Origin of the sequence: Streptomyces sp. NPDC003036, assembly GCF_040611175.1 — a bacterium.
Lineage (GTDB): Bacteria > Actinomycetota > Actinomycetes > Streptomycetales > Streptomycetaceae > Streptomyces.
The window spans coordinates 1-178,265 of sequence record NZ_JBEXNO010000010.1; the positions used below are offsets into that span (position 1 = coordinate 1).

Below are 178,265 nucleotides of genomic sequence, written 5' to 3' on the forward strand. Positions count from 1 at the left end.
CTCGTGACTGCGTGCCTTTTGAAGAATGAGCCTGCGAGTTAGCGGTGTGTAGCGAGGTTAACCCGTGTGGGGAAGCCGTAGCGAAAGCGAGTCCGAATAGGGCGATTGAGTTGCACGCTCTAGACCCGAAGCGGAGTGATCTAGCCATGGGCAGGTTGAAGCGGAGGTAAGACTTCGTGGAGGACCGAACCCACCAGGGTTGAAAACCTGGGGGATGACCTGTGGTTAGGGGTGAAAGGCCAATCAAACTCCGTGATAGCTGGTTCTCCCCGAAATGCATTTAGGTGCAGCGTCGTGTGTTTCTTGCCGGAGGTAGAGCACTGGATAGGCGATGGGCCCTACCGGGTTACTGACCTTAGCCAAACTCCGAATGCCGGTAAGTGAGAGCGCGGCAGTGAGACTGTGGGGGATAAGCTCCATGGTCGAGAGGGAAACAGCCCAGAGCATCGACTAAGGCCCCTAAGCGTACGCTAAGTGGGAAAGGATGTGGAGTCGCAGAGACAACCAGGAGGTTGGCTTAGAAGCAGCCACCCTTGAAAGAGTGCGTAATAGCTCACTGGTCAAGTGATTCCGCGCCGACAATGTAGCGGGGCTCAAGCGTACCGCCGAAGTCGTGTCATTGCAGTATGTACCCCCAACGGGGACTGTGATGGGTAGGGGAGCGTCGTGTGCCGGGTGAAGCAGCCGCGGAAGCGAGTTGTGGACGGTTCACGAGTGAGAATGCAGGCATGAGTAGCGATACACACGTGAGAAACGTGTGCGCCGATTGACTAAGGGTTCCTGGGTCAAGCTGATCTGCCCAGGGTAAGTCGGGACCTAAGGCGAGGCCGACAGGCGTAGTCGATGGACAACCGGTTGATATTCCGGTACCCGCTTTGAAACGCCCAGTATCGAACCAGGCGATGCTAAGTCCGTGAAGCCGTTCCGGACCCTTCGGGGAAAGGAAAGTGGTGGAGCCGACGGACCAGACCTGTAGTAGGTAAGCGATGGGGTGACGCAGGAAGGTAGTCCAGCCCGGGCGGTGGTTGTCCCGGGGTAAGGGTGTAGGACGTCACGTAGGCAAATCCGCGTGACACATAGTCTGAGACCTGATGCCGAGCCGATTGTGGTGAAGTGGATGATCCTATGCTGTCGAGAAAAGCCTCTAGCGAGTTTCATGGCGGCCCGTACCCTAAACCGACTCAGGTGGTCAGGTAGAGAATACCGAGGCGTTCGGGTGAACTATGGTTAAGGAACTCGGCAAAATGCCCCCGTAACTTCGGGAGAAGGGGGGCCATCACTGGTGAGAGCACTTGCTGCTCGAGCTGGGGGTGGCCGCAGAGACCAGCGAGAAGCGACTGTTTACTAAAAACACAGGTCCGTGCGAAGCCGTAAGGCGATGTATACGGACTGACGCCTGCCCGGTGCTGGAACGTTAAGGGGACCGGTTAGCCGACTTTCGGGTTGGCGAAGCTGAGAACTTAAGCGCCAGTAAACGGCGGTGGTAACTATAACCATCCTAAGGTAGCGAAATTCCTTGTCGGGTAAGTTCCGACCTGCACGAATGGCGTAACGACTTCTCGACTGTCTCAACCATAGGCCCGGTGAAATTGCACTACGAGTAAAGATGCTCGTTTCGCGCAGCAGGACGGAAAGACCCCGGGACCTTTACTACAGTTTGATATTGGTGTTCGGTTCGGCTTGTGTAGGATAGGTGGGAGACTGTGAAGCTTGGACGCCAGTTCAGGTGGAGTCGTCGTTGAAATACCACTCTGGTCGTGCTGGATGTCTAACCTGGGTCCGTGATCCGGATCAGGGACAGTGTCTGATGGGTAGTTTAACTGGGGCGGTTGCCTCCTAAAGGGTAACGGAGGCGCCCAAAGGTTCCCTCAGCCTGGTTGGCAATCAGGTGTTGAGTGTAAGTGCACAAGGGAGCTTGACTGTGAGACCGACGGGTCGAGCAGGGACGAAAGTCGGGACTAGTGATCCGGCGGTGGCTTGTGGAAGCGCCGTCGCTCAACGGATAAAAGGTACCCCGGGGATAACAGGCTGATCTTCCCCAAGAGTCCATATCGACGGGATGGTTTGGCACCTCGATGTCGGCTCGTCGCATCCTGGGGCTGGAGTCGGTCCCAAGGGTTGGGCTGTTCGCCCATTAAAGCGGTACGCGAGCTGGGTTTAGAACGTCGTGAGACAGTTCGGTCCCTATCCGCTGTGCGCGTAGGAATATTGAGAAGGGCTGTCCCTAGTACGAGAGGACCGGGACGGACGAACCTCTGGTGTGCCAGTTGTTCTGCCAAGGGCATGGCTGGTTGGCTACGTTCGGGAGGGATAACCGCTGAAAGCATCTAAGCGGGAAGCCTGCTTCGAGATGAGTATTCCCACCTCCTTGAGAGGGTAAGGCTCCCAGTAGACGACTGGGTTGATAGGCCGGATATGGAAGCCTAGTAATAGGTGGAGTTGACCGGTACTAATAGGCCGAGGGCTTGTCCTCAGTTGCTCGCGTCCACTGTGTTAGTTCTGAAGTAACGAACTCCCTTTGCCGGTAGAAGTTCGACATCTTCATAGTGTTTCGGTGGTCATAGCGTTAGGGAAACGCCCGGTTACATTCCGAACCCGGAAGCTAAGCCTTTCAGCGCCGATGGTACTGCAGGGGGGACCCTGTGGGAGAGTAGGACGCCGCCGAACAATTATTGTGGGGGAGCCCCGCACCGTTATGGTGCGGGGCTTTTCTGCGTTTACGGCCTCCTGGTTCAGGTTCCCGAGGGTGCGTCAGGGTGGCTGTGGCTTCCCGGAGTTGGTGTCTCGGGCCGGTTATGCGAATCCGCTTGTTCGGGGTATGCTTTATCTCGTTGCGGCGGGGGAAACCCCGAAGCGACAAGCCGGCCCCTATAGCTCAGTCGGCAGAGCGTCTCCATGGTAAGGAGAAGGTCAACGGTTCGATTCCGTTTGGGGGCTCAGAACGAAGAAGGCCCCCGCCCAAGTGGCGGGGGCCTTCTTTGCGTTCGTCGGCTGTTGCCGCGCGTCAGTCCGTGTGCGGCTCCGGGACGCGCATGGCCAGGATGGCCATGTCGTCGGAGGCCGGCTCCGCGGCGAAGCGTTCGACCGCGCGCATCACGCGGGCGGTGACCGCGCCGGCCGTCAGGCCCGTACAGGTGCGGAGGACGTCCATCAGGCCGTCGTCGCCGAGCATGCGCGCGCCTTCGCGGCGTTCGGTGACGCCGTCCGTGACGCACAGCAGGACGTCGCCCGGGTCGAGCGTGACGGTCTGCTCGTACAGCTCGAGGTCCTCCATGACGCCGAGCAGGGGCTGCGGTTCGGCGGCCGGTTCGACGGTGCCGTCCTGGCGCAGGCGCAGCGGGAGCGGGTGGCCGGCGCAGACGACCTTGAGGAGGGCGCTGCCGTCCTCCTGGGGCCACAGCTCGCCGTACAGGAGCGTCAGGAAGCGGCTGCGGGCGCCCTCGTCGAGGATCGCCGCGTTCAGGCGCTCCAGGACGGCCGGGCCGCCGAAGCCCTCGCGGGCCAGCAGGCGCAGGGCGTGGCGGGCCAGGCCCGTGACGGCGGCCGCCTCCGGGCCCGTACCGCAGACGTCGCCGATGGCGAAGCCGTACGCGTTGTCACGGATCGGGAAGAGGTCGTAGAAGTCGCCGCCGACCTCGTTGCCCTCGCCGGCCGCGCGGTAGATGACGTCGACCTCGACACCCGGCACCTGGGGGAGGCCCGGGGGCAGCAGGCTGCGCTGCAGGGACTGGCTGATCGCCGTGCGCTCGGAGTACAGGCGGGCGTTGTCCAGGGCGAGGGCGGCCCGTCGGGACAGGTCCTCGGCGAGCTCCAGGATCTCCTGGCGGAAGTGGTCGTCGGAGGGCTTGCCCAGCGTGAGCATGCCGATCACGCGGTTGCGGGCGACCAGGGGCAGGACCACCGTCTCGCCGCCGACCGCCGCGGCCGTCGCCAGCGTCGTACCGATGCCGGAGGACAGCGGGGCGGAGCCGTATCCGAGTTCGCGCATGGAGGTGCGCAGGGCGGCCTGGTGGGCGGCCTCGGAGGGGGCGGACCAGACGCGGGCGCCGGGTGACGGGACGGGCTCCGGCGGGGGGATCTTGGAGAGGAGCGCCTTGAGGCCGTCGATGCGGTCCTCGTCCTCGTGGAGCACGTACGAGAGGTACGGGTCCGAGGACTGGTCGGCGATCGTGTAGACGGCGCACCAGGTGGCCAGCGTCGGAACCGTCATCTGGGCCATCAGGGCCAGGGTCTGGTCCCGGTCCAGGGTTCCCGCGAGCAGGTCCGAGGCCTCGACGAGGAAGCTGAGGGAGCCGCGGCGGAGGCGTTCGAGCTCGCCGAGGCGGGCCGACTCGACGGCCAGCGCGATGCGGTCGGCGGCGAACTGGAGGCGCAGGGCCTCCTCGTTCGAGTACCGGCCGGCGGCCTCGGCGGCGACGCCCAGGGAGCCGGTGAGGCGGCCCTCGACCTTGAGCGGGACGGTGACGACGGAGCGCATGCCGGTGCCGTTGAGGAGCGGTACGGCGCCGGGGACGGCGGCGAGGTCCTCGTGGACGGCGGGCATGCGGGCCGAGGAGTAGCGGCCGGTGCCGGACTCGACGGGGACGCGGGCGAAGCGCTGGCGCGCGGAGGGCAGGCCCGTGGTGGCGCGTACCTCCAGCTCGGTCTCGTCGTCGGTGGCGAGCAGCAGGAAGGCGGCGTCGCCGTCGAGCATGTCGCGGGCGCGCTCCACGGTGCGCTGGAGCAGGCCGTCGAGGTCGTCGGGGGCGGGCGAGCCGATGAAGACCTCGAACGGGTCGGAGCTGCGGCCCTCGTTGTTGGAGTCGACGGGGGTGCGGGGCGGTGACTGGAGCACGGCCCGTTCGTAGTCGCGCACCAGGAGGCAGACCGTGGACGGCTCGCCCTGGGTGTCGCGGACCCGGAGGTGGGAGGCGTAGACCGGGATGACGCGGCCGTCGGCGCCGCGGATGCCGTAGCTGCCCTCCCAGCGGGAGAGCCGCAGGGCCTCGGCGAGGCCGGTGCCGATGCCGGGGGTGTGGGGCCAGGCGGCGAGGTCGCCGAGCGGTTTGCCGACGGCCTGGTCGGCGGCGTACCCGAAAAGGTGCTCGGCGTCCTCGTTCCAGGCGGCGATGGCGCCCTTGCGGTCGATCTGGACGACGGCGACGCGGACCCGCTCGTCCGCGACCGGGAGGAGGTCGGTGGGGAGGGCCGGGCCGGCGGAGCGGGTGCCGACGGGCCGCTCGGGCAGGTCCAGCTGGAACCAGACCTGCTTGCGGGTCGGGGAGTACTCGACGCCCCAGCGGGAGGCGAGGGCGGCGCACAGCAGCAGTCCGCGGCCGCTCTCGCGGTCGGGGCTCATGTCGAAGCGGCCGGTGCCCTGGAGCGGCACCTCGCGCTCCGGGTAGCGGTCGGCGACCTCGACGCGGACCCCCTGCTCCGTGCGCAGGCACAGGACGTCGGCGGCGGTGCCGGCATGGATGATCGCATTGGTCACGAGTTCGCTGGTCAGGACGGTGGCGTCGTCCACGACATCGGTGTACCCCCAGCCCTGCAGGGTGTCCCGGACGAAGGCCCGCGCGGTCGCGACGGACCGCCCCACAGGTTCAAAGGTGGCAGCCGCCCGAGCGGTGATCACAGAACTCCTCGTACGCGTCTCGACGCCCGGCTCAGCCATGATGCGGCTCTGCCCCTCCCCGGTGCCCGGTGGTCATACTGTGCCGCACCGCCCCCGCCGGGCGGACCGGGGCGGTTGGACAGCCGGATGCCAGGTTACTTACCTTCGCTGTCCGGGCGGATGGTGGTCACCACCGTTTCCGTCCCCCGTGGGCGGGGACGTTATGCGAAGCTGCCGAACTGTTATGGCCTCGATCGCTCGTGGTGAAACACTGGGAACGCTGCCAGTGACAGCCGGAGCAGCAACGCCCGGGCAGTAATGCCGAGCGGTACGGTCAACCCCTGCGGGAGGGACACGGTGGAGTCTGGCGTGACGGCGCGGGGCGGTAGCACGCGCACGAAGGGCGGGCGGTCCCGGAGCGGTGGGACGGTCGAGGTGGACGCCGCCGCTCTGGAGCGGTTGCTCACGGCACTGGCGTCGATGCGGGACGGCAATTTCCGCAAGCGCCTGACGGTGACGGGCGACGGCGTGATGGCGGAGATCGCCGCCGTCTTCAACGAGGTCGCCGACCGGAAGCTGCACCTGACCGGTGAGCTGTCGCGGGTGCGGCGGATGGTCGGGCGCGAGGGCAAGCTGTCCGAGCGCCTGGAGGTCGGGGCCAGTGAGGGCGCCTGGGCGCAGGCCATCGAGGCGGCGAACGCCCTGGTGGATGATCTGACGCGACCGGTGTCGGAGGTCGGGCGGGTGCTCTCCGCGGTCGCCGAGGGCGACCTGGAGCAGCGGATGGAGCTGCGCTCGGAGGGGCTGGACGGGACCGTGCGGCCGCTGCGCGGGGAGTTCCTCAAGGTCGCCCGTACGGTGAACAACCTGGTGGACCAGTTGTCGGCGTTCACCGACGAGGTGACGCGGGTCGCGCTGGAGGTCGGCACCGAGGGGAAGCTCGGCGGGCAGGCGCAGGTGCGCGGGATGTCCGGGTCCTGGAAGGACCTCCAGGACTCGGTGAACACCATGGCGTACCGGCTGACGGCCCAGGTGCGGGACATCGCGCTGGTGACGACGGCGGTCGCCAAGGGCGATCTGTCGCGGAAGGTCACCGTGCACGTGGCCGGTGAGATGCTCCAGCTGAAGAACACCGTGAACACGATGGTGGACCAGCTGTCGTCGTTCTCCTCCGAGGTCACGCGGGTCGCGCGTGAGGTCGGTACGGAGGGCGAGCTCGGCGGGCAGGCCGAGGTGCCGGGTGTGGCCGGTGTCTGGAAGGACCTGACCGACTCCGTCAACACGATGGCGGGGAACCTGACCTCGCAGGTGCGGGGCATCGCCGAGGTGACGACCGCCGTCGCCAACGGCGACCTGTCGCAGAAGGTGACGGTGAGCGCACGCGGTGAGGTCGCGCAGCTCGCCGACACGATCAACCAGATGACGGAGACGCTGCGGACGTTCGCCGACGAGGTGACGCGGGTGGCGAGCGAGGTCGGCGCCGAGGGGCTCCTCGGCGGTCAGGCGCAGGTGCCGGGCGCGGCGGGCACGTGGAAGGACCTGACGGACTCCGTCAACACCGTCTTCCGCAATCTGACCACTCAGGTGCGGGACATCGCGCAGGTGACGACGGCGGTGGCGAACGGCGACCTGTCGCAGAAGGTCACCGTCGACGTGGCCGGCGAGATGCTGGAGTTGAAGAACACCGTCAACACGATGGTGGACCAGCTGTCGGCGTTCGGTTCCGAAGTGACCCGGGTGGCCCGCGAGGTGGGCGTCGAGGGCCGGCTCGGTGGTCAGGCCCATGTGCCGGGGGCCGCGGGGACCTGGAAGGACCTGACGGATTCCGTCAACACGGCGTTCCGCAACCTCACCGGTCAGGTGCGGGACATCGCGCAGGTGACGACGGCGGTGGCGAACGGCGATCTGACGCAGAAGGTCACCGTCGATGTCGCGGGCGAGATGCTGGAGTTGAAGAACACCGTCAACACGATGGTGGCGCAGCTGTCGTCCTTCGCCGACCAGGTGACGCGGATGGCGCGGGACGTGGGTACGGAGGGCCGGCTCGGCGGCCAGGCGCGCGTCGACGGCGTCTCGGGGACGTGGAAGGAGCTCACGGACTCCGTCAACTTCATGGCCGGGAACCTGACGTCGCAGGTGCGGCAGATCGCCCAGGTGACGACGGCCGTGGCGCGCGGTGACCTGTCGCAGAAGATCGACGTGGACGCGCGCGGCGAGATCCTCGAGCTCAAGAACACCATCAACACCATGGTCGACCAGCTGTCCGCGTTCGCGGAGCAGGTGACCCGGGTGGCCCGCGAGGTGGGCACCGAGGGCCGGCTCGGCGGTCAGGCGCAGGTGCCGGGCGTCGCGGGCGTGTGGCGCGACCTGACGGACTCGGTCAACAGCATGGCCGGGAACCTCACGGCCCAGGTCCGTAACATCGCGCAGGTCGCCACCGCGGTGGCGCGCGGTGACCTGTCGCAGAAGATCGACGTGGACGCCCGGGGCGAGATCCTGGAGCTGAAGAACACCCTCAACACGATGGTGGACCAGCTCTCGAACTTCGCGGAGCAGGTGACCCGGGTGGCCCGCGAGGTGGGCACCGAGGGCATCCTGGGCGGGCAGGCCGAGGTGCAGGGCGTCTCCGGCACCTGGAAGGACCTGACCCAGTCCGTCAACTCGATGGCGAACAACCTGACCTCGCAGGTGCGCAACATCGCCGAGGTGACGACGGCGGTCGCCAAGGGCGACTTGTCGAAGAAGATCACCGTCGACGCCCGCGGCGAGATCCTCGACCTCGTCACCACCGTCAACACGATGGTGGACCAGCTCTCCAACTTCGCGGACGAGGTCACGCGGGTGGCCCGCGAGGTGGGTACGGAGGGGATCCTCGGCGGTCAGGCGCGGGTGCGGGGCGTCACCGGCATCTGGAAGGACCTCAGCGACAACGTCAACGTGATGGCCAACAACCTCACCTCGCAGGTGCGCAACATCTCGCGGGTGTCGTCGGCCGTCGCCAACGGCGATCTGACCAAGAAGGTGACGGTCGAGGCGCGCGGTGAGGTCGCCGAGCTCGCGAACACCGTCAACACCATGGTGACCACGCTGTCGTCGTTCGCCGACGAGGTGACCCGCGTGGCGCGCGAGGTGGGCACGGAAGGCGAACTGGGCGGACAGGCCCGGGTGCCGGGCGTCTCCGGTACGTGGAAGGACCTGACCGAGTCGGTGAACTCGATGGCGTCCAACCTGACCGGCCAGGTGCGCCAGATCGCCGCCGTCACCACCGCCATCGCCAAGGGCGACCTCACCAAGAAGATCGACATCGACGCGCGCGGCGAGATCCTGGAGCTGAAGAACACCATCAACACGATGGTCGACCAGCTGTCCTCCTTCGCCGAGGAGGTCACGCGGGTGGCCCGCGAGGTGGGTACGGAGGGCATCCTCGGCGGCCAGGCCCGCGTGCGGGACGTCGACGGCACCTGGCGCGACCTGACCGAGTCGGTGAACGAGATGGCCGGCAACCTCACCCGTCAGGTGCGCGCCATCGCGGCCGTCGCCACGGCGGTGACCCGCGGCGACCTGAACCTGAAGATCGACGTGGACGCGGCGGGCGAGATCCAGGTCCTCCAGGACAACATCAACACCATGATCGCCAACCTGCGCGACACCACCCTCGCCAACGAGGAGCAGGACTGGCTGAAGGGCAACCTGGCCCGCATCTCCGGCCTCATGCAGGGCCGCCGCGACCTCGACGACGTGGCCTCGCTGATCATGAGCGAGCTGACGCCGGTCGTCTCGGCGCAGCACGGCGCCTTCTTCCTGGCCATGCCCACGGGCGGCGGCAACGAGATCGGGGCGGACGAGGACGGCTCTTACGAGCTCGTCATGCGCGGCAGCTACGGCTACTCGGCCGGGTCGATGCCCACGACCTTCCGGCCCGGCGAGACGCTGATCGGCACGGCGGCCGAGGAGAAGCGGACCATCCAGGTCAACGTGCCGCCCGGCTACCTGAAGATCTCCTCGGGCCTCGGGGAGGCGTCCCCGGCGTATGTGATCGTGCTGCCGGTGGTCTTCGAGGGGAAGGTCCTCGGCGTGATCGAGCTGGCGTCGTTCCAGCCCTTCACCCAGATCCAGCGCGACTTCCTCAACCAGCTCGCCGAGATGATCGCGACGAGCGTCAACACCATCAGCGTCAACACCAAGACCGAGGTGCTGCTGAAGCAGTCGCAGGAGCTCACGGAGCAGCTGCGCGAGCGCTCGGCGGAGCTGGAGAGCCGGCAGAAGGCGCTCCAGGACTCCAACGCCGAGCTGGAGGAGAAGGCCGAGCTGCTGGCGCAGCAGAACCGCGACATCGAGGTGAAGAACACCGAGATCGAGGAGGCCCGGCAGGTGCTGGAGGAGCGGGCCGAGCAGCTCGCGGTCTCCATGCGCTACAAGTCGGAGTTCCTGGCGAACATGTCGCACGAGCTGCGTACGCCGCTGAACTCGCTGCTCATCCTCGCCAAGCTGCTCGCGGACAACGCCGAGGGGAACCTGTCGCCGAAGCAGGTCGAGTTCGCCGAGACCATCCACGGCGCCGGGTCGGACCTGCTGCAGCTCATTAACGACATCCTCGACCTGTCGAAGGTCGAGGCGGGCAAGATGGACGTCAGCCCGACGCGTATCGCGCTGGTCCAGCTCGTCGACTACGTGGAGGCCACCTTCCGGCCGCTGACCGCCGAGAAGGGGCTGGACTTCTCGGTACGGGTGTCGCCGGAGCTGCCCGCCACGCTCCACACCGACGAGCAGCGGCTGCTGCAGGTGCTGCGCAACCTGCTGTCGAACGCCGTGAAGTTCACCGACAGCGGGGCGGTGGAGCTGGTCATCCGCCCGGCGAAGACGGACGTGCCGCAGTCGATCCGCGAGCAGCTGCTGGAGTCGGGGTCGCTGTCGGAGCCGGACGCCGACCTGATCGCGTTCTCGGTGACCGACACCGGGATCGGCATCGCGGCCAGCAAGATGCGGGTGATTTTCGAGGCGTTCAAGCAGGCGGACGGGACGACGAGCCGCAAGTACGGCGGTACGGGCCTGGGCCTGTCGATCAGCCGGGAGATCGCGCGGCTGCTGGGCGGCGAGATCCACGCGGCGAGCGAGCCGGGCCGCGGCTCGACGTTCACGCTGTACCTGCCGCTCCACCCCAGCGAGCTGCCGCCGCACGGCTACGGGCACCAGGTCCCGGGCGCGGGACCGGAGTCCGGGGAGCTCGACGGCATGGGCCCCGAGGGAACGGGTGGCGTGCCCGCCGCCGAGGGGCGGGCCGGTGGCTCCGGAGCGCTCTTCCGGCACCGCCGCAGGGCCCTGGGCCGGGCCGACCAGCGGGCCGCGCTGCCCGGTCAGTCGGCGCAGGAGGCACCGGCTCCGGCGGCGACCGGTTCGGAGGGTGGTGCCGGCGGTGCTGGTGCCACAGGTGCGGGAGGTGCCGCGGAGTGGCAGGGCGCCGGGCAGGAGGCGTTCGAGCCGGGCCGCCGCTTCGAGTTCGGCGGCGAGAAGGTGCTGATCGTCGACGACGACATCCGTAACGTCTTCGCGCTCACCAGCGTGCTGGAGCAGCACGGCCTCGCGGTGCTGTACGCGGAGAACGGCCGCGAGGGCATCGAGGTCCTGGAGCAGCACGACGACGTCGCCGTCGTCCTGATGGACATCATGATGCCCGAGATGGACGGGTACGCGACGACGACGGCGATCCGGCGGATGCCTCAGTTCGCCGGGCTGCCGATCATCGCGCTGACGGCGAAGGCGATGAAGGGCGACCGGGAGAAGGCCATCGAGTCCGGCGCTTCCGACTACGTTACGAAGCCGGTGGATCCGGATCATCTTCTCTCGGTTATGGAGCAGTGGATGCGCGGAGAGTGAGCGGAGGCCGCACGAATGACGGCGAGTTGTTGACTGACTGTGGTCGAAAGCGTGTGAGAGGACGGTATACGGGGAACCTTCTGGTCTCCCACCGCGTTTCTGCTACGTGCACAGTGACATCGCGGTGACAGGGTGTGGCGACAGGCGGGGTGCGGCTACCATGACCGGCACAAGGACGGACGGCGCAAGGGAGTCGTCCCCTGGGGCGGCGCCCGGCCAACTGCCGGGGCGAGGAGGACGGGCCATGGTGCAGAAGGCCAAGATCCTCCTGGTCGATGACCGACCGGAGAATCTGCTGGCGCTGGAGGCCATCCTCTCTGCGCTCGATCAGACGCTGGTCCGGGCATCGTCAGGGGAGGAAGCGCTCAAGGCGCTGCTGACGGACGACTTCGCGGTCATTCTCCTGGACGTCCAGATGCCGGGAATGGACGGCTTCGAGACCGCCGCGCACATCAAGCGTCGGGAACGGACACGGGACATCCCGATCATCTTCCTGACCGCGATCAACCACGGCCCGCACCACACCTTCCGGGGGTACGCGGCGGGCGCCGTGGACTACATCTCCAAGCCGTTCGACCCCTGGGTGCTGCGCGCCAAGGTCTCCGTCTTCGTCGAGCTGTACATGAAGAACTGTCAGCTGCGCGAGCAGGCCGCGCTGCTGCGGCTCCAGCTCGAAGGCGGCCAGGGAGCCCAGGACGGCGCGGCGCGCGAGTCCGCCGGCCTCCTCGCCGAGCTCTCCGCGCGGCTCGCCGCCGTCGAGGAGCAGGCCGAGGCGCTCTCCAAGCAGCTGGACGACGAGTCGGCGGACGCCGCGGCCGTCGCCACCGCCGCGCACCTGGAGCGCAAACTCACCGGGCTGCGCCGGGCGCTGGACGCCCTGGAGCCGGGCAGCGGCGGCGGCTCGCCGAGCCTTCCGGCGCAGGGCTGACGTACCAAGTCCGGCGCGCTCCCGTGAGCGGTCGTCAGTTTCCGGTGACCGTACGGGCGACACGAACGGGTGAAGCCGTAGTCACGCGTGTCGACGGTGCTTCACCCCGGTAACCTCACCCCCATGGCCTCACGTACGTCCGGCAAGGGTTCCCAGAGCACGGCGGGCACCGCGAAGCCGCGCGCCGCCGGCCGTACGACGGGCGGCGCGGCGAAGCGGGCGGCCCCCGGAGCGGTGCCCGCGAAGCCTCCCGCCAAGAAGACCGCGCCCGCCGCCAGGAAGGGCCCCGCGAAGAAGGCACCCGCCAAGCCCGCCAAGAAGGCGGCCGGTGCGAGGAAGGCGGCAGCAGGCGCCAGGGGCGCACGCAAGGCGGCGCCGTCTCCCACCGGGGGCGTGTACCGGCTCGTGCGCGCCCTGTGGCTCGGGCTCGCCCACGCCGTCGGCGCGATGCTGCGCGGCATAGGGCGCGGCGCCAAGGGGCTCGACCCGGCGCACCGCAAGGACGGGCTGGCGCTGCTCCTGCTCGGCATCGCGCTGATCGTCGCCGCCGGCACCTGGGCCAACCTCCGGGGCCCGGTCGGCGACCTCGTCGAGATGCTGGTCACCGGCGCGTTCGGGCGGCTCGACCTGCTCGTACCGCTGCTGATCGGCGCCGTCGCCGTCCGGCTGATCCTGCACCCGGAGAAACCGGAGGCCAACGGGCGGATCGTCATCGGTCTGTCCGCGCTCGTCGTCGGCGTCCTCGGGCAGGTGCACATCGCGTGCGGCTCGCCGGGCCGGGACCAGGGCAGCGAGGCGGTGCGGGACGCGGGCGGCCTGATCGGCTGGGGCGCCTCCAAGCCGCTCGTCTTCATGATGGGCGAGGTCCTCGCCGTCCCGATGCTGGTGCTGCTCACCGTCTTCGGCCTGCTCGTCGTCACGGCGACGCCCGTGTACGCCATCCCGCAGCGGCTGCGGGCCCTCGGCGTCCGCCTCGGGCTCGTCGCGCCGCACGAGCCCGAGTGGAGCGAGGACGACGAGCGGTACGACGACCAGTGGCGCGAGGCGGCACTGCCCGCCCGGTCGCGGCGCCGGGCCGCCGGAGCCGGAGACCCGTACGACCCGGAGCAGGCCGAGGAGGAGGCGCTCACCCGGCGCAGGCGGCCGCGGAAGCGGACGTCCGCCGCCCCCGAGCCCGACTTCGACCGGCCCAGGGACGCGGTGGACATCGCCGCCGCTGCCGCCGCCGCGCTGGACGGGGCCGTGCTGAACGGCATGCCGCCGTCGCCGGTCGTCGCCGACCTGACGCGGGACGTGGCGGCCGACCGGGAGCGGACGGTCGCCGAGGGGGCGGGTGCCAGGGGAACCGGGCGCCCGGCGCGGCCGGGAGTCGAAGGCACCGGCTCCGTACCGCCCGCGCGCGACGCCGGGGCGCCCGGCGGCCTCGTACCCGACCTCACCAAGCCCGCGCCCGTACGCGACGAGACCGAGCCCCTGCCGCCGCGCGCCGAGCAGCTCCAGCTCGCCGGGGACATCACGTACGTCCTGCCCTCGCTCGACCTGCTGGAGCGGGGCGGGCCCGGCAAGACGCGCAGCGCCGCCAACGACGCGATCGTCGCCGCGCTGACGAACGTCTTCTCCGAGTTCAAGGTCGACGCGGCCGTCACCGGCTTCACGCGCGGGCCGACGGTCACGCGGTACGAGGTGGAGCTCGGCCCGGCCGTGAAGGTCGAGCGGATCACGGCGCTGACGAAGAACATCGCGTACGCCGTCGCCAGTCCCGACGTCCGGATCATCTCGCCGATCCCCGGCAAGTCCGCCGTCGGCATCGAGATCCCGAACACCGACCGCGAGATGGTCAAGGTCGGCGACGTGCTGCGGCTCGCGGACGCCGCCGGGGACGACCACCCGATGCTCGTCGCGCTCGGCAAGGACGTCGAGGGCGGCTATGTGATGGCCAACCTGGCGACGATGCCGCACGTGCTCGTCGCGGGCGCGACCGGATCCGGCAAGTCGTCGTGCATCAACTGCCTGATCACGTCCGTGATGATAAGGGCGACCCCCGAGGACGTCCGGATGGTGCTGGTCGACCCCAAGCGCGTCGAACTGACGGCTTACGAGGGCATCCCGCACCTCATCACGCCCATCATCACCAACCCCAAGCGGGCCGCCGAGGCGCTCCAGTGGGTCGTGCGCGAGATGGACCTGCGCTACGACGACCTGGCGGCGTACGGCTTCCGGCACATCGACGACTTCAACGCCGCCGTACGGGCCGGGAAGGTCAAGCAGCCGGAGGGCAGCGAGCGCGAGCTCCAGCCGTACCCGTACCTGCTGGTCATCGTCGACGAGCTCGCCGACCTGATGATGGTCGCGCCGCGTGACGTCGAGGACGCCATCGTCCGCATCACCCAGCTGGCCCGTGCCGCCGGCATCCACCTGGTGCTCGCCACCCAGCGCCCGTCCGTGGACGTGGTCACCGGCCTCATCAAGGCCAACGTGCCGTCACGGCTCGCCTTCGCCACCTCCTCGCTCGCCGACAGCCGGGTCATCCTCGACCAGCCCGGCGCCGAGAAGCTCATCGGCAAGGGCGACGGCCTCTTCCTGCCGATGGGCGCGAACAAGCCGGTGCGCATGCAGGGCGCCTTCGTGACCGAGGACGAGATCCAGGCGGTCGTCCGGCACTGCAAGGACCAGATGGCGCCGGTCTTCCGCGACGACGTCACGGTCGGTACGAAGCAGAAGAAGGAGATCGACGAGGACATCGGCGACGACCTCGACCTGCTGTGCCAGGCCGCCGAACTGGTCGTCACCACGCAGTTCGGCTCCACGTCCATGCTCCAGCGCAAGCTGCGCGTCGGCTTCGCCAAGGCGGGCCGGCTGATGGACCTGATGGAGTCGCGGAACATCGTGGGCCCGAGCGAGGGCTCCAAGGCGCGGGACGTGCTTGTCAAACCGGATGAGCTGGATGGAGTACTGGCGGTGATCCGAGGGGAGTCGGAGACGTAAGGGAATCCCCCTGCGCGTCCCTGCGGAGCCGATCGCGTCTCACTCGTAAGGGGATCGTGAGCAACCGTTTCCCCGCGTCGTACGTCAAGTTGGAGGGAGGGACGGACAATGGGTCTGCTGCCCGTCCCGCCCCTCGGTCGCACGGCCATTCCGATGGCGTACAAAGTGCGTCCGCCCGGTTGCTTAACCCTTTCGTACCACCCATAGACTGAACCTCCAGCAGGTGGTTACACGCTCGAAAGGCGCCCTCGTGTCCATCGGCAACTCCCCCGAAGACGACCGGCCTTCACCCCCTTCGACCGTTTCCGACGCTTCCGTCCCCTCGGACGCGGAGGCGGAGGACCGCCCCTCGATCGGCCGTGCGCTCCAGCAGGCACGGATCGACGCGGGCCTGACCGTGGAAGAGGTCAGCACCTCCACGCGCGTGCGCATCCCGATCGTGCACGCCATCGAGGAGGACGACTTCTCGCGGTGCGGCGGTCACGTGTACGCCCGAGGGCACATCCGCACGCTCGCCCGCGCCGTCGGGCTCGATCCCGTACGACTCGTGGAGCAGTACGACGCGGAGCACGGCGGCCGCCCGTCGCCCACGCCCGCGGCGCCGCTCTTCGAGGCGGAGCGCATCCGTCCGGAGCGCCGGCGTCCGAACTGGACCGCGGCCATGGTCGCCGCCATCGTCGCCGTGATCGGCTTCGTCGGCTTCACCATGGTCAACGGCAACGACGGCCACTCCCGCGGCACCCAGGTGGCCGAGGGTCCGGCCCCCGGGCAGAAGGTCAGCCCGAAGCCGCAGCCGCCGAAGCCGGCGGTTCCGCCGCCCGCGCCGTCCGAGAGCGCGATCGCGGCCGCCCCGAAGGACAAGGTGACGGTCAAGCTCACCGCGACCGACGACAAGAGCTGGATCTCCGCGAAGGCGAGCGACGGCAAGCTGCTCTTCGACGGGCTCCTCCTGAAGGGCGACTCCAAGACCTTCCAGGACGACGAGAAGATCGACCTCATCCTGGGCAACGCCGGGGCGATCGAGCTCTTCGTGAACGGGAAGGAGGTCGAGGACCGGTTCGAGACCGGGCAGGTCGAGCGGCTGTCGTACACGAAGGGCGACCCCCAGGTCGGGTGACCCGGGGACGGTGACCCCCGGATCCGGTGGCCGGGGGGACGCGGGACCCGGGGACGCGGGGCCCGGGCACGGGCGGGTGACCCCTGAGCGGCGGGGGCATGGCTGGGACGAAGTAGTCTTGAGTCCATGCCCGAACGCCGTACCGTCGCCCTTGTCACTCTTGGCTGCGCCCGTAACGAGGTGGACTCGGAGGAGCTCGCAGGCCGCTTGGCAGCGGACGGCTGGGAGCTCGTCGAGGACGCCGCCGACGCGGACGTCGCGGTCGTCAACACGTGTGGGTTCGTCGAGGCCGCCAAGAAGGACTCCGTCGACGCCCTGCTGGAAGCCAACGATCTGAAGGACCACGGCAGGACCCAGGCCGTCGTCGCGGTCGGCTGCATGGCCGAGCGGTACGGCAAGGAGCTCGCCGAGGCGCTGCCCGAGGCCGACGGCGTGCTCGGCTTCGACGACTACGCCGACATCTCCGGGCGCCTCCAGACCATCCTGAGCGGTGGCAGCGTCGAGGCCCACACCCCGCGCGACCGGCGCAAGCTGCTGCCGCTGTCCCCGGTGGAGCGCCAGCGGGCCGCCGCCGACGTGGCCCTGCCCGGCCACGGCGCCGCGGAGGCCCCCGCAGCCGCCCCCGAGGACCTGCCCGAGGGCGTCGCGCCCGCGTCCGGGCCGCGCGCCCCGCTGCGCCGCCGCCTCGACTCCAGCCCCGTCGCCTCGGTGAAGCTCGCCTCCGGCTGCGACCGGCGCTGCTCGTTCTGCGCCATCCCGTCCTTCCGCGGCTCCTTCGTCTCGCGGCGGCCGAGCGACGTGCTCGGCGAGACCCGCTGGCTGGCGGAGCAGGGCGTGAAGGAGATCATGCTGGTCTCCGAGAACAACACCTCGTACGGCAAGGACCTCGGCGACATCCGCCTCCTGGAGACCCTGCTGCCGGAGCTGGCGGCGGTCGACGGGATCGAGCGCGTACGCGTCAGCTACCTGCAGCCCGCCGAGATGCGGCCCGGGCTCATCGACGTGCTGACCTCGACCGAGAAGGTCGCCCCGTACTTCGACCTGTCCTTCCAGCACTCGGCGCCGGGCGTGCTGCGCGCCATGCGGCGCTTCGGCGACACCGACCGGTTCCTGGAGCTGCTGGACACCATCCGCTCCAAGGCGCCGCAGGCCGGCGTGCGCTCGAACTTCATCGTGGGCTTCCCCGGCGAGACCGAGGAGGACTTCGCGGAGCTGGAACGCTTCCTCACGCACGCCCGCCTCGACGCCATCGGCGTCTTCGGCTACTCCGACGAGGACGGCACCGAGGCCGCCACGTACGAGGACAAGCTCGACCAGGACGTCGTCGACGAGCGGCTCGCCCATCTGTCGCGGCTCGCGGAGGAGCTCACCGCGCAGCGCGCGGAGGAGCGGATCGGCGAGACCATGGAGGTACTGGTCGAGTCGGTCGACACCTCCCCGGACGGTGACGGTGCCGTGGGGCGGGGGCCGCACCAGGCGCCGGAGACGGACGGCCAGGTCGTCTTCACGACGGCCGAGGGGCTCGTGCCCGGCCGTATGGTCACGGCCAAGGTCGTGGGCACGGAGGGCGTCGACCTGATCGCCGAGTGTCTTTTCGAGGAGGCGGGCAGATGACCGGAGTCCCGGCATCCGCCGCGGGCGGTACGGGCAGGCCGACGCCGCCCGGCGGCAAGCTGGGCGCTGCGGCCGTCAACCAGGCCAGCCTCTGGAACATCGCGAACATCCTCACCATGGTGCGGCTGGTCCTCGTACCGGCGTTCGTGGTGCTGATGCTCCAGGACGGCGGGTACGACCCCGCCTGGCGCGCCTGGGCGTGGGCGGCGTTCGCCGTCGCCATGATCACCGACATCTTCGACGGCCATCTGGCCCGGGCGTACAACCTCGTCACCGACTTCGGGAAGATCGCGGACCCGATCGCCGACAAGGCGATCATGGCGGCCGGTCTGCTGTGCCTGTCGGCGCTGGATGACCTGCCGTGGTGGGTGACCGGGGTCATCCTCTTCCGCGAGCTGGGCATCACGCTGATGCGCTTCTGGGTGATCCGGCACGGCGTCATTCCGGCCAGCCGCGGCGGCAAGATGAAGACGCTGGCGCAGGGCACCGCGGTCGGGATGTACGTGCTCATGCTGACCGGGCCGCTGGCCACGCTGCGGTGGTGGGTGATGGCGCTGGCCGTCGTCCTGACCGTGGTGACCGGCCTCGACTACGTGCGGCAGGCGGTGGTGCTGCGGCGCCGCGGCCTCGCGGCGGAGCGGGCCGCGGCCCGCCAGGCGGCGGCCGGGGCGGCGGCTTCGGGAGCGGGGGCGGCACCGGAAGCGGCTTCCGGGACGGCTTCCGGGACGTCTTCGGGAGCAGGGACGGAGAGCGGATCGGAGCCGGGGCGATGAGGCCGGCCGTGATGTCGTCGGGTTCGGGTGCGGGTGCCGTCGCGACCTCGGCAGGTCTCGCCGACGGTCCCGTCGCGACGTGGGCGGCTCCGGACGCGCCCGCCGCCGCGACGCGGGTGCTGGCGCTGCTTGCGCAGCGTCACCAGACCCTCGCTGTGGCCGAGTCCCTCACCGGGGGCCTGGTGGCCGCGGAGCTCACCTCCGTACCGGGCGCCTCACGCTCTTTCCGCGGGTCCGTCACGGCGTACGCGACGGCGCTGAAGCAGGAGCTGCTGGGCGTCGACGGCGCCCTTCTGGCGGAGCGCGGCGCGGTCGATCCGGACGTGGCACTGCAGATGGCGAGGGGTGTACGGGCCCGGCTGGGTGCCGTCTGGGGGATCGCGACGACGGGGGTCGCGGGGCCCGAGCCGCAGGACGGGCAGCCGGTCGGAACGGTGTTCGTGGCGGTTTGCGGACCGCCCGACGGGCCACTCGGAGCGGGGAAAGTCGTCGCCCTGAGATTGAACGGCGACCGTGCGGAAATCCGTAGAGAGAGTGTACGGAGCGTGCTGGAGCTGCTCGCGAACGAACTCTCGGAAAATGCGCGGGCACAGGATACGGAACAGAACGGGGGGAATTGATGTTTGCAGCCCTGAGTGAACACGACATCGCTCCCCGCACGGCCGCAGCGCGAGGCGGTACGGTGGGGCGTGAAGGATGCGGCTACGCGGTCCGAGGAGGGAGCCACCGATGATTCTGCTCCGTCGCCTGCTGGGTGACGTGCTGCGTCGGCAGCGCCAACGCCAGGGCCGTACTCTGCGCGAAGTCTCCTCGTCCGCCCGAGTCTCGCTCGGCTATCTCTCCGAGGTGGAGCGGGGGCAGAAGGAGGCTTCCTCCGAGCTGCTCTCCGCGATTTGCGACGCGCTTGACGTACGGATGTCCGAGCTCATGCGAGAGGTGAGCGACGAGCTCTCGCTGGCGGAGCTGGCGGAATCGGCAGCGGCGAGTGAGCCGGTGCCGGCACCAGTACGCCCCATGCTCAACTCTGTGTCCGTGACGTCGGTGGCGGGCGTGCCGACCGAGCGGGTGACCATCAAGGCGCCCGCAGAGGCGGTGGACGTCGTCGCCGCCTGAGCGCGAGCACGAGCGCGTCACGGCGGGCTCGCGTCGAGTGAGCTTGTGCCGAGCGAGCTTGTGAGCGCCGGTTTTGAGCTGAGCCCCGGTCGGGTACCCGAGTGCCGACCGGGGCTTTCGTTTACCCCGAATGCCCGTTTTAGGTCGTATGTGTCATCGTGGACAGGCGTGTGCGCGCACGGCCGCACGCCGGAACGGAGGATTCGGAATGACTGTCGTGAAGAGCTCTCTGCCCGACGCCGACCTCAAGGTGGTCGGCGAGGCGCTGCAAGGGACGCTGGTGGACGTGGTGGACCTGTCCCTGGTGGCGAAGCAGGTGCACTGGAACGTGGTCGGACCGCGCTTCCGCTCCGTTCACCTCCAGCTCGACGAGGTCGTGGCCACCGCGCGCCAGCACGCCGACGTCGTCGCGGAGCGCGCGTCGGCGCTGGGTGTGAACCCGGACGGGCGAGCCTCGACAGTCTCGTCGAGCAGCGCGATCGGGAACGTACCGACCGGGTGGATCAAGGACGACGACGCCGTCCGGATCATGGTCGACGCGCTCGTCGCCGTGGTCGGGCGGATGCGGGAGCGGATCGCCGCGACCGACGAGCCCGACCCGGTCACGCAGGACCTGCTGATCGCGCTCACCGCGGACCTCGAGAAGCACGCCTGGATGTTCCAGGCCGAGAGCCGCCAGGCGGACAGTGTGTGAGCGGCGCGGAGCCGGATTACGCGCGGGTGGCGGTACGGCGTCGGCGGCGGAGCGCGAGGAGCGCGTAGGGGCGGCCGGGTGCGCGCTGGAGGTGTGCACCGGTACGCCCTGCCGCCGCTTGACCGGCCGGTCTAGCGTCGACCGGAGGAGGCGGCCATGGTACGGCGACGGGGCCTGCGACCGGCGCCTGCGCGCACGGTGCCCGAACGGACGGCGGGCGCGCGGATGCTGACGGCCGGACGGGTGGCGCTGGCGCTGGTGCTGGGCGGGCTGTGGTGCTGGGCGGTGCTGCGGCTGGCCCTGGCGCCGGGTCAGGCGGGAGTCGTGGAAGGCTTCGTGGCGGCCGGTGGCTGGGGGATCAGTCTCCTGCCGGTGCACGCCGCCGCCGCGCCGCCGCCGCGCCGCCGGTCGGCGCGCAGGGTCTTCCTGGCCACCAGGGCGGTACGGCGGGGGACGAACCCCTCGAACACCTGACAGCCGACGAGGCGTCAACCGGCCACGGCCGCCTCGGGGCCGGGGCCCTTCTGGCAACCGGGGCACCAGTACGAGATCCGGTCGTGCCGGTCGTCCCAGCGGATCGGGGTTCCGCAGCGGTAACAGGGCTGGTGCTTGCGGCCGTAGACGTACAGCTTCTGGTCGGGGCGGGAGCTCGGCGTGGTGCGGCGCTCGAAGCGCTCCTTGTTGTCCTCCAGGAGGCGGTGGGCGGTCGCGACGAGCCTCTCGGGCACGCCGGCCGGCAGGTCCCCGACGGGCAGCCAGGGGGTGACGCGGGCGAGGAAGGCGAGCTCGCACTTGAAGACATTGCCGATGCCCGCCAGGTTGCGCTGGTCCAGCAGCGCCTCGCCGAGGGGGCGTGCGGGGTCGGCGCACACGCGGCGCACGGCTTCCTCGAAGTCCCAGTCCGGACCGAGGAGATCGGGGCCGAGGTGGCCTACGACGGAGTGCTCGTCGCTGGTGCGGATCAGGTCCAGGACGGGCAGGCGGTAGCCGACGGCGGTGTGGGCGGTGGTGGCGAGGATGGCCCGGATCTGGTGCGCGGGGCCGCCGCGCCAGCGTTCGTCGGGCGCGTAGACGTGCCACGCGCCGTCCATGCGGAGGTGGGAGTGGAGGGTCAGGCCGCCCTCGATGCGGGTGAGCAGGTGCTTGCCGCGCGGAGTGACGTCCAGGACCTCCCGGCCGGTGAGGTCGGCGGTGGCGAGCCGAGGGACACGGAGGTCGGAGCGCGTCAGGAGCCTGCCCGCGAGGGCGGTGTGCAGGCGACGGGCGGTCAGCCAGACGGTGTCTCCTTCGGGCATGCCTCCATGATGGGGCAGCGGGCGGACACGACCTAGGCGCGCAGCCGCAGGCCCCGGGGAGTGGCGTGGAAACCGGCCGTCTCGAGGGCGCGGGACAGGGGCGAGGTCAGGGCCGCCGCGCCGTTGATCCGCTCCACGGTGACGGTGCCCAGGGAGCCGGCTCGGGCTGCCTCGGCCAGCGCCTCGGCCGCCGCTCGGAGGACCGGGTCCTCGGGGTCCGTGGGCCAGGACAGCAGGGTCTTGCCGCCGCGCTCCATGTAGAGCGCGAGCTCGCCGTCGACGAGCACCACGAGGGAGCCCGCCTTGCGGCCCGGCTTGTGCCCGGCGCCCGTGGGGGGCTCGGGCCAGGACAGGGCGGCGCCGTACGCGTTGGCCGGGTCGGCCGCGGCGAGGACCACCGCGCGCGGGGTGGCGCCCGGCTCGGCACGGTCGCGCGCGTTCGCCGCCGCGCGCAGGCGGTCGACCGCGCCGTCCATCGCGAACTGGGCGGCGCCCAGGCCCTCGACGACATAGCCCCGGCGTGCCTGCCCGCTGTCCTCGAACGCCGACAGGACGCGGTACGTCGCCGAGAAGCCGCCCTCCACGCCCTCGGCGGTCACGGCGCCGCGCGTGACCACGCCGTGCCGGTCCAGCAGGGTGCGGGCCAGGGCGTGGGCGCGATGCGTGGGGTCCGGTTCGGCGGGCGGAAGCAGGGACCAGCGGCCGCTCACGGTCGGCGGGCCGGAGCGGGAGGCGGGGCGGCCGGTGGGACGCGCGGCCGCCGTGAGGGTGCCGTACCGGCCGCGCGGGACCGTGCGCTTGGCGCGGTGGGCGGTCGCGCCGGCCGTACGCCCCGAGCCCAGCAGGGCGCGCAGCGGCGCGAGGGTGTCGTTGGTGAGCCGGCCGGACCAGGCCAGGTCCCACAGGGCGTCGGCGAGCTGGGGGTCGGTGGCGTCGGGGTGAGTGGTGGCGCGGACCTGGTCGGCGATCTGGCGGAAGAACAGTCCGTAGCCGCCCGAGAGCGCCGCGAGGACCGACTCGTGGAGGGCGGTGAGCTCCAGGGGGTGGGGTGGGGGCAGGAGGAGCGGCGCGGCGTCGGCGAGGTAGAGCGAGACCCAGCCGTCCTTGCCGGGCAGCGCCCCGGCCCCGGCCCACAGCACCTCGCCCGTGGTGGTGAGCTCGTCGAGAAGGGTGGGGGAGTAGGTGGCCACGCGGGACGGGAGGATCAGCTTCTCGAGCGCGGAGGCGGGGACGGGCGCGCCCTGCAGCTGCTCGATGGCGCGCGCCAGTCCGTCGATGCCGCGCAGGCCGCCGCCGCCGAGGTGCTGCCACTGGGGCAGGAAGGTGGCGAGGGCGGCCGGCGGGACCGGCTCCAGCTCGTGGCGCAGGGCGGCCAGGGAGCGGCGGCGCAGCCGGCGCAGAACGGCGGCGTCGCACCACTCCTGGCCGATGCCGGAGGGGTGGAACTCGCCCTGGACGACGCGACCGCTCGCGGCCAGGCGGTGCAGGGCGCCGTCGGTGACGGCGGTGCCCAGACCGAAGCGGGCGGCGGCCTGCGAGGACGTGAACGGGCCGTGGGTGCGCGCGTACCGCGCGAGCAGGTCGCCGAGCGGGTCCTTCACCGGCTCGGTGAACGCCTCCGGGACGCCGACCGGCAGCGCGGTGCCCAGGGCGTCGCGCAGCCGGCCCGCGTCCTCGACGGCCGCCCAGTGGTCGGCTCCGGCGATCCGGACGCGGATCACCCGGCGCGTCCTGGCGAGGTCCCGCGCCCATTCCGGGTCGGCGCCGCGCTCGGCCAGCTCGGCGTCGGTGAGGGGGCCGAGGACGCGCAGGGCGTCGGCGGCGCCCTCCACGTCCTTGACGCGGCGGTCCTCGACGAGCCACTGCAGCTCGCGCTCCAACTCGGTCAGGACATCCGCGTCGAGCAGCTCCCGCAGCTCCGCCTGGCCCAGCAGCTCGGCCAGCAGCCGCGAGTCCAGGGACAGGGCGGCCGCCCGCCGCTCGGCGAGCGGGGAGTCACCCTCGTACAGGAACTGGGCCACGTACCCGAAGAGCAGCGAGCGGGCGAAGGGGGACGGTTCGGGGGTGGTGACCTCGACCAGGCGGACGCGGCGGGACTCGATGTCGCCCATCAGCTCCTGGAGGCCCGGCACGTCGAAGACGTCCTGGAGGCACTCGCGGACGGCCTCCAGCACGATCGGGAAGGAGCCGAACTCGCTCGCCACCTGGAGCAGCTGGGCCGCGCGCTGGCGCTGCTGCCACAGGGGGGTGCGCTTCCCGGGGGTGCGGCGCGGCAGCAGCAGGGCGCGGGCCGCGCACTCGCGGAACCGGGAGGCGAAGAGGGCGGAGCCGCCCACCTGGTCGGTGACGATCTGGTCGACGTCGCCCTTGTCGAAGACGACGTCGGAGGCGCCGACCGGAGCCTGCTCGCTGTCGTACTCCGGGCCGGGCGCGGCGGCAGGGTCGGGGTCGAGCAGGTCCAGGCCCATCAGGTCGGCGTCGGGCAGCCGCAGGACGATGCCGTCGTCCGCGTGCATCACCTGGGCGTCCATGCCGTACCGCTCGGAGAGGCGGGCGCCGAGCGCCAGGGCCCAGGGGGCGTGCACCTGGGCGCCGAACGGCGAGTGGACCACCACCCGCCAGTCGCCCAGCTCGTCGCGGAACCGCTCCACCAGGATGGTGCGGTCGTCCGGGACATGGCCGCAGGCGCGGCGCTGCTCGTCCAGGTACGCCAGGAGGTTGTCCGCCGCCCACGCGTCCAGGCCGGCCGCCACCAGGCGCAGCCGGGCGTCGTCCGGCTCCAGCGAGCCGACCTCGCGGAGGAACGCTCCCACCGCGCGGCCCAGCTCCAGGGGCCGGCCGAGCTGGTCGCCCTTCCAGAACGGCAGCCGTCCCGGGACGCCCGGTGCGGGGGAGACCAGCACCCGGTCGCGGGTGATGTCCTCGATCCGCCAGGAGGAGGTGCCGAGCGTGAACACGTCGCCGACGCGCGACTCGTACACCATCTCCTCGTCGAGCTCGCCGACCCGGCCGCCGCCCTTCTTCGGGTCGGCACCCGCCAGGAACACCCCGAACAGGCCCCGGTCCGGGATCGTGCCGCCCGAGGTGACAGCGAGGCGCTGGGCCCCCGGCCGGCCCGTGATGGTGCCGGCGATCCGGTCCCAGACCACGCGCGGGCGCAGCTCGGCGAACGCGTCGGAGGGATAGCGTCCGGCGAGCATGTCCAGGACGGCGGTGAACGCCGACTCCGGGAGGGACGCGAAGGGCGCCGCCCGCCGCACCACCGCGAGCAGGTCGTCGAACTGCCAGGTGTCCAGGGCGACCATGGCGACCAGCTGCTGGGCCAGCACGTCCAGCGGGTTGGACGGGATGCGCATCGACTCGATGGACCCGCTGCGCATCCGCTCGGTGACCACGGCCGCCTGCACCAGGTCGCCGCGGTACTTCGGGAAGACGACACCGGTGGACACCGCGCCCACCTGGTGACCGGCCCGGCCGACGCGCTGGAGCCCGGAGGCGACGGACGGCGGCGACTCGACCTGCACGACCAGGTCCACCGCGCCCATGTCGATGCCCAGCTCCAGGCTGGAGGTGGCGACCACGGCGGGCAGCCGGCCCGCCTTGAGGTCCTCCTCGACCAGGGCACGCTGCTCCTTGGAGACCGACCCGTGGTGCGCCCGGGCGAGCAGCGGCGGGGCGCCCTTCGCCGCGCCCGACTGGGCCATCAGCTCGGCCGGCGACTGGTCCTCGGGGAGGGCCTCTCCGGTGGCGCGCTCGTAGGCGATCTCGTTGAGCCGGTTGCACAGGCGCTCGGCCAGCCGCCGCGAGTTGGCGAAGACGATCGTCGAGCGGTGCGCCTGTACGAGGTCGGCGATCCGCTCCTCGACGTGCGGCCAGATCGACGGCCGCTCGGCCTGGTCGGTGTCCGTGGCGGGGGAGCCCCCGAGCTCGCCGAGGTCCTCGACCGGGACGACGACGGAGAGGTCGAACTCCTTGCCGGAAGGCGGCTGGACGATCTCCACCTTCCGCTGCGGGGAGAGATAGCGGGCCACCTCGTCCACCGGGCGCACCGTCGCCGACAGGCCGATACGGCGCGCCGGGCGCGGCAGCAGCTCGTCCAGCCGCTCCAGGGACACGGTCAGGTGCGCGCCCCGCTTCGTACCGGCGACGGCGTGGACCTCGTCGAGGATCACCGTCTCGACGCCGGACAGGGCGTCCCGCGTGGCGGAGGTGAGCATCAGGAACAGCGACTCGGGCGTGGTGATCAGGATGTCCGGCGGCCGGGTGGCCAGCGAGCGCCGCTCGGCGGCCGGGGTGTCACCGGAGCGGATGCCGACGCGCACCTCCGGCTCGGGCAGCCCCAGGCGCACCGCCTCCTGGCGGATGCCGGTCAGCGGACTGCGCAGATTGCGCTCGACGTCGACGGCGAGCGCCTTCAGCGGCGACACGTACAGCACCCGGCAGCGCTTCTTCGCGTCCGCGGGCGGCGGGGTGGCGGTGAGCCGGTCCAGCGCGGCGAGGAACGCGGCCAGGGTCTTGCCCGATCCGGTCGGCGCCACCACCAGCACGTCCGAGCCCGCGCCGATCGCCCGCCAGGCACCCTCCTGCGCGGCGGTGGGCGCGCTGAAGGCCCCCGTGAACCAGGCGCGGGTCGCGGGGGAGAAGGAGTCGAGCGCAGTCCTGGCCATGTCCCCCATCGTGCACCCCGCCACTGACAATGCGGCCCGACGGCGATGCCGGCCGCCCGTGCGCGCCATGGACGCGCAGGTCGGAGGCGTGCGACGGGGCGCAGAATGGAGTCATGGCGAGTGAGCGGAACGGGGAGCGGCGCGGCGGGGAGCGGACCGGCGGCCGGGACGGCGAGTGGGCCAGGCACTGGACCTACCCCGGCGTGCCAGGGCTCGACCTCCTCCGGGCGCGCTACGTACGCCACTCCTTCGCGCGCCACAGCCACGAGGGATTCGTCCTCGGCGCGGTCCGCCGCGGGATCGAGGACGTGGTCATGCCGGAGGGCACGATCCGCGCCCGCCCCGGCACCGTCGTCATGATCAACCCGGAGGTGCCGCACTCCGCGCACGCCGGCGCCCCCGAAGGCTGGTCGTACGCGACCCTCTACCCGTCGTCCGCCCTGGTGGCCGGGATCGCGGCGGAGGAGACCACGCTGCGCGGCACGCCCGGCTTCGCCGAGACCATCGTCGAGGACGAGGACACCGCCCGGCTCGTCCGCGCCGTGCACCGGGCGGCCGAGGAGGGCAACGCGTTGGCCGCCGACAGCCTCCTGCGCGTCGCCGTTGCCCGGCTGCTGCGCCGCCACGGCCAGACGCTGCCCGACCGCGCGCCGCGCGCGGCCGGGGCCCGCACGGCGTCCCTGGCCAGGGAGCTCCTCCAGGAGCGGATGGCGGAGCCGCCCTCCCTGGAGCAGCTCGCACGCGAACTGGGCACCAGCCCGTTCGCCCTGCTGCGGGCCTTCAAGGCCACCTACGGCATGCCGCCGCACACCTGGCTCACCAACGCGCGCGTACGCGCCGCCCGCCGCCTCCTGGAGGCCGGCACCGCGCCCGCGGCCGCGGCCGTCGCGGTCGGCTTCACCGACCAGCCGCACCTGAACCGGCACTTCACCCGCGTCGTCGGCGTACCGCCGGGCGCCTACCAGCGGGAACGCGCAAGAACGTACAAGACCGGGGACGGCGCCCGCCCGTAGCGTCCCCGGCGTGGCAGAACAGACAGCACTCAGCACAGACCTCGGAGACCCCGGACAGCCGATAGTCGCGCCGTCCGGGCCTTCCGCGCCGCCCGGGCCGTCCGGGAGTTCCGAGCCGTCCGCGCCGCCCGTGGGCAAGCCCGACAGCGCCGTCGTCCGCGACGCCCTCGGCGTCGGGCTGGCCGTCGGCCTCTCCGGCTTCGCCTTCGGCGTGACCTCGGCCGGCGCGGGGCTGAGCCTCCTCCAGACCTGCGCGCTCAGCCTCCTGGTCTTCACCGGCGCCTCGCAGTTCGCGCTCGTGGGAGCGCTCGCGGCCGGCGGGAACCCCTTCACCGCGGCGGCCGGGGCCTTCTTCCTCGGAACCCGCAACGCCTTCTACGGCCTGCGCCTGTCCCAGCTGCTCGCCCTGCCCCGCCTCGTACGCCCGCTCGGGGCCCACTGGGTCATCGACGAGACCGCCGCCGTCTCCCTCGCCCAGCCCACGCGCCGCGCCGCGCGGATCGGTTTCACCGTCACCGGGCTCACCCTGTACGTGCTGTGGAACCTCACCACGTTCCTCGGCGCCCTGGGAGCCGAGGCCATCGGCGACACCAACGCCCTGGGGCTGGACGCCGCCGGACCGGCCGTCTTCCTCGCCCTGCTCGCCCCCATGCTCCGTACGGCCACCGAGCGGGCCGTCGCCGGCCTCGCCGTCGTGCTCGGGCTCGCGTCCCTGCCGCTGCTGCCCGCCGGGGTGCCGGTGCTCGTCGCGGCGCTCGCGGCACCGGCCGTGCTGTGGTTCCGGGGACGCCGGGCCATCGGTGACGGACGCAACGGTGACGGACGGCAGGGGGCGGAGCGTTGAGCGTCTGGATCGCCATCGGCCTGACCGCCGCCGGCTGCTACCTGCTGAAGCTGACCGGCCTCCTCGTCCCTGCCGCGACCCTGGAGAAGCCGCTCGTCCAGCGGCTGTCGGCGCTGCTGCCCGTCGCCCTGCTGGCGGCCCTGACCGCGCAGCAGACCTTCAGCGCGGGCGGCTCCCTGGTCGTCGACGCGCGCGGTGCGGGCCTCGCGGCGGCGGCGCTCGCCCTGGTCCTGCGCGCGCCCTTCCTGGTGGTGGTCGCCGCCGCGGTCGTGGTGACGGCGGTGGTACGGGCCATGGGCGGCTGACCCGGGCCTCCGTACAGCAACCGCGGCCGACCGGTTCAGCCGATCCGGCGGCCGTACGCCCGTAGCGTACGCAGCGCCTCGATCGTCACGATCGGACGCCACTCCAGTGCCGTTCCCGGCGCCCACTGGCGCCAGCGGATCGGCCAGCCCCCGTCCTCCCGCTGCTCGGCGGCGAGGTGGTCCAGCGAGCGGGCCATCTCCTCGTCCGTGAACCAGCGCCGGGCCAGGGAGTCCGGCACGCGCGCGTAGTCGTGCGGGAAGTGGTGCTCGCCGGGCGCGTACCCGGGCGGGACCGGGAAGTCCTCGACGCGCGCCGGGTCGAGCACCGCGAGCCGCTGCTCCCGCACCGACCGGCCCAGCCGGTCCGCCGCGGCCTCCGCCCTGGCCCGGTCCGGGACGCCGTCCAGGAACGCGACCGCGGCCTGGATCTCGTACGGGTGCGACTTCTCCAGGCCCTCGACGGCGGCCCAGCAGAAGTCCGTGGCGCGGAACAGCCACGCGTGCCACACCTGATTGCGGTGGAGCAGGCCCACCACGGGGCCGGTGGCCAGCAGATCGCTGGGCGGGTCGTCGACGACCGGCAGGAACGGCGCGATCGGGTAGCCGCGCACCGAGGGGTGCAGCGCGGGCAGCGCGCCGTCCCGCGTGGACACCCCCGTCAGGTAGCGGCACGCGCGCTCCACGCGCATCCCGCCGCAGCGGCCGATGGAGTCCAGCACCCGCAGCGCGTGCGCCGTGTGCAGCGGCTGGCTGACGGGGCCGCGCAGATCCGGCTCCAGCGCGTGCCCGTAACCACCGTCCTCGTTGAGGTACGCGGTGAGGGCGGCCTCGACCGCGTCGGCGCCGCCGCCGAGGAAGTGGTACGCGAAGCGCCGCTGTTCGAGCACGCGGGCCGTCAGCCAGACGAAGTGCTCGGCGCGCGCGAGGGGAGTTCCAGCCATGTACCGACGGTAGGGCGGAAAGGGCTTTCGGCAAGCCGCACGGACAGGGCTGCACTCTCAGGAGCGGGATACTGGGTTCATGCGGTTGACGATTTTCTGGGAGCGTATGGCGGACCACTTCGGTTCCGCGTACGCCGAGTCCTTCGCACGGGACCATGTGATGTCCGAGCTCGGCGGCCGTACGGTGCACGAGGCGCTGCGGGCCGGCTGGGAGGCGAAGGACGTGTGGCGGGCGGTGTGCGAGGCGGTGGGCGTCCCCGCGGACAAGCGCTGACGCGCGGCGGTTCGCCGCCCGTGGATGGCCGGAGGGGTGCCGGGGCAGAAGCCGGTTGTCCGAGCCGTACGCGAGACTTGCCCCGTGGCCCCGACTGACGAGAACGAGACGACGACCACCGTGCCCCCGACCGGGAAGGCGCCCGCCGCGCCCCCGGCCGGTGGCCGTATGCCCCGCTGGCTGCCGCGTGCGATGGTGCTCGCCCTGGCCCTCTACGCCTGCTTCCAGCTCGGCAACTGGGCCTTCCACCAGCTCATCGGCCTGCTGATCAACATCCTGATCGCCTTCTTCCTGGCGCTGGCCGTCGAGCCGGCGGTCGGGCGGATGGCGGCCCGCGGCATGCGCCGCGGTCTCGCCACCTTCCTGGTGTTCTTCGCGGTCATGGTCGTCGCCGTCGGCTTCGTCGTGCTCCTCGGCTCCATGCTGGCGGGGCAGATCATCGAGATCGTCGAGGACTTCCCCCGGTATCTGGACTCGCTGATCAACTGGATCAACCACACCTTCCAGACCGAGCTGTCCCGGGTCGAGGTCCAGGACAGCCTGTTGCGCTCCGACTGGCTGCGCAAGTACGTCCAGAACAGCGCCAGCGGTGTGCTGGACGTCTCCGCGACCGTGCTCGGCGGGCTGTTCAAGCTGCTGACGATCTTCCTCTTCTCGTTCTACTTCGCGGCCGACGGGCCCCGGCTGCGCCGGGCCCTGTGCTCCGTGCTCCCGCCGGCCAAGCAGGCCGAGGTGCTGCGCGCCTGGGAGATCGCCGTCGACAAGACCGGCGGCTATCTGTACTCGCGCGGCCTGATGGCCCTGATCTCGGGCCTGGCGCACTACGTCCTGCTGGAGTTCCTGAGCGTGCCGTACGCGCCCGCGCTCGCGGTGTGGGTGGGCCTGGTGTCGCAGTTCCTCCCGACCATCGGCACGTACCTGGCGGGCGCCCTGCCGATGCTGATCGCCTTCACCGAGAACCCCTGGTACGCGCTGTGGGTGCTGGTGTTCGTGGTGGTGTACCAGCAGTTCGAGAACTACGTGCTGCAGCCGAAGCTCACCGCCAAGTCCGTCGACATCCACCCGGCCGTGGCCTTCGGGTCGGTCGTCGCCGGTACGGCGCTGCTGGGCGCGGTCGGGGCGCTCATCGCGATCCCGGCGGTCGCCACCCTCCAGGCGTTCCTCGGCGCTTACGTGAAGCGGTACGACGTGACCGAGGACCCGCGCGTCCACGGTCACCGGCGCCACGGCGAGATGGTCCTGGCCCGGGTGCAGCGGGCGCTGCGCGCCAAGAGGGACCAGGCCGACCAGGCCGGCGACGAGGCCTCGCCCCACCTCCCCGGCCAGGCTCCGCCGCGCGACGGGGCCTGAGCCGGGTCCGGCGCGGCGCGCTTGACACTAAAATCGAACATCCATTCTTATGGGGTTCCGGCCCGGAATTCCGGGGGGTACGTGAGTCTGTTCACGGAGTTGTCCACAGAGTTATCCACAGGCCGGAGGGGCGGCGGGGCCCATTGTCAGTGGCAGGGGTTAGCGTCTTTGACGTGAAGCGATCGACACAAGCAAACCGGGTGGAACCCATGGCAGGTACCGACCGCGAGAAGGCGCTCGACGCCGCGCTCGCACAGATTGAACGGCAATTCGGCAAGGGCGCAGTGATGCGCATGGGCGAGCGGTCGAGGGAGCCCATCGAGGTCATCCCGACCGGCTCGACCGCGCTCGACGTCGCGCTCGGCGTCGGCGGCCTGCCGCGCGGCCGTGTGGTGGAGATCTACGGCCCCGAGTCCTCCGGTAAGACGACCCTGACCCTGCACGCCGTGGCCAACGCGCAGAAGGCCGGCGGCCAGGTCGCGTTCGTCGACGCGGAGCACGCCCTCGACCCCGAGTACGCCAGGAAGCTCGGCGTCGACATCGACAACCTCATCCTGTCCCAGCCCGACAACGGCGAGCAGGCCCTGGAGATCGTGGACATGCTCGTCCGCTCCGGCGCGCTCGACCTGATCGTCATCGACTCGGTCGCGGCGCTCGTCCCGCGCGCCGAGATCGAGGGCGAGATGGGCGACTCGCACGTCGGTCTCCAGGCCCGTCTGATGAGCCAGGCGCTCCGGAAGATCACCAGTGCGCTCAACCAGTCCAAGACCACGGCGATCTTCATCAACCAGCTCCGCGAGAAGATCGGTGTGATGTTCGGCTCGCCGGAGACCACGACCGGTGGCCGCGCGCTGAAGTTCTACGCCTCGGTGCGCATCGACATCCGCCGCATCGAGACCCTCAAGGACGGCACGGAGGCGGTCGGCAACCGCACCCGCTGCAAGGTCGTGAAGAACAAGGTCGCGCCGCCCTTCAAGCAGGCCGAGTTCGACATCCTCTACGGCCAGGGCATCAGCCGCGAGGGCGGCCTGATCGACATGGGCGTGGAGCACGGCTTCGTCCGCAAGGCGGGCGCCTGGTACACGTACGAGGGCGACCAGCTGGGCCAGGGCAAGGAGAACGCCCGGAACTTCCTGAAGGACAACCCCGACCTCGCCAACGAGATCGAGAAGAAGATCAAGGAGAAGCTGGGCGTCGGCGTCCGCCCGGAGACCCCGGCGACCGAGCCGGGCGCGGACGCGGCGGGTGACGCGGCCGCCACGGACGACGCCGCGAAGTCGGTGCCCGCACCGGCGGCGAAGGCCACCAAGGCGACCAAGGCCCCGGCGGCCAAGGCGTAGCCCATGGCCCGCCGCACCGAATGGCCGGGCGACAGCACCGACTCGTCGAGGGCCGAGCAGGAGCTGTCGCCCCAGGATCCGGCTGAGCGGGCGCGGGCGATCTGCCTGCGCCTGCTCACCGGGACCCCGCGCACGCGCAAGCAGCTCGCGGACGCCCTGCGCAAACGCGAGATCCCGGACGAGGTCGCCGAGGAGGTCCTCTCCCGCTTCGAGGACGTCGGCCTCATCGACGACGCCGCCTTCGCGGACGCGTGGGTGGAGTCCCGGCACCACGGCCGGGGCCTGGCCCGCCGCGCCCTCGCCCGGGAGCTGCGCACCAAGGGGGTGGACGCCGAGCTGATCGACGAGGCCGTCGGCCAGCTCGACGCCGAGCAGGAGGAGGCCACGGCCCGCGAGCTCGTGGCGCGCAAGCTCCGCGCCACCCGCGGCCTCGACCGCGACCGCCGCCTGCGCCGCCTCGCGGGCATGCTCGCCCGCAAGGGCTACTCCGAGGGCTTGGCCCTGCGCGTGGTCCGCCAGGCCCTGGAGGAGGAGGGCGAGGACACGGACGACCTGCCGTTCGACCCCAGCTGACCGGTCACGGCGCGGCCGACGCCCACGGCTCCGCCGACCGGACCGGCCCCGCCGCCTCGGCCTGCCCCGCCGCCTCGACCGGCAGGCCCTCCGCCCGCCACGCCTGGAAGCCGCCGATCAGGTCCGTCGCGCGGTGGAGGCCCAGCTGCTGCAGGGACGCGGCCGCCAGCGAAGAGGCGTAGCCCTCGTTGCACACGACCACGATCCGCAGGTCGTGGCTCACCGCCTGCGGTGCGCGGTGACTGCCCCGCGGGTCCAGCCGCCACTCCAGTTCGTTGCGCTCCATGACCAGCGCCCCGGGAATCAGCCCGTCGCGCTCGCGCAGTGCCGCGTACCGGATGTCCACCAGCAGCACGTCACCCGCCTCGGCCGCCGCGAACGCCGCGCGCGGCGTGACCCGGGGCGCCACCCGTTCCAGCCCGGCCCGCACCCGTTCCAGCAGTTCGTCGATGCCCACCGGCGCCGACCCCGTGCCCGTGCCCGTACTCACTGCCAGTCCTCCGGACGCTCGACCTGCTCCAGCCGCAGCACCGCGCCGGTCCGGCTGAACCGGCGGATCAGCGGCAGCGGCGGATAGTACGCGTGCACCGAGACGGCGTGCTCGGTGGCCGACTCGTTCAGCACCTCGTGCACATGGTGCCGTCCGAAGGCCCGCCCGCGCCCCGCCGGCAGCACCCGTCGGCGGTCGACGTCCTCCGCCAGCTCCAGCGACCGCCAGCCGCCCGCGGGCAGCCGTACGGAGAGCGACTGCTCCCTGAGCTCGCCGCGCGCGGTGGCGAACGCGCCGATCGACTCGGCGTGGTCGTGCCACCCCGTACCGGAGCCCGGCGGCCACCCGATGAGCCACGCCTCACTGCCGCCCGGGCCGTCCAGCCGCACCCAGGTGCGGCCCTCCGGATCGAGCGGAAGGGAAGCGATCAGCGCGGTGTCGGCGGCGGTACGGCGGGCGAAGTCGAGCAGCTCGGCGGCGTTCGGCGCCGCGGGGTCGGCGGTGCGGCCGACCGGGCGTGCGGAGACATGCGGGGAGGGGACATGCGGGGAGAAGACATGCTGGGACACGGGAAACCGTCCTGGAAGTCGCGAAGACGCGCACGCGCGGGAGGGAAACACCGGCGTACGCAGGGGGAAGAGGCGAGTTCAGCAGGACGGACGACACACGCAGCCCGCGTAGCGGAGCAGGTCCATATGGACCCTCCGCCACAGGCGTACCACGGTGCCGTTCATGATCCGGAGTACACCATGGACGCCCGTGACGGTCAATCGACCGTCAACCGCGGCTGAACGCCGCGTCCGCGTCCGCGGCCGTCCGGTCGCGCCGTACCGCTCCCGGGGCGCCGCCCCGTACCGCGTCGGCCGCCTCACGCAGCTCCTCCGGCCGCACCCCGGCGAACGCCGCCGCCAGATGCCCGTCGGGCCGCACCAGCAGCACGGTGTGCGCGGCGGCCCCCGGATACGCCTCCGTGACCAGCAGCTCGCCGGCGACCGGCAGCGCCTCCACCGCCGCCGCGAGCCGGGGCATCACCCCCGCGGTCATCCAGTGCCGCCGGTCCCACACGCCCGTCCCGGGCGCGACCAGCACCACCAGCAGGCGGCCCCGCCCCAGCCGGTCGCGCAGCCGCCCGGTCGTGCCGTCCTCCGGCGCCGTCACCCGCACGTCGGCGACCGGCGCGCCCGGCGGTGTGCCCACGGCCACGTGCCCCTCGGCGTACGGAGGCGCGAGGGGGGAGTGCGGGTACGCGGGGGGCGCGCCGAGCGGCCCGTGCCCCACGTGGCCGTCCGTCAGCAGCGCGTCGTGCCCGCCGCCCCGCAGGTACGTGCGCAGCCCGCCGGCGCCCCGCAGCACCGGGAGCGACTGGTCGGCGGCCCGCAGCCGCGCCGCGACCGCGGTGCGCCGCTCGTCCTGGTAGCTGTCGAGCAGCGCCTCCGAGGCGCCGTGGTGCCAGGCCAGCGCCAGCTTCCAGGCCAGGTTGTCGACGTCCCGCAGCCCCTCGTCCAGCGCCTGCGTACCGAGCGCCCCCAGCAGATGGGCCGCGTCCCCGGCGAGGAAGGCCCGCTCCACGCGCCACCGCTTGGCGAGCCGGTGGTGCAGCGTGTAGACGCCCGTGTCGATCAGGTCGTACGCCGGGGTGCGGCCGCACCAGCCGCCCAGCGTCTCGCGGATCCGCGCGACCAGCGCGTCGGGCGTCACCAGGTCGCCGCGCGGCGGCAGCAGCCAGTCCAGCCGCCACGTGCCGCCCGGAAGCGGCCGCGCCGTCACCTCCTCGCCCGCGCCGCGCCACGGCGGCTGACGGTGCAGCAGCCCCTCGCCGGGCCAGGGCAGTTCGGTGCGCAGGGTGGCGACGGCGTGGCGCTCGACCGCCGTACGCCCGGGGAAGCGCACCCCCAGCAGCTTGCGCACGGTGGAGCGGGCTCCGTCGCAGCCGACCAGGTAACTGCCGCGCCACCAGGTCGACTCGGGCCCGCGCGTGTGCACGGTGACGCCGTCGGAGTCCTGCTCGACCGCGTCCACCCGGCTGTGCGCGACCACCCGCACCAGCCCCGGCCGCGGCAGCGCGGCAATGGCCTCCCGCAGCCCGCGCGCCAGGGCGTGCTGGGCCATGTGCAGCGGCGAGACCGGGTCGGCCTCCCCGTCCGGGGCGAACGGTTCCGCGCGCTCCGCGAAGAGCACGTGCCGCGTCTCCTGCTTGCGCCGCATCGACCGCCAACCGCTCCAGCGGGCCCCCTCGTCCCGTACGGTCGTGCACCCGAGGCGCTCCACGAACCCCGCCGTGTCCGGGCGCAGCACGGCGGTCCTGGCCGCGCGCGGTTCGTCCGCGCCGGGGCCCTCGTCCAGTACGACGGAGGGGACGCCCCGCGCCGCCAGCGCGAGGGACAGCGCGAGCCCGACCGGGCCCGCGCCGACCACGATCACCGGGTCCACGGCGTGACTCCAGGACCATCGACCCCACGAGCACCGGGAACAGCACACACATCGGAAAGGGCGGGACAAGCGGCCGGAGCCGGGCGCGAGGTGATCACACAACGTATGCAACCCACTGCCGGTGCTTGCGTCAAGCGACGAGGGCAGCGACGCGAACGCCACTGCCCTCACAAGCCATACGGTCCAGCGCTACGACGAGCCGGTCCCGCCGGCGCTATCGCCCCCACCCGGAGGCATCCCCATGATGACCGTGCTGCCGCCCGCCTGACCGGCCTCCGCGCTGAGCACGGTGGCGGACGCCGGCTCGGCGGCCGAGGCCATCCCGATGCCGGTCTTGGCACGGCGCCCGCGCTTCTCGATCCAGGTGGCCAGCGCCGACAGCGCCAGGCACATCGCCACGTAGATCGCGCCGACGACCACGATCGTCGAGACGTACGGGTACTGCCCGTTGACCTGCGTGTTCGAGGCGATCAGCCGCGCCGAGTTGAGCAGCTCGGGGTAGAGGATGATGAAGCCGAGCGAGGTGTCCTTGAGCGTGACCACCAGCTGGCTGATGATCGTCGGCAGCATGGAGCGGACGGCCTGCGGCATCAGCACCGTGGTCATGACCTGCGTCTTGCTCATGCCGAGCGCGTACGCGGCCTCACGCTGGCCCTTCGGTACGGCGTTGATGCCGGCGCGCAGCACCTCGGCCTGGACACAGCCGTTGTAGATCGACAGACCGATCGCCAGCGCCCACATCGAGTAGTCGGTCAGGAAGCCGACCCACACGGCGTAGATCGTGATCAGCAGCGGGATGGAGCGGAACAGCTCGATGAAACCGGTCGCCAGCCACCGGACCGGCTTGTGGTCGGAGAGCCGGCCGACCGCCAGGACCACCCCGAGCAGCAGCGAGCCGACCGCCGCGATGCCGAACGCCTTCAGGGTCGCGACGATGCCGTCGAGGATGTTCTGCCGGATGCCCGTGTAGTTGAAGATGTCCCACATCTCATAGGCGAGATGCCCCTTCTCGCTCAGCCGTACGACGCTGACGGCGATCAGCGCGAGGATGGCGAGCGAGCCGACGACGGCGTAGACGCGGTTGCGGACGACGGCCTTGGGACCGGGCGCGTCGTAGAGAACGCTGGCGCTCATCGGGCGACTCCCATGCGGCTCTCCAGCAGGCGGAAGATGCCGCTGATGGTGAAGGTGATGACCAGGTAGCCCAGGGCGACCCAGAGGAAGATGGGCGCGATGTCGTAACCCTGCTCGCTCATGAGCTTCTGCCAGCCGAAGAGGTCGGCGACGCTGAAGGCGCCGGCGATGGCCGAGTTCTTGGTGAGCGCGATGAAGATGGAGCTCAGCGGCGGCAGCACGGTCCGGGTGGCCTGCGGCAGCACGATCATGCGGAGGGTCTGGCTGAACGTCATGCCGAGCGAGCGGGCGGCCTCGGCCTGCCCGACGGGCACGGTGCTGATGCCCGACCGCACGGCCTCGCAGATGAAGGCGGACGTGTAGAAGCCGAGCGCGAGCGCGCCCAGGAGGAAGGGGCTCATGCCCGGGAAGAGGATCTCCGGGACGACGAAGAAGGAGACCAGGAAGAGCAGCGTCAGCGGCGTGTTGCGCAGCAGGGTGACCCAGAGGGTGCCGAAGAAGCGCAGCGGCGGGACGGGCGAGACCCGGAAGCCGGCGATGACGATGCCGAGGACCAGCGCGATGACCGAGCTGACGAGGGTGATCGACACGGTTCCTATGAAGCCGTCACGGAAATCCGGGAAATAGTCCAGCAGTACGTTCATGAGGTCTCCGCGTCGGCGGTCAGCGGCTTACGGGCAACGGTCTTGGGTGACTTGGGTGACTTGGGTGACTTGGGTGACTTGGGCGGCTCGGGTGAGCAAGGGCTGTAGCGCCCCGCACGCGCGGCGTACGGGGCGCTACAGCAGGCACAGCCGGAGCTGTGGTGATCAGTAGCGGACGATCGCCGGCGGCTCGGTGTAGGCGGAGCCGGACAGGCCGAGGGTCGCCTCGTAGATCTTCTTGTACGTGCCGTCCTTGACGCGGTTCTCCAGCGACTTGTTGATCGCCTCGCGCAGGACCTTGTCGTCCTTGTTGAGGCCCACGCCGTACGGCTCCTCGGTGAACGGCTTGCCGATGACCTTCAGCTTGGCCGGGTTCTGCGCGGCGTAGCCCTTGAGGATCGCGTCGTCCGTCGTCAGGGCGTCGACCTGCTTGGTGAGCAGCTGCTGGACGCAGTCCGAGTACTTGGCGAGCTCGGTGGCCTGGGCGCCGTACTGCGGCTTCTTGATCTCCTGCAGCGGGGTGGAGCCCTTGATGGAGCAGACCTTCTTGCCCTTGACGGTGTCCGGGCCGGTGATCGAGGTCTCGTCCTTGCGCACGAGGAGGTCGGCGCCGGCCTTGTAGTACGGACCCGCGAAGCCGACCAGCGCCTTGCGCTTGTCGTTGATCGTGTACGTACCGACGTAGTAGTCGACCTGGCCCTTGGAGATCGCGGTCTCGCGGGTGCTGGAGTCGACGGTCTTCCACTCGATCTGGTTCTCGGTGAAGCCCAGGTCGGCGGCGATCATCTTGGCGATCTCGATGTCGAAGCCGGAACGCTGCTTGGTCGCCTGGTCCTCGAAGCCGAGGTACGGCTGGTCGGCCTTGGAGCCGATGATCAGCTTGCCGCGCTCCTTGGCCGCCTTGAAGGTGGGCGAGTCGAGGTTCACGTCCGTGGCGACGATGTACTTCGGCAGGGCCGGCGCGTTCGACGCGCCCGGCTGCACACCGCTCGGCTTGTCGCCGGCGGAGCCCCCCTTGCCGCCGCAGGCGGTCGCGGTCAGCGCGAGCACAGCGACGGCCACGGCCGCCGTCTTGCGGAGCTTCATGGTGAACATCCCTTGAGTCGTGGTTCGTTGGTCGCCAGGCGTCGTACGAAGATCCTGGCCATCAGTGATCCTGGCCATCAGTGATCCTGGCCATCAGTGATCGTGGCCATCAGTGATCCCGGCCGTCAGTGGCGCCGGCCGTCGGTGGCCCCGGCCATCAGTGGTGGAGGATCTTCGACAGGAAGTCCTTGGCCCGGTCGCTGCGCGGACTGCTGAAGAACTGCTCGGGCGACGCCTCCTCGACGATCCGGCCGTCCGCCATGAAGACGACGCGGTTGGCGGCCGAGCGCGCGAACCCCATCTCGTGGGTGACGACCACCATCGTCATCCCGTCGCGCGCCAGCTGCTGCATCACCTCGAGGACCTCGTTGATCATCTCGGGGTCGAGCGCCGAGGTCGGCTCGTCGAAGAGCATGACCTTCGGGTCCATGGCCAACGCCCGGGCGATCGCCACGCGTTGCTGCTGCCCGCCGGAGAGCTGTGCCGGGTACTTGTCGGCCTGCGAGCCGACGCCCACGCGGTCGAGCAGGGTCCGGGCCTTCTCCTCCGCCACGCGCTTGTCCGCCTTGCGGACCTTGACCTGGCCCAGCATGACGTTCTCCAGCACGGTCTTGTGCGCGAAGAGGTTGAACGACTGGAAGACCATGCCGACGTCCGCGCGGAGCCGGGCGAGCTCCTTGCCCTCCTGGGGCAGCGGCTTGCCGTCGATGGTGATCGTGCCGGAGTCGATCGTCTCCAGGCGGTTGATGGTGCGGCACAGCGTGGACTTCCCGGACCCGGACGGTCCGATGACGACCACGACCTCGCCACGGGCGATGGTCAGGTCGATGTCCTGGAGCACATGCAGCGCGCCGAAGTGCTTGTTGACGTTGCTCAGCACGACCAGGTCGCTCGCCGTCGGTGCGGCATCCTCCGCGCCCTTGGTCACTGACACTCCGCTCATCGGCTTCTTGCTCCGTCCTCCTCGGTTGGGAGGACATTAAGCACGCGGTGCGACCAGCGTCATTACATCTGAGCTGAAATTGAGCATAACGATCCGGCTGCAACCGGACACCATGCGTGAACGGGCAGGCATCCTGCAGTACGGGTGGGTAACGGAAACCGCGGTGCGGCGGGAAGGCTCTTGACGGGCATGGCCGGTATCGGCGTTCATGCCCTGGTAACCCACGCGTACGCACCTTCAGGAGGGGGGCCCATGAGACTGCTGCTTGTCGAGGACGACGACCATGTCGCCGCGGCCCTCGCCGCCATCCTCAGGAAGCACGGCTTCCACGTCACGCACGCCCGCAACGGCGAGGAGGCGCTCCAGGCCGTCCTGCCCGCCGCGGCAGCCACTGGCCCCGGCACCGGGGCCCCCGCCGCGGGCAACGGCGCCGCGGGGGCCGGCACCGCACGCGGCCCCTTCGATGTCGTGCTGCTCGATCTCGGCCTGCCCGACCAGGACGGCTACCAGGTCTGCGGCAAGATCCGGAAGCTCACCACGGCCCCGGTCATCATGGTCACCGCGCGCGCCGACGTGCGCTCCCGCATCCACGGCCTGAACCTCGGCGCCGACGACTACGTCGTCAAGCCGTACGACACGGGCGAGTTGCTCGCCCGCATCCACGCCGTCAGCCGCCGTACCGCCACCACGGGCGCCGGCGCCACCGGCACCACCGGCACCGACAACGGCGCGACCGCTGCGGGCGCGAGCGGCGACGACGGCCACGGACCGCAGGGCACGGCCGGCGTCCCCGGGGAGGTCCCGCCCCTGCAGCTCGGCGCCGTCGTCATCGAGGTGCCCACCCGCCGGGTCAGCGTGGACGGCACGGTGATCCAGCTCACGCGCAAGGAGTTCGACCTCCTCGCCCTCCTCGCACAGCGCCCCGGCGTCGTCTTCCGCCGCGAGCAGATCATCAGCGAGGTGTGGCGCACCAGCTGGGAGGGGACCGGCCGCACCCTGGAGGTGCACGTGGCGTCCCTGCGCGCCAAGCTGCGGATGCCCGCCCTCATCGAGACCGTGCGCGGCGTCGGCTACCGCCTGGTCGCCCCGGCCGCGTAACCCCCCTGACCTGTGCGCACCCGCCTCCTTCCGCTCCTCATCGTCCTCATGGCGGGCGTGCTGCTCGCGCTCGGCTTCCCGCTCGCGGGCAGCCTGGCCGCCGCGCGCCAGCAGACCGTCGTGGTCGACCGCATCGACGACACCGCGCGCTTCGCCGCGCTCGCCCAGTTCGTCACCGAGAGCGGACCCGGCATCGACGAGCGCAAGGCCACCCTCGAGGGCGAACTCGCCCGGTACCACGAGGTGTACGGGATCCACGCCGGCGTCTTCTACCGCGACGGCACCGCCATGGCCCGCGCCCCCCGGAACTGGACCATCCCGGGGGACGGCGAGCCCCGCCGCGCCTTCCGCGAGGCCCTGCTGGGCCGCCGCAGCCACAACCCGCCGCAGGTCCTGCCCTGGCAGCCGAACGCCCGGCTCGCGGTCGCCTCGCCCGTCGTACGGGACGGGGACGTCGTCGCCGTCGTGGTCACCGATTCGCCGACCGGGCCGCTGCGCTCCCGCATCCTGCACGGCTGGCTGCTGATCGCGGCCGGCGAGTCGGCGGCGATGCTGCTGGCGGTCGGCGCCGCGTTCCGGCTCACCGGGTGGGTGCTCAAACCCGTACGCGTCCTGGACGCGGCCACCCACGACATCGCGACCGGGCGGCTGAACTCGCGTGTCGCGGCGGCCGGCGGGCCGCCCGAACTGCGCCGCCTGGCCCGCTCCTTCAACGAGATGGCCGACAACGTCGAGGAGGTCCTGGAGCAGCAGCGCGCTTTCGTCGCCGACGCCTCGCACCAGCTGCGCAACCCGCTCGCCGCCCTGCTGCTGCGCATCGAGCTGCTCGCCCTCGAACTGCCCCCCGGCAACGAGGAGATCGCCTCCGTACGCACGGAGGGCAAGCGCCTGGCCCAGGTCCTGGACGACCTGCTGGACCTGGCGCTGGCCGAGCACGCCTCCGCAGACCTGCGGCTCACCGACATCGGCGCGCTGACGGCCGAGCGGCTCGACGCCTGGCGGGCGCTCGCCGACGAGAAGGGCGTCCACCTGACGGGGTCCACGCCCGCCGTCACCGCCTGGGCCGACCCGGTCGCGCTGTCCAGCGCCCTCGACGCCGTGATCGACAACGCGCTGAAGTTCACCCCGGCCGGGGAGGAGGTCACCGTCACCGTCGCCGCCGACGGGGAACGCTCCACGGTCGTGGTCACCGACCGGGGCCCGGGCCTGACCGACGACGAGCTGGCCCGCGTCGGCGACCGCTTCTGGCGCAGCAACCGCCACCAGAACGTCAAGGGCTCCGGCCTCGGCCTGTCCATCTCCCGCGCCCTGCTCGCGGCGGGCGGCGGCTCGATCACGTACGCCCATCACGACCCGCACGGCCTGCGCGTCACGGTCGCCGTCCCGCGCAGCGCCCCCCACTGAGCCCCCACTCAGCCCCTACTGACCGGCATCGCCGGAGGAGCGATCAGGGCTTGACGGAGCGGTAGTAGCGCCGGGCGCCCTCGTGCAGCGGCAAGGGGTCGGTGTAGATCGCCGTGCGCAGGTCCACCAGCTGCGCCGGGTGCACCTCACGCCCGATCCGGTCCCGGCTGCGGATGACCGTACGGGTGAACGCCTCCGTCAGCGCCGGATCCGTACGGTCCGTGGTCACCAGCAGGTTCGCCACCGCCACGGTCTCGACCGGGCGGCCCGCCTGCACCCGGGCGTAGGCGTCGGCGGGTATCGCCGCGGAGCGGTAGTACCGGCTGGTGCCGCCCTGCGCGTGCACCCGGTCCACCAGCTCCTTCTCCAGCGGTACGAGCCGGATCGGGAAGCGCTCCGACAGGAGCTGTACGGCGCTGGTCGGCAGGCCGCCCGACCAGAAGAAGGCGTCCAGCCGGTCGGTCTCCAGCAGCCCGGGCATGGTGTCGATACCGGCGGACATCGGCACGATGTCCCGCGCCGGGTCCAGCCCCGACGCCTTCAGGATCCGGTTGGCCAGCAGCCGCACGCCCGAGCCCTGCTGCCCCACCCCGATCCGCAGCCCGCGCAGGTCGCGCGTCGAGCGCACGGTGGACGACTTCGGCACCACCAGCTGCACGTAGTCGTCGTACAGCCGCGCACAGCCCCGCAGCCCTTTCGCGCCGGGCCGGCCGTCGCGGAGGTGCGTGGCGACCGCGTCGGCCGTCGCGATGGTGAAATCCGCCTCCCCGGAGGCGACCCGCGTCAGGTTCTGCTGCGAACCCTCACTGGTCAGAAGACGTATCCGCACATCGGGCACGTTCTGGGCGAGAGCCTCCTCCAGCAGCGCGCCGTAGCGGTGGTAGACCCCGCTCGGTACACCGGTGCTGAAGGTGACCTTTCCGCGCGGGGCCGCCTCCTCGTCCGGCGCGGACCACCACAGGAGCAGCGCCAGCGCCGTGACCGCCGCGGCCGACCCCTCGAGGGCGCGGCGGCGGCTGATGCGGGACAGGGCCTGGACCATGGGCGCGATCCTGCCAGCCCGCTCCCGTCATGGCCAGGCCCGCCCGTACGGAGGTGCCTCCGCGCAGGCGGGCCGGGCCGGGTGCTGCACAGGCCGGGCGCCACGGGCTGTGCGGTTTCAGGGCCGTACGGCGGTGGTGATGCCGTACCGCCACGTCTCCTGGTGCCGGTACAGCTCGACCCCGCTCATCGCGTTGACCAGCGCATGGCCGCGCCCCACGCCCCGCGCCACCGCGTACGGCACCCGCCCGAGGAGGGAGAAGGCGCGCAGCATCGGCAGGACGTGGGCGGTGGCGTCCGTGACGGACTCGACCGCGAAGCCCGCCTCGCCCAGGAGCGCCTCGAGGCGGCCGTGGGGCAGCATCATCATCCCCGGCATCGCCGCGAGCTCGCAGACGTCCGTCAGGACCCGCTCGGCCCGCGGGGTGAGTTCCGCGCTCGGGGTCCGTGAGTACTCGGACATCACCAGCCGCCCCCCGGGCCGTACGACCCGGAAGAACTCCGCCAGCGCGCGGCGCGGATCGGCGGAGTGGACGAAGGACTCCATGGTGTAGAGCCCGTCGAAGGAGCCGTCCGCGAACGGCAGCGCGTGGTAGTCGGCCACCAGGAACCGGGTCGCGGGATCCGTGTCCCGGGAACCCCCGGAAACCCGGGAAGCCCGGGCGGCGGCGGTACGGCGGCGGGCGAGGGCGACGTCGGTCTCGATGCCGTCGATGCCCGTCACCCGCAGCCCGCCCTCCGCCGCGACGGTCCGGGCCACGTCACCGACCCCGCACCCCGCGTCCAGGACGTGGGAGCCGGCCGGCAGCGCCAGTTTCCGGGCCGTGGTGACCTCCATGCGCCGCATGGAGGCGGCGAAACCCCACGGCGACTGGCCGGGCTCGTACCACCCGAAGTGCCGGGTGCGCCCCAGGAGCATGGCGTATCCCCAGCGGGAGCCGAGCCGCCTGTAGTACGGCAGGACGGAGCGCCGGTAGAACTGGGTGGTGTTCGTGGTTGCCATGGGCACCGTCCTACGCGGTCGGAATGAGCAGCAGGGGATGCGGCCGCCGCCTCCTGCGGGCGGCGGCGCCGGTGGATCGAGTGAGTCGGGAGAATCGGGTGGTGCGGGTGGTGCGGGCACCCGTGCCGGCACCGCGCGTCGCCACGAAGGTGACCACGACCAGCGCGGCCACGGCGGTCGTCATGATTCCCACCGGGGTCACGCGCGGCCGTGGTTTCGTTCCCATAGCGGTTCCCATAGCGGTCCTGTCCCTCCGTTCCGTCCCCCCGCCACGTGTGCGGCGGCCGCCCCGATCGTCCACCGGGCCGGCCGGTGCGGCGGACGCACCGGCCCGACGAGGAAGGACATGCCCCTCGCACGGCCTAGTGAGTCACCGTCGGCGGTCGGCCATGCGGGGGAAACCGGGTGCCTCTGCGCGGTCGGGCGCCCTTCATCCCGCATGGTGAGTGCCATGGCCTCGTACTCATCTGCCGGTGCCGTCGTGACGCCCGCCGCCGGGACCCGCCGGCCTCCCCTGCCCGCGCCCCGCGCGGGCGGCGCGCTGACCGGGCGGATGTTCACCGCGCTGCACGACCGCAACCTCGTGTACAACGCGTGCTGGGAGGACCCGGCGCTCGACCGCGCGGCCCTGGACCTCGGGCCCGACGACCACGTCCTGGTCATCACCAGCGCCGGGTGCAACGCCCTGGATTACCTGCTCGCCGGGGCGGGCCGGGTCACGGCGGTCGACGTCAACCCGCGCCAGACCGCGCTGCTGGAGCTGAAGACGGCCGCCGTACGGAACCTGAACCACGCGGAGTTCTTCGAGCTCTTCGGCACCGGCCGCTCGCCCCGCGCGCGCGAGATGTACGGCGACGCCCTGCGCGCCGAACTCTCGCCGCCGTCACGCCGGTTCTGGGACGGCTACATCGAGGCCTTCGCCGGCCGCGGCTGGCGCCGCTCCTTCTACTACCGCGGCACCTCCGGCCTGCTGGCGAAGAGCCTCGTGCTCTTCACGCACCGCTTCCAGGGGGTCGGCCGGCACCTCGACGCGCTGCTGGAGGCGCCCACCCTCGACCGGCAGCGGGAGATCTACGAGGCACGGCTGCGGGGGCCGCTGTGGACGGTGGCGCGGCTGGCCGCGCAGCCGCTCGCGCTGAGCTTCGTCGGCGTACCGCCGCAGCAGCGCCGCGAGATCACCGAGGAGTATCCCGGCGGCACCGCCCGGCTCATCCACGACGGCTTCGAGGCGGTCTTCGGCCGCATGCCCATCGTGGACAACTACTTCTGGCGCGCCTACATCTCCGGCTCCTACACGCCCACGTGTTGTCCCGAGTACCTGCGGGCACACAACTTCGGGCGGCTGCGCGAGCTCCTGCCCCGTCTGGAGCTGCGTACGTCGACGGTCACGTCGTGCCTGCGGAGCATGGCACCGGCTGCCGACGGGCCCGGCGGCGTCTCCAAGTTCGTCTTGCTGGACCACATGGACTGGATGGGCTGGCGCGACCAGGCCGCGCTCGCCGACGAGTGGCAGGCCATCGTCGACACGGCCCGGCCCGGCGCGCGCGTGATCTACCGCAGCGCCGGCCTGCACACGCGCTACCTGGACCCGGTACGCGTCCGCCGCGAGGGCCGTACGCAGCACCTTCCCGACCTGCTGGACCGCCACCCCCAGCTCGCCGCCCGGCTGCACGAGCGGGACCGCGTGCACACGTACGGCAGCTTCCACATCGCCGACCTGCCGTGAAGCCCGACGCCCGGTGAGGCCCGAGGCCTGAGGCCCGCCGCCCGAGCCCGAAGGGAGCGCTTCTTGCGTCTCAGCTCCCATGTGCGGATCGTCCGCCACATGGCCTTCCCCCGCGTCGAGGGCGCGACGCCCGCCGACCGCATGGAGTCCTTCTACGGGCCCACGGCACACCTCTACGACGCCTTCCGCGAGAACCGGCTGCTGCACGGCCGCCGCGACCTGATGGAGATGCTGCCCCTCGAACCCGGCAGCCGACTGGTCGACCTGGGCGGCGGCACCGGGAACAACCTCGAGTACCTCGCCGCCGACCGCCGGGAGCGGTGCGCGCGCATCACGGTCGTGGACGTGTCGGCGTCCATGCTGGAGGTGGCGCGCGAACGGATCCACCGCAACCGCTGGCGCAACGTGGAGGCGGTCCACGCGAACGCCACCGACTACCGACCCTCGGACGGGCCCGTGGACGTCGTCGTGTTCAGTTACGCGCTGACGATGATGCCCGACTGGTTCGCGGCCGTGGACCACGCCCGCTCCCTCCTCAGGCCGGGCGGCACGATCGCGGTCTGCGACTTCTACGTCTCCCGCAAGCACCCCGCCGACGGCGCCGTACGGCACGCGGCGTGGCGGCGGCACGTGTGGCCCGCCTGGTTCAGCCACAACAACGTCTTCCTCTCCGCGGACCACCTTCCGTACCTGCGGGAGCGGTTCGCCACCGTCCGGCTGGACGAACGGCTGGGCCGGGTCCCTTACCTCGGGGCGCGCGCGCCGTTCTACCTCTTCCTCGGAACCAAGCCCGACGCGAAGACCCGACCAGAGACCTGACCAGAAGAGCCGACCCGAAGAGCCGACCCGAAGGGCGCCGCCCATGCGCATGCTCCTGATCCGCCACGGCCGTACCGACGCCAACCGGACCCACGTCCTCGACACCGCGGCCCCGGGCGCCGCCCTGGACGACGTGGGCCGGCGGCAGGCCGCCGCCCTGCCCGCCGCGCTGGCCGGCGAGGACATCGACGTGCTGTACGCGTCCACCCTCACGCGCGCCCGGCAGACAGCCGCCCCGCTCGCCGCCGCGCGGGGGCTGGAGGTACGCGTCCGGGACGGCATCCGCGAGATCGAGGCCGGTGTCCTGGAGGGGTGCTGCGACGCCGAGGGGATCACCCGCTACCGCACGGTCGCCGTGGCCTGGGCCGCCGGGCGGACGGAGCCGCGCATGCCGGGCGCGGAGGACGGAGCCGAGTTCCTCGCCCGCTTCGACGCGGTCGTCGCCGAGGCCGCCGCCTCGGGCGCCGCCACCGCCGTGCTGGTGGGCCACGGCTCGGCGATTCGTGTGTGGGCGGCCGCCCGGGCGCACAACGTGTCCGTCCCCTTCGCCGCCGCGCATGAGCTGCCCAACACGGGCATGGTCGTCCTGGAGGGCACCCCGGAGGACGGCTGGCACGCGCTGTCCTGGACGGGCGGGAACCTGGCCACCCCCACCCCCACCCTCGCCTCGACTACACCGGCTCAGGAGCCGGTTCCGGCTCCGGCTCCGGCTCGGGTCTCGCGTCCGTCGGTGTCCTTCTGACCGGCAGCCACCAGTTGGCGCGGCCGAGCAGCGCCATCAGCGCGGGCGCCAGCAGCAGCCGGATGAGGGTGGCGTCGACGAACACCGCCACGGCCAGGCTGACGCCCACCACCTTCAGCAGCAGCAGCCCGGAGGCCGCCAGCGCCGCCATGACGACGATGACGACCACGGCCGAGGCGGTGAACAGCCCGGCCGTGCGCTGCACGGCCCGCGCGACGGCCACCCGCGTGGAGGCCCCCGCCGCGTGCTCCTCCACCGCACGCGACAGCAGCAGCACCTCGTAGTCCATCGACAGCCCGAAGGCCACGCACAGCACCAGGATCGGTACGAGCGTGTCCGTCACGCCCGTCACCGCGAAGCCGCCCAGCAGGCCGCGCAGGAAGCCCTGCTGGAAGACGAGCACCATCACCCCGAAGGCCGCGCTCAGACTGAGGACGTTGAGCAGGAACGCCTTCAGCGGCAGCACGACGCTCCGCGTGCACCAGGCCAGCAGCGCCAGTGTGACCACGGTGATCAGCACCAGTGCCGGAACCAGGCCCGCGCGGATGCTGTCCTGCAGATCGGCCAGCCACGCCTGCGTGCCGCCCACCATGACCGGCCCCGGCGCCGAGGTCTTCCGCACCGCCCGTACCACCGCCGCGCCCTCCTCGGCGTGCGGCCCGATGTCCGTGACGACCGCCGCCCAGGTACCGGCGGGGGAGGCGTACCCCACCTGGGGATGCGTGGGGCCGAGCAGCCGGCCGTGGCGGTAGATGCCGGTGACGGTCTCCACCCGGGTCACGTGCTCCAGCCGGGACAGGCGGCGGGCGTACGCGTCCAGCGCCGCGGCCTCCCGCGCGCGGTGCGCGTCGAGGCCGGGCAGGACCACCTGCACGGGGTTGACGGCGTGGTGGTCGAAGTCCCGTCGCAGCGTCTCCGTCGCCTGCCGCGTCGGCGAACCCTCCGGCAGCGCCCGGTCGTCGAACGTGCCGAAGCGGGCGTCGGCGAACGGCAGGACCAGCGCCGCCAGCAGCGTGCCCAGGACGAGGACCACCGGCACGGGCCGCCGCATCACCCCGTCGGCCAGCCGGTACCAGCGGCCCTTCTCCGGCGCGGCGGCGGCCGGCCGCGCGGTACCGCCGCGGCGCCGGCGCAGCGACAGCCGGTCGATGCGGGGGCCCAGCAGGAGCAGCGCCGCGGGCAGCGCGGTGAGCGCCAGCAGCCCGCTGAGCGCCACCACGGCCATCCCCCCGTACGCGATGGAACGGAGCATGTCGAGCGGGAAGACGAGCAGCGCCGCCATGCTGGCCATCACCGTCAGGGCCGAGCACACCACCGTCCGGCCGGTGGTGCGCACGGTCTCCAGCAGCGCGTCGTGGAGGCTCGCCGTCCGCTCCCGCTCCTCCCGGTAGCGGGCCAGCATGAAGAGGCTGAAGTCGACCGCCAGGGCGAAACCGAGCGCGGTCGTCAGGTTGAGGGCGATCACGGAGACGGTGGTGAAGCCGGCGAGCCCGCTGAGCACCGCCGCGCTGCCCACCACCGCCGCCAGCCCGACCACCAGGGCCAGCCCGGCGGCCACGACACCCCCGAAGACCACCACCAGCACGGCGGCGGTCAGCGGCGCGGCCAGCAGCTCCATGCGCTGGAGGTCCAGCCGGCTCTGCCGCTCGATGGCCAGCCCCACCGGGGTCGGCCCCGTCGCCGCCACGTCCAGCGGCCCGTGGCGGCCGGTGAGCTCGCGCAGCAGCGGCTCGACGTCCCGGTGGGCGGTGCCCTCGCTGGTCGCGATCCGCAGCAGCACCAGCGCCGAGCGTCCGTCGCGGCCGCGCAGCGAGATCGGCCGCTCCGTCCAGTAGGAGCGCACCGCCACCACCTTCGGCAGCGCGCGCGCCCGCGCGACGAGCCGCGTTCCGGCGCGTACGGCCGCGGGGTCGTCCACCGACCCGGCGGCCGCCGTGGCCACCAGCGTCACCGTCGGCACACCGCTCCGGAAGGCCGTGGACAGCGCGTGCTCGGCCCGCGCCGCTTCCGCGCCCGGCGGGGTCGTACCGCCGTGGTACAGCCGGTCGCCCACCCCCACGCCCGCCACTCCGGCCGCCACCAGGGCGCACAGCGTCAGCACGAGCGTACGGACGGGGAAACGCAGTACGAGCCGGGCCAGAGCGCCCAGCGGATCGGCGCGCAGGGCTCTACCCCCCGACGGAGGGCGCCGGGGCGGTGGCCTCCGGTGCCAGCCGGTCCAGCGCCTCGTGCCAGTACCCCGCCAGCTCCCGCGCCGCCGGCACGGCGGCGTCGGCGGTGAACGCGCAGGTGGCCTGGGAGCGCCAGATGGTCAGCACGGGCTGGTACGGGAAGTGGGCGGGCAGGCAGTTCAGGCCGGTGAGGGCCAGGGCGCGGCAGCCGCCGAGCCCGAAGTCGGCCGTCTGCGTGAGCACCGTGGTCTGCACTCCGCAGCGCGCGAAGACCCGCTCCGACAGGCTCCTCGTGCGCCGCGCGTCGAGCCGGACGAGCGCGTCGCCCTTCGCCCACCTGAGAGCGGGATCCTTGTAGCGGGCGGTACGCCGGGACAGCAGCCGCGCGCGGCGCCGCAGGTCCGCCTCCTCCCACGGCACGTCCACCACGGCGACGGAGAAGCGGTTGCCCGCATAGGCGGGGCAGGCCGCGGTGGAGGAGCCCACCGGGCCCAGCGCGATGGGCAGTCCGATGCCCCGTGCGCGCGGCCCCTCCCGGGTCCAGCCGGTGGTGTCCGTCCGCTGCGCCGCGTACGACAGGGCGCTGAGGTGGATGTCGAGCACCGAGCAGCCGAGGCCGGCGGCCGCCGTCCGCAACCGGCTCACCGGCACGGTCACGGCGGACAGCACCCGCCGCCCTTCCCGGGGCCCCTCCAGCAGCGGCCGGCGCGAGGCCGGCAGGAACAGCCGTACGGATTCGAGCGCGTTGCGCGCATGGCCGCCGATCCGCGCGGAGAGGTCCGGCGCGTACGAACCGCCCGCCGGGGGCACGGCCTCGGCGGGCGGTCTGGTCCGGAAGAGCCGCTGCATCACCCAGGCCAGGCTCACGCCGTCGTGCAACGCGTGGTGTCCGCGGTAGCACAGCAGGAACCGGTTCTCCTCGTACCCGTGCACCAGCCACACGCCCCAGGGCCGCCGCGGACACGGAGCGTCGGCGTTGAGCAGCGCGTCGTACGCCGTCTCCCGCCGCTCCACGCGCAGTTCGCGAACGTGCCGGCCGAGGTCCGGCCCCTCGTCCCCGGCGTCCCCCGTCACGGACAGGGAGAGCAGCGGCAGGAACGGCAGGCGCCCGCGTACGTGCTCCCGTACGGCGGCGAGCTCCGGAACGGGCCCTTCCAGCTCCAGTACGGCTCCGATGTGCAGGTAGTGGCCCTGGTCGGGGCCCTCCATGGCGCGAATGACCTCGTCCACCGCCGGGTAGGCGGCGACCCCGCCGGTCCCGCTCATCAGCCCGCGACGGGCTGGGCGTGGCGCTGCAGGAAGTCGGCGATGTCGCCGACCGTCCTCAGGTCGGTCAGCCGGCTCTCGTCGACGCTGATCCCGAGCTCGTCCTGGGCGATGAGCACCAGCTCCGTCACGGCGAGCGAGTCGAGGCCGGCCTCCTCCACCGTGGCGTCCGGCCGGATCAGGTCGACCGGCAGGTGCAGCGTGCCGGCCATGGTCTCCCGCAGCCATTCGTACATGGTTCTCCTCTGCGCTCACCGGTGTGGGTCCACTTCTGGAAAGCGCCAACTTTCCACACGGCCGAGGGCCGTGCCCGGCACCCGGCCCGGCATGTTCGCAATCGCCCGGGATCCTGTACTCGGACGGCGGAAGGCGCCCCCGGCCGGTCCCCGGCCGCCCGCCGACCGGCTCGGGACGGGGCTCGCCCGGCGCCCCCTTACCCTGGAGGAATGACCAGCATCGACCGGAGCCTTGCCGTGGGCGCGTCCAAGACCTATGAGATCCGCACCTACGGGTGCCAGATGAACGTCCACGACTCCGAGCGCCTCTCCGGGCTGCTGGAGGAGGCGGGCTACGTCCGCGCGCCCGAGGGCTCCGACGGTGACGCCGACGTCGTCGTCTTCAACACCTGCGCGGTGCGGGAGAACGCCGACAACAAGCTGTACGGCAACCTCGGGCGGCTCGCCCCGAGGAAGGCGGAGCGGCCCGGCATGCAGATCGCCGTCGGCGGCTGTCTGGCCCAGAAGGACCGCGACACCATCGTGAAGAAGGCGCCGTGGGTCGACGTCGTCTTCGGTACGCACAACATCGGCAAGCTGCCGGTGCTCCTGGAGCGCGCGCGGATCCAGGAGGAGGCGCAGATCGAGATCGCCGAGTCGCTGGAGGCGTTCCCGTCGACGCTGCCGACCCGGCGCGAGTCCGCGTACGCCGCCTGGGTGTCCATCTCCGTCGGCTGCAACAACACCTGCACCTTCTGCATCGTCCCCGCGCTGCGCGGCAAGGAGAAGGACCGCCGCCCCGGCGACATCCTCGCCGAGATCGAGGCGCTGGTCGCCGAGGGCGTCTCCGAGATCACCCTGCTCGGCCAGAACGTGAACGCGTACGGCTCCGACATCGGTGACCGCGAGGCCTTCTCCAAGCTGCTGCGGGCCTGCGGCACCATCGAGGGCCTGGAGCGCGTGCGCTTCACCTCGCCGCACCCCCGCGACTTCACGGACGACGTGATCGCGGCGATGGCCGAGACCCCCAACGTGATGCCGCAGCTGCACATGCCGCTGCAGTCCGGCTCGGACACCGTCCTGAAGGCGATGCGCCGCTCCTACCGGCAGGACCGCTTCCTGGGGATCATCAGCAAGGTACGGGAGGCCATCCCGCACGCCGCGATCTCCACCGACATCATCGTGGGCTTCCCCGGCGAGACCGAGGAGGACTTCGAGCAGACCCTCCACGTGGTGCGCGAGGCCCGCTTCGCGCAGGCCTTCACCTTCCAGTACTCCAAGCGCCCCGGTACCCCGGCGGCGACCATGGACGGGCAGATCCCCAAGGAGGTCGTGCAGGACCGGTACATGCGCCTGGTCGCCCTCCAGGAGGAGATCTCCTGGGAGGAGAACAAGAAGCAGGTCGGCCGGACGCTGGAGGTCATGGTCGCCGAGGGCGAGGGCCGCAAGGACGACACCACCCACCGCCTGTCGGGCCGCGCCCCCGACAACCGCCTGGTGCACTTCACCAAGCCGGAGCAGGAGGTGCGTCCGGGCGACGTGGTGACCGTCGGCATCACCTACGCGGCCCCGCACCACCTGCTGGCCGAGGGCCCCACCACCCGCGTACGCCGCACCCGCGCGGGCGACGCCTGGGAGAAGCGCAACGCCGCCGAGGCGGCCAAGCCGGCCGGTGTGATGCTGGGCCTGCCCCAGATCGGCGTCCCGGCCCCGCTGCCGCCCGTCACCGGAGACTGCGCGGTCGGCTGACCCACACCGGTCTGCCGACCCACACGGTGTCCGCCTGACCTGGGCCGCTGTCGCCGGGGTGCAGCGGCTACGCTGCGGATCATGCTTGTCGCCGCGGCCGTCTGCCCCTGCCCCCCGCTCCTGGTCCCCGACGTCGCCGCCGGGGCCGCGCCCGAACTCGACGCCGCGCGCACGGCCTGCTCCGACGCGCTTGCGGTGCTCGCCGCCGCGCGCCCGGACCGGCTGTTCGTGGTGGGCCCGGCCGAGGGTGACACGATGGAGCGGTACGCGGCCGGCGCGGTGGGCGACTTCCGGGGCTTCGGCGTCGACCTCGGCGTACGGCTGGGGCACGGCGGCGCCGCGCGCGCGGAGGACCGGCGGCTGCCCGCTTCCCTCGCCGTCGGGGCCTGGCTGCTGGCACGGGTCGACTGGGCCGGCGCACCCGTCGAGGGCCTGGCCGTGGGGGTGCGCCTTTCGCCGGCGCGCTGCGCCGACGCGGGCCGCGACCTCGCCGCCCACGCCGATCGGGTCGCCCTGCTCGTGATGGGCGACGGCAGCGCGTGCCGTTCGCTCAAGGCGCCGGGCTACCTCGACGACCGCGCCGCCGGCTTCGACGAGGCGGCCGCCCGGGCCCTGGGCACGGCGGACACCGCCGCCCTCGCGGCGCTGGACGAGCACCTCGCCTACGAGCTGAAGGCGGCGGGGCGCGCTCCTTGGCAGGTCCTGGCGGCCGCGGCGGAGGGCGCCGGCCTGGAGGGCCGCCTGCTCCACGAGGACGCGCCGTACGGCGTCGGCTACTTCGTCGCCGCCTGGTCGTAGGGGCGACGCAGCACGACGGCGGACGGCCGCGGAGTCGTGCTCCGCGGCCGTCCGCCGTCGCCGTGCTGCCGTCTCTCCGCTGCCGCTGGGGTGCGTGTACGCGTCCGTGGGGCGGGGTCAGGAGGTGGAACCCGGCGGTGGCGGTGGCGGTGGCGGCGGCGCGGCGTCACCCTCGTCCTTGTGGGCGAACCGGCCCAAGGCGTCCTTGGCCTTGCCCGTACCGGACTGGATCTTGTCGCTGTACTTGCCCTTGGTCCTCTGGTCGACCATCCGCGCGACCTTGTCGAACCCCTGGTCGATCCGTCCCTCGTGCTGGTGCGCGAGGTCCTGGACCTTCTCCTTGGCAGGGGCGAGCTTGGCCTTCATCTGATCCAGGAAGCCCATGGTCACCGTCCCTCGTCAGTCGCCGCCCGGCCGCGATGCCGCCGCCGTGGTGCGGCTTCCCGCTCCGGCTCTACTTACGCGCGCCTTCACCGGCTTCGTTGTCCGCCGCCTCCTCGGCCGACTGCTGCTTGGGGATCTCCACCCCTTCGCCGCCCGCGGCCTCGGGCGCCGGTTCCGCCCCGGTCGTCTCCGCCGCCTCGGTGACCTCGGCCGCCGCCTCGGTCTCCGCCGCCGTCTGCGCGGCGGTGTCGGTGTCGGCGGTCACCGGAGCGGCCGCCGTCTCCTCGGTCGATGCCGCGGCAGACTCCTCACCCTTCCGGCGAAACCATGCAAAAACGCCCATGTCTACTCCATAGCGTACTCGTGTGGGCGAAATTCCGCGCCGTCCGGAGCGTCCCATTGCGTCGCCCGGTGGAGCCGGTCCTGAAAACCGGCGGTCGGAACCTCGCAACAGGCAACGACGCCGAGCCCGGACCGTCACGTCACTCGTTCGGGGACAGTGGGTGAGGTTTGCGAGACTGGGTCGGTGAGAAGCGCAGCTCCCGCCCCGCGGGTCATCGCCGTCGTCGGCCCCACCGCGGCCGGAAAGTCCGATCTGGGCGTCTTCCTCGCCCAGCAGCTGGGCGGCGAAGTCGTCAACGCCGATTCCATGCAGCTCTACCGGGGGATGGACATCGGAACCGCCAAACTGACGTCCGAGGAGCGCGGCGGCATCCCGCACCACCTCCTCGACATCTGGGACGTCACCGAGACCGCCAGCGTCGCCGAGTACCAGCGGCTCGCCCGCGCCGAGATCGACCGCCTGCTCGCCGAGGGCCGCGTCCCCGTCCTCGTCGGCGGCTCCGGGCTGTACGTACGCGGCGCCGTCGACGCCCTCGAGTTCCCCGGCACCGACCCGGCCGTCCGCGCCCGCCTCGAAGCCGAGCTCGACGAGCGCGGCTCCGGCGTCCTGCACGCCCGCCTCGCCGCCGCCGACCCGGACGCCGCCCGGGCCATCCTGCCCAGCAACGGCCGCCGGATCGTCAGGGCGCTCGAAGTCATCGAGATCACGGGCAAGCCCTTCACCGCCAACCTCCCCGGTCACGAGTCGGTGTACGAGACCGTCCAGATCGGCGTCGACGTCGAGCGCCCCGAGCTCGACGAGCGGATCGCCGCGCGCGTGGACCGCATGTGGGAAGCCGGACTCGTCGACGAGGTGCGGGAACTGGAGGCGCGCGGGCTGCGTGAGGGCCGCACCGCCTCCCGCGCACTCGGTTACCAGCAGGTACTCGCCGCGCTCGCGGGCGAGTGCACCGAGGACGAGGCGCGCGCCGAGACCGTCCGCGCCACCAAGCGCTTCGCGCGGCGCCAGGACTCCTGGTTCCGCCGCGACCCGCGCGTGCACTGGCTCAGTGGAGCGGCCGCGGACCGCGCGGAACTCCCGCGGCAAGCGCTGACGTTGGTCGAACGAGCGGTTACAGCCTGATCACGTGATGGCATCGGGACGCCCTGCCCGTCATTCCGGTGCCCGGGACCGTGCCATCATCGAGCATCGATCGACCAGTGGAGTCCGAGTTGGGAGGGCGCGTGGCGATGGAGGCCGGCCCTCGCGACAGAGAACAGTACGAAGCACCGGACGACATGGCACCGGGAGAAGACCAGGCAGCACAGGGCCTGGGCTCCGCCGCGCCGGGCCTGAGCCCGGACGGGCCCGAGCTCGACGAGGACGGGGCCCAGGAGATCACCCCGGACGAAGTCGAGGTCGAACTGCGCCCGCAGCGGCGGCTGCGCATCTGGCAGCTCGCCCCCATCGTGGGACTCGCCGCGATCGGCTCGCTGATGTTCGCCTTCCCCCTCGCCTTCGGCTCGGGTGACGGCGGCGCCGTCCTGCCCATGCTGGGCCTGCTGCTGTGCGGGTGCGCCGCCGGCTGGGGCATGATGGCCGCCCGCCGGGTCGGCTACACCTGGCCCGGCCTGCCCGCCCGCGGCTCCGGCGAGCGCCCCGACTGGCGCGTGATCGCGCTGTACGCCGCCGGCGTCGCGCTCCTCGTCGCGCTGGCCGTGTGGCGGGTCGCCCGCCTCCGCTGAGCCGAGCGGGGCCGGTGTCGGACCCCCCTCGTACGATGGAGCGCATGACGACCACACCCCTCGCCTTCCTCAAGGGCCACGGCACCGAGAACGACTTCGTGATCGTGCCGGACCCGGACAACGCCATCGAGCTGAGCGCCTCCGCGGTCGCCCGGCTCTGCGACCGGCGGGCGGGCATCGGCGGCGACGGGGTGCTGCACGTCGTCCGCTCCGCCGCGCACCCCGAGGCCCGGGACATGGCCGGGGAGGCCGAGTGGTTCATGGACTACCGCAACGCCGACGGTTCGATCGCCGAGATGTGCGGCAACGGCGTCCGCGTCTTCGCCCGCTACCTCGAGCACGCGGGCCACATCACCGCCGGTGAGATCGCCATCGCCACCCGCGGCGGCGTCAAGCGCGCCCATCTGGAGAAGACCGGTGACGTGACCATTTCCATGGGCCGCGCCCGGCTGCCCGAGGACGGCGTCACCGTCACCGTCGGCGACCGCAGCTGGCCCGCCCGGAACGTGAACATGGGCAACCCGCACGCCGTGGCCTTCGTCGAGGACCTCGCCCACGCCGGTGACCTGCGGTCCGAGCCGCCGTACGAGCCTGCGGCCGTCTACCCCGACGGGGTCAACATCGAGTTCGTCGCCGACCGGGGCCCCCGCCACGTCGCGATGCGCGTCCACGAGCGCGGCTCCGGCGAGACCCGCTCCTGCGGCACCGGCGCGTGCGCGGTGGCCGTCGCCGCGGCCCGCCGGGACGGCGCCGACCCGGCCGAGACCGGGACGCCGGTCACGTACACCGTGGACCTCCTCGGCGGCACGCTCACGATCACCGAACACCCCGACGGCGAGATCGAGATGACCGGCCCCGCGGTCATCGTCGCCGAGGGCCGCATAGACCCCGCCTGGCTCTCGGAGAACGCCACCGCCTGAGGCTTCGCTCGAATGGGTGATCCCGTTCACGCTGGGCGAGAGCCGGTCGGCTCGACGTGGTGGGCTCGGTAGCATCAAGCACCGGCCCGGCGGGCATGCCGCCCGCCCACCGCCGGTAGACCCCGCCGGAGGTGCCCCATGAGCGCAGAGGCCACCAACCCCGCGCCCAGCCGCCGGCGCGGCCGCCCGAGGATCGACCTCCGGAGGCTCGGCCGCGCCGCCCTGCTCGGTCCCGCCACCCGGGACCGGCTGCCCGACGCGATCAGCCATGTCGCCGAGGCCCACCGCGCGCACCACCCCGACGCGGACCTCGCCGTGCTGCACCGGGCGTACGTCCTCGCCGAGTCCTCGCACCGCGGCCAGTTCCGCAAGAGCGGCGAGCCGTACATCACCCACCCGCTCGCCGTCACGCTGATCCTCGCCGAACTGGGCGCCGAGACCACGACGTTGACCGCCTCCCTCCTCCACGACACCGTCGAGGACACGGACCTGACCCTCGATCAGGTGCGCGAGCAGTTCGGGGACGAGGTCTGCTATCTCGTCGACGGCGTGACCAAACTCGAGAAGGTCGACTACGGCGCCGCCGCCGAGCCCGAGACCTTCCGCAAGATGCTCGTCGCCACCGGCAACGACGTCCGCGTCATGTCCATCAAACTCGCCGACCGGCTGCACAACATGCGCACCCTCGGCGTCATGCGCCCCGAGAAGCAGGCGCGGATCGCCCGGGTCACCCGCGACGTCCTCATCCCGCTCGCCGAACGGCTCGGCGTACAGGCGCTCAAGACCGAGCTGGAGGACCTGGTCTTCGCCATCCTCCACCCCGCCGAGTACGAGCAGACCCGCGCCCTCATCGCCGAGAACGCCACCGCCGGGGACGCCCTCGCCGCCATCGCCGACGACGTCAGGACCGCCCTGCGCGAAGCGCGCATCCCCGCCGAAGTCCTCGTCCGGCCCCGCCACTTCGTCTCCGTGCACCGGGTCAGGCTCAAACGCGGCGAGCTGCGCGGCACGGACTTCGGGCGCCTCCTGGTCCTGGTGGGGGAGGACGCCGACTGCTACGGCGTGCTCGGCGAACTGCACACCTGCTTCACGCCCGTGATCTCCGAGTTCAAGGACTTCATCGCGGCGCCGAAGTTCAACCTGTACCAGTCGCTGCACACCGCGGTCGCCGCCCCCGATGGCTCGGTCGCCGAAGTGTTGATCCGTACGCACCAGATGCACAAGGTCGCCGAGGCGGGCGTCGTCGCCCTCGGCAACCCGTACGCCGCGGGCGCCGAGCACGGCGAGGACGGGGAGGACGGCGAGCGCGCCGACCCGACCCGGCCCGGGTGGCTCTCCCGCCTGCTGGAGTGGCAGCAGGCCACCCCGGACCCCGACACCTTCTGGACCTCGCTGCGCGCCGACCTCGCCCAGGACGGCGAGATCACCGTCTTCCGCCCCGACGGCGGCACCCTGGCGCTGCCCGGCGGCGCGACCTGCGTGGACGCCGCGTACGCCCAGTACGGCGAGGCGGCCCACGCCTGCGTCGGCGCCCGCGTCAACGGCCGCCTCGCCTCGCTCGCCACGGTGCTCGGCGACGGGGACACCGTGCAGCTGCTGCTCGCCCAGGACCCGCCGCAGGACGCCGTCTCCGGGCCCTCGCCCGACTGGCTCGAACATGCCAGCACCCCGGCCGCGCGGATCGCCATCACCCGCTGGCTCGCGGCGCACCCGGAGGCGGTGAAGCCGGAGCCGGCGGCGGAGCAGCCGTCGGAGCACCCCGCGGAGCACCCGCCCTGCGCCGCCGCGCCTACGGAGCGGGGCCCGGCGGGCCCCGGCCCCGTCCCCATGCCTGGGGCGGGCGCCCGCGCCGTCGTCGCCGGCCTCCCGGACGCGCCCGTCCGCCTCGCGCGCTGCTGCACCCCCGTACCGCCCGACGCGGTCACCGGCTTCGCGGTACGCGGCGGAAACGTCACGGTCCACCGCGCCGAGTGCCCCGCCGTCCGCCGCATGGAGGCGCTCGGGCGCGTGCCCACCGCCGTGAGCTGGGGCGACACCGCCGACTGCCGGGTCACGCTCGTCGCCGAATCCTTCGGGCGGCCGCGCCTGCTCGCCGACCTCACCGACGTCATCGCCACGGCGGGCGCCGCGATCATCTCCGCCACCGTGGAACCGCCCACCGAACAGCGCGTCCGGCACACCTACACGCTCCAGCTCCCCGACGCGGCACAGCTGCCCGGCCTGATGCGCGCCATGCGCGACGTGGCGGGCGTGTACGACGTCAGCCGCGCCTGAGCGGAGCGGCGTACGACGCCGTTCGGGTGCGCGCGAGGTGCGCGGGGCGCGCGCCGTCACGGCGCGTGCGCGGTGCGCTGATAGCGGTTGCCCCATGCCTCTCATCACACCGCGATCCACGCCGCGATCGCTCGTACGATCGTCCCGACGCCTCCGCGTGGCCATGCTGGCCGCGGCGTCGGCCGGCTGCCTGGTCGCCGCCGCCGCCGCGCCCGCGCCCCAGCCGCTCGGCATCGGCGACCCGCTCTTCCCGCACCTCGGCAACCCCGGCTACGACGTCCTCGCGTACGACATCGCCCTCACCTACCAGGGCGACAACACCAAGCCGATGGACGCCCTCACCAAGATCGACGCGCGGACCACGGCCCGGCTGGAGCGCCTCAACCTCGACTTCACCCACGGCACCGTGCGCGCCGTCCACGTCAACGGCCTGCCCGCCGCGTACGAGAGCAGCGGCGAGGACCTGGTCGTCGAGCCGGTCCAGCCCGTCGAAGCCGGTGCGCCGCTGACCGTCACCGTCGCCCACACCAGCGATCCGCGCGACTCCCGCGAAGCGGGCGGCTGGGTCCGTACCTCCGACGGGCTGGCGATGGCCAACCAGGCCGACGCCGCGCACCGGGTCTTCCCGGGCAACGACCACCCCGCCGACAAGGCGTACTTCACCTTCCGCGTCACCGCTCCCCGGGAACTGACCGTCGTCGCCAACGGACGCCGCGTCGCGCAGGTGGAGGCGGGCGACGCGCGGACCTGGCTCTACCGCACCGCCGAGCCCATGGCGACCGAGCTCGCGCAGGTCTCCATCGGCCGTTCCGCCGTCGTCGAGCGCACCGGCCCGCACGGGCTCCCCGTGCGCGACGTCGTCCCGGAGGCCGACCGGGAGGCCCTGGAACCGTGGCTGAAGAGGACACCGCAGCACCTGGAGTGGATGGAGCGCCGGGTCGGGGCCTACCCCTTCGAGACGTACGGCGTGCTCGTCGCCGACGCCGACACCGGCTTCGCGCTGGAGACCCAGACGCTGTCCCTCTTCGAGCGCTCGCTGTTCCGGGAGGGTGACTACCCGAAGTGGTACGTCGACGCGATCATGGTCCACGAGCTGGCCCACCAGTGGTTCGGCAACAGCGTCTCCCCCCGCACGTGGTCCGACCTGTGGCTCAACGAAGGCCACGCCACCTGGTACGAGGCCCTCTACGCCGAGGAGACCGCCCAGCAGTCCCTGGAGGAGCGGATGCGCAACGCGTACATCGCCTCCGACGGCTGGCGCGCGGCGGGCGGCCCCCCGGCCGCGCCCAAGCCCCCCGCCCCCGGGCAGAAGATCAGCCTGTTCCGGCCGGTGGTGTACGACGGCTCCGCCCTGATCCTGTACGCGCTGCGCCAGGAGATCGGCAAGGAGGCCTTCGAGCTGCTGGAGCGGCGCTGGGTGACGGAGCACGCCCACGGGACGGCGAGCACCGCGGACTTCGTCCGCCTCGCCTCCGACATCGCGGGCCGCGACCTGAGCGCCTTCCTGGAGGGCTGGTTGTACGGCCAGAAGACGCCGGCGATGCCCGGCCACCCGGACTGGCGCAGCAAGGCCCCGGTCAAGGCCCAGCCGTCGAAGAAGCGCTGAAACTCGCGTGACGGGCCCGCGGTACCGTGCGACCATCGTCGGGTCGGCGGCGCTGCCGGGCCCCCCGGGTTGCCGGGGACCCGCCCCGGGAATGATCCGGGGGAGTCACGCGTTGTGCCTGACGAATCGAGTATTTCTTCGACGTAAGGATCCAATGACCTCCTCTTCTTCCCCTTCCCAGGACGCACAGAGCTTCGCGGACACCACCCGCACCGAGAGCCTTCGGGCCGATGCCCTGATGGAAGAGGACGTCGCCTGGAGCTACGAGATCGACGGGGAGCGCGACGGCGACCAGTTCGACCGCCACGAGCGCGCCGCCCTGCGCCGTGTCGCGGGCCTCTCCACCGAGCTCGAGGACGTCACCGAGGTCGAGTACCGGCAGCTGCGCCTGGAGCGTGTGGTGCTGGTCGGCGTATGGACCTCGGGGACCGTGCAGGACGCGGAGAACTCCCTCGCGGAGCTGGCCGCGCTCGCCGAGACGGCGGGTGCGCTGGTCCTCGACGGTGTGATCCAGCGCCGCGACAAGCCGGACCCGGCCACGTACATCGGCTCGGGCAAGGCGAACGAACTGCGTGACATCGTGCTGGAGACCGGGGCCGACACCGTCGTCTGCGACGGTGAGCTCAGCCCCGGCCAGCTGATCCACCTCGAGGACGTCGTCAAGGTGAAGGTGGTCGACCGCACCGCCCTGATCCTCGACATCTTCGCCCAGCACGCCAAGTCCCGAGAGGGCAAGGCGCAGGTCTCGCTCGCGCAGATGCAGTACATGCTGCCGCGGCTGCGCGGCTGGGGTCAGTCGCTGTCCCGGCAGATGGGTGGCGGTGGCTCCGGCTCCTCGGGAGGCGGTATGGCCACCCGTGGTCCCGGTGAGACCAAGATCGAGACGGACCGTCGGCGGATCCGCGAGAAGATGGCGAAGATGCGCCGGGAGATCGCGGAGATGAAGACCGGCCGCGAGATCAAGCGGCAGGAGCGGCGGCGCAACAAGGTGCCGTCGGTCGCGATCGCCGGATACACCAACGCCGGCAAGTCCTCCCTGCTCAACCGCCTGACGGGCGCGGGCGTCCTCGTGGAGAACGCGCTGTTCGCGACCCTCGACCCGACCGTGCGCCGGGCCGAGACGCCGAGCGGCCGCCTGTACACGCTGGCGGACACCGTCGGCTTCGTACGGCACCTGCCGCACCACCTCGTCGAGGCGTTCCGCTCCACCATGGAGGAGGTCGGCGACGCCGATCTGATCCTGCACGTGGTGGACGGCTCGCACCCGGCCCCGGAGGAGCAGCTGGCCGCCGTGCGGGAGGTGATCCGGGACGTCGGCGCGACGGACATCCCCGAGATCGTCGTGATCAACAAGGCGGACGCCGCCGACCCGGTCGAGCTGCAGCGCCTGCTGCGCATCGAGCGGCACTCCATCGCCGTGTCCGCGCGGACCGGCGAGGGCATCGACGAGCTGCTCGCCCTGATCGACGCGGAGCTCCCGCGGCCGCAGGTCGAGATCGAGGTGCTCCTGCCGTACACGCAGGGCGGGCTGGTCTCGCGGGTGCACACCGAGGGCGAGGTGATCTCCGAGGAGCACACCGCGGAGGGCACGCTGCTCAAGGCGCGGGTGCACGAGGAGCTGGCCGGCTCGCTGGCCCGGTTCACCCCGGCGACGCACTGACGCACCGGCACACCGCCGTACCGAACGAGCCGAAGGCCCGCCCCCTCCAGGTGAGGGTGCGGGCCTTCGGCCTGTTCGTCCGGGTTACCGCCCCGCGAACTTGTCGCTCATCATCGTGTAGATGCCCCGCGCGCCCTCGTCCAGGCGCGGGCCCGCCAGCCAGCCGGCCGTCACCGGGCCGATGGAGGTGTTGGACACGAGCACCAGCCGGTCCTCGCCCGGCACCTCGCGGAACCAGCCGCCGCCGGAGGAACCGCCGGTCATGGTGCAGCCGATCCGCCACATCGTCGGCGTACCGGGGCTGAGGGTGAGGCGGCCCGGGCGGTCGACGCACTTGTGCATCAGCGCGCCGTCGTACGGGGCGGCGGCCGGGTACCCCCAGGCGCCCATCGCCGGGATGCCGACGGCCTGCGGGGCCTGAAAGTCGACGTCGAGGGCGACACCGACCGTCTCCTCCAGCGACTTGCCGCCGTTCTCCGGCTTCACGTGCATCACGGCGTAGTCGTACGGAGCGCCCTCGCCGCCCGTCGGGCCGCCCTGGGAGATCCACTCACCGGAGGTCGCCACCCAGTCCGCCCAGTACACGCCGTACGGGGCGATCTCCTGCGGCCGGGCGTTCTCCAGCTGCGCCGGGCTCTTGCCCAGGTCGTTGTAGGCGGGAACGAAGGCGATGTTGCGGTACCAGCCGCCGCTCTTGCCGGCGTGGACGCAGTGGCCGGCGGTCCACACGAGGTTGGACTTGCCGGGGTTCTTCGGGTCCTTCACCACGGTGGCCGAGCAGACCATCGAGCCCTCGGGGGAGTCGAAGAAGACCTTGCCGACCGGGGCGGCGTTCTTGTGGTACGGCTTCGCCTCCGGCACGGCCTGGATGGGCCTCGGCTCCGGGTCGGTGACGCCCTGGTCGCCGGAGAGGTCGCCGGCGGCCATGGTCTTCTGCGGCGACTTGGCGGTCTGCATCCGCTCGGGCTTCCACAGCCCCTCGATCACCGGGTTGACGAAGTCCTTGGCCTCACGCAGCCACGTGTCCTTGTCCCAGTTCTTCCACTCGCCGTTCTTCCACTTCTCCGGGTCGACACCGTGCTCCTTGAGCTTGTCGGCCAGGTCCTTCGGAAGCTCGGTCCCGCCCTGACCGTCCTGCCCACCCTGCCCGCCCGCGGGGCTGGAGGCCGCCGGCTTGCCGGCCGCCCCGTCCTCGGTCGGGCCGCAAGCCGTGGCCGTCAGCGCGAGGGCCGCGGCCAGACCGGTGGCGCCCAGCAGTGGACGTATGGATCGCATGAAACGACTCCCCCATGAAAGCGCGGGGTCCGGGTGTCGGCCCGCCCCGCGCGTATTGCCATGAACGTGTCACGCCCTAGGGCGGTCTTCCGGGACCGCCGCGTGAGGATGTGCCCCCACTCTATGCAGGCGGCGCCGGGGCGCGTTGCCACCCGGCGCCACCTGCACGGACTCTCCACGAGCGGGTGCTAGCGCCCCGCGAACTTCTTGCTGACCTCGTCGAACACGCCCTTCGCCTCGACACCCAGGCGCGGGCCGGCCAGCCAGCCCGCCGTCACCGGGCCGATCGAGGTGTTGGACACCAGGGCCGGCTTGCCGTCCGGGCCCTCCGCGACCCAACCGCCGCCGGACGAACCGCCGGTCATGGTGCAGCCGATGCGGTGCATCGTCGGCTGGTCCGCCTGGAGGGACAGCCGGCCGGGCTTGTCCGCGCACTGGAACATCTTCTGGCCGTCGAACGGCGGCGCCGCCGGGTAACCGGTCGCCGTGATGCTCGCGATCTTCTGGGTGGCCGGGGCGTCGAAGTCCACCGGCAGCGCCGAACCGACCGTCTCCTCCAGCGACTTGCCGTTGCCGCCCTTCTCCGGCGTCACATGGATGACCGCGAAATCGTACGGCGCGCCCTGGCCACCGGTCGCCGCGCCCTCGTTGATCCACTGCTCAGACGTCTGCGCCCAGTCACCCCACCACACGCCGTAGGGGGCGACCTCTTCGCGCGAGGCCTTCTCCAGCTCGGCGGTCGACTTGTCGCCGTCGTTGTACGACGGGACGAAGGCGATGTTGCGGTACCAGCCGCCCTCCTTGCCGGCGTGCACGCAGTGGCCCGCCGTCCACACGAGGTTGGACTTGCCGGGGTTCGCCGGGTCCTTCACCACGGTCGCCGAACAGACCATCGGGCCCTGCGGGCCGTCGAAGAGCAGCTTGCCCGCCTCCGGAACGGCGGAGTGGTACGGCGCCTTCACCGGCTGGGCCTCGACCGGCCGGGGCGTCGGGTCGGTGACACCCTCGTCACCGGAGATGTCCTCCTCCTCGACCGGGCGCTCCGGCTCCTCCGCCTCCCGCATGCGGTCCGGGTCCCACAGGTCCTCGATGATCGGGTTGACGTAGTCCTTGGCCTCACGCAGCCACGTGTCCTTGTCCCAGTTCTTCCACTCGCCGTTCTTCCACTTGTCCAGATCGATCCCGTGCTCCTTGAGCCGGTCCTTCAGCTCGTCCGGAATCGTGATCTTCCCGTCCGCGGTCTGACCGGCGGAAGCGCTGGGCTCCCCGCCCGCGGTGTCCTCACCCGGCCCGCAGGCGGTGGCCGTCAGCGCCAGCGCGGCGGCGACGGAGGCTGCGGCGAGCAGCGGACGAATGGGTCGCATGTCGTGAATCCCCCTGGGACTTCGTAACCAAGTACGTCTGGAACTCTTGCACCACGGCACCGGAGTGCGGCCCCCACTATGCCGGTGACGATGGGGACGGTGTCCGGCAGGTCCGCGGTTCCCCGCGTGCGACGGAGCCCGACCGCCCGCGTCCGCACGGATCCGGAGACGACCGTGATCCCGGCGAGGCATCGTCGTTGGTACGGACGGGGGACAGACAACCGCTCCAGCCGGGAGGACCCGAAGACGTGGCCGCGACCGAACCAACCACGGTGGCGCCGCCCGCCGCGCACGAAGGCATCCTGCGCCGCCAGTCGCTCCGCGAATCGGCGGCCCGCACCTACGCGCGCTCGCTGCCCATCGTGCCCGTACGGGCCAGGGGCCTGACGATCGAAGGGGCGGACGGGCGGCGCTATCTCGACTGCCTCTCCGGCGCCGGGACACTGGCGCTCGGACACAACCACCCGGTGGTCCTGGAGGCCATCAGGAAGGTCATCGACTCGGGCGCCCCGCTGCACGTCCTCGACCTCGCCACCCCGGTCAAGGACGCCTTCACCACCGAGCTGTTCGCCACGCTGCCGCGAGAACTGGCCGAGGACGCAAGGATCCAGTTCTGCGGCCCGGCCGGCACCGACGCGGTCGAGGCCGCGCTGAAGCTGGTCCGCACGGCCACCGGGCGCACCGGCCTCCTCGCCTTCACCGGCGCCTACCACGGCATGACGGCCGCGGCGCTGGACGCTTCCGGCGGCGCCACGGACGTGCGGGTCACCCGCCTGCCCTACCCGTACGACTACCGCTGCCCCTTCGGCATCGGCGGCGAGCGCGGCGCCGAACTGTCCGCCCGCTGGGCGGAGAACCTCCTCGACGACCCCAAGAGCGGCGTACCCGACCCGGCCGGGATGATCCTCGAACCGGTGCAGGGCGAGGGCGGCGTCATCCCCGCCCCCGACACCTGGCTGCGCCGGATGCGGCAGATCACCGCCGACCGCTCCATCCCGCTGATCGCGGACGAGGTCCAGACCGGTGTCGGCCGCACCGGAGCCTTCTGGGCCGTCGAGCACAGCGGCGTCGTCCCCGATGTGATGGTCATGTCCAAGGCCATCGGCGGCTCCCTCCCGCTGGCCGTCATCGTCTACAAGTCCGCGCTTGACGTCTGGCAGCCCGGCGCCCACGCCGGAACGTTCCGCGGCAACCAGCTCGCCATGGCGGCGGGCGCCGCCACCCTCACCTTCGTACGCGAGAACCGGCTCGCCGAGCGGGCCGCGACCCTCGGCGGCCGCATGCTCGGCCGGCTCCAGGGGCTGGCCGCCACGCACCCCTGCGTCGGCGACGTACGCGGCCGGGGACTGATGCTCGGCGTCGAGCTCGTCGACCCGGACGCCGACGGCCCCCGCGACGGAGCTCCGCCGCCCGCCCCGGCGCTGGCGGCCGCGGTCCAGCGCGCCTGCCTCGACCGCGGCCTCATCGTCGAACTCGGCGGCCGCCACAGCGCCGTCGTCCGCCTGCTGCCACCCCTCACCCTCACCGACGAGCAGGCCGCGGCGGTCCTCGACCGCTTCGCCGACGCCCTGACCGCCGCCCAACGCACCCGGCACCAGCCCCTCACGAGCGACACAGGACCGTCCCGCTGACCGCGAACACCCTCACCAGAAAGCGCCCTCCGTGAACAGCACCCCCGCACCCGAAGCAGCCGACGCAGACGGCCGCCCCACCGCCCCGCACCCGGGTCCCGGCCCCCTGACCCGAGACCCCCGCGTGGCCGAGTCGACGACGGTGCCGCGCCAGCAGCCGGGTGCGTACGCCGAGCGGCGCACCTCCACCGCCGCGGTGCCCGTCGATCACCTCGACGACCCCGACGCGCACCGCGCGGCGGACGCGGCGACCACCGAGAACCTGCTGCGCTGCTGGGTACGGGAGAAGAACCTGGCCGCACCCGCCGAGGCCACCCTGCGCATCCCCCTCGACGCCAGCGGCACCGCCCTCCTCGTGCCCGTCCACTACTGGTCGGCCACCGGCTGGCACCGCTTCGGACCGCCCGCCCTCGAAGGCGCCCCGCGCAACGCCCCACCCGCCGACGCCGCCACGGTCGCCGCCCTGCTGAGCCGTGAAACCCACCGCGCCCCGGGCGCCGCACCGGACCGCGAGCCCGCTCACTCCGAAGGCGCCGACCTGGTGGCCCGGGTCGCCGACTCGGCGCGCCGCACCGCCGAGTTCATCGCCCACCGGCGCCGCCGGCCCACCCCCGTGTCGGAGGCCGACGCGTTCCTCGCCGCCGAGCAGTCGCTGGTGCTCGGCCACCCGCTCCACCCCACGCCCAAGAGCCGCGAGGGGCTCTCCGACGGTGAAGCCCGGCTCTACTCACCGGAGTTGCACGGCTCCTTCCCCCTGCACTGGATGGCCGTGGACCGCTCCGTCCTGGCCGCCGACTCCGCCTGGACCGAACAGGGCCGCCCCCTGCCCGCCGACCGGATCACCGCCCGCCTCGCCGCCGGCCTGCGACTGCCCGACGGCACCGTCGCGTTGCCCGTGCACCCGTGGCAGGCCCGCGAACTGCGCCACCGCCCCCAGGTCGCCGAGCTCCTGGCCGCCGGACTCCTCCACGACCTGGGCCCCCACGGCATCCCCTGGTACCCCACGTCCTCCATCCGCACCGTCCATCAGCCGGGCGCCCCGGCCATGCTCAAGCTGTCGCTCGGCCTGCGCATCACCAACTCCCGCCGCGAGAACCTCCGCAAGGAGCTCCACCGGGGCGTCGAGGTCCACCGGCTGCTGCGCACGGGACTGGCCAAGCAGTGGCGGGCCGCCCACCCCGGATTCGACATCGTCCGGGACCCGGCCTGGCTCGCCGTCGACACCCCCTCCGGCGAGCCCGTCCCGGGGCTCGATGTGATGATCCGCCACAACCCCTTCGGCCCCGGCGACGACGCCGTCTGCATCGCGAGCCTCGCCGCGCCGCGCCCCTGGCCCGGCAGCCCCCGCATGCGGTCGCGCCTCGCCGTCACCGTCTCCCGCCTCGCCGCCCGCACCGGCCGGCCCGCCGGAGCCGTCGCCGCCGAGTGGTTCCTGCGCTACCTGGACCACGTCGTACGCCCGGTGCTCTGGCTGGACGGCACGGCAGGCGTCGCCCTGGAGGCCCACCAGCAGAACACCCTGGTCGTCCTCGACCCCGACGGCTGGCCCACCGGCGGCCGCTACCGAGACAATCAGGGCTACTACTTCCGCGAGTCCCACCGCACGGCCCTGGAGCGCCGGTTGCCCGGTATCGGCTCCGAGAGCGACACCTTCGTCCCGGACGCCGTCACCGACGAGCGCTTCGCCTACTACCTCGGCATCAACAACGTCCTCGGCCTGATCGGGGCCTTCGGCGCCCAGCGCCTCGCCGACGAACGTCTCCTCCTCGCCGCCTTCCGCCAGTTCCTCACCGCCGCCACCGCCCTCGGATCACCACTGCCGCGCCTCCTCCTCGACAGCCCCACCCTGCGCTGCAAGGCCAACCTCCTCACCCGGCTCCACGGCCTGGACGAACTCGTCGGCCCGGTCGACACCCAGTCCGTCTACGTCACCGTCACCAACCCCCTCCACCCCTGAGACCACCGGCACCACCGCCTCCGCAGAGAGGAGCGCCCCATGCCTCCCACCGATGCGACCACCGGCACCGGAATCAGCCCCCGCCCCCCGTCGGACCCCGTCGGCACGGGCACGGAGGACACCCTGGACATGCGGCTGCCGGACGAGCTCATCGCCCTGTTAACGGCGGACGAGCCGATCCCCGCGGCCCAGCCGCGGAACACCCTCGCCGACGGCGATCTCCTCGACGCGGTCGCCGGCTGGGGCGCGGCCCTCACCCCCGCGGGCGTCTTCCGGCTCGTGCCCGTACGCCTCCAGCGCGACCTGCCGCTGATCACTCGCTGGATGAACGACCCCGCCGTCGCCGCCTTCTGGGACCTCGCCGGCCCCGAAGCCGTCACCGCCGCCCACCTGCGCGCCCAACTCGACGGCGACGGCCGCAGCGTGCCCTGTCTCGGCGTCCTGGACGACGCGCCCATCAGCTACTTCGAGATCTACCGCGCCGACCTCGACCCGCTGGCCCGCCACTACCCCGCGCGTCCGCACGACACCGGCGTCCACCTCCTCATCGGAGGCGTCGCCGACCGCGGCCGCGGCCTCGGCACCACCCTCCTGAGGGCCGTCGCCGACCTCGTCCTCGACCACCGCCCCAGCTGCACCCGGGTCATCGCCGAGCCGGATCTGCGCAACACCCCCTCCCTCTCCGCCTTCATGACCGCCGGATTCCGCTTCTGCGCGGAACTCGACCTCCCGGACAAGAGAGCCGCCCTCATGATCCGCGACCGCGCCCTGAGACACCTCCTATGAACGGTCTCCGCCTCCACACCTCCGCCTTACGTACCCCACCCGACCCGCATCGGTCCCACCCCGAGGAGTCCACGTGCCGAAGTCCCCTGCCGTCCCCGACTCCGCGGATTCGTCCGCCCCGGCGCAGGACACCCAGTCGCCGGCCACCCCGCCCGAGCTGACCGCGGAGGCGTGGGACCGCGCCTCGCGCCGCCTCCTCGCCAAGATGATCGGCGAGTTCGCCTACGAGGAGATCGTCGAGCCCACGCCCGCCGGCCCGCCGGCGGCCGCCGGGACACCGGCGTACGACCCGTACGACCCGTACACGCTCCGGCTCGACGACGGCTCCCTGCTCACCTTCACCGCACGCCGCACCGCGTACGGCAGCTGGCGGGTGGCTCCCGACTCGATCGCCTGCGACGGGAAGCCCTTCACGGACCCGCTCGGCTTCCTTGTCCGCGCCCGGAGCCTGCTCGCCATCGACGGCGCCACCCTCGGCCACCTCCTGCGCGAGCTGACCACCACGCTCGCCGCCGACACCCGGCTCGACCACACCGCGCTCGGCGCCGACCAGCTCGCCGAGCTCGGCTACGCGGACCTCGAAGGCCACCAGACCGGCCACCCGTGGATCGTCCTCAACAAGGGCCGCATCGGCTTCTCCGCCGACGACGCGGCCCGCTGGGCACCCGAAGCCCGCAGATCGGCCCGGCTGCCGTGGATCGCCGTCTCCACCGAGCTCGCCGCCTATCGCGGAGTCACCGGACTCGACACCCCCGAGCAGCTCTACGCCCGCGAGCTCGACCCGGACGTCCACGACTCCTTTACCGCCGCGCTCCGCGCCCGGGGCCTCGACCCCGCCGCGTACCTCCTCCTCCCCGTCCATCCCTGGCAGTGGGACGAGGTGGTGCTGCCGCTCTACGCCCCCGCCATCGCCCGCGACCTCATCGTGCCACTCGGCACCGACAACGACCTCCGGCTGCCGCAGCAGTCCATCCGCACCTTCCTCAACACCAGCCGACCCGAGCGGCACACCGTCAAACTGCCGCTCTCCGTCCTCAACACCCTCGTCTGGCGCGGGCTGCCCACCGCCCGCACGCTCGCCGCACCGGCCGTCACCGCCTGGGTCCACACCCTGCGCGACGGCGACCCCTTCCTGCGCGACGAGTGCGGCGTGATCCTCCAGGGCGAGGTCGCCTCCGTCACCGTCGAGCACCCCCTCTACGACCACCTGCCCGAGGTCCCGTACCAGTACAAGGAGCTCCTGGGCGCGATCTGGCGCGAACCCCTGCGACTGCCGCCCGGCGAACGCGCCCGGACCCTCGCGTCCCTGCTGTACACCGACCCCCGCGGCCGCGCCTTCACCGCCGAGCTGGTGACCCGCTCGGGACTCGCCCCCAGGGTCTGGCTGCAGCGCCTCTTCGCCGCCCTGCTGCCGCCCCTGCTGCACTTCCTCCACCGGTACGGGACCGTCTTCTCCCCGCACGGCGAGAACGCCATCGTCGTCTTCGACGACCACGACGTGCCCGTACGGCTCGCGATCAAGGACTTCGTCGACGACATCAACGTCAGCGCCCGGCCCCTGCCGGAGCACGACACCATGCCCGACGACGTACGGGCCACCCTCCTCACCGAGGAGCCCGCGTTCCTGACCCAGTTCATCCACTCCGGTCTCTTCGTCGGGGTGTTCCGCTTCCTGGCGCCGCTGTGCGAGGAGCAACTCGGCGTCGCGGAGAGCGACTTCTGGTCACTCGTACGGGCGGAGATCCTGCGCTACCAGGCCCGCTTCCCGGCGCTGAAGGACCGCTTCGAGCTCTTCGACCTCTTCACGCCGCGCATCGAGCGGCTCTGCCTCAACCGCAACCGGCTGCATCTGGACGGTTACCGTGACCGTCCGCAGCGCCCGCACGCGGCGGTCCACGGCACCGTCCCCAATCCGCTGGCATGATCGCCGTGATCGGATTGTCAGTGCCGCACCGTAGGGTGGACGGGCTATGACGAAGCCATCCCTCCCCGACCTCCTCCACGCCGCCGTCACCGCCGTCGGCGGCGTGGAACGGCCAGGCCAGGTCACCATGGCCGAGGCCGTCGCCCAGGCCATCGACGACGGCTCCCACCTGCTCGTCCAGGCCGGCACCGGCACCGGAAAGTCCCTCGGCTACCTGGTGCCCGCCCTGGCGCACGGGGACCGTGTGGTGGTGGCCACCGCCACCCTGGCCCTCCAGCGGCAGCTGGTCGAGCGCGACCTGCCCCGGACGGTCGACGCGCTGCACCCGCAGCTGCGCCGCCGCCCGGACTTCGCGATGCTCAAGGGCCGCTCGAACTACCTGTGCCTGCACCGCCTGCACGAAGGCGTCCCGCAGGACGACGAAGAGGGTCTGTTCGACGCTTTCGAGGCCGCGGCACCCACCAGCAAGCTCGGCAAGGACCTGCTCCGGCTGCGCGACTGGTCCGACGAGACGGAGACCGGCGACCGGGACGACCTGACGCCCGGCGTCTCGGACCGCGCCTGGGCCCAGGTGTCGGTGTCGTCCCGGGAGTGCCTGTCCGCGTCGAAGTGCGCGTACGGCGCCGAGTGCTTCGCCGAGGCCGCGCGCGAGCGCGCCAAGCTCGCCGATGTCGTGGTCACCAACCACGCCCTGCTCGCCATCGACGCGATCGAGGGCGCCCCCGTGCTCCCTGAGCACGACGTGCTGATCGTCGACGAGGCCCACGAGCTGGTCTCCCGGGTCACCGGCGTCGCCACCGGCGAGCTCACCCCCGGCCAGGTCAACCGCGCGGTGCGGCGGGCCGCCAAGCTGGTCAACGAGAAGGTCGCCGATCAGCTCCAGACCGCCGCGGAGGGCTTCGAGCGGCTCATGGAGCTGGCCCTGCCGGGGCGCCTGGAGGAGATCCCGGAGGACCTCGGGTACGCGCTGATGGCGCTGCGCGACGCCGCCAGGGCCGTCATCTCGGCGCTGGGCTCGACGCGCGACAAGTCGGTGCAGGACGAGGACGCGGTGCGCAGGCAGGCGCTCGCCTCCGTCGAGACCGTGCACGACGTGGCCGAGCGGATCACCCAGGGCTCCGAGTACGACGTCGTCTGGTACGAGCGCCATGACCGCTTCGGCGCCTCCCTGCGCGTCGCGCCGCTCTCCGTGTCCGGGCTGCTGCGCGAGAAGCTGTTCGCCGACCGGTCGGTGGTCCTCACCTCCGCCACGCTGAAGCTGGGCGGGGACTTCAACGGGGTGGGAGCCTCGCTGGGCCTGGCCCCGGAGGGCACCGAGGGCGACGACGTACCGGTCTGGAAGGGCATCGACGTCGGTTCGCCGTTCGACTATCCGAAGCAGGGCATCCTGTACGTCGCACGGCATCTGGCCACTCCGGGCCGCGAGGGCAGCCGTACGGACATGCTGGACGAGCTCGCGGAGCTGGTGGAGGCCGCCGGCGGCCGTACGCTCGGCCTGTTCTCCTCCATGCGGGCCGCCCAGGCCGCCGCCGAGGAGCTGCGCGGGAGGCTCGACAAGCCGATCCTGCTCCAGGGCGAGGACACCCTGGGCGAACTGATCAAGAACTTCGCGGGGGACGCCGAGACCTGCCTGTTCGGCACGCTGTCGCTGTGGCAGGGCGTCGATGTGCCGGGCCCGAACTGCCAGCTGGTGGTGATGGACCGGATTCCGTTCCCGCGCCCCGACGATCCGCTGATGAGCGCGCGGCAGAAGGCGGTGGAGGAGGCCGGGGGCAATGGCTTCATGGCCGTCGCGGCGACGCACGCCGCCCTGCTGATGGCGCAGGGAGCGGGGCGCCTGGTGCGCGCCACGGGGGACCGGGGTGTCGTGGCCGTCCTGGACCCGCGCCTGGCCACCGCCCGGTACGGCAGCTACCTGCGGGCCTCCCTGCCCGACTTCTGGTACACGACCGACCGCAATCAGGTGCGGCGCTCGCTCGCCGCGATCGACGCGGCGGCGAAGGCCCCGGGGGCTTAGCCCTCGATGGGCGTGTGACACGGGCGGGCGCGTGACACGGGCGTGTGACATGGGAGGACCCCGGGACCGGCGCAGTGGGTCCCGGGGTCGATCAGGGGTCGGCGGGGGAGGGGTCAGACCCGCCGCAGCACCGCTACCACCTTGCCGAGGATCGTAGCCTCGTCGCCGGGGATCGGCTGGTACGCCGCATTGTGCGGGAGCAGCCAGACGTGGCCGTCCTCGCGCTTGAACCGCTTCACGGTGGCCTCACCGTCCAGCATGGCGGCGACGATGTCGCCGTTCTCCGCGACGGGCTGGCGGCGCACGGTCACCCAGTCGCCGTCGCAGATGGCGGCCTCGATCATGGAGTCGCCGACGACCTTCAGGACGAAGAGCTCTCCGTCGCCGACGAGCTGGCGGGGCAGGGGGAAGACGTCCTCGACCGACTCCTCCGCCAGGATGGGGCCGCCGGCCGCGATCCGGCCGACCAGCGGGACGTACGACGCGGCGGGCTTGCCGGTGGTGTCCGTCGGCTGGGTGCTGGGCTGGTCGGAGCCGCGGACCTCGTACGCCCTCGGCCGGTGGGGGTCGCGGCGGAGGAATCCCTTGCGCTCCAGTGCCATCAGCTGGTGGGCGACGGAGGAGGTGCTGGACAGCCCCACGGCCTGGCCGATCTCACGCATGGACGGCGGGTAGCCTCGCCGCTGCACGGAGTCCCGGATCACCTCGATGACGCGGCGCTGCCGGTCCGTGAGTCCGGAGCTGTCCGCCCGGATGCCGGGAGGTCGCCCGGGAAGGGAGCGCGTGGGCGGCTTGACGCCCTCCGCGTTCGTCGTCGCTTCATTCATGGCATGTACCGGCTCAAGTCGGCTCTGGGAGCGGTCCTGGGCAGTGATGGTGGCACTGTCTGCGGTGGTGGTCACGTCGGCCCCTCTCGAATGTTCTCCCTAGCCGGACAACGGTAGTGGCTTTCGAAAGGTTGCGCCAAACACACGTTCGAGTGAAAAATCGCGGAATGGCTTACGTGTACGTGTGACTAGGTGTATGTGCGACGCTTCCCGGAATTCGCTGCGGTGGCAATTTCGGGTCATGACGCTAGCCTCCGCCACCGTCGCCCGGTGGGGCGGGGTAGGCCGGGGCGCCAGTCTGCCATCCCGCCGCCCCCGGGTCGGAGGCGCCGCGCCCGTCCCGTAGGCTCGTGCCCGCCGCCGTGCCCCCCGCCCGCCCTCGCGCGCCGCGGGGGTGTGCCGTCGTCGGTGTCCGTCGTCGGTAGGGTGCCGGCATCCGCGTTCGTCCGTACCCCGGAACAGGGGCTCGGAGTCATGCCCGCGGCGCCCCCGGACGGGCTTTCCCGCGGGGGTTGCCGCCCTGGTGCCGCGCTGGCCTCGGGGTACTGCGGACCGTGTCCGAGCCGCGACACGCGGCTGGTGGCGATTGGCCGCCAGACCCTAGATCTAGTGGTTGTATGTCCTCGGCCGCCCAAGTGTTGTGGTCCCCCGGTCTTCCGGGGGTGTGGCGATCGCCTATGCTTATGGCTGCTTCGAGGGGCCTGACGGGCCCCGGCGAGGCTATTCAGTCGTGCTGTGAAGGAGGGTTGGGAGCCATGCACTGCCCCTTCTGCAGGCACCCCGACAGCCGCGTCGTCGACAGTCGCACCACCGACGACGGGACCTCCATCCGGCGCCGCCGCCAGTGCCCCGACTGCTCCCGCCGTTTCACCACGGTGGAGACGTGCTCGCTGATGGTGATCAAGCGCAGTGGGGTCACCGAGCCCTTCAGCCGCACCAAGGTCATCAACGGCGTACGGAAGGCATGCCAGGGGCGGCCCGTCACCGAGGACGCCCTCGCCCAGCTCGGCCAGCGGGTCGAGGAGGCGGTGCGTGCCACCGGCAGCGCGGAGCTGACCACACACGACGTCGGACTGGCCATACTCGGCCCGCTGCAGGAGCTCGACCTCGTCGCGTACCTGCGCTTCGCGTCCGTGTACCGGGCGTTCGACTCGCTCGAAGACTTCGAGGCGGCCATCGCGGAGCTCCGCGACGGGCGGCCACCCGCGGAAGGGCGCGGGCCCGGTGCGACCCCAGAGGTCCCGGTGCCCGCGACCGCCGCCGACTGATCGAGCCGTCCGGCGATCGACAGTGATCGTCGGCGACCGGCAGTGATCGCAAAAGACCTGTCACGGGCGCTGTGCGCGGCGTTCGCGACACCAGACACAAACTGTGCCTCGGGAAGATCTGGGCACTTCAGGGCGTTTTTGCCCACATATGGGAGGCGGCATGACAGAGACGACGAGCGGCCCGGCACGAGGCGCCCGCGCCAAGGGAGCCAAGGTGAACAAGGGCCTGCGTATCGAGCGCATCCACACGACCCCCGGCGTGCACCCGTACGACGAGGTGGTCTGGGAGCGTCGTGACGTCGTCATGACCAACTGGCGCGACGGCTCGGTCAATTTCGAGCAGCGTGGCGTCGAGTTCCCCGACTTCTGGTCGGTGAACGCGGTCAACATCGTCACCAGCAAGTACTTCCGCGGAGCCGTCGGCACCCCGCAGCGGGAGACCAGCCTCAAGCAGCTGATCGACCGCATCGTGAAGACGTACCGCAAGGCCGGTGAGGAGTACAGCTACTTCTCCTCGCCCGCCGACGCCGAGATCTTCGAGCACGAGCTCGCCTACGCCCTCCTGCACCAGATCTTCAGCTTCAACTCCCCGGTGTGGTTCAACGTCGGCACGCCGCAGCCCCAGCAGGTCTCCGCCTGCTTCATCCTGTCCGTCGACGACTCCATGGAGTCGATCCTCGACTGGTACAAGGAAGAGGGCATGATCTTCAAGGGCGGCTCCGGTGCCGGCCTGAACCTCTCCCGCATCCGCTCCTCCAAGGAGCTCCTCTCCTCCGGCGGCAACGCCTCCGGCCCCGTCTCCTTCATGCGCGGCGCCGACGCCTCCGCCGGAACGATCAAGTCCGGTGGCGCCACCCGCCGCGCCGCCAAGATGGTCATCCTCGACGTCGACCACCCCGACATCGAGGACTTCATCGAGACCAAGGTGAAGGAAGAGGAGAAGATCCGCGCCCTGCGCGACGCGGGCTTCGACATGGACCTGGGCGGCGACGACATCACGTCCGTCCAGTACCAGAACGCCAACAACTCCGTCCGCGTGAACGACGAGTTCATGAAGGCCGTGGAGTCCGGCGGCAAGTTCGGCCTGCGCGCCCGCATGACCGGCGAGGTCATCGAGGAGGTCGACGCCAAGGCGCTCTTCCGCAAGATGGCCGAGGCCGCCTGGGCCTGCGCCGACCCCGGCATCCAGTACGACGACACGATCAACCACTGGCACACCTGCCCGGAGTCCGGCCGCATCAACGGCTCGAACCCCTGCAGCGAGTACATGCACCTGGACAACACCTCGTGCAACCTCGCCTCGCTGAACCTGATGAAGTTCCTCAAGGACGACGGCAAGGGCAACCAGTCCTTCGAGTCCGAGCGCTTCGCCAAGGTCGTCGAGCTCGTCATCACCGCGATGGACATCTCCATCTGCTTCGCCGACTTCCCGACCGAGAAGATCGGCGAGAACACCCGCGCCTTCCGCCAGCTGGGCATCGGCTACGCCAACCTCGGCGCCCTGCTGATGGCGACGGGCCACGCGTACGACTCCGACGGCGGCCGCGCGCTCGCCGGCGCCATCACCTCCCTGATGACGGCCACCTCCTACCGCCGCTCCGCCGAGCTGGCCGCGGTCGTGGGCCCGTACGACGGCTACGCCCTCAACGCCGAGCCGCACAAGCGCGTCATGAAGCAGCACTCCGACGCCAACGCCACGGCCGTCCGCGTGGACGACCTGGACACGCCGATCTGGGCCGCGGCGACCGAGGCCTGGCAGGACGTCCTCCGCCTCGGTGAGAAGAACGGTTTCCGTAACTCCCAGGCGTCCGTCATCGCCCCGACCGGCACCATCGGTCTGGCGATGTCCTGCGACACCACCGGCCTCGAGCCCGACCTCGCCCTGGTCAAGTTCAAGAAGCTGGTCGGCGGCGGCTCGATGCAGATCGTCAACGGCACGGTCCCGCAGGCCCTGCGCCGCCTGGGCTACCAGGAGGAGCAGATCGAGGCGATCGTCGCCCACATCGCCGAGCACGGCAATGTGATCGACGCCCCCGGCCTCAAGCAGGAGCACTACGAGGTCTTCGACTGCGCCATGGGCGAGCGCTCCATCTCCGCGATGGGCCACGTCCGCATGATGGCCGCGATCCAGCCCTGGATCTCCGGCGCCCTGTCCAAGACGGTCAACCTGCCGGAGACGGCGACCGTCGAGGACGTCGAAGAGGTGTACTTCGAGGCGTGGAAGATGGGCGTCAAGGCGCTCGCGATCTACCGCGACAACTGCAAGGTCGGCCAGCCCCTCTCCGCCAAGAAGAAGGAGCAGGAGAAGGCCGAGGTCACCGAGAAGGCCGAGGAGACGATCCGCGCCGCGGTCGAGAAGGTGGTCGAGTACCGCCCCGTCCGCAAGCGTCTCCCCAAGGGCCGCCCCGGCATCACCACCTCCTTCACGGTGGGCGGCGCCGAGGGCTACATGACCGCCAACTCCTACCCGGACGACGGTCTCGGTGAGGTCTTCCTGAAGATGTCCAAGCAGGGTTCGACGCTCGCGGGCATGATGGACGCCTTCTCCATCGCCGTCTCGGTGGGTCTGCAGTACGGCGTGCCCCTGGAGACGTACGTCTCGAAGTTCACCAACATGCGCTTCGAGCCGGCCGGCATGACGGACGACCCGGACGTGCGGATGGCGCAGTCGATCGTCGACTACATCTTCCGCCGCCTGGCGCTGGACTTCCTGCCCTTCGAGACCCGCTCGGCGCTCGGCATCCACTCGGCCGAGGAGCGCCAGCGCCACCTGGAGACCGGTTCGTACGAGCAGTCCGTCGACGATGTCGAGGTGGACGTCGAGGGCCTCGCCCAGTCCGCCCCGCGCCAGCAGGAGGCGCCGAAGACGGTGGCCGCGACCGGCACGAAGGCGGAGGTTCCGGCTCCGAAGCAGGCGCACACCTCGGCGGAGCTCGTCGAGATGCAGCTCGGCATCAGCGCGGACGCGCCGCTCTGCTTCTCCTGCGGTACGAAGATGCAGCGGGCCGGCTCCTGCTACATCTGCGAGGGCTGCGGCTCCACCAGCGGTTGCAGCTGATCCTTGGGAAGGGAGGGGTGCCGGCCGCGGGCCGCGCCCCTCCCTTCCGCTATCCCCGGGAATCCTTTACGACGTCTGGGCGCCCATCAGCCCGGTGAAGGACTCCGGATCGGTGTCGAAGCCGCGCAGCGTACGGCGGTACTCCCAGGCGCCCGACTCCTCGCGCACGAATTCGGCGACGGTCGCGGCGGTCGCCTCCCGGACGTCCTGGAAATCGTGGCTGTCCAGTTCCCGGTAGCCCTGTCGCACCGCCACCCGGGTGCCCGTCACATCGCCGAACGCGCACCGTCCGCCACCCTGCTGTATGGCCACACCGACCACCACGCGCCCGTACGTCGCGGCGAGGCGGTACAGCTCCAGCGTCATCACCTCGTCGGCCCCGAAGCCCTGGCCGTTGCGGCTCTCCCGCTGAAGCGTGATGGTGCCGTCCGGGGAGCGGCTCCCGAAGTGCACCAGATAGACCGGCTCGCCATAGGGAGCGTCCGCCCCGTAGACCGCGGCGATGATGTCGAGATCGTTGTCGGGAGCGCCGGCGGGGCTCGGGTCCCACTTGAGCGTGATCTCGGCCTTGTCGATCCCCTTGTTGACGCTGTTCACCGGGTTCCCCTCTCTCGTACGGTCGGACCAACTCCTGGTGGCCCTCGGGTCCTTCGGCATGCTGACATGGTGTCACGGGCCTCGCCCCGGCGGACGCCGGACAACGGCCCGGGTGGGGCGGCCGGGTACGCGGAGCGTGACCCACGCCACGTCGCCCCGCCGTACGATGGCGCGGTGCTGGTCAAGTGGATTCGCTGCACCGTGGTGGACCGTCGTGGGTTCGAGCGGGGACAGCGGAAATGGGCGGGGCTGCTGGGTGAGCCGGGATTCCGGGGGCAGGGCGGCGGATGGAGCCGGGCACGGCCCGGTGTGGCGCACGTCTTCGCCTTCTGGGAGAGCCGTGCGTTCTACGACTCCTTCATGGCGCGCTCGTACGACCGGCTGGCCGCCGCGCAGTCGGGCACGTACAAGGACATGCAGGTGAAGTTGTTCGACTACCGCTTCGACGTGAAGACGGGGTTCGAGCCGCGGTTCACGGACGCCGACGTCGTCCGGGTCGCGCACAGCAGGGTCCGCGCGGAGCGGGTCGAGCACTTCGCGCTGATGCAGGAGAAGGTGTGGAACCCGGCGATGGCCGGATCTCCCGGGATGCTGCGCGGGCTGTTCGGGGAGGCGCCCGGCAACGAGTTCCTGGTGCTGTCGATGTGGCGGTCGGCGGCCGAGCACGGCAAGTACCGCACGGAGCGGGTGGAACGGCTCGCGCTGCGCGCGCAGATCGAGGCGGACGTGGCGGCGCTGACGGGGGACGTCGTGGACCTGGAAGCCGCCTGGACGGTGTGACGCGAGGGGCTGGACGGGCGGGTGGGCGCTCGCGTGGCCCGGGGGGCGTGACGGCGTACCGGATAGAGTGGCAGTGCGATGACCGCTGACTCCTCTCTCGACCGGCGCTTCGAACGCGCCCTGGCCAGCCTGCGCGGACTGGCCGTGGGAGACGCCCTGGGCTCCCAGTTCTTCGTCCCCGCCCACTACCCCCTGCTGAAGCGGCGCGAGCTGCCGCCGGAGCCCTGGCAGTGGACCGACGACACCGAGATGGCCTGCTCCGTGCTCGCCGTGCTCGCGGAGCACGGCCGTATCGACCAGGACGCCCTCGCCCGCTCCTTCGCCGACCACCACGACTTCGACCGCGGCTACGGCCCCGCCGTCAACCGGATGCTCCGGCTGATCCGCGAGGGCGGCGACTGGCGGGAACTGGCCGCCGCTCTCTTCAAGGGCCAGGGCTCGTGGGGCAACGGCGCCGCCATGCGCATCGCCCCGCTCGGGGCCTGGTACGCCGACGACCCGGAGCAGGCCACGCACCAGGCCGAGATCTCCTCGTACACCACGCACCAGCACCGCGAGGCCGTGGTGGGCTGCATGGCCGTGGCGGCCGCCGCCGCGCTCGCCGCCGCTCCGGACGGGCCGCCCAAGCCCGAGGAGCTCCTCGACGGCGTCATCGCGCTGGTGCCGCGCAGCGCCGTGGGCGCCGGGCTGCGCCGGGCCCGGGACATGCTGGACTACGGCGACGCCGGGACGGTCGCGGCGGTGCTCGGATGCGGACGGCGTACGAGCGCGCACGACACGGTGCCGTTCGCGCTGTGGTCGGCGGCCCGCGCCCTCGGTGACTTCGAACGCGCCTTCTGGACGACCGCGCAGGTGGGCGGCGACGTCGACACGACCTGCGCCATCGCCGGGGGAGTGGTGGCCGCCGCCGAGGGCGGGGCGCCGCCCGCGCGGTGGCTGGAGCGCACGGAGGCACTGCCCGGCTGGCTGCCCACGGGACCGGCCCGCTGAGCCGCGCCCCCTCTCGTCCGTACGTATGTCACGGTCCTGCCACAGCACGCGTTCGGCTCGTGGCGGGCGCCGCACCGAGGGCTACTCTTTCGGCCACGCCGTCGCGTTGATCATGACAAGCGCGCGCTGGGGGAGGGGCCCGTGACAGACACGCCATCGCCATCCGCATCGCCATCTCCACCACCGGCACCGCCGTCCCGGTCGAGAGCGGAGGCCGGCGGCCCGGAGTTCGCGCCCGGGGCGCTGCGCGACCCCTGGCGGCGGCCCCCGGCGGTCCGGCCGGAGACCTGGTTCACGCGCATACGCCCCAAGCCGCCGGGCCCCGTGCCGACGGCCACGCTCTGGGGCGTCCTCGCCACGGCGCTGCTCAGCGCCCTGCTGTTCGGTGACGGACTCGGCCTGAACCTGATCCTGGTGGCGATACCGGCGACCCTCGCCGCGTACGCCGCCGCACGGGCGGCCGGGCGCCGGGCCCGCCCCTGGACGCTGGCCTGGGGCGTCGGGGGCCTGGCCCTGCTCACGATCCCCGCCCTGCGCGACGCGGGCTGGCCCACCTTCCTCGCCCTCGTCGGCGCCGTGGGCCTCGCCTCCCTCGCGCTGCACGGCGGCCGCACCTGGCGGGCCGTCGTCCTCGGGCCGATCGGGCTGTTCGAGTCCGTCGGCTCGGGCATCGGCTGGGGCCTGCGCGGGCTGCGCGAGATGCTGGACGGTTCGCGGGGCCGCGCGGCGGTCGTGCTGCGGACGACCGCGGTGGCGGTGGGGCTTCTGGTCGTGTTCGGGGCGCTGTTCGCCGGGGCCGACGCGGCCTTCGCCGATCTGCTCGGCGCGCTGATGCCGGACTTCGACTCGGTCGCCGACGGGCCCGCGCGCGTCGCCTTCTTCGCGGTCGGTCTCCTGGGCGCGCTCGCCGCCGCGCGCACGGCGGCCGCCCCGCTGCGCTGGGACCGCCTCGAACCCCGCCCCGGCCGGCCGCGCGGCCGCATGGAATGGGCGCTTCCACTGATCGTGCTCAATCTGCTGTTCGCCGCCTTCAACGCCGTCCAGCTCGCCGTCCTCTTCGGCGGGTACGAGAAGGTGCTCAGCGAGACGGGCCTGAGCTACGCCGAGTACGCGCGCCAGGGCTTCTGGCAGCTGCTGTGGGCCACGCTCCTCACGCTCGCCGTGATCGGGCTCGCGCTGCGCTGGGCACCGCGCGGCGGCGTCCGCGACCGCACCCTGGTCCGGGCCGTGCTGGGCACCCTGTGCCTGCTCACCCTCGTCGTGGTCGCCTCCGCCCTGCGCCGGATGGACCTCTACGTCGACGCGTACGGGCTGACGCGGCTGAGGATCTCGGTGGCCGCCATGGAGCTGTGGCTGGGCCTCGTGATCGTCCTGATCATGGCCGCCGGCGTCCTCGGCGCGCGCCGGCTGCCGCTGCCCCGCGCCGTCGCCGCCAGTGCCGCCGCGGGGGTGCTCGCCTTCGGCCTGATGTCGCCGGACGCGCGGGTGGCGGAGCAGAACGTCCAGCGCTACGAGCGCACGCAGAAGATCGACATCGGGTACCTGGACGGGCTGTCCGCCGACGCCGTACCCGCCCTCGACCGGTTGCCCGAACCGCTGCGCTCCTGCGCTCTCAGGAACATCGCGGACGATCTGGGGGCGCGGGACACGCCCTGGTACGCGACGAGTTGGGGCGAGCGCCGGGCCCGGGACATCCTCGCCGAGCGGGGGATCTCGACGGACGGGTACTTCTGCACGCCCGGCGACGGCCGGTACGGCGGGGTCGATCCGTACGATTCGCGCGACCCGTTCGGCTCGTCGGAACCGTACGTTCCGCAGGGCGGATGAGCGGGAGCGGCCCCGGGGCCGGTGCTTCACGAATGCGACAACATGATCACGGAAGGTGCTCGTGCACCGCGGAATCGAGGAATTCCGGCCACGGTGACGTACCGGTCGCAAGTATGCGCCAGTGAAGGGGCGGACGCCGATAGCGAGCAGGCGGCCGACCGTTCCACGGCGCGTGCCATGAGGCCGCCGGGGAGGCCCCCGGACGTCTGATCGCAATCCGGGTGTTGCGGGCGGGGGTGGGCGGCGTAACCTATCTGGCGCCATGCCGTACGAACCACCCACCCACACCGTCGAGCGCTCGCTCCGAGCGACAACCGGCGCCAAGATCATTGCCGGAGTCGACGAGGTCGGACGCGGGGCGTGGGCCGGGCCCGTCACCGTCTGCGCGGCCGTCACCGGCCTGCGACGGCCCCCCGTCGGCCTCACCGACTCCAAGCTCATCACCCCCAAGCGCCGTGGCGAACTGGCCCTGGAGCTGGAGCAGTGGGTCACCTCGTACGCGCTCGGTCACGCCTCCCCGGAGGAGATCGACGAGCTCGGGATGACCGCGGCGCTGCGGCTCGCCGCCGTACGCGCTCTGGACGGGCTGCCCGTGCGGCCCGACGCGGTGATCCTGGACGGCAAGCACGACTACCTCGGGCAGCCCTGGCGGGTCCGTACGGTGATCAAGGGGGATCAATCCTGTGTCGCGGTCGCGGCGGCCTCGGTGATCGCCAAGGTGCGGCGGGACGCGATGATGGCCGAACTGGAGGCCGAGTCCGGGCGGTACGCGGCGTTCGAGTTCGCCGCCAACGCCGGCTATCCGTCGCCGGTCCACAAGGCGGCCCTGCGGGAGTGGGGGCCCACGCCCCACCACCGCATGACCTGGGCGTACCTGGACGCGCTGCCTCAGTGGCGGCACCTCAAGAAGATCCGTGTCCCGGCGGAGACCGCCGCCCTGGAAAGCGGGGGCCAGCTGGGCTTCGACTTCTGACCCCTTCCGCAGCGCCCCGCCGAACAGCCGGGACGCGTGTATACGCCACCCGCCGGTGCCCCTCGCACCGGCGTTTGATAGACATCCACTTATGCCTCTCATCCCCGAGGAGCCTCAGATTCACGAGAGTGCCCAGGGTCCCCGCGCCACTCCGGCCGCCGGCCGCCCCGCGCCGACCCCCCGTCCCGTACCCGGTCCGCGTACCGCGGCCTCACCGCGACCCGGTCGTCCGGGTCCCGCCCCGGCCCGGCCCACGCCCCCGGTGCCACGCCCGCACACCGGGCAGGAGAATCGTTCCGCGTCGCAGACGCGGCCGCAGATCCAGCTGATCCCCGCCCCGGCGGCCGGCGCGCTCGACGCCGCCGAGGAGGCCGTGGACCTGCTGCTGGAGACCGGGCGGGCACCAGGCGACATCCTGGTGCTCACGACCGGCGAGCCGCACCCGTGGGCGACGCACGAGCTGTCCTTCGGCGACGCCGCCTACTGGGCCCAGCACGACGCCCGCGACGACGTGTTCTTCGCGGACGCGGCCGCCGTGGAGCGCGCCGCGCAGCGGCCCGTGGTCGTCGTCGCGGTCAACGGCGGCGACGACGAGGCGGCCGCCCGGGCGCTGCCCGCCGCGCTGAAGCGGGCCGGCGCGCTGCTGATCGTCTGCGGCGACCCGCAGCGCATCAACTCCGTGCTGGGCGCGGCGGCCTGACACCCCGACGAGCGGCCGAGGGCCTGCCTCTGGAGGCAGGCCTGAGGTCGTGTCCGCAAGGTCCCGTCTGCCCGCCGGGCGGACGACGCTCCTTTGCGGACGCTCCCTAACGGGCCGCCGTACGGCGCAGGGGTTCCGCCGCGCCGCCGGCCGTGCGCGGCATCGGGCGTTCCTCGTCGGCCGAGCTGTCGGCGAGGTCGCCGGGGGTCGACAGGGAGTGCGGGCGCCGGCCCCCGCGGCCCTCGCCGAGCACGTGCCAGCCGCCCCTGGTGAGCGTGATGTACGCGCCGCAGCGCAGGCCGTGCAGCGTGCACGCGTCCCGCAGGCCCCACATCCAGGCGCCGTCCTCCTCCGTCCAGCGCTCGTCGCCCTCGCGGCAGTAGAGCAGGACGGCCGTCCGCACGGGGGTGCGGCGCCGCAGGTCGTGCGGGATGACCCGGCGCAGGTGGGCGAGGAGCGCGTTGCGGAACTCCCAGCCGTCCGCGGCGACCGGGCGGCGGGTGAACGAGGCGCTGGCGGTGAGCCGTTCCTCGTGGTCGAGGACGGCGACCACGGCGGTCGCCGGCGTCGGCCGGTGGCGCGCGTGCAGGCCGCTGACGACCTCGCGCGGATTGCGCAGCAGCGGAATCCCCGCCGCCGCCCACTCGGCCGGTTCGAGCATCCGGGCGAGGCGGCTGGGGGAGTCGGCGGGGGCGGTGAGCGAGGTGGCTGCGGACGGAGCGAATCCGAAGGTCACGGTCCTCCCTTCGCATACGCGCCCACAGTGCGGGCAGGGTGAGTGAGGGCGCACCGTGGCGCAGCCCTGCAGCCCCTCCGAACCGCGGCGGGCCGTGCGGGGGGCGGATTCCAATTCTTGCGGGCGCAACGGGCAAGCGGCAACGAGCAATTGAGGACGCCGCCTGGTATGGGCGGGTATGACACTCATATCCTGCCCAGTTGATCCCCCGATGACGCGTCAGTTACGCCCGCACCGGCCAGGACCAGCGGAAACGCCTCCTCCGCCTCCCGCCCGGCGCCCGACCGTCAGCCACTCGTCACGCTGAGTGAAGTGGCCGATGGGTGTCGGTATCGGGTTGCATGGAGGCATGGAAACCCTGGAGCTCCGCGCCGAAGCCGATGCCATCCTCGCCGAGCTGGTCGGCGCCCCGGAGGGGTCGGCGAGGCTCCGGGAGGACCAGTGGCAGGCCGTGGCGGCCCTGGTGCGGGAGCGCCGGCGTGCGCTGGTGGTGCAGCGCACCGGCTGGGGCAAGTCGGCGGTGTACTTCGTGGCCACCGCGCTGCTGCGGCGGCGCGGCTCCGGTCCGACGGTGATCGTCTCGCCGCTGCTGGCGCTGATGCGCAACCAGGTCGAGTCGGCGGCACGGGCCGGCATCCGGGCGCGCACGATCAACTCGGCCAACCCGGAGGAGTGGGGCGCCATCTACGAGGAGGTCGAGCGCGGCGAGACCGACGTCCTGCTCGTCAGCCCCGAGCGCCTCAACTCCGTGGACTTCCGCGAGCAGGTGCTGCCCAAGCTCGCGGCCTCCACCGGTCTGCTCGTCGTCGACGAGGCGCACTGCATCTCCGACTGGGGCCACGACTTCCGGCCCGACTACCGCAGGTTGCGGGCCATGCTCGCCGACCTCGCCCCCGGGGTGCCGGTGCTCGCCACCACCGCGACCGCGAACGCCCGCGTGACGGCCGACGTGGCCGAGCAGCTGGGCACCGGCGCCGGCGAGGCCCTCGTGCTGCGCGGCTCCCTGGAGCGGGAAAGCCTGCGGCTGGGTGTCGTCCAGCTGCCCGACGCCGCGCACCGCCTGGCCTGGCTCGCCGAGCATCTGGACGAGCTGCCGGGCTCCGGGATCATCTACACCCTGACCGTCGCGGCGGCCGAGGAGGCCACCGTCTTCCTGCGCCAGCGCGGCTTCCCGGTGGCCCCCTACACGGGGCGCACGGAGAACGCCGACCGCCTGCAGGCCGAGACGGACCTCCTGGAGAACCGGGTCAAGGCGCTCGTGGCGACGTCCGCGCTCGGCATGGGCTTCGACAAGCCGGACCTGGGCTTCGTCGTCCACCTCGGGGCGCCGTCCTCGCCGATCGCGTACTACCAGCAGGTCGGCCGGGCAGGGCGCGGCGTGGAGCACGCCGATGTGCTGATGCTGCCGGGCAAGGAGGACCAGGCCATCTGGCGCTACTTCGCCGATACGGCCTTCCCGCCCGAGGCGCAGGTCCGCCAGACCCTCGCCGCCCTCGCCGAGGCGGGACGGCCGCTGTCCGTGCCGGCCCTGGAGGCGGTGGTGGACCTGCGGCGCACCCGGCTGGAGACGATGCTCAAGGTCCTCGACGTGGACGGGGCCGTCAAGCGGGTCAAGGGCGGCTGGGAGTCCACCGGGCGGCCCTGGACGTACGACACGGAGCGGTACGCGTGGGTGGCGCGGCAGCGGGCGGCCGAGCAGCAGGCCATGCGCGACTACGTGACCACCTCCGCGTGCCGGATGGAGTTCCTGCGCCGGCAGCTGGACGACGAGGACGCGGCTCCCTGCGGCCGCTGCGACAACTGCGCGGGCCCCTGGCTCGACTCCGCCGTCTCGGCGGAGGCGCTGACCGGGGCGGCGAAGGAGCTGGACCGCCCGGGCGTGGAGGTCGAGCCGCGCCGGATGTGGCCGACGGGGATGCCCGCACTGGGCATCGACCTCAAGGGGCGCATCCCGGCCGGCGAGCAGTGCTCCACCGGGCGCGCCCTGGGGCGGCTGTCGGACATCGGCTGGGGCAACCGGCTGCGCCCGCTGCTCGCCGAGAACGCGCCCGACGGGCCGGTCCCCGACGACGTCCTGCGGGCCGCCGTGGCCGTCCTCGCCGACTGGGCGCGCTCACCGGGCGGCTGGGCGCCGAACGCCCCGGACGCCACCGCCCGGCCCGTGGGGATCGTGTCCGTACCGTCCCTCACCCGGCCGCGGCTGGTCGGCTCGCTCGCCGAGGGGATCGCGGCCATCGGCCGCCTCCCGTACCTCGGCACCCTGACGTACACCGGGCCGGACGGCGCGCACGCGGCGCGCCGCAGCAACTCCGCCCAGCGCCTGCGGGCGCTGTCCGGCGCCTTCACGGTCTCGGAGGAGCTGGCCGACGCTCTGCGGCGCGCTCCGGGACCCGTCGTGCTCGTCGACGACTACACCGACTCCGGCTGGACCCTCGCCGTCGCCGCCCGCCTCCTGCGCCGGGCGGGCTGCGAGCGGGTCCTTCCGCTGGTCCTCGCCGCGGCGGGCTGAGCGGGGCCCGCGACACCCCCCTGGATCAGACCTGGAGCAGCCGGCCCGCCTCGCGGGTGATGCGGATGGCGTCGACGCGGTTGCGGGCCTTCAGCTTCATCACGACGGTCGTCAGGTAGTTCCGTACGGTCCCGGTGGACAGGTGGAGCTGCCCGGCGATCTCGGCGGCCTCCGAGCCCTGGGCGGCGATGCGCAGCACCTTGGTCCCGACGAGCCCGGTCAGCAGGGTGGTCTGGGCAAGGTAGACGCTGTCGACCACCGGCCGCGTGGCGCAGGGACTGGAAGGCGTCGAGCGCGCGCCAGGGCTGCCCGGCCCGGTACAGGGCGGTCATCAGCCGGGCGGACAGGGTCTCGTGAATGGGCTGCCGGCTCACGAGCATGCGCGGCTCGCCGATGATTTCCGCGTGCCGGCCGAGCCGGAGGTCGGCGTCGAGGCGCATCTCCAGCGCCCAGGCACGCTCCTCCTGCATGCCGATGACCTCCGTGCCGAGGATCTCCCCGGCGGGGACGTCGGTGAGGGCCGGACCGCGCCAGAGGCCCAGGCGCGTCCCAGGTGATCGGACGCCTTTCCGGGGTCGTTCTCGGCCAGGGAGCGGTTGCCCTGACGGACCAGCTGCTGGAATTCCTGAAGGTCGAGGAGAACTTCTCCGGAGCGAGCCGGTAACCGCCGTAACAGGTTTCCAGCACGTCTTTGGCGCTGCGGCCCGCTTGCTCCACACCGGCTTCGGTCAGTTTCCGCCGCAACTCCAGGATGTAGGTCTGGAGCGTGGCGGCGGCGCTCCGTGGAATCGCGTCGCCCCACAACTCGGCCATGAGCGTTTCCATTTGTACGACACGGCCCGCCCGAATGGCGAGCAGCGCGAGGATCTTGTCGGGGTTTTCCAGCGGTCGGCACAATCGACATGTTGTGCATGCGTGCTTCGAGCGGTGTCCAGGAGGGTCACTCCGAGGTCGAGAGCCCGGTGCAGCGTCGTGATCGACTGCGCGTCGTCGGTGGCGCCGTAGCCGTGGCTCATGCCCATGCAACCCAGGCCCTGCGCGGAGACCCTCAGTTCGCCTAGTGGGGGGTTGGGGGAGCGGGGGGCAGCGGGTGAACGCGTGGGACGCGTAGAGCGTCGCGGCCGGGTCGAAGGCGAGGGCTATGTGGGGGGCGATGGAGTTGACGTCCCGCCAGATCGGCTGGAGGGAGCCGTCGGTGCTGTACCCGGAGGTCCCGGCGGTGGCGAACATCCGGTTGACGGCGTTCACCAGGAGCTCGGTCGACATCGCGTAGTCGCGCACGTTGCGGGCCGTTTCCTCGGCCGTGACCCGCGCGCCCCCGTCCGCGACGCGCGCGGCCCGCTCCAGCAGCCAGTGGCGACGTCGATGTCGGCGGCGCTGCGGGTCAGGACCGCTTCGTAGGTGGACCGGGCGGGGCCGGGCACCCCCGGGCGGCCGGCGCCGCGCCCCAGCCGCTCCGCGGTGTCCCCGGTCCACAGCGCGAGTGCGTCGCGGGCGGCGCCCAGGGCGATCGGGGCGCACGACAGCCCGTTGACGGCCTGGATCGGCACGGTGTGGCAGTCGGCCGACAAGGCCGCCGACTGCCCGTCGAAGAGCCGCTGCCGGTCGATGCTGCGTGACTCGGGTACGAACACGTCGTCGGCGACCAGTGAGTTGCTGCCGGTGCCGCGCATGTCGGAGCCGGTCCAGGTGTCCTTGATCACGTACTCGGTACGCAGGAGTGCGAACAGCCGCGCGGGCGGCGGCCCGCCCTGCGGTTCCCCGTTCCGCGGGACGACGGCGCACACCACGGCCCAGTCGGAGTAGTCGACGCCGCTGATGTACGCCCACGAACCGGACACCCGCCAGCCGCCCGCCACGGGCGTGGCCCGGCCGATGGGGAAGAGGGAGCCGACCACGAAGGTGTCGGGCCCGGCGCCCCAGATGTCCGCGTGCGCCTCCTGGGGCAGACAGGCGGCCATCCGGGCCAGGCTCGACGCGACCGAGGCGCACCACGCGGTGGCCGCGCAGCCCTCGGCCACGGTCGCGACCGCTTCGGTGAACTCCTCGGACGTCCCCTCGGCGCCGTCCTGCGCGGCCGGCACGAAGTGCCGTGCGAATCCCGTCCGGAGCGTCCGCTCGACCACGTCGGGAGTCAGGCGGCGCTGGCTCTCAGCGTCCTGGGCACGGTGACGGGCCAGTTCGGCCAGTTCCGCCGACCGAGAGACGAGCCCGGTCCTCTGGGGAGCCTGTGTATCCATGCTGCCTCCTTCTCGACGCCGATGATCGGAGCGGGCACAGCCCGGTGGACCACCGCTCGGATCGGCCTCGAGCCGTCCGCGGCACCATCCGACCTTCGTACCAGCGGGGCACCGGCGGAGCGAGTGGACCGGCCGGGCTGTGGACAACGGCGACCGGCGGTTATCCACAGGGGTCGACGGGTGACGGTGATCGCGGGACCGTCGTGACCATGAACAAGCACCACGACACGACCGGCCCCTCCGACGACCGACAGCAGATCACCCTGCGCGGTCCCGCCGAACTCGCCGACGCCCTGCCCTACATGCTCGGTTACCACCCGACCGACTCGGTGGTCCTCGTCGCCCTCCACGGCGACCGGGGCCGCTTCGGCGGCCGCGTGAGGACGGGCATTCCCCGCTCGCCCCGGGAGTGGCCGCCGATCGCCGAGCAGCTCGCCGAGAGCCTGATCGAAGGGTGCGAGCGGCACGGCTCACGCCCCGACGGCATCGTCGTCTTCCTCTGCCAGGACCCGGAGGAGGGCGAGACGGGCCTGCGCGTCATGGAGCGCCTGCGCCCGCTCGCCCAACGGCTGCGCACCGCCTGCGGCGCGCTCGACGTGCCGGTGTACGAAGCGCTGTGCATCTCCGACGGCCGCTTCTGGTCGTACTGCTGCCCCGACTCCCGCTGCTGCCCGCCCGAGGGGAACGTCCTCGCCCTGCCCGGTACGACCGTGATGGCGGCCGCCGCGGCGTACGCGGGGATCCAGGTGCGCGGATCGCTGCGGGACCTGGAGGCGCGGCTGCTGCCCGGGCGCCCCGGCCTGCCGGGGGACGCGGGCGAGCAGGGGCGGGCGCTGGACATCGCGAGCGGGGAGCTCGTGCCCAGGATCCTGGACGAGGCGCAGTGCGAGGAGGTGCGCACCGAGACGCTCGGGCTGGCCCACCGGCTCATGCGGCGGCTCGAGGAGAGGCCACCGGCGCCGGAGCCGGCGGCGGCCGACGCCCACGACGACGCGCTGATCGCGCACGACGAGGCCGCCGCGCTGATCATCGGCCTCCAGGACCGGATCACCCGGGACCGGGCCGCGGAGTGGATGGAGGGCGCGGAGGCGCACCAGGCGCTGCGGCTCTGGCGCGCACTCGCCCGCCGCTGCGTCGGGGCCTACGCCGAGCACGCCGCCGCACCGCTGACCCTCGCGGGCTGGGTCGCCTGGTCCACCGGCGACGAGCCGAGCGCACGCGTCGCCCTGGGGCTCGCGCTCCACGCCGACCCCGAGTACGTCTTCGCCCGGCTGCTCCACCAGGCCTGCAACGAAGGGCTCGACCCGGAGTCCCTGCGCACCTGCCTGCGCCAGGAGCGTGACGCACGCGCGGCCGCCGCCCCGCGAACGGCTTCCGCGCCCGTCGAGGCCGCGGACGAGCGCCCTGCGCGCCGGCGGACCCGGACCCGGACCCGGACCCGGACCCGGATCCGGACCGGGGCCGGGGCCGGGGCCGGGACGGGGGCTCGGACCCGGGCCCGTGGGGTACGGGCGCCGGGCCTCGCGAAGCCCGCGCCCGCGCGCGGCTCGCGGCGCGGTGCGCAGCGCGACGGCGACAGGAGCGAGCCATGACGGCCGTGACCGGTGACCGGGGGCGGGCGTTCACCACTTCGGCGGAGTCGTATGACCCGTGCCGCCGTACCTCCAGCGGCTGTCCGGAGCGCACAGAAGGCTCAGCAGACCACCCATGGACCGTCCCGTCCCGCACCGACCTCCCGTCGCCCAGCCCGGGCAGACGTCCGCCGCCGACCCCCGCCCGCCGGGCCCAGGCCCGGGGAACCCGGGCGAACTGCCGCCCGTGCACCACACCCTCCTCTGCGTCGCCCTGCCCCACTTCACGGTGTCGGCCCCCCACGGCCAGCTCACCGGCGAGGGACTGGAAGGCGTCTACCAGTCGGGCCGCCGGCTCCTGTCCCACTGCCGTCTCCGCGTGGGCGGCCGGGAGCCGGTCGCCGTCCACGGCGCACTCGCCGGCGCGGACGAGGCCCGGTTCATCGCCGTCGTCCGCACGCCGGCGGACCTTGGCCCCGACCCCGGGCTCCGCGTGGAGCGCTCCCGCCACGCCGGGGGCACCGAACGCATCACCTTCCGCAGCTCGCTCGGCCGACTCGTCCGCGTGCCCGTCGACATCGCCCTCGGTACCGATCTGGCCCACCTCGGCGCCGTGGCGGCCGGCCGGCCCGGACCGGCGCTGCGGGCCGCCGTTCACGACGCGGGGATACGCTGGTCCGCCCTGGACGGCACGTACGCGACCGTCACCGCCGACCCGCCACCCGAGGACGCCCTGGCCTCCGCCGGGCTGCTCCGCTGGGAGTTCGCCCTCCAGCCCGGCGAGGCCCGCACGATCGAGCTGCGGGTCCGTTCCGGGCGGCCCGTCCGTCCGGTGGGCCGGACCAGCGGCGGCCCTTTCCTGCCCGAGGCCCGCGCCGAAGGCGACGACCCACGGGTGGAGAGGCTGCTGCGCACCGCGCTCGACGATCTACGGGCGCTGCTGCTGCGCGACCCCGCCCACCCCGGGGACCTCCACCCGGCGGCGGGCGTGCCCTGGCGCTGCGGGCTCGCCCCGGCCGAGGCCCTGTGGGCGGTCAGGATGGCGCTCCCCCTGGGCACCCGGCTCGCCGCCGCCACCCTGCGCACCGTCGCCCGCACCCAGCTCACCGGCGGCGAGCCCGGAGCGGGCCGCATCCCCGGCCCGCTCAGGGACGCCGGTCCTCATCTCCCGCCCGCCTGCACCGGCGTCGAGGCGACCCTGGCCTTCCCGGCCGTCCTCGCCGAGGCCCGGCGCTGGGGGCTGCCCGACCGGGAGCTCGCCGCGTTGCTGCCGGCCGCCGAGCGCTGCCTGGACTGGCTGCGCACCACCGCCGGTGACGGCGGACTGCTCGCGGAGCCGGGCACCGCCGGGCTGCGGCGCGCCGAGACCCAGGCGCACGCGCACCGGGCCGCGCTGCTCGGCGCCGACCTCCTGGACGCCTGCGGCCGCCCCGGCGCGGACGCCTGGCGCGACTGGGCGGCGGCCCTGCGCGCGCGCTTCCGCGAGGAGTTCTGGCTCGATGACCACGGTGGCGGCCGCCCCGCGGCCGCCGTCACCCTGGACGGCAGACCGCTGCGCCACCTCGGAGCGGGCGCGGCGCACCTCCTGGACACCGGACTGCTGGGCGGCGGGCAGCTCGCCGAGGGCCTGCTGGACAAGGGCCAGACCGAGCAGCTCGCCAGGCTGCTCGGCGGACCCGCCCTCGACTGCGGCTGGGGCCTGCGCGGCCTCGGCTCCAAGGAGCCGGGCCACAACCCCTTCGGCCATCGCTCCGGGGCGGTACGGGTGCACGAGACCGCCGTCGCCGTCGCGGGCCTCGCCGCCGCCGGGTACGACAAGGAGGCCGCGTCCCTGCTGCGCGGACTGCTCGACGCCGCCGAGGCGTTCGCGTACCGGCTGCCCGAGATGTACGCGGGCCTGCAGCGCACGGCGGACAGCACACCCGTCGCGCACCCGGCCGCCTGCCGCCCCGCCGCCGTGGCCTCGGCCGCCGCCGTGCTGGTGCTCACCACGCTGGCGGGGATCCGGCCCGACGTCCCGGGCGGGACGGTGGCCCTGCACCCCGTGCGCGGCGTGCCGCTGGGAGCGGTCCGCCTCTCCGCGCTGTGCGTCGCGGGCGAGCCGTTCGCGGTACGGATCAGCAGAATGGGGCTCGGCATGGTCGAGGAAGCCGCCTCCGGGCTTCAATTGGGGGTGTGAGCAGCGTGCGAGAAGGGGCCACGGCGGAGCTCCGGGGGCGTGCTTATCGTCAGGAAGACGACTATGATCGCGCCATGTCGCCCTACGACCCGTCGGCCTTTCCCCCCTTCGCCGTGACCGTCGACCTGGTCGTGCTCACCGTGCGCCGCCACGCGCTGTGCGCGCTGGTCGTCCGCCGCGGAGAGCCACCGTTCCAGGGGCGCTGGGCCCTGCCCGGAGGGTTCGTGAGGTCCGAGGAGGATCTCGGCGCGGCTGCGGCGCGCGAGCTCGCCGAGGAGACGGGACTCTGCGCGCACGAACCCGGTACGCCGCTCCCGGCCGAGGGGAACGGCGCCCATCTGGAACAGCTCGCCACGTACGGAGACCCCAAGCGCGACCCCCGCATGAGGGTCGTCAGCGTCGCCCACCTCGTCCTCGCGCCCGATCTGCCCGCGCCCCGCGCGGGCGGTGACGCCCACAGCGCCCGCTGGGCCCCGGTCGAGGAGCTCCTCCAGGCGCCGGGCCCGGGGCGCGACGACGAGCAGCCCGCCCCGCTCGCCTTCGACCACGCCCGGATCCTCGCCGACGGTGTGGAGCGCGCCCGCTCCAAGATCGAGTACTCGTCGCTCGCCACCGCCTTCTGCCCGCCCGAGTTCACGGTCGGCGAGCTGAGGCGGGTCTACGAAGCGGTCTGGGGCGTCGCCCTCGATCCCCGCAACTTCCATCGCAAGGTCACCGGTACGCCGGGCTTCCTGGTTCCGTCCGGCGGCACCACCACCCGGCAGGGCGGCCGGCCCGCCCAGCTCTTCCGGGCCAGCGGCGCCACCCTGCTCAACCCGCCGATGCTGCGCCCCGAGGTCTGACACACCCGGGGCCGCGCGCCCTCAACCCTGCACAAAAAGTCCGAAATGTCGCGTTATCTTGTCGCGGTACCCGACCTGCCGCCGAGCGGTCTCATCTACCGCGGGAGAAGCGATGCTCCAGGCAATCGGACTGACCAGCACACCCCGCCGGGGCCGTGAGCCCGCCGTGCGCGACCTCACCTTCGAGGCCCGGCCCGGCGCGGTCACCGCGCTCCTCGGCGCCCCCGGATCCGGCAAGACCACCGCCCTGCGGCTCATGCTCGAACTCGAACCGGGCCGTGGCATCACGTACTTCCGCGGCCGCCCCCTGCATCGCATCGCCCACCCCGCCCGCGAGGTCGGCGTCCTCCTCGCCGCCGTACCGGGCCATCCGGCCCGTACCGTACGCGGTCAGCTCCGGATGCTCTGCGCGGCCGCGGGAGTTCCCGTGACGCGCGCCGACGAGGTGCTCGAGGCCGTCGGCCTCGCCGAGCTCCACGACCAGCGCCTGGGCACCCTCTCCACCGGCATGGAGCGCCGACTCGGCCTCGCCGCCGCCCTGTTGGGCGACCCGCACGCCCTCCTGCTCGACCAGCCCGCCACCGGACTGTCACCGCGCGAGGCCGCCTGGCTGCACGCCCTCCTCCGGACCCACGCCGACCGGGGCGGCACCGTCCTGTGCACCACCGACGACGCCAAGGAAGCCGCCCGCGTCGCCGACCACGTCGTCGCCATCGACGAAGGCCGGCTGATCGCCGACCAGGACGCCGCCGCCTTCGCCCGCACCCGGCTGCGCCCCCGCGTCGCCGTCCGCACCCCGCACGCCGCCCGCCTGGCCGCCGTCGTCACCCGCGAGGCCCGCGCCGCCCAGCGCTCGGTCGAGGTCGTCACCGAGAACGGCAACCGCCTGAGCGTCTACGGCAGCAGCTGCGCCGAGATCGGCGAGACCGCCTTCCGGCACGGCGTCCTGCTCCACCAACTCGCCGACGAGTCCGGCGACACGGGCCCGCGCCCGGAGCCGGAATCGGACCCGGAACCGACCGCCGAGCCCGCCCCCGAAGCTCCGGCCGCCCTGGTTCCGGCCGGAGCCGAGCCGACGGGGGAGAGGGGCGCGCAGGCAGAGGCCCTGCCGCCGCCGCTGCGCCCCAAGCCCGTACGCAGCCCGCTCCACCCGCTCCGCTACGAGCTGCGCCGACTGCTCGGCGTGCCCGCCACCCCGCTGATCACGGCCGCCGTCCTCGTCGCCTCCGCCGCCATCGCCGTCCTCCTCGCCCGCACCGGCCGCACGCCCCTGCCCGCCGTCATCGCCGCCTGGCCCGGCCTCCTGCCGCTGCCGCCGGCCGCCCTGGGCGCCGGGCTGCTCGGCGCCCTCTCGTTCGGCGACGAGTTCCGCTACCCCGTGCTCTCCTCGGGCCGGGGCCCCGTCCCGCGCCGCCTCGGCCTCCTGGCCGCCAAAATGGCCGTGACCGCCGCCACCGCCCTGCTCCTCGCCCTCCTCGTCGCCGTCGCGGACCTCGAGGCGCTGCGCGTCGTGTACGGCGGACACTTGATCCCTGTACCGGAGAACTGGCCCTCGCTATGCGCGAGTTGGGCAGGCCTCGCGGTCGGGTGCGCCTGGGCCGGCCTGCTCGGCGCCGGGGTGTTCCGGGCGACCGGCGCCGGCATGGCGGCCGTGCTCGCGGTGCCCGTCCTCATGGTTCCGCTGGTACGGAAAGCACTGATGGGCCCGTCCGTGCGTTCGATCGCGGGCCTGCCCGGCAGGTTGCGCGAACTGAGCTGGACGCACTGGCCCTATGAGGCCGACCGCTGGCTCATGGGTGCGGTGCACGTCGTAGCCCAACCCGTCGGCGCCGCACTGGTGTTGTCGCTGACCGCTCTGATCTGTGCCTATCTGCTCACCGGGCTGCGCCGCCGCGCCCGTTGGTGACCGCGCGGTGACCGAAGTGCTTCGAACGGTCATAACTCCCTTGGAAATTGCCCGCTTCCTTCCGATAAGGCGTCAATTGGGCAGCGAGCGCCGATCACCCTTTCGTGTGCTTTTCACCAAAGACCTCAAGGGCCGTGGAAGCGACGCCGACAAAGGATGCGTGAGTACCCTTGCGCACACCATGATGACCGCCACCCGCCCCGTCGAGACCGGCCTCGCGGCCCCGGGTGGACTGGACCGCTATCCCTACGCGGAGACGCCCGGCGTCGCCGATCGTGTCGGGCCTCCCGCATGGGAGAGCGCCGATACGGAGTTGGGTCGGGTCGGCCGGCGGGCGGCGGGCAGCCGCGGCCGCGGGCTGCACGGCCAACTCGTCCAGCAGCTCGGCCAGATGATCGTCTCCGGCGACCTGGGCGCCGACCGCCCGCTCGTCCCCGAGGAGATCGGTCAGCGCTTCGAGGTCTCCCGTACCGTCGTCCGGGAGTCCCTGCGCGTCCTGGAGGCCAAGGGCCTGGTGAGCGCGCGCCCCAACGTCGGCACCCGGGTCCGGCCGGTCAGCGACTGGAACCTCCTGGATCCGGACATCATCGAGTGGCGGGCGTTCGGGCCGCAGCGCGAGGACCAGCGCCGCGAGCTCGGCGAGCTGCGGTGGACCATCGAGCCGCTGGCCGCGCGTCTCGCCGCCGGGCACGGCCGCGAGGACATTCAGCAGCGCCTCGGGGACATGGTCGAGATCATGGGCCATGCGTTTGCGCAGGGTGACGTGATCACGTTCTCCCGCGCCGACGCGGAGTTCCACTCCCTGCTGATCCAGGTCGCCGGCAACCGGATGCTGGAGCACCTCTCCGGCATCGTCTCCGCCGCCCTCCAGGTCTCCGGATCGCCGACGATCAGCTGCGACCGCCCCAGCGAGACCTGCGTCGCCCACCACGCGCGCATCGTCGACGCCCTGGCCGCGGGCGACGGGCAGGCCGCCGAGGCGGCGATGCGGCAACTGCTGACGATCCACCCCGAAGTGGAACGAGTCGTTCCCGCTCCGCGCGAGCACTGAGCCGCCGCTGTCGCACCGTCGGCGGCTGCGTACGTACGGGCACGGCGGGGGCCGCGGGTGCGGCCCTGTCGCCGAGCCCGAGCCGAGTCCGGCCCGTGCCCAGCCCATGCCCGGCCCGAGCCCTGCGCGGGCCCTGCGCGGGCCCTGGGCGGGCCGGCCGCCGGGCGACGCGGCCCCGGGCGCCCAGCCCGCCCGGCGCCCCAGCTCCGACGCCCCAGCGCCCCGGCCCTGCGCCTCGGGCGCCCCGGCCGTCCGGGAGGCATCCGCGGCCCTTGCGGCAGCGCACCGGGCCGATCGGGCCCCTGGCCGACGTAAACCTCCCGTGCGCGGAGCCCGCCCCCCGGCCTGACACGCGTCCTCGCGCCTCTGCCGCACGCGAATAGGGGGGAAATCTGCCCATCCACGCCCTTTGGTCATATCTGGGGTGTGACTCGGGCCACGTGAAACGGGCGTAACGCTCCTCGAAGCCCTGCGATGACCTAAGAGGTGACAGCCGAGGAGGGAATACAGCCGCCGCTCATGGCGCTGTGCAGCTCCGAGGTTCCCCCACCCGCGTCGTCGGCACATTCCCAGCCGGCGGTCGTCGGCTCCGGCCCGATCATGGGCGGGGCCGGAAGCCGTTTCCATCGTTCCGAGAGGTTGTTCGTGTCGGCCAGCACATCCCGTACGCTCCCGCCGGAGATCGCCGAGTCCGAGTCTGTGATGGCGCTCATCGAGCGGGGAAAGGCTGATGGGCAGATCGCCGGCGATGACGTGCGTCGGGCCTTCGAGGCTGACCAGATTCCGCCAACCCAGTGGAAGAATGTTCTGCGCAGCCTCAATCAGATCCTCGAGGAAGAGGGTGTGACGCTGATGGTCAGTGCAGCGGAGTCGCCGAAGCGCGCCCGCAAGAGCGTCGCAGCGAAGAGCCCGGCGAAGCGCACCGCCACCAAGACCGTCACCGCCAAGACGACCGTGACGAAGCCCGTCACGGCCGCCGCGGCCCCGGCGGCCCAGGGCACGGAAGCCGCGGCCGACGAGGCCGGCGGCACCGCCAAGAAGGCGGCCGCGAAGAAGACCGCCGCCAAGAAGACGGCGGTGAAGAAGACCGCCGCCGCCAAGAAGACCACGGCCAAGAAGACCGCGGCCAAGAAGGACCCCGACGAGATCATCGAGGGCGAAGAGCTGCTCGACGACGTCGCCCCCGGCAAGGGCGAGGAGGACGAGACCGACGGCGAGGCCAAGGGCTTCGTCCTCTCCGACGAGGACGAGGACGACGCGCCGGCGCAGCAGGTGGCCGTCGCCGGTGCCACCGCCGACCCGGTCAAGGACTACCTCAAGCAGATCGGCAAGGTCCCGCTGCTCAACGCCGAGCAGGAGGTCGAGCTCGCCAAGCGCATCGAGGCGGGCCTGTTCGCCGAGGACAAGCTGGCGAACTCCGACAAGCTGGCGCCGAAGCTCAAGCGCGAGCTGGAGATCATCGCCGAGGACGGGCGCCGCGCCAAGAACCACCTGCTGGAGGCCAACCTCCGCCTCGTGGTCTCGCTGGCCAAGCGCTACACCGGCCGCGGCATGCTCTTCCTCGACCTGATCCAGGAGGGCAACCTGGGTCTGATCCGCGCGGTCGAGAAGTTCGACTACACCAAGGGCTACAAGTTCTCCACGTACGCCACCTGGTGGATCCGTCAGGCGATCACCCGCGCCATGGCCGACCAGGCCCGCACCATCCGTATCCCGGTGCACATGGTCGAGGTCATCAACAAGCTCGCGCGCGTCCAGCGCCAGATGCTCCAGGACCTGGGCCGCGAGCCCACCCCGGAGGAGCTGGCCAAGGAGCTCGACATGACCCCCGAGAAGGTCATCGAGGTCCAGAAGTACGGCCGCGAGCCCATCTCGCTGCACACCCCGCTCGGCGAGGACGGCGACAGCGAGTTCGGTGACCTGATCGAGGACTCCGAGGCGGTCGTCCCGGCCGACGCGGTCAGCTTCACGCTCCTGCAGGAGCAGCTGCACTCCGTGCTCGACACGCTCTCCGAGCGTGAGGCGGGCGTGGTGTCCATGCGCTTCGGCCTCACCGACGGGCAGCCGAAGACGCTGGACGAGATCGGCAAGGTCTACGGCGTGACCCGTGAGCGGATCCGCCAGATCGAGTCCAAGACCATGTCGAAGCTGCGTCACCCGTCGCGCTCGCAGGTGCTCCGGGATTACCTGGACTGATGCTCTGAGCTGGTACGACACACGTCGCGAGGGCCCGGTCTCCCGAAGGGGAGCCGGGCCCTCCGGCGTGTGAGCGGGTGCGGCCGGGGCCGGCGTGGCGGACGCTGGGTGAACATGGTTCACCGGAGAGTCAGGAGACCGAATGCGTCCTGTGCGTCCTCTGCGCCGTCCCATCAGCCGGAAACGGCCGCGTCGTGCCGTGGCCCGTCGTGCCGTGGCCGTGGCCCTGAGCGTGCTGGCGGCGGCCGCGCTGCCCCTCGCCGCGTCCGCGCCCGCGGCGGCCGACAGCGTGGTGGTCGGCGGACAGCCGGTACGCGCCTCGGACAGCCCCTGGGCCGTGGCCCTGGCCAGCCGTGCGCGGTTCGGCAGTGCGCGCGCGGGCCAGTTCTGCGGTGGGGTGGTCGTGGCGCCCACCAAAGTCGTCACCGCCGCCCACTGCCTGGGGCCGACGGTGCTGGGCCCGGACCCCGGCGCGCTGACCGATCTCGCCGTCATCGCGGGGCGGACCGAGCTGCACGGGCCGGGCGGCCGGGAGGTCCCCGTGACGCGGGCGTGGATCAGCCCGGCGTACGACCCCGAGACGCAGTCGGGGGATCTGGCCGTGCTGACGCTGGCGAGCGCGCTGCCGCGTTCGTACGTGATCAAGGTCGCGGGGCAGGGCGATCCGGCGTACCAGCCGGGGACGAGCGCCGACGTGTACGGCTGGGGCGACACGACGGGCGGTGGCGCCTACGCGTACGGACTGCGCTCGGCGCGCGTCAGCGTCCTGCCGGACGAGGTCTGCGGGCGCGCCTACGCGGCGGGCGCGGGAGGTGCGTACATCCCCGCGACGATGCTGTGCGCGGGCGACCCGCAGGGCGGGCGTGACGCCTGCCAAGGGGACAGCGGTGGTCCACTGGTCGCCCAGGGGCGGCTGATCGGCCTGGTCTCCTGGGGCAGCGGTTGCGGCCAGCCGGGCAGCCCGGGTGTGTACACCCGGGTCTCGGCGGTGATGCCGCAGCTGTGACGCGGCTACGGTGAGGCTCCGGTCACTCGCACCGTGCGAGGCCGGTGGTGTACGAGAACGGGCGGCCCGCCCCTGGGTGTGGGGAAGGCCGCCCGTCGGCCGGTCCTGGACCAGCCCCTGGCTCGTCGGGATGTGAGCGTCAGCGATCCTCTTCGGTGCTGGCCGGCACAGCGGTGAGCCGGTCCGTCTCATCCTGTATTTCCGCGGCGATCTTCTTGAGTTCCGGCTCGAACTTGCGCCCGTGGTGGGCGCAGAAGAGCAGTTCGCCACCGCTGGTCAGCACGACGCGCAGATATGCCTGGGCGCCGCAGCGGTCGCAGCGGTCGGCGGCCGTCAGCGGGCTCGCGGGGGTCAGAACAGTAGTCACGTCGCCTCTTCTCTAGCTCGACGAGCTGTCGTACCAGGGTCAACATCCAACCAGGCCGAAAACGTTCCCGCTCGTGGCTTTTCCTCGAAACTTTTTCCAAGGTGGCTGTCTGCTGCCGGTTGGCGGCGAATGAGCCGTATTGCTGTGCTCTACGGGTTTCGCGTTGTTTGCGGTGTTATGCCTAGCTCGGTCCTCCCGGCTGGGTTGCCGGTTGTGCATGAGGACGTGCCCGGAGCCTAAATGGTTCATGCCTGGAAGGGAACGTGATGTCCACGTCACTCCATCGAGGGATCGAACACCTATACGACGCTGGACTAGCATGAGGGATCACGAGGGTGGCGTGACAACGGCTCTACCAGGCCTCGGTACCCTCTGACCCGGCGACAGACGCCGGGCCTCTACCCCCATGGGCCAGATCTTAAATTCAGCGAGGAGCGAACCGCGTGACCGCCGAGACGTCCGTGCCGTCCAGTGCGCTGCTGACCGCAGACCGTGACGGTTCCAACTACACCGCGCGGCATCTGCTCGTACTGGAGGGGCTCGAGGCGGTTCGCAAGCGACCCGGCATGTACATCGGGTCCACCGACAGTCGCGGTCTGATGCACTGCCTGTGGGAGATCATCGACAACTCCGTCGACGAGGCCCTGGGCGGGTACTGCGACCACATCGAGGTCATCCTCCACGAGGACGGCTCCGTCGAGGTCCGGGACAACGGCCGCGGCATCCCCGTCGACGTCGAGCCGAAGACCGGCCTGTCCGGCGTCGAGGTCGTCATGACCAAGCTGCACGCCGGCGGAAAGTTCGGCGGCGGCTCGTACGCCGCCTCCGGCGGTCTGCACGGCGTGGGCGCCTCCGTGGTGAACGCCCTCTCCGCCCGCCTCGACGTCGAGGTCGACCGGAACGGCTCCACCCACTCCATCAGCTTCCGCCGCGGCGTCCCGGGCATCTTCACCGAGTCCGGCCCCGACGCCCCGTTCGACCCGGCGAACGGCCTGCGGAAGGTCAAGCGCGTCCCGAAGACCCGCACCGGCACCCGCGTGCGCTACTGGGCCGACCGCCAGATCTTCCTCAAGGACGCCAAGCTCTCCCTGGAGAACCTGCACCAGCGCGCCCGCCAGACCGCCTTCCTGGTGCCCGGCCTGACGATCGTCGTGCGCGACGAGCGCGACCTGGAGGGCGAGGGCAAGAGCGAGGAGACGTTCCGCTTCGACGGCGGCATCAGCGAGTTCTGCGAGTACCTCGCGCAGGACAAGGCCGTGTGCGACGTCCTCCGCCTCACCGGGCAGGGCACCTTCAAGGAGACCGTGCCGGTCCTCGACGAGCGCGGCCACATGACGCCGACCGAGGTCACCCGTGAGCTCGGCGTGGACGTGGCGCTGCGCTGGGGCACCGGGTACGACTCCACGGTCAAGTCCTTCGTCAACATCATCGCCACCCCCAAGGGCGGCACCCACGTGTCCGGCTTCGAGCGCGCCGTCACCAAGACGGTCAACGAGGTGCTGCGCGCCGGCAAGCTGCTGCGCGTCGCCGAGGACGACATCGTCAAGGACGACGCCCTGGAGGGCCTCACCGCCGTCGTGACCGTCCGGCTCGCGGAGCCGCAGTTCGAGGGCCAGACCAAGGAGGTCCTCGGCACGTCCGCGGCGAACCGCATCGTCGCCAACGTCGTCGCCAAGGAGCTCAAGGCCTTCCTGACCTCCACCAAGCGCGACGCCAAGGCCCAGGCCCGCGCCGTCCTGGAGAAGGCCGTCGCCGCGGCCCGGACGCGTATCGCCGCCCGCCAGCACAAGGAGGCGCAGCGCCGCAAGACCGCGCTGGAGTCCTCGTCCTTGCCCGCCAAGCTCGCCGACTGCCGCAGCGACGACGTGGAGCGCAGCGAGCTCTTCATCGTCGAGGGCGACTCCGCGCTCGGCACGGCCAAGCTCGCCCGGAACAGCGAGTTCCAGGCGCTGCTGCCGATCCGCGGCAAGATCCTCAACGTCCAGAAGTCGTCCGTCTCGGACATGCTCAAGAACGCCGAGTGCGGGGCGATCATCCAGGTCATAGGGGCGGGCTCCGGCCGGACCTTCGACATCGACGCCGCGCGCTACGGCAAGATCGTGCTCCTCGTCGACGCCGACGTCGACGGCGCGCACATCCGCTGCCTGCTGCTGACCCTCTTCCAGCGCTACATGCGGCCGATGGTGGAGGCGGGCCGGGTCTTCGCCGCCGTACCGCCGCTGCACCGCATCGAGCTGGTCCAGCCCAAGAAGGGCCAGGACAAGTACGTCTACACGTACTCGGACAACGAACTGCGGCAGACGCTGCTGGAGTTCCAGCGCAAGGGCGTCCGGTACAAGGACTCCATCCAGCGCTACAAGGGCCTCGGCGAGATGGACGCCGACCAGCTCGCGGAGACGACGATGGACCCGAGGCACCGCACCCTGCGCCGGATCAACATCGGCGATCTGGAGGCGGCGGAGCAGGTCTTCGACCTGCTGATGGGCAACGAGGTGGCGCCGCGCAAGGAGTTCATCACCAGCTCCGCGGCGACCCTGGACCGCTCGCGCATCGACGCCTGACCCCCGCGGGCCGGACTCCGGGCTACGGAGTCCGGCTGAACGAGCGGCGATAGGAGCGGGGCGGGACGCCGCGGCGGCGGACGAACTGGTCGCGCAGGACGGACGCGCTGCCGTAGCCGACGCGGCGGGCGACCTCCTCCACCGGGAGGTCCGTGGTCTCCAGGAGTTCTTCCGCGCGGCTCAGGCGCAGGCCGCGCAGCCAGGCGTGCGGGGTGGTGCCCGTGGCGGCGGTGAAGCGGCGGGCGAAAGAACGCCGGCTCATCAGGGCGCGCCGCGCGAGTTCGGCGACGGGGAGCGGTTGGTCCAGGTGCTCCCGGGCCCAGGCCAGCACCTCGCCGAGGCGTTCGTCCTGGCAGTCCTCGGGCACGGGCGCGGCCACGTACTGGGCCTGCCCGCCGTCACGGTGGGGCGGCAGCACCAGGTCGCGGGCGACGGCGTTGGCGGTCGCCGCGCCGTACTCCCGCCGCAGCAGATGCAGGCACAGGTCGAACCCGGCGGCGGCTCCCGCGCCGGTCAGCACCCGGCCTTCGTCGATGTACAGGGCGTCGGCCTCGACGGTGACGTCCGGGTGGCGGCCGGCCAGCAGCCCGGCGAACCGCCAGTGGGTCGTGGCCCGCCGGCCGGCGAGCAGCCCGGCGGCGGCGAGCGCGAACGTGCCGACGCAGTGGGCGCCGACCAGCGCCCCGCGCGCGTAGGCGGCCGAGAGGGCCCGGAGCACCGGCGGCGGGGGCGGGGTGCGGAAGTCGGCCCAGGGAAGGGCCAGTACGAGATCGGCGTCGGCCAGCCGGTCCAGACCGTGCTCGACGGCGAGTGGCACACCGAGGTCCGTGACGACCCGTCCCGGCTGGTCGGTGCAGAGCGCGAAGTCGAACGCGGGCAGCCCCGGACGAGCGTCGAACACCTCGGACACCACGCCCACGGCCAGCATCCCGACACCGGGCGGGGCGTAGGCGGCGACGGTCACGAAGGGCGGCATCCGCGCAGTCTGGCACGGGCGGTGGGACCCCGTGGCACGTTTCCTGCGATCGGTGGCAGTACGGCCACTCGTGGCAGGCCGCCCCGCCCGGAAAGCTGATCCCCATGAACGACATGAGCGAGACCAACGACGCGCCCGTCGCCCGCAGCGCCGCGTACACGATCCTGCACACCGGCTACACGCTCTCCACCGGCCCCGGCGTGGCCGCCACCGTCTCCTACGTCTCCGATGCCGGACGCCATGTGATCGTCGATCCGGGCATGGTGCCGGGCCGCGACCGCATCCTCCGTCCGCTCGCCGAGCTGGGCCTCGGTCCCGACGACATCACCGACGTCGTCCTCAGCCACCACCACCCGGACAACATCCTCAACGTGGGCCTGTTCGCCCGGGCGCGCGTCCATGACCACAAGGCGATCTACGAGGCCGACCAGTGGACCGACCGTGACGCCGAGGGCTATGAACTCAGCCCCTCCCTGCGGCTGATCAGGACCCCCGGCCACAGCCCGGAGGACATCACCCTGCTCGCCGGCACCGCCGCCTCCGGCGTGGTCGCGTTCGCCGGAGACCTGTGGTGGCGCCCGGACGGTCCGGCGGAGGACCCCGTGGCCCCCGATCGCGACACGCTGAGGGAGTCCCGGCTGCGCGTGCTGGCGGCGGCCGACTTGATCGTCCCCGGACACGGCGGCCCCTTCGCCGCCGACGACCGCGCGCCGCGCTAGGGGGTGTCTCGCCGATCTTGCCGGGCTCGCGACACAGCCGTCAGGCGGCCGCTGCCCAGACGTAGCGGTGCTCCGGCCGGCCCGTCTCGCCGTACCGGAGGGACAGCCGCACCCGGCCCGCCCGCTCCAGCAGCTTCAGGTACCGCTGGGCGGTCTGCCGGCTGACGCCCGCCCGCTCGGCGATCTCCTGCGCCGACAGCGGCCCGTCGGCGGCCAGCAGCACCTGCCGTACGAGCTCCGCCGTGGTGGGGGAGTGGCCCTTGGGCAGGTCCGGGGCGCCGGAGGCCACCGACAGGGCGCCGAAGATCCGGTCCACCTCGGCCTGTTCGGCCTCGCCGCCGCCCTCCAGGGTGCGGCGCAGCGCCGCGTACGCCTCCAGCTTGGGGCGCAGGCCCGCGAAGTTGAACGGCTTCACCAGGTACTGCAGTGCCCCGTGGCGCTGCGCGGCCCGGACGGTCGCGACATCCCGGGCGGCCGTCACCATGATCACATCGGTCTGGTGGCCGCGCCGCCGCAGCTCCCGTACGACCGCGAGCCCGTTCTGGTCCGGCAGGTAGTGGTCGAGCAGGATCAGGTCCAGATCGGGCCGTTCCTCGACCCGGGCGAGCGCCTCGGCCGCCGTGTGGGCCGAGGCGACGACCTCGAAGCCGGGCACCTTCGCCACGTACGCCGCGTTGATCGCGGCGACCCGGACGTCGTCGTCGACGACGAGCACGCGGATCATCGGACGCCCTCCGCAGCGGGAGCGCCCTCCGCAGCGGGAGCGGTCTTCACAGCGGGAGCCGGCTCCGCAGCGGGAGCGGTCTCCGTCAGCGCCTCCGGGAGTACGACGGTGAACTCGGCGCCGCCGCCCGGGGACTCCCCGACCCGTACGCCGCCTCCCTGCCGTTCCGCCAGCCTGCGCACCATGGCGAGCCCCAGACCCCGTTCCCCGCCGTGTGCCGGGCGTTCCTTGGTGGACCAGCCCTCCGTGAAGATCAGCTCACGCCGCTCGGCCGGCACCCCGGGGCCGCTGTCCGCGACGCGCAGCACCGCCGTACGTCCCTCGGCGCGCAGCTCGACCTCCACCAGCGGCTCCTCGGAACCGGCCGCCGCGTCCAGCGCGTTGTCGACCAGGTTCCCGACGACCGTGACCAGCTCGCGCGGCTCGACCAGCCGGTCCGGCAACAGCGTGCCGGGCGCGACGCGCAGCGAGACGCCGCGCTCCGCCGCCACCGTGGCCTTGCCCACCAGCAGCGCCGCCAGCAGCGGATCGTGCACCTTCTCGGTGACCTGCTCGGCGGTCGTCCGGTGCACCCCCACCACCTCGGTGACGAACTCCACCGCCTCCTCGTGCATCTCCAGCTCCAGCAGCCCGAGCAGGGTGTGCAGACGGTTGGCGTGTTCGTGGTCCTGGGCGCGCAGCGCGTCGATGAGCCCGCGCGTCGAGTCCAGCTCCCGCCCCAGCCGCTCCAGCTCGGTCCGGTCGCGCAGGGTGGCGACCGCGCCGCCGTCGTCCGTCGGCATGCGGTTGGCGATCAGCACCCGCTGTCCGCGTACCGTCACCAGGTCCTCGCCGGTGACCCGCCCGGCCAGCACGTCGGTCGTACGGCCCTCGCCGAGCACCTCCTCCAGCGGCCGCCCGATGGCCTCCGGGCCCACGCCCAGCAGCCGCTGCGCCTCGTCGTTCAGCAGCCGCACGCGCCCGGCCCCGTCGAGGGCGACGACACCCTCCCGGATGCCGTGGAGCATCGCCTCCCGCTCCGCGAGGAGGGCCGAGATGTCGGAGAAAGCCAGGTCGTGCGTGCGGCGCTGAAGGCGGCGCGAGATCAGGTACGCCGCCAGCGCCCCGACGGCGAGGGCGCCGCCCGCGTACGCGAGCAGCCCGGGGATCGCGGCGAGCAGGCGGGCGCGCACGCTGTCGTACTCGATGCCGACGGACACCGCGCCGACGATGTCGCCGTCCGCCTCGCGCAGCGGGACCTTGCCCCGCGCGGAGCGGCCGAGGGTGCCGCTGTCGATCTCCATGACGTCCTTGCCCGCGAGGGCGTCGCTCGGATCGGTGGAGACCACCCGCCCGATCTTGCGGGGGTCGGTGTGCGACCAGCGCACCCCGCGCCGGTCCATGACCACCACGTACTCGGCGCCGGTGGCCCGCCTGATCCGCTCCGCCTCGGCCTGTACGGGCCCGGTGGCGGTCGGCGGCGAGTGCAGCAGCCGGCCGGCGACCTCGGGGGACGCGGTGGTCTCGGCGATGGCGAGCGCGCGCCGCATCGCCTGGTCGTCGAGCTGGTCGCTCAGCGGCGCCAGGAACAGGCCGGTGGCGAGCACGGTGACGCCGGTGGCGATGGCCAGCTGCATCAGCAGGACCTGCGAGAAGACCCGCTGCGGCCAGCCGAAGCGCCTGCGCCGCGCGGGGGTGCGTACGGCGAGGGCGACGGGCGTCGAGGTCGGTGCGGGGCTCACTCCAGGAACCGTAAAGGGACACACCGCCCCGAGGGAACGCCCGGCGCCATGACCGACGTCACGCCGGCCGTGGAGCCCGCGGGACCCGCCTATCCTGAGGGCCGCAAGCCGCCGGACGCGGAGCCGACCGAGAAGGGTGCCCCTTGAGCAGCAGCGTGCCGCAGCAGATTCCCGCCATCCCCGTCGTCGTCCTCTCGGGCTTCCTCGGGTCGGGCAAGACCACCCTGCTCAACCATCTGCTGCGCAGCGCCAGAGGCACCCGCATCGGCGTCATGGTCAACGACTTCGGCTCCATCGAGATCGACGCCATGACGGTGGCCGGCCAGGTCGGCTCCACCGTCTCCCTCGGCAACGGCTGTCTGTGCTGCGCCGTCGACACGAGCGAGCTCGACACCTACCTGGAGACCCTCACCCGGCCCTCCGCCCGCCTCGACGTCATCGTCATCGAGGCGAGCGGCCTCGCCGAGCCCCAGGAGCTGGTGCGGATGATCCTCGCCAGCGACAACGACCGGGTGGTGTACGGCGGACTGGTCCAGGTCGTCGACGCCGCCGAGTTCGACGCCACCCGCGCCCGCCATCCCGAGACCGACCGGCACCTCGCCCTCGCCGACCTCGTCGTCGTCAACAAGGCCGACCGCGTGGACGCCGACGAGCTGCGCCGCGTCCACGGCGCCGTCGCGGCCCTCGCCGAGCGGGCCGCCGTCGTCGACGCCGCGTACGGCCGGGTCGACCCCGAGCTCCTCTTCGACCGGGCCGCGCGGCGCGAGGGCGGGGACGACTGGATCGAGGGCCAACTCTCCTTCGACGACCTGCGCGAGGACGAGCACCACGACCACCCGCACGCGGCGTACGACACGGTCTCCTTCACCGCCGACGTACCGATGCACCCGCGCCGGCTGCTGGACTTCCTCGACTCGCGCCCCGAGGGCCTGTACCGCATCAAGGGCTTCGTCGACTTCGGCGCCGCCGACCCCGCCAACCGCTACACCGTGCACGCCGTCGGCCGGTTCCTCCGCTTCTACCCGGAGCCCTGGCCCGCGGACGGCGGTCAGCGCCTCACCCAGCTCGTGCTCATCGGCTCCGGCATCGACGCCGACGGCCTGGGCAAGGCCCTCGACGCGTGCCGGGTGACCGACTCGCCGGAGGACGCCCCCGGCGAGCACAGCATGTGGGGCGTCCTGCGGTACGTGCCGGAGCCTGCGGAGCCGTCCCCCGAGGACGGTTCATAAGATCGTCCCCGTGACCACGGGGACGACACACTGGATACCGCCGACCCTGACCGAGCGCCTGCTGTACGAGGCGAAGACGGCCGGGGACCGCGAGGCGCAGCTCGCCCTGCTCTCCCGCGCCACGCTCTTCCTGCCCGTCGGCCGGCTGCACGCGGACACGCCGGGGGCCGGCCTCCCGCTCGTACCCGCCAAGGACCCGCAGACCCGCAAGAGGAGCATCGCCGCCTTCACGGTGGGCATGCTCCCGCCCTGGCACCCGGAATGGGTGTGCCAGGCCACGACGCTCGCCGAACTGGCCCGCCACTGGCCGGACGGCAGGAAGAAGGCGTCCCTGGCGGTCAACCCCGGCACCCCGTGCGCGATCGGCCTCGAGGCCGGACCGCGCCACCGCGCGGCCTGGGCCAAGGCCGCCGCCGCGACCGGTGGCCCGCCCCGGGGACTGCTGCTCACGCACGCCCACGGCCCCACACAGGGCGCTCTCGCCCACGGACTGGCCTGCGGCGCCCACCTGTCGGTGCACAACAGCGTCCCGTGGAACCAGCTCGGCACGACTCTCTTCGGCTACGAGTCGGACGTCGGCACCCTGCGCGGCACCTGGCGGGTCACCAACCGCGGCCAGTACCGGGACAAGCTGGCGGTCCTCTTCCGGGCCCGGCTCTGCGGTCTGGAGGAGTCGGCCGCCCTGCGGGCCCGCACCGTGCTCGCCGCCCGCCTGGGCAGGACGCCCACCACGGGGGAGTGGCTGGACACCGTCCTCGCCTCCCTCACCGAGCGCGGCGCCGACGAGGCGACCCTCAAGGAGCTGACCGACACCGTGACGCGGATCAGCCGCTACGAAGCCCGCTTCCGCGCCGACGGCGTGCTGGGCACGGACGAACGCGTCGACTCGCTCGCCGCGTTCGACTACGGGCGCGTCGTCTCGTTCGTACGGATGGGGCTCGGCGCCCGCCTGTGCGAGCCGCACGAGGCGGAGGAGGCGATCCTCACGGCCGGGCGCCTGAGCCGGGAGGCGTACCCCTCGTGGGAGGCGTTCTCGGTGGCGTACGCGCTGGCCCGGGTCATCGCCTTCGACGAGGACCGCTTCGGCCGCGTCTACCAGGAGTCCCTCGGCCAGCACCGGATCCTCACCCAGGACCCGGCGAGCCCGTACCGGAGCGTGCCGTGGAAGTGAACTGGGTGCCGCCCTCGCCCGTCGAGCGGCAGCTGTACGAGGCGGGGCAGCGCGGCGACGTCCACGCGCAGCTGCGGGTGCTGGCGGCCGAGCCGCTGTACCTCGGGCAGGCCCGCCACGAGGTCGACGCCGAGCCGGGCCTGGTGCGCTGGCGCGCGGTGACCGCCCCGAACGGCGGCCTGTGCAGGGTCCTGCTCACCCGGGGCATGCTGCCGCCGTGGCACCCCGACTGGGTGTTCCACGAGGTCGACCTCGACTGGGTGGCGGACTTCGGCTGGTCCGACCCCCGGCAGTGGCTGGCGGTCAACCCCGGCACACCCGCCGCCGTGCACCTGCCGACGGCGCCTCAGGACCGGGCCCTGTGGCGGCGGTTCCACGCCGAGAACGACCGGTCGACGGACGACCGGCTGACCGCCCTGCACACCGGACCGCTCTTCGGGCCGCTCGCCTTCGGGCTGGCCTGCGGGGCGCACCTCGCCGTCTCCAACGGCGTGCCCTGGAACGAGGCCGGGACGGTCTACGTCGACTACGTCTCCCAGCGGAAGATGCTGCGCGATTCCTGGGACATCACCGACCACCACGGCTGGCGGCACGAGATGGACGCCCTGCTGGAGTACAGCAACAGCCCGGCCGCGCCCGAGTACGCGCTCCGCGTGCGCGAACAGCTCCGCAAGAACACCGGCGAGCTCCCGCCCGCCGACCTGTGGCGGGAAACCGCCGCGGGCAGCCTCCACGACCAGGGCGCCCCGCCCTCGCTGGTCACGGAGATGGAGGAGCTGGTGCGCCGCATCCTGCGCTACGAGGCGAGGTTCCGGGCCGACGGGCTGCTGCCCGGTGACGGCTGGGTGGCCACGGCCGCGGCGTACGACTACGGGCGGGCCGTCAACCTCGCCCGCTGGGGCCTGTCCGCCCGCTACTGCGACCCTCAGCAGGCGGAGCAGGCCATCGTGCACGCGGGCGCGCTCGGCAAGGCCGCGTACCCCTCCTGGGAGGCCTACTCGGCGGGCTACACGCTCGGCAGGGTGCTGCGCTTCGACGACGAGCGGTACGGCCCGTACTACGAGGACTCCCTCACCGCCCACCGGCTGCTCACGGACGACGAGGGCAGCCCCTGGCGGAACATCCCCTGGCGCTGACGGCGGGGGCGCGCCCTGCGGCGGACGCGCCCCCCCAGGTCGTGCCGTTACGACGCCGGGCCCGCCAGCGCCGCGACCGGCTTGGCCAGCGGCGTGCCCGAGCCGTCGCGGCGCGGGTCGATCTCCGGCAGCTCGACCGGGGTGCCGTTCTTCTGGGCCGCCCGGGCCGGAGCCGCGCCCGCCCAGGCGAGCACCAGGGTGTCCTCGCCCTTCAGGAAGCGCTGGCAGCGCACGCCGCCCGTCGCGCGGCCCTTGCGCGGGTACTGGTCGAACGGCGTCAGCTTCGCCGACATCCCGGCCTTCGGGTCCAGCGCCGCGGACGAGCCCGCGACCGTGAAGACCACCGCGTCCGCCGCCGGGTCGACCGCGGTGAACGAGACCACCTCGGCGCCGGCCGCCAGCTTGACGCCGGCCATACCGCCCGCCGGGCGGCCCTGCGGCCGCACCTGCGAGGCCGGGTAGCGCAGCAGCTGCGCGTCGGAGGTGATGAAGACCAGGTCCTCCTCACCCGTGCGCAGCTCCGCCGCGCCGACGATCCGGTCACCCTCCCTGAGGGTGATGACCTCCAGCTCGTCCTTGTTCGCCGGATAGTCCGGCACCACACGCTTGACGACACCCTGGAGCGTGCCGATCGCCAGGCCCGGCGACGACTCGTCCAGCGTGGTCAGGCAGACGACCGTCTCGTCCTTCTCCAGCGTCAGGAACTCCGAGAGCTGCGCCCCGCCCGACAGGTTCGGCGCGCCCGCCGTGTCCGGCAGCTGCGGCAGGTCGATCACCGGCAGCCGCAGCAGCCGCCCGGCGGACGTCACCACGCCCACGTCGCCGCGCTGCGTCGCGGGCACCGCCGAGACGATCACGTCGTGCTTGGTGCGCTTGCCGTCGCTGTCCGGGAGCGGCTCGCCGCTCGCCGTACGGGCCAGCAGACCGGTGGAGGACAGCAGCACCCGGCACGGGTCGTCCGCGACCTCCAGGGACACCGCGGCGACCGGCGCGCCCGCCGACTCCAGCAGGACCGTGCGCCGCTCGGTGCCGAACTTCTTGGCCACCGCGGCCAGCTCGGAGGAGACCAGCTTGCGCAGCTCGGCGTCGGACTCCAGGATCCGCGTCAGCTCCTCGATCTCGCTGTTGAGCCGGTCGCGCTCGCCCTCCAGCTCCAGGCGGTCGAACTTGGTGAGCCGGCGCAGCGGGGTGTCCAGGATGTACTGCGTCTGGATCTCGCTCAGCGAGAAGCGTTCGATCAGCCGCTCCTTGGCCTGCGCCGAGTTGTCGCTGGACCGGATCAGCCGGATGACCTCGTCGATGTCGAGCAGCGCGACGAGCAGGCCCTCGACCAGGTGCAGCCGGTCGCGCTTCTTGCCGCGCCGGAACTCGCTGCGGCGCCGTACGACCTCGAAGCGGTGGTCGAGATAGACCTCCAGCAGCTCCTTGAGGCCCAGGGTGAGCGGCTGCCCGTCGACCAGCGCCACATTGTTGATGCCGAAGGACTCCTCCATCGGCGTCAGCTTGTACAGCTGCTCCAGGACGGCCTCCGGGATGAAGCCGTTCTTCACCTCGATGACGAGCCGCAGCCCGTGCGCGCGGTCGGTGAGGTCCTTGACGTCGGCGATGCCCTGGAGCTTCTTCGACGCCACCAGGTCCTTGATCTTGGCGATCACCTTCTCGGGGCCCACCGTGAAGGGCAGCTCCGTCACGACCAGGCCCTTGCGGCGCGCCGTCACGTTCTCCACGGTCGCGGTCGCGCGGATCTTGAAGGTGCCGCGGCCCGTCTCGTACGCGTCCCTGATCCCGGACAGGCCCACGATCCGGCCGCCGGTCGGCAGGTCGGGGCCCGGCACGTACCGCATCAGGGTCTCCAGGTCGGCGCCCGGGTGCTTGATCAGGTGGCGGGCGGCGGCGATGACCTCGCCCAGGTTGTGCGGCGGCATGTTGGTCGCCATGCCGACCGCGATTCCGGACGCGCCGTTGACCAGCAGGTTCGGGAAGGCGGCCGGCAGCGCGACCGGTTCGCGCTCCTGGCCGTCGTAGTTGGGTACGAAGTCGACGGTGTCCTCGTCGATGGACTCCGTCATCAGCGACGTGGCGTCGGCCATCCGGCACTCCGTGTACCGCATGGCGGCCGGCGGGTCGTCGTTGCCCAGCGAACCGAAGTTGCCGTGGCCGTCGACCAGCGGCAGGCGCATCGAGAACGGCTGCGCCATGCGCACCAGCGCGTCGTAGATCGACGCGTCACCGTGCGGGTGCAGCTTGCCCATCACCTCGCCGACGACCCGGGCGCACTTGACGAACCCGCGCTCCGGCCGCAGGCCCATCTCGTTCATCTGGTACACGATCCGGCGGTGCACCGGCTTCATGCCGTCGCGGGCGTCGGGCAGGGCCCGGGAGTAGATCACCGAGTACGCGTACTCGAGGAAGGAGCCCTGCATTTCGTCGACGACGTCGATGTCGAGGATCCGCTCCTCGTAGTCGTCGGGCTGCGCGGTCTTCGTGCTGCGGCGGGCCATCGCGGCTGCGCTCCTTCACCAGGCAAAGGCTGATCTGTCGCCGACCATTGTGGACCGTCCCACTGACAACCCCGACCGCGACCCGGAAGAGGGACGATCGGGTGGGACGGGAACTTCCGCGACCGTCGGTGCGCTTGCATACAGTGGCAGGACTTTCACCGCACGACTTTCCACATCGCGATCGAAGGGACGTACATGCCCATGGGTCACACGGCCACAGCCCAGGCCGGCTCCGGCGGACTGACAGCGACCGAGCACCGGCTGGCCAACGGCCTGCGCGTGGTGCTCTCCGAGGACCACCTGACCCCGGTCGCCGCGGTGTGCCTCTGGTACGACGTCGGCTCGCGCCACGAGGTGAAGGGCCGCACCGGCCTCGCCCACCTCTTCGAGCACCTCATGTTCCAGGGCTCCGCCCAGGTCAAGGGCAACGGCCACTTCGAACTCGTCCAGGGCGCCGGCGGCTCCCTCAACGGCACCACGAGCTTCGAGCGGACCAACTACTTCGAGACGATGCCCACGCACCAGCTGGAGCTGGCCCTGTGGCTCGAGGCCGACCGGATGGGCTCGCTGCTCACCGCGCTCGACGACGAGTCCATGGAGAACCAGCGGGACGTCGTCAAGAACGAGCGCCGCCAGCGGTACGACAACGTCCCGTACGGCACCGCCTTCGAGCGGCTCACGGCCCTCGCCTTCCCCAAGGGCCACCCCTACCACCACACGCCGATCGGCTCCATGGCGGACCTGGACGCCGCCACCCTGGAGGACGCGCGGAACTTCTTCCGTACGTACTACGCGCCGAACAACGCCGTGCTGTCCGTCGTCGGCGACATCGACCCGGAGCAGACGCTCGCCTGGATCGAGAAGTACTTCGGCTCCATCCCGGCCCACGACGGCAAGCAGCCGCCGCGCGACGGCACGCTCCCCGACGTCATCGGCGAGCAGCTGCGCGAGGTCGTCGAGGAGGACGTCCCGGCCCGCGCGCTCATGGCCGCCTACCGGCTGCCGCACGACGGCACCCGCGAGTGCGACGCCGCCGACCTGGCCCTGACCGTCCTCGGCGGCGGCGAGTCGTCCCGGCTCCACAACCGCCTGGTGCGCCGCGACCGTACGGCCGTGACGGCCGGCTTCGGCCTGCTGCGCCTGGCCGGGGCCCCCTCCATGGGCTGGCTGGACGTGAAGACCTCCGGCGGCGTCGAGGTGCCCGACATCGAGGCCGCGGTCGACGAGGAGCTGGCGCGGTTCGCCGCCGAGGGCCCGACGCCCGAGGAGATGGAGCGGGCCCAGGCCCAGCTGGAGCGCGAGTGGCTGGACCGGCTCGGCACGGTCGCCGGCCGCGCCGACGAGCTGTGCCGCTTCGCCGTGCTGTTCGGCGACCCGCAGCTCGCGCTCACCGCCGTCCAGCGCGTCCTGGACGTCACCGCCGAGGAGGTGCAGGCCGTCGCCCAGGCGCGGCTGCGCCCGGACAACAGGGCCGTACTGGTCTACGAGCCGGTCAACGGCGACCAGAGCGATGCCGACCACAGCGAGGAAGAAGAGGGGGCCGACCAGTGAGCGACGCCGCTGTGTCCCTGACGTCCATGGAGTTCCACCCGCAGCCCCGGCCCGGTACCGCCCGGCCCTGGGCCTTCCCCGCCCCCGAGCGCTCCACCCTCCCCAACGGCCTGACCGTGCTGCGCTGCCACCGCCCCGGTCAGCAGGTCGTGGCCGTCGAGATCTCCCTGGTGGCCCCGCTGGAGGCCGAGCCCGAGGGCCTGGACGGCGTCGCCACGATCATGGCCCGGGCGCTGTCCGAGGGCACCGACAAGTATTCGGCGGAGGAGTTCGCCGCCGAGCTGGAGCGCTGCGGCGCCACGCTCGACGCGCACGCCGACCACCCCGGCGTACGCGTCTCCCTGGAGGTCCCGGTCTCCCGGCTGGCCAAGGCCCTCGGCCTGGTCGCCGACGCCCTGCGCGCGCCCGCCTTCGCCGACAGCGAGGTCGAGCGCCTGGTGCGCAACCGGCTCGACGAGATCCCGCACGAGATCGCCAATCCGTCGCGCCGCGCCGCCATGCAACTCTCCAAGGAGCTGTTCCCGGCCGACTCCCGGATGTCCCGGCCTCGCCAGGGCACCCTCGAGACGGTGGAGCGGATCGACTCCGCGGCCGTACGGGCCTTCTACGAAGCCCATGTCCGGCCCGCCACGGCCACCGCCATCGTCGTGGGCGACCTGACGGACGTCGACCTCGACGCGGTGCTCGCCGACACCCTCGGCGCCTGGACCGGCGACACCGCCGAGCCCCGCCCCGTACCGCCCGTCACGGCCGACGACACGGGCCGTGTCGTCATCGTCGACCGCCCCGGCGCCGTGCAGACGCAGCTGCTGATCGGCCGCGTCGGTCCCGACCGGCACGACCGCGTCTGGCCGGCCCAGGTGCTCGGCACGTACTGCCTCGGCGGCACCCTCACCTCGCGCCTGGACCGCGTGCTGCGCGAGGAGAAGGGCTACACCTACGGCGTACGGGCCTTCGGCCAGGTGCTGCGCTCCGGTCCCGGAGGCAACGGCGCCTCGATGCTCGCCATCAGCGGCTCCGTCGACACCCCCAACACCGGTCCGGCCCTCGACGACCTGTGGAAGGTGCTGCGCACCCTCGCCGCCGAGGGCCTGACCGACGCCGAGCGGGACGTCGCCGTGCAGAACCTCGTGGGCGTCGCCCCGCTCAAGTACGAGACGGCGGCCTCGGTCGCGGGCACCCTCGCCGACCAGGTCGAGCAGCACCTCCCGGACGACTTCCAGGCGCAGTTGTACGCCCGCCTGGCCGAGACCGGGACGGTGGAGGCCACGGCCGCGGTCGTCAGCGCCTTCCCCGTGGACCGTCTCGTCACCGTGCTCGTCGGCGATGCCGCGCAGATCAAGGAGCCGGTCGAGGCGCTCGGTATCGGTGAAGTGAGCGTCGTCACCGGCTGATTGACGGCGGGTCGGCCGCGCGTCGCCGGCCGCGTCACCGGCGGAACCCCGGCATCCATGCGGATGCCGGGGTTCCGCCGTCTGCTGCCGCTGCCCTCGCCGGTCCACCGCATGTCCGTTTTGTTGGGGAGGTTACGTGTCTGCCCTGTGGCGTGCGCTACAAAAAACCGTGTCCGTTTGGTGATTGAAAGATCAGCCGCTTAGCGTCTGATGCGCTGTCCGCCCGCTGTACCCGCCGCATCCGCGGCACCGGGCAGCCATCGCCGAATCCCCATCGGGCGCGAGCCCGGGGAGCCGGGGACCCACACGAAGTCCCTGGGGTGAATCGGACGCCTTCGCATCCGTGCGGAGGGGCCCGTAGGAGACCTTCCTGCTCCGAACCCGTCAGCTAACCCGGTAGGCGAGAAGGAAGGAAAGGATCAGCCACCGTATGGCGTTCACCCGTGCCACCGGGAAGCACCGTGCCCCGAGCCGCCTGAGCCGCAAGAGCGCACACGTCGCCGGCGTGGCGGCCATCGCCACCACCGGCGTCATCGGAACCCTCGCTTCCCCGGCGCTCGCCGCCGACGCGGACGTCCGCGCACTGGAGGACACCGGCCTCAACCAGGCGGTCATCACCGACACGCTCGCCGAGACCGTCGACGCCCAGGCCGAGGCCCAGGAGCGCGAGGCCGAGGAGGCCGCCGCCCGCGCCGCCGCCCAGGCCAAGGCCGAGGCGGAGGCCAAGCGCAAGGCCGAGGCCCGCGTCAAGGCCGCCCGCGAGGCGGAGGAGCGCGCCGCCCGCGAGGCCGAGCGCAAGCGCCTGAACTCCTTCACGCTCCCGGTCGCCGGTTCCTACGTCAGCACCGGCTACCAGACCGGCGGCGCCATGTGGTCCTCCGGCAGCCACACCGGCGTCGACTTCCACGCCCCCTCCGGCTCCACGGTCGTCGCCGTGGGCCTGGGCACCGTCGTCGAGGCGGGCTGGGGCGGCGCGTACGGCAACAACGTGGTGATCCGGATGGCCGACGGCACGTACACGCAGTACGGCCACCTCTCCTCCGTCAGCGTCTCGGTCGGCGAGCGGGTCATGCCCGGCCAGCAGATAGGCCTCTCCGGTTCCACCGGCAACTCCTCCGGCCCGCACCTCCACTTCGAGGCCCGTACGAGCGCCGAGTACGGCTCCGACATCGACCCCGTCGCGTACCTGCGCTCGCACGGCGTCAACGTCTGACCTCCGACCGCACGACCCGAGACAGACAAGGCCCCGGCTCCTCATCCGAGCCGGGGCCTTCGCCGTTCTCCGGCGCGGCCGGTCTGGCCAAAAGATATCCATGGATTTCGACCCGGCGTCGGAAATTCAGGAATGGTGCCATAGAGTCACTGAACACTCGTCAAATCGGTCGGACGCACGCTGTTTCGCGCGCATTACGTCGGAGGTTCGGTATGCGCATTCCCGCGCACTCGGTATGCACGGCGATTCGCGACGACATCGTCTCCGGCGTCTTCCCGCGTGGTAGCCGCCTCACCGAGGAGCAGCTGGCGCGCCGCTACGGCGTCTCCCGCGTCCCGGTCCGCGAGGCCCTGCGAACCCTGGAGTCGGAGGGCTTCGTCACCACCCGCCGCCACGCCGGGGCGTGTGTCGCCGAGCCCACCGAGCAGGAGGCCGCCGACCTGCTGGAGGTCCGGGCGCTGCTGGAGCCGCTCGGCGCGGCGCGGGCCGCCCAGCGGCGTACCGAGGCGCACCTCAAGGTGTTGCGGGGCCTGGTCAGGCTGGGCCAGGAGCGGGCGCGCCGGGGCCAGGGGGAGGACCTGCGGGCGCTCGGCGACTGGTTCCACGAGACGCTCGCCCAGGCCTCCGGCAGCCCGGGCCTGACCGCCCTGCTGACCCAGCTGCGGCACAAGATCGCCTGGATGTACGCGGTCGACCAGCCGCCCGCGCCCGTGGAGGCGTGGGCCGAGCACGGCGCGATCGTCGACGCGGTGGCGCGCGGTGACGCCGAGCGGGCCCGGGCGCTGACCGCACTGCACGCCGAGCGCTCACTCGGCGCGCACCGGCTGCGTGTGAGGAGTCCGCAACATCGCGTCAACACGGTGAGCGCCCGCAATTAACAACGCGGCCGTATACAGAAAGGTTCACCAAAAAAGCGGAGCCGTATCACCCCGGAATTCGGGGGCGATACGGCTCCGCCGCAAGAGGACAGGTAATTGTCCGAGGTGATGTCGAGGCGACGTCCGAGGTGATGGCCGGGACGATGCCCGAAGCCCGTCAGACGGTCTCGGGAAGCTCCTCGAGACCCTCCGCGACCAGCTTCGCCAGGCGGTCCAGGGCGGCGTCCGCACCCTCCGCGTCCGACGCGAGCACGATCTCCTCGCCGCCCTGCGCACCCAGGCCGAGGACCGCGAGCATCGACGCGGCGTTCACCGGGTTGCCGTCGGCCTTGGCGATCGTCACGGGGACGCCGGCGGCCGTGGCGGCACGGACGAAGATGGAGGCGGGGCGGGCGTGCAGGCCCTCGGCCCAGCCGACGTTGACGCGGCGCTCAGCCATGGTGTTGCCCTTCGAGTTCAGGGGGTTGTCTAGACCACTCTCTCATGTTCTCCGGTGTGCACGCGAACCTGATCAATGTGCCCTGTCCACAGCACCTCCGCGACCGGTGTCCCGCACCGTAACCTGGGCCCATGCGGACCCCGTCGGATCAGCCGGAACATGCGTACCCCGACCACTGGGAAGCCGACGTCGTGCTGCGCGACGGCGGCACCGCGCGGATCAGGCCGATCACCCCGGACGACGCGGAACGCCTGGTCAGCTTCTACGAGCAGGTCTCCGACGAGTCGAAGTACTACCGGTTTTTCGCACCCTACCCCCGCCTCTCCGCCAAGGACGTGCACCGCTTCACGCACCACGACTACGTGGACCGGGTGGGCCTGGCCGCGACCGTCGGCGGCGAGTTCATCGCGACCGTCCGCTACGACCGGATCAACGAACAGGGCCTGCCCGCCGGCGCCCCCGCCGACGAGGCCGAGGTCGCCTTCCTCGTCCAGGACGCCCACCAGGGCCGGGGCGTCGCCTCCGCGCTCCTCGAACACATCGCGGCGGTGGCGCGGGAGCGGGACATCCGGCGGTTCGCGGCGGAGGTGCTGCCCGCCAACAACAAGATGATCAAAGTCTTCACGGACGCCGGGTACACCCAGAAGCGCAGCTTCGAGGACGGCGCCGTCCGCCTCCACCTCGACCTGGAGCCCACCGACCGCTCCCTCGCCGTGCAGCGCGCCCGCGAGCAGCGCGCCGAGGCCCGCTCCGTGCAGCGGCTGCTCGCCCCCGGCTCGATCGCCGTCATCGGCGCCGGCCGCGCCCCCGGCGGCGTCGGCCGCACGGTCCTGCGCAACCTCCTCGACGCCGGATACACCGGCCGTACGTACGCGGTGAACCACGCCCTGCCGGAAGGCGAGTCCGTCATGGACGGCGTCCCCGCCTTCCGGTCGGTCGCCGACATCGACGAGCCCGTCGAGCTCGCCGTCGTCGCCGTCCCCGCCGAGCGCGTACCGCAAGCCGTCGCCGCCTGCGGCGAGCACGGCGTCCAGGGACTGGTCGTCCTCTCCGCCGGGTACGCCGAGCAGGGCGCCGAAGGGCGCGAGCGCCAGCGGGAGCTGGTCCGCCAGGCCCGCTCGTACGGCATGCGCGTCATCGGCCCCAACGCCTTCGGCGTCATCAACACCGCCCCCGGCGTGCGGCTGAACGCCTCCCTCGCGCCGCACCCGCCGGCGCGGGGCCGCATCGGGCTCTTCACCCAGTCCGGCGCCATCGGCATCGCGCTGCTGTCCGGGCTGCACCGGCGCGGGGCGGGCCTGTCGTCCTTCGTCTCCGCCGGGAACCGGGCGGACGTGTCCGGCAACGACATCCTGCAGTACTGGTACGAGGACGCCGACACGGACGTCGTCCTGCTGTACCTCGAATCGATCGGGAACCCGCGCAAGTTCACGCGGCTCGCACGGCGCACGGCGGCGGTGAAGCCGGTCGTCGTGGTCCAGGGCGCCCGCCACAGCGGCAGCGCGCCGCCCGGCCACGCGGTGCCGGTCACCCGCATCCCGTACGCCACGGTGTCGGCCCTCCTCCGGCAGGCGGGCGTCATCCGCGTCGACACCGTCACCGAGCTCGTCGACGCGGGCCTCCTCCTCGCCGGACAGCCGCTCCCGGCCGGGCCCCGGGTGGCGATCCTCGGCAACTCCGAGTCCCTCGGCCTCCTCACGTACGACGCCTGCCTGACGGAGGGGCTGCGACCGCTGCGGCCCCGCGACCTGACGACCGCCGCCACGCCCGAGGACTTCCGCGCGGCCCTGGCCGAGGCGCTGCGGGACGACGCGTGCGACGCGGTGGTGGTCACCGCGATCCCGTGGGTCGGCGAGAATGGCGTGACCGAGTCCGGCGACGGCGAGGTCCTCGCGGCCGCGCTGCGCGCCGCGTCCGCCACGGCACCGACGAAGCCGGTCCTGGTGGTCCACGTCGAGATGGGCGCCCTGGCCGACGCCCTGGCCGCCGCCACGAGCACGGCGCCGCCCCCGCGGACCCCCGCGCCCCCCGCGTCCACTGGTACCCCCGCCACCCCCGCGGCCGGCGAGCCCGACGGGGCCCCGGCCCCGGCCCCCGCCACCGACCCGGACCCGGACCCGGGCCCCAACCCCGACAACCGCATCCCCGCCTACCCCGCCGCCGAGCGGGCCGCCCGCGCGCTCGCCCAGGCCGTGCGGTACGCCCGCTGGCGGCGGCAGGCCGCCGAGCCCGGCCGGGTGCCGCACTACGACGGGATCGACGAGGCGGGGGCCGCCGCGCAGATCGAGCGCGTGCTGAGCGAGACCGGTGACGCGGGGGAGCGGGGCGTCACCCTCGACGCCGAGGCCGCGCGCGAGCTGCTCGGGCGGTACGGCATCGACGTACGCCCCGCCCTCGCCGCCCCCACCCCCGACGCCGCCGTCCGCGCCGCGGAGCGCCTCGGTTACCCCGTCGCGCTCAAGACCACCGCACCCCACCTGCGCCACCGCCCCGACCTCGGCGGCGTACGCCTCGACCTGGCCACCGAGCAGCAGCTGCGCGCCGCGTACGCCGAGCTGACCGAGACGCTCGGCAAGCCCGAGGAGCTCCAGCCGGTCGTGCAGGCCATGGCGCCGCGCGGGGTCGACACCGTCGTCCGCGCCGCCATCGACCCCGGCGTCGGCGCCGTGCTCTCCTTCGGCCTCGCCGGCGCCCCGTCCGAGCTTCTCGGCGACACCGCCCACCGGCTGGTCCCGGCCACCGACCGGGACGTCGCCGAGCAGATCCGCTCCATCCGCACCGCGCCGCTGCTGTTCGGCTGGCGCGGCTCGGACCCGGTCGACACCCCCGCCCTCGAAGAGCTGCTGCTGCGGATCTCCCGGCTGGTCGACGACCACCCCGAGATCGTCTCCATCGGCCTGGAGCCGGTGGTCGTCGCCCCCCGCGGCCTGTCCGTCCTCGGCGCGTCCGTCCGCCTCGCGCCGCCCCCGGCCCGTACCGACCTGGGGCCGCGGCGGCTTCCCAACTACTGAGGGGGCGGGTGTCCCCCTACCGGCCCCGTAGGATGGAGCTCATGGCGAAGACCGGTACGACGACCCAGGGGCTGCGCGCGGCGATCGAGCGCAGCGGCTACTACCCGGCCCTCGTGGCCGAGGCGGTGGAGGCCGCCGTGGGCGGCGAGCCCATCGCCTCGTACCTGGTCCATCAGGAGACCACCTTCGACGCCAACGAGGTCCGCCGCCACGTCACCGTCCTCGTCCTGACGGCCAACCGCTTCATCGTGAGCCACACCGACGAGCAGAACGCCGACACCAGCTCCCCGACGCCGTACGCGACGACCTCCACCGAGTCCGTGAAGCTCGGCCGGATCTCCTCCGTGGTCCTCAGCCGCGTCGTCGCGAACCCGGAGTCGTACACCCCGGGCACCCTCCCCCGCGAGGTGGTCCTCAACATCGGCTGGGGCGCGGTCTCCCGCATCGACCTGGAGCCCGCCGCCTGCGGCGACCCGAACTGCGACGCCGACCACGGCTACACCGGCAACGCCACGGCGGACGACCTGAGCCTGCGTGTCAGCGAGGCCGGCGACGGCCCCGAGACGGTCCGCCAGGCCCTCGCCTTCGCGCAGGCCCTGTCCGAGGCCACCGCGGCCACCCGCTGATGGTGCAGCCCACCGCGACGGCCGCCGCCTGGCCCGACGACCCGACGCCGCTCGCCCTCGACACCGCGCCCGTACCGGAGTACGGCTCCGGTTCCCTCGCCGACCTGCTGCCCACGCTCGCGGCGGCCCAGGGCGTACCGGGGTGCGACCACCGCATCGCGGAGCTGGCGCCCGCCGACCGCAACTGCGTGTTCCTGATCGACGGCCTCGGCTGGGAGCAGATCAAGGCCCACCCCGACGAGGCGCCGTACCTCACCTCCCTCCTCGCCACCTCGCGCGGCGGGACCGGGCGGCCCCTCACCGCCGGCTTCCCGGCCACCACCGCCACCTCGCTCGCCTCCGTCGGTACGGGCCTGCCGCCCGGCGCGCACGGCCTGACGGGCTACACCGTGCGGGACCCGGACACCGGTGCGCTGATGAACCAGCTGCGCTGGCGGCCCTGGACGCCGCCGCACGTCTGGCAGCCGTACCCCACGGTCTTCCAGATGGCCGACGCCGCCGGCGTCCACACGGCACAGGTCTCGTCGCCGGCCTTCCAGGACACCCCGCTCACCAAGATCGCGCTCAGCGGCGGAACGTTTCACGGGCGGCTCTCGGGCGACGAGCGCATGGATCTCGCCGCCGAGCAGCTCGCCGCGGGCGACCGCTCGCTGGTCTACACGTACTACAGCGAGCTCGACGGCAGCGGCCACCGCCACGGCGTCGACTCCGACTCCTGGCGCGGCCAGCTGATGTGCGTGGACCGCCTCGTCCAGCGCCTGGTCGAGCAGCTGCCGCCGCGCTCCGCGCTGTACGTCACCGCCGACCACGGCATGGTGGACATCCCGTTCGACGAGCAGTCCCGGATCGACTTCGACGAGGACTGGGAGCTGCGCGCCGGAGTCGCCCTGCTGGGCGGCGAGGGCCGGGCCCGCCACGTCTACGCCGTGCCGGGCGCCGAGGCCGACGTCCTGGCCTGCTGGCGCGAGGTGCTCGGCGAGCAGTTCTGGGTGGCGAGCCGCGAGGAGGCGATCGCGGCGGGCTGGTTCGGGCCAGGGATCGACGAGCGGGTGTATGGCCGGATCGGCGACGTCGTCGCCGCCGCGCACGACGACGTCGTGATCACCGCGTCCGTCAACGAGCCGCACGAGTCCGCGATGGCGGGCATGCACGGCTCGATGACCCCGGCCGAGCAGCTCGTCCCGCTCCTCGAAGTCCGTTCCTGACCCGTTCCCGACCCCTGTCCCTGCCCCCTCCGACCCGAAAGGTCGTCACTTTCCCATGCCCGAGTTGGTGTTCTTCTCCGGAACGATGGACTGCGGAAAGAGCACCCTCGCTCTTCAGATCGAGCACAACAGGTCCGCCCGGGGCCTCCAGGGCATGATCTTCACGCGTGACGACCGCGCCGGCGAGGGCAAGCTCTCCTCCCGCCTCGGCCTGGTGACCGAGGCGGTCGAGGCGGCCCCGGGCATGGACCTGTACGGCCACCTGGTGAACCAGATGTCGAAGGGCGGCAAGGTCGACTACGTCATCGTCGACGAGGCGCAGTTCCTCGCCCCCGAGCAGATCGACCAGCTGGCCCGCGTCGTGGACGACCTGGACCTGGACGTCTTCGCCTTCGGTATCACCACGGACTTCCGCACCAAGCTCTTCCCCGGCTCGCAGAGGCTGATCGAGCTGGCGGACCGCGTCGAGACGCTCCAGGTCGAGGCGATGTGCTGGTGCGGGGCGCGCGCCACGCACAACGCCCGCACGGTGGGCGGCGAGATGGTGGTCGAGGGCGAGCAGGTCGTCGTGGGCGACGTCAACCGCCCCGCCGGGGAGGTCGGTTACGAGGTCCTGTGCCGGCGCCACCACCGCCGCCGCATGACGAGCGCCGCCGCCCGCGCGGCCGCCCTCTCCCCGGACGTCCTGCCGGTCACCTGAGCCGAACGATCTCAGCGGCCGGTCGACCGTACGAGCGTGAAGACCGCGCCCTCCGGGTCCGCGACCGTCGCGCGCCGGCCGGTGGAGCCGTCGCGCGGCGGCTCCAGCACCCGGCCGCCCAGCTCGGTGACCCGGCGCGCCGCGTCGTCCGTGTCCGCCACCTCGAACCAGGTCATCCAGTGCGCGCCCCGGTCCCGCGGCAGCGCCGCGCCGACGCCGTGCAGCGAGGCCACCGGGCGGTCGTCCAGCTTCAGCGTCACCACGTCCAGGTCGGCGGAGGCGAGCGGCTCCAGCTCGTACCCGAACACCGTCTTGTAGAACTTGCCGACCGCCTCGGTCTCCTGCGTCAGCAGCTCGTTCCAGACCGGTGTGCCGTGCCTGCCCGCCACCGCCGTACCGAGGTGCGCCGCGGCCTGCCAGACCCCGAAGACGGCGCCCGTCGGGTCGGAGCAGATCACCATGCGGCCGGCGTCGGCGGCGTCCAGCGGCCCCACGGCGACCGTGCCGCCGCTGCACCGGATCGATTCCGCGCTCTCGTCGGCGTCGTCCGACGCCAGGTACGGCGTCCAGGCCGTCGGCAGGCCCCGGTCGGCCGGGTGCTGACCGATACCGGCGACCTCCTCGCCGTCGAGCAGACCGCGCAGGTACGGGCCGAGCTGCTGCGGTCCCGGCTGGAACCGCCAGCCGAACAGCGCCCCGTAGAACTCCCGCGTCGCGTCAAGGTCGTGCGCCATCAAACTCACCCAGCAAGGTGTACCGGGTTTGCGCCGAGCCGCCTCGGTCATCGTCACTCTCTCCTTCGACCATCGGTTGTGGCCGTGCGGGGGGACCGGGCGTGCGCGCCGTCGGGTACCGGCTCCACGCCTCGTCAGATGCTTGCACCACTGGCCGCGCGGTGCGTCCCGGCCGCGCCGGGATGTGGCGCGATCCCGCAGGAGGATGCCCGGTTTTCCGAGGCCCATCCGCGGTGTGACGGCCCCCGCGCGGGCCGCCGCTGAGCGAGGATGGCACGTATGAACCCCATCATCTCCGCGACCGAACTGGCGACCGAGCTCGCCGGACCCCGCCCGCCGGTCCTCCTGGACGTCCGCTACCAGCTCGGCGGCCCGCCCGGCCACCCGTTGTACGAGGCGGGGCACATCCCGGGCGCGGTCTACGTCGACCTGGAGACGGAGCTCGCGGGCAAGCCCGGCCCCGGCGGCCGCGGGGGCCGGCACCCGCTGCCGGACGTGGCCGAGTTCGGCGCGGTGATGCGCCGGGCGGGCGTCTCCGCGTCCTCGCGGGTGGTCGCGTACGACGGCGCCCAGGGCTGGGCGGCGGCGCGCGCGTGGTGGCTGCTGCGCTGGGCGGGGCACGCGGACGTACGGGTCCTCGACGGCGGTCTCGCCGCGTGGCGGGGCGAGCTGTCGACCGCGACGCCCACGCCCCCCGTTGGCGACTTCACGCCACGGCCGGGGGCCCTGCCCCTGCTGGACGCCGACGGCGCGGCGGCGCTGGCCCGGACGGGCCTGCTGATGGACGCGCGGGCGGCGGAACGGTACCGGGGCGACGTGGAGCCGATCGATCCGGTGGCCGGGCACATCCCGGGGGCGGTGTCGGCCCCGACCATGGAGAACGTCGACGAAGAGGGCCGCTACCTGCCGGCCGAGGCGCTGGCGGCACGCTTCAAGACCCTGGGCGCGACGGACGCCCCCCAGGTCGGCGTCTACTGCGGCTCGGGCGTCTCGGCCGCCCAGCAGATCCTGGCGCTGGAGCTCGCCGGCATCGAGGCCGCCCTCTACGCCGGTTCCTGGTCCGACTGGTCCAGCGACCCCGCCCGCCCGGTCGCCAAGGGCCCCGAGCGCGGCTGACGCACCGCCCGGGCCGGCCTCGGCCCGGGCGGTTGCTCCGGCTACTCCTGCTTCTTGCGGCGCGTACCGAAGACGATCTCGTCCCAGCTCGGGACCGCCGCGCGGCGGCCCGGGCGGACGCCGTCCGCCTCCGCCTGGCGATCGGTCGTGCCGATCAGGCGGTCGCGGTGACCGCTCACCGCGCGCGGCATCAGCACGTCCGCGTACGCCGAGCCGGCGCCCGCCGACGCGGCGGGGGCCGGGGGCTCCTCGGCGTCCGGTTCCTGGCCGGGATCGGCCGTGGACGGCTCCGCGGCGCCCGCGCGCTCCGGGACGACCATGTCGCCCCGGAAGCTCGGCACCGCTTCCAGCAGGCTCGTCAGCGAGTCGCGCTCGGGCTCCTCCTCGGCCTCCGGGACCGGCGGCGGCACCGGCGTGCGGTCCAGCGGCCGGTCGCGCGGCAGCCGCGCGATCCGGGGGACGAAGGGGAAGCTCGGCTCCGGCACCGCCACCGCGTCGTCGGTCTCGCCGATCAGGGACCGCGCCTCGTCGTCCACGGCCTGGACGAGCCGCCTGGGCGGGTCGTACGTCCAGCTGGCCGAGTGCACCTCGCCCGCGACGCGGTAGACGAGCAGGACCTCCCAGGTGCCGTCGTCCCGGCGCCAGGAGTCCCACACCACGGTGTCCTTGTCGGCGCCGCGCAGCAGCAGCCGCTCCTGCACGGCCTCGCCGAGCTGGGGGCCGGTGTTCTCGCCGGGCCGGCGCACGGGGGTCTTGCGGGCCCGCTCGGCCATGAAGGCACGCTCCGCGAGCACGGGGCCCTCGAAGCGGCGTACCCGCTCGACGGGGATGCCCGCGAGCTGGGCGACCTCCTCGGCGGAGGCACCGGCACGTATGCGCGCCTGGATGTCGCGGGGGCGGAGGTGGCTCTCCACCTCGATCTCGATCTGGCCGAGCCGGGCGCGGTCGTTGCGTACGGCGGCGCGCAGCCGTTCGTCGATCGGAAGCGTGTACTCCGTGTTGTCGGCAGCCTTCAGCACCAGTCGTGTGCCGTCGTTGGAGACGGCCACGACACGCAGTTCGGGCATGGGGACCTCCCGGGTGGTGCCTGCCGACGTCACCTGCGTCGCTGCTTCCGCTAGTCGAGTGTGGCCTGCCCGGGTGCAGCCTGCCACAACCTTGCCGAGTTGCCCGGCGTGTCGGGCATGGGCCCTGGAACGCCGTTATGGCACGGTTACCTGTTCGCGACGGAGCGTGACCGTGGCGGTCGCGCTGTGCGGCAGGCGTCCGTGCGGTGCCGCGGCGCCGCCGGATCGAGTGCCATGTGGCCCCCTCCCGTTGGTCCCGGACACCCATTGGAGGACCGGGGCCCAGGGTTCGCCACAGTACTCCATTCGGGCCAGCGGGGTGGACCGGCGCGCCGTCGAACTTCTCCCGCGGTACGGCAGTTGGGCATCCGGAGGTATTCCTCCCGGGTGGCATCCTTCACAGAATCGGCAGAAACGGAACTATTCGCTTCGCTCAAAAGTCCCTTCTCCGTGCATGCAGCAACAGACCGGTGGGCAAAGGGACGAAATGGAACACAAGCCGGAGACTCTGACAAAAGAGAGAGAAGGGAAGAAGAGGCGGCTCGACCTCACCGTCACCCAAGTGGCGGGCAGCGCGGTCGCCGCGGTCGTGGCGGCCAAACTCGCCGCCAAGCTGGGCGTGTACGGCACGGTCCTCGGCGCCGGCGTCATCAGCGTCATCGCCACCTGTGGCGGTCCGGTCTTCCAGCACCTCCTCACGGCGGCGGGCGAGCGGGTGCGGGCCGTCCGGCGCCCGCGCTCCACGGCGTCCGCCGAGCCAGGCCCCGCGCACGGCGAGTTCGGCGGTGCGACGACGTACCGCGCCCGTACGCGAGCGCGTACCGCGCGTACCCGTGGACGCGGCCGAAGGCGCTCGGTGATCGCGGCGGCGCTCGTCTTCGTCCTGGCGATGGCCGGCATCACGGCGTACGAGCTGATATCCGGCCAGGACTTCAGCGGCGGCGGGGGGACCACCATCGGCTCCGTCGTACGCGGCGGGGACTCCGAGCGGTCCCGGCCGGTCACCCCCCACGACAACCCGTACCGGCAGCAGGCACCGAGCCCGGACCCGGACCCAGACCCGGGCGCGCACACGGACCCGACACCGACACCGACTCCGCCGCCGACGCCCGACCCGGACACCACCTCGCCGTTCCCCTCCCCGACACCGACACCGACCCCGCCCCCGACGCCCACCCCCACGCCGACGCCTCCGACGCCGAGCTCCACGCCCCCGACGCCCGACGATGCCGACGCGACGGCCGAGTGAGGCGTCAGCCGCCCAGCACCCGCCGCAGGTAGTCGTTGCCGAACAGCCGGTCGGGGTCCAGCCGGTCCCGGAGCGCCGTGAACTCGCCGAACCGCGGATAGACCTCCGCCAGGTACGCCGCGTTTCGCGTGTGCACCTTGCCCCAGTGCGGTCGGCCGCCGTGCGCCGTCATGATCCGCTCCGCCGCGGTGAAGTACGCCCGGTACGGGCTGCCCTTGTACATGTGCACGGCGATGTACGCGGTGTCCCGGCCCGACGCCGTCGACAGCGCGATGTCGTCCGCAGGGGCCGTCCGCACCTCCACGGGGAAGCTGACGCGCAGGGGTGAGCGGTCCACCATCGCCTTCAGCTCGCGCAGCGCGTCGACCGCCGCCTCCCTCGGGATCGCGTACTCCATCTCCACGAACCGCACCCGGCGCGGGCTGGTGAAGACCTTGTACGGGATGTCCGTGTACGTACGCGAGGACAGCGCGCGGCTGGAGATCCTGGCGATCGCGGGGATGCTGGCCGGCACGGCGCGGCCCACCGAGTTGACCACCTGGAAGAGGCCGTTGGAGAGGAACTCGTCCTCGATCCAGGCGCTGACCCGCCCGGGCGGCGCCGCCGGGCCCGCGCTGCGGTTGTTGCGCTTGGTGGTGCAGTTCCCGGTGTGCGGGAACCAGTAGAACTCGAAGTGCTCGTTCTCCGCGTGCAGCGCGTCGAACTCCGCGGTGACCTTGTCGAAGGTCATCGGCTCCTCCCGCGCGGTGAGCAGGAAGAGCGGCTCCACGGCGAAGGTGAGGGCCGAGACCACCCCCAGGGCGCCGAGGCCGATCCGGGCGGCCGCGAAGACCTCCGGGTTCCCCTTCTCGGAACAGGTCAGCACCCGCCCGTCGGCCGTGACCAGCTCCAGCTCCCTGATCTGCGCGGCGATCGACGCCGAGTCCCGGCCCGTGCCGTGCGTCCCGGTGCTGGTCGCGCCCGCGACCGTCTGCTCCATGATGTCGCCCATGTTCGTGAGCGAGAGGCCCTCCCGGGCCAGGGCCGCGTTCAGCCGCTTCAGTGGAGTACCGGATTCCACCGTGACCGTCATCTCGCGGCGGTCGATGCGCCGGATCCCGGTCAGCAGGTCCGGCCGGATCAGCACTCCGTCGGTGGCGGCGATGGCCGTGAAGGAGTGACCCGTACCGACCGTCTTGACGCGCAGCCCGTCCTCGGCCGCCCTCCGTACCGTCGCCGCCAGCTCCGCCACCGAGGCCGGACGGGCCTCCCGTACGGGCCTCGCGGTGACGGTCCCCGCCCAGTTACGCCACGTGGTGCTGCTCCGGCTGTTCCGGGTCCTGCTCGCGCTGCTCACGCTGCCCCTGCCCCTCCCGCGTCGGCACCGGCCTGCGCAGCCGGCGGTATCCCAGGAACGCCACCGCGGCCGCGAGCACTCCGGCGATGCCGGGGACCGCGTACCCCGCGGCCGCCCCGTGCGCGTCGACCACCCAGCCGGCGGCCGAGGAGCCGAGCGCCACGCCGACCGCGAGCCCGGTACCCGTCCAGGACATGCCCTCGGTCAGCTTGCTGCGCGGTACGTGGGCCTCGACGAGGGCCATGGTCGTCACCATCGTCGGCGCGATGGCAAGGCCCGCGACAAAGAGCGCCACGGCCAGGATCGGCAGATTCCCGGCCAGTTGGAGGGGGATCATACTCACGGCCATCGCACAGACACCCAGAAGCCACCTGCGGGACGGCTCCCCCTTGAGGTGCAGCAGGCCGAAGACCGCACCCGCCACGCACGAGCCGAGCGCGTACACCGCCAGCACCAGGCTGGCCGCGGCCTTGTGGCCCTCCTCCTCGGCGAACGCCACCGTCACCACGTCCACCGCGCCGAAGATCGTGCCGGTGGCGACGAACGCGGCCACCAGCACCTGGAGGCCGGGGGAGCGCAGCGCCGAGCCGCCGGTGTGCTGCTCGATCGGATGGGGCTTCGGCTCGGTGCCGCGCTGGGCGGTCAGCCACCACACACCGACCGCCAGGAAGACCGCCGCCAGCAGCGGGCCCGCCTCCGGGAACCAGATGGTCGACAGCCCGATCGACACGATCGGACCGAAGATGAAGCACACCTCGTCGATGATCGACTCGAAGGAGTACGCGGTGTGCAGCTCGCGCGCCGAGCCCCGGTAGATGGTCGCCCAGCGGGCCCGGGTCATCGCACCGATGCTCGGTACGCAGCCCGCGGCGGCCGAGAAGACGAACAGCGTCCACTCCGGCAGGCCCTGCTGCGCGCAGATCAGCAGCCCCGCCACGGCCGTGACCGTGATCAGGGTGGCCGGGCGCAGCACGCGGCGCTGGCCGTACCGGTCGACGAGGCGGGAGACCTGCGGGCCGAGCACGGCGGCGGAGACGGCGAGCGTCGCCGAGAGCGCGCCGGCCAGGCCGTAGCGGCCGGTGAGCTGGGAGATCATCGTGACGATGCCGATGCCCATCATGGCCAGCGGCATCCGGCCTATGAAGCCGGCGGCGGAGAAGCCCACGGTTCCGGGGGCGGAGAAGATCGCGCGGTAGGGACTGGGCAAGGGGTACTCCGGCCGGTAAGGCGGTCAGGCGTAGGGGCGCGCGCGTGGCGTGAAGCGGCGTAAGGCGTCTGGGCAGCCTTCACAGGTTACGTCCGAATGAGTGAGGGCGCACGGCGGTTTTCCGGCTGTCGGACCCGGGTGGCAGGATCGATGCCATGTCCGATCAGCGCGATCCAGCTCCGTACGACGCCCTGCTGCTGCTCTCCTTCGGCGGGCCCGAGGGTCCCGACGACGTGGTGCCGTTCCTCGAGAACGTGACCCGGGGCCGGGGCATTCCCAAGGAACGGCTCAAGGAGGTGGGGCAGCACTACTTCCTCTTCGGCGGCGTCAGCCCGATCAACGACCAGAACCGCGCCCTGCTGGCCGCGCTGCGCAAGGACTTCGCGGACGCGGGCCTCGACCTGCCGGTCTACTGGGGCAACCGCAACTGGGCGCCGTACCTCACCGACACGCTGCGCGAGATGGTCGCCGACGGCCGCCGCCGCATCGCCGTCCTCGCCACCAGCGCCTACGCCTCCTACTCCGGCTGCCGCCAGTACCGCGAGAACCTCGCGGACGCGCTCGCCGCCCTGGAGGCGGAGGGCCTGCCGCTGCCCCGGATCGACAAGCTGCGGCACTACTTCAACCACCCCGGTTTCGTCCGGCCCATGGTCGACGGCGTCCTCGCGTCGCTCTCCGAGCTGGACGAGTCCGTCCGCGCGGGCGCCCACCTCGCCTTCACCACGCACTCCATCCCGGTGTCCGCCGCCGACGCCTCCGGCCCGGTGGAGGAGCACGGCGACGGCGGGGCGTACGTCAAGGAGCACCTGGACGTCGCACGCCTCATCGTCGACGCCGTACGGGACGAGACGGGCGTCGAGCACCCCTGGCAGCTCGTCTACCAGTCCCGCAGCGGCGCGCCGCACATCCCGTGGCTGGAGCCGGACATCTGCGACCACCTGGAGGAGCTCCACGGCGCCGGGGCCCCGGCGGTCGTGATGGTCCCCATCGGCTTCGTCTCGGACCACATGGAGGTCCTGTACGACCTCGACACCGAGGCCACCGCCAAGGCCGCCGAGCTGGGGCTCCCGGTGCGCCGGTCGGCCACCGTGGGCGCCGACCCGCGCTTCGCCGCCGCCGTCCGCGACCTCGTCCTGGAGCGCGCGGCGACCGAGCGGGGCACAGTGGTGGAGCGGTGCGCGCTCGGCGCCCTGGGCCCGTCGCACGACCTGTGCCCCGTCGGCTGCTGCCCGGCCCGTGCCGAGCGGCCCGCGGCGGCGGGCGCCGACAGCCCGTACGCGTAAGGAGACGCCGTGACCGACCCGCGTGACCCGCTCCCGACCGAGCTGCTGGACCTGGCCCTGGAGGCCGGGCGCCGGGCCGGTGCGCTGCTGCGCGACGGCCGCCCGGCCGACCTCGGGGTGCAGGCCACCAAGTCGAGCCCCATCGACGTGGTGACCGAGATGGACATCGCCGCCGAGAAGCTGATCACCGGCTTCCTCGCCGAGCACCGCCCCGACGACGGCCTCCTCGGCGAGGAGGGCGCCGCCACGGAGGGCACCAGCGGCGTCCGGTGGGTCGTCGACCCCCTGGACGGCACGGTGAACTACCTCTACGGCCTGCCCACCTGGGCCGTCTCCATCGCCGCAGAGCGGGGCGGCGAGACCCTCGTCGGGGTCGTGGTGGCCCCCATGCGCGACGAGACCTTCCACGCGGTCCTGGGCGGCGGCGCGTTCCTGAACGGCCGGCCCATCCGCTGCCGCCCGGCCCCGCCGCTGGACCAGGCCCTCGTCTCGACCGGCTTCAACTACGTGGCCGCGGTCCGCGCCCACCAGGCCGACGTGGCGCAGCGCCTCATCCCGCGGCTGCGCGACATCCGCCGCGGCGGCTCGGCGGCGATCGACCTCGCGGACGTGGCGGCCGGCCGCCTGGACGGCTACTACGAGCGAGGGCTGCGGCCCTGGGACCTCGCGGCCGGCGACCTGATCGCCCGCGAGGCCGGCGCCCTGACCGGCGGCCGCCCGGGCACCCCGCCCTCCGGAGACCTGACGGTCGCGGCCTCCCCGGGTGTCTTCGAGCCCCTCCAGGCCCTTCTGGAGGAGTTCGGCGCCTGGCACGACTGAGGCCCCCCGGGCGGCCGTACGCACGCGAAGGCCCCGATGCCATACCCGGGCATCGGGGCCTTCGCGTGCGTACCTCAGGCGATTTGCGGGGTGCCGATCTCCACGCCGTGTTCGGCGGCGATTCGGCGCAGGTCGTCGAGCTCCTCCTGCTCGACATCGGCCAGGAAGTCGTCGCCCGTTTCGCGCGCCTGCGTGAGGTGGGTCTCCGTGGCCCTTATGCGCTGCAGCAGTCCTGCGGTGAAAGCGTCCATCGTGCGCCCCCTCGTCATGGGTCGGTGGCACGGGGGTGTGCCGAGGGTCGGTCGATCGGGTTCTCGATCACGCACGGCACCTCTGGGGGACAGAGCGGTTCGTGGCGTGCCACAGACACGGCGTGATCTCGGGTGTGCAGTCGTCCTCCCCCAGAGCTACCTCACAGAAACCTCAAGTCATTCGTGAATCCGGTGAATTCCCGGTGCCGACTCCGTGCCGCCGCCCCCGTCCCGGGCCGCCCGCAGGCCGCCTTACAGCCGGTTTACGCGCGTAAGGGGCAGGATGGATACCCACAGTCATCTGCTCATTCGCCCGGATCCGGGCTCGGAGGAAGGAACAGCGCCGTGCGCGTACTCGTCGTCGAGGACGAGCAGCTGCTCGCCGATGCGGTGGCCACCGGACTGCGCCGGGAGGCCATGGCCGTCGACGTCGTGTACGACGGGGCGGCCGCCCTGGAGCGTATCGGGGTCAACGACTACGACGTGGTCGTCCTCGACCGCGACCTGCCGCTCGTCCACGGCGACGACGTCTGCCGCAAGATCGTGGACCTGGGCATGGCCACCCGCGTCCTGATGCTCACCGCCTCCGGCGACGTCAGCGACCGCGTGGAGGGCCTGGAGATCGGCGCCGACGACTACCTGCCGAAGCCGTTCGCGTTCAGTGAGCTGATCGCACGCGTACGGGCCCTCGGGCGGCGTACGACGGTGCCGCTGCCGCCGGTCCTGGAACGGGCCGGCATCAAGCTGGACCCGAACCGCCGCGAGGTCTTCCGCGACGGCCGGGAGATCCAGCTGGCGCCGAAGGAGTTCGCGGTGCTGGAGGTGCTGATGCGCAGCGAGGGCGCGGTGGTGTCGGCCGAGCAGCTGCTGGAGAAGGCCTGGGACGAGAACACGGACCCGTTCACCAACGTCGTCCGCGTCACCGTCATGACCTTGCGCCGCAAGCTCGGCGAGCCGCCGGTGATCGTCACCGTGCCGGGCTCCGGTTACCGGATCTGACCCGTGGCCACGACTCCGGTGCCTCCTCAGGCGCCCCCGAAGCCGACCTGGGACCCCAGGGAACCGGTCCGCCCCTGGCTGCGGCCCACCATCCGGATACGGCTCACGCTGCTGTACGGCGGCATGTTCCTGATCGCCGGCATCCTGTTGCTGTCGATCATCTACCTGCTGGCCGCGCAGGCGCTCCACATCGGCAGCGAGCTGCCGTTCCGGATCGTCGAGGGCCGGCTGCAGAGCGAGAGCTGCGAGTTCCCGTACGCGCCGACCGCCGACGAGGCCAACCGCGCGATGAACGCCTGCGTCAACGCGCAGCGCCAGCACGCCCTGGACGACCTGCTGCGCCGCTCGCTCTTCGCGCTGCTGGGCCTGAGCGTCATCGCGTTCGCCTTCGGTTACGCGATGGCGGGCCGCGTCCTGTCCCCGCTCGGCAAGATCACCCGTACCGCCCGCAACGTGGCCGGTACGGACCTGAGCCGCCGCATCGAGCTGGACGGCCCCGACGACGAGCTGAAGGAGCTCGCCGACACCTTCGACGACATGCTCGACCGGCTGGAGCGGGCCTTCACCGCGCAGCAGCGGTTCGTCGCCAACGCGTCGCACGAGCTGCGCACACCGCTGGCGATCAACCGCACCCTGCTGGAGGTCCACCTCTCGGACCCCGAGGCGCCGGTGGAGCTCCAGCAGCTGGGCAAGACGCTGCTGGCCACCAACGAGCGCAGCGAGCAGCTCGTGGAGGGCCTGCTGCTGCTCGCCCGCAGCGACAACGAGATCGTGGAGCGCAAGCCCGTGGACCTGGCGGAGGTGGCCTCGCGCGCCATCGACCAGGTGCACGGCGAGGCCGAGGCGAAGGACGTGGAGATCCGCGGCGAGCGGGGACCGGCCGTCGTCCAGGGCAACGGTGTGCTGCTGGAGCGAATCGCGCTGAACCTGGTGCAGAACGCCGTGCGGTACAACGTGCCGGAGGAGGGCTGGGTCGAGGTCACCACCGAGACGCAGGCCGGCCAGGCCGTGCTGGTGGTGTCGAACACGGGACCGGTGGTACCCGCGTACGAGATCGACAATCTCTTCGAGCCCTTCCGGCGGCTGCGGCAGGAGCGCACCGGCAGTGACAAGGGTGTCGGACTCGGGCTCTCGATCGCCCGGTCCGTCGCGCGGGCCCACGGAGGCCGTATCATCGCGGAGCCCCGCGAGGGCGGCGGCCTGGTGATGCGTGTCACCCTTCCCGTCTGACCAGGGAAGGACGGCGCGCGGCCGCGGTCGCGACTGTGTTCGCTTTGCGCGGAATTTTCGGGACCCGTTCCCGCGTTGACCGTGTGTGATCGATCACAAAGGAGCAATTCCGGCCACCTACTCTCCGTGATCAAGAATTCCCCCGGAAAACCAGGAAAAGTCCGGGTTTCCAGGGCCCTGGATCACGGGAAGTACACGGGGTGGCGCCCGCCGGGCGCGACTCCGGGACCGTGTACGGTCCGCTTCGCCACCCAAACCCGAGCACTCCAGAGGGGTCCGGTTGGGTGTCGATTGAGTAACAGACCTTGATGTGAGGCAAAATCTCCGCCTCAGGTCGGGCACAAGACCGGCCTCCCACGCGTTACGTGCGCTGGAGACACCGCAAACACCCAGAGGGGGAGAGCGACATGGCAACGGATTACGACACCCCACGCAAGACCGACGACGACGTCGACTCGGACAGCCTTGAAGAACTGAAGGCCCGCCGGAACGACAAGTCCACCTCGACGGTCGACGTCGACGAGTTCGAGGCCGCCGAGGGCCTGGAGCTCCCGGGCGCCGACCTCTCGAACGAGGAACTGGCCGTCCGGGTGCTGCCCAAGCAGGCTGACGAGTTCACCTGCATGAGCTGCTTCCTGGTCCACCACCGCAGCCAGCTGGCCCGCGAGAAGAACGGCCAGCCGATCTGCCGAGACTGCGACTGAGGTCCGGTCGGCCGTGGCAGGCGACACCCCGTCTCGGAAGCGACGCTTCCGGCTCCACCTCCACCGGAAGCCGGAGGCGTACCAGGGCGGCACAGGCACGGCACCAGGCGCGCAGGACGCGCCCGCCGAGCACTCCGCCCTCCTGCCCTCCCCCGGCGCGCGTGACGACGAGCGGGGCCCTTCGGCCTCGCTCGAAGCAGCCGCCGAGGCCGGACCCACGGGACGCGGCCTACCGGCACAGCAGCACCCCACCAAGGCCCGACGGCGCCTCGAAGCCGTCGACGCGGTCCGGCGCGGCGTACGCAAGGGCCGCGACGGCGCACGCGCCGGTCTCTCGCACCTCGCCGACCGGCTCATCGAGAACGCCCCGCGCGTCCCCGTCCGCGACCTCGCCACGCTGCGCAGACAGTTCCCGGGCCTCGGCCCCGAGCAGATCGCCGACAAGCTGATCGCGGGCGCGGCCAACGCCACCTCCACGGTGGGCGCCGGCGTCGGCGCCGCCGCCATGCTCCCCGTGCCGCCCGCGATGCCGGCCGAGCTGGCCGCGGAGATCACCGGCGTCGCCGCGATCGAGCTCAAGCTCATCGCCGAGCTCCACGAGGTCTACGGCCAGCGCCCCCCGGGCAACCTCAGGGAGCGCGCCACCGCCTACCTGACCTCCTGGACGGAGGAGCGCGGCATCGACGTCACCAAACCCACCACCATCAACGCCGCCCTCGGCGGCCGGATGAAGCGCGAGCTGCGCCAGCGGATCACCAAGCGCATGGTGCGCAACCTGCCCAACCTGATGCCGTTCATGGTCGGCGCCGCCGTCGGCGCCATGATGAACCGGCGCGACACCAAGAACCTCGCCGAGCAGATCCGCAAGGACCTGCGCACCCGCCAGGTGCCCTGGGACGCCCTCCCCGAGCTGCCCCCGCTGGAGCAGCCGGAGAACCCCAAGGAGCTCGGCTTCTAAGCCGTTCTAGGCCGCGCGGGCCGCGGCCAGCGCCGCCGCCAGGGCCTTCGGGTCGCGGCTGGAGACGTACACGTACGGCGTCGGGTCCGCCGGATCCGTCACCTCGATCCGTACGGCCTCCGGCACGTACCCGCGCATCACCATGAACGCGCGCGGATCCGCCTTGTACGTCCGCCAGGCGCGCGCCTCCTCGGCGTCCAGCACCTCCGGCTCACCCAGCGCCGACACCGGAATCCGCGCGTCCCCCGCTACGAGCGAGCCCGCCACCACGCGGACGCGGACGGAGCCGTACGCGCTGACGCCGATCGCCGCCGCCGCACCCGCGAGGATCAGGCCGCCGAGCATCGGCAGCGTGCCCAGAGGCAGGGCGATCAGCGCGCCCGACAGCCCGATGAGGGCGGCGATCAGCCACCAGGAGCGCGGCGCGGTGAGACGTTCGTCGTACAGCGGTACGGCAGGGGCGGCAGAGGAGGCGGAAGCCGGTGCGGAAGGCTGCATACACCCAAGCTTGGCACGGTGCGCCCAGGGGGCGGCCGCGCGGGTAAGGTCTGCGGCTGTGACCACTGCACTGACGCCCCCCGCCGAGGCCATACCGCCGGTACGGCACCCCGAGGCGCCCGCCCCCGGCGAGCTCCTCGGTGCCCATTACGAGCACTGCTTCGGCTGCGGCGGCGCCCAGCCGCACGGACTGCACCTGGCCGCGCGGGCCGGCGAGGGCGTGAGCGTCACCGCCGAGTTCACGGTGACCACCGACCACCAGGGCGCACCCGGGCTGGCGCACGGCGGCGTGCTCGCCACCGCGCTCGACGAGACGCTCGGATCGCTGAGCTGGCTGCTGCGGGTCATCGCCGTGACCGGCCGGCTGGAGACCGACTTCGTGTGCCCGGTGCCCGTCGGCACCGTGCTGCACCTGGAGGCCGAGGTCACCGCCGTCCATGGCCGCAAGATCTACTGCCGGGCGACCGGGCGGATCGGCGGGCCCGAGGGGCCCGTGGCCGTCCGCGCCGACGCCCTTTTCATCGAGGTCAAGGTCGATCACTTCATCGACAACGGCCGCCCGGAGGAGATCCGGGCCGCCATGGCCGACCCCGACCAGGTCCGGCGCGCCCGCGCCTTCGAGGTGAACCCCTGATGTCCCAGAGCCGTAACCCCGTCGACGTACTGATCCGCCGCGTGGACCCGGAGGTGCCGATTCCGTCGTACGGGCACCCGGGCGACGCGGGCGCCGATCTTGTCACCACCGCGGCCGCCGAACTGGCGCCCGGCGAGCGCGCGATCCTGCCCACGGGGGTGTCCATCGCCCTGCCCGACGGGTACGCGGCCTTCGTGCACCCCCGCTCCGGGCTCGCCGCCCGCTGCGGAGTGGCTCTCGTGAATGCCCCGGGCACGGTGGATGCCGGGTACCGTGGGGAGATCAAGGTGATCGTGGTCAACCTGGACCCGCGCGAGAGCGTGCGGTTCGAACGGTTCGACCGGATCGCCCAACTGGTCGTTCAGCAAGTCGAGAGGGTCCGCTTCCACGAGGTGGCGGAGCTTCCCGGCTCGGCGCGGGCCGAGGGGGGCTTCGGGTCCACCGGCGGTCATGCCGCCGTGGAGGGCTGGACGGGTGGGAATCGATACGCTTCGGTCGTATCCGACCGGGAAGGACAGTGACGTGTTCGGACGTCGCAAGAAGAGCAGGGCCGCTGAGGACGCAGCGGACGTGGCGCGCGAGGCCGAGCAGGTCGTCGACGAGGTCGACACCGACGACGCGGCGCAGGACGAGCCGCGCCGCGTGAACCTTCCGCCGGCGCCCCGGCCCGACGGGCCCTGGGACATCTCCGAGGTCTCCCGGCCCGACGAGGGCCGCGTGGACCTGGGCGGCATGTTCGTGCCCGGAGTCGAGGGCATGGAACTGCGCGTGGAGGTCGCGGGTGACGCGATCGTCGCCGCGACGGTGGTGCTGCGCGACAGCGCCATCCAGCTGCAGGCGTTCGCGGCGCCGAAGAAGGAAGGCATCTGGGGCGAGGTCCGCGAGGAGATCGCCTCCGGCATCACCCAGCAGGGCGGCATCGTCGACGAGGTCGAGGGCCCGCTGGGCTGGGAGCTGCGCGCCCAGGTCCCGGTGCAGCTGCCCGACGGCACCGGCGGCGTGCAGCTGGTGCGCTTCGTCGGTGTGGACGGACCGCGCTGGTTCCTGCGCGGCGTCATCTCCGGCCAGGGCGCGGTGCAGCCGCAGACCGCCGGACTGCTGGAGCAGATCTTCCGCGACACCGTGGTCGTCCGGGGCGAGGGGCCGATGGCGCCGCGCGACCCGATCGTCCTGAAGCTGCCGAACGACGCGCAGATGGTGCCCGAGGGCGTCCAGCAGGAGGACCAGGAGTCCTCGCGCTTCTCGGGCGGCATGGGGCACCTCCAGCGGGGCCCGGAGATCACCGAGGTTCGCTGAGCCGACCGGGGCGTGGGCTTGACGGGGGCGTGGGCTTGACGGGGCGGCCGTGCCGCACGGTGCCGCGGGGCACGGCCGAGGCCAGTGGGGGCCCTCTCCGTGCCCGTCCCTCCCCGCGCCCCTACACCATCGAACGGGGCATGGGCTACCGCTGAGAGCCCTAGGTACGCTTTCTGTATGAGTGCTGCACCGCGTACAGACAAGCCGGCCGGCCGGTTCCGCCGCATGCTCGACCGGCTGTCCAGCTCCCAGGGCGACCTGGAATCCGAGGAGCTGCAGGAGGACGCCCAGGCGTCGGGGTGCACGCCCATTTCGGCTTGCTCCGACCGGCAGATCGTCACGGTGACTGGTACCTTGCGGACGGTCACCCTGCGCCCGCGGGCCGGCGTACCCGCGCTGGAGGCCGAGCTCTTCGACGGCACCGCCCCGCTGGACGTGGTGTGGCTGGGCCGGCGCTCCATCGTGGGCATAGAGCCCGGACGCAGGCTCATCGCCTCCGGCCGGGTCTCCATGAGCCACGGCCGCCGGGTCCTCTTCAACCCCAAATACGAGCTCCGACCGCTCGGACAGGAGTAGCCGGTGACGTCTCCCGACACGCCGACCCCCGACGACAACAAAGCCGTGACCGAAGCCGCCCTGTTCGACGCCTTCGGCGGCGTACGGGGCATGGTGGAGACCGTCCTCCCCGGCCTGCTCTTCGTCACGATCTACACCATCAACAAGGACCTGCACCTGTCCGCGCTCGCGGCGCTCGGGGTCTCCCTGCTGCTGGTGGCCGTACGGCTGGTGCGCCGGGACACGGTCAAGCACGCGTTCAGCGGTGTCTTCGGCGTCGCCTTCGGCGTGATCTTCGCGATGATGACCGGCAACGCGAAGGACTTCTACCTGCCGGGCATGCTGTACACGCTGGGCCTCGGCCTCGCCTACATCATCACCACGCTGGCGGGCGTCCCGCTGATCGGCCTGGTCCTGGGCCCGGTCTTCAAGGAGAACCTCTCCTGGCGCACCCGCAACCCCGGCCGGAAGAAGGCGTACGCCAAGGCCAGCTGGGCCTGGGGCCTGATCCTCCTCGCCAAGTGCGCGATCCTCTTCCCGCTGTACTGGTGGGCCGACACCACGCAGCTCGGCTGGGTCCTGGTCGCCCTGAAGATCCCGCCGTTCCTGCTGGCGGTGTACCTGACGTGGGTCTTCCTGAAGAAGGCGCCGCCGCCGATCGACGTATTCGCGGAGATGGAGGCGGAAGAGGCCGCGGAGAAGGCCCGCAAGGCGGCGACGGCCCAGCACAACGAGGTCTGACGGCCTCGCGACCACGCCAAGGGGCCCCGGCGTATCGCTCGCGCGGTACGCCGGGGCCCCTTCGTCTGCGCCGCGCGGCCCCGGGCTCAGCCCGTCGTGTCCTGGCCCTGGCGGACCGACAGCAGGTCCTCCAACTGCTCCTCGCGCGCCTGGGCCGCGACGAAGAGCAGTTCGTCGCCCGCCTCCAGCGTCTCCTCCGGGCTCGGCGTCAGGACGCGCGAGCCGCGGATGATCGTCACCAGCGAGGTGTCCTGCGGCCACGCCACATCGCCCACCTGCGTACCGGCGATCGCCGACTCCGGCGGCAGCGTCAGCTCGACGAGGTTCGCGTCGCCGTGGCTGAAGCGCAGCAGCCGGACGAGGTCGCCGACGCTCACCGCCTCCTCCACCAGCGCCGACATCAGGCGCGGCGTGGAGACGGCGACGTCGACGCCCCACGCCTCGTTGAAGAGCCACTCGTTCTTCGGGTTGTTGACCCGCGCGACCACGCGCGGCACCCCGTACTCGGTCTTGGCCAGCAGCGAGACGACGAGGTTCACCTTGTCGTCGCCCGTCGCCGCGATGACGACGTTGCACCGCTGCAGCGCCGCCTCGTCCAGCGAGGTGATCTCGCAGGCGTCGGCCAGCAGCCACTCCGCCTGCGGCACCCGCTCCACCGAGATCGCGGTCGGCGCCTTGTCGATGAGCAGGACCTCGTGCCCGTTCTCCAGCAGCTCGCCGGCGATGGAACGGCCCACCGCGCCGGCGCCCGCGATAGCGACGCGCATCAGTGACCGTCCTCCTCGGGGCCGGCGGCGAACGCCGCTTCGACCTTCTCGATCTCGTCCGTACGCATCATCACGTGGACGAGGTCGCCCTCCTGCAGCACCGTCTGCGACGTCGGCAGGACCGCCTCGCCGAGCCGGGTGAGGAACGCCACGCGGACGCCCGTCTCCTCCTGCAGCCTGCTGATCTTGTGCCCGATCCACGCCGCCGACGTGTGCACCTCCGCGAGCTGCACCCCGCCGCTCGGATCCCGCCACAGCGGCTCCGCGCCGGACGGCAGCAGCCGCCGCAGCATCTGGTCCGCGGTCCAGCGCACGGTGGCGACCGTAGGGATGCCGAGGCGCTGGTACACCTCGGCGCGCCGCGGGTCGTAGATCCGGGCCGCGACGTTCTCGATGCCGAACATCTCGCGCGCGACCCGCGCCGCGATGATGTTGGAATTGTCACCACTGCTCACCGCGGCGAACGCCCCGGCCTCCTCGATGCCCGCCTCACGCAGCGTGTCCTGGTCGAAGCCGACCCCCGTGACGCGCCGCCCGCCGAAGCCCGAGCCCAGGCGCCGGAACGCCGTGGGGTCCTGGTCGACGACGGCGACGGTGTGCCCCTGTTGCTCCAGGGTCTGCGCGAGTGCGGCTCCCACTCGCCCGCAGCCCATGATGACGATGTGCACGCCTGGTTACCCCGCACTCCTGGTGACTCTGCCGACGAAGCCGACCTGCGTAAACACCCTGCTCACTTCTCTCTCTCAGCCTGCGGTGCGGTGTTGCCCGATGACGAGCTTATGCCGCCACGCCGTTCGGACCCGCATCGGCGCAGGCGTACGGCTCGCGTCATCGATGGAGACGTCCGGCAGAGATTCCGTGACGGTAAGAGGTGGCGGGTGGGCGCGTCCCTTTTCGAACGCTTACGATCCTCTGCGTGTCCAAACTGACCGACGTGCCCAAACGGATCCTGATCGGCCGGGCTCTGCGCAGCGACAGGCTGGGGGAAACCCTCCTCCCCAAGCGCATCGCGCTCCCCGTCTTCGCCTCCGACCCGCTCTCCTCGGTGGCGTACGCGCCCGGCGAGGTGCTGCTGGTCCTCTCCATCGCGGGAGTGTCGGCGTACCACTTCAGCCCGTGGATCGCCGTGGCCGTCGTGGTCCTGATGTTCACGGTCGTCGCGTCGTACCGGCAGAACGTCCACGCCTACCCGAGCGGCGGCGGCGACTACGAGGTCGCCAACACCAACCTCGGCCCCAAGGCCGGACTCACCGTCGCCAGCGCGCTCCTCGTCGACTACGTCCTGACCGTCGCCGTCTCCATCTCCTCCGGCGTGGAGAACCTCGGCTCGGCCGTCCCGTTCGTCGTCGAGCACAAGGTCTTCTCGGCCATCGCGATAATCCTCCTCCTCACGATCATGAACCTGCGGGGGGTGAAGGAGTCCGGCAAGCTCTTTGCCATCCCGACGTACGTCTTCGTCGCCGGCGTCTTCATCATGATCCTGTGGGGCGCCTACAAGGGCATCGTCCTCGACGACGAGACCATGAAGGCCCCGACCGCCGACTTCGAGATCAAGCCCGAGCACCAGGGACTGGCCGGCTTCGCCCTCGTCTTCCTCCTGCTGCGCGCCTTCTCCTCCGGCTGCGCCGCGCTGACCGGCGTCGAGGCGATCAGCAACGGCGTGCCCGCCTTCCGCAAGCCGAAGAGCAGGAACGCCGCCACCACCCTCGCCCTCATGGGCGGCCTCGCCGTCACCATGTTCTGCGGCATCATCGGCCTCGCCATGGCCACCGACGTCAAGATGGCCGAGCAGCCCGCCCACGACCTGCTGCGCGACGGCGTGCCGGTCGGCCCCGAGTACGTACAGAACCCGGTGATCTCGCAGGTCGCCGCGGCCGTCTTCGGCGACGGCACCTTCTTCTTCGTGCTGCTGGCCGCGGCCACGGCGCTCGTGCTGTTCCTCGCCGCGAACACCGCGTACAACGGCTTCCCGCTCCTCGGCTCGATCCTCGCCCAGGACCGCTACCTGCCGCGCCAGCTGCACACGCGCGGCGACCGGCTCGCGTTCTCCAACGGCATCGTGCTCCTCGCGGGCGCCGCGATCCTCCTCGTCTGGCTGTACGGGGCGGACTCCACCAAGCTCATCCAGCTCTACATCGTCGGCGTCTTCGTCTCCTTCACGCTCAGCCAGACCGGCATGGTCCGGCACTGGAACCGCCACCTGCGGAGCGAGACGGCCCCCGCCGCCCGCCGCCGCATGATCCGCTCCCGCGCGATCAACGCCTTCGGCGCCTTCTTCACCGGCCTGGTCCTCGTCGTCGTCCTCGCGACGAAGTTCACGCACGGCGCCTGGGTGGCCCTGCTGGGCATGGTGATCTTCTACGGGACGATGACCGCGATCCGTAAGCACTACGACCGCGTCGCGGACGAGATCGCCGCCCCCGAGGGCCCCACGGACGACACCGTGCGCCCGTCCCGGGTCCACTCCCTGGTCCTGGTCTCCAAGGTCCACCGGCCCACGCTGCGCGCCCTCGCGTACGCGCAGCTGATGCGCTCCGACAAGCTGGAGGCGCTCAGCATCAACGTCGACCCGGCGGAGACCAAGGCGCTCAAGGCGGAGTGGGAGCGGCGCGGGATCAACGTCCCGCTGAAGATCCTCGACTCCCCCTACCGCGAGATCACCCGCCCCGTCATCGACTACGTCAAGTCGCTGCGGCGCGAGAGCCCGCGCGACGCGGTCAGCGTGATCATCCCGGAGTACGTGGTCGGCCACTGGTACGAGCACCTGCTGCACAACCAGAGTGCCCTGCGCCTCAAGGGCCGGCTGCTGTTCACCCCGGGTGTGATGGTGACCTCGGTGCCGTACCAGCTGCGCTCCTCGGAGCTCGCGAAGAAGCGGGCCAAGAAGCGCCAGGAGTGGAACGCGCCGGGCTCGGTGCGCCGCGGCATGTTCGACGAGCGCCCGAAGGAACCGACGGCGAAGGGATGAGCTCCGGCCACGTAGACTGGTGGGCTGCCGCCCCGGCAGCCCTGTCTACTTCTGGAGCCACCCCGCCATGCAGAACGCACCTGACTCGTCACTCGTCGGTGAGGAGTACGAGGTCGAGGTCGGCCCCGTGGCACACGGCGGTCACTGCGTCGCCCGCACCGACGAGGGCCGCGTGCTCTTCGTCCGGCACGCGCTGCCCGGCGAGAAGGTCGTCGCCCGCGTCACCGAGGGCGGCGCGGACTCCCGCTTCCTGCGCGCCGACGCCGTCCGCGTCCTGGAGGCGTCGAAGGACCGGGTCGAGGCACCCTGCCCGTACGCCGGGCCCGGCAAGTGCGGCGGCTGCGACTGGCAGCACGCCAAGCCCGGCGCCCAGCGCCGGCTGAAGGGCGAGGTCGTCGCCGAGCAGCTCGAGCGGCTCGCCGGCCTGACCCCCGAGGAGGCGGGCTGGGACGGCACCGTCATGCCGGCCGAGGGCGACAAGGTCCCGGCCGGCGAGGTGCCGGCGTGGCGGACGCGCGTGCAGTACGCCGTCGACGCCGACGGCCGCGCGGGCCTGCGCAAGCACCGCTCGCACGAGGTCCAGCCGATCGACCGCTGCCTGATCGCGGCGCCCGGCGTCAGCGAGCTCGGCATCGAGAAGCGCGACTGGTCCGGCATGGAGGCGGTCGACGCGATCGCCGCGACCGGCTCGCAGGACCGCCAGGTCGTGCTCACCCCGCGCCCCGGCGCCCGCCTCCCGCTCGTCGAGCTCGACAAGCCGGTGTCGGTGCTGCGGGTCGCCGAGGACGGGGGAGTGCACCGCGTCCACGGCCGCCCCTTCGTCCGCGAGCGCGCCGACGACCGCACGTACCGCGTCGGCAACGGCGGCTTCTGGCAGGTCCACCCGAAGGCCGCCGACACCCTGGTGCGCGCCGTGATGCAGGGCCTGCTGCCCCGCAAGGGCGACACCGCCCTGGACCTCTACTGCGGCGCGGGCCTCTTCGCGGGCGCGCTCGCCGACCGCGTCGGCGACAAGGGCGCGGTCCTCGGCATCGAGTCGGGCAAGCGCGCGGTGGAGGACGCCCGCCACAACCTCCAGCACTTCGACCGGGTCCGCATCGAGCAGGGCAAGGTCGAGCAGGCCCTGCCGCGCACGGGTATCACCCAGGTCGACCTCATCGTCCTGGACCCGCCCCGCGCGGGCGCCGGCAAGCAGACGGTCCGCCATCTGGCGAGCCTGGGAGCGCGGAAGATCGCCTACGTCGCCTGCGACCCGGCGGCCCTGGCCCGGGACCTCGCGTACTTCCGCGAGGCGGGGTACAAGGTGCGGACGCTGCGGGCGTTCGACCTGTTTCCGATGACGCACCATGTGGAGTGCGTGGCGATCCTGGAGCCGGCCGACAAGGGTCGCTGAGCTGCGGATTCGTGGGCTCCGTTGCTTACTCGACCTGTTTCGCGGTACCCAGCAGGTCGAGTCCATTGGGCCCGCCTCACCTGCGAATCGGTGCTGGGAGCGACTATGGCAACGGTTGCGGGCGCCGGGTTGTGGGGACTCTTGCGCTCCTATGACGCTCGACTTCTGTCGGCGACCCCGACCGGTGAGTGCGCTGTGATGCGTAACGGCCTTGTCGAGCCCACTGACACGGCTCAGCGGCGATCACCGCGAGGGACGTTGCCAGCAGTAGTGAGTTCCGGCGGAGCGTTCTGGGACTGTGAGCGACGTCAGTGGTACGTCGACGCCCAGCGAGTCAGCTTGGAAGAGGCAGCACGATGGCTGCCGCCTCAGTCCTGAGCGGACCAGTACGACTGTCAGCACCGCCAGGTAGTCTCAGCTACGTCATCAACGCGGCCCGACGGGCTTCCGCTCCATCCCGGTGGAGTCTTGAAGGACATGCCCCCACCCGCACGAGTCTCTTCGTGCTGCCTGGGGGAAGTCCTTGCTGTTCCGCGCGTCCGCGAAAACGGTCGCCGTCATGGCACTCGACGGTTCGCTGTTCCTGCACCTGACTGACCAGTTCGCCCATATGCACGGCTACCGCCCCGGAGCGTCGGAGGTCCGCTCCTGGGAGCGCAGCATCCCAGTCCTGGCCGCCGCCCTCAACGACGCGGGCCTCGGCGACGTGGAAGTGATGCTGGAGTACGCGCTTCCGTTGAACAGCAAGCGTGCGGACGTCGTGCTCGCCGGTGTCCACCCGAGCACGGGCGAGCCGTCGTACGTCGTGGTGGAGCTCAAACAGTGGAGTCAGGCAACGCCCCACGACGACGACTCGACCCTGTGTCACGTCGACACCTACGCGCATCCCGTGCTGAACCCGATCGAGCAGGTGCGCCGTTACTGTGACTACCTGGTCAACTTCAACGGTGCCGTGGCCGAGCACCGGGACCGTGTCAACGGCGTGGCATTCCTGCACAACGCCAGCGAGTTCGGGGTTGCAGGCCTGCGCGAGATCGAACGTGACGGTCACGGACTGCTCTTCACCGCGGAGCGGCGCGGCGTCTTTCTGGAGCACCTCCGTTCGAGGCTGAGCGACAAGCATCCCGGGGCACGAGCGGCGGATGAACTGCTCGCCGGTGCCACGGTGCCGTCGAAACAGCTGATGGCCGTGGCTGCCGAGGAGGTGCGGGAGCGCCAGCAGTTCGTGCTCCTCGACGAGCAGCAGGTCGCCTACCGCATGGTGCTCAACGCGGTGGAGAAGGCCAAGCACGCCGACCGCAAGGAAGTGGTGATCGTCACCGGGGGGCCCGGTACCGGAAAGAGCGTGATCGCCCTCCAACTGCTCGGTGAGCTGTACCGACGCGGAGTACCGGCGCTGCACGCCACCGGATCGCAGTCGTTCACGAAGACGATGCGGAAGGTCGCCGGATCCCGGAAACGGGAAGTGCAGGACCTGTTCAAGTACTTCAACAGCTTCATGACCGCCGAGAAGAACAGCCTGGGCGCGTTGATCTGTGACGAGGCGCACCGCATCCGCGAGACCTCGGCCAACCGCTACACCCGCGCCGCGCTTCGGACCGGCAGGGCGCAGATCGACGAACTCATCGACGTCGCGTATGTGCCTGTCTTCTTCCTCGACGAGCACCAGGTGGTGCGCCCGGGAGAAATGGGCACCGTGGCCGAGATCAAGGCGGCGGCGGCCAGACGCGGCATCCCTTGTCATGTCGTCCCGCTGGACAGCCAGTTCCGCTGCGGAGGCAGTGACGCCTTTCTGCGCTGGGTGGTCCGTCTCCTCGGCCTCGAGCCCGGAGGACCGGTGGTCTGGGAACCCGACGACCGCATGCAGTTGCTCGTCGCCGACAGCCCGCAGGAGATGGAAGCCTTCCTCGAAGCCCGTCGAGCCCAGGGGTACGGCGCCCGTATGTCCGCCGGATACTGCTGGCGCTGGTCCCCGGAGCCCAAGCCCGGACAGCCGCTGCCTCCCGACGTCGTCATCGGTGACTGGGCCCGTCCGTGGAACCTGCGCGGCGACCGCTCGGTCTCGGGGGCGCCTCCGGCCGCGCTGTGGGCCACCGACCCCGCTGGTTTCGGGCAGGTCGGCTGCGTCTACACCGCCCAGGGCTTCGAGTACGACTGGTCCGGCGTCATCATCGGTCCCGATCTGGTCTGGCGTGGTGACCGCTGGGTCACGGATCGCGCGGCGTCGAAGGACCCGGTCTTCAAGAGGTCCACCCCGGACACCGATGTGGACCGGCTGATCAGGAACACGTACAAGGTACTGCTGACCCGCGGCATGGTCGGCACGATCGTGTACTCAACGGACTCCGAGACACGGGCGAAGCTGCGGGAACTGGTGGGTGACCGACCCGAAGTGAGGGCTTCCGCGGCGACCAAGCCCGTTGTTCGCCGCTGAGCTCGCGATCCGGCCATCCTGCCTGGAGTGAGGGGTGACAAAGACACGGCGGCACACGGGGCGACGGAGCATTTCCGCGGGGGCTGATGCCTCGCTGACGGAACGGTCGGCGTGGCGGAATGGAAGGCAGGCGGGGCCCGCGCGCACCGGCATCGCCACTGATGGCGGGCCGGTGAGCGAGGGTGCCGTGGTCAGACCACTGGGCAACCATGCCGAGCCGCGGAAGCGGTGGCGAAAGACGACAGCAATCGACGCACGCCCTCACTACCGACACTGCCCCGCACCCCCTTCTCGGCGTCCGGCCTGGGGAGTTCCCGGGCCTTGAAGTACGCGGTCCCCAGGGCGCCCTCGCAGGGGAGCTGTTGCATGACGGCGCCCCTGACGCTGCCGGGGTAGCGGCCGTCCAGGTACATCTCCTGCTGCGCGGAGGACCCGTAGTAGGCGGTCAGACGGACGTGGTGCCCCTTGGCCGACAGGTTCAAGGAGCACTCCTCGGTGAGCGCGCGCCCGGCCGGCGTCTCGGACACTGTCGTGAGCCCCAGTTGCGCCGCGTCCCGCGAGGTGACGATGCCGCGGCAGGTTCCTTTCGCCTGAGCGGCGGGGCGCGTCTGCCATTCGGTGCGGTCGACGGGGGACGGGCGTTGCCCGAGAGCGCCCTCGCAGCCGAAACGCTCCGCTGCGCGGCGGGCCGACTCGGTGGCGAACCGGACCACTTGTAGCCCCTGGGCGTCGGAGAGTTCCTCGATGTCCTGGCGCGCGTGGGCCAGGACGAGCAGGCCTTTGCCAAGCAGAGGCGTGCAGTCGACGAGGACCCCGGCCTCGGGCCGGTCCGTGACGGCGAAGGAGCCGTTCCAGTCGAATCCGATCGGTGTCGCCGAAGTGTTTTCTGCCGCGCCGCTGGTCCGGTGGGCCGCTGCGGGACGGATGTTCAGCTTGAGCTGCAAGCTGGAGAACCTGCCCTTCCCCGGGCTGGGCGCCGTGGGCGACTTCAACTCCATGGTCAGCACCACGTGCTCGGGCCCCACGGCCGACTACCTCGTGGCGTATGTCAGCGTCAGCCGCAAGTCCGGTGGCGATGTCGCCGAACGCCGGGAGAACATCAAGTCCTTCACCCTGGACTTCGTGAAGAAGGTGAAGACCGCGCTCGGCGGCACGGCCTGACGCCCCAGCGCAGCGACGAGGGGCCCTGCATCGCGAACGGCGCGGCGCAGGGCGCCCATCGTGCCCACCGGGGTTATTGATGCGCCGAGGGTGAAGCCCCCGCCCCTGTCGTTCACACGAGAGGGTCCGTGACCGTATCCGCGCGGGTTCCTGCAACCGCGATCGGTGACGGCCGTCCCCGCCAGGGGAGCTGAGTGCCGCTGACTCGTGCACGGCTTCCATCGCCTCGGCGCGCATCGGCGACGGTCCCTGCGGCGGGCATGGAGTTGCATCATCTGCACGTAGTAGCGGGCGTCGCCGTAGGCGTGCATGTCGTCCAAGCTGCGGGTGCTGTAGACCTCGCGGAGGCTCACCGGGCCGATGCCGGGGTCGAGCTCGGGGCGCGGGCGGGTCTTGCGGCGTAGGAGACGGTCAAGGCCGACGTAGACGTCCACGAGCGCGTTGAAAGCGGCACGGCCGTGCGGCGCCGCCGTGTGGTGGCGACGGCGCCGAGGTACGTCGGTCAGCCGTACGGCTCGGTCGTACGGCTCAGTTGTACGTGATGTCCGATGCCGAGAAGCGGCACGCGGTGCCGTCGGGGCCGCTGCCCAGCTGGGTGGGCTCCTTGCCGGTGCTGTTGCCCTTGAAGCGCACGCAGGTCTTGATCTTCTTCTTGGCGTCGCCGTGGATCCGGATCTTCGACAGCGTCGCGGTGTCGCCGTAGTTCTGGTTGACGCCGACGATCGAATTGCCCGGCGCGGTCACGTCGATGTCGCTCAGCACGATCGTGCGCTTGTACTGCGTCTTGCAGTTGCCGCACGAGCGGACCAGCTTGCCGAAGCCCTCCACCTGGAAGCCGGTCACGGTGAGCTTGCCGGCCCCGTTGAACTGGAGGACCTTGTCGTCGGCCTTCTTCGCCCCGCCGCCGATGACGTTGTACGTCGCCGAAGCCGACTTGCCCTTGAAGGTGGCGGCGTCCTCGCCGACGTCCAGCCACCACACGTCCTGAAGCGTGCAGCTGCCCTTGCAGTGGACGCCGTCGGCGGCGGGCGTGCCGATGATGACGTTCTTCAGGACGGCGCCGTCGGCCAGCTCGAAGAGGGGGGACTGACCCTCGTCCTGACCGCTGCCGCCCAGAGCGCCGGTGCCGTAGAACTTCTTCATCCCGCCGTCGTACTCACCGGATACCGGGATGGTCTTCGGTACCGGCTTGCTGCCGGTGTCCGAGGGCCAGGACGCGGCGGCCCCGGCGGGGGACAGCATCGTCGTGGTGACGATCGCCGCACCGGTCAGCCCGAGGGCGGCGGCTCCGCTGATCACCGCTCGGCGCGTGGTGACGCGGCGACGGTGGCGGACGCGCTGTTCAGCTCGTGCAGTCATGCCCATTCCTTGTGTGGGGGAGATCTTGCGATGTCCAGTCGCCACGGGTGGGGAAAAGGTTGCCGCGTTCCGTGATCAGTTTTCGTGCCGGGCGAAGTCGCCCGACACGGCGAGCTGTTCGCTCCGCGTCCGGGCGGTGGCCGCGTAGCGGTCGTCCCGGGCGTCCCGGCCGCCGCGGGCGTGGTTGTACTGCCCGGCGAACATCCACTGGCCGGCCGGGACCGTACGCCCCTGCTTGAGCACCCAGGTGTGGACGAGGTAGCCGTCCTTCTCCGCGATCGTCACGGTGAAGTCGTCCTCGGGCAGCGACCGCCAGGCACCGGTGGAGGCGACCCCGCCGGTCTGGGCGATGCGCAACTCGACCGTCAGCGCGGTCAGTTCCTCGCGCGTCTTGAGGGTGACGTTGCTCTGCGCCCAGAAGTCGTTGCTGTGCGGGTCCACGGAACCGTCCGACCACAGCGGCCCGTCCTGCTCACCCGCGGCGGGCATGCCGGCACCGGGCGCAGGTGACGGGGAGGCGCTCGGCTCGCGGGGCTCGCGGGAGGTGCTCGGCGTGGGGTCCACGGGCGTCGGGTCCACCGGCGAGGGCACCCGGCGCGTCGCGTCCGTCGACGGGGTGGGCGTGGAAGTGAGGGCGGGCGTCGGCGGGACCGCGACCGTCTGCCGCGGAGGCCCGTCGGTCACCACGGAGGCCACGCCGTAGCCGCCGGCGGCGAGGATCCCCGCGACCATCGCGGTGACGCCGGCCGCCCGCAGCCAGCCGAACCGGGGCGGACGGGCCGCTCGGGAGCGGGGCGGGTCCACCTGCGCCATGCCGCGTTCGAGCCGTGCCAGGATCCGCGCGCGGTCGGGCCGGTGCGCCCCGGCCGCCTCGTGCAGCCGGGCGCGCAGCTCGTCGTGCACGTCCCGCCGCATGGTCATCGGTCCCTTCCTCCGGCAGTCCCGGTACGTGCCATCGCCGTGTGCACCTTACGCGGATCACCCTGCGCGCGGAGCAGCCGCTGCAGCTCGGCCATCCCCTTCGACGTCTGGCTCTTCACCGTACCTACCGACACGCCCAGGGCCAGCGCGGTGTCCTTCTCGGACAGGTCGAACGCATGGCGCAGCACGACGCACGCCCGCTTCCGGAACGGCAGCCTGCGCAGCGCCCCTTGTACGTCGACCACCCCGGCCACGTCCGGATTCTCGGTCCTCTCCTCCCGCTGCGCCCAGAACAGCGCGACACGCCGCCGCTCGCGCACCGCGCTGCGGATCCGCGTCCGGGCCAGATTGGCGACCACGCCCCGCGCGTACGCCACCGGATGCTCGCTCGCCCGCACCCGGTCCCAGCGGTGCCACAGCGCGAGCAGCGCATCCGCCGCCAGGTCGTCGGCGGCATCCGCCTCGCCGGTCAACAGGTGCGCGAGCCGGGCCAATTCGGCGTAGTGCCGCTCGAAGAAGGCATGGAACTCCACGGAGGCGGCGTCGTCGACGACTGTGCCCACGGGTGATGCCTCCTCGCAGCGACTTCGGGGCCCCGGAACCGGGCGCCTGTGCGTCATGTGTTCGATATGTGAATGTCCGGACGAGATCCGGAAGAGTAGCAGTGAGCAACCGCTTGGTCTGCATCGCCTGTTCCCTCACGGCACTCCCGGTCCCGGTCGGGCGCCCAGGCCCCAGCGGATCCGGCACGGCGCCGTGGGATCAGACGCCGGTGGGCTTCCAGTCGCCGAACCAGTCCGCCGTCTCCTGGGCGGCGGCCTGGGTGTCCGTCAGGTGCGGGCGGTCACCGCCGGCGGGGCCCGCGCCCGGGCCGTCGTTGTTGTACTCGGCGAAACGGTCGTTCTTCCAGGAGAAGCCGCCCATGTCCGTCCAGGGAGCGGCCTTGGCGGCCGCGCCGAAGACGCTGTCGCGGATGGTGGTCTGCGGGTCGAGGCTCGCGTCGCCGCCGGCGTGCCAGGGGCGGCCGAGGAAGAAGCTCCGGGCGGCCACGTCGCCGTCGATGGTGGTGCGGCTTGTCCGCCGGGACCTTCACCGTCTCGCGGTACGTGCCGGGCGCGATCCGGATCACGACGCGCGAGGTGTTGCCCGCCGGGACGGCGTCGACGGCCTTCTGCACGCTCTTGTACCGGCCGCTGCCGTCCTTTGCCACGGTCAGGGTGCTCTGCGTCGCGGCGGCGGCCGCCGACCCGGCGCTCACCGTCGTGCCGATCGAACTGCATGGCCCTCCGGACTTGAGGATGTCGGGCACGTCGGACGCATGGTCGAGGCGGTAGTTGTCGTACGCCTTCGGATCGAACGCGGCGCCGCCGCTCTCGTTGCGGCCGCTGGTGCGGGCGAAGACGTTGCCGCGCTGGACCAGACCGGCCGTGTCGTCCTTGATGACGGGGTTGTTCACGCCCTGGAAGTAGCTGTTCTCCAGGACCATCCTCGTCCTGCCGCGCGCGTAGTTGCCGTAGGACGACGTGATGTCGGTACCCGGGTCATCCTGGATGTAGTTGTTGTAGAGGTGGGCGTGCGCGACGTTGTCGGTCGACGGGTTGCGCCGCTCGGTCTCACGGAACCAGTTGTGGTGGATCGTCCGGTTGGCGGTCGCGTTCTCCATCCAGCCGATGCCGAACGTCTTGTTGTTGGATCTCGATGAACAGCCGCAAGGACACCACCTGCGTGACGTGTCCTGGAACAGGCTGAGCGACAATGGCAGCCACCACGATGACGTACGGCCCCCGGGCGGTCGCGTACTTCTCCAGATCGGCGAGGGTGCGCACGGTGACCGTCTTGCCGCCCCTGCCGCCGTACGTCCCCTTCTGCCCGAGCGCGTGGACCGACGCGAAACCGTCAGCCGTGTCGTCGGCCCAGTCCGGCGCGGGGGCCGCCGCGGTCTTCGGCCGCGCGTCCTCTCCGAACACCCCGAAGGCCGTGCCGTAGGCCATGGCCCCTGCGGCGGCCGGCGCCAGCGGGACCCCTGCCGGCAGGGCCGTCTTCCTTCTGCGGTGCCGCGCCTTGCCGTCGCCGTGCCGCTCAGTCATGCGTGTTTTCTCAATCTGTACGTATGTGGGGGGCGCCCGTGAGGAACGGGCCGCTCGACAGTTGCCGCAGAGTCGGGAATGGTTCCCGTCCCGTCGAGATACGTGCGTCCAGCCGCTGCCCCCCCGGGCATGAACGGAAGACCACCGCTCCGGAACAGTGGAACCACCGCAGCGCATACGGCAGGAGCGCTTCCACCGCCCCGCATCCATGACGCCACGCAGCCCGCCCGACCTCCCGACAAGCCGTCCTCCCCGGCGCGAGGGTGGGTGAGCGCCCCGACTACGGCGGAGCTGTGACCGGGGACTCCCGACATCTCGACGTGGCCGCGACCTTCTTGCACACTGGCCGCGGCGGCCGACCGGAGCGCACGGTCGGGAAATCAGTGAGGACGTCTTGGAAGACTCGCTCGTACATGAGCCGGAGCATGGCGATGAGGAGCCTTCACCGGCGGCGGACGAAGGAGGCGCCCCGATGGCCCGCCGTCGCAGGTCCGAGTCGGGCACCGGGCCTGTGCTCGCCCGCGCCCTGCAGATCCTCGGCGCGTTCAGCGCGAACTGCCCGGAGATGACGTTGAGCGAGCTGTCGCGCCGGTCCGGGCTGCCGGTGTCGACCGTGCACCGGATGCTCGGAGAGCTCATCGCCTGGGGCGCGTTGGAGCGCGGTGACAAAGGGTGCTACCGCGTCGGCCTGCGGCTGTGGGAAGTCGCCTCCCTCGCGCCGCGCGGTCATGGCCTGCGCGAGCGGGCCCTGCCGTACCTGGAGGACCTCTCCCGGATTACCCGCGAGAACGTTCAGCTCGCCGTGCGCGAGGGTACGGAGGTCGTCTTCGTCGAGCGCATCGCGGGATCCGGTGCGGTGCCGGTGCTGACGCGTGTGGGCGGGCGCTTCGCCCTCACGGCCACGGGCGTCGGGCTGGTACTGCTCGCACACGCCCCCGCCGAGGTGCAGGAGCAGGCGCTCGCCGGCCCCATCGAACGCTTCACGCCGGGCACGGTCACCGATCCGCGTGAGCTGCGGCGCATGCTGGCCGAGGTACGGACCCGTGGCTACGCGGTCAGCGACCGCCAGGTCACGATGGACGCCCTGTCGGTAGCCGCCCCGGTACACGGCGTCGGCGGTGCGGTGATCGCCGCGATCTCCCTGGTGGTACGCCACGGCAGCACCTCCGCGCACGCGCTGGCCCGGCTCGTCTGTACCAGCGCCCGGGCGATCTCCCGCGCCATGATCACGCCGCAGGCCTGAGCCGCGGCGTTCCGCGTCCGAGGCGCAGTGCCTGCCCATGGCACACCGCACGCCAAGCCATGCGGACAGGACCTGACTCCCGTCCGTCACGACAACACGGCCGGCGTTTCGCGGATGCTTCCCGGCATCCGGAAAGACCCCTGGTGACCCGAGGGCGACGACCGCACGATGGTCCGCACCGTTGACGCCCGGGCCCGGTCCGCCGGGTCCGCACCCCGCCCGGCGAGCTGAGGGCGTCGACGACCACCACGCAGTCGACAACGGAGTGCTGCCATGGTTCTGCCACCCTCTTCCCCGCCTTCCGGATGCGTCCGGTGACCGGCCCCTCTCTGCGCACCGCCCTCGACGAGGGGCCGATGAGCCGCTTCCAGTGGGGCGCTATCGCGGTGTGCGTGGTGCTCAATATGCTTGACGGCTTCGACGTACTGGTCATGGCCTTCACCGGAAAAGCCGTGTCGGCGGAGTGGGAACTCAGCTCCTCCGAGCTCGGGCTGCTGCTCAGCGCCGGCCTCGTGGGCATGGCTCTGGGCGCCCTGTGCGTCGCCCCGTGGGCCGACCGGATCGGCCGCCGACCGGTCATCCTCGGCTGCCTGACGGTGGCCGCCCTCGGAATGCTGCTCTCCTCGGTCAGCCAGTCACCCGTCCACCTCGGAGCGCTGCGCGCGCTCACCGGAGTCGGCATCGGAGGCGTCCTGGCCGGCAGCAACGTCATCGCCGGCGAGTACGCCTCCCGCCGCTGGCGCGGGCTGGCCGTCAGCCTCAACTCCACCGGCTACGCGGTCGGCGCCACCGTGGGCGGCCTGCTCGCGGTCGCCATGATCGGGCAGTTCGGCTGGCGTTCGGTCTTCCTGACCGGCGGCCTGGCCACCGCCGTCGCCGTCCCGCTGGCCTACTTCTGCCTGCCCGAGTCCGTGGACTTCCTGGCCTCCCGCAGGCCGAAGGGCGCCTTGGCGAGATTGAACAACCTGGCCCGGCGCACGGGCCATCCGCCGCTGGAGAGCCTGCCCGAGCCCGCCGCCCGACCGTCCGGAGTCGGGGCCGGATTCCGGGAGCTGCTCTCACCCGCGCTGCGCCGCCCGACGCTGCTGCTGTGGTCCGCCTTCTTCCTCGTCATGGCCGGCTTCTACTTCGTGACCAGCTGGACCCCGACCTTGCTGGTCGAGGCCGGCCTCTCCGGCACCCAGGGCCTCACCGGCGGGACACTGCTCAACCTCGGGGGCATCTTCGGTGCGGCCGCGCTCGGGGCCCTCGCCGCCCGGTTCGCGCTCCGCTCCCTCCTCATCACCTACTTGATCACCACCGCCGTGATGCTGTCGGCCTTCATCGCCTCGACGTCCTCGCTGGGTGCCGCCTTCGTTCTCGGCGCGGTGATCGGCCTGTTCGCCAACGGCTGCGTGGCCGGCCTCTATGCCCTCACCCCGGTCACGTACGCCACAGGGGTCCGGGCCACAGGACTCGGCAGCGCCCTCGCGGTCGGCCGCATCGGCGCGATCCTCGCCCCCACCGTCGCGGGCAGCATGCTCGACGCCGGCTGGACCCCGCAGAACCTCTACCTCGCCGTCAGCCTGATCTTCATCGCCACCGCGGCCCTCCTCCTGCTGCTGCGCCCCGCCCCGGAAGGGGACCCGGAGCCCGCCGCCGCGGCTCCGGCCACCGGTACCGCGCACTGAGCACCCCATCCCAAAGGAAACGATCATGACTGCTTTCGTACGCGATCAGTGGTACGTCGCCGCCTACGGGCGCGAGGTCGGGCGCGAGCTGCTCGGACGCACCGTACTGGGCGAACCGATCCTGCTGTACCGCACCGAGGACGGCCGGGCGGTGGCGATGTCCGAGCGCTGTGTGCACCGGCGCTTCCCGCTGTCACAGGCGCCCAGCCGGCTGGACGGCGACCGGGTGGTGTGCGGCTACCACGGCTTCACCTACGGCACCGACGGCGGCTGCACCTTCGTGCCCGGCCAGCAGCGCATCCCGCGCACCGCGCGCCTGAAGACGTACCCGGTGGTCGAGCAGGACTCCTTCGTGTGGGTGTGGATCGGCGACCGCGAGCCCGGGGACACCCTGCCGCCTCGCGCTCCGTGGATGGACTCGCCCGACTACACCGTCGTGTCGGGCATGGAACCGATCGACGCCGACTACGGTCTGCTCGTCGACAACCTCATGGACCTCTCCCACGAGACGTACCTGCACGGCGGCTACATCGGCACTCCCGAGGTGGCCGAGACGCCCATCACCACCGAGGTCGACGACTCAGCCGGCATCGTCCGCGTCAGGCGCCACATGGACGACGCGGAGTGCCCGCCGTTCTACGCGAAGTCGACGGGCATCGAGGGCCGGATCACCCGCTGGCAGGACATCGAGTACCACGCGCCCAGCCTCTACCTGCTCCACTCGCGCATCGCGCCCCTCGGCGCTCCCGGGCCGCATCCGGACGGCAGCGACCCGCACGCCTTCCACGTGGAGGTCGTCTACGGCATCACCCCTTCGACGGAGCAGACGGTGTACGACTTCTGGGCCGTGGCCCGCGACTTCGCGCTCCACGACCAGGGCGTCACCGAGTTCCTGCGCGGCAACAACCACACGGTGGTCATGCAGGACGTGGTGGCCCTCAACGTGCTGCAGAGGTCTCTGGACACGGAGAAGGCCGGCTACCAGGAGCTGAGCATCAACATCGACACCGGCGGACTCGCCGCCCGCCGCCTCCTCGCCCGCCTGGCCCAGGAGGGGGCCGGGACGCCGGCCCGGGCGGACGCGCGATGACCCCGCTCCACCCACCCGGTCTCTCCGGCGAGAACGTCAACCGCGTCCACTGGGTCCTCGGCACCGACCTGTTGCCGGCCGTCTGCCACTGCGATGCGCAGCGGGAGTTCGAGGGCCCGGTCGAGTTGTGGGACTGGCTGCTCCGCCATCCCGAGGACCACCACGCCGGCCCTGTTCCGCCGTCCGCTCCCGCGCCCGCTTCCCAGCCTCGGCCCGCGAACCCGGCCTGAAGCCGGCCCCGGTCCGGAAAGAGAACCACCATGACCCTCACGAGCCCCCAACGCACCATCGCGGAACTCGAGCTGACCCTGCTGCGCAAGGAGCCCCTCGCCGAGGGCGTCGTCCGGCTCAGCCTGGCCCACCCCTCCGGCGAGCGGCTGCCCGCCTGGGACCCCGGCTCCCACATCGACCTGGTGCTGGGCCCGGACCTGGTACGGCAGTACTCGCTGTGCGGCGACCCGCGGGACACCTCCCTCCTCCACGTGGCCGTGCTGCGCGAGCCACAGAGCCGGGGCGGCTCCCGCTACGTCCACGACACGCTGGCCGAGGGCGACACGGTCCGGGTGCGCGGCCCCCGCAACCACTTCCCGCTGGTCGACTCCGCCCGCTACCTGTTCATCGCCGGCGGCATCGGCATCACCCCGTTCCTGCCGATGCTCGCCACCGCCGAGCAGCGGGGGGCCGACTGGCGGCTGGTGTACGGCGGACGCAGCCTCGCCACCATGGCTTACGCCGGGCGACTGGCCAAGGACCACCCCCACCGCGTGGAACTGTGCCCCCAGGACGAGACCGGCCTCCTCGACCTGGACGGGCTGCTCGGCAGCCCCGCCCCCGGCACCCTTGTCTACTGCTGCGGTCCCGAGCCCCTGCTCAACGCGGTGGAGCGGCGATGTGCCTCCTGGCCGAAGGGCGCACTGCACATCGAGCGGTTCAGTCCGAAGCCGCGGGAGGACGCCGCCACTTCGGCTTCCTTCGAGGTGGAACTCTCCCGGAGCGGCATGACGGTGACCGTCCCACCGGACAAGACCGTCCTCCAGGCGGTCGAGGAGGCCGGCGCGCAGGTTCTGTCCTCGTGCCGGGAGGGCACCTGCGGCACCTGCGAGACGACGGTCCTCGACGGGGCGGTGGACCACCGCGACTCACTGCTCACCCCCGCTGAGCGGGCACGCAACGACACGATGTTCATCTGCGTCTCGCGCGCCGCCTGCCCGCGCCTCGTCCTGGACCTGTGACCGGTCACGGTGTCCCTCCGGGTGCTACAGCCCCTCGCCATCGGCCGAGATGTGGCGCATCAGGCGGTCCAGGTGCGAGCGCATCACGGCGATCAAGTCGAAGGAACGTCCGCCGGTCAGCCACTGGATCCGCAGCCCGGCGTCGAGCGCCGCGCACTCCCGGGCGATGCTCTCGGGATCCAGGCCCGCTTTGAGTTCACCCGACACGGTGCCGGCGTGCAGGCGGTCCGCGAGTTCCCGCACACCCTTCTCCTGCCACCGGGAGAAGAAGTCGTGCGCGGGGTGGTCGGGTGCGGTGGCCTCGGCGCCCACCACGACGGCGAGCTCGAGGATTCCCGGCATGGTGAGGATTTCGGCGGTGTCGTCCAGGTGGCAGCGAAAGGCGTCCCGTACCGAGTCGGACACGCGTAGCCACTGCTCGTCGAGCCGTTCGTGCCAGTGCTGCACGACAGCCAGCAGGAGTTGCTGTTTGTCGCGGAAGTGATGCAGCAGCCCGGCGTCGGTGATCCCGGCGTCCTGGGCGATGCGGGCGAGTGAGGTCTTGCGGTAGCCGTCCTGGCCGAAGCGCAGCAGCGCGGCCTCGAGGATCTGGTGGCGTCTGGCCTGCCCTGTCGCGTAGCCGCCGCGCGGCCCCCGTGGTGTCCCCATACGGACCACCGTACCGAGTGTCGTCGCTGGTCATCACGGGAGTGCTGCCGCCGCACGGAGAGGCCGCCCCGCCGACGCGCTGCGATGTGACGTGCGCCACTCTCTCAATGCCTAGCGTGCACTAAGTATTGGCTCCATCATCATCCGGAAGCGAGGGAACGTTTCGAGCCTGTGGCCGAGAGATGAGCTCTGGGTAACGGCATGCCCTTCCTCGCACGACCCCGGCCTCCCCCCTGTTCGCGAAAGGAGGCGGCTTCATGACACCCACGTCTGCAAGCCCCTCGCTCGACGCAGCACCGTCCCAAGACACCGCGAGATGGACGCCGCGACTGGTCGCCGTGCTCGTTGCGCTCATCTGGCCGACCCAGCTCCTGGCCGCCGCCGGCATCCTGGGTGCCAACGCCACCGCCAGCGTGGCGCAGAGCTTCCACACCACCCACGTGGCCTGGTTCGGTCTGACCGTCGTCCTCGTCTCGACGCTGCTGACGCCGTTCGTGATGAAACTGGGCGACCGGTACGGCAAGAAGCGGCTCATGCTCGTGATGACCGCCTTGGGGGTCGTGGGAGACGTCATCGCCGCGATGGCGGGCAGCTTCTGGCTGCTGCTGGCCGGACGGGCCATCGCCGGCTGCTACGGCCCGTTCGCCGCCCTGTCCTTCCCCGCCGTGCGGGACATCTTCCCCGCCCGGTTGGTGAAGCCGGCCAGCGCCGTCCTGGGCAGCAGCGTCGGCCTGGTGGCCCTGACCGCGCCGTTCCTGGCCGGCCGGCTGGTCGACGGCTGGGGCTACGAAGGCGTGATGTGGTTCCTCGCCGCGGCTTCCGCCGTCGGCTTCGCGCTGATCGCCTTCCTGGTGCCGCAGACCCCACCGCACGACCGCCGGCCCGGCTTCGACTGGCTCGGCGGCCTGGTCCTCGGCGGAGGGCTGACCGCGGTCGTCTACGCGGTCGGCCAGGGGCAGAGCTGGGGGTGGGCCGACGCCAAGACCCTCGGCTGGCTCACCGCCGGCCTGGCCGCACTGGTCGTCTTCCTCTTCGTGGAACGCTCCAGCGCCCACCCGATCCTGGACCTGAAGGTGCTCAGGCGCCGCCCGGTCGCCCTGGTCCTCGTCACCGGAGGGCTCGCACAGTCCGTCGCTTACACCATGCCCGGCATGGCGATCCTGCTCGCCCTCTACCCGCAGATACCCGGCGTCTCCGCCGGGCTCGGATGGACCGCGCAGCACAACGCCGTCGTCAGCCTGACCTGGAACGCAGTGATGTTCGGGTCCGGCCTCGTCGCCAGCCGCCTCCTGCGCAGGATCGATCCCCGCCTGCTCTGGTGGACGGGGCTGGCCCTCATGGCGGTCGGCTACGGCCTGGTGGGTTTCTTCCACGCCGACGAGACCCAGCTCATCCTCACCTCGTGCCTGGCCAACCTCGGCGCCGGTCTCGTCGTCGCGGGAGCACCGGTGCTGGTCGTCGGTGTGGTCTCCAAGGACGAGCAGGGGCTGGGCAGCGGCATGCTCAACATGCTCATCAACTTCTTCGGCGCCATCGTCACCGCCCTCTCGTTCGCCGCCCTCGCCACACACAGCACCGTCGTGGACGGCACCGCCTTCTACCAGGACGGCGGCTACGCCTGGCTGTTCTGGACCGGAGCGCTGCTCACGGTGCTCACGCTGGTGATCTCGCTGTTCATCCCGCCCCTGCGGGACCCCGCGGAGACCGACGCCGCCCCCGTCGTCTGAACGCGCCGGGACATAGCCCACCAGGACCTCTGCGGCGTGCAGAGGTCCTGGTGGGCGCAAGCCGTGCGTGGCCTGCTGGCTGTGGGCTGTCCGGAGCGGGTCAGGCCCTGCCGTCGGCGGGCGTACCTCGGTAGCTCCGCACGACGTCCGCGTACGCCTTCGCGCTCGGCTTCGGACGGCGCCGGAACGTTTCGCGGTCGACCTCGTGAAGCCCGAGCTGGGCCCCGTATCCGAAGATCCACTCGAAGTTGTCCATGAGCGTCCAGTGGCAGTAGCCGAGGACGGGCGTGCCCGCGCCGACCTCGGCTGCGAGCCCGTGGATCGCGGCGGGAACGAAGGCGGCGCGCTGTGTGTCGTCCGAGGTCTGGATGCCGTGTTCGGTCACGAGGACCGGCACCCCCGCCCTCTCGTGGGCGTAGCGCACGGCGCCGGCGAGGGACTCGGGCGCGATGGCCGTGCCCATGCCGTTGAGCTCGCCGTCGGCCGTCACCTCGCCGTCGGGGCCGTGCACGATGCGCTCGTAGTTCTGTACGCCGATGAAGTCGTCGTTGCGGGCCTCGTGCAGCCAGTGTTCGTAGACCGCGGCGCGCTTGGCGTCCCTGCGTTCCTCGCCACCGGGTAGCGCCACCTCGTCGGCGATGGCGATGGAGACGCCGACGGGCAGGTCGCTCCGGCGGGCCTTGATCGCGTCGCGGGCGGCGCGGTGGGCACGGGTGAATGCGGCCTGGAACTCGTCCTGCCGGTGGGCGGGGATGACGTTCGCGCTGGCGTAGGTGTCGCTGCCGGCGGCGCGTGCGGCGGCCGCGAGCATCTGCGTCTTGAGCGTCTCCGCCTCGGCCGGGAGCTTCGCGCCCGCCTGGAGCAGCTGCTCCAGGTTGGGTTCGTTGAGGGTGACGGCGTACGCGATGCGGTCGCCGAAGCGGGCCATGACCCGGTCACACTGCTCGGCGAACCGTGCCGGGGCGTCGGCGGCGGTCCAGGAACCGGCCGCCGCGAACCAGTGCGGTGCGGTGAAGTGGCTGAACGTCACCAGGGGCGCCATACCACGTTTGAGGCAGCCGTCGACCTTGCGCTCGTAGTGGTCGAGGGCCTCGGCGGAGACGACGCCGGGCTCGGGTTCGACGCGGGCCCACTCGACGGAGAAACGGAAGGCGTTGAGTCCGAGTCCGGCGGCCAGGTCGAGGTCCGTCTCCCACTGCTGGTAGCCCCGGCAGGCCGGCCCGCTCGGCTCGCGGAACAGCGAGGGCGTCGTGTGCTCCAGGAACCAGGTGTCGCTGGCGCTGTTGTGGCCCTCGTTCTGATGCCCCGCGGTGGCGACGCCCCACAGGAAGGTGTCGGGCAGCTTGGTGTGTGTCATGTGTGCTCCTTGCACTGAGCCGGTGGTCCGGTGAGCGGGTCGGCCTGAGCCGATTCGACGGGCGTCACCGTGCGGTTGCGGGAAACGGGGGCCGGAAGGTGTGCCGGCCGGGTCCGATCTCCATGGGCTCCGTGCCCGGCAGCTCGACCAGTGCGGTGACGTCCGGCGGTACGAGGAGGTCGACGTGCAGCGTGCCGCCCTCGCGACGCCATCCGATCCCGGCGCGGCCGTACGGCGTGTCGTGGTCGGCCCGGGCCCAGGTGAGGCCCCCGCCGGGACGGGGACGGACCAGCAGTCGCCGATAGCCCGGCTCGGCGGGGGCCAGTCCGGCGACGGTGCGGTGGATCCAGTCGGCGACCGCGCCGAGCGCGTAGTGGTTGAAGGAGGTCATCTCGCCGGGGTTGACGCTGCCGTCGGGGAGCATGCTGTCCCAGCGTTCCCATACGGTGGTGGCGCCCATGTCGACCTGGTGGAGCCACGAGGGGGAGGCCCGTTGGGTCAGCAGCCGGTAGGCGGTGTCCACGTGCCCGGTGTCGGTCAGCGCGTCGCACACCAGGGGCGTGCCGAGGAAGCCGGTGCCGATGCGGTGCCCGCGCTCGGCCACCAGACCGGCCAGCCGGCGTCCGGCCTCCGCGCGGTCGGCGTCGTCCTCCAGCAGCCGGAAGCACAGGGCGAGGGCGTAGGCGGTCTGAGTCTCCTCCGTCAGACGCCCGCCTCCGGCGTGGAAACGGGAGTTGAAGGCGTCGCGGACCGCGTCGGCCAGGGCGTGGTAGTGCGCGGAGTCGTCCTTGTTCCCCAAGACCCCGGCGGTGCGGGCCAGGAGCCGAGCGGAGTGGGCGAAGTACGCCGTGGCGACCAGGGTGGACGCCGTCATCGCGCGGCCGGGATCGTCCGCCGGGGCGGTCGGGTCGAGCCAGTCGCCGAACTGGAACCCCTCACCCCAGATGCGGTCCGGCCCGGCGATCCGGTCGACGGCGTCGACCCAGCCACGCATCGAGGGGTACTGGGCGCGCAGCACGTCGGCGTCGCCATAGCGCTCGTACAGCACCCAGGGGACGATGACGGCCGCGTCACACCAGCCGGCCATCGGCGGGTTGCCGGGCGGCATGGGTACCGGCGTGATCACCGGGATGTCGGGGCTGAACACCGGGGGTACGCGGCGTTCGTCGTCGCCTTGGTCGGCGGCGAGATCGCGCAGCCAGGAGCGCAGGAAGTCGCGGACGTCGTAGAGGAAGGCGGCGGTGGGGGCGAAGACCTGGACGTCGCCGGTCCAGCCGAGGCGCTCGTCGCGTTGCGGGCAGTCGGTGGGTACGTCGACGAAGTTGCCGCGCATCCCCCACACCACGTTCTCGTGCAGGCGGTTCAGGGAGTCGTCCGAGCAGGAGAACCAGCCGGTGCGGCGCAGGTCGCTGTGGAGCACGACGGCCGTGATGTCGGCGGGGTCGAGCTCGCCGGGCCAGCCCTCGACCTCGGCGTAGCGGAAGCCGTGGAAGGTGAAGCGGGGTTCCCACTCCTCGCCCGCCGGGTCGCCGCGCAGGACGTAGCGGTCGGTGGCGGTGGCGTGCCGCAGCGGACGGGTGCAGAGGTCGCCGTCCTGCAGCACCTCGGCATGGCGGAGGGTGACCGTGCGGCCGGCCTCGCCGCGGACGCGGATGCGCAGCCGCCCGACGAGGTTCTGACCGAAGTCGAGGATGGTCCGGCTCGTGGGTGAGGTGGTCACGGAGACGGGTGCCAGGTGCTGCATGCGGCGCACCGGGGGGCTGTCGGCCGGGAAGAGGACGGTGGTGTCGAAGTCCAGGATCTCCACCGGCTGCCACGCCGAGTCGTCGAAGCCGGGTTCGCTGAAGCCGGCTTGCTCGCGGCGGGCGTCGTACTCCTCGCCCTCGTACAGACCGGCGGTGAGTACAGGCCCGGGGCTCCAGCGCCAGCCGTCTCCGGTACCGACGGTGTCGGCGGAGCCGTCGGTGTACTCCACGCGCAGTTCGGCGAGGAGTCCGGTGTGCTCACCGTAGATGTCCCGGGTACCGCCGTTGAATCCGAGCAGGCCCCGGTACCAGCCGTCGGCCAGGTGGGCACCCCAGGCGTTGCGGCCCTCGCGGACCAGGGCCGTGACGTCGAAGGACTGGTAGCGGTGGCGATGGCGGTAGCTCGTCCAGCCGGGGGCCAGGACGTGGTCGCCCACCATGGTTCCGTTGAGCTCCAGCTCGTAGACGCCGAGGGCGGTGACGAGGAGTCGCGCCGATCGCACCGCTGCCCGCGTGGTGAACTCGCCACGCAGCAGGGCGGCGGGGCGGGCGCCGCCTTCCGTGGAGGCGGGTGCAGAGGGGCGGGGGCTGGCGACGCGTGCGGTCGGGGTCCAGTGGGGGGACATGGCGGCCATCATGCGGCTAATACCTAGTGAAAGCTAGGCATTCAGGAGTGTGGCGTGCGTCACGGCGGCAGGTGTGGTGGCGCGAGGATGCGTTCATGGCGGTGTGCAGGCCCCGCCGGGCCGCAGTCGGGCTGCTCTCTGGCGCGGTGGCGACACCGCGACGCTCGTCCGCCTCGATGCCGACCGGACGGCGGCCCGGCCCCGGCGAGGCAGGCGGCGATGTTCCACACCGCCCGCACCATCGGCGGCAGCGCCCGCACCCCGAAGACGCAGGAGGAGATGAGCCGGGCAGGCGTTGACCACGTCGTCGGGCTCGACTTCGCCGGGGGCCGTGATCAACCTGGCGGGCTCAATCCGTCTGGAATGGTGGCCAGTCGGTGATCGGGCGCGGTTCTTGGAGGCGTCCCCTGGCGGTGGCGTCGGCGGCGACCTCGATCAGGAGGTACTGGTCGCCCGAGAACACCCAGAAGCGATTCTCGGTCCCCGGAACCGCCATCCCACTCCGGTTACACCACCTGATCCGGTCACCGCGAAGGCAGAAAAGCACGGCCCGTACAACCATGGTTGTACGGGCCGTGCTCCGTTTCTCAACCCTTCGTTTCAATGTGTTGTGACGCTCCGTTTCCGCAGGTCACCATGGTCATCGCCACAGCCCGTAACCGCAGAAACGGATGGCTAGGTGCACACGTCTCAGCAACCCACAGCAATTGTTTCCCAGGCGCAGACAAGTGACTTCGAAGAGGGCTGGCAGCGCACTGCAGTCGAGGAGATTGCGGCGCGGCTCGCCGACCCGGACTTTCCTTGCGTCTTCTCGCGGAACGCTTTCCGCAAGCAGCTCCTGAGGTTCGTCTTCGTGGCGGACGGCGGGAGCGACGGCATTCGGCATCTGGCGGCGGCTCTGACGGAGTACGTCGAGGAGGCGGGGCGCTGGGACGGTCAACTGGACACCGCGTATCCGCTGGTCGTGGTGTTCCCGCCGGACGCCGTGACGGCGGACTCGGTCGAAGGCCACCACGCCTTCGGCTGGCACGTGCTGCAGGAACTGCACCGTGTCGACCCCGCGCCCTGGCCCGCCGGCGTCGCGCGGCATCCCGATGCCGAGACGTGGTCCATGTGCTTCAACGGAATGCCGCTGTTCTGCAATATGAGCAACCCCGCGCACCGGGTTCGCCGCAGCCGGAACCTCGGCGGTTCCTTCGTACTCGTCATCAATCCGCGCGAGCGGTTCGATGTGTTCGCCGGAGAAACTCCGAGCGGCCGGAAAGTCCGCGCCAACATCCGCAAGCGCATACACCGTTACGACGGTGTCCAGCACTCGCCGCAATTGGGTTCCTACGGCGTCGGCGCCCTCGAATGGCGCCAGTACGGCCTGATCGAGGAGAACACCGGGCGAACCGACACCTGCCCCTTCCGGCCCCACGACACCGACGACACCGACGACACGCAGAGGAATGCCTGACTCATGATCGAGCTCATCGTCTCCCAGGGCCGGGTGGCCGACCGGAAGCCCCGCATGATCGAGGGCGCCGCCCGCATCGCGCGCGCCGTGGAGGAGCGGTACGGACTCACCGGCCGATGGATCGGCGAGCCCGCTCCGGCCGCGAACGACGACTGGAGCGTCAGCCTTCCGCAGGCCGAGGGGCAGTTGACCGCACTGGGCCGGGCGGTCGGCGAGAGCATCCGCGGCGGCCACCGTACGGTCCTCGTCTCCAACACCTGCCCGGCGAGCATCGGCACGCTGCCGGTCGTGGCCAGGGAGCTCCCGGACGCGGTCGTGCTCTACATCGACGGACACGGCGACTTCAACACACCGGACACGACCGGCACCGGCTACCTGGGCGGGATGGTCCTCGCCGCCGCGTGCGGCCTGTGGGACAGCGGCCACGGCGGCGGGCTGCCCGCCTCGCAGGCGGTGCTGGTCGGCGCGCGGGACATCGACGAGGCCGAGGCGGGGCTCATCGCCCGGGCCGGGGTTCGGGTCATCCCGCCCGGGGAGACGACGGCGGAGAACATCCTGGACGCCATCGGCGACCGCCCCGTCTGGGTGCACATCGACTGGGACGTACTCGAACCGGGCCATGTGCCGGCCGACTACACCGTCCCCGACGGCCTGCTCCCGGAGCAGATCCGGACCGTCTTCGACACGATCCCGGCGGACCGGCTGCTCGGGGTCGAACTGGCCGAGTTCGACGCCTCCTCGGACGAGGCGCAGAACGAACGTGCGGTCGCCGTGATCCTCGACATGATCGCGCCCGTCTTCGAAAACCCCTTCGAGAACGCCCGCGAGAACGCCTTCGCCGGCCGGTAGGCCCGCTTCCTCTCTCCCCACCAGCCCGTCAAGGAGATCCCATGCCCCTCTTCGACAGCATCCTCGACACCGTCGGCCGCACCCCGATCGTCAGACTGAACCGGCTCGGCCCCGCACACGCCACGGTCTACGTGAAGGTGGAGGCGTTCAACCCCGGCGGCTCGGTCAAGGACCGGCTCGCACTCTCCGTGGTCCTCGACGCCGAGGCCAAGGGGCTGCTGAAGCCCGGCGACACGATCGTCGAGTGCACCTCCGGGAACGTCGGCATCGCCCTGGCGATGGTGGCCGCGGCGCGCGGCTACCACTTCGTCGCCGTCATGGGCGACACGTACTCGCAGGAGCGGCGCAAGCTCATCCGGGCGTACGGCGGCAAGGTCATCCTCTTCCCCGGCGAGCTGGGCAGCAGCGGCGGCAACCGCATCGCCGACGAACTGGCCGAGAAGCACGGCTGGTTCCGGGCCAACCAGTTCGACAACCCGGCCAACCCCGCCTACCACCGGGAGACCACGGCGTCGGAGATCCTCGCCGACTTCGCGGGCAAGCGGCTGGACTACTTCGTCACCGGGTTCGGCACCAGCGGCACCCTCACCGGCGTCGGGCAGATGCTGAAGACCGCCCGCCCCGGGGTCCGGGTCGTCGCCGCCGAGCCGGAGAACGCGGCCATCCTGGGCAAGAAGGAGTGGAACGTCCACCGGATCCAGGGCTGGTCCCCCAACTTCGTGCCCAGTGTGCTCGACGACAGAGTCATCGACGAGCTGGTCACCATCGACGAGACGGTGGGCCGTGACACCGCGCGTCGGCTCGCCGCGGAGGAGGGCATCTTCGCCGGCATCTCCGCCGGCGCCACCCTGGCGACCGCGCTGCGCGTCGCGGAGACCGCGCCCGAGGGGTCGGTGCTGCTCGCCATGCTGCCGGACACCGGCGAGCGCTATCTGTCCACGTTCCTCATGGAGGGCGTCAACGAGGGATCGGACGACGAGTGGCTCGCGTCACTGGACTGAAGGGAACTGACGTGAAGAGGGAATTCGTTCCCCCGGCCGCCCGGTTCGCCGCTCTGCCCGATCCGTTCACCCTGCGCTGCGGCGGGACCCTCACCGGTGCGCGCGTGGCGTACGAGACCGTCGGACGGCTGAGGCCCGAACGCGACAACGCCGTCCTCGTCCTCACCGGCCTCTCTCCCGACAGCCATGTCGCCTCCCACCCGGCGGACCCCTCGCCGGGATGGTGGGAGGCCATGGTGGGGCCGGGCAAGCCGGTCGACACGGACCGCTGGTACGTGATCTGCCTGAACGCGCTGGGCAGTTGCAAGGGCTCCACCGGGCCGGCCTCCACCGATCCCGCCACGGGCGAGCCGTACGGCCCCGACTTCCCCGAACTGTCGCTGGAGGACATCGCGGACGCGGCCGCCCACACCGTGCGTGCCCTGGGCATCGAGCGGCTCGCGTGCGTCATCGGCACCTCCATGGGCGGGATGACCGCGCTGTCCCTGCTGGCCCGGCACCCCGGCCTGGCCCGCACCCACCTGAACATCTGCGGGGCGGCGAACTCGCTGCCCTTCGCGACGGCGATCCGCTCGCTGCAACGCGAGGCGATCCGCTTCGACCCGCAGTGGAACGGCGGCCGCTACGACGCGCGCACCTACCCGCACCGCGGCATGCTCACGGCACGCAAGCTGGGCATGGCGACCTACCGTTCGGCCCGGGAGTGGGACAGCCGCTTCGGCCGTGCCCGCATCGCGGCGGAGCGCCGCACGGACGGCGAACGCTTCGGTCCGGAGTTCGAGGTCGAGGCGTACCTCGAATGCCACGCCCGGAAGTTCGCCGGCCGGTTCGACCCCAACAGCTATCTCCACCTCAGCCGCTGCATGGACCGTTTCGACCTCGGAGAGTCCTCCGGCTCCACGACCGCCGAGGCCCTGGCCCGGATACGGCTCGAGAAGGCGCTGGCCATCGGGGTGGAGACCGACATCCTCTTTCCGCTCCGACAGCAGCGGGAGATCGCCGACGGCCTCGGCGCCGGCGGCACGGACGCCGAGTTCCTGGCACTGGATTCCGACGAAGGCCACGACGCCTTCCTCGTCGACATCGACCGCTTCGGCACGCCCGTCGCGAAATTCCTCACCACGCTGTAGCACTACGGAGGTTCGTATGTCCGACCCCTCGACCCGGCTGGCCCTCGTCACCGGCGCCAACCGCGGCATCGGCTTCGAGACGGCACGCCAACTCGCCGCCCGGGGCGTCCACGTGCTCCTCGCCGGACGGGACCGCGAGGCGGTCGCCGTGGCGGTGAAGGAACTGCGCCGGACCGCCCGGGCGGTGGAGCCGCTGGTCCTCGACGTGACCGACGCCGGCAGCATCCGGGCCGCCGCCGACGAGGTCGAGCGGTCGTACGGCCGGCTCGACATCCTCGTCAACAACGCCGCGATCCGTATCGAGGAGTACGGCAGGAAGCCGTCGGAGCAGCCGCTCTCGCTATGGCGCCAGACCTTCGACACCAACTTGTTCGGCGTCGTCGAGGTGACCCGGGCGCTGCTGCCCCTCCTGCGACGGTCCCCGGCGGGACGCATCGTGAACATGTCCAGCCTGCTGGGCTCCGTCGGCACCCACAGCGATCCCGACTCGTACGCCTACAGCGACATGTTCAAGTCCCTCCCCGCCTACAGCGCCTCCAAGAGCGCGGTCAACTCCTGGACCGCGCACCTCGCCTACGAGCTGCGCGACACCCCGATCAAGGTGAACGCCGTGCACCCCGGCTACACCCGGACCGGCCTGAACGACGGCGAGGGAGACCTCGACGTCCCGGACGGCGCGCGGACGGGCGTGGCGATGGCCCTGCTCGGCGACGACGGCCCGACCGGCTCGTACACGCATCGCGGAGAAACCGTCCCCTGGTGATTCCGCCGACCAATGGAGTGATTTCGATGGGCAATCACGTGGCCCTGGCCACCGACACGACCAGCCTTCCGATCGACTACGACATGCCGCTGCTGCTGGAGGCATGCCAGGCCGTCGGACTACGGGCCGAGATATGCAGCTGGGAGGACCCGGACATCGACTGGGGGGTCTTCGACGCCGTGCTGCTGCGGTCCCCTTGGAGTTACGTCGAGCAACTCCCGCGCTTCCTGGAGTGGTGCGAGCGCGTCACCGCCGTGACGCACCTGCTCAACCCGCTTCCCGTGGTGCGCTGGAACCTCGACAAGAGCTACCTGGGCGATCTGGACGCGGCCGGGGTGCCGGTCGTGCCGAGCAGTTTCGTGGCGCCCGAGGCCGACCCGGCCGACGCCCTGCGGGCCTTCCTCGCACGGCACCCCGAGGCCGCGGAGTTCGTGGTGAAGCCGACCGTCGGCGCCTACTCGCGGGACGTGCAGCGATTCTCCCGCGCGCAGGAGCCCGAGGCGGCGCGGCACATCGCCAAGCTGCTCCAGCAGGGCTGCGACGCACTGATCCAGCCCTATCTGGACGCCGTCGACCGCGACGGCGAGACCGACCTGATCTACTTCGACGGCGCGTACAGCCACGCCATCCGCAAGCGGGCGCTGCTCCTGCCGGACGGCACCGTCGACGTCCCCACGCAGGACGCCCGCACCGCGCGGGAGGCCGCCCCGGATGAGCGGGCGGTCGCCTCGGCCGCGCTGGAGGCCGTGGTGGCACGGCTGGAGCTGGGGCAGCCGCTGCTGTACGGCCGCGTCGACCTGATCCGCGACGGCGACGGCAGGCCCGTACTGCTCGAGCTGGAAGTGTGCGAGCCGTCGCTGAGCATGCCCTTCGCGGAAGGCTCCGCGGCCCGGTTCGCGCAGGCCATCGCCGCCCGGCTGGACCACCTCTCCCGCGACCGAAAGAACGGATGACCATGGCAACGCAGCAGACCCCGACCATCTCCGCCCCGCCCGCGGGTTCCTCCGCCCCGGCTGCCGGAGCCGCGGCCCCGCCCCCCGCCTCGGTCGTACCGCGCGGCACCCTCTACGCCGCGCTCGGCGTGCTCAGCTTCTCCTTCAGCTTCCCCGGCACGGCGTGGGCCCTCGACGGCTTCGGTCCGTGGAGCGCCATCGGGGTGCGCGGCGTGCTCGCCGCCGTCATCGCGGCCGCGGCGCTGCTCGTGACGCGGGCGCCGCTGCCGACCCGAGCCGACTGGCCGGCGCTCGCCGTCGTCGCGGGCGGCTGCGCGATCGGCTTCCCGCTGCTCACCACGCTCGCCCTGCAGACCTCGTCCACGGCGAACTCGGCGATCGTCATCGGCGCGCTGCCGATGGCCACCGCGGCGTTCTCCGCGGTCCTCACCCGCCGCCGCCCCTCGAAGGTGTTCTGGGCGGCGGCCCTGACCGGCGGGGCGACCGTCATCGCCTTCACGCTCTCGCAGAGCCACGGCAAGCCGACGGTCGCCGATCTCTACCTCTTCGGCGCCCTCGTCGTCTGCGCCGCCGGGTACGCCTTCGGCGGGCGGCTCTCCGCCCACATGCCGGGATGGCGGGTCATCGCCTGGGGCGTGGTGCTGGCCGCCCCGGTGAACCTCGTCCTGTCCCTGTGGGCACTGCCGCACGAGCCGGTGCACTTCACGGCCAAGGCGCTGGTCGGCATGGCGTACATCGCGGCCGTCTCCCAGTTCGGCGGGTTCGTCGTCTGGTACAAGGGCATGGGGCTCATCGGGGTGGCCCGCGCGAGTCAACTCCAGCTGGCGCAGCCGCTGCTGACCCTCGTGTGGGCCGTGTTGCTGCTGGGCGAGGAGATCGGCGCGGCCGTGCCGCTGACCGCGGCCATCGTGCTCGCCTGCATCGTCGTCACCCAACGGGCCCGGACGTCCTGAGGCGACTACGTCACCGGTCCGGCGGCCCCAGCACCACGAAATCCGTGGCTCTGGGGCCGCCGGACTGCTGCTTTCTCACCCTGCGGACAGCCTTTTCCTCAGATACCGATGGTGCTACGTTTCTTCGCGATCATGCTGCGGGGCCAACCGGAACGGCCTGCGGCCCCGGAGAAGGGGAAGCGAGAGTTGAGTCGTCAGGCAGCCGCACAGCACCTCCGTACCGCCACATCCGCCATCATCGAGGCGTACCGGACGGAGCTGCGGCGGCTCGGCAGCCCGCTGGCGACCCGCGACGACGCCTGGCAGCAGTGCCGGTACCAGGCACAGAACATCGTGGCCGAGTGCGCGCAGTCCCTGGAGACGGGCCGGCCTGCGGAGGTCACCGGGGTGGGGGAGTACTCCCGGCTCCTGGGAGCGCACCGCGTCACCCAGCAGATCCCGGTGTCCGAGTCGGTCCGGGCGGCCGAGGTGCTCTGGCAGGCCATGCAGGAGGCGGCCACGGGGGCGGCGGCCCTCATGCCGGCCGGGGAACGGCACGCGGTCCAGCAGGAGATCAGCACCACGTTCCGTACGGTCACGGGAAGGCGCCTCTACCAGGGAATCCGCGGCTACGAGGAGGCCACACGGCCAACGGCCCCGACCCCGGCCCCGGCTACCGTGCCCGCCCCGGCTTCTGCCGACGGTCCGCCGCGGCCGTCCGGGACGGGCTCCCAGGCGGATCCGGACGCGCAGGCGCTGGAGTCGCTGACGCTGCGGGAGCGGGAGATCCTCGCGGCCGTACGCGAAGGCCTGACGAACCGGCAGATCAGCCGGCGCTTCGAGATCACCGAGGCGACCGTCAAGCGCCATCTGCACAACGCGTACCGCAAGCTCGGCATCAACTCCCGGGTGCAGGCGCTCAACAAGACGTTCGGGGAAAAGAGTTGACCGCGCCGCTGGAGCGGCGCGGTCGGGGTGATCAGGGTGGGCTCGCGGAGGTCGGCGTCCGGTTCACCCGAGGGGCTGCCCCAGGGCCAGGACGGCCAGCATGGCGAGGTTCGCGACGTACTGGGTGACCATGAAGGCCCGGTAGGCGCCGCGCCGTTCCGCGCGGTCGGCGTGTTCACGACGGGCGCCGTGCAGCACCCGGGCGACGACCCACACCGCCCCCAGCGCCACGGGCACCGCGGCCGCCAGGGCGGGCGTCGCCCACAGCAGTGCCAGTGCCGGCGCACCCGCGCCGACGGTGACGGCGCCTGCCACCGCCAGGGCACGCGCGACCGCCGGACCGCGGACGACCGCGACGGTACGGCGGCCGCCGGCCGCGTCACCGCGGACGTCGCCCAGGTCCTTGACCACGGCACCGACCAGCGCCATCCAGGCCGACATCACCCCGGCGACCAGCACGCCCGTCGCGGTCCACTCGCCGCCGGACGCCGCGACCCCCGTGCCGTACGCGGTCGCGCCCAAGCCGAAGACCACCATCGCGCACCGTCCGCTGGAGCACTTGGCCTTTACGGGTTCGGCCGAGTAGGCCCAGCTGAGCGCCAGGAAGCCGGCCGTCCAGAGCACCACCCGGGGCCCGGCCAGCCCCCCGAGGAGGAGGGCGGCGCAGGCCAGGAGCACGGTGCCGTTGGCCGCGGTCCGTGCGGGGAGGTCGCCGCGGGCGATCGGGCGCCGCGAGCCGTTGGCCCGGTCCTCGCGGACGTCGGTGACACCATTGAGCAGATACGCGTAGACCACGGCACACCACAGGGACGCCATGCCGAGCGCGGGCCGCGCCAGCGCGTGCGGCAGCTGCGCCGCGGACGCCATCCCGACCGCGAACCGCAGGAGAAAGGCGACCTGGACGGTCGGACGGGCCTCCTGCACGCAGAGGCGAAGGGTTTCCACGGCTGAGTGCCAACGGAGATCCAGGACTCGAGCCGGCCTGGCGACGATCACTTGCCCACTGAGATTGATCACGGGCGCAACTCTAGGAATCGCCTCACAGGCCCGGCCATACAACCATCGGCGTACAGGGGGTGTACTCCCGACGCGGCCAACGACCGCTCGGTCAGGGCACTTTGTGGCGGCGAGAGGGTGAAGTAGAGAGGGAGGTGGGGGGAGGGTTGCGGGCGGTGATCCGTGGGCGGATCGGCCCCGCGGTCGCGCGTCGAGGTACGGCGCGCGGCGGTGCGGACGGTCGTGTGGGCGTACGTGCGTGAGGGTGCTCGTGCGCGTGAGGGTGTGCGGGTCGTGCCTGCGTCGTACGGGGTGGATCAGGCCTGCGCGGCGGCCAGTTCGGCCGTGATGCGCTCGGTGCGGCCGGCCGACAGGTCCAGGGCGGCGAGCACGGAGGGCACCGTCAGGCTGGGCAGGATGTGGCGCTGCATCGAGATGTAGCGCTCCTCCAGGTCCGCGTAGTCGCTGAGGGTCTGCGACACCACCTGGATGCCGGTGAAGGCGCCCATGATCAGCTCGGCCGCCTCCGCGGTGTTCACGTGGGGCAGCAACTCGCCGTTCTCCTGGGCCTGGTTCAGCAGCCCCAGCAGCATCTCCCGCCACCGCAGGAACGGTCCTCGCCGGTCCAGGGTGTGCGCCTGCTGGTCCATGGAGAGGCGCACCCCGGCCCGGGTGAGCAGGTTGGTCCGCAGCCGGTACGTGAACCAGAGGCCCATGTCGACCAGTTCCTGGAGCTTCAGGGGTTGCGGGGGGACCTGCTCGGGCGGCTCCTGCGCGTCGAACACGCCCAGCGCCAGCTCTTCCTTGGACTGGAAGTGGAAGTAGAGGGCGCCCTTGGTCACGCCGGCCACCTTGAGGATCTCGGTGATGGTGGCCGCCTGGTACCCCTGTCGCTCGAAGACGACCGCCGCCGCCTCCAGGATCGTCTGGCGGGTGCGGATCGCGCGATCCTGCTTGGCCACGCCTGCCTCCTCAGTCATCGATATCGTCCGGTGGCCGCATCCGGTCGGGAACCGGTCACCCTAGAAAAAAAACCGCTCAGTCTGTATCTTATCAGTGCGCGCGCACCACAGACCAGTTTGCCCGCCATGTGCCCCGGGGGGGACCCATGTACTCAGATGCCCTTTTGTCGGGTCTGGCCATAGCCACCCGTCCGCAAAGAAAAACCGGTCAACCGGTTCCCATCGAGCTCGTCCACCGGACCAGACCGGGGGACGCCTTCCCTCACCGATGGACCCGGACGGACGAGAACCGATTCTCGGTCACCGCACGACTGCCCCACGACCACCCGTTCTTCGCGCCCGTCCACGGAGACCGCCACGACCCGCTGCTCCTCATGGAGGCGATGCGGCAGGCCGCCATGCTCGTCTTCCACGCCGGGTACGGCGTCCCGGTCGGCCACCACTTCCTGATGTCCGGCCTGGACTACGCCTGCTACCCCGAGCACATGGCGGTCGGTGGGGAGCCGGCCGACGTGGAGATCGAGACCACCTGCTCCGACCTCGTGTGGCGCGGGGAGACCCTCGCCCGGGGACGGGTCGACTGGCTCGTCCGCCGCGACGGCCTCCTCGTCGCCGCGGGCACCGGCCTGACCCGGTTCATCGGCCCGTCCGTCTACCAGCGGATGCGCGGCGACCACGCCCAGCCCCGCCCCTGGCGCGCCACCACCAGGCCGCTGCCCGCCGCCCAGGCCGGCCGGACCCGCGCGGACGACGTCGTCCTGTCGCCCACGCCCCACCGCAACCTGTGGGAGCTGCGCGTGGACACCGCCCACCGCACCCTCTTCCAGCGGCCCAAGGACCACGTGCCCGGCATGCTCCTGCTGGAGGCCGCCCGCCAGGCCGCCTGCGCCGCCACCTCCGGCGCGCGGTTCGTCCCCACCGCCGGTGTCACCCGCTTCCACCAGTACGCCGAGTTCGACCGGCCCTGCTGGATCAGGGCCTCGGTCCTGCCGGACACCCTCCCGGGCACCCTCGCCGTCCGCGTCACCGGACAGCAGGACGCCCAGAGCGTCTTCACCGCCACCCTGTCCGGCCCCGCGCTCGCGCGCTGACCGCACCGCGGAAGGAGAGCCATGATCCTGGTGACGGGGGCGACGGGTCCGGTCGGCCGAGAGGTCGCCCGTCTCCTGTGCGGGAAACGGCCCCTGCGCCTCCTCGCCCGCGACCCCGGCCGGGTGCGCGTCACGGGGCCCGGCGTCGAGACCGTACGCGCCGACTACGCCGACCGGGCCTCCCTCGACGCCGCCCTGCGCGGCGTGGACGCCGCCCTCCTGGTGACCAACCGCGTCACCGAACCCGACGACGCCCGCTTCGTACGGGCCGCCCGCGACGCCGGCGTACGGCACGTGGTGAAACTGTCCATGCTCGCCGTCACCGAGCCCGCCGCCGACGACCTCATCACCCGCACCCAGTGCCGGAACGAGGACGTCATCCGCGAGTCCGGTCTCGCCTGGACGTTCCTGCGCGCCCGCACCTTCATGTCCAACACGCTGTCCTGGGCACCCGGCATCCGCACCGAGGGAGTCGTCCGCGCCCTGTACGGCACGTCCCGCGTGGCCTGCGTCGACCCGCGCGACATCGCGGCCGTCGCCGTCCGCGCCCTGACCGAACCGGGTCGGCACGAGGGCCGGGCGTACGGCCTGTCCGGACCCGAGGCCATCAGCGCGGCCGATCAGACCGCCCAGCTCGCCCAAATCCTCGGACGGCCCCTGCGGTTCGAGGAGCTCACCCGGAGCGAGGCGTTGAGCTGGTCGATCTGCTCGTCGGTGTTGAGGGCGGTCATCTGGACGCGGAAGCCGACCTGGCTGCGCGGGACGAGCGGATAGGCGGCGA

Annotated in this window: 146 protein-coding genes, 1 tRNA gene, 2 rRNA genes, 6 pseudogenes and 1 riboswitch; of the genes and pseudogenes, 100 read left to right on the forward strand and 55 right to left on the reverse strand. The window is 72.1% G+C overall.

Annotated elements, in window-relative coordinates; all coding sequences use genetic code 11:
• From ABZX67_RS09665 to ABZX67_RS09675, 3 genes are all read left to right on the forward strand, one after another.
• Positions 1 to 2,473, forward strand: a 23S ribosomal RNA gene (locus tag ABZX67_RS09665); the annotation flags it as partial.
• Between the two features lie 77 nt (positions 2,474 to 2,550).
• Positions 2,551 to 2,667 (forward strand): 5S ribosomal RNA (gene rrf / locus ABZX67_RS09670).
• Positions 2,668 to 2,864: 197 nt separating this feature from the next.
• Positions 2,865 to 2,937, forward strand: a tRNA-Thr gene (locus tag ABZX67_RS09675).
• 67 nt (positions 2,938 to 3,004) lie between these two features.
• Here the strand turns inward: ABZX67_RS09675 and ABZX67_RS09680 are convergent.
• On the reverse strand, positions 3,005 to 5,653 hold the full coding sequence (locus ABZX67_RS09680; protein WP_355356682.1) for a SpoIIE family protein phosphatase: 2,649 nt from the start codon (positions 5,651 to 5,653) through the stop codon (positions 3,005 to 3,007).
• A 297-nt stretch (positions 5,654 to 5,950) separates the two neighbouring features.
• Here ABZX67_RS09680 and ABZX67_RS09685 point away from each other — a divergent pair, with 297 nt between their 5' ends.
• The 10 genes from ABZX67_RS09685 (at position 5,951) to ABZX67_RS09730 (ending at position 21,165) form a co-directional block, all read left to right on the forward strand.
• Positions 5,951 to 11,467: a HAMP domain-containing protein gene (locus tag ABZX67_RS09685; RefSeq protein WP_355356684.1), complete on the forward strand. Its 5,517-nt coding sequence runs from the start codon at positions 5,951 to 5,953 to the stop codon at positions 11,465 to 11,467.
• 244 nt (positions 11,468 to 11,711) lie between these two features.
• On the forward strand, positions 11,712 to 12,395 hold the full coding sequence (locus tag ABZX67_RS09690; protein WP_355356686.1) for a response regulator: 684 nt from the start codon (positions 11,712 to 11,714) through the stop codon (positions 12,393 to 12,395).
• A 123-nt stretch (positions 12,396 to 12,518) separates the two neighbouring features.
• Positions 12,519 to 15,380 carry a DNA translocase FtsK gene (locus tag ABZX67_RS09695; RefSeq protein WP_355356688.1) on the forward strand — a complete coding sequence of 954 codons (2,862 nt, stop codon included), beginning with the start codon at positions 12,519 to 12,521 and terminating at the stop codon, positions 15,378 to 15,380.
• Positions 15,381 to 15,732: 352 nt separating this feature from the next.
• Positions 15,733 to 16,497 (forward strand): helix-turn-helix domain-containing protein, encoded by a 765-nt coding sequence (locus tag ABZX67_RS09700; RefSeq protein ID WP_355356945.1) that lies wholly within the window; start codon positions 15,733 to 15,735, stop codon positions 16,495 to 16,497.
• Positions 16,498 to 16,623: 126 nt separating this feature from the next.
• Positions 16,624 to 18,111, forward strand: a complete 1,488-nt coding sequence (gene rimO / locus ABZX67_RS09705) for a 30S ribosomal protein S12 methylthiotransferase RimO (protein ID WP_355356690.1) — start codon at positions 16,624 to 16,626, stop codon at positions 18,109 to 18,111.
• Positions 18,108 to 18,884 (forward strand): CDP-diacylglycerol--glycerol-3-phosphate 3-phosphatidyltransferase, encoded by a 777-nt coding sequence (pgsA, locus tag ABZX67_RS09710; RefSeq protein ID WP_355356692.1) that lies wholly within the window; start codon positions 18,108 to 18,110, stop codon positions 18,882 to 18,884. The genes rimO and pgsA overlap by 4 nt, the downstream gene beginning before the upstream one ends.
• A 116-nt stretch (positions 18,885 to 19,000) precedes the next feature.
• On the forward strand, positions 19,001 to 19,504 hold the full coding sequence (locus ABZX67_RS09715) for a CinA family protein (protein ID WP_355356947.1): 504 nt from the start codon (positions 19,001 to 19,003) through the stop codon (positions 19,502 to 19,504).
• 109 nt (positions 19,505 to 19,613) lie between these two features.
• Positions 19,614 to 19,997 carry a helix-turn-helix transcriptional regulator gene (locus ABZX67_RS09720; protein WP_019889909.1) on the forward strand — a complete coding sequence of 128 codons (384 nt, stop codon included), beginning with the start codon at positions 19,614 to 19,616 and terminating at the stop codon, positions 19,995 to 19,997.
• Positions 19,998 to 20,205: 208 nt separating this feature from the next.
• Positions 20,206 to 20,691, forward strand: coding sequence for a DNA starvation/stationary phase protection protein (locus ABZX67_RS09725; protein WP_355356695.1), 486 nt, complete (start codon positions 20,206 to 20,208; stop codon positions 20,689 to 20,691).
• 225 nt (positions 20,692 to 20,916) lie between these two features.
• Entirely contained in the window at positions 20,917 to 21,165 is a 249-nt protein-coding gene (locus ABZX67_RS09730; protein ID WP_355356949.1) for a hypothetical protein, read from the forward strand.
• Between the two features lie 14 nt (positions 21,166 to 21,179).
• Here the strand turns inward: ABZX67_RS09730 and ABZX67_RS09735 are convergent, their stop codons facing one another.
• Entirely contained in the window at positions 21,180 to 21,986 is an 807-nt protein-coding gene (locus tag ABZX67_RS09735; RefSeq protein ID WP_355356697.1) for a DNA-formamidopyrimidine glycosylase family protein, read from the reverse strand.
• A gap of 32 nt (positions 21,987 to 22,018) precedes the next feature.
• On the reverse strand, positions 22,019 to 26,653 hold the full coding sequence (locus ABZX67_RS09740) for an ATP-dependent helicase (protein ID WP_355356699.1): 4,635 nt from the start codon (positions 26,651 to 26,653) through the stop codon (positions 22,019 to 22,021).
• A gap of 113 nt (positions 26,654 to 26,766) precedes the next feature.
• On the opposite strand from ABZX67_RS09740, the gene ABZX67_RS09745 reads away from it, so the two are divergent.
• From ABZX67_RS09745 to ABZX67_RS09755, 3 genes are all read left to right on the forward strand, one after another.
• Complete coding sequence (locus ABZX67_RS09745; RefSeq protein ID WP_355356701.1) at positions 26,767 to 27,666, forward strand: AraC family transcriptional regulator; 900 nt, start codon at positions 26,767 to 26,769, stop codon at positions 27,664 to 27,666.
• A gap of 130 nt (positions 27,667 to 27,796) precedes the next feature.
• Complete coding sequence (locus ABZX67_RS09750; protein WP_355356951.1) at positions 27,797 to 28,510, forward strand: AzlC family ABC transporter permease; 714 nt, start codon at positions 27,797 to 27,799, stop codon at positions 28,508 to 28,510.
• Positions 28,507 to 28,815, forward strand: coding sequence for an AzlD domain-containing protein (locus ABZX67_RS09755; protein WP_355356703.1), 309 nt, complete (start codon positions 28,507 to 28,509; stop codon positions 28,813 to 28,815). Before ABZX67_RS09750 ends, ABZX67_RS09755 begins: the two co-directional genes overlap by 4 nt.
• 35 nt (positions 28,816 to 28,850) lie before the next feature.
• Here the strand turns inward: ABZX67_RS09755 and ABZX67_RS09760 are convergent, their stop codons facing one another.
• The gene (locus ABZX67_RS09760) at positions 28,851 to 29,756 is read right to left on the reverse strand and encodes a hypothetical protein (protein ID WP_355356705.1); all 906 of its coding nucleotides are present in this window, start codon (positions 29,754 to 29,756) and stop codon (positions 28,851 to 28,853) included.
• A 79-nt stretch (positions 29,757 to 29,835) separates the two neighbouring features.
• Here ABZX67_RS09760 and ABZX67_RS09765 point away from each other — a divergent pair, with 79 nt between their 5' ends.
• The 4 genes from ABZX67_RS09765 to recX all read left to right on the forward strand — a co-directional run bounded on the left by ABZX67_RS09765 (position 29,836) and on the right by recX (position 33,293).
• Entirely contained in the window at positions 29,836 to 30,030 is a 195-nt protein-coding gene (locus ABZX67_RS09765) for a DUF3046 domain-containing protein (protein WP_355356707.1), read from the forward strand.
• Positions 30,031 to 30,114: 84 nt separating this feature from the next.
• Positions 30,115 to 31,380 (forward strand): AI-2E family transporter, encoded by a 1,266-nt coding sequence (locus tag ABZX67_RS09770; protein WP_355356709.1) that lies wholly within the window; start codon positions 30,115 to 30,117, stop codon positions 31,378 to 31,380.
• A gap of 209 nt (positions 31,381 to 31,589) precedes the next feature.
• Positions 31,590 to 32,720 carry a recombinase RecA gene (gene recA, locus ABZX67_RS09775; RefSeq protein WP_355356711.1) on the forward strand — a complete coding sequence of 377 codons (1,131 nt, stop codon included), beginning with the start codon at positions 31,590 to 31,592 and terminating at the stop codon, positions 32,718 to 32,720.
• Positions 32,721 to 32,723: 3 nt separating this feature from the next.
• Complete coding sequence (gene recX / locus ABZX67_RS09780) at positions 32,724 to 33,293, forward strand: recombination regulator RecX (RefSeq protein ID WP_355356713.1); 570 nt, start codon at positions 32,724 to 32,726, stop codon at positions 33,291 to 33,293.
• A gap of 4 nt (positions 33,294 to 33,297) precedes the next feature.
• Here recX and ABZX67_RS09785 read toward each other — a convergent pair whose 3' ends face one another.
• The 8 genes from ABZX67_RS09785 to ABZX67_RS09820 all read right to left on the reverse strand — a co-directional run bounded on the left by ABZX67_RS09785 (position 33,298) and on the right by ABZX67_RS09820 (position 40,020).
• Positions 33,298 to 33,783 carry a rhodanese-like domain-containing protein gene (locus ABZX67_RS09785; protein ID WP_355356715.1) on the reverse strand — a complete coding sequence of 162 codons (486 nt, stop codon included), beginning with the start codon at positions 33,781 to 33,783 and terminating at the stop codon, positions 33,298 to 33,300.
• Entirely contained in the window at positions 33,780 to 34,352 is a 573-nt protein-coding gene (locus tag ABZX67_RS09790) for a cysteine dioxygenase (protein ID WP_355356717.1), read from the reverse strand. The genes ABZX67_RS09785 and ABZX67_RS09790 overlap by 4 nt, the downstream gene beginning before the upstream one ends.
• A gap of 78 nt (positions 34,353 to 34,430) precedes the next feature.
• The gene (locus tag ABZX67_RS09795; RefSeq protein WP_355356953.1) at positions 34,431 to 34,517 is read right to left on the reverse strand and encodes a putative leader peptide; all 87 of its coding nucleotides are present in this window, start codon (positions 34,515 to 34,517) and stop codon (positions 34,431 to 34,433) included.
• 43 nt (positions 34,518 to 34,560) lie between these two features.
• Positions 34,561 to 36,213, reverse strand: a complete 1,653-nt coding sequence (locus ABZX67_RS09800; RefSeq protein ID WP_355356719.1) for an FAD-dependent monooxygenase — start codon at positions 36,211 to 36,213, stop codon at positions 34,561 to 34,563.
• A 189-nt stretch (positions 36,214 to 36,402) separates the two neighbouring features.
• Positions 36,403 to 37,347 carry an amino acid ABC transporter permease gene (locus tag ABZX67_RS09805; protein ID WP_355356721.1) on the reverse strand — a complete coding sequence of 315 codons (945 nt, stop codon included), beginning with the start codon at positions 37,345 to 37,347 and terminating at the stop codon, positions 36,403 to 36,405.
• On the reverse strand, positions 37,344 to 37,991 hold the full coding sequence (locus tag ABZX67_RS09810; protein ID WP_355356723.1) for an amino acid ABC transporter permease: 648 nt from the start codon (positions 37,989 to 37,991) through the stop codon (positions 37,344 to 37,346). Before ABZX67_RS09810 ends, ABZX67_RS09805 begins: the two co-directional genes overlap by 4 nt.
• Positions 37,992 to 38,156: 165 nt before the next feature.
• Positions 38,157 to 39,077: a glutamate ABC transporter substrate-binding protein gene (locus tag ABZX67_RS09815; RefSeq protein ID WP_355356725.1), complete on the reverse strand. Its 921-nt coding sequence runs from the start codon at positions 39,075 to 39,077 to the stop codon at positions 38,157 to 38,159.
• Between the two features lie 157 nt (positions 39,078 to 39,234).
• The gene (locus tag ABZX67_RS09820; RefSeq protein WP_355356727.1) at positions 39,235 to 40,020 is read right to left on the reverse strand and encodes an amino acid ABC transporter ATP-binding protein; all 786 of its coding nucleotides are present in this window, start codon (positions 40,018 to 40,020) and stop codon (positions 39,235 to 39,237) included.
• Between the two features lie 252 nt (positions 40,021 to 40,272).
• On the opposite strand from ABZX67_RS09820, the gene ABZX67_RS09825 reads away from it, so the two are divergent.
• Both ABZX67_RS09825 and ABZX67_RS09830 read left to right on the forward strand, forming a co-directional pair.
• Positions 40,273 to 41,118 (forward strand): response regulator transcription factor, encoded by an 846-nt coding sequence (locus tag ABZX67_RS09825; protein ID WP_355356729.1) that lies wholly within the window; start codon positions 40,273 to 40,275, stop codon positions 41,116 to 41,118.
• Positions 41,119 to 41,130: 12 nt separating this feature from the next.
• On the forward strand, positions 41,131 to 42,522 hold the full coding sequence (locus ABZX67_RS09830; RefSeq protein ID WP_355356731.1) for a HAMP domain-containing sensor histidine kinase: 1,392 nt from the start codon (positions 41,131 to 41,133) through the stop codon (positions 42,520 to 42,522).
• Positions 42,523 to 42,565: 43 nt separating this feature from the next.
• Here ABZX67_RS09830 and ABZX67_RS09835 read toward each other — a convergent pair whose 3' ends face one another.
• The 3 genes from ABZX67_RS09835 to ABZX67_RS09845 form a co-directional block, all read right to left on the reverse strand.
• Positions 42,566 to 43,564 carry a TAXI family TRAP transporter solute-binding subunit gene (locus tag ABZX67_RS09835; RefSeq protein WP_355356733.1) on the reverse strand — a complete coding sequence of 333 codons (999 nt, stop codon included), beginning with the start codon at positions 43,562 to 43,564 and terminating at the stop codon, positions 42,566 to 42,568.
• 117 nt (positions 43,565 to 43,681) lie between these two features.
• Positions 43,682 to 44,566 (reverse strand): methyltransferase domain-containing protein, encoded by an 885-nt coding sequence (locus tag ABZX67_RS09840; RefSeq protein ID WP_355356735.1) that lies wholly within the window; start codon positions 44,564 to 44,566, stop codon positions 43,682 to 43,684.
• A 10-nt stretch (positions 44,567 to 44,576) separates the two neighbouring features.
• A complete protein-coding gene (locus tag ABZX67_RS09845) occupies positions 44,577 to 44,750 on the reverse strand; it encodes a hypothetical protein (protein WP_355356737.1) in 174 nt (57 codons plus the stop codon).
• Positions 44,751 to 45,017: 267 nt separating this feature from the next.
• Between ABZX67_RS09845 and ABZX67_RS09850 the strand changes: the two genes are divergently transcribed.
• The 3 genes from ABZX67_RS09850 to ABZX67_RS09860 all read left to right on the forward strand — a co-directional run bounded on the left by ABZX67_RS09850 (position 45,018) and on the right by ABZX67_RS09860 (position 47,853).
• Positions 45,018 to 46,292 carry a BtaA family protein gene (locus ABZX67_RS09850; RefSeq protein WP_355356739.1) on the forward strand — a complete coding sequence of 425 codons (1,275 nt, stop codon included), beginning with the start codon at positions 45,018 to 45,020 and terminating at the stop codon, positions 46,290 to 46,292.
• Positions 46,293 to 46,355: 63 nt separating this feature from the next.
• Positions 46,356 to 47,111, forward strand: a complete 756-nt coding sequence (locus ABZX67_RS09855; protein ID WP_355356741.1) for a class I SAM-dependent methyltransferase — start codon at positions 46,356 to 46,358, stop codon at positions 47,109 to 47,111.
• 43 nt (positions 47,112 to 47,154) lie between these two features.
• Positions 47,155 to 47,853: a histidine phosphatase family protein gene (locus ABZX67_RS09860; protein WP_355356743.1), complete on the forward strand. Its 699-nt coding sequence runs from the start codon at positions 47,155 to 47,157 to the stop codon at positions 47,851 to 47,853.
• Here ABZX67_RS09860 and ABZX67_RS09865 read toward each other — a convergent pair.
• The 3 genes from ABZX67_RS09865 to ABZX67_RS09875 all read right to left on the reverse strand — a co-directional run bounded on the left by ABZX67_RS09865 (position 47,783) and on the right by ABZX67_RS09875 (position 51,526).
• The gene (locus ABZX67_RS09865; RefSeq protein WP_355356745.1) at positions 47,783 to 49,954 is read right to left on the reverse strand and encodes an MMPL family transporter; all 2,172 of its coding nucleotides are present in this window, start codon (positions 49,952 to 49,954) and stop codon (positions 47,783 to 47,785) included. The two genes, ABZX67_RS09860 and ABZX67_RS09865, sit on opposite strands and share 71 nt — an antisense overlap.
• Positions 49,955 to 50,021: 67 nt before the next feature.
• Positions 50,022 to 51,290, reverse strand: a complete 1,269-nt coding sequence (locus tag ABZX67_RS09870; RefSeq protein WP_355356747.1) for a wax ester/triacylglycerol synthase domain-containing protein — start codon at positions 51,288 to 51,290, stop codon at positions 50,022 to 50,024.
• Positions 51,290 to 51,526, reverse strand: coding sequence for an acyl carrier protein (locus tag ABZX67_RS09875; protein ID WP_355356749.1), 237 nt, complete (start codon positions 51,524 to 51,526; stop codon positions 51,290 to 51,292). Before ABZX67_RS09875 ends, ABZX67_RS09870 begins: the two co-directional genes overlap by 1 nt.
• A 210-nt stretch (positions 51,527 to 51,736) precedes the next feature.
• On the opposite strand from ABZX67_RS09875, the gene miaB reads away from it, so the two are divergent.
• Together miaB and ABZX67_RS09885 are read left to right on the forward strand one after the other, a co-directional pair.
• Positions 51,737 to 53,254: a tRNA (N6-isopentenyl adenosine(37)-C2)-methylthiotransferase MiaB gene (gene miaB, locus ABZX67_RS09880; RefSeq protein WP_355356751.1), complete on the forward strand. Its 1,518-nt coding sequence runs from the start codon at positions 51,737 to 51,739 to the stop codon at positions 53,252 to 53,254.
• 81 nt (positions 53,255 to 53,335) lie between these two features.
• Positions 53,336 to 54,052 (forward strand): class III extradiol dioxygenase subunit B-like domain-containing protein, encoded by a 717-nt coding sequence (locus tag ABZX67_RS09885; protein WP_355356753.1) that lies wholly within the window; start codon positions 53,336 to 53,338, stop codon positions 54,050 to 54,052.
• A gap of 117 nt (positions 54,053 to 54,169) precedes the next feature.
• On the opposite strand, the gene ABZX67_RS09890 is transcribed toward ABZX67_RS09885, so the two are convergent.
• The 3 genes from ABZX67_RS09890 to ABZX67_RS09900 all read right to left on the reverse strand — a co-directional run bounded on the left by ABZX67_RS09890 (position 54,170) and on the right by ABZX67_RS09900 (position 54,994).
• A complete protein-coding gene (locus ABZX67_RS09890) occupies positions 54,170 to 54,436 on the reverse strand; it encodes an antitoxin (protein WP_355356755.1) in 267 nt (88 codons plus the stop codon).
• Between the two features lie 70 nt (positions 54,437 to 54,506).
• A complete protein-coding gene (locus ABZX67_RS09895; RefSeq protein WP_355356757.1) occupies positions 54,507 to 54,779 on the reverse strand; it encodes a hypothetical protein in 273 nt (90 codons plus the stop codon).
• 134 nt (positions 54,780 to 54,913) lie between these two features.
• Complete coding sequence (locus ABZX67_RS09900; protein ID WP_355356955.1) at positions 54,914 to 54,994, reverse strand: hypothetical protein; 81 nt, start codon at positions 54,992 to 54,994, stop codon at positions 54,914 to 54,916.
• Between ABZX67_RS09900 and miaA the strand changes: the two genes are divergently transcribed.
• The 6 genes from miaA to hflX all read left to right on the forward strand — a co-directional run bounded on the left by miaA (position 54,963) and on the right by hflX (position 62,963).
• Positions 54,963 to 55,901 (forward strand): tRNA (adenosine(37)-N6)-dimethylallyltransferase MiaA, encoded by a 939-nt coding sequence (miaA, locus tag ABZX67_RS09905; protein WP_355356759.1) that lies wholly within the window; start codon positions 54,963 to 54,965, stop codon positions 55,899 to 55,901. The genes ABZX67_RS09900 and miaA overlap by 32 nt on opposite strands.
• A gap of 107 nt (positions 55,902 to 56,008) precedes the next feature.
• On the forward strand, positions 56,009 to 56,503 hold the full coding sequence (locus ABZX67_RS09910; protein ID WP_355356957.1) for a hypothetical protein: 495 nt from the start codon (positions 56,009 to 56,011) through the stop codon (positions 56,501 to 56,503).
• A gap of 44 nt (positions 56,504 to 56,547) precedes the next feature.
• Positions 56,548 to 57,423, forward strand: coding sequence for a diaminopimelate epimerase (dapF, locus tag ABZX67_RS09915; protein ID WP_355356761.1), 876 nt, complete (start codon positions 56,548 to 56,550; stop codon positions 57,421 to 57,423).
• A gap of 138 nt (positions 57,424 to 57,561) precedes the next feature.
• Positions 57,562 to 59,697: an HD domain-containing protein gene (locus ABZX67_RS09920; RefSeq protein WP_355356763.1), complete on the forward strand. Its 2,136-nt coding sequence runs from the start codon at positions 57,562 to 57,564 to the stop codon at positions 59,695 to 59,697.
• Between the two features lie 94 nt (positions 59,698 to 59,791).
• Positions 59,792 to 61,303, forward strand: coding sequence for a M1 family metallopeptidase (locus ABZX67_RS09925; protein ID WP_355356765.1), 1,512 nt, complete (start codon positions 59,792 to 59,794; stop codon positions 61,301 to 61,303).
• A gap of 154 nt (positions 61,304 to 61,457) precedes the next feature.
• Positions 61,458 to 62,963 carry a GTPase HflX gene (hflX, locus tag ABZX67_RS09930; RefSeq protein WP_355356768.1) on the forward strand — a complete coding sequence of 502 codons (1,506 nt, stop codon included), beginning with the start codon at positions 61,458 to 61,460 and terminating at the stop codon, positions 62,961 to 62,963.
• Between the two features lie 84 nt (positions 62,964 to 63,047).
• Here hflX and ABZX67_RS09935 read toward each other — a convergent pair whose 3' ends face one another.
• Positions 63,048 to 64,238, reverse strand: a complete 1,191-nt coding sequence (locus tag ABZX67_RS09935; protein WP_355356770.1) for a hypothetical protein — start codon at positions 64,236 to 64,238, stop codon at positions 63,048 to 63,050.
• Between the two features lie 188 nt (positions 64,239 to 64,426).
• Positions 64,427 to 65,602 (reverse strand): hypothetical protein, encoded by a 1,176-nt coding sequence (locus ABZX67_RS09940; protein ID WP_355356772.1) that lies wholly within the window; start codon positions 65,600 to 65,602, stop codon positions 64,427 to 64,429.
• A 248-nt stretch (positions 65,603 to 65,850) separates the two neighbouring features.
• Here ABZX67_RS09940 and ABZX67_RS09945 point away from each other — a divergent pair, with 248 nt between their 5' ends.
• From ABZX67_RS09945 to ABZX67_RS09965, 5 genes are all read left to right on the forward strand, one after another.
• Positions 65,851 to 67,233 carry a diaminobutyrate--2-oxoglutarate transaminase family protein gene (locus ABZX67_RS09945; protein ID WP_355356774.1) on the forward strand — a complete coding sequence of 461 codons (1,383 nt, stop codon included), beginning with the start codon at positions 65,851 to 65,853 and terminating at the stop codon, positions 67,231 to 67,233.
• A gap of 31 nt (positions 67,234 to 67,264) precedes the next feature.
• The gene (locus ABZX67_RS09950) at positions 67,265 to 69,190 is read left to right on the forward strand and encodes an IucA/IucC family protein (protein WP_355356776.1); all 1,926 of its coding nucleotides are present in this window, start codon (positions 67,265 to 67,267) and stop codon (positions 69,188 to 69,190) included.
• 39 nt (positions 69,191 to 69,229) lie between these two features.
• The gene (locus ABZX67_RS09955) at positions 69,230 to 69,976 is read left to right on the forward strand and encodes a GNAT family N-acetyltransferase (protein WP_355356778.1); all 747 of its coding nucleotides are present in this window, start codon (positions 69,230 to 69,232) and stop codon (positions 69,974 to 69,976) included.
• A gap of 73 nt (positions 69,977 to 70,049) precedes the next feature.
• Positions 70,050 to 71,900, forward strand: coding sequence for an IucA/IucC family siderophore biosynthesis protein (locus ABZX67_RS09960; protein ID WP_355356780.1), 1,851 nt, complete (start codon positions 70,050 to 70,052; stop codon positions 71,898 to 71,900).
• 46 nt (positions 71,901 to 71,946) lie between these two features.
• Positions 71,947 to 73,917 (forward strand): ATP-dependent DNA helicase, encoded by a 1,971-nt coding sequence (locus ABZX67_RS09965; protein ID WP_355356782.1) that lies wholly within the window; start codon positions 71,947 to 71,949, stop codon positions 73,915 to 73,917.
• Positions 73,918 to 74,030: 113 nt separating this feature from the next.
• Here the strand turns inward: ABZX67_RS09965 and lexA are convergent, their stop codons facing one another.
• Positions 74,031 to 74,819, reverse strand: a complete 789-nt coding sequence (gene lexA / locus ABZX67_RS09970; protein ID WP_355356784.1) for a transcriptional repressor LexA — start codon at positions 74,817 to 74,819, stop codon at positions 74,031 to 74,033.
• A gap of 680 nt (positions 74,820 to 75,499) precedes the next feature.
• On the opposite strand from lexA, the gene nrdR reads away from it, so the two are divergent.
• The gene (gene nrdR / locus ABZX67_RS09975) at positions 75,500 to 76,012 is read left to right on the forward strand and encodes a transcriptional regulator NrdR (RefSeq protein ID WP_355356786.1); all 513 of its coding nucleotides are present in this window, start codon (positions 75,500 to 75,502) and stop codon (positions 76,010 to 76,012) included.
• A gap of 160 nt (positions 76,013 to 76,172) precedes the next feature.
• Entirely contained in the window at positions 76,173 to 79,070 is a 2,898-nt protein-coding gene (locus ABZX67_RS09980) for a vitamin B12-dependent ribonucleotide reductase (RefSeq protein WP_355356788.1), read from the forward strand.
• A 66-nt stretch (positions 79,071 to 79,136) separates the two neighbouring features.
• On the opposite strand, the gene ABZX67_RS09985 is transcribed toward ABZX67_RS09980, so the two are convergent.
• The gene (locus ABZX67_RS09985) at positions 79,137 to 79,667 is read right to left on the reverse strand and encodes a TerD family protein (RefSeq protein WP_355356790.1); all 531 of its coding nucleotides are present in this window, start codon (positions 79,665 to 79,667) and stop codon (positions 79,137 to 79,139) included.
• A 174-nt stretch (positions 79,668 to 79,841) separates the two neighbouring features.
• Between ABZX67_RS09985 and ABZX67_RS09990 the strand changes: the two genes are divergently transcribed.
• The 5 genes from ABZX67_RS09990 (at position 79,842) to ABZX67_RS10010 (ending at position 84,937) form a co-directional block, all read left to right on the forward strand.
• Positions 79,842 to 80,447: a YdbC family protein gene (locus ABZX67_RS09990; protein WP_355356792.1), complete on the forward strand. Its 606-nt coding sequence runs from the start codon at positions 79,842 to 79,844 to the stop codon at positions 80,445 to 80,447.
• A gap of 78 nt (positions 80,448 to 80,525) precedes the next feature.
• Positions 80,526 to 81,437, forward strand: coding sequence for an ADP-ribosylglycohydrolase family protein (locus ABZX67_RS09995; protein ID WP_355356794.1), 912 nt, complete (start codon positions 80,526 to 80,528; stop codon positions 81,435 to 81,437).
• 300 nt (positions 81,438 to 81,737) lie between these two features.
• Positions 81,738 to 83,264 (forward strand): DUF4173 domain-containing protein, encoded by a 1,527-nt coding sequence (locus ABZX67_RS10000; RefSeq protein ID WP_355356959.1) that lies wholly within the window; start codon positions 81,738 to 81,740, stop codon positions 83,262 to 83,264.
• A gap of 262 nt (positions 83,265 to 83,526) precedes the next feature.
• Positions 83,527 to 84,237, forward strand: a complete 711-nt coding sequence (locus ABZX67_RS10005) for a ribonuclease HII (RefSeq protein WP_355356796.1) — start codon at positions 83,527 to 83,529, stop codon at positions 84,235 to 84,237.
• Positions 84,238 to 84,328: 91 nt separating this feature from the next.
• Positions 84,329 to 84,937, forward strand: a complete 609-nt coding sequence (locus tag ABZX67_RS10010) for a hypothetical protein (protein ID WP_355356798.1) — start codon at positions 84,329 to 84,331, stop codon at positions 84,935 to 84,937.
• A 106-nt stretch (positions 84,938 to 85,043) separates the two neighbouring features.
• Here ABZX67_RS10010 and ABZX67_RS10015 read toward each other — a convergent pair whose 3' ends face one another.
• The gene (locus ABZX67_RS10015) at positions 85,044 to 85,673 is read right to left on the reverse strand and encodes a hypothetical protein (RefSeq protein WP_355356800.1); all 630 of its coding nucleotides are present in this window, start codon (positions 85,671 to 85,673) and stop codon (positions 85,044 to 85,046) included.
• A gap of 349 nt (positions 85,674 to 86,022) precedes the next feature.
• Between ABZX67_RS10015 and ABZX67_RS10020 the strand changes: the two genes are divergently transcribed.
• Complete coding sequence (locus ABZX67_RS10020) at positions 86,023 to 88,182, forward strand: RecQ family ATP-dependent DNA helicase (protein ID WP_355356802.1); 2,160 nt, start codon at positions 86,023 to 86,025, stop codon at positions 88,180 to 88,182.
• 25 nt (positions 88,183 to 88,207) lie between these two features.
• Here the strand turns inward: ABZX67_RS10020 and ABZX67_RS10025 are convergent.
• The 5 pseudogenes from ABZX67_RS10025 to ABZX67_RS10045 form a co-directional block, all read right to left on the reverse strand.
• A pseudogene (locus tag ABZX67_RS10025) lies at positions 88,208 to 88,387 on the reverse strand (helix-turn-helix transcriptional regulator); the annotation flags it as partial.
• Between the two features lie 121 nt (positions 88,388 to 88,508).
• Positions 88,509 to 88,724, reverse strand: a pseudogene (locus ABZX67_RS10030) (BTAD domain-containing putative transcriptional regulator); the annotation flags it as partial.
• Positions 88,725 to 88,959: 235 nt separating this feature from the next.
• Positions 88,960 to 89,007, reverse strand: a pseudogene (locus tag ABZX67_RS10035) (hypothetical protein); the annotation flags it as partial.
• Between the two features lie 98 nt (positions 89,008 to 89,105).
• Positions 89,106 to 89,234 (reverse strand): annotated as a pseudogene (locus ABZX67_RS10040) (aldo/keto reductase); the annotation flags it as partial.
• A 142-nt stretch (positions 89,235 to 89,376) separates the two neighbouring features.
• Positions 89,377 to 90,177 (reverse strand): annotated as a pseudogene (locus tag ABZX67_RS10045) (hypothetical protein); the annotation flags it as partial.
• 454 nt (positions 90,178 to 90,631) lie between these two features.
• Between ABZX67_RS10045 and ABZX67_RS10050 the strand changes: the two are divergent.
• The 7 genes from ABZX67_RS10050 to ABZX67_RS10080 all read left to right on the forward strand — a co-directional run bounded on the left by ABZX67_RS10050 (position 90,632) and on the right by ABZX67_RS10080 (position 101,173).
• Positions 90,632 to 92,014: a DUF4192 domain-containing protein gene (locus ABZX67_RS10050; protein WP_355356804.1), complete on the forward strand. Its 1,383-nt coding sequence runs from the start codon at positions 90,632 to 90,634 to the stop codon at positions 92,012 to 92,014.
• Between the two features lie 115 nt (positions 92,015 to 92,129).
• Positions 92,130 to 94,172 carry a glycogen debranching N-terminal domain-containing protein gene (locus ABZX67_RS10055; protein ID WP_355356806.1) on the forward strand — a complete coding sequence of 681 codons (2,043 nt, stop codon included), beginning with the start codon at positions 92,130 to 92,132 and terminating at the stop codon, positions 94,170 to 94,172.
• A 74-nt stretch (positions 94,173 to 94,246) separates the two neighbouring features.
• On the forward strand, positions 94,247 to 95,014 hold the full coding sequence (locus tag ABZX67_RS10060) for an NUDIX domain-containing protein (RefSeq protein ID WP_355356808.1): 768 nt from the start codon (positions 94,247 to 94,249) through the stop codon (positions 95,012 to 95,014).
• 112 nt (positions 95,015 to 95,126) lie between these two features.
• A complete protein-coding gene (locus ABZX67_RS10065; RefSeq protein WP_355356810.1) occupies positions 95,127 to 96,920 on the forward strand; it encodes an ATP-binding cassette domain-containing protein in 1,794 nt (597 codons plus the stop codon).
• A gap of 160 nt (positions 96,921 to 97,080) precedes the next feature.
• Entirely contained in the window at positions 97,081 to 97,971 is an 891-nt protein-coding gene (locus tag ABZX67_RS10070) for a FadR/GntR family transcriptional regulator (RefSeq protein ID WP_355356812.1), read from the forward strand.
• 645 nt (positions 97,972 to 98,616) lie between these two features.
• Entirely contained in the window at positions 98,617 to 100,167 is a 1,551-nt protein-coding gene (locus tag ABZX67_RS10075; RefSeq protein WP_355356814.1) for an RNA polymerase sigma factor, read from the forward strand.
• 199 nt (positions 100,168 to 100,366) lie between these two features.
• The gene (locus tag ABZX67_RS10080) at positions 100,367 to 101,173 is read left to right on the forward strand and encodes a serine protease (RefSeq protein WP_355356816.1); all 807 of its coding nucleotides are present in this window, start codon (positions 100,367 to 100,369) and stop codon (positions 101,171 to 101,173) included.
• Between the two features lie 139 nt (positions 101,174 to 101,312).
• Here ABZX67_RS10080 and ABZX67_RS10085 read toward each other — a convergent pair whose 3' ends face one another.
• A complete protein-coding gene (locus ABZX67_RS10085; RefSeq protein ID WP_355356818.1) occupies positions 101,313 to 101,540 on the reverse strand; it encodes a hypothetical protein in 228 nt (75 codons plus the stop codon).
• 443 nt (positions 101,541 to 101,983) lie between these two features.
• On the opposite strand from ABZX67_RS10085, the gene ABZX67_RS10090 reads away from it, so the two are divergent.
• Positions 101,984 to 104,101, forward strand: coding sequence for a DNA topoisomerase IV subunit B (locus ABZX67_RS10090; protein WP_355356820.1), 2,118 nt, complete (start codon positions 101,984 to 101,986; stop codon positions 104,099 to 104,101).
• Between the two features lie 22 nt (positions 104,102 to 104,123).
• Here the strand turns inward: ABZX67_RS10090 and ABZX67_RS10095 are convergent, their stop codons facing one another.
• Complete coding sequence (locus ABZX67_RS10095; protein WP_355356822.1) at positions 104,124 to 105,077, reverse strand: helix-turn-helix domain-containing protein; 954 nt, start codon at positions 105,075 to 105,077, stop codon at positions 104,124 to 104,126.
• A gap of 113 nt (positions 105,078 to 105,190) precedes the next feature.
• Between ABZX67_RS10095 and ABZX67_RS10100 the strand changes: the two genes are divergently transcribed.
• Positions 105,191 to 105,796, forward strand: coding sequence for an MBL fold metallo-hydrolase (locus ABZX67_RS10100; protein ID WP_355356961.1), 606 nt, complete (start codon positions 105,191 to 105,193; stop codon positions 105,794 to 105,796).
• A 40-nt stretch (positions 105,797 to 105,836) separates the two neighbouring features.
• Here ABZX67_RS10100 and ABZX67_RS10105 read toward each other — a convergent pair whose 3' ends face one another.
• Positions 105,837 to 106,520: a response regulator gene (locus ABZX67_RS10105; RefSeq protein ID WP_355356824.1), complete on the reverse strand. Its 684-nt coding sequence runs from the start codon at positions 106,518 to 106,520 to the stop codon at positions 105,837 to 105,839.
• Positions 106,517 to 108,136: a sensor histidine kinase gene (locus tag ABZX67_RS10110; protein WP_355356963.1), complete on the reverse strand. Its 1,620-nt coding sequence runs from the start codon at positions 108,134 to 108,136 to the stop codon at positions 106,517 to 106,519. The genes ABZX67_RS10105 and ABZX67_RS10110 overlap by 4 nt, the downstream gene beginning before the upstream one ends.
• Positions 108,137 to 108,384: 248 nt before the next feature.
• Between ABZX67_RS10110 and ABZX67_RS10115 the strand changes: the two genes are divergently transcribed.
• The 3 genes from ABZX67_RS10115 to ABZX67_RS10125 are packed head-to-tail and all read left to right on the forward strand — an operon-like array spanning position 108,385 to position 111,777.
• Positions 108,385 to 109,470: a GTP-binding protein gene (locus ABZX67_RS10115; RefSeq protein ID WP_355356826.1), complete on the forward strand. Its 1,086-nt coding sequence runs from the start codon at positions 108,385 to 108,387 to the stop codon at positions 109,468 to 109,470.
• 10 nt (positions 109,471 to 109,480) lie between these two features.
• Positions 109,481 to 110,641, forward strand: a complete 1,161-nt coding sequence (locus tag ABZX67_RS10120) for a DUF1266 domain-containing protein (protein ID WP_355356828.1) — start codon at positions 109,481 to 109,483, stop codon at positions 110,639 to 110,641.
• Complete coding sequence (locus ABZX67_RS10125) at positions 110,632 to 111,777, forward strand: DUF1266 domain-containing protein (protein WP_355356830.1); 1,146 nt, start codon at positions 110,632 to 110,634, stop codon at positions 111,775 to 111,777. Before ABZX67_RS10120 ends, ABZX67_RS10125 begins: the two co-directional genes overlap by 10 nt.
• A gap of 47 nt (positions 111,778 to 111,824) precedes the next feature.
• On the opposite strand, the gene ABZX67_RS10130 is transcribed toward ABZX67_RS10125, so the two are convergent.
• A complete protein-coding gene (locus ABZX67_RS10130) occupies positions 111,825 to 114,278 on the reverse strand; it encodes a DNA topoisomerase IV subunit A (protein ID WP_355356832.1) in 2,454 nt (817 codons plus the stop codon).
• A gap of 201 nt (positions 114,279 to 114,479) precedes the next feature.
• Here ABZX67_RS10130 and ABZX67_RS10135 point away from each other — a divergent pair, with 201 nt between their 5' ends.
• The 4 genes from ABZX67_RS10135 to ABZX67_RS10150 all read left to right on the forward strand — a co-directional run bounded on the left by ABZX67_RS10135 (position 114,480) and on the right by ABZX67_RS10150 (position 119,314).
• Positions 114,480 to 115,829: a pitrilysin family protein gene (locus ABZX67_RS10135; RefSeq protein WP_355356834.1), complete on the forward strand. Its 1,350-nt coding sequence runs from the start codon at positions 114,480 to 114,482 to the stop codon at positions 115,827 to 115,829.
• Between the two features lie 26 nt (positions 115,830 to 115,855).
• Complete coding sequence (locus tag ABZX67_RS10140) at positions 115,856 to 117,223, forward strand: pitrilysin family protein (RefSeq protein WP_355356965.1); 1,368 nt, start codon at positions 115,856 to 115,858, stop codon at positions 117,221 to 117,223.
• A gap of 251 nt (positions 117,224 to 117,474) precedes the next feature.
• Positions 117,475 to 117,640: riboswitch (cyclic di-AMP (ydaO/yuaA leader) on the forward strand.
• 13 nt (positions 117,641 to 117,653) lie between these two features.
• Complete coding sequence (locus ABZX67_RS10145) at positions 117,654 to 118,436, forward strand: M23 family metallopeptidase (RefSeq protein ID WP_355356836.1); 783 nt, start codon at positions 117,654 to 117,656, stop codon at positions 118,434 to 118,436.
• A 212-nt stretch (positions 118,437 to 118,648) separates the two neighbouring features.
• Positions 118,649 to 119,314 carry a GntR family transcriptional regulator gene (locus ABZX67_RS10150; RefSeq protein ID WP_355356838.1) on the forward strand — a complete coding sequence of 222 codons (666 nt, stop codon included), beginning with the start codon at positions 118,649 to 118,651 and terminating at the stop codon, positions 119,312 to 119,314.
• Positions 119,315 to 119,471: 157 nt separating this feature from the next.
• On the opposite strand, the gene ABZX67_RS10155 is transcribed toward ABZX67_RS10150, so the two are convergent.
• Entirely contained in the window at positions 119,472 to 119,753 is a 282-nt protein-coding gene (locus ABZX67_RS10155) for an HPr family phosphocarrier protein (protein ID WP_030021209.1), read from the reverse strand.
• 131 nt (positions 119,754 to 119,884) lie between these two features.
• Here ABZX67_RS10155 and ABZX67_RS10160 point away from each other — a divergent pair, with 131 nt between their 5' ends.
• From ABZX67_RS10160 to ABZX67_RS10175, 4 genes are read left to right on the forward strand one after another with little or no spacing between them, the layout of a single operon-like run.
• Positions 119,885 to 122,764 carry a GNAT family N-acetyltransferase gene (locus tag ABZX67_RS10160; protein ID WP_355356842.1) on the forward strand — a complete coding sequence of 960 codons (2,880 nt, stop codon included), beginning with the start codon at positions 119,885 to 119,887 and terminating at the stop codon, positions 122,762 to 122,764.
• 41 nt (positions 122,765 to 122,805) lie between these two features.
• The gene (locus ABZX67_RS10165) at positions 122,806 to 123,390 is read left to right on the forward strand and encodes a DUF5998 family protein (RefSeq protein ID WP_355356844.1); all 585 of its coding nucleotides are present in this window, start codon (positions 122,806 to 122,808) and stop codon (positions 123,388 to 123,390) included.
• Complete coding sequence (locus ABZX67_RS10170) at positions 123,390 to 124,595, forward strand: nucleotide pyrophosphatase/phosphodiesterase family protein (RefSeq protein ID WP_355356846.1); 1,206 nt, start codon at positions 123,390 to 123,392, stop codon at positions 124,593 to 124,595. Before ABZX67_RS10165 ends, ABZX67_RS10170 begins: the two co-directional genes overlap by 1 nt.
• Before the next feature lie 55 nt (positions 124,596 to 124,650).
• A complete protein-coding gene (locus ABZX67_RS10175; protein WP_355356848.1) occupies positions 124,651 to 125,295 on the forward strand; it encodes a thymidine kinase in 645 nt (214 codons plus the stop codon).
• An 11-nt stretch (positions 125,296 to 125,306) separates the two neighbouring features.
• Here the strand turns inward: ABZX67_RS10175 and ABZX67_RS10180 are convergent, their stop codons facing one another.
• A complete protein-coding gene (locus ABZX67_RS10180; protein ID WP_355356967.1) occupies positions 125,307 to 126,080 on the reverse strand; it encodes a VOC family protein in 774 nt (257 codons plus the stop codon).
• A gap of 228 nt (positions 126,081 to 126,308) precedes the next feature.
• On the opposite strand from ABZX67_RS10180, the gene ABZX67_RS10185 reads away from it, so the two are divergent.
• Entirely contained in the window at positions 126,309 to 127,145 is an 837-nt protein-coding gene (locus ABZX67_RS10185) for a sulfurtransferase (RefSeq protein WP_355356850.1), read from the forward strand.
• Positions 127,146 to 127,186: 41 nt separating this feature from the next.
• Here ABZX67_RS10185 and sepH read toward each other — a convergent pair whose 3' ends face one another.
• A complete protein-coding gene (sepH, locus tag ABZX67_RS10190; RefSeq protein ID WP_355356852.1) occupies positions 127,187 to 128,212 on the reverse strand; it encodes a septation protein SepH in 1,026 nt (341 codons plus the stop codon).
• 562 nt (positions 128,213 to 128,774) lie between these two features.
• Between sepH and ABZX67_RS10195 the strand changes: the two genes are divergently transcribed.
• A complete protein-coding gene (locus ABZX67_RS10195; protein WP_355356854.1) occupies positions 128,775 to 129,461 on the forward strand; it encodes a hypothetical protein in 687 nt (228 codons plus the stop codon).
• Between the two features lie 4 nt (positions 129,462 to 129,465).
• Here ABZX67_RS10195 and ABZX67_RS10200 read toward each other — a convergent pair whose 3' ends face one another.
• Positions 129,466 to 130,797: a D-arabinono-1,4-lactone oxidase gene (locus ABZX67_RS10200; protein WP_355356856.1), complete on the reverse strand. Its 1,332-nt coding sequence runs from the start codon at positions 130,795 to 130,797 to the stop codon at positions 129,466 to 129,468.
• Entirely contained in the window at positions 130,745 to 132,004 is a 1,260-nt protein-coding gene (locus ABZX67_RS10205) for an MFS transporter (protein ID WP_355356858.1), read from the reverse strand. Before ABZX67_RS10205 ends, ABZX67_RS10200 begins: the two co-directional genes overlap by 53 nt.
• Before the next feature lie 155 nt (positions 132,005 to 132,159).
• Here ABZX67_RS10205 and ABZX67_RS10210 point away from each other — a divergent pair, with 155 nt between their 5' ends.
• Complete coding sequence (locus ABZX67_RS10210; protein ID WP_355356860.1) at positions 132,160 to 133,287, forward strand: ferrochelatase; 1,128 nt, start codon at positions 132,160 to 132,162, stop codon at positions 133,285 to 133,287.
• Positions 133,288 to 133,296: 9 nt separating this feature from the next.
• A complete protein-coding gene (locus tag ABZX67_RS10215) occupies positions 133,297 to 134,106 on the forward strand; it encodes an inositol monophosphatase family protein (protein ID WP_355356862.1) in 810 nt (269 codons plus the stop codon).
• A 74-nt stretch (positions 134,107 to 134,180) separates the two neighbouring features.
• On the opposite strand, the gene ABZX67_RS10220 is transcribed toward ABZX67_RS10215, so the two are convergent.
• Entirely contained in the window at positions 134,181 to 134,357 is a 177-nt protein-coding gene (locus ABZX67_RS10220) for a hypothetical protein (protein WP_355356864.1), read from the reverse strand.
• Positions 134,358 to 134,702: 345 nt separating this feature from the next.
• Between ABZX67_RS10220 and ABZX67_RS10225 the strand changes: the two genes are divergently transcribed.
• From ABZX67_RS10225 to ABZX67_RS10240, 4 genes are all read left to right on the forward strand, one after another.
• On the forward strand, positions 134,703 to 135,356 hold the full coding sequence (locus ABZX67_RS10225; protein WP_355356866.1) for a response regulator transcription factor: 654 nt from the start codon (positions 134,703 to 134,705) through the stop codon (positions 135,354 to 135,356).
• A gap of 3 nt (positions 135,357 to 135,359) precedes the next feature.
• Positions 135,360 to 136,586: an ATP-binding protein gene (locus ABZX67_RS10230; RefSeq protein WP_355356868.1), complete on the forward strand. Its 1,227-nt coding sequence runs from the start codon at positions 135,360 to 135,362 to the stop codon at positions 136,584 to 136,586.
• 407 nt (positions 136,587 to 136,993) lie between these two features.
• On the forward strand, positions 136,994 to 137,290 hold the full coding sequence (locus ABZX67_RS10235) for a DUF4193 domain-containing protein (protein ID WP_003955561.1): 297 nt from the start codon (positions 136,994 to 136,996) through the stop codon (positions 137,288 to 137,290).
• 13 nt (positions 137,291 to 137,303) lie between these two features.
• Positions 137,304 to 138,248: a hypothetical protein gene (locus ABZX67_RS10240; RefSeq protein WP_355356870.1), complete on the forward strand. Its 945-nt coding sequence runs from the start codon at positions 137,304 to 137,306 to the stop codon at positions 138,246 to 138,248.
• A 6-nt stretch (positions 138,249 to 138,254) separates the two neighbouring features.
• Here ABZX67_RS10240 and ABZX67_RS10245 read toward each other — a convergent pair whose 3' ends face one another.
• On the reverse strand, positions 138,255 to 138,746 hold the full coding sequence (locus ABZX67_RS10245) for a DUF3093 domain-containing protein (RefSeq protein WP_355356872.1): 492 nt from the start codon (positions 138,744 to 138,746) through the stop codon (positions 138,255 to 138,257).
• Positions 138,747 to 138,804: 58 nt separating this feature from the next.
• Here ABZX67_RS10245 and ABZX67_RS10250 point away from each other — a divergent pair, with 58 nt between their 5' ends.
• The 5 genes from ABZX67_RS10250 to ABZX67_RS10270 all read left to right on the forward strand — a co-directional run bounded on the left by ABZX67_RS10250 (position 138,805) and on the right by ABZX67_RS10270 (position 141,972).
• Positions 138,805 to 139,380, forward strand: coding sequence for a PaaI family thioesterase (locus ABZX67_RS10250; protein WP_355356874.1), 576 nt, complete (start codon positions 138,805 to 138,807; stop codon positions 139,378 to 139,380).
• Positions 139,380 to 139,901 (forward strand): dUTP diphosphatase, encoded by a 522-nt coding sequence (gene dut / locus ABZX67_RS10255; protein WP_355356876.1) that lies wholly within the window; start codon positions 139,380 to 139,382, stop codon positions 139,899 to 139,901. The genes ABZX67_RS10250 and dut overlap by 1 nt, the downstream gene beginning before the upstream one ends.
• Before the next feature lies 1 nt (position 139,902).
• The gene (locus ABZX67_RS10260) at positions 139,903 to 140,676 is read left to right on the forward strand and encodes a DUF3710 domain-containing protein (protein WP_355356878.1); all 774 of its coding nucleotides are present in this window, start codon (positions 139,903 to 139,905) and stop codon (positions 140,674 to 140,676) included.
• A gap of 177 nt (positions 140,677 to 140,853) precedes the next feature.
• Entirely contained in the window at positions 140,854 to 141,252 is a 399-nt protein-coding gene (locus ABZX67_RS10265; RefSeq protein ID WP_355356880.1) for an OB-fold nucleic acid binding domain-containing protein, read from the forward strand.
• 3 nt (positions 141,253 to 141,255) lie between these two features.
• Complete coding sequence (locus ABZX67_RS10270; RefSeq protein ID WP_355356882.1) at positions 141,256 to 141,972, forward strand: DUF3159 domain-containing protein; 717 nt, start codon at positions 141,256 to 141,258, stop codon at positions 141,970 to 141,972.
• 86 nt (positions 141,973 to 142,058) lie between these two features.
• Here ABZX67_RS10270 and ABZX67_RS10275 read toward each other — a convergent pair whose 3' ends face one another.
• On the reverse strand, positions 142,059 to 142,739 hold the full coding sequence (locus ABZX67_RS10275) for a TrkA family potassium uptake protein (protein ID WP_355356884.1): 681 nt from the start codon (positions 142,737 to 142,739) through the stop codon (positions 142,059 to 142,061).
• Positions 142,739 to 143,407 carry a TrkA family potassium uptake protein gene (locus ABZX67_RS10280; RefSeq protein ID WP_355356886.1) on the reverse strand — a complete coding sequence of 223 codons (669 nt, stop codon included), beginning with the start codon at positions 143,405 to 143,407 and terminating at the stop codon, positions 142,739 to 142,741. Before ABZX67_RS10280 ends, ABZX67_RS10275 begins: the two co-directional genes overlap by 1 nt.
• Positions 143,408 to 143,655: 248 nt before the next feature.
• Between ABZX67_RS10280 and ABZX67_RS10285 the strand changes: the two genes are divergently transcribed.
• The 4 genes from ABZX67_RS10285 (at position 143,656) to ABZX67_RS10300 (ending at position 149,534) form a co-directional block, all read left to right on the forward strand.
• A complete protein-coding gene (locus ABZX67_RS10285; RefSeq protein WP_355356888.1) occupies positions 143,656 to 145,707 on the forward strand; it encodes an APC family permease in 2,052 nt (683 codons plus the stop codon).
• Between the two features lie 67 nt (positions 145,708 to 145,774).
• Positions 145,775 to 147,100 carry a class I SAM-dependent RNA methyltransferase gene (locus tag ABZX67_RS10290; protein WP_355356890.1) on the forward strand — a complete coding sequence of 442 codons (1,326 nt, stop codon included), beginning with the start codon at positions 145,775 to 145,777 and terminating at the stop codon, positions 147,098 to 147,100.
• Positions 147,101 to 147,298: 198 nt separating this feature from the next.
• The gene (locus ABZX67_RS10295) at positions 147,299 to 147,478 is read left to right on the forward strand and encodes a DUF5710 domain-containing protein (RefSeq protein WP_355356969.1); all 180 of its coding nucleotides are present in this window, start codon (positions 147,299 to 147,301) and stop codon (positions 147,476 to 147,478) included.
• A 145-nt stretch (positions 147,479 to 147,623) separates the two neighbouring features.
• Positions 147,624 to 149,534 (forward strand): DUF2075 domain-containing protein, encoded by a 1,911-nt coding sequence (locus ABZX67_RS10300; protein ID WP_355356892.1) that lies wholly within the window; start codon positions 147,624 to 147,626, stop codon positions 149,532 to 149,534.
• Positions 149,535 to 149,725: 191 nt separating this feature from the next.
• Here ABZX67_RS10300 and ABZX67_RS10305 read toward each other — a convergent pair whose 3' ends face one another.
• Complete coding sequence (locus ABZX67_RS10305; protein WP_355356894.1) at positions 149,726 to 150,478, reverse strand: hypothetical protein; 753 nt, start codon at positions 150,476 to 150,478, stop codon at positions 149,726 to 149,728.
• On the opposite strand from ABZX67_RS10305, the gene ABZX67_RS10310 reads away from it, so the two are divergent.
• Positions 150,468 to 150,695 carry a hypothetical protein gene (locus tag ABZX67_RS10310; protein ID WP_355356896.1) on the forward strand — a complete coding sequence of 76 codons (228 nt, stop codon included), beginning with the start codon at positions 150,468 to 150,470 and terminating at the stop codon, positions 150,693 to 150,695. The genes ABZX67_RS10305 and ABZX67_RS10310 overlap by 11 nt on opposite strands.
• Positions 150,696 to 151,223: 528 nt before the next feature.
• Here the strand turns inward: ABZX67_RS10310 and ABZX67_RS10315 are convergent.
• The 4 genes and pseudogenes from ABZX67_RS10315 to ABZX67_RS10330 form a co-directional block, all read right to left on the reverse strand.
• Positions 151,224 to 152,054 (reverse strand): pectate lyase, encoded by an 831-nt coding sequence (locus tag ABZX67_RS10315; RefSeq protein WP_355356898.1) that lies wholly within the window; start codon positions 152,052 to 152,054, stop codon positions 151,224 to 151,226.
• 75 nt (positions 152,055 to 152,129) lie between these two features.
• Complete coding sequence (locus ABZX67_RS10320) at positions 152,130 to 152,975, reverse strand: hypothetical protein (protein WP_355356900.1); 846 nt, start codon at positions 152,973 to 152,975, stop codon at positions 152,130 to 152,132.
• Complete coding sequence (locus ABZX67_RS10325) at positions 152,972 to 153,538, reverse strand: SigE family RNA polymerase sigma factor (RefSeq protein ID WP_355356902.1); 567 nt, start codon at positions 153,536 to 153,538, stop codon at positions 152,972 to 152,974. The genes ABZX67_RS10320 and ABZX67_RS10325 overlap by 4 nt, the downstream gene beginning before the upstream one ends.
• Before the next feature lie 199 nt (positions 153,539 to 153,737).
• Positions 153,738 to 155,062, reverse strand: a pseudogene (locus ABZX67_RS10330) (pectinesterase family protein).
• 472 nt (positions 155,063 to 155,534) lie between these two features.
• On the opposite strand from ABZX67_RS10330, the gene ABZX67_RS10335 reads away from it, so the two are divergent.
• The 5 genes from ABZX67_RS10335 (at position 155,535) to ABZX67_RS10355 (ending at position 160,297) form a co-directional block, all read left to right on the forward strand.
• Positions 155,535 to 156,305, forward strand: a complete 771-nt coding sequence (locus tag ABZX67_RS10335; RefSeq protein WP_355356904.1) for an IclR family transcriptional regulator — start codon at positions 155,535 to 155,537, stop codon at positions 156,303 to 156,305.
• Between the two features lie 314 nt (positions 156,306 to 156,619).
• Positions 156,620 to 157,975 carry an MFS transporter gene (locus ABZX67_RS10340; protein WP_355356906.1) on the forward strand — a complete coding sequence of 452 codons (1,356 nt, stop codon included), beginning with the start codon at positions 156,620 to 156,622 and terminating at the stop codon, positions 157,973 to 157,975.
• A 25-nt stretch (positions 157,976 to 158,000) separates the two neighbouring features.
• A complete protein-coding gene (locus tag ABZX67_RS10345; RefSeq protein WP_355356908.1) occupies positions 158,001 to 159,065 on the forward strand; it encodes an aromatic ring-hydroxylating dioxygenase subunit alpha in 1,065 nt (354 codons plus the stop codon).
• Positions 159,062 to 159,295, forward strand: coding sequence for a hypothetical protein (locus ABZX67_RS10350; RefSeq protein WP_355356910.1), 234 nt, complete (start codon positions 159,062 to 159,064; stop codon positions 159,293 to 159,295). The genes ABZX67_RS10345 and ABZX67_RS10350 overlap by 4 nt, the downstream gene beginning before the upstream one ends.
• 30 nt (positions 159,296 to 159,325) lie before the next feature.
• The gene (locus ABZX67_RS10355) at positions 159,326 to 160,297 is read left to right on the forward strand and encodes a PDR/VanB family oxidoreductase (RefSeq protein ID WP_355356912.1); all 972 of its coding nucleotides are present in this window, start codon (positions 159,326 to 159,328) and stop codon (positions 160,295 to 160,297) included.
• Between the two features lie 24 nt (positions 160,298 to 160,321).
• On the opposite strand, the gene ABZX67_RS10360 is transcribed toward ABZX67_RS10355, so the two are convergent.
• On the reverse strand, positions 160,322 to 160,945 hold the full coding sequence (locus tag ABZX67_RS10360) for a TetR/AcrR family transcriptional regulator (protein ID WP_355356914.1): 624 nt from the start codon (positions 160,943 to 160,945) through the stop codon (positions 160,322 to 160,324).
• Between the two features lie 257 nt (positions 160,946 to 161,202).
• Here ABZX67_RS10360 and ABZX67_RS10365 point away from each other — a divergent pair, with 257 nt between their 5' ends.
• A complete protein-coding gene (locus ABZX67_RS10365; RefSeq protein ID WP_355356916.1) occupies positions 161,203 to 162,672 on the forward strand; it encodes an MFS transporter in 1,470 nt (489 codons plus the stop codon).
• A 100-nt stretch (positions 162,673 to 162,772) separates the two neighbouring features.
• On the opposite strand, the gene ABZX67_RS10370 is transcribed toward ABZX67_RS10365, so the two are convergent.
• The gene (locus ABZX67_RS10370) at positions 162,773 to 164,029 is read right to left on the reverse strand and encodes a family 1 glycosylhydrolase (RefSeq protein WP_355356918.1); all 1,257 of its coding nucleotides are present in this window, start codon (positions 164,027 to 164,029) and stop codon (positions 162,773 to 162,775) included.
• 64 nt (positions 164,030 to 164,093) lie between these two features.
• A complete protein-coding gene (locus tag ABZX67_RS10375) occupies positions 164,094 to 166,400 on the reverse strand; it encodes a glycoside hydrolase family 78 protein (protein ID WP_355356920.1) in 2,307 nt (768 codons plus the stop codon).
• 679 nt (positions 166,401 to 167,079) lie between these two features.
• On the opposite strand from ABZX67_RS10375, the gene ABZX67_RS10380 reads away from it, so the two are divergent.
• The 8 genes from ABZX67_RS10380 to ABZX67_RS10415 all read left to right on the forward strand — a co-directional run bounded on the left by ABZX67_RS10380 (position 167,080) and on the right by ABZX67_RS10415 (position 174,435).
• The gene (locus ABZX67_RS10380; RefSeq protein WP_355356922.1) at positions 167,080 to 167,859 is read left to right on the forward strand and encodes a YqcI/YcgG family protein; all 780 of its coding nucleotides are present in this window, start codon (positions 167,080 to 167,082) and stop codon (positions 167,857 to 167,859) included.
• Between the two features lie 3 nt (positions 167,860 to 167,862).
• Positions 167,863 to 168,708, forward strand: a complete 846-nt coding sequence (locus ABZX67_RS10385; protein ID WP_355356924.1) for an arginase family protein — start codon at positions 167,863 to 167,865, stop codon at positions 168,706 to 168,708.
• A gap of 41 nt (positions 168,709 to 168,749) precedes the next feature.
• Positions 168,750 to 169,709, forward strand: a complete 960-nt coding sequence (gene cysK, locus ABZX67_RS10390) for a cysteine synthase A (RefSeq protein WP_355356926.1) — start codon at positions 168,750 to 168,752, stop codon at positions 169,707 to 169,709.
• Between the two features lie 11 nt (positions 169,710 to 169,720).
• Positions 169,721 to 170,839, forward strand: coding sequence for a homoserine O-acetyltransferase (locus tag ABZX67_RS10395; protein ID WP_355356928.1), 1,119 nt, complete (start codon positions 169,721 to 169,723; stop codon positions 170,837 to 170,839).
• A gap of 16 nt (positions 170,840 to 170,855) precedes the next feature.
• Positions 170,856 to 171,602 (forward strand): SDR family oxidoreductase, encoded by a 747-nt coding sequence (locus tag ABZX67_RS10400; RefSeq protein WP_355356930.1) that lies wholly within the window; start codon positions 170,856 to 170,858, stop codon positions 171,600 to 171,602.
• 26 nt (positions 171,603 to 171,628) lie between these two features.
• A complete protein-coding gene (locus ABZX67_RS10405) occupies positions 171,629 to 172,555 on the forward strand; it encodes a hypothetical protein (protein ID WP_355356932.1) in 927 nt (308 codons plus the stop codon).
• A gap of 2 nt (positions 172,556 to 172,557) precedes the next feature.
• Complete coding sequence (locus ABZX67_RS10410; RefSeq protein WP_355356934.1) at positions 172,558 to 173,508, forward strand: DMT family transporter; 951 nt, start codon at positions 172,558 to 172,560, stop codon at positions 173,506 to 173,508.
• A 186-nt stretch (positions 173,509 to 173,694) separates the two neighbouring features.
• Positions 173,695 to 174,435 carry a helix-turn-helix transcriptional regulator gene (locus ABZX67_RS10415; RefSeq protein ID WP_355356936.1) on the forward strand — a complete coding sequence of 247 codons (741 nt, stop codon included), beginning with the start codon at positions 173,695 to 173,697 and terminating at the stop codon, positions 174,433 to 174,435.
• Between the two features lie 63 nt (positions 174,436 to 174,498).
• On the opposite strand, the gene ABZX67_RS10420 is transcribed toward ABZX67_RS10415, so the two are convergent.
• Both ABZX67_RS10420 and ABZX67_RS10425 read right to left on the reverse strand, forming a co-directional pair.
• A complete protein-coding gene (locus ABZX67_RS10420; RefSeq protein ID WP_355356938.1) occupies positions 174,499 to 175,380 on the reverse strand; it encodes a UbiA family prenyltransferase in 882 nt (293 codons plus the stop codon).
• Positions 175,381 to 175,748: 368 nt separating this feature from the next.
• The gene (locus ABZX67_RS10425) at positions 175,749 to 176,393 is read right to left on the reverse strand and encodes a ScbR family autoregulator-binding transcription factor (RefSeq protein ID WP_355356940.1); all 645 of its coding nucleotides are present in this window, start codon (positions 176,391 to 176,393) and stop codon (positions 175,749 to 175,751) included.
• Positions 176,394 to 176,557: 164 nt separating this feature from the next.
• Between ABZX67_RS10425 and ABZX67_RS10430 the strand changes: the two genes are divergently transcribed.
• Together ABZX67_RS10430 and ABZX67_RS10435 are read left to right on the forward strand one after the other, a co-directional pair.
• Positions 176,558 to 177,484 (forward strand): ScbA/BarX family gamma-butyrolactone biosynthesis protein, encoded by a 927-nt coding sequence (locus ABZX67_RS10430; RefSeq protein ID WP_355356971.1) that lies wholly within the window; start codon positions 176,558 to 176,560, stop codon positions 177,482 to 177,484.
• A gap of 21 nt (positions 177,485 to 177,505) precedes the next feature.
• Complete coding sequence (locus ABZX67_RS10435; protein WP_355356942.1) at positions 177,506 to 178,258, forward strand: NAD(P)H-binding protein; 753 nt, start codon at positions 177,506 to 177,508, stop codon at positions 178,256 to 178,258.
• Positions 178,259 to 178,265 lie beyond the last annotated feature (7 nt).

Bases quoted from the DNA above. Each gene is read 5' to 3' on its own strand.
- ABZX67_RS09795 (WP_355356953.1), bottom strand. From the start codon at position 34,517: ATGAACGGCACCGTGGTACGCCTGTGGCGGAGGGTCCATATGGACCTG.
- ABZX67_RS09955 (WP_355356778.1), top strand. From the start codon at position 69,230: ATGCCTCCCACCGATGCGACCACCGGCACCGGAATCAGCCCCCGCCCC.
- ABZX67_RS10175 (WP_355356848.1), top strand. From the start codon at position 124,651: ATGCCCGAGTTGGTGTTCTTCTCCGGAACGATGGACTGCGGAAAGAGC.
- sepH (WP_355356852.1), bottom strand. From the start codon at position 128,212: ATGCCCGAACTGCGTGTCGTGGCCGTCTCCAACGACGGCACACGACTG.
- ABZX67_RS10220 (WP_355356864.1), bottom strand. From the start codon at position 134,357: ATGGACGCTTTCACCGCAGGACTGCTGCAGCGCATAAGGGCCACGGAG.
- ABZX67_RS10060 (WP_355356808.1), top strand. From the start codon at position 94,247: ATGTCGCCCTACGACCCGTCGGCCTTTCCCCCCTTCGCCGTGACCGTC.
- ABZX67_RS10145 (WP_355356836.1), top strand. From the start codon at position 117,654: ATGGCGTTCACCCGTGCCACCGGGAAGCACCGTGCCCCGAGCCGCCTG.
- hflX (WP_355356768.1), top strand. From the start codon at position 61,458: ATGACCTCCTCTTCTTCCCCTTCCCAGGACGCACAGAGCTTCGCGGAC.
- ABZX67_RS10020 (WP_355356802.1), top strand. From the start codon at position 86,023: ATGGAAACCCTGGAGCTCCGCGCCGAAGCCGATGCCATCCTCGCCGAG.
- ABZX67_RS10360 (WP_355356914.1), bottom strand. From the start codon at position 160,945: ATGGGGACACCACGGGGGCCGCGCGGCGGCTACGCGACAGGGCAGGCC.
- ABZX67_RS10065 (WP_355356810.1), top strand. From the start codon at position 95,127: ATGCTCCAGGCAATCGGACTGACCAGCACACCCCGCCGGGGCCGTGAG.
- ABZX67_RS09940 (WP_355356772.1), bottom strand. From the start codon at position 65,602: ATGCGACCCATTCGTCCGCTGCTCGCCGCAGCCTCCGTCGCCGCCGCG.
- ABZX67_RS09870 (WP_355356747.1), bottom strand. From the start codon at position 51,290: ATGAGCGGGACCGGCGGGGTCGCCGCCTACCCGGCGGTGGACGAGGTC.
- ABZX67_RS10350 (WP_355356910.1), top strand. From the start codon at position 159,062: ATGACCCCGCTCCACCCACCCGGTCTCTCCGGCGAGAACGTCAACCGC.
- ABZX67_RS10165 (WP_355356844.1), top strand. From the start codon at position 122,806: ATGGCGAAGACCGGTACGACGACCCAGGGGCTGCGCGCGGCGATCGAG.
- ABZX67_RS10210 (WP_355356860.1), top strand. From the start codon at position 132,160: ATGTCCGATCAGCGCGATCCAGCTCCGTACGACGCCCTGCTGCTGCTC.
- ABZX67_RS09850 (WP_355356739.1), top strand. From the start codon at position 45,018: ATGGCCTCGTACTCATCTGCCGGTGCCGTCGTGACGCCCGCCGCCGGG.
- ABZX67_RS09680 (WP_355356682.1), bottom strand. From the start codon at position 5,653: ATGGCTGAGCCGGGCGTCGAGACGCGTACGAGGAGTTCTGTGATCACC.
- ABZX67_RS10170 (WP_355356846.1), top strand. From the start codon at position 123,390: ATGGTGCAGCCCACCGCGACGGCCGCCGCCTGGCCCGACGACCCGACG.
- ABZX67_RS09965 (WP_355356782.1), top strand. From the start codon at position 71,947: ATGACGAAGCCATCCCTCCCCGACCTCCTCCACGCCGCCGTCACCGCC.
- cysK (WP_355356926.1), top strand. From the start codon at position 168,750: ATGCCCCTCTTCGACAGCATCCTCGACACCGTCGGCCGCACCCCGATC.
- ABZX67_RS10400 (WP_355356930.1), top strand. From the start codon at position 170,856: ATGTCCGACCCCTCGACCCGGCTGGCCCTCGTCACCGGCGCCAACCGC.
- ABZX67_RS09740 (WP_355356699.1), bottom strand. From the start codon at position 26,653: ATGGCCAGGACTGCGCTCGACTCCTTCTCCCCCGCGACCCGCGCCTGG.
- ABZX67_RS10150 (WP_355356838.1), top strand. From the start codon at position 118,649: ATGCGCATTCCCGCGCACTCGGTATGCACGGCGATTCGCGACGACATC.
- ABZX67_RS10180 (WP_355356967.1), bottom strand. From the start codon at position 126,080: ATGACCGAGGCGGCTCGGCGCAAACCCGGTACACCTTGCTGGGTGAGT.
- ABZX67_RS10245 (WP_355356872.1), bottom strand. From the start codon at position 138,746: ATGCAGCCTTCCGCACCGGCTTCCGCCTCCTCTGCCGCCCCTGCCGTA.
- ABZX67_RS10155 (WP_030021209.1), bottom strand. From the start codon at position 119,753: ATGGCTGAGCGCCGCGTCAACGTCGGCTGGGCCGAGGGCCTGCACGCC.
- ABZX67_RS10295 (WP_355356969.1), top strand. From the start codon at position 147,299: ATGCGTAACGGCCTTGTCGAGCCCACTGACACGGCTCAGCGGCGATCA.
- ABZX67_RS09760 (WP_355356705.1), bottom strand. From the start codon at position 29,756: ATGGCTGGAACTCCCCTCGCGCGCGCCGAGCACTTCGTCTGGCTGACG.
- ABZX67_RS10405 (WP_355356932.1), top strand. From the start codon at position 171,629: ATGGGCAATCACGTGGCCCTGGCCACCGACACGACCAGCCTTCCGATC.
- ABZX67_RS09810 (WP_355356723.1), bottom strand. From the start codon at position 37,991: ATGAACGTACTGCTGGACTATTTCCCGGATTTCCGTGACGGCTTCATA.
- ABZX67_RS10110 (WP_355356963.1), bottom strand. From the start codon at position 108,136: ATGCAGCTGGCCATCGCCACCGGCGTCACCGTGCTCGCCACCGGCCTG.
- ABZX67_RS09695 (WP_355356688.1), top strand. From the start codon at position 12,519: ATGGCCTCACGTACGTCCGGCAAGGGTTCCCAGAGCACGGCGGGCACC.
- dut (WP_355356876.1), top strand. From the start codon at position 139,380: ATGTCCCAGAGCCGTAACCCCGTCGACGTACTGATCCGCCGCGTGGAC.
- ABZX67_RS09765 (WP_355356707.1), top strand. From the start codon at position 29,836: ATGCGGTTGACGATTTTCTGGGAGCGTATGGCGGACCACTTCGGTTCC.
- ABZX67_RS09820 (WP_355356727.1), bottom strand. From the start codon at position 40,020: ATGAGCGGAGTGTCAGTGACCAAGGGCGCGGAGGATGCCGCACCGACG.
- ABZX67_RS10105 (WP_355356824.1), bottom strand. From the start codon at position 106,520: ATGATCCGCGTGCTCGTCGTCGACGACGACGTCCGGGTCGCCGCGATC.
- ABZX67_RS10005 (WP_355356796.1), top strand. From the start codon at position 83,527: ATGCCGTACGAACCACCCACCCACACCGTCGAGCGCTCGCTCCGAGCG.
- ABZX67_RS10375 (WP_355356920.1), bottom strand. From the start codon at position 166,400: ATGTCCCCCCACTGGACCCCGACCGCACGCGTCGCCAGCCCCCGCCCC.
- ABZX67_RS10130 (WP_355356832.1), bottom strand. From the start codon at position 114,278: ATGGCCCGCCGCAGCACGAAGACCGCGCAGCCCGACGACTACGAGGAG.
- ABZX67_RS10135 (WP_355356834.1), top strand. From the start codon at position 114,480: ATGGGTCACACGGCCACAGCCCAGGCCGGCTCCGGCGGACTGACAGCG.
- ABZX67_RS10290 (WP_355356890.1), top strand. From the start codon at position 145,775: ATGCAGAACGCACCTGACTCGTCACTCGTCGGTGAGGAGTACGAGGTC.
- ABZX67_RS10140 (WP_355356965.1), top strand. From the start codon at position 115,856: ATGGAGTTCCACCCGCAGCCCCGGCCCGGTACCGCCCGGCCCTGGGCC.
- ABZX67_RS10100 (WP_355356961.1), top strand. From the start codon at position 105,191: ATGAGCGAGACCAACGACGCGCCCGTCGCCCGCAGCGCCGCGTACACG.
- ABZX67_RS10160 (WP_355356842.1), top strand. From the start codon at position 119,885: ATGCGGACCCCGTCGGATCAGCCGGAACATGCGTACCCCGACCACTGG.
- ABZX67_RS10335 (WP_355356904.1), top strand. From the start codon at position 155,535: ATGGCCCGCCGTCGCAGGTCCGAGTCGGGCACCGGGCCTGTGCTCGCC.
- ABZX67_RS10055 (WP_355356806.1), top strand. From the start codon at position 92,130: ATGGACCGTCCCGTCCCGCACCGACCTCCCGTCGCCCAGCCCGGGCAG.
- ABZX67_RS09875 (WP_355356749.1), bottom strand. From the start codon at position 51,526: ATGTACGAATGGCTGCGGGAGACCATGGCCGGCACGCTGCACCTGCCG.
- ABZX67_RS10275 (WP_355356884.1), bottom strand. From the start codon at position 142,739: ATGCGCGTCGCTATCGCGGGCGCCGGCGCGGTGGGCCGTTCCATCGCC.
- rimO (WP_355356690.1), top strand. From the start codon at position 16,624: ATGCCCGAACGCCGTACCGTCGCCCTTGTCACTCTTGGCTGCGCCCGT.
- ABZX67_RS09690 (WP_355356686.1), top strand. From the start codon at position 11,712: ATGGTGCAGAAGGCCAAGATCCTCCTGGTCGATGACCGACCGGAGAAT.
- ABZX67_RS10345 (WP_355356908.1), top strand. From the start codon at position 158,001: ATGACTGCTTTCGTACGCGATCAGTGGTACGTCGCCGCCTACGGGCGC.
- ABZX67_RS10010 (WP_355356798.1), top strand. From the start codon at position 84,329: ATGCCTCTCATCCCCGAGGAGCCTCAGATTCACGAGAGTGCCCAGGGT.
- dapF (WP_355356761.1), top strand. From the start codon at position 56,548: ATGACGACCACACCCCTCGCCTTCCTCAAGGGCCACGGCACCGAGAAC.
- ABZX67_RS09805 (WP_355356721.1), bottom strand. From the start codon at position 37,347: ATGAGCGCCAGCGTTCTCTACGACGCGCCCGGTCCCAAGGCCGTCGTC.
- ABZX67_RS10185 (WP_355356850.1), top strand. From the start codon at position 126,309: ATGAACCCCATCATCTCCGCGACCGAACTGGCGACCGAGCTCGCCGGA.
- ABZX67_RS09995 (WP_355356794.1), top strand. From the start codon at position 80,526: ATGACCGCTGACTCCTCTCTCGACCGGCGCTTCGAACGCGCCCTGGCC.
- ABZX67_RS09925 (WP_355356765.1), top strand. From the start codon at position 59,792: ATGCCTCTCATCACACCGCGATCCACGCCGCGATCGCTCGTACGATCG.
- ABZX67_RS10365 (WP_355356916.1), top strand. From the start codon at position 161,203: ATGACACCCACGTCTGCAAGCCCCTCGCTCGACGCAGCACCGTCCCAA.
- ABZX67_RS10235 (WP_003955561.1), top strand. From the start codon at position 136,994: ATGGCAACGGATTACGACACCCCACGCAAGACCGACGACGACGTCGAC.
- ABZX67_RS10435 (WP_355356942.1), top strand. From the start codon at position 177,506: ATGATCCTGGTGACGGGGGCGACGGGTCCGGTCGGCCGAGAGGTCGCC.
- ABZX67_RS09745 (WP_355356701.1), top strand. From the start codon at position 26,767: ATGGCGAGTGAGCGGAACGGGGAGCGGCGCGGCGGGGAGCGGACCGGC.
- ABZX67_RS09725 (WP_355356695.1), top strand. From the start codon at position 20,206: ATGACTGTCGTGAAGAGCTCTCTGCCCGACGCCGACCTCAAGGTGGTC.
- ABZX67_RS09895 (WP_355356757.1), bottom strand. From the start codon at position 54,779: ATGGGCGTTTTTGCATGGTTTCGCCGGAAGGGTGAGGAGTCTGCCGCG.
- recA (WP_355356711.1), top strand. From the start codon at position 31,590: ATGGCAGGTACCGACCGCGAGAAGGCGCTCGACGCCGCGCTCGCACAG.
- recX (WP_355356713.1), top strand. From the start codon at position 32,724: ATGGCCCGCCGCACCGAATGGCCGGGCGACAGCACCGACTCGTCGAGG.
- ABZX67_RS10385 (WP_355356924.1), top strand. From the start codon at position 167,863: ATGATCGAGCTCATCGTCTCCCAGGGCCGGGTGGCCGACCGGAAGCCC.
- ABZX67_RS09900 (WP_355356955.1), bottom strand. From the start codon at position 54,994: ATGACCCGCGGGGCGGGAGCTGCGCTTCTCACCGACCCAGTCTCGCAA.
- ABZX67_RS09815 (WP_355356725.1), bottom strand. From the start codon at position 39,077: ATGAAGCTCCGCAAGACGGCGGCCGTGGCCGTCGCTGTGCTCGCGCTG.
- ABZX67_RS09935 (WP_355356770.1), bottom strand. From the start codon at position 64,238: ATGCGATCCATACGTCCACTGCTGGGCGCCACCGGTCTGGCCGCGGCC.
- ABZX67_RS09735 (WP_355356697.1), bottom strand. From the start codon at position 21,986: ATGCCCGAAGGAGACACCGTCTGGCTGACCGCCCGTCGCCTGCACACC.
- miaB (WP_355356751.1), top strand. From the start codon at position 51,737: ATGACCAGCATCGACCGGAGCCTTGCCGTGGGCGCGTCCAAGACCTAT.
- ABZX67_RS09720 (WP_019889909.1), top strand. From the start codon at position 19,614: ATGATTCTGCTCCGTCGCCTGCTGGGTGACGTGCTGCGTCGGCAGCGC.
- pgsA (WP_355356692.1), top strand. From the start codon at position 18,108: ATGACCGGAGTCCCGGCATCCGCCGCGGGCGGTACGGGCAGGCCGACG.
- ABZX67_RS10355 (WP_355356912.1), top strand. From the start codon at position 159,326: ATGACCCTCACGAGCCCCCAACGCACCATCGCGGAACTCGAGCTGACC.
- ABZX67_RS09920 (WP_355356763.1), top strand. From the start codon at position 57,562: ATGAGCGCAGAGGCCACCAACCCCGCGCCCAGCCGCCGGCGCGGCCGC.
- ABZX67_RS10095 (WP_355356822.1), bottom strand. From the start codon at position 105,077: ATGCCGCCCTTCGTGACCGTCGCCGCCTACGCCCCGCCCGGTGTCGGG.
- ABZX67_RS09835 (WP_355356733.1), bottom strand. From the start codon at position 43,564: ATGGTCCAGGCCCTGTCCCGCATCAGCCGCCGCCGCGCCCTCGAGGGG.
- ABZX67_RS10320 (WP_355356900.1), bottom strand. From the start codon at position 152,975: ATGACCATGCGGCGGGACGTGCACGACGAGCTGCGCGCCCGGCTGCAC.
- ABZX67_RS10315 (WP_355356898.1), bottom strand. From the start codon at position 152,054: ATGACTGCACGAGCTGAACAGCGCGTCCGCCACCGTCGCCGCGTCACC.
- nrdR (WP_355356786.1), top strand. From the start codon at position 75,500: ATGCACTGCCCCTTCTGCAGGCACCCCGACAGCCGCGTCGTCGACAGT.
- ABZX67_RS10050 (WP_355356804.1), top strand. From the start codon at position 90,632: ATGAACAAGCACCACGACACGACCGGCCCCTCCGACGACCGACAGCAG.
- ABZX67_RS10370 (WP_355356918.1), bottom strand. From the start codon at position 164,029: ATGACACACACCAAGCTGCCCGACACCTTCCTGTGGGGCGTCGCCACC.
- ABZX67_RS09885 (WP_355356753.1), top strand. From the start codon at position 53,336: ATGCTTGTCGCCGCGGCCGTCTGCCCCTGCCCCCCGCTCCTGGTCCCC.
- ABZX67_RS09980 (WP_355356788.1), top strand. From the start codon at position 76,173: ATGACAGAGACGACGAGCGGCCCGGCACGAGGCGCCCGCGCCAAGGGA.
- ABZX67_RS09840 (WP_355356735.1), bottom strand. From the start codon at position 44,566: ATGGCAACCACGAACACCACCCAGTTCTACCGGCGCTCCGTCCTGCCG.
- ABZX67_RS09910 (WP_355356957.1), top strand. From the start codon at position 56,009: ATGGAGGCCGGCCCTCGCGACAGAGAACAGTACGAAGCACCGGACGAC.
- ABZX67_RS09845 (WP_355356737.1), bottom strand. From the start codon at position 44,750: ATGACGACCGCCGTGGCCGCGCTGGTCGTGGTCACCTTCGTGGCGACG.
- ABZX67_RS09825 (WP_355356729.1), top strand. From the start codon at position 40,273: ATGAGACTGCTGCTTGTCGAGGACGACGACCATGTCGCCGCGGCCCTC.
- ABZX67_RS09890 (WP_355356755.1), bottom strand. From the start codon at position 54,436: ATGGGCTTCCTGGATCAGATGAAGGCCAAGCTCGCCCCTGCCAAGGAG.
- ABZX67_RS09730 (WP_355356949.1), top strand. From the start codon at position 20,917: ATGCTGACGGCCGGACGGGTGGCGCTGGCGCTGGTGCTGGGCGGGCTG.
- ABZX67_RS10265 (WP_355356880.1), top strand. From the start codon at position 140,854: ATGAGTGCTGCACCGCGTACAGACAAGCCGGCCGGCCGGTTCCGCCGC.
- ABZX67_RS09860 (WP_355356743.1), top strand. From the start codon at position 47,155: ATGCGCATGCTCCTGATCCGCCACGGCCGTACCGACGCCAACCGGACC.
- ABZX67_RS10410 (WP_355356934.1), top strand. From the start codon at position 172,558: ATGGCAACGCAGCAGACCCCGACCATCTCCGCCCCGCCCGCGGGTTCC.